Source organism: Thaumasiovibrio clandestinus (assembly GCF_047250365.1).
GTDB lineage: Bacteria > Pseudomonadota > Gammaproteobacteria > Enterobacterales > Vibrionaceae > Thaumasiovibrio.
In genome coordinates this window covers 57,672-288,357 of record NZ_JBLBVL010000003.1, presented here as the reverse complement: position 1 = coordinate 288,357, position 230,686 = coordinate 57,672, and the positions used below count along the sequence as shown (strand labels likewise).

Sequence of the window (230,686 nt, the reverse complement as noted above, 5' to 3'; positions counted from 1 at the left end):
CCAGTCAGGTATAGAGATACGTCACCAACTCATTCTCGACGGCTGGCAGCTAAAACCACGCGATATTACCGATGGGCCTGCCGAGGTCTATCACCATCCTGACTACCTTGGAGAGATTGGACTGATCCTCCCTTATGACAAAGGGTTCTGCCAACAATGTAATCGACTGCGCATTTCAGCCAACGGCAAACTTCATCTGTGTTTATTTGGAGATGACGGGGTCGATCTACGACACTTACTCCAAACACCACAACAACAAACTGAACTACAAGAACTCATTCAGTATAACTTGCACCATAAAGCCGAACATCATTTTTTGCATCAAGGCAGTAGTGGCCACACTCCTCACCTTGCTTCAATCGGCGGATAAAAAGGAAAATAATCATGGGACACGCACCGAAAGAATTTTCACCCGCAAACATTGCTGTCTTAACTGTATCAGACACGCGCAATGAAGAAACTGATACCTCTGGCGCTTATCTCGTTGATGCATTAAAAGATTCAGGGCATCACCTCGCAGAGAAAAAAATCGTCATCGACGACAAATATTTAATCCGCGCGGCAGTATCTACTTGGATTGCTAGTGATGATGTCGACGCCGTGATCATTACCGGTGGCACCGGATTTACCGCGCGTGACACAACACCGGAAGCAATTTCTGTCTTATTTGATAAAGAAATCGAAGGGTTTGGTGAGCTATTTCGTCACATCTCCTATGAAGAGATCGGCACTTCAACCATCCAATCACGCGCGCTAGGCGGGTATGCCAATCAGACCGTTATCTTCGCCCTTCCGGGCTCAACTGGCGCATGCCGCACAGGTTGGGAAGGAATTATCCAATCTCAACTGAATGCAACACATAAGCCGTGTAATTTCATGCCACACTTGAGAAACCGCCTATGTCAGCGCTAACGCATATAAATTCAGCTGGCGAGGCCAACATGGTTGATGTTTCCGCTAAGGCGGAAACCGTCCGCACTGCTCGAGCCGAAGCCTATGTTGACATGTCGGCCGACACGCTCAACACAGTCCTGAATGGTGAACACCATAAAGGCGATGTTTTTGCGACTGCGCGTATTGCTGGTATACAAGCCGCCAAGCAAACCGCCTCTCTCATCCCGTTATGTCACCCCTTGATGCTGACCAAGGTATCGGTAGATTTAACCCCATTACCTGACACACACCAAGTTCACATTCAAACCTTGTGTAAGTTAACAGGAAAAACAGGCGTTGAAATGGAAGCCCTAACCGCAGCGTCTGTTGCTGCGTTAACCATCTATGACATGTGTAAAGCAATACAAAAAGATATTTGTATTAGCAAACTACAGTTAGTAGAAAAAACAGGGGGTAAGTCAGGCGATTTTTACAATGGGAGCCAAGATGATCACGGTTAAATTTTTTGCAGCGACGAAAGAACAACTGGCTACATCACAACTAACATTGGATATTAGCAAAACTAGTGTCGCTGATCTTAAAGCCACATTGGAAGCACGTGGCATGCCATGGCAAAAAGCGCTACAACATACGCTAGTTGCGGTTAACCAAAGTATGGCAACACCAGAAACCATGATACATGCTGGCGATGAAGTTGCCTTCTTTCCCCCTGTGACGGGAGGCTAATGTGGTTATTATTCAGCACGAGGACTTCGATGTTGCCACGCTTTATCACCAACTCGCCAGTTCTCCCAGCGTAGGCGGTGTAGTGAGCTTTGTGGGCAAAGTCAGAGACTTCAATCAAGGCCGAGATGTTACAGGATTACTGTTAGAACACTACCCCGGCATGACAGAAAAGGCACTGAATGAAATTATTTGTGAAGCAAAACAACGCTGGCCTATAGAGCAAGCGATTGTTGTTCATCGCGTTGGGCAGCTAGCACTTAACGATCAAATTGTTTTTGTTGGCGTTTCTAGTCCGCACCGTAAAGCAGCATTTGCCGCCAGCGAGTTCATTATTGATTACCTGAAAACACGTGCCCCTTTCTGGAAAAAAGAGACAACCCAGCAAGGCGAAGACGTCTGGGTAGAAGCTGAAGAGAAAGACAAACACGCAGAAGCCAAATGGAAGAACGCAAACTAAAAGTTTCTTGATCAACCGCAACCGTGGCTCAGTGAACTCTATGGTTAGCAACTACGTATTATTTCTCTTGGCACTGACGTTAATTGCATTGGGATTTTCTCATAAAGCCCAATGCCTCTCACTAAACTGACGACATTAGGCCTTATCATGCTGATTAACCCTCCTCATCTCGCGCTTTTTTACCGTGAACTAGACTGCTGATAAGATCAACCGGGATGGGAAAAACAATGGTCGATGAACGCTCGTTGGCTATTTCTGTCAACGTTTGCATATAGCGTAACTGAATTGCATTGGGGGCTTTATTTAGTACCATCGCCGCTTCACTTAATTTGGCCGAGGCTTCTAACTCACCAATAGCATGAATCACCTTGGCACGACGATTTCGCTCTGCTTCCGCCTGACGCGCCAATGCTCTTACCATGCTTTCATCTAAATCGACATGTTTCACTTCGACATTGGCCACTTTAATGCCCCAGTCATCCGTTTGTTGATCCAATATGCCTTGCAGATCTTTATTGAGCTTCTCCCTTTCCGATAGCAGTTCATCCAACTCGTGCTGGCCCAGAACAGAGCGCAACGTGGTTTGAGACAGCTGACTTGTTGCTTCTAAATAGCTTTCTACATTGTTGATCGCCATTTGCGGATCTAATACACGAAAATAGACCACCGCATTCACTTTTACCGACACATTGTCACGGGTGATCAAATCCTGCGACGGCACATCAAGCACAATAGTACGTAAATCAACTCGGACCATTTGTTGAATAAATGGGATAAGAATCACCAGACCCGGTCCCTTAACCCGATAAAATCGCCCGAGGAAAAATACCACGCCCCGCTCATACTCACGCAGGACCTTAAACATGTTAAACAGTAAAATAATAATTAGCGCTAATACCACCGCCAGTGAATAGAGAATCATGTCTCCCCCTAATCTATCAATGCAAGTTAATCTATGCGTGTTCGATCAAGAATATTGACCACCAATGTTAGGCCTTTTAGCTCTGTAACTATTACCTGTTGCCCTTTTTTTAAAGGTAGTGAAGAAACCGCAGACCAACGCTCTCCACCTAGCAATACCTCTCCCCGTCCATCGGCCAACTCGTCTACGACCACGGTGGTTTTTCCTATCATAACTTCCGCGCCAGTTGTTACGCCTTGACGCCGAACTTTCAACAACAGCGTTAACATGAGAATAATTACCAACACTGAGAACAGGCTAATACCGGCAATTAAAGGTAGGGCGACTTGAAAGCCAGGTATATCACTGTCAAACAGAAAGATAGATCCAAAGACAAACGCGACTATCCCGCCCAGCCCAAAGAGACCAAAACTCGGACTGAATGCTTCCGCTATCATCAGCACAATACCGAGTAGTAGCAGGGCTAATCCAGCATAATTTAGCGGTAGCATTTGCAATGCATACATGGCTAGCAAGAGGCAGATGCCACCTAAAATACCAGGTAAGCCGATGCCAGGATTATAGAACTCTAAAATGATGCCATAGATACCGATCATCATTAATAAATAGGCAATGTTGGGATTGGTCAGCACTGCCAGCAACTCAGCTCGCCAATCTGGCTGACGTTCCACCCAACGTATCTCAGAAAAGCTCAATGTCACTTTATGGTTATCCAGTGTTACAACCCTTCCTTGGCTTTTTTCAACCACCTCATCGAGGCTATTAGCAACAAAGTCGATCACATTTAAATCCGCTGCATCGTGTGAATCAATACTGGCCGCCTCACTCACCGCTGTTTGAGCCCATTCTGCATTGCGTCCGTGCAAACGCGCTAGCCCTGTTATGTAGGCACGCGCATCATTGATTACTTTTTTCTCCATGGCAGTTTTTGCTGGTACGGCTTTAGGGTCATCTGTTGCTGTATCGTTATTGTCATCTTCCGTCGTTTGATCGTCATCCGATGCTGGTGACTTTGGTGTTCCACCAATTAACGAAACCGGTGTCGCTGCGCCAAGGTTGGTGGCCTCTGCCATTGCCGCAATATGGCTGGCCAATAAGATGTAAGTGCCAGCACTCGCCGCCCTCGCTCCAGCAGGTCCAACCCAAGTTGCAATAGGGACAGATGCGTTAGTAATGGCTTGAATCATATCTCGCATAGCGGCATCTAGCCCCCCGGGTGTATCCATCTGCAAAATGACCAAGCTCGCCCCTTCTCGCTGAGCAGACTCGATTTCCGTCACAACAAAGTGGGCTGAAGCTGGCCCTATCGCGCCATCAATCGGAATTATCCAGACATCATCCGCTCGAACTGGCATGACAATCAGCAAAAATAAAATCAGTACGATTAGGTTTTTCATGGTGGCTCCCTATTTACGCCACATTACTATCAAGCATAGTGTCATTAGTGCTGAAGCCACAAGCCATAAAGAGAGTTAGCGCAATCAAGGCGTAACGAAATGAATACAAAGTAAGGCGTACAGCCCAACAAACAATAACCATGATTAAAGCTGGACATGCCCTCAATATCTCGTATCATCCGTAGCAATTAAGATATTCTGTACCTCGTTAGTGCAGCCCAAAAATACTGAGTGATATGATTAGAGAAAATACATTTAGCCCGGCACACCGCTGGTCTAAACCCTTCGTTTCTGAAGTGGCTGAAATCGTCAACTTGCTGAAAGACAAAGGCTATGAAGCGAAGCTACTGGCTAGCCTGACAGGAATGCAAGAGAAGAAGCTGGTTGATTGGACTGCACGCTATAAAAGAGACCCTGATACCATATCGACAATCCCGTACCCAGTTTGGTGTTTTCTTGCCGCGCTTATTGGTCGACCAAACATCCAACATATTGAGTCATTGCAGCCAATTGATGCCAGAAAAGTCATGCGAGCATTTAAGCCCACAGCGTTTAAGCCATACTGCGACTTTGTCATGCCTGAGCCTAAAGAGTTTAAGCGTATTATATCTGACAACGCCTTTACTGGCCTGACAGTAGAAAATGTTGCGAAGGGCTTTCTTTGGAAACCAGAGCAGTTCGAACGCAGCCTTAATAACGCTAAATTACCTTACCTGAACTGGTGTTTAATTCTAATGGTGTGTGGTTTCAATATACAAAAAATGGTTTTGAACCAGCATGATGGTGAAATAGGCCTAAAGGTAGAATAACCCCAATACCTGTGTAGCCCTCGGTTACACAGGTATCACCCTGCAAGCTCACTCTCGCCGTTTATTGCCTTAATACCTGGTTTAAATGCTCCTTTCATTTATTCGTTAAACAAAAGTGGATACCGCCACTAATTTCATGCTACATTTTGTACTAGTTGAAAATGACAGCCGTGATGCAATATATACGTTATGCCTCTTCCCAACTGAAATACTCTATTTAATCTGCATTATTGCACAATGCCTCGCATTATAGATTAGAAATAACTGTAATTTCAGTAGAAATGCTCAGGTGAGTTTTTATTGTATTTAATTATTATCACCTTCATTTTTTAACTATATTGGCTTTATATCCTTAAATGGAAATAAGTTTATTATAGGAAATATATTTTCAGGATGAATTATGATACCAACAGTAAAACCCAACAACCCTAACTTTTCTTCAGGTCCGTGTTCTAAACGCCCGGGTTATGCATTAAGTGCAATTGATACCAGTACTCTCGGACGATCTCACCGTGCGGCCGTTGGCAAGGGTGCATTACAAAGAGCCATAGAAGAAACAAAAGCATTACTTGGTATTCCAGCGGATTATCGCGTCGGTATTGTGCCCGCATCCGATACGGGTGCAATGGAGATGGCGCTATGGAATCTATTAGGTCCACGCCCTGTTGATGTCTGCGCTTGGGAATCTTTTGGTAATGAGTGGCTAACCGATATTGTTCAGCAACTAAAACTGGAGCAAGTGAATACCTTTAGCGCTGACTATGGACAGTTACCTGCTCTCGATAAAACCCATGCTGATCATGATATCGTTTTCACTTGGAATGGCACCACATCGGGGGTTAAAGTCCCTGACGCCAACTGGATACGCGACGATCGCCAAGGGCTTACCATTTGTGATGCTACCTCTGCCGTATTTGCGATGCCAATGGATTGGGACAAACTCGATGTAACAACCTTCAGCTGGCAAAAAGTACTCGGCGGCGAGGGTGGCCACGGTATGATTATTCTTAGTCCGCGTGCAGTAGAACGACTAGAAAGCTATACCCCCGCTTGGCCGCTGCCCAAAATATTCCGCCTAACCAAAAAAGGCAAACTTATCGAAGGGATCTTCCAAGGTGCAACAATTAACACGCCTTCTATGTTATGCGTTGCCGATTATCAAGATGCGTTAGACTGGGTAAAAAGTATCGGCGGCGTGAGTGCAGCCATCGCTAAATCTGAAGCTAACCTTAGCGTGTTAAGCGCTTTTGTCGAGCGCACACCTTGGATTGATTTTCTCGCGGAAACCCCCTGCACCCGCTCTAATACCAGTGTCTGTTTTTGTTTAAAACTCGATGCAGACCAAACCAAAGCCTTCATCAAGTTACTCGCGGGGCAACACGTTGCCTATGACATCGGAGCCTATCGTGATGCACCTGCTGGATTGCGAATTTGGTGTGGCAGCACCGTTGAACAATCAGACATTGAAGCACTGCTTCCGTGGCTGGAATGGGCATATCAGGAAGTAGCCCTTTAGCAACAAGCGATAACGCAAGGCGATTCTCCTTGCGTTTTTTTACTTACGTGTAACAGGGACGTCCAATGTACAATATTCAAACCTACAACCACATCTCTCCACTTGGTATCAATAAACTAAAAGCGAATAAATTTGATATTGGAGAAACCATTTCCGCCCCTCATGCAGTCTTATTACGCAGTCATAAATTAGCAGAACAGGCATGTCCATCCTCATTGCTTGCTGTCGCTCGCGCCGGAGCCGGCACAAACAATGTGCCTGTTGAGTACTGCACACAACAAGGCATTGTGGTCTTTAATACACCCGGCGCTAATGCGAATGCTGTAAAAGAGTTAGTGATAACTGCCCTCTTATTAGGTTGCCGTGGTATCGCGGAAGGCATGCAGTACATCAACACACTAGATAGCAATCTAGATAACGCGATATTTAACCAACACGTCGAAGCGAAGAAAAAGCATTTTAAGGGTTGCGAGTTAACAGGCAAAACCCTTGGTGTGATTGGACTAGGCGCCATTGGGGCTAGCGTAGCCTCTTGTGGTATCGACTTGGGTATGAACGTATTGGGGTTTGACCCATCAATCTCTATTGATGCCGCTTGGCGTCTGCCAAGTACCGTAAAACGTATGGATACGCTGGAAGGGTTATTAAGCCAATCAGACTTCATTTCGCTTCATATTCCGGCAACACCAGCAACAATCGGGTTACTCAATACCCAAACACTAAGTTGTATTAAACCTGGCACTGTGCTGGTCAATTTTGCTCGAGGCGAAATAGTGGAAAGCCAAGCACTACTAGGAGCGATCGAACAAGGGAAACTGGCGAAATACATCAGTGATTTCCCTTTACCAGAGCTGCTTAACCACCCTAACATATTACTCATGCCTCATTTGGGTGCGAGTACACAAGAAGCCGAAGACAACTGTGCGGTTATGGCCGCTGAGCAGCTCAGTGAATTTTTGCTCAATGGCAATATTAAAAACTCAGTTAACTTCCCACATACCGAACTGTCTCTCAGTACCGGACATAGAATTACCTTCTGTAACCAGAATATCCCCGGCGTATTAGGGGATGTGCTGTCTATTCTCGCGGAAAGGAAGATAAATGTCGCAGATATGATCAACAAAAGTAGAGACAATATTGCCTACAATATCTTGGATATTGAAGAAGCGGCATCAACAGAAGTGATTGATTGTATTGAATCTTTAGACGCTGTCATTAAGGTTCGTTACTTGCGTACCGCTTCACAATAGGCACTATCATCCGGTTTAATCGGCAATTGGAAGCGCCCAATTGCCGATCTTAGTGGGGAACGTTTCCGTGAAATTGTTACTCAAAAGGTCAACGATTAAGTTGGCAAGAAGCATGGCACTGACGACATAGCTCCTGTAAATAAATATGCCTCGCATGGCTAGATCTATCTGAAGCCATTTCTCTATTCCACTGCTTAAGGGCATTCGGAAGCGGTAATTTATCAATAACATCTGTTGCTAATGCAGAACCGATGCTTGCTTGTCGCAGCTCTAGTGAGTTAACCAATAGTTTGGCTTCGACCGATTCTGGATAACGCAATAAATACTGCCGACAAAGCGCTAATGCCGCTATAGGCTGGCTTTCAAATAGCTGATGAGCACGATGTAATTGACGACAACCAAGATGGTAGTCCTCACTATTAAGGTCTTGAGTCTTATCTATTGCTATCGCAGCACCACTATCACGCGCATCTAATATTTGACGAATGTTACAAACTAACCAACGCTCACCCGTCGCAATGCTAACAGCTAGGGCTTTTCGCAAGAGCCTGTCATCGAGTACATGCATACGCGAAAAATATGGGCTTAAGCCGATCATTAGCCTGACATGCGCCTCATGATATTGCTGATAAGGTAGCACCCCATGTGCAATCGATATCAAGTTTGTCGACTTTAACAACACTCCATCCGATTTAGATAGCAGGAAACACGCGCGATCCTCAATGATGCGGAGGTGATTTAACACATGCCGCCTCGATACCTTGGCAGGCAGAGTAACGAACAGTGCCATTAGTGCATCCATATAGCTGCAATAGATCGGATACCAATCGCTAGAGGTGGTAGGCAAATGCTTGGCTAATGCCTTTCCAGAACAAAGCACACGCTCGATATCGTGCGCATCAGACGCTAACTGGCTTAATTTAACCAACCGATCACAACTGGCTGGAAATAGCGCAATGGCTTTTTCGCTATAAAGCATCGCCTGCGTTAAATTCTGCTGCTGTTCATAGAAGCTTACCAAGGTGTCGTAAGCGAAAATATAGCGTGGTTTGCAACTAATAAGGTTCACCAAAATACGTATCGCTACGTCTGGTTCCTTTATATGCCAATAATATCGGGCTTTAGACAACTCGCGGCGCTGATGTAAGTGGTGAGATTCATGCATCATGAACCAGTCGCTTAGCTGGCTCCATAGCTGATGGCGCTCTAGCATATCGAGCAGTTCACATTCATAGCGATAATTCGATGGATAGCGTAGGCACAGTTGCGTTAATTCCACCACCGCAGCTCGTATATCACCTATCTCCTCATGCACTCGGATTGGTGACAAAGCAGCTATCGCTTGCCTTATTTCCGTCATTTTTACCACTAAACCACGAATATTCACCGGTTTTGTCACAAACGCATCAAAATGCGATGACAAGGCGTTTACTGCGATATCGGAGCTGCTATCCGTTGACATCAGCACAACACCACTCGTGCTATCAATAAGGCGTTTGCTACGCAGTTCAGCTACCACAACACTACCTTTCATCCCACTATCAAGGTGAAAGTCTATTAAGAGAAAATCGAAATGTTGCCCACGACAAAAACGCACCGCATCATTTAATGTTGATGCAATAGAAACGGCACCAAAACCGACTCGATTCAACTCGCTTTTTAATAACGTAGAAGAAACTCGGTTATCATCAATAATCAAAACAACCATCTTTGACCAGTTAATGGAGGACTTTTTGTCAACACTCCTTTTCATCATCATTACTCACCGCTATGCAACACCTTAAATATAGTGAGTGGTTCCTGAGTTAGCAAATTATCAAACAAGTCATATCTTTATCTAATCTTAGTTACTGGCTCTATGCATCAATCGACCAAAAGTTATCAACACCATTCTCATTTTTGAGCTACATTAACCTATATGCAACTGACGTAGTATCACGTAATGAATATGAACAAAATTAGGAAAGGAAAATGATAGACATTGACGAACTCAGCGAACTCACTGGTGGTGACGATGACATCCTGCAGCAAGTCATCATGATGTATCTCGAAGAACATGGAAATGATCAAAACTTGATTGCTCAATACGTAGCAGAAGGAAACCACCAAGCACTTCATCACACCATACATACGTTAAAAGGGGCACTGCGCACGATGTGCGAAAAAGATGTCGTGAAAAGTCTAGATGATATAGAAAGTATGGCGAGAGATGGACGCCTGCCAAATGCAGACCTCCTCACCCCTGTTAATGCAGAGCTGGCTAATATTCATCAACAACTTAACAGTCTAAGCACTTCAAACTAACGGCATAGAAGCTAGCATAATTATATCGTAGATTAGGGTTGGCATTCGCGCTCATGATAGTTACAAAGGGTCCGGTAGTCGCCTGACTTGCCAGAAGGTCGACTGCCAATATGGATTCGATAATGTTGATTGCATGACACCTCGGCTGGTTGATGCATGAATAAATATATCCGAATCAAGCAATACGCCAACATGGCGAACGTTTCGTCCTGTTTTGAAAAAGACCAAGTCTCCTGCTTGTCGCTTTGCGTAACTGACTTTTTCTCCGAGTTTAACTTGTTGCTTCGTCGTGCGAGGCAATTCTATCGGGAATGCCAATTCACGGTGGAATTGCTGCATAAATGCAGAACAATCAATCCCTCTTTGACTCGTTCCTCCAAGTTGATAAGGAACACCTTGCCACTGTTCATAAACAGCTAAATAATCCTCGCGGTTAAAACGATTATCTAAATCAGGAGTATGGCTACAACCCACCAAGCCAAGGAGTACGACCATAAAAACAAACTTCAACAAACCCACCCCACCCTTACTTCCTGGAATCCAGCCCAAATCTCGCCAACCCTCAAGGATGACGACCATTACATGATGAGATTAGCAGAATATACTCGGCTGCCCAGCAAATGCCACTTAATGTATTAACACGCTCCCAAAACAAAAAACCGGCGTAATGCCGGCTTAATATTTTGATAAAACAGATAAAAGAGGCTGAATTAAAGGAGTACGATGCCCTTTTCCTCGCATGCCGCTATCATTTCATCTTGCCAAATTGATGCTTGAACCTCACCAATATGTGCTTTATGTAAAAAGAACATACATATACGTGACTGACCTATCCCGCCGCCAATACTGTAAGGTAAATCTTGGCTTAAAACACCACGGTGGAACGGTAAATTGGCACGATCTTCACAACCAGCAATGCTTAATTGCTGGGTTAACGCCGCTTCATCAACCCTTACGCCCATCGAAGACAATTCAAAAGCGCACTCTAATACTGGATTCCAAAACAAGATATCACCATTTAGTGACCAATCATCATAATCAGGAGCGCGACCATCATGAATATCACCATTGGAAAGCTTGCCACCAATCTGCATTAGAAATACCGCTTTGTGCTCTTTACAAATCGCATTTTCGCGCTCTTTCGGTGTTGCATCGGGGTACCGCTGCAATAGCTCTTCCGTTGTAATATACGTGATCTCTTCAGGTAACCACTTATCGAGTACTGGATACTCTTGATTGATATATTTTTCTGTCTTTAGAAACGCGTTATAAATTTTGCCCACCGTCTGTTTCAGGTATTCAGGCGTACGCATACTTTTTGCAATCGATTTTTCCCAATCCCACTGATCCACATAAATCGAGTGTAGATTATCTAACTCTTCATCACGGCGAATAGCGTTCATATCAGTGTACAAACCCTCATCCTGTTCAAAGCCGTAACGCGCTAACGCCATACGCTTCCATTTCGCAAGAGAGTGGACCACTTCAACACAAGCATTATCATCGTCAGCCAAGTCAAATGAGACAGGACGCTCAGTTCCATTCAGGTTGTCATTTAACCCCGTTTCTGGTTTAACAAACAGTGGCGCTGACACACGCGTTAAATACAACTCATAAGCAAGCGCAGACTCAAAATAGTCCTTCAACTTTTTAATCGCAACTTCAGTATCACGTAAAGAGAGCGGAGATGAATAATTGGTGGGAAAAGTTATTTTCATTAGATTGTATCCTTACATTCTCACGGCAACATTCCCGTTACCATGGCTTATCATTTTGAGTTCAAATACATTAAACAAGCAAAACAGTATACATGCATACCAATTACATACAATAACGTATGCGCCTATTTCCACGCATTTCGACGCGATGCAGAGAGTATCGGTTGCCAAGTGAAAACAGGTTAAACCTAAAGCTAAACGATGCAATCTACCCAAATCGCAGTACTTCGTCATTTCATCGTGCCGTAGAAATCATGTGCATTCATTTGGCATGCCTGATAAAGTAAGAAACAACTACGAAACAAAGAGATAACATAGCAGTGAAAAACCCACCAGCCATCGAGTTTACCCATGTCGATAAATGGTTCGACACTTTTCAAGCATTAAAGCACATTAACTTGTCGGTGGCAGAAGGTGAGAAGATTGTTATCTGTGGCCCATCCGGCTCAGGCAAGTCGACGTTAATTCGCTGTATTAATGGCTTAGAACGCTATCAAACTGGCACAATATCTCTTCACGGTCAGCCCATTAACCGAGTCGCCAAAGGGAAAGTAGGAATGGTTTTCCAACACTTTAACCTGTTCTCTCACCTAACCGTTCTACAAAACCTCATTTTGGCCCCAATGCGGGTATTGAAGTTGTCTGAAAAAGAAGCGAAACAGCGGGCATTTCAGTTATTAGAGCGCGTAAAAATTGTCGACCAAGCCAATAAATATCCTATTCACTTATCTGGAGGCCAACAACAAAGGGTTGCTATTGCACGCTCACTTTGCATGCAGCCAGATATCATGTTGTTTGATGAGCCTACATCGGCTCTAGACCCAGAAATGATAAACGAAGTGCTCGACGTTATGCATGAACTCGCCATAGAAGGCATGACGATGTTGTGTGTGACCCATGAAATGGGGTTTGCCAAAAAAGTGGCCGACAGGGTGGTCTTTATGGATCAAGGAGAAATTATTGAAATTGCCCCACCCGAGACACTCTTCGCCGCCCCTCAACATCAGCGTACCCAACAGTTTTTAGAACAAATTCTGACACACGCATGATAAAACGTCTTTTTCTTCCCCTCATCTCCGCACTGTTTCAGATTAGTATTATTCTGATCGGGATAGGCTGGGTTCTAGACAGCGGCGCAGAGGCCATGAATTATACATGGCAGTGGTCGCGGATTCCGCCTTTCATTGCTGTCTTTGAAGATGGTCGGTGGTGGGCAACAGAGCTATCCCTTGGCCTTTGGGTCACAATAAAGCTATCCATCGCAAGCTTTGTAGGCACCCTGGCAATAGGGCTGACTACCGCCCTTTTGCGCACATCACATTCGATAATCGGTAAAGGGCTGGCATGGTGCTATATAGAGCTCATCCGAAATACCCCTTTACTCGTTCAAGTGTATATTCTCTATTTTATTCTCGGGCCGACCTTAGGCTTTGAAAGATTTACCACCGCGATTCTTGCACTTTCTCTTTTCCAAGGCGCTTACACTGCAGAAGTGATCCGAGCAGGGTTAAACAGTATTGATAACGGCCAAAGAGAGGCGGCACTTTCTCTTGGACTATCAAATATAGATACTTATCGTTACATCCTTCTGCCACAAATGATTCAACGCGTATTGCCACCGCTAACCAATGAAGCGGTCTCTTTGATCAAGAACTCTTCGATTGTCAGCGTAATGGCGATATTCGATTTAACGACCGAAGCGCGAAATTTAGTGTCTGAGACCGCCATGCCCTTCGAGATTTGGTTTGTAGTCGCGGTTCTATATCTAATATTAACCTTGTCGCTTTCAATGGTGGCTGCCAGGCTTGAGCATCGATTCGGCATAAACTGACACCCCAATCATAGGAGAACAATAATGAGAAATTGTATATTAATCATAACGCTATTGCTGGTTTGGGCCTTGCCATCTTTTGCATCTGAAAACCCAACACCGAATTTAGATCTTATTAATGAACGCGGTACACTGCGTGTAGGGATGTCAACGTTCGTGCCTTGGGCGATGCGAGATAAACAAGGAGAGCTGATTGGTTTTGAGATTGATGTTGCAAAACGCCTCGCGAAAGACTCTGGCTGGGAGGTCGAATTTGTGCCTACTGCATGGGATGGCATTATTCCTGCCTTATTGGCAAACAAGTTTGATGTTATTATCGGCGGCTTATCTATCACAGAAGAAAGAGAGAAGAGCGTACTTTTTACACAGCCCTATTCTCATTCAGGTGTTCAACTGGCCGGACATAAAGAACTGGCGGCTGGTTTTACAACCCATGATGACTTCAACTCTCGTCGAGTTCGTATTGCCGCTCGACGCGGTGCTTATACCGTTCAAGTTGCTAAAGAGGCCTTTCCAAAAGCAAAAATTCTCCAATTCGATGACGATGCACAAGCTTTCCAAGAAGTACTAAATGGCAATGCTCATGCGACGATTGCATCCAGCCCGAAACCGGAGCATGAAGCGATAAAAAACAGTACCGTTCTTTTCATTCCGTTCGCAGAGCGATTAGCCAAAGGTAATGAAGCATTTGCTGTCAGGCTCAATGATCAAGACAAGAAAGCATTTTTTGACCAATGGATCGCTGCGCGTAAAGCCGATGGCTGGTTAGAGGCAAGGTACGAGTACTGGTTTAGTACCTTAGATTGGCAAAAACAGATAGCACAAGGACAATAGGTTGGATAGTCGTTCCCTTTCTGTTCATAGGGGTCTGTCGCCAGCAAATCAACGTTGGCGACCTAATTCCCTTGATATTGTAATTATTCTTGGTACTGCTTTATTCATTGGTTGGCTTTACCATCGTTCTAGTATAGGCATTAACTATCAATGGCACTGGAAGGAAGCGATCCAGCTAATTTTTACCCCCCGTGCAGATGGCAATATGCCCTACTTCGTACAGGGTTTATTATCTACCATACGTCTTAGTGCATGGGGATTAGTACTCGGCACCCTGATTGGCTTCTTAATTGGCACTGCTAGATTTAGTCGCCTAAAAGGCACAAACATGCTAGCAACATGCTATGTCATGCTGGTGAGAAACACCCCACCACTTGTCTTTATCTTTCTCTTCTACTTCTTTATTTCAAATCAATTAATACCACTCTTAGGGCTGAATGAGTGGTTAAGACAGCACACCAATAGTTCATCTCTTATTTTAACGGCCCTGTTTGGTGATGCTCGCTTGTGGGAAAATTTACTGACTGGCGCTCTATGCATCTCGATGCTATCTGCTGCTTATATTGCTGAAGTGGTTCGTGCGGGGCTAGGTACTATCCCTAAGGGGCAATGGGAGGCAGCCAAAACCTTAGGGCTGAGTCGTTGGGTAACGTTTAAAGAGATCATCTTTCCTCAGCTACTGCAAAATATTGCCCCAGCCCTCGCAGGGCAATCAATCTCGATCATTAAAGACTCATCAATTATCTCTCTAATCTCGATACAGGAGTTAACATTTGTAGGTTCAGAAATTGCCAACTCATCTGGACTCATTTTTGAAATATGGCTAATCGTTGGGCTATGCTACTTTGTCCTATGCTTTAGTTTATCTTTGCTCTTTCAGCGCCTAGAAAAGAAAATCTGAGAGCATGTTAGTTTACATCCCTTTAAAGAGCACTTGTGAACTACGACTAACCAACAACCTAATATCGCCAATATAGACATACATTTTGCCGCTAAAATCTTTTTTAACCCTATCTATCTTGCTCGCATTAACAACGGTAGAGCGATGAATCTGTAGAAAATCATCTTTCGGCAACTGCTCTAATAACTCCTTTAACGGCGTGCGTATAAGGTAACATTCTATTAGACCTGAGTCATTCTTCTGATAGACAGAAACATATTTGTCTTCTGCCTTTAAGTACAGTACATCCTTAACAGCAACTAAATGAATCTCATCTCGGTACTGTGCTTTAATCCACTTTAGCGTTGATTGCTGTTGCGATAACGTCAATTGTTTAAACTGAGATAATAACTTCTCGTAGTCATAATGAGAGTTATGATTTATATGCTGTTTTATTTTTTCACAAGCAACCATCAAACGCGACTTTGATAACGGCTTTAGCAAGTAGTCAATTGCATTTGCTTCAAATGCCTCCACGGCATATTCATCATACGCGGTCGTAAAAACAATAATCGTATTGCTATTTTTTTCGTATAGTTTCTGAGCTAATGACATTCCATCCAATTCTGGCATACGAATATCAAGGAAAACGATATTAGGTTGCAAACGCTCAATTAGCTGAAAAGCTTGCTGCCCATCTTCTGCCATCCCAACGATGGATAACTCAGGCCACACTTCTGCTAACGCAGAGCAAAGGTAGCGACGTAATAACGGTTCATCATCAGCAACAATTGCAGTTACTTCCATTTTCACTCCTTTAGCTGACGAGCAACTTAGGTACTTTTACTGGCAATACAACTTGAGCGGTAACACCGCCATTATTGTTCTCTTTGACTGCTAGTCTTTTTCCTTCACCAAACAAGCGAAATAGACGGTGGCGAATATTATCTAGACCAACGCCATGTCCGGTGTTCAGCATAGCGTTATCGCTATTCAGTCCAACACCCGTATCTGCTACGTCAACATACAGCTCACCGTCAGAAACCATTAGAGATATGTCGATATGCCCTCCTTTTGCCTTTGGCTCAATACCATGGAAAATTGCATTCTCGACAAGTGGTTGAATTAACATAGGTGGAATTTGTATCGTTTTTAGCTTGGGGTCAAGGTTAACTTTATATGAGAGCCTGCCTCCAAGCCTAACCTTTTGAATGTCTAAGTATGAAGAGATCATCTCGATCTCCTCATCCAGCGTCACAAACAGGTCGCGACTTCTTCTTAATGTCACACGTAATAGTGCCGTTAATTTTTCCAGCAGCACCCTAGCTTTGTCTCTATCTGTTTCAAGTAGCGCACTAATATTTGCAAGTGTATTAAATAGAAAGTGAGGTTCTATTTGGCTCTGTAGCTGCTGCAATTGACTCAACAAAAGTAGCCGCTCATTCTCAGACTGCATTCTTTTAGCTTTCTCCAGCGCCCTTTCGAATATTAACTGCTTTTCACATGAATAGAAGTAATAATAGCAAATAGCAGTAAACACGACACCGAGTAATACAACTGGCCGAATAAGATCAGACACGTCAGCTAATGTCGCCCACTGTAGCCACCAATACGCATTTAGTGTGCCAAATAGTAATGATATAAATACTGAAGATATATTTACAATGATATACTTAGCATCAGGCCTTAATGTGATAAAAATTTTAGCTGAAACAACGGCGCTATAGCCGTAGCCAAAACTGATCGCTAGATGAATAGCAATATTTTCTGGCCAAACAAGCATTGTAACCATCGCCGTAGCCAGACAGAATAAAGCCGTTATAATTAAGCTTCTCTTCCATTGATAGTTCAGCACTTCCTTATACAAAATCAAACCCTTAAAATAAAATGTAGCTGAAGCCAACCCTTTATAATAGTCGTTATACTTGTAGTTAACTTCAGCCACTAAACCAGAAAAATAAACAACGTACTAGTATAAACTTCCCATAGCTTAGTATACTTTACAATATTAATATCACGCTCTTATACTGGTCAACATATTTTTCTGGTAGAGGAGATTTCAAAAACGGATAAACCATTGCATATATATAACTATATATTAGCCTAGCATAACTGACTTATCTGTGACTCTCCTCATTTAAAAGCATTTCTCTCCTTTAATTTCGCCCTTCTCTAAATAATAACAGTGTGTACAATAATTCAACAATCGAGGATCGCTCGTTGCTGAAATCAATGTAATTCGATATTCATCCAATAAATCTGCAATCAATTCAATTAAACGATAAGCTTCTTCATCGCCTAAACCTGTCGTTATCTCATCACAAAATAATATGGCAGGTCGATGTACCACAGCCCGTGCTATCGCAACGCTAAACTTTAACTCGGCTGACAAATTCAACGCTTTTTCATTACCAATATTTGATAAGTTAAGCCTTTCTAGCATCTCATTCGCAAAAAGCCTTTGCTGCCGTTTGCTGTATCCCGTCACTGACAAGGAGTAACCAATATTATCCAACACACTCAGCAACGGAAAAAGTTGGTTACACTCAGATACAAACCCCATACGGTATCGACGTAAATGCATCGCTTCATTTGGATCTTTGGACATTAGCTGCCCATCAAAGTAAAGTTCGCCATGATAAGTGTGATCCATTAGCGCTAAAATATTTAGAAGCGTTGTTTTCCCTGAACCACTAATTCCCGATAGAGCCACTTTGTCCCCTCGAGCAATATCACCGGATACCCGTGATAACACTCTTGCACTATCGGCATCTCTGGCGAAAGACTTAGTGATATTTCTAAATTTTATCACTACATCTCCTCTTTACTCGCCCCATCTCCTTATCGTTTAACCTAACACAAGGTTACATTTTATGCTCAAGGCACGCATAAGAATGCGATAAATGGCACATATGATGAATAGAGCGCATTATGGCGGCTTGAACGGATAAAAAAGCCGGCATCACTGCCGGCTATAAATTGAATGCGTCTATTTAACTTACATTAGACCTGCTTCTTTATAATACTTTGCTGCACCATCATGCAATGGTGCAGATAGGCCATCTTTAATCATCTCTTTAGCTTGCAAGTGATTAAACGCTGGATGTAGACGTTTAAAATCATCTAGATTAGCAAATACAGCTTTAACTATTTGATAGATTGTCGCTTCATCAACATTGGTTGAACTAACAAACGTTGCTCCTACACCAAACGTCGTTACGTCCTCATCGTTTCCTTTATACATACCACCAGGAATCGTCGCAAGACGATAAAAACTATTGTCTGCAATTAAGCTCTCTACTGCTTCACCACTGACCTCAACAATCACACTATCACACGATGTTGTCGCTTCTTTAATTGCACCACTTGGATGGCCAACGGTGTAGATCATGGCATCTATTTTATTATCACACAGTGCTTTAGATTGCTCCGACGCTTTCAACTCAGAGGCAAGTTTAAAGTCATCCATTGTCCAACCCAGTTTCGACATCAGTACTTCCATTGTCCCGCGTTGACCCGAACCAGGATTGCCAATGTTTACACGCTTGCCTTTTAAATCTGCAAACGTTTTTATACCGCTATCTGCACGAGCGACCACGGTAAAGGGTTCTGGATGAATCGAAAATACCGCACGTAACTCTTTAAACGGACCAACTTCTTCAAATTTACTCGTGCCATTGTAAGCATGGTATTGCCAGTCAGATTGAGCAATGCCTAAATCAAGTTCATTTGCTCGAATCGTATTTATATTATAAACAGACCCACCTGTACTCTCTACAGAACAGCGTATTCCATGCTCCTTACGAGACTTATTAACCAACCGACAAATTGCACCACCTGTTGGGTAGTACACACCGGTGACTCCACCAGTTCCAATAGTGACAAAATCTTGTGCAGAGGCGTTCGCGCCTACCAATGCGCCCGCAAATCCCAGTGCTATACATGCTGTTTTTACTAACTTCATTGAAATCCCTTATTTGCTGGTGATAGAACAAGACGGCATTCACCGTAATTGATAACGATAACTAGCGTGACTTTGCATCGAACTCTATTGCATTTATTCACAATAATCAGTCAAAACCCCATTAAAAAGCAGTTCGCTATCAAGCTCAGCCACCTAAACATTAACACGTTTAACATTTAGATCACAAAGGCAAGTTTTTCCATATTTCCTTTTGTTTCCGAGATCTAGCGCTGATTTTTCAACGCCGCTCGTATCTCGTCAGCATCAAGGCAGCGATAGCCCTGTCTGAGCACTACTCGCGTCACTGCCTCTACTTGCTCAGCATTACTTGTCGCGAGAATTCCGTTTGGCAAGCAAATGTTGTTTTCAAAACCGACACGAAGATCTGCGCCATAACCCAGTGCATACTCGAGGCACTCTAATTCTCGCAAACCAAACGCACAGACTGCCCATCGAACACCTGTTTCTGCGATGCCGCGTTTTAAAAAAGCATTTAACTCTTGCGGTCTCGCTTGTTGTTGCGGTGAAATTTTCCCCAACACCACCAGTAGGTGGTGCTGTGATGGCAACACTTGCTTAGCGACCAGTGTTTGATATGTTTCAAGCTCATCTGGGTGGTATAGAATATATTGGATCAACGCACCCCGCCTCTGCGCTTCAGTTAAGCATTTGCGCACACCCTCTAATTGTGACGTTTCTAAAACCTCTGGCGGGAATAACTCATTTAGCGCCACTGAGATTGCCTTGGCTGGTACAGTGGCAATATAAGTCGCAATGTCTTGATAGGAGTAACGTCCAACCGACTCTGTGGTCATTTGCACCACCATACTGTCGGCCAACTTAGCTTCTAACTTAGCTAACCATTGTTGGTTTAAAGAGTGATCCAATGTGTGGGCGCCCGTCTCATCACGAACATGAACATGCAATATACTCGCACCGGCATCTCGACACGCCAACGCCGTACTTAGCATTTCATCCAGTGTGATGGGTATATTAGGGCAATCTGTTTTATCGCGTCTTGCTCCATTTGGGGCCACAATAATCGCTGTCATTTAAGCGCTCCTCGCGTCAGTTCCCTAGGCTCACTCACTATCTTGGGCGAGGATACAAAAACATCGTCTAAAGCCAGTGCCAGTTTATCCACTAGCTCACCGCACTGCGTAGTGGTAATAATAAAGGGCGGAGCGAGGAGAATATGGTGCCCTTGCCGTCCATCAATAGTGCCAGACATGGGGTAACACATTAGTCCATGGCTAAGCGCTGCGTTTTTAATCTGCTGAACAAGATCAGAACGTTCTGCGAACGGTGCTTTACTCTCTTTATCTGCCACCAGCTCAATACCGATAAACAGACCTCGTCCACGAATTTGCCCAACATGGGGATGGCGACCAATTTTTTGAGCCAATAAGTATTGTAATAGCTCCCCTTGCCGCTTAACTTGTGAAAGAAGGCTATCTCTGTCGATCACATTACAGACTGCTACCCCGGCAGCACACGCCGCAGAATGAGCCATAAATGTATGTCCATGTTGGAAAAAGCCACTTCCCTGCGCTATCGCTTGAAATAATTTCTTTTGTACCACCACCGCGCCTAACGATTGGTAGCCACCACTTAGCCCTTTCGCCAATGTCACTATATCCGGCACCACCTCTTCCTGTTCAAAGGCATAGAAAGAGCCAGTGCGCCCCACACCACACATCACCTCATCCATAATCAAAAGAATGTCATGTTGGTCACAAATCTGTCTGACCCGCTGAAAGTATCCTTTCGCGGCAGGAACAACACCGGCTGTCGCGCCAACAATCGGCTCGGCAATAAACGCCATAACATTATCTGCACCTAGTTGTAAAATTGCTTTCTCTAACTCATCGGCGCTGCGTCGGGCATAGCGTTCACAACTTTCATCAGCATCTTGATAACGATAGGCATAACAAGGTGGAATTAATACAGCGGAGCGGAGAAGAGGATCAAAGGGCGCTCGACGCCATATGTTGCCACCGCTGCCTAAGGCACCCAATGTGTTGCCATGGTAACTCTGCTGCCGAGCAATGATATAGCTCTTCGCACTTTTACCTTGTTCTACAAAATACTGTCGTGCCAGCTTCAATGCTGATTCGTTTGCTTCTGAACCGCCAGAAACAAAATAGGTGTGGCTAAACGCAACACCCGCTTTATCGACTAAAAGCTGCGCCAGCTCTTCTGCTGGTTTTGATGTAAAAAATGCACTATGTGCATACGCCATCTTGTTTAACTGTGCGCACACCGCAGTAATGACATCAGGGTGCTGATGACCTAGATTCGACACTGCCGCACCACCGCACCCATCTAGGTAAGCCTTTCCATTCTCATCGTATAAATATATCCCCCTGCCACTAACCGCCTCGGGTAAGATTGTGTGACAATGGCGATGAAAAACAGCACTCATACTGTTCACTCCTGACTCATTAACGTTACATTCAAGATAAGCGCCTAAAATATAACCACAAACGAATCTTTCTCGCATACTATGAAAGAAAGGAATACCTACAGGCATACCACCATGACTCAGCAAACGTCATTGCCATCAATTCGATCATTGCAGTCTTTTATCGTGGTCGCTCGCTGCCAGAGTTTTACCCGAGCCAGCAAACAACTCTGCTTAACACAAAGTGCTATCAGTAAGCAGATTCAAAGCCTAGAGGTTCAGTTAGGGCAAGCACTCTTCTATCGCCATCACGCTCAGTTAACCTTAACCGATGCCGGTAAAAAATATTTAGAGAAAGCCACACAAGCGATATCATTACTACAACATGCTACCGCAGAGATGAAACAGACACCGACCAAACGTATTCCTGTTACGTTAAATGTCCCACCGTCTTTTGGTAGTTTATGGTTAGTCAATGCCATCACCAGCGTTGATCTGCCCGACATTCAGCTGAATATCGAAACCGCAAATGATCCGCTGATTGACAGCAGTGCAACAGTGACGAGTGCAGACATCACGATTCGCTGTCTGCCGTTAGGAAAGCACTATCAAAATGCGACGCTATTGATAAAAGAAGAGTTATGCTTTGTCGCGAGTCGACGCTTTTTCGCCCACCAGCCAATCCATAGTTTGGAGCTAGCTCGTCATTACCCTTGGCTTAAACAACTCACTCGCCCATCATTATGGGAGCTGTTTTTACAACACCATTGTATTGACGCACCAGATAACTATGCTCCCCTAGGGGTAGAACATTTTTTCTTAGCACTCTCTGTGATTGAGCAGCAGGCCTTATTCGCACTCCTGCCTGAATTCATGATCCGTGAACAGTTGAAACGCGATACCTTAATCAACCCATGTCAGGCCAAAATAGACAGTGGGTATGGTTATTATCTATTTTGCGATGGTTATAAACGCACTCTTCCTTCTATTCATTTATTGACTCAGTGGTTAATCAATGCGCTGACATAAAAATGCCACACACTACGCACTTTAATGTGTAATGTATGACATTGAAAATACTTAAATAGAGTGGAAAACTACTGTTGCTGGAAAATCTCTTCCGTTTCTAAGTCGGTCATGGCACGAATTTGTCGCCAAACAAAATAGAATATACCTAACATCATAATAATGCACGGTATCGCGATCATCGGGTAGCTCACTAACGTCAAACGGCCTAACTCTTCGTTAAACGCCTCCGTCCCTGCTGGGCTGGTTACGATCCAGGTAGCCAATACATAGTTCATCACCGATGAGAACAAAAAAGTACTCGCAAACAAGTAATTCGATGTTAGCAAACAACGATCGAATGCGTCTTCTTTGCCTGTCTCCTCTAGTCGCGAACGAATCAATGATAAATTCAAAATTGAGTCATTGAATATCATCTTCTTCACCACAGGGTATTTAGTATAGGTTGAAGCCAAAACAGCCACACCAATTAAGCCAGGGATCAACGCTTCCTTCAGTGCTAACCACTTTGTATCTAATTGCAGCAAACCGATACCACCTGTCAGCAATACACTCACAAAGCCAAGCAGTGCGATAAAGTTAAATTTGCGGTACCGGATCAGTTCATAACCACCATAAATGAGCGGAAAAGAAAGTGCCACAATCAGCGCTCCCACCGTTCCTAACTGAGCCTCTCCACTTAACTTCATTAAGATAAAAGAGGGAAGAAATACATTGAACACTATCTCAAATAGAGGGCTCGATTTTTTTTGCTTCTCTTGCTGACTACTCATATAAACTTCTGATATGTGGTTAATAACATCCGAGCAACTAAATTAAAACCTACTGCTCGCACCAAACACTTGTGCATTGTTCCGTTACTGGCTTGCGATGTAAAGCTCTTAATGCATAAAAGTAGGCCGATATATGCCCTTTTTGCAAGGTTATCATGCATTCTTGCTTTGCTGCTCATCGAGCCAATGGAGATAGAGTCGAGTATCAAATTCACGCTGGTGGTAATCCGGCAACATGTGACAACACAGCGCATAAAACGCTTTGTCGTGCTCATTCTCTTTAATGTGTGCCAACTCATGCACGACAATCATCTCTAATAGACCCAATGGAGCATGACGAAATAGGCTTGCAATTCTAATCTCTTTTTTCGCTTGCATACGTTGCCCATGAATACGCGATACACGTGTATGCGTACCCAACGCTTGATCAACCCTACGTATCTTTTTATCAAAACAGGCTTTACTCAGTGGCGGGCTTTTCTTTATATAGCGATTTTTGTAGCTCATGACCAATTCAAACAGCGCTTTATCATTTGTAACCTGATGCTGTTCAGGATAGCGCTTTGCAAAATAGCTATTCAATCGCCCATCTTGAAGCAATTGCCTTGCCTGTTGCACCACCGTTTCAGGATAACCGTTCAAATATTTCATCTATACTTCATTCGCGTTATACATAACTTTTGGAGTGCCAGTCTATGTGTTTACATCAAACATTGCCAATCTTGATACCGAAATAACGTCATTAATCTGTTTCCAATTTTGTCATCACTATTTTTCATTTTTGATGATTGCAACCAAACCTAACAAGCCGCATTATCGTGCGACAGATCACACTTCCATCAATATTAGCAAGCGATAATATGAATCCTATCAATCAGTTTGACTCACTACTTCCGCCTCAAATGGCTGAACGCGCAGCAGAAATTGGGGTTAGCAAAGCAACCAAAGATCCATTAAAAGCCTTTTTACTCGCAATCTCAGCCGGACTACATATTGGTATCGCCTTTGTATTTTATACAACAGTAACAACGGGCGCTGGAGAATTACCGTGGGGAATGGTTCGATTTGTCGGTGGACTGGCGTTTAGCTTAGGCCTGATATTGGTCATCATTACTGGCGGCGAATTGTTTACCAGCTCAGTACTGACACTGGTCGCAAGAGCCAGTGGAAAAATTAGCTGGAAAAACCTTATTTCACACTGGGTTATTGTCTATTTAGGTAATCTAGTTGGTGCGCTGATGTTGGTTGGTGTCATGCTCATTAGCAAACAATACCTGTCTGATGGTGGTGAAGTAGGTATTAACACTATGCGTATCGCGCAGCACAAGCTTCACCACGACTTTTGGCAAGCCGTCGCTCTGGGTATTATGTGCAATGTACTGGTGTGTGTTGCTGTTTGGATGACATTTAGCGGGAGAACCTTAACAGACAAAATACTCGTTACCATTTTACCCGTTGCTATGTTTGTTTCTGCTGGATTTGAACACTGCATCGCGAACATGTTTCAAGTACCTATGGCCATTGCGATCAAGAACTTCGCACCTGATACCTTCTGGAGTGCGACCAACACAACAGCAGCACAATTTGCCGATCTTAATTTTTTCGATTTCGTCATCAACAACCTTATTCCCGTCACAATAGGAAACATTATTGGCGGCGGTATTTTTGTCGGCTTAGGTTACTGGATTATCTACCTGCGTGAACCATCTTGAGAGTAAAAATGCATTGCCATTGTTGCATATCAAACTAGACTAATAATATCGCCTAGTAAGTTCAACACTTATGACAATATTTTATATTGCCAATGGATAATAATGATATGCATAGGCAGACTTTTAAACCGCTGCAAACACAGTTAATCCGCAGAGCAGCGATATGGTTCTTTCTTTGCGGGTTCATTGTCACTATATGTGCATTATTTATTCAAGCTAAAATAATATCCAACGAAGTACATCGGGTAACCATCAGTCGATTAGAGGCCGTCGCACCGGCGGTTTCATTAGCGCTTTATCAAAATGACATAGAGCAGGCCAATGCTATTTTGGATAGTCTTTGTGAAGAACCGCTTTTTCATAGCATACTGCTATCCAACAAGTTAGGGCAGCCTTGGATAACCAAACATAACCATTTACAGCCGCCCCCCAATCCCTTTTTAAACTGGCTACTTCCTTCAGGACAAAGTGAGGTAACCTTAAATCATCAGGAGGACGCATCACAGTCTACTGCATCCTCCATACATATCGGTGAGATACACACCACAACGAATCTGCACTACCTACAAGCCATGATTATCAAATCAGGGGCTATTACTCTCTCGGTAGTGCTGTCTTTAATTATCACCTTTCTGTTATTGAGCTACTTCATTGTCGATTCACTCTTCGGCCTGCCAATGAAGAGTATTATCAAGCAATTACATACAGTTTCACCATCACAACTTGCCCCTATCGAGCTAAATAGCACCAGTAGAAACGATGAAATAAGCCTATTAGTTGATGCTCACAATGGTGCCGTAAATCGAGTAAATCATTATCTTCAAGTTCTGTCCGATAAGAACCACCAGCTAAAAATCCAATCTGAAACAGATTCACTAACTGGCTTGAATAATCGGAGAGCATTACTAAAACATTTGACAATACGTACCGATAGGTCAACACCGTTTGCGGTGGTTTTCTTTGACATTGACGAATTTAGTGAACTTAACAATCGTTACGGGCTTCAATTTGGTGATGCGGTTTTATGCGATGTCAAAGAGTTACTAATAAAAACACTCCCGAAGCAATCTTTCTTATGCCGTCTGGATGCGGATAATTTTGTTGCGGTATTTGATTGGAACACCGACCGCCACCAACTTATTGACTTGTTAGAACATGTAATGCTTACTGCACCCGCAACCTATTCGCTTGCTATTGGGGCAACGTTAAGTCCAGCAGATGGTACTAACGCCCCAACTCTTATGCATACCGCCGATATCGCGCTAAGGCACGCAAAAGAAGCCGGTGGTGCAAATATAAAAGTCTTTTCGCCAAAGTATGAACAGCAAGTACAACATCACATCGCATTGATGAGAAGCTTACAACACATACTCAGTGACGATAACTTTGAACTGCACTATCAGGCAAAGGTCGATATGCAAACAGGGGTTATTATTGGGTGTGAAGCACTTTTCCGCTTAAATGACAATGAAATGGCCGCCCCTACCGAGGTATTGACAGAAGCCGAACAAACCGAGCTCTATTTGCCGTTAGGAAATGCCGTTTTACAGCGTGTTTTCGAGACTTGGGGTCCCATTCAGCATAAGCTCCCTGACCACTTTCGCATTAGCATCAATGTTTCACCCAAGCAGATCACCAGCATCGCATTTATCCCGCTCTTAAACAGTCTCAGCGAGAAGTATCAGCTCCCGTTAAATTATATTGATATTGAGATCATTGAGACATCTCACATGCACGTAAAGGGAAATACCATTGACGCTATCTCACGATTAAGAAAAGCAGGGATCACCATTAGCCTAGATGATTTTGGCACCGGATTTTCGTCATTGGAAAGTTTGCTGATTAATGGCTTTGACCAGATAAAAATAGACCGACAATTTATTATCGACCTCCCCACTAATCCACTATCTAAAGCGATCATCAATGCCATCCACTATCTTTCAAATGAGTTTGGTGTCACTGTCATTGCCGAAGGTGTCGAAACTACACAGCAACAAGATTGCCTGATTGATAGTGGGATTCACTTGGGCCAAGGTTATCTGTTTAACAAGCCAGTGAAATTTGATGACTTTATCGCCCTTCTCCACCATCAACAACAAACAACGCCTGTTCGACAATAAATCTAGGTTGAATTTAACTGGCGTATCCAAGACAATGTCGACCTTTTCCACAGCCTGTGAATCATTATGACTGCTGCTATCTATCTAGTTAAAGGGCGAGAGAAATCACTCCGCCGCCACCATCCTTGGATTTTTTCTCGAGGAATTCAAAAAGTTGAAGGAAAGCCAACGTTGGGGGAGACCGTTGAGATTTATGCGGCAGACGGCCAATGGTTAGCGCGAGGCGCATACTCACCGCACTCACAAATCCGTGCTCGAGTTTGGACCTTCGACAAAAAACAAGCTATCGACACAGATTTTTTCATTCAGAAAATCGAACAAGCCAACGTTCTTCGAGAAACACTCGCAGCTCGTGATGGCCTGACTGGATACCGCCTTATCGCAGCTGAATCTGATGGCTTACCGGGCGTAACCATTGACAAGTATGACAATTACCTTGTTTGCCAATTGTTGAGTGCTGGCGCCGATGTGCAAAGATCTGCTCTTGTCGACGCCCTTAAACACGTTTTCCCTGATTGCCATATCTATGAACGCTCTGATGTTAGCGTACGTAAAAAAGAAGGACTAAAAGAACGCACTGGCGTGCTGCATGGTGAAGAACCACCAGCTTCTGTGGTTATTACAGAGAATGGCATAAAAATCAGTGTAGATATTAAAGGCGGTCATAAAACCGGCTTTTATCTCGATCAGCGCGACAGCCGAGAAGCAGCCGTGAAGTACGTGAATGGCAAGCGGGTTTTGAATTGCTTTTGCTATACTGGTGGTTTTGGGCTCTATGCGCTTAAGGGTAACGCGGCAGAAGTGATCAATGTTGACGTATCACAACCAGCTTTGGATATCGCACGCCGCAATGCAGAAATGAATGGCTTTGATACCAGCAAAGCTGAGTTTCTAAATGCTGATGTGTTTAAACTGCTACGTGAGTATCGTGAGCGCGGTGAGAAATTCGATGTTGTCATTATGGATCCGCCCAAGTTTGCCGAGTCCAAAGCGCAATTAAACGGCGCATGTCGAGGCTACAAAGACATTAACATGCTTGCAATGCAGATCCTTAATCCAGGCGGCACGCTGTTAACCTATTCTTGCTCAGGCCTGATGGAAGGCAACCTGTTTCAAAAAATCATTGCTGACGCCGCTTTGGACGCCCATCGCCAAGTGCAGTTTATTGAACGTTTCGAGCAAGCAGCAGACCATCCAATTGATAGTGCTTATCCAGAAGGTTTCTACCTAAAAGGGTTTGCGTGTCACGTTCGTTAATGCGCATGTTGTAATTTATATTCTACGCCCCGCCAGTAATATGGCGGGCTAACGCTACCACCATACCATTAGATTAAAGTCATTATTCAGGGTATATTTCCGAACATGCTCTGTAGAAACTAAATAAAGGACGATTATGTTTAAGCGCTCTCTTCGCCATTTGGCCGTATCCCTTGCACTGTTCACTCCGCTTGTCTCAATGGCTGATGTTTCAATCAAATTATCCGACCAGGCAGAATGGGTTGTCGTTAATGGCGTTAACACCTCAGGTAACATGCCACTCACACTCAATAATGGCGAGCATCAACTGGCCTTTCGCATTCGCACCGACTACCGTTCAAATGGAGAAACAAGCCTCTACACCTCACCGGTACAGATTGTTACCTTTCAAGCTGTAGACGATGAGTTAGCATTAGAATTACCTCCTATCCGTAATAAAAGCGATGAAATCCAGTTTAGCCGTAAGCCACAATTTTCATTCACGACGAAGAGCGGTGAACCGATTAACTACACGACTGACGTATTACGTAAATCTGGGCTTCAGTTAGGACGAGATTTCGAAAAAGAAATCGCTGAGTATAACTTGCGTGGCGAAGGTGCTGCATTACAGGGTGCTGTGGCGATCGCCAACCTACCCGAAGGTATTGACGACAATAAGCAAAGTGCACAAGACCAAATTAATGAAGCGGCATCGTCTCCCGAAATAGCAGAACAAATGTTAGAGTTTTGGTATGCACAAGCTGATGATGAAACCAAAGCGAGATTTAAACAAAAACTACTGACTGAGTAAAAAGCAACATTCAATGCAGCGTAGCCTGATGCTAGATTCTCATCTCGACTTATTGGCTACCGGGTTACGCTAATCATTGACATATAACTTATACCTCGACATCCACCCAAACCAGCCGATGATCAGAATAAGCTGTTGGCGTCTGCCTTCCTCGCCTATCTTCGAACCACGATCTAAAGCGCTGCTTTTTATCCGGCCAGAATACGCCACTGTCTAATACTGTCATCTCTGAGCTAGGCAAGACATAATCTAAGCGAAGCCCTTTTAAATGGGTCCAAAACGCCGCCTTCCCGATGCGGTGCTCTCCTCGACGTTGCAGGTTCATACCGTGATAAAACCCACCTCGGCTTCGTGGAGCGCGGTGACCAACAGCACATTGACGATGAACCCTTGGGTGATATAAAAGCTCACGAATAATGCGACTATCGCCGTCACCATCAAAAGCATCGTTATTGAAATCACCCAATAAAACAAATGGCCCATTGCGCCCTAAGCTTATCGTATTCCCCGCGTCATCACGCAGATAATCAGCACCATCAATAAGATCAATGGCCAATCTAATTTCATCATGATTGCGATGATAGTTTCTTCGTTCACTACCATCAAAAACGGGGGGCGTCGGGTGGCATAATAGAAACTCAAGAGGCGCACCGTTAATATCAACCACCAATTTAACGTGGTTCTTGGACGACAGGCGCAACTGCGACTCTATTGCGGTGTGATAATAGTCCTGCGGCATCGCATTGTTTGGCATTGAACGCCACTTTAACAACTGCATTGACTGTATTTCACTGTTTATAATCGGGAATTTTGACAAAAACACAAAATTATACTGACCAGGAAAACAACCAAAGCCCAGCCCATCTTCCGGTAAAATCGGTGATGTTAGCTCCCGTAATCCGGTCGCCAGAGTTAGCCCTGTATTGCTGGAAGGCAAATAAACATGCGGATAGCTAATGCCTTCGAGATCAAAGTGCCCTTTATGGCAGTAGCGCTGTAAGAAATGCGTTAACGCTTCATAGTCATCACGATCAGCCTGCTGATCAAACTCGCACAACATCACGATATCTGGACGAACATACTGTAAGGTAGCGGCGATTTTTTGAATCCGAGGATCTAGCTCTCTAGCGCGCAAACAGCGCAATAGCTCCCCTTTATGGGAGTAAGATAATGACGCGTTGAATTGTGCAATCCGTATCAATATAAGTGTCTTTCTATGAATCCAGTAATAGTGAAATGGCCTGCGACATCTGAGCTGCATCGTCAGCCGCTCTATGCCTGACGGGCCCTAACGAATAGTATAATGCATAGTAATCGTCGGCATTATTGGTCCCTACCCGCTTTAGCCATTGCGAAATCTCCGTCAAGCAATATGACGGGCGCATATGGGCTGCCCGATACAAGCGTCCGAGCCAATAAAGATCCCACTGGCTATCGCATAATACAACATCATAGCCGCCTAAACTATGGTTAAGAAATTGGCAAACATCAGCAACGCTTTCTCCTTGTTGCTCAAGCATTCTCCTTGATAAATGGTGAATATTTTCTGCATTTCTGTCCCAATGACTCCAGTCATCTACCGATAAAGGATTAATTAACATACTGTACATCGAGCCTGAAGGAAGGCAGAAGCCGACCTCTATCGGGTATGAGTCTTGGCTTAATCCTGACGCCTCAAAATCAACGGTTGTCCATGTACACCGTCCTTGATGATTCGAGCCTTGAACACCACCAACTCGCTGTATTTTATCCATCACCTACCCTACCGTCCTTATCGGGAATTTACCTATTTCCCTAAATCCAACTGAAAAACCGCTCGCCATAAAGATAGCAAGAGTTTTACCTCTTTTCTGAACTATTCCACCCTGAGCCACTGGTAAGTCTTGTTTATGAAACACTCTAACTCTAGAGCTAGACTGCATAATCTGGCAGACTCGATAAGCCGCTCACTGTCCCCTTCTCATGACTTAGTTATCCGCCACCGCTCATCCGTTTGGTAAGTGAATAAATAACGAACACTTGGAGCATCGAAATCGCCGATTAACAAGATAACGCTTTCTATTTGATGTTGACTTTGCTATGAAAGAAAAAAAATATGGAGATAATGATGAAAAGCACAACCCGTATGATGGAAGCCAACAAGCATATTGCTCTCGTCGCGCATGATCACATGAAAAGCTCACTGCTTAATTGGGTAAAGAAGCACCAAGAAATACTCAGTCAGCACACCTTGTATGCAACAGGCACAACAGGGCACATGATTGAAAAAGAGACTGGCTTAGCGCTTAACAAAATGATCAGTGGTCCAATGGGGGGCGATCAGCAGCTTGGCGCGTTAATCTCTGAAGGAAAGATCGATATGATGATTTTCTTCTGGGACCCCTTGAATGCAGTGCCACACGATCCTGATGTGAAAGCACTATTGAGAATTGCGAGTGTTTGGAACACCCCCGTCGCCGCCAACCGAGCAACGGCTGACTTCCTTATCCATTCACCGTTACTTAAGCAACAAGTTGAAATCGATATTCCTGACTATGAAGCATATATCGCTGAGCGCGTTGGCTAATATCAGTAAAACAGGGTAGCCTTCCAATGGCTGTTTTCTGCCAGCTTAGGCTACCTTTGAGTTATTTCTTTTTGCGCTTTAGTTTATTGACCACTGGATACTTATCAGTCGCCAACTCATCAACAAATACACTTTGAGATTCAGGGTTAGCGCAAACCCAAACCTGATGTTTTGCTCGGGTTAACGCGACATAAAATAAGCGTCGTTCTTCAGCATACGCGATGTCACTATGTTCAACCTGCAACGCTCGCATTAAGCCACTATCACGCGACTTCATTGGGAAAACGCCCCGTTCCACGTTTAAGATAAACACGTAGTCAGCCTGCTGCCCTTTACTCGCGTGACAAGTTGAATAGCGTAACGATAAGTTAGGCCACTTTGTCTGCCACTCATCCAATGCGACTGGCATTTGCTTATGTGTACGCCCTAATAACAAAACCGAGACCTCTTTCTCGGCTTGCCGCTGTGCCAACGCACTTAACTCTTGCTCTAGCAAGCCTTGGTTTAACAAACACACCGCTTTTTTGCGTTGTTGGCGATGTGCATTCAACGGCTTTGTCAGTTGATCTCTATTTTGTTGTACAAATTGATTTGCAACATCACCTAACATATTGGAGAAACGGTAGGTGGTATCCAATACACCAATATGTCCGTGAGGGTAACGTGTTTCAAACCCTGTCGTTAGAGATACATCAGCACCAGCAAAGCGATAAATGGCCTGCCAATCATCACCGACAGCGTATAAGCTTGGCGCATTCTCAGTGTGCGTTAACGCTTCAAGTAATGCGAGTCGGTGTGGGGATATATCTTGATACTCATCAACCATAATCGTTCGCCAAGGAACCGTCGCTTTTCCTTTACTGACCAACGTGGTCGCATGATGAATCATGGTATTAAAATCAACTTGGCTGTGCTCTTTTAGGTAAGCGTAGTACTTAGATAACAGTGGCCACAGCAGGTTTAACTCACTGATCGCTTGTTTTTGATGTTCACCACCAACACTTGATTCTATTATTTTATTCTTCCACTGTGCTTTATTTAACGTCGCTTGTTGTAATAATCCCAACCGAGACCATAACCAATCAACAGTGCGCGCTTCTATACCATCAAGCCAATGGCCGTTTCTCTGCAACCCTGGTATTGGCCATAATTCTAAGTGCTTGTTCCATTTATCAACAATAGTGGGATCGCTATAATGCTGAGCCATAAAAGTGTCAAAAAATACCTTTCTTGCCTCTTGATCCGTCGAAAAAGGCGCTACCTCGGGTTTCGTCTGCGTTGCTGATTCAATTAGACGCATGGCAATACTGTGAAAAGTTGACACCTTAATTTGATTCAATGCTCCGACAGCCAAGCGTTCTGCCATCTCTTTGGCTGCTTGGTTGCCAAATGCCAACATGAGAATTTCATTCGCATCCATCGTCTTACTGGTAAGCAAATAGTTAGCTCGTGCAACTAACACACTGGTTTTTCCGCTGCCAGCTCCAGCTAAAATTAAGTTATGATCTTGATTTACCACCACCGCATTTCGCTGACTGTGGTTTAAGGGCAGCGCTTCAATAGCGTCTAGCCATGTCTCCCAGCGTGCCAACTCTTGAACGCACCACCGCTCATTGCGTTGCAATAACTCCTCTTGTAACCAGTTATCTATAAACGCCATGCTGCGTGGACGAAACGAACGCAGTAACTCTTGCGGTAACTCACTCAAGGCGACACAGGAAACAACAGTATCACGCATCGCTTGATACTCGGTCTCGCGCATAAAGAAAGGGTAAGCCTGATATTGCTGTATCGTTTTTTCTATCTCAGGCAGGGCGTGATCAAAGGCCGCTACACGGTCTTTCGTCCATGCGACATAATATGAGGTCAGTAACGCGGCAAATGGACGGGCTTTTTGCCGTGGTAAGCCATGTACCCACCAAGTACGCTCCCCACAGGCCGAGGTTAGCTCTAATGTCGACCAACACAACCCATGATGAACGTTTACGCACCCATTCCACTGTTCGAATTCAATCACCAAATCATCGGTTAAGCTTTGCAGCCATAGCGTACTCTCACCACGAATGGCAATAAAGCAATAATCACCTTGCACCAACCACTGAGCAACACGATTAGCACATATGGAAGCCAGTATCTCTTCCTCTTGCGTGATTTCATCTGAAGTATCAATTGTCATCTTGACTCGTTATCTATCATTTCTATTCCATCTTACATTTATGCCCAATATTCAACACAACAATGCAAAACGTATACTTATACCAAGCTTATCAGCTGGCTTTGCCGCATACAAAAGCAAATATGGCTGTAGCGAGGATACTGACATTGGCAAGATAAAAAGCGAGATATTTATTCGGAAAACAGACAAACTTTGTTATCGTGAGCCTTTAATAATTGCCGATTTTCTACGTTATGATACAGAGATACCCATCCCCTTTTTATAAGCTGATAAATAGTAATGAACAAGTACATCAGTGCATTAAGGTACTCATCGCTATTCTTGGCATTATAGGCAGTTGTGGTTATTTCCAACATACAACGCTGATTACACCATTTATTCTCGGCATCATAGCAGCCGCCTTGGCTGAATCTGACGCTAATCTCAAAGATAATAAGAAAATACTTACCGTTACTTTAGCCTGTTTTTCCATCGCTGCATTTTCAACCGAAATACTCTTTCCCTACCCGTGGCTATTTGTTGTCGGGCTAGGAGGGTCTGCGTTTATTTTTATCATGCTCGGTGCAATGGGGCGCTGTTATCAATCTATTGCTTTTGCATCGCTACTCCTTGCGGTCTATACCATGTTAGATGCCAAGAGTAGCACCAACATTTGGCAACAACCTATTATTATGCTGCTTGGCGCCAGCTGGTACGGTGCCATTTCTATATGCTGGCGCTTTTTGTTTCCATTGCATCCCCTACGCTTTTCACTCGCACAAGTCTTCTCCCAGATGGGAACATTTTTCCAATCCAAAAGTCAGTTGTTCTATCCGCTGTCGCAGTACGATGTCCGCCCACTTAGACTCAAAAATGCACAATGTAATGGCCTTGTTGTTAGTGCGCTTAATCAAGCAAAAACAGCGTTGATACATTACAAGCGAACCAATCAACGCCAGTGTAATCCTAACGAGTTTTGTCACTATTTTACCGCACAAGATATTCACGAGCGTTTAAGTGCTTCTCACTATCTCTATCATAAGCTGGCCCATACTTTTCAACACAGTGATATTCTGTTTCGTTTTGAACGCTTGTTACAACAACAAGCTCTAGCTTGTCATGCACTGGCCAAAGCCGTTAACCAGCAAGGGCACTATCACCACAGTAAAGAGAACTTGCGCACCTTAAACGAAGTCAAAGCATCGTTACTGCATCTTCGCGCGGCTAACGAACCTCACTGGCAAGCACCGTTAAATCAACTCGAATTTCTTTATGATAATTTATTTGCTATCGATAAACAGCTGTCTCAAATTGCCTTGAATAAGCCACCAAAAAGTTTTGAAGATTATGATATCGCCGATGACGAGCCTCGCGGACTAAAGCCACGCTGGCGACGAGTGAAACAAGAATTACATCTTAACTCTCCACTCTTTAGACACGCCATTCGTTTATCTACTGCACTAATGATGGGCTATGCTTCTATCCATTTTCTTGAGCTTGACCGAGGGTACTGGATTTTACTTACCATCCTCTTTGTCTGCCAGCAAAGCTACAGCGCTACTCGGCGTAGGATGAAACAACGAATCGCTGGCACGTTGAGCGGATTAATTGCTGGCGGCTTTTTACTTGTTTTACTGCCAACCATAGAGGGGCAACTCACTATGATCACCCTTTCTGGAGTTTTGTTCTTTTACTATAAACAACACAACTATGCACTCGCGACGTTTTTTATTACCTTGCTGGTGCTGGCCTGTTTTCAGCAAGCAGGAGAAGGCTTCGCCATTATGCTCCCTCGTCTTATTGATACCCTCATCGGGTGCACCATTGCTATTTTTGCTATTAACGTGATCTTGCCTGATTGGCACAACAAACGAATTCTACCCATTATGGCAAACACTATTGCGGGTCATCGCCAATATCTTGCACAAACAGTGGTTCAATATCGATGGGGTAAATCTGACACCTTAACCTACCGGGTCGCACGACGAAATGCTCACAATAATGATGTGGCACTAAATGCGGTTATCACAAATATGTTGAGTGAACCAGAACGCCACCAACTCAGTAGTGCAGATTGCTATCGCTTCATGTGCTTAAGTAATGCGATGTTAAGTTATATCTCCACTATCGGAGCCCATCGAATACAAGTCAGTAACGCAGATGTCCATAAAGCGGTGACGCTCGCCCATCGTCATATCCATCGTGAGCTCAAGAAACTGCAGTCTCTACTAGAGGGGGGCGTACATATGCCGACGGTGATAGATGACGTCGACGCTAAACACACTGAAACGCTATCTGGCGACAACTTAGTTCATTTAGTACAGCAACAACTTGAATTAATCGATGCCATATTACCGGAAATGTTTACACTCGCTAGACAATTACAACAACAGCTTGCTACAAAATAACACCAGTGAGTGAAGCTCATCATGCAGTGACATTCAAGCTAGATAAAATAACGTAAAAGCTCTGGTTACCCTTGAAATGCAATAGAATATGCCCTATTTAAAGACAATACAGTTTGGGTTTTCCAATTTTAATAACAAGGACAATATATGGTCATTCATGTCGGCATTATCGATCAAGATCCCGTTAGACTCATCACGCCATTGCTCGACGAAACCATCCCAGTAAAGCAAGTTGTCTTTGTTGGTGTTCACTCACAGCACAAACAATTTTTGCGCCTCGCCGCGATCATTGAGCCGCGTGGTATACGCGCTGAGTTTTTTGAAATTCCTGATGAAATAAACGTTGCTAACATCCGCCAGCGTATCGAAACATTAGTACAGCGCTTTGCGTCAGAGGCTAGTGAAGTGTGGTTTAATGCCAGTTGTGGCTTACGGCATCGTTTGCTTACCGCATATGAAGTTTTCCGAACCTACCACTGCCCTATTTACGTTATTGAACCTTTTAGCGATGAGATGTGCTGGTTATATCCCGACGGCAAACCGCAACGTCAAATTGAAGATCGTATCCAGATTTCTGATTACTTAACTATTTTTGGTGCGCGCGCCGAACTTACTGAAGTTGCCATTCCCGCTTCACTGAACGCAAAATTGATGCAAATTGGCAAAAAGTGGGCCAGTAACGCCTTAGAGTTGGGGCCGGGTCTTGCGACACTAAATTACTTAGCGACAACCTGTCGTAAAGAGCAAAAGCTCGATGTCGAACTCAGTGATAAACAACAAGGATATCGTGAGCTTGCTTTTCTGATCGAGGATTTGGTTAATACCGGACTCGCTGCTTACCAAAATGGGATTCTAACTTTCACGCAAGAAGAAGCGCGTCGTTTTGCTAACGGCGAATGGTTAGAGAATTATGTGCACAATACCTTAGCGGTAATTAAAGAAACCGTTCCTACTATTCAAGATCACTCGCTTAACGTACAGGTGTATCGGAAAATTGGTGAGCGTGAAGTTCGCAATGAGCTTGATGTAGCAACGATTGTCAATAATAAGCTGCACATCATTGAATGTAAAACAAAAGGCATGCGTGATGACGGGGACGATACCCTGTATAAGTTAGAATCATTGCGCGACTTACTTGGTGGTTTACAAGCACGTGCGATGTTAGTCAGCTTTAGGCCACTACGTCATCATGATTTAATTCGTGCCGAAGATCTAGGACTCACCATTATCGGTCCTGATGAGCTTAACAACCTACAAGAGCACTTAACCACTTGGGTAAAACAAGCTGGTGGGGAGCAATCTATTCTCTAATTAAAGAACAAGCGCCGATAAACGGCGCTTGTTTTATATATCACATCAAAATTATTCAGCGGCCAACAGTAAGCGAGCCGACTCCACCACCACTCTAATGGAGCGGGTTTCAGCCTCTTTAAGCGTGGCGTGATCTGGGATCTCCTTTTGTGTGCGGTTAATAATAACACCTGCGACACAACCAGCCCGTAATCCAGAGCTTGCGCACATGGTTAAGAGTGTTGCTGATTCCATCTCAAAGTTTAACACTCCCATCTGTTGCCACTCTTGCATAGACCCTTGGAAGCGACGAACAACCCGTCCAGAAAACGTATCGTAACGCTCTTGCCCTGGATAAAAGGTATCGCTTGATGCAGTAACACCTGTGTGCGTCGCAGCGCCAGTCGACTCACACGCTCGCTTCATCGCAGTGGCCACATCGAAATCGGCTACCGCTGGGAATTCCATTGGAGCAAAATGTAAGCTCGCTCCATCTAAGCGCACTGATCCTGTGGTAACAATCATGTCGCCGACATTAATATGCGGCTGAATTGCCCCAGTTGTCCCCACCCGCAAAAAGGTTCGAATGCCTAATTGTGCTAACTCTTCAACAGCAATAGAAGTAGAGGGGCCGCCGATGCCAGTAGAGCAGACAATTACTGATTTACCCTCTAATTGAGCGCGGTAAACCGTATACTCGCGAGAGCTCGCCAGAAATTCAGGGTTGTCCATTAACGCAGCAATTTTTTCCACTCGGGCTGGATCACCGGGAATTATTGCCAGTTCAGCACCCTGTAAATCAGTTGTTGTTACTCCTAGGTGGAAAACCGTGGCTTCAGACATATCCGTCTCCTTGACTTAAAATATTACGCTGGCTTAAAGCGGCAGCGCTTCATCGATAAAGATATCTTATCCAATCATACTCGGCCATAACGTGATCAGCTTCACATCATCAATGTAACAGCGCATCATTGTTACATTCTGTGACTGTAATCGATTTCTCTATTTCAGAGAGTAAGTGTAGACAAGGTTTTCGTTTACATGACAAATCCCAGCGATAAAAAAGGCACTGCAATCACATTTGCAGTGCCTTATCTAGATAAAGTAATGATTAGCGTAAACGGCGTAGCACAACGTTTTGGTCAAGCTCACTACTGAACGCTTGGAAATCCAATCCCATATCGAAAATGTATTCTGAGACTAAGGTTCTTGCCGTCGTTAAGAGCGTTTCCGCTTTCCAGGGTTTCTCGAAATAGCTTTCAATACGTGCATCATTTATCGCTTGGATTGTATCCTGATGTGTCGCTTGCCCTGTCAAAAGTACTTTTTTGGTGAATGTGAAGCGACTATCTTGGGAAATCTCAGTCAATAACTCGACACCTGTTTTCCCAGGCATAACGTGATCAGAAATAACGAGAGCAATATGTTCTCCTTCCGCATCTAACTCATCAATCAGCTCTAACGCTTCAGCTGCTGATTCGCAGTCTTCAATATTAAACGCACTCGACAACGGCGCTAAATCGTTTAATACCGCACTCAGCACTTCTCGCTGATCATCCACACAAATGATATTGATCTTTTCCATAACTGTTTCCTTACCGGATTGGCAATTTAATTCTGAATGTGGTTTTTTCTTCAGTACTTTTAGTCGCAATGGTACCACCATAACTATTTATGATGCGCTGTACTATCGCCAGTCCTAGCCCCAGTCCAAAAGAAAGACCACCTTTTTTGGTCGTATAATTAGGTTGAAATATCTTGCGTCGTGTCGCTTCATCCATCATTGGCCCGTTATTGCTAATCGTAATCGCCAATCGATTATTACTATGGCGAGTAATAATCTCTAAATGAGGCTCTTCGGTATCCACCATCGCATCGCAAGCATTCTTAATGATATTCACCCACACCTGAACTAATTCAGTGCTACTCGCCGTAATAGATGGCAATACGGCCGGTCGAAGGACCACGTTAACGCGACGTAAATTGCTCTGCAATAACGCAAGAGACTTATTCACCGTTTCGTTAATATCAACCCCTGGCAATCGTTGTTGATCAGTACCACCAAGTTGTTTTACTGAGCGTACAATACTTGCCGCATGCTTAGAGGCTAATCGCATATCATGCAGATCTCGCCCCATTTGCCAATAATGGAGGCACTCAGGTAACGCCTGTAACCAATCGTCTGGCACGTCTCCATCTGGCAATGCTCTTGCTAACTGCTTAGCGGTTTCACGATCAAGACGGAAATTGTCCACCAGCTCTTTAGAACGGGTGCGCACTTGAGATGAGCTAGCTGATTGGCCCGAAATAATACCAGCATCGAAGAAAGGCACCCCTTCAGGGTGACTCTCTTCAAGCAATTGAGCCAAATCGTTAACGATCGTATCCGTTTTACTGCTAAGAACACCAACAGCGTTGTTTAACTCATGCGCAATCCCTGCCGCTAACTGGCCAAGTGTTGACATCTGCTCCGCAGCATACAGGCTTTCCATGGCCTCTTTTTTTGCAAATGCTTGTAAGCCAGCCTGTACCTGACGTCGAGATAACTCGTGCACAATCACAGGCATAAACTGTTCAGAAAGAGAACCATAATTATCGACATCTTCCGCTGGAGTGACGCTGTCAATCCACGCAATTTCTGACTCTTTATCAGCAATCACTGTCGTTGACGCTTTTCCAGTTTTGGCAAAAAAACTGTGCACCCCAAAAAACATCCCGCTTGAAACAGAGAAAACTTCAGCCGTTTGCCCCGTTTCTTCATCTTTCAGGTGCCCTGTCAAGTGGCCTTTTTTCACCCAAAACAGTTTATCGTTCTCACCACCTTGCTCCAAGACGACGGCACCAGAAGCAATACGCTCGGTGTGTTTAGGTCTTGAAAAATAGACCTTGATGATACGATCTAACTCTTGATGATGTTCCATAGCGTTTAACTAATAAATCCAACGATATTTAAAATCCATACCAACACAAATGCCATCGCCAGGCCACCAACACCAATAATGATACCGACCTTAGCCATCTGATTAGTGTTAACATTTCCTGAAGCATGGGCTAAAGCATTTGGTGGCGTACTTATTGGTAATGACATACCGAGCGATGCTGCAAATGCTACCACTAGAACAAGGGTCACTTGGCCACCTAATGGTGCCAATGACTGCATCGACATGCCTAATGCTGCCATAATTGGCATTAATAAGTTAGCCGTTGCAGTATGTGACATAAAGTTTGCCATCAGCAAGCACAACAGCGCAGCACCAACTAACACAATGTACGGCGAGAAATTATCAAATGGAATGCTATTCACCATGAGACTTGCCAGTCCCGTTTTATCAAGTGCCAAACCTAATGCAAAACCACCGGAAACCAACCAAAGTACATCCCACGAGATTTTCTTCAGATCTTCTTTATTGATAATGCCAGTCATAGAGAACACCGCCACTGGAATCAAAGCGACCGTGTACGAATTCATGCCATGGCTTGTCCCCATCAACCACAGTAGTATTGTTACAGCAAAGGTAACATAGACCGTAATGGCCTTAGGTGTTTTAAGGAACTTGCCCTTAATTTCTAACTTAATGCTCTCTTGTTTCGCTGGGTACAATTTAACTAACAGTAACCATGATAATGCCATCAAAATCACAACATAAGGAACAGCGAACATCATCCACTCACCAAATGATATCGTGTTATCGCCAGTAAGATAGCTCAGTGCGATAGCATTGGGCGGTGTACCAATTGGTGTCCCCATACCGCCAATATTCGCCGCAACAGGGATGCTTAAAGCAAAAGCGGCGCGCCCAGGATCATCTTTACCAAACAAAACAATAACAGGAGCAAGGATCGACAGCATCATGGCCGTTGTCGCAGTGTTTGACATAAACATTGAGAACACCGCAGTGATCAGCATCAAGCCTAACATGACATATTTCGGCTGATGACCAAACGGGCGCAAGAGAACACGGGCTAAGTTGACATCTAGACGGTACTTTGTCGCCGCCATGGCAAGAAAGAAGCCTCCAAGAAATAGCATAATCATTGGACTCGCCATGGTGGCCATGATGTCTTTCGAGTTCAATAACTCACCGATATGAGGCTCGCCTGCTCCGGCTTGAAAAAATATCAAACCATTATTGGACACCATCAGAATCAGCAGCATAATGACCACCACCGACGTGGCATAAATTGGAATAGGTTCACAAACCCAACTCAACGCCGCAAACAAAAAGATGGCAATAACACGCTGCTGAATAACCGTCAGCCCATCAATAGGGATAGCTGACGCGGGCAGAAATACAATAAGAAGAGGGATAAGAACAGGTATGATATAGCGAATGTACTGACGCATGTGTAGGGTAATCCTTGATAGAGTCCATTCCAAAGTGGGTGTAATAAAAATGAGACTGAGTAAAATCTAGGCGCATTATCACACACTTACGCTGCCGTATTCGGAAATAGATCAAGAAAAGTTGAGTTATTTAATCAAAAGTTGAATTTAGCAGATGAATAGATAAGCACCCTACTGTAGGGTTAGTTGGCGTCATTTTTTGGTGGGTAGCACTGCGACAATGGCAGCAGTGCTATTTATGTCGGATATGAAACTAAACGGGGTGCTTAAAGCAGGCACCAAGATGCGCGCTAATTGCTTTTAATACATCTCTTCGTGTAATCAATCCAACCAATTTTTCTCCCTCTACGACGGGATACAATTTCGGCTTTCCTGATACCATGCGCCCTGCCAAATCAATAATTGACTCATTGACACTGGCAGCCAGAACATCTGTGCGCATACAATCACGAACCGAATGGGTATCCTGACAGTGATACCCCACATTTAACAAGGTGTGCATCATATCTTGTTCCGATATAAAACCGATCACTTTCCCCAACGCATCAACAACAGGGCCACCAGTCTGTTTAGATGCTAACAGCGTATCTAAAGCAACTGACAATGAGGCATCTGGTGAAAACGTCACCGGATGAGTATGCATATAGTCTCTAACTTTCAATGACTCCATAAAGCCTCCCAAAAACAGCGTTAAGTCAGAATCTATTTTCTGTCTAATTAAATTGATTGTGGCTTAATTTTCCAAGATTACTAAATTGATTAGACAAATTTCAGTAATAGTTAAAACAAATCAGCTTAAGCAAGAAGATTTTGCCCCTCACACCTGAGACCGCATTCCTACTATCATTAGATGTGACGTAACTTTATGATGTAACGATGTGAAAATAGCCCTTCCCCTCCTATACTTATCCTGAATTGGATATGATGGCCCCATCAGTATAACGACCACCTAACGAGGGACTCCGTGTTAGCAAGCATGGTACTAAACGAGATTTTGACAATATTAGCCATTCTCATTGCACTGATCATACTGGCCTCTCCTGTACTCGCAATTCTGGCGTTCCTTGAAGTACATAAACTTAAAAACCAATACCAAGACTTACTCAACCGAATAGAACAACAACCACAGCCGCTTCAAGCATCGCCTATCGCGCCGGTATCGATGACCACCACGACGACGACATCACAGTCACAGTCACAGTCACAGTCACAGTCACAGTCACAGAGCAAAACATATTCCAATAACAAGATAAGCTCAACTGTCTCTGCTCTCTATCAACGCATGATGCAGCACCTGCAGCAATACTGGTTAGTTTGGTCTGGTGGCGTAGCGCTCTTAGTGGGTCTCGGATTTATTATTCAGTTCATCACTAGCCAATTGTCATTCACACCGGTCACAAAACTGGCTGCTGCGTTTCTTCTTTCCACATCTGTTCTCGGTTTTGGCGAATGGTTGCATCGCCAACGCCAACGTGGAAAATGGCCTCACATTGACCGCTATGGTCGAGGGTATATACCTTCTGCCTTTGCCGCGACAGGTATCACTGGGGTCTACACCACCATCGTTTTAGCCGTCGTCGTCTTCCAACTCCTTCCCACACTATTCGCGTTAACACTGCTAGCCGCTGTTGCGCTCATGAGCTTAACGTTAAGTTTGCGTTTTGGTAGCTTGATGGCATTTCTTGGCTTAATCGGTGGGTACATGGCACCACTATGGGTAGTCACTGAGAGTGGCAACCATTTCATGCTAATGGCCTACATTTGTGCCATCTCATTGGCAGGTCGCTATGTAGAGCAAAAAGTCCACAACCGTTGGCTCTCTAGCTTAATGACACTTTGCCATCTATTTTGGTGTGCCTCTGTGGGACTAAACGTTCCAATACCGGATCTCACTCTCTGGATACTACTCTTTATGCCAGCCAGTGCTTACCTGCTAATTCTTGTGGCAGAAACAGGATGGACTTGTTCACAAATAAAAAAACAAACTAACTCGTGGCAACATCCTGTTATTACGACAATATTGTTACTCGTGGTCAATATGTCGATCTCACAAGGCCTGTCAGCCAGCTTTGTTGACACAACCGCAACCCTGCTTGCGCCTATCTGTCTGATTATTCTTCCCGCGATAAAGCATCGATTTTCACGTAATCAACTTCAATCAGTTACGCTAGTCGCTGTCGTAATATCAACCCTAATGCTTGAACAACAATTTATTCATTCCACTCAGACCCCTTGGCCGCAAGCAGGGCTATTTATTTTATTGTTATCTATTTGCCAGTGGCGCTTCATCTTGCAGTACTTAATCAGTCGTAACAAAACCAACTATTGGCTTTGCGTTTCGACCGTGCCGATACTGCTAATTAGCTCACTGTTATATATTGATCTCCAGACTCCGCAATATATCGCAACATGGAGCTATACCATCGCTGCTTGTGCGTTTGGGGTTATGCTAGTTGCCTACTATGTACCGAAAATTACGTCAGATCTCACCAATGCCACACATCTAATTGGATTAACCCTGTACTGGATTTGGGCCCAACAAGAATGGTTTAGCCTGTTTTTAGTCATGCACGTTCTATTCTTAACGCTACAACCATACTATGCACGATTGCCCGTTAGACCAGTGATGTACAAAGGGATCATTACCTTACTGCTTGTGCGGCTATCACTTATCCCGCTCTTTCCTGAATGGCAAGCTAACAGCATCACGTCATCAATGTGGGGAGTACTTCACTTTACACCTGCATTGCTCATACTTATTTACACGGCTCGCTGGCATCGTCGCCACCACTCTTTGGTCGCTACATGGTTTGAAAGCGCGCTCCTGCATGTTGTTGCGCTATTTGTTCTATCGCAAAGCCATTATTGGATAACCGGCAGTTACATCATCTTTGAGTCAGTTAGCCTGATATCAGTGAGCTTATGGCTCATAGAAGCGCTCGTTTTAAGCGCTGTTTATCAATTCCGTCGCCGCCAGCTTGGTACTATGCAGCATGTCTACTATTGGTACTCCGTTGGACTCCTTAATGCTGCCTTATTGTGTATCATTTTGCTTAACACGCATTTTATGCCTCTATGGGCGGAGAGCATTTCTGCCTCCGCGCTTCCTATTCTCAATCCATTGGCGCTCGGTTGGCTTCTCCCATCATGCCTATTGGCAGGGATCGCCAAAAGTCAGTTGCACCCTGAACGCATCCCATCACGTTGGCTCTATTCAATGTCACTTGTCCTGGGGGCACTGTGGGTAATATTGTCAATCAGGCAGTATTGGCAACAAGAGACGCTGTCTCTGTTTGCTATAACAGGTATGGCTGAGTGGCTGAGCTATTCTGTCGCATTAATCACCCTCGGCGGTTTAACAACAGCCTTTGGCGTCAAAGCCAATCAACGCCAGTGGCAATCGGGCGGCCTCGCCACCTTGTTTGTTGCCGTGCTCAAAGTATTCCTCTCTGACGCAAGTTATCTTGATGGGCTCTGGCGTGCGATAAGTTTCATTGGTTTAGGGCTCGCATTGCTCAGTCTTGGCTGGCTGTTCCAAACACTTCGCTATCGTAGTTAGTTCACCCAGCGTTGATCGCTTGTCGAACTGAAGCCTAAGCCACTTTCAAAAAGTTAGGTATCATACAGCCATCAATCAAAACACTAATTAATTAGACTTCAAAGCTTAAAAAAGTAAGCAATGCAAACCACTGCAAACTATAGTTATCGGAAACAACCCTTTAACTATTGCAACCATAGGTGAGCGCGGTGAAGACATTTAAAGCCATCCTATTTACACTCTGTTTTATCTCTCTAATTGCACACAGTAGTCCCTCGCTTGATGGTTATTGGGAGTATCAGCAATTTTTAGATGCTCATCCTGAACAGCAAACCCTAACAAACCAGCTCAGCGAACTCGTTAGGTTACCACCCAATAAGATGTTAAAAACACTTGACCGCCCATTACGCATTTCGGTTGTTTACCCAGGAGAGCAAATATCGGATTATTGGCGTCGCAATATTACTGCTTTCGAAAAAAGGCTACAGGAATTAGCAATCCCGTATGAAATTGATAGTGTCTTCTCTCGGCCAAATATCGATATGCGTCAACAAAGCCAGCACCTTATGCAAGCGATGAAAAAGCAACCAGACTTTCTGGTTTTTACCCTTGATACCGCGCGTCACAGCAAGTTTATTGACCACGTACTACAAAACCCAGAAACTAAACTTATTTTGCAAAATATCACCACTCCCGTAAAAGCATGGCAAGGGAATCAACCTTTTCTTTACGTTGGCTTCGATCACCAAACTGGCAGCATAGCATTAGCTGATTACTATCAATCACAGTATCCAAACAAGGCGACATATAGCATGCTTTACTTTTCGCAAGGGTATATCAGCTCTGCTCGTGGGGATACTTTTATTGAAGCCATGACCCCTGCAACAAAGTACGTATTAAGTTCATCTTTTTACACAAAAGCTAATAGGGAAACAGGCTACACAGCAACAAAACAAATCCTAAGCGATAACCAAGATATAGATTTTATCTATGCTTGCGCCACTGATATCGCACTGGGGGCAATCGATGCACTTAGAGAGAGTGGCCGTGCCGATGTAGCCATTAATGGCTGGGGAGGAGGCAGTGCTGAATTGGAGGCGATTCAAAGTGGGAAAATGGATGTGACAGTAATGCGAATGAATGATGACACTGGAATCGCGATGGCCGAAGCTATCAAACTTTCCCTAGAAGAAAAAGCATCGCCAATTGTTTATTCAGGTGATTTTGAAATTGTAACCAAAGATCACACCACTGCACATATCAACATATTGAAACAAAGAGCATTTAGGTATTCAAGCTCAAAATAATGCAACTAATGAAGAATAAGAAAAAACCTCAGTCACTTTCAAGCCTAATTATTCGACTTTTCTTTGTCGGATATAGCTTGCTGACACTTGCTATTATTACGCAAAGCTACCACTTTAGTGTTAATAGCATAAATAGTGAAATTGAGCGAAGTCTCAACCAAACCTCACACTTACTGCAAAACATCATTAATTACAGGCTTGCAGCATTAAAAAGCAGCCAAGAGGCCAATGCATATAGTCAAGATCTTCTGAATTATCTTCAATCGAAGAATATGCTCGCACTTGATGACTTGTTCTTTGCTCTTGAAGAGAATAACTCTGCAAATTCGCCCGACTTTCGCTTTATCAGTAAAGATAGTGAGTTGATTTGGCACGATGGTGCAAGTTATTTCCATGGTATTGATGAGCATACCATCGCTAACATTATTAATCAGGTAAACCTCGACTCGAAATGGCACTACATCCGGTCAGATGGGTTACTCGACCCTGTAGATCTTCTTGTTCGTCGAACGGCAATCATTGACCGTAGCACCGGTAAAATTGTGGCAGAATTAAACATTGCAGTTGTACTTAATAACAACTTATCCTTACTTAATGACTTTCGTTCAGCTTCTAGTGTGGAGTCTATTTTTTTAGTTCATGGCACTGATGTTGTCGCGACTAATTTAAAAAAAGAATCAGATGAATATAAGCATGCGTTTAAAGTATTAAGTGCTACCGATACATCGTTCCTTAGTTCTCGTTATCTTGTTAACATTTCTCCATTTAACATTGATGGCGAAACGTCTCCAATCCAATTTTTAACTCTAGATAAAAGTGATAACATAAGCCTGTTAAAAGAACAGTTCTCTTTTAGCGCAATTGCCTCTTTGTTTGTTGTTGTCACATTATTAATATTTAGTCGGCATCATATTAAAAATCGTATTTTAGACTCGTTAAATACGTTAATGAACTACACGCGTTCTGCTACGCAAAGACAACACTTCAAACCATTTGGTGGCACACCTATCACTGAGTTCAATCAAATTGGCTCGACGCTACAATCGACATTATCCACTCTCGTTGAAAAAGAGCGCTCCCTCGATGACCTGTTCAAAATTGCACTATCTCCCACTATCGTGTGGGATTGCAATTATCAAATACAACGTATTAACCCAGCGGCAAAGGAGCAATTCGAATACGATAAAAATGCCAAGCAACCCACGGATACTTTCAACGCTTTCGAGTTACAAATACGGACTCACTTAGATGCTGCTCGGGATGGAGAAACGATTAGAGGTGTGCATACAAACGTAAACAATACCATTTATCACTGGAATCTAGCACCTTTAATCATTGATAATAAAGTTATTTCTATCATTGGACAAGCGCAAGATATTACAACTCTTATCGAAGCAAAGCGGCAAAGCCGTCGCGCGCAACTCGCAGCAGAAGCGGCAACAAAAGCCAAATCAGATTTTTTAGCCCAAATGAGCCATGAACTACGTACACCGTTAAATGGCATACTTGGCATCGCGCAAATACTAAAAAACTCTCTTGAGAATCAGCAACACCGTGATCATGTCGATGTTTTGTATCAAAGCGGCGAGCACCTGTTGACCGTACTGAATGATATTATCGACTACTCCCAAATTGAACAAGGTGACTTTAAACTAAAATTTGCTAACTTTTCATTCAAGGAAGTCATTGGGCCTATTACTGAAATCTACCGACCATTATGTGAAAAAAAGCACTTAACACTGCTAGTTCATAATGAGTTGGACGAACATGTTATCTACAACTCAGACAAATCACGTATCGTCCAAGTTCTCTTTAACTTAATGAGCAACGCGGTAAAATTTACTCAACGCGGGAAAATCACAATTAGAATCTGGCGCGAAGGAGAAAACACCCACTTTAGTGTTGAAGATACTGGCATTGGCATTAATAATAATTATTTAGATGAATTATTTAATCCTTTTTCTCAAGCTGACCCTTCAGCTACCCGTAAGTATGGAGGCAGTGGATTAGGGTTAACAATTGTAAATAAATTAATTACATTATTAGAAGGAGAGCTAACCATAAGCAGTAAACAAAATATTGGTACTCAATTTTGTTTTTGGATTCCGATGCGAGAGATATCAACGACGACTCACGCCAAACAGCCTACGCTTTCCTCCCCAACCCCTGAATTCAATCTCCGAGTTTTATTGGTTGAAGATGATAAGACAAATGCATTAATAGCGAAGATGTTCTGCAAAAGAGTTGGCATTAGCGTCGACTGGGTAGAGAATGGCAAACTTGCGGTAGAACACTTAAAACACCATCAGTTCGACCTTATACTCATGGATAACCATATGCCTGTAATGGGAGGAATTGAAGCAGCTCGCATTATTAGAGAGGAACTTAAAATCCAAACCCCTATTTATGCTTGCACTGCTGATGCCCTCGATGAGACACGTACAGATTTTATGTCAGCTGGCGCTAACTACATAATTATAAAACCGATTAAAAATGATAATTTCATTAAAGCACTTGAACATTTTAAGATGGAACAGGTCAGCTCTTAGTCCCAACATTCTTCGTTGCTAACAGAGAATGCCACACTTCCAATCATTATTTTCAAATAACACTTAAAACAATGTGAAGTTACACCCTATTTGCCAATGTTTATTCAAGACACAAAATAACCAATCAAATGCATGCCTTATAAGCATAAGCCTGTCGTTAACTACAGGACATGGTTTCAAAACATACACAATAATCCGCGTTCAGTATTGAATCTCACCGAATTAGCACCACTCAACAGCCTAAACGATACAAAATAGATATCCATTTTCAACTACTTGCTAAATAAGTAATTGAAAGCTAGTTATTTTGAGATTGCTATCATGTATATGCGTTATTTTTGTACGAAAATTATCTGTTCACACTATGATAAAAGCAGGTGTTATTCATATTAATAGTATTGATAATAAGGAGTAGTTGTGAATAACTTTAAGAACCAAAATATCATTTGTCCCCATTGCGGCCACATGATAAAAATGACACTGGATGTTAGCGCTGGCAGTCAGGACTTTTATGATGACTGCCCTGCTTGCTGCAATGCTATTCACCTGCAATTGAATATTGACGAAGCATCTCAAAGTATTCAGCTCTTTGTTGATGCCGATGACGAACAAATATTCTAAACTTAACCCAACTAACACAGTAGGTGATATATGTTCACCTACTTCTTCAATCAACGGTTCTACTAGCCCAGACTGAAATCAACACTCTCTCAACAACAGTCACTGAATTTCCCTGCCTATATAAACAATTACCCCCTCTAGCTATACTAACTAGAGCGACAGTAAACACTTTATGATATTCTCACGCCGTCGCTATCTAGCGTTCACGATCACACCATCGCTTTGAGGATAAAATCATGTTTACCGGTATTATTCAGTCAGTTGCACTGATATCTTCAATCACTGACCACAACGGTTTAAGAACATTCGAAATAGAATTTGAACCTGGGTTTTGTCATCAATTAGACATAGGTGCCAGTGTTGCCGTTGATGGCGTCTGTTTAACCGTGACAAAAATCATCACCCCAACGCGTGTTAAGTTTGATGTGATGCTGAAGAGTTTACAAATCACGACCCTGAGTGAATTCGAGCCGAACCAATCAATCAATGTCGAACGAGCAGCAAAAGATGGTGCTGAGATTGGCGGCCATCCGCTATCTGGTCACGTCGATTTCAAAACTCCTGTACTTGATGTGCAACAGATAGATGACAATTATCGAGTCCGTCTTTCTATCACCGCACAATGGGCAAAATATATTTTTCCTAAAGGCTATATCGCGCTTAATGGTGCCAGCTTAACCGTCTCAGACGTGAACAAAAAAGAGGGCTGGTTTGATGTATGGCTGATCCCTGAAACCCGCCGGATGACAACATTCGAACAAAAGCAACGCGGTTCAAATATTAATGTTGAAATTGAACGAGGTACGCAAGTGGTCGTCGATACCGTACGCGATGCCATTGACGAGAAAATGGACGCATTGATGCCTCTATTTGAAAAGTTCCTGGCGCAGCACAATACAGATATCGATACCATTGGCCAAGCGGCGCAACAAGCTTTGAGCGACAAGAACAAGTAAAAATCCAGCGCACCTATCTTTGGCTCGCTATTTTTCTATTCGGAGACACACTTGAAAGATTATCTCACCGAGTCTAAGCATTTACTTAGGCTTGCCTTACCCGTCCTTTTGGCACAAGTGGCACAAACCTCCATGGGCTTTGTTGATACCATCATGGCCGGGGGCGTGAGTGCGACAGATATGGCAGCGGTGGCCGTTGCCTCTAGCATTTGGCTGCCTACGATGCTGTTTGGGCTAGGGGTGCTACAGGCCATTGTGCCTATTGTCGCACAGCTATTTGGGGCCGGTAAAAAAGAGAAAATCCGCTACCAAGTACAACAAGGCGTGTTTTTAGCCCTGTTTCTCTCTGTGCCACTCATGCTCGTTCTGTACAATGCCGCCTACATTGTCGATTTGATGGACATTGAGGCAGATCTAAGCAATAAAACCATCGCATACTTACAGATTGTCTTGTGGGCAATGCCTGCGATCTTATTATTTACCGCACTGCGTGGCTACTGTGAAGGGTTATCTTTTACCAGCCCTGCTATGTTTATCGGCTTCATTGGGCTACTCGCCAATATCCCACTGAATTGGATCTTTGTTTATGGCCATTTTGGCGCTCCAGCCCTAGGCGCTGCTGGCTGTGCCGTTGCTACTTTGTTGGTTTATTGGTTAATGGCTGTATGCTTATTAGCCTACATTAAGCTTAAACCGAAACTCAATGCCCTACAGCCTTTCTCCCATTGGCAACAGCCGCACTTTCGTGCACAGAAAAAACTATTTAATCTCGGGCTGCCCGTCGCTTTAGCAATGTTTTTTGAAGTCACCATGTTTGCTTGTGTGGCTATTTTCCTCGCACCACTTGGCTCGGTGACCGTTGCGGCGCATCAGATAGCGGTCAATTTCTCATCGATGATCTTCATGATCCCATTGAGCCTTGGCATTGCAGCGAGTATTCGAGTTGGTCATCGCGTAGGGCAAATGCACTTACACGGCGCAAAAATAACCAGTTACAGTGCCATTGCTATAGGGTTTATCACTGCCACCGTAACCGCGATATTATCCGTTATATTCAGACATAATATTGCCTTAATTTATAACGACAACCCAGAAGTGCTGTTACTTGCTGGCCAGTTAATGCTAATGGCGGCGATATACCAAATCAGCGATGCGGTACAAGTTATTGCGGCAGGCGCACTACGTGGCTATAAAGATATGCAAGCGATTTTCGTGAGGACATTTATTGCCTATTGGCTTATCGGGCTACCCTTAGGCTACGTGCTAGGTCGCACCGATCTTATTGTAACGAGTATGGGCCCTTACGGTTTTTGGGCTGGAACCATCGTCGGCTTAACCGTTGCTGCGCTTCTATTGGGTCAGCGCCTGCATTGGCTGCAAAAACAAGATACATCTTATTTTGATCAAGTCATGGAACGTTAAACGCCTTATTTATCGCGCGACCAGCGCCTGCTGGCCGCGTCGTTCTCTCACTGATACATTTCAATGATTTCATTACAGCCACGTTGCATGTAGCCTTCTTCCTCATCGAGTGCTGCTAACACCCAATCTGCGACCTCCGTTGAAACTAACATGCTTTCATGGGTCTGGCGCATTGTTTTATGGCGCCACATCCCTTTCATTTTGGTCTCTTCTAGTAAGACAATGCCGTCTGATGGACGCTCAGTGCTTTGCAAAATAATAGGCAGCACGCCTAAGGAAAAATTCCCCGCTAAACTGTACAAGCGCGCGCGGTGAGTCCATTCGACTTTCTGTGGCAGCAAGTATTTCGCGCTATCACGTAACACGACATCTTTAAGCCCAATTCTATGAATATATTTGGCGATTTTAGCCCCTTGGTGTGGGGTGCCCAAGGTTATCACCGCTTGAACCGAGTTATCCTGTCGCGACTCTAAATATTGCCGCGACATCACGCCGCCCATAGAGTGACCAACCAAAATTATCGGTTCGCGCTGAGCAAACTGATCAATTTCTTCAAACATCTTTTCTGTGTCAGGCTTAATCGTATTATAAGTAAGGTTTAACACCTCATACCCAGCTTGAGTAATGCGTCGACACAGCGGGATCATCACCACCCCGTGCATATATAAGCCGTGTAACACCACCACTTTGATCTTCTTTTCACTACCGATATCTGCCATACGACCGACCCCAACTATCGGATTAATTCAGAAACCACAAACATGGCCAGTGCTAAAGCAACAATCGAGCCCAGTACAGTAAAAATCTTTTTCTGTACTGAGATGTCCAGTCGCTGTAACGCGTTAAAGCCGATAAGAAGAAACAGCAGAACAACTATCGCTTTTATCACGTAAACTCCTTAATTACCTGCATGACCTTAAACAACACAATGGCATATTTTTCTTTATTATGCCTTGCGCCAAACGACAGAACCATAGATAAACCCTTTAAGTTACCGTCTATATTGACTATTATTCGTTGCTGTATCTATCTAATGGCAACCATTCATGTCTGAACCTACTACTCCTACAACAAGCCTGCCGCGCATTGCCATCTTGGTCGATGTACAAAACATTTACTACACCACACGCGAACAGTTTGGTGCCAACTTTGATTACAACAAGTTTTGGGCAGAAGCCACAAAAGACAACGAAATCTATCAAGCCAATGCTTATGCCATCAATAAAGGCGATGAGAAGCAACGTCAATTTCAGAACATTCTTCGCGCTATTGGCTTTAACGTTCGGCTAAAGCCATTTATTCAACGCAGTGACGGCTCAGCCAAAGGGGATTGGGATGTAGGCCTAACCATTGATGCTCTCGAAGCGGCACCTCATATAGATAAACTCATCCTTCTCTCTGGTGATGGTGACTTTTCACTGCTTGTTGAGCATTTACAGCAACGATATCACATTGAAGTCGAAGTCTATGGCGTACCAAATTTAACGGCTGGCAGCCTTGTAAATGCTTGTGACCACTTTAGAGAGATTGATGACACGCTCTTGTTGCATCGATAAACATCAATAAAAAAGCGGTGATTATCACCGCTTTTGACTATATGAGTCGCAGTAACACTTGTACCGGGTGAAGCAAGCGCTGCCCCTGTAAGCGCTTAACCTGACTACGACACGAATAACCCGTTATCATCGCACGATGATCAGGTATTTCGTCGAGTGTCGGTTTCCAGCTCAGATCAAACACTGCCTTCGACACCGCGTATTTTTCCGTTTCGTGCCCAAAGGTGCCCGCCATGCCACAACAACCAACAGGCACGCTGTTTAATGCCGCACCAAAATGCTGGAAAATAGCTCCCCACTCTTTTTCAGCGTTGGGTAACTTGGTTTTCTCTGTACAGTGCGCAAACAGATACCATGGCGCATCTTCTCTATCTGGGTATGGCTGACGCTCTGCGATAAGTGGCATCAACCACTCATGGGCAAGCAGCACCTCAAATTCTCCACGCTTGTCGGCCAACACCTCATCATATTCATCCCGATAACAAAGCACCAACGCAGGATCGACACCAACCATGGGTATTTTGAGTTCTGCGAGCTGATTTAGAAAAGCAGAGGTGGTTCTCGCAGTCTGCGTAAACTGACGCAAGAACCCTTTTATGTGTTGCGCTTTACCATTCGGGTTAAATGGCACTAATATCGGCTTTTTACCCAGTTTTTCAATTAAATGGACGAAGTCACTTACCACTTCTGCATCGTAGTAACTCGTGAACGGATCTTGAACCACCAAAACGTATCGCGCCCGCTCCTCAATGGATAACGCCTGCAGCCACAAGAGATCAAAACGCAACGCATGATGTGATGCCAATGACGCCGAAAGCGTTGGAACAGACAATGCGGGCGTATCTCGATAGCCGATGCTCTTACGCAACACAAACTCAGAAACGCGATTCGTCGATAGGGTATTGATCACCTTCGGCATTTTAGCCATCCAAGGTAACAATACTTCAATATAAGCGACCAAGTAGTCCTTTAATGGTCGTTGGTAACGTGAGTAATAAAGATTCATAAAACGAGCACGGAAGCTCGGCACATCAACCTTAATTGGACACTGGCTGGCGCAAGCTTTACAGGCCAAACAGCCTTGCATCGCCTCCATCACCTCATGCGAAAAATCATATTGCTTATCGATATAAGTCTGTTTAAAACGATCAATCAGCGCTTTCAACGATGGACCACGCTGCATTGTCTGTTGCTCTAAAGCAAGGATATCCACACCTTGCTCAGACAATAAGCGTAACCATTCGCGCACTAAACCAGCTCGCCCTTTGGGCGACTGACGACGATCAGCGGTTACCTTCATAGAGGGACACATGGGCGAGCTGGTGTCATAGTTAAAACACAAACCATTACCATTACACCCCATTGCTGCGGAATAACTATCTCGAACTTTAATCGGGATTTGCCGATCGTAATAACCGCGTTTAATCGCATCCACTTTGACTAGCTCATCCCCTGACCCCAATGGCGTACAAATCTTGCCAGGGTTCATTTGGTTATGAGGGTCAAACGCCGCTTTAATCCTTCGCAACTCGGTAAAAAGTACATCACCAAAAAATGCTGGTCCATATTCGGAACGATAGCCTTTGCCATGCTCACCCCACATTAAACCGCCATACTTGGCAACAAGTGCAACAACATCATCTGACAGTGACTTCATTAATGCTTCTTGCTCGGGGTCGCACATATCGAGCGCTGGGCGTACATGCAACACGCCTGCATCCACATGACCGAACATGCCATAATGTAACTGGTGACTATCCAGTAGTTGGCGAAATTCACTTATAAAATCGGCCAAGTTTTGCGGCGGTACACAGGTATCTTCTGCAAACGGGATCGGCTTGGCATGGCCTTTCGTCGCTCCCAGTAAACCCACTGCCTTTTTGCGCATGGCATAAATTTTATTGATGTCAGCCAAGTCGCTGCATACTTGATACCCTAATATTCCCGAGACTTTCTCCGCGATAAGCGTATCAAGTTGACGACACAAAGCTGCCACCTGCTGATCATTGTCTTCTCTGTTTTGACCCGCATATTCAACCACATTGATGCCGAGCACCTCTGCATCTGGCACATCGGTAATCAAGTCACGCACGGTATGCCAAACAATATCCTGCTTAGCCAAATTCAGCACTTTAGAGTCAATGGTTTCCACTGACAGCGCTTGTGCTTGCACCATCATCGGCGCATTACGCAATGCGGCATCGAAACTATCGTACTTAATATTAACAACGGTTCTCGCCGTCGGAATTGGCGTAATATTGAGCTTAGCTTCAGTAATCATGGCCAGCGATCCTTCCGAACCGCAAAGCACACGGGTAATATCAAACGTATCGTCGGCAACATTTAGCGCATTTTTTAAATCATAACCGGTTAAAAAGCGGTTGAGATCGGGAAACTTGTTTTCGATTTCACTGCGCTGTTGGCGACACACCTCTTCTGTCACAGAGCATGCAATCGATGCGAGTCCATTGGTTAGGCCTTGCTCTGTATCTAACACAGAGCCATCTGCAAGTACCGCTTTCAGTGCCAAGACATGATCGGAGGTTTTGCCATATTTTAGCGACCCCTGCCCCGATGCATCAGTATTTATCATACCGCCAATGGTGGCTCGATTGCTGGTAGAGAGATCTGGCGAGAAAAAATAGCCATGCGGGCGTAACACATCGTTAAGTTGGTCTTTTATTACCCCAGCCTCAACCTTTACCCACCCTTGCTCGATATTCACCTCTAAAATTTGGGTCATATAACGCGATAGGTCCACCACAACACCGGGTGTTAACGATTGCCCATTGGTGCCAGTACCACCGCCTCGGGCAGAGAAGCTAACCGCTGGGCACTGTTTAGCCACTTCACCAATCAATACCACATCGTTCGTCGAACGGGGAAATATCACCGCTTGCGGCAGCTGTTGATAAACACTATTGTCCGTGGCAACACTCAAACGACTGGCATACGCCACCTCTACATCACCTTGGAACGAAGTCGCGTTAAGAAGGTCTATATATTGCAGCACAGCATTATCGATACTGGCCTGAAAGGGAAGAAGGGGTAACATCATGATCCTTATTTATTACAGGTGCCATCCAATGGCAAAGTGCTTAGTCTGTCTATGCTCACAAATTTACCTTAATCAGCGCAGATACACAAAAGAGTTGCGCAACTCAATAGCCAAAGAGAACAATTAAATAGGAATGATTCACTGGCTAAATATTAGTTGAGTATTAACTCTATTCCCAATTAGGCAATACAACAGTACAGAAACACACCACGCACAATGCGCAAACCATGCGCTAACAACAAAGCGCAATAACACAGCATTCCTACAACGCATAACTCACAAGAAAGCAAACAAGCCAAACACAAGCTGAACAATGCACTGTATTTCATTCAGTTTCTCAGCAATTCAAGACTGGTCTGAGTTCTCTTCTCTACCCCACTCCTTACACTTCTCGTCATAAAACATCTCCTGAAAGATGGAGAGAAATAATTACCATTACCTCATTCAATAGATTAAGAAGTACTATGAACAAGAAGCGTCTATTAAGCCGTGCCATCATTACTGCATTGGCTGTAAGCTCTACCTCTGCAATGGCGGCAGGTTTCCAACTCAATTCTCAATCTGCAACCGGTCTAGGCCGTGCATTCGCGGGTGATGCTGTCATTGCTGATAACGCGTCAGTAATGGCACGTAACCCTGCTGCAATGGCACTATTTAGCGAAAGCAGTCTCTCTTTAGGCTTCAATTATATTGATACCGATGTACGGGTTAACAATGGTCACTATCAAACCACTGAAAGTTGCGGATTTTTGTGTTTCGAAACAGTAGATCACAATTTTTCTGCCGATGGTTTAGGTGGTGGCTCATTAGTTCCAAATGTCCACTATATTCACGTTATTAACGATAAGTTGGCTGTTGGCATCAATGCATACTCCAACTTTGGCACCTCAGTAGATTTTGGTGATCAACTTGATGATCGCATTGCTGGGTACGGCGGTAAAACAGCGATCACTAGTGCCAATATCGGCACTGCTATTTCCTACCGTGTAAACAATCAATGGAGTTTTGGTGCTGGTTTAGACCTTATTATTGGTCAAGGAGAAATTAATCGCGATCTTGGCAATCTTCTGGGTAGAGTAGATGTTGATGCTGATGGCATCGCGCTTGGCTTTAATCTTGGTGCCACCTATGAGATGAACGACAATCACCGCTTCGGTTTATCATATCGCTACAGCCCAACCGTTACTGCCACTGGTGACGTATCTTCACCGTACGGAAGCGCCGATGATATCGACCTCCCTCTCCCCGATATGGTTGAATTTTCTGGATACCACCGCTTAACTAATGCTTTTGCCGCTCACTATAGCGTACAATGGGTCGGTTGGAGTGCATTTGACACCCTTAACATTGCCGGACTAGAAAGTGAGTACAAATGGCGAGATGCTGGGCATATCTCAGTTGGTGGTACCTACTACATGAACGACACGTGGACACTTCGTGCTGGCTACATGTATGACATGTCAGCTCAAGATGAAGTAAAATCTATTTCAATTCCTGATTCTAATCGTCATTGGGCTTCTGCTGGCTTTACCTATCGCATTAATAGCAAGTCGGATATCGACTTTGGCCTAACCTATCTAATCGGTCAAGATGTAGATGTGGTTGAAAACTTGCCACTTCACCCAGAGGTCACCGCTACCACTCGTGCTGATGCTGTCCTTGTTGGCCTGCAGTACAGCCGTAAGTTCTAATCACACCAACATACGTGATAAACAAAAACAGCCCGCATTGCGGGCTGTTTTGTTGTTATCAATACTTCAATGACTCTCGAGTTGCGATTAGTCGTCGCGTCGACCGAGCTTAACTTGGCCTTCAGAGTTAAACCATAACACCTGCTTCTTACGGCGACCAATTAACATTGGGCCATCATCAAAGAACAAGAAATTCTTCCACGTATGCTTGAATACACCCCAAGTGGTTTCAATCACATTGTACTTCTCATAACAGAAGTAGACTGGCGTGTTATCTTCCCAATCGATAAACGCTGCAATCGCTTCAGGTAGCGCGGGTTCATCACTCTCCCACTCGTCTTGCCAAGCGATTTCATCACTCCAACTGCTCTCTTTTGCCGCCCAATCACCTGACTCAAAATGATCCGCATCTGGGCTCATCGCGCTAATAAACTCACGCCATAATTGCGAAGAACGCGCCTGCGTCAATGGTCGAATGAAGGCAAGGTGTTCCTCTGAAACTGGCATTGATGCATGGGTAAAAATCCACTTTCTTGCGTATTCATTTAACGAAAGGTAATTCATAACAGACTCTATCTAATTCACTTCTCTCTATTGTAACCAACCCGGCCACAAATCATAGCGCCAGCAGCAGCAAGGCGATGCTTTTTATTCATTTACATCCCCATACAGATGAACAACCACCGCCAATTCGCCTTTCACGCCAAAAACAAAATAGGCGTTGGTGCCATTCCAAGCTGACCAATCTTTCCATTCAGCTGACTTTTGCATAAACAGTCTATTTATCCGCCATAAAACCGCTAACTTGCTGAACTGCGGTTATCCCACAAATTAAATTTATCATTGTTCATTCTTGGTCATGTTTTAAAACTGAACCTATACTCAAACCTGTTACAAAGATGTTAATTGTAAATAGTGTTTTTAGATTAGCAGCTTAATATACAAAAACTGTAGGCCCCTATATCGGGACTATCGCGACGGAGAAGGAAACATCTGATGGCAAAAACAGTAAAAACTGTATTTAATGCGCTCGCTGTGACTACAGCCCTTTTTTCAGCAAACACCCTAGCAGCAGAAGACACTCTCGAACAGGTCATGAAACAGGGATATGTGCAGTGTGGTGTCAGTACCGGGTTACCCGGCTTTTCTAACCCGAATGCAAAAGGTGAGTGGGAAGGCTTAGATGTTGAGTTTTGTCAGGCAGTTGCAGCAGCGACCTTAGGAGACAAAACCAAAGTCAAATATATTCCCTTAACCGCGAAAGAGCGCTTTACGGCCCTTCAGTCCGGGGAGATCGACCTATTATCTCGAAACACCACGTGGACGCTGCAGCGAGATACTGCGCTGGGCTTGAATTTCGCCGGAGTAAATTACTACGATGGCCAAGGGTTCATGGTAAAAAAAGAGATCGAGGTCGCCAGTGCATTTGATTTAGATGGTGCTGCCGTCTGCGTGCAATCAGGAACCACAACCGAACTCAACTTAGCCGACTTTTTCCGCACCAACGGCATGACATATGAGCCTGTTGTCTTTGATACTGCTGCGCAAACCTCGAAAGGCTTCGATGCAGGTCGCTGCGACGTATTAACCACCGACCAATCAGGCCTATACGCGCTGCGTCTAACGCTAGAAGACCCAGATTCCGCCATGGTACTGCCAGAAGTAATTTCAAAAGAGCCGCTTGGTCCCGTTGTCCGTCAGGGCGACGACCAATGGTTCAATATTGTTAAATGGACACTAACGGCCATGATTGCGGCTGAAGAGTTTGGGGTTACATCTGCCAACGCCGATGATATGAAAAAATCGGACAATCCAGATATCACCCGCTTACTTGGCGTTGATGGACCAAAAGGGAAAGGATTGGGGATTAGGGATGATTGGGGCTATCAAGTTATAAAACAGGTCGGAAACTACGGTGAAAGCTTTGAGCGCACTGTCGGTATGGGATCTCCGCTAGAAATTAAACGTGGCCTCAATGCGTTGTGGAATGATGGTGGCATCTTGTTCGCACCACCAATCCGTTAATCCGTGGCTAAACTGGGCAACGTCGCGTTGCCCCTTTTTATTGGTTTCATTTAAAGGATGCGGTATGGCTGAAAAGTCTTCTTCACACCAATTAACACCAACCAGTACTGAGCAGCCAAAAAGTAAACAGCAACACCTGTTTTATAACCCAACGGCACGTGCCATTGTATTCCAGCTCGTTGTTATCGCTGCCCTACTGTTTTTCTTTTACTCAATTATTAACAACGCACTGACCAATCTCGAGGCCCGCGGCATAGCAACAGGCTTTGACTTCTTAAAGCAAGAGGCTGGGTTTGGCATCTCCCTGTCGTTAATTGATTATAACGAAACCCATACCTATGGGCGTACCTTTTTCGTTGGTCTGCTCAATACCGCATTAGTTTCTGTTATTGGTATTTTTCTTGCCACCATCATCGGCTTTTTAATTGGCATTGCCCGCTTATCCTCTAACTGGCTGCTCAGCCGATTTGCAGCCGTTTACATCGAGACTTTTCGAAATATTCCTTTGTTATTACAGATTTTTTTCTGGTATTTCGCAGTATTACAAGCCCTCCCATCACCAAAGCAAAGCTTAAGCCTCGGTGAGGCCGTTTTCCTCAACGTTCGCGGACTGTATGTGGCCAAACCGGTTTTTGAAACAGGGTCATGGCTCATTGGGGTGGGCATCATTGTTGCCCTAATCATGAGCCTCATCTACCGTGTTTGGGCGAAAAACAAACAAAAGCTCACTGGTGTTCAATCACCCATTCTGCGCGTTACCCTTATCTCGTTCTTGGTATTGCCTCTAGTTGGTTATTTGTTCGCGGGGATGCCCATATCAATCGAATACCCTGAGCTCAAAGGCTTTAACTTTCGTGGCGGTATCTCTCTAATCCCTGAATTAGCAGCACTGGTACTGGCACTCTCTATCTATACTGCGTCATTTATCGCTGAGATTGTTCGCTCGGGCATCAATGCCGTTAGCCACGGTCAGACTGAGGCAGCCATGGCCCTCGGTCTGCCGCGCGGCAAAACGCTACGCCTGGTGGTGATACCTCAAGCTCTGAGAATCATTATTCCACCACTAACCAGTCAATTTCTTAACCTTACCAAAAACTCCTCGCTCGCCATGGCGATTGGCTACCCCGACTTAGTTTCGGTCTTTTCAGGTACGACCCTAAATCAGACAGGGCAAGCAATTGAAATTATCGCAATGACAATGGCGGTTTACCTCTCTCTTAGCTTGCTGACCTCGCTCTTAATGAATATCTATAACCGCAAAGTCGCCTTGGTGGAGAGATAAGATGAAAAAACATCAATTTCAGCCTGATTTACCCCCACCAATCAATACCACCGGACTGATGGGATGGATGAAAATTCACCTCTTTAATGGCCCAATTAACACGCTTATTACCCTTGTTTTAGCCTATCTCGCTTTTCAAGGCATCTGGGCGACCATTGATTGGGCCTTTATCAAAGCCGATTGGGTGGGTAATAGTAAAGAGGCCTGCTTACGAGAAGGCGCGTGTTGGGTCTTTATCCATGTCCGTTTTGAACAATTTATGTTTGGTTTTTATCCGAGCGAAGAACTTTGGCGACCCAAACTGTTTTACGCTACCTTAGCCGTCATTATTGGCTTACTCGCCTACGAAAGAACGCCTCGTCGCGGCTGGATATGGCTCTTTTTCGTTAACATTTACCCTTTCTTCGCCGTATGGTTGCTGCACGGCGGGCTCTTCGGCTTACCGGTAGTCGATACGCATCTATGGGGGGGCCTGCTTGTCACCTTGGTGATTGCCATCGTCGGCATCATTGTTTCACTGCCAATTGGGGTTGTGCTGGCATTAGGCCGACGTTCAGAGATGCCGATCATTCGCAGCATTTGTACGGTATACATTGAGTTTTGGCGCGGTGTTCCGCTTATCACTGTGCTATTCATGGCATCTGTCATGTTACCGCTTTTCCTCAATGCTGAAGCGGAAACAGATAAATTGATTCGCGCTTTAATTGGCGTCGTGTTGTTTAGTGCCGCCTATATGGCTGAGGTTGTTAGGGGTGGCTTACAAGCCATTCCTAACGGTCAATATGAGGCAGCTGACGCACTCGGCTTGACCTATTGGAGGAAGATGTACCTCATCGTTCTACCGCAAGCACTCAAAATAACCATTCCATCCATCGTGAATACTTTTATCGGTCTCTTTAAAGACACTAGTCTTGTGCTCATTATCGGTATGTTCGATGTTCTTGGTATCGGTCAGGCCGCCAACACCGACCCAGAATGGCTTGGTTTTGCGACAGAAAGCTATATTTTCGTCGCGCTGGTCTTTTGGGTTTTCTGTTTCACCATGTCGCGCTACAGCATTTATCTAGAAAATAAACTCCACACTGGCCACAAACGTTAATCATCGGAGACAAGGAACGCATTATGCCTAACCATCAACAAGCAGAGACAAGCCCGACTCAACCGGTGATAGAGTTAGTCGATATGAACAAGTGGTACGGACAATTTCATGTCCTTAAAAATATCAACCTGTCGGTTAACAAAGGGGAGAAAATCGTTATCTGCGGCCCGTCGGGCTCAGGAAAGTCGACCATGATTCGCTGCATTAACCGCCTTGAAGAACATCAGAAAGGACGCATTATCGTTTCTGGTAACGAGTTAACAAATGACCTGAAGAACATTGAGTTAGTTAGAAAAGAAGTCGGTATGTGCTTTCAACACTTCAATCTGTTCCCACATTTAACCGTATTGCAGAACTGCACTCTCGCGCCGATATGGGTTAAGAAAATGCCGCAAAAAGAGGCTGAAGAGGTCGCGATGAAGTATCTCGAACGGGTTAAAATCCCTGAACAAGCCGATAAATACCCAGGGCAATTGTCTGGTGGACAGCAACAGCGTGTTGCTATCGCACGTTCACTATGTATGAATCCGCAAGTGATGCTATTTGATGAACCAACCTCAGCGCTCGACCCTGAAATGGTAAGGGAAGTTTTAGATGTTATGGTAGAGCTAGCGCAAGAAGGCATGACCATGCTGTGTGTTACCCATGAAATGGGGTTTGCTCGAGAGGTGGCGGATCGAGTCATCTTTATGGATGCGGGGGAAATCATTGAAGAAAATAACCCTATCGACTTCTTTGATAACCCTCAATCCGATCGTACACAACTGTTCTTAAGCCAAATATTACATTAATCTACGCATCAACATCATGGTTAACAAATCGATACAGATTAGGTTTAGCACATACCAATGTGACAGTACACACACTGCGACTTTGACGTATAATTAGACCTACCTACGCTGACATCTGGCTTAACAAATTGGATAAAAGTCGAGATAACAGTTGAACTATGGAACAAATTGCCCCATATATACTCCTATATATGAGCAATGACTCGAATACCGTGAGGGAAAATACATGAACGATCGCATTGTTACTCGTGGCTCAACGCATGAAAGCGTATTGGCGACTAACAAAGTACTACGCAACACTTACTTTTTACTTTCAATGACGTTGATCTGGTCTGCGCTAGTGGCTACATTTGCACTAGTAACGAACATGCCGCACCCAGGTCTTATTCTGACCCTTGTCGGTTTCTATGGTTTGATGTTCCTTACCGAAAAGAACCGTAACAATAGCATGGGCATTGTGTTTACCTTCGCCTTCACTGGCTTTGTCGGTTACACCTTAGGCCCAATTTTAAACATGTACATTGGTGCCGGTCTTGGTTATGCCATCATGCCTGCATTGGGTGGTACAGCGTTAACTTTCTTAGCATGTTCTGCTTACGCTCTAACAACCAAGCGTGACTTGTCGTTCTTAAACGGTATGCTAATGGCTGGCTTTATGGTCATCCTTGTTGGTTTTATTGCAAACCTGTTCCTACAAATGCCAATGCTATATCTAGCAATGTCGGGCATGTTTGTTCTATTCTCAACCGGTGCTATTTTGCTGACAACACAATCAATTATTCGTGGTGGTGAAACTAACTACATCTCTGCGACCATCACACTGTACGTGTCAATTTACAACCTGTTCCTAAGCCTACTACAAATCTTAGGCTTCCTAGGAAACAACGACTAACCCCTATCACCGGGTGACACCGTTCAAGAGCCGCCAGCAGTGCGGCTCTTTTTATATCTACCGTTCATAACACCACGTGCGCCTTTTCAATTTCCCAACGACTGCGTATTATTGATAATGTTCATCCATACAATCGCGATAGAGAAATTATGTTGGAATTTAATGGCTCCCAGATAGACACCGATCAGCAGGGCTACCTGCTAAATATTCATGACTGGGATGAAGCAATGGTGCCCTTACTCGCTGAACAAGAAGGCATTACATTGACAGAAGCACATTGGGAAGTGATACGTTTTGTGCGCGCGTTCTACTTTGAATTTGATACTTCGCCAGCCATCCGCATGTTGGTAAAGGCCATGGCAAAAAAGTATGGCGAAGACAAGGGAAACTCAAAGTATCTGTTTAAACTGTTCCCTAAAGGACCAGCAAAGCAAGCCACTAAGCTCGCTGGCCTGCCTAAACCTGCCAAGTGCCTATAAGTATTCTAGTGCATACTAAACCCAGCGAGATGTTGCCTTTGCAGCATCTCGCTGGTAACAGAATCAACACGCGATGTCTGAGGACCAGCTTGTAACCATTTCCCCAGTGCCCGTACGTCTTGTTCATCACCGCATGCTAAAACCTCAACATCTCCACTAGGCAGGTTTCGGGCATAGCCAGTTATATTATGTTTGTTTGCTTGATGTGCCGTATGATAGCGAAACCCCACGCCTTGAACACGGCCTTTAACTAAAAACTTCATACAACATTGTGACATTGTCTTTTCCTTCCATAATGAGAACCATCCCCGCTGGACCCACCTTTATAGATCTAGCATATAATTGCTTTCCTATTGCTCACAATTCGTTAAACTGAAATAATTATCGGCTAATATCGAGCCAACCCTTTCTTTCACCAAGAAATAATCTATGAAAATACGCTTAGACACCCATAGCCACACCATCGCAAGCACCCATGCTTACAGTACTGTGCATGACTACATTGCTGTCGCCAAACAACAACAAATGCAACTAGTTAGCATTACTGACCATACACCACCGATGCCTGACGCTCCCCATTGGTGGCACTTTGTCAACATGCGTGTTATCCCTCATGTCATCGATAACATTGCCATACTGCGAGGCGCAGAAACTAACATCAATCACCCCAGCATCGGCTTACAACTGAACGAGCGAGTAAAAGACACATTAGATATTATTATTGCTAGCTTTCATGAGCCAGTCTTTCCACCACAAGATGTCGACGGCAACACCGCAGCGATGGTTGCGGCCATTGAGTCTGGTGAATGCCAAATTATTGGTCACCCTGGCAACCCTAACTACCCAATTGATCAAGAAGCTGTAGTTTTAGCCGCTAAGCAGCATAACGTTGCTCTGGAGATCAACAACAGCTCGTTTCGTGGCTCTCGCCAAGGCAGTCGCCCCAACTGTGAACAGTTGCTCGCTCTGTGTAAAAAGCACGATGCGCTAATTAGTGTTGGCAGCGATGCACATATCGCGTTTGATCTTGGCCACTTTGACCACAGCGTTAATGCGATCCTTGCCGCTGGCATTGCACCTGAAAACATTGTCAATGCAACACCACCACAGCTGATCGATTTTCTCTCGTCACATAGACGCCCTTTAAGTCAGGATCTTTTTGATTGGGTTGAGCAATTTCGTTAACAGACGTTAAAGGCGACCAATTATCGTCAGTCATCGAGGTGTTGCTGGCACACCCTATTCACTCGCTAACATGACACATATTTCTCTTTGCAGTGATCGTTATTAAAAGTTCAAACGTAGTAAAAAGCACACCCAGTTTTTGCATGTTGTAACTGGGCTTATCTGGCAACTGCCGGTATGGGAGAAGCGAGCCCAAACTTAGATGCCAATAAAGTGACTCCCTAGACTATATTTGTAGGGTAAGACGGTGCCTCCTACACTTTGGGACAGATGATGAATAGACAAACTGCAACAGCAGAGAACGTCAATTGGAAAGCGGTAATGAAAGAGATACAGCGAGGGGATAAAGCTGCTTATCTTAGCTTCTTTCAGTACTACTCTCCGAGGCTGCGCTACTACGTGAATAAACACGTTCATGATGAGCAAATAGCGCAAGAAGTCGTTCAAGAGACGATGACCAGAGTGTGGCAAAAAGCAGCGCAATTTGACCCGGATAAAAGCAGCCCTTCGACTTGGGTTTACACTATCGCGAGGAATCTCTGCTTTGACCTACTACGCAAACATGGCGGCAAAGAGTGTCGCTTAGATGCCGAGAGTATTTATCAATATGACCACGCAGACAAGAGCGATAGCGTTGAGCTTTACGCCCCCGAGCATGCCATGATGCAATCGCGGGTAAAAGCGTGGCTAAATCTACTACCCAGCAGTCAAAAAGAGATTGTTAGTGCTGTATACCTGCAAGACCTAACCCAGATGCAGGTCGCTGAGCAACTAAACCTACCACTGGGGACAGTTAAATCTCGGCTACGCCTAGCAATTGAAAAGTTAAGAGCATCGATGAAGGTGGAACTATGACCAATTATCATCCAAATGATCACACCCTAGAGGCATGGGCGAGCGGTCAGTTATCTCCTGCTGATGCTTTTGCAGTCGCACTGCACATTGATATGTGCCCTCACTGTCTAAGTCGTGCTAAGGCCACGGAAGAAATCATCGCTGAGCAATATTTCAGCCCATCGTCAATGGCATGGTCACAGACACCCGTTAAAACCGCCAGCGAATTTACCACGCCGATGCTTAGTAGCAACGACGATGAGTTATTGGCCGAGATATTGGATCTTCCCCAGCTATCATCGACCCCAAAAACCGACCAACCCGATATACCATCATACGCAACGGTGTCCGTCAGTGGCACGGAGTTTTGTCTGCCAAAACGACTTAATGCCGTATTGCCGCAATTAAAACACTGGAAAGATTACGGACAACGGGTATTTACCGCCTCACTCTTTTTAGAAGACAGCGTACAAATGAGTTTGCTTTATATCAAAAAAGGGGTGCAAGTTCCGGAGCACACCCATAAAGGCACTGAAACCACCTTGGTTCTACACGGCTGCTTCGAAGATGAAAATGGACTCTACCAACACGGTGACTATCTATCTGCGGACAACAGTACTACCCACACACCTAGAACGGTTGACTCTGACTGCTTGTGCTTAACGGTGTTATCACAGCCAATGCTCTTTACCCAAGGGGTCGCAAAGGTGTTTAACCGCTTCGGAAAAGGCATGTACCCGTAACAAAGGCGGGCATTGTGGTTGCCGAGCTTATATCCAGCGCCTGACTTGACGACAATAGTCGTCAAATTCGGCGCCAAATTTAGCACGTAGGTGAGCTTCTTCAATCGCAATTTGATGGCGCTTAATGTAAAAGCAAAACAAAATGACGCTCAGTAAGCCAAGTGGATTCGCATACCAAATCGTCAATGCAAACAACAAGCCCACCATCCCAAGATACATGGGATTACGCGTGAGTCGATAGATACCAGAGGTAACTAACGCACGACTTTTATGTGGATAGCGTGGATCGACTGTCGTTTTATAACGGCGGAACGTTATCACTCCCAGCAACATAATGGTGACCGACACGATAGCCAATAGCAACGCGGTCACCACCGCCCATTTTGCATGCAGACGCGAGACAGTTAACGGGAAAAAGTAATGCGTTAACACAATTAAGCCCAGACAAATAACAAGCATTAGCAAAGGTGGGACGGTTAAACCAAATCGCTGCTCTGCCTTCATCCTACTCTACCCCATCGCCCATTTAACGGTTCTATCGGATCTATCACCAAACCCAAGTTAGCTGTTTCGCACCGTGTTAGCACACGATACGGCGAGATTAGATAACTTCAGATAACATAGGCAACAAAGAAGAAAGCAACAATCCAGCCATGGCAACATTAAAGCCGCGTAATCGACGCGGGGTGGATAAAAAGCGCTGCAGCTTAGTCCCTGCAAGGGTCCAAAAACAGACACATGGCAGAGTAACAATAGCAAAAACCAAGGCAATCATCGATATGCTACTTAATGTGGAATTAACAGAATAGAGGCTAATGGCTGTTAATGCCATTGTCCAAGCTTTGGGGTTTACCCATTGAAAGTTTGCAGCCGCCAATAGCGTCATAGGACGATAAGCAATCTTCTCCTCTACTCCCGTTTGTGCGCTGGCAATTTTATAAGCCAAATACACTAGATAGATCATACAACCCACCTGCATCATCTGCTGCAACATAGGGTAACTGGCAAACAGCTTCATGATACCCACACCAATGATCAACAACATCGCCGCAAAACCAATCACAATCCCTGAAATATGGGGTAGCGTGCGTTTAAACCCGACATTGGCTCCCGATGTCAGTAACATAATATTATTTGGGCCAGGCGATCCTGCTGCGACAATAGCAAACATGGTTAAGCCTAAAAGGTGCGACAATTCCATTTCTCCTCCTTTCTGTATGCAAGGTTGCATAATAATAGAAAGTCAGAAACATTATTATGTATAAAGCCGATTGCGCGGATAAAAAATTGCTACAAAGTCGCATCATCACCTTCCTTTATAGAGAAATGTACTTTATCGACAATGCACTATCAACTCAGCCAAGCGTACCGTAAGCCGAATTTTCAAACAACGGCTTGCGTTATACTCTCTGGCGCTAACAGGCGACGAAAACTGGCCTTCAAAAATTCCACTTCAACTGAAGATTTAAAGTGGTATTGGCGGACTGACCAAACACACTGCTTGCTCGCCCATCAAAATGTTGAACAACGGCAGAGGCTATCCAATTGTCAGCAAGCGAGTAAGCGGCCGTCACTCCGGCAAACCAAGAGCCATCATCATAATAAACCAGAGAGGTGTTTAACCGACTCAGCTCATTGAAGTCAAACCCAGCATCTATGTATGTTGTCCATGTAGCAAAGCTCAATGTACGCGCACTGGATATCAAGGTAGCACCGTTATCTTCCGCTGGTTGAGGATTGCTAATGTAGAGCAATGCCGCTCTAATTAACCAATTGCGGCGACTTGCAATACTGTAGTCAGACTCAATGGTAGCAATAATGCTCGAGTTGGCTTCTCGCTCTGTATTGAGAGAAGCTATTGGCTCAAAATAACTCACCTCTGAACGCACACCAGCACCTAGAATATCGCCCGCCATCGCCGCACCGACCATACTATCTCGTGATGCTTTCCCCACCATGGTTTGCCAATCCCAGCCATGGTGATTGCCCAAATAGCGCACTGCGGCACTGGTCTCATCACTGTCACGCGTAGGACTAACCACCAAATCTAAACTGCTAGCGAAATCGACCTGACGGCTGATCTGCACCGCATCACTGCCTGCACGTTCTTCATAATCAAAATCATAAATGGAGTAAGCATTAAAGATATCATTCGGGTTCCACAGTGTCGCCATGGACCAATTGACGCGAAAACGGCCCAATCGATACTGCATCTCACCACGCTCCCAATGAACGTAAGCGCGGTCAAACTGGCTATTCAACACTGCGTTGTCGCTCGCAATCCAATTGCGAGATAACTTTGCATAACCTCGATCTCGTTCAACCTGTTCAGCATAGCCAGGTAATGCCAACGCATCACCAACAAATAAACGATTTCGCATCCCGATATTGACGCGCAATTGTGCAGAGAATCGATATTCGAGATTTAATCGCTGATGAACCAGCTGATCTAGCGCGTGTTCACCATGCTCAGGCGATTGAGCGCTCGCAAGGTACTTTACATACCCATCGAGTGCCCATGGCGATGATGGTGATAAACCAGGTACTTGACTCAGCGCAATCTGGGGATAGAGCACGGCCAAACTGAGCATAAGCAGTCTTAAGCGCACGCGAATCGATCCTCGCTCAGTGCGCCATCTTCAAAAACAATGACACGTTTCGCTCGTTTAATCACACGAGGGTCATGGGTTGAGAAGATAAACGTTGTTCCCTCTTTTTGGTTGAGTTTTTCCATAATATCGAGCAGTTCACTGGTACTTTGTGCATCCAAATTTGCTGTCGGTTCATCTGCCATCACAAATCGCGGTTGCGACGCAAGTGCCCGCGCAACAGCGACCCTCTGTTGTTGGCCACCTGAAAGCTTGGTTGGGCGTTTATGCAATTGTTGTTCTAATCCAACTTGCTTTAATAGCTCCATCGCCCGGTGGCGGCACTCCTGTTCAGGCTTGCCTTGCAATTGCATGACAAACTCAACATTCTCTAATGCCGTTAACACTGGAAGTAAACTGTAATCTTGGAAAATAAAGCCAATATTATCTCGTCGGTAACCTATCAGTTTTTTGTCCGACAAAGCGGTAATGTCAGTACCATCAATAAACACCTTACCCGATGTGGGTTTATCAATGCCGCCAATCATATTTAATAACGTTGTTTTTCCTGACCCCGACGGCCCCATAATAGCAACAAACTCACCCTGCTCTATCTGCAACGTTAAAGGCTTAACGGCCTCGACAGGAAAGTCACTCTCTGGGTTATAGGTTTTTGTTAAGTTAGAAAGTTGAATTGTCATTATTAGTGTTTCTCTGCCATCGCATCCACCGGATGTTGTTTTAATATATGCCGTGCTGGGTAAAGTGCTGCGCAAAAAGCGGCGACAACGACAGCACCGATTACCATGCCATAATCACTATTATTTACATAAGGAAATATAATGGTATTCACCCCCATATTTCCTAGTCCATCCGCCATCGCTTCTAACGAGTAACCATGCTTCGACAGATATTCCATCAATAAATACGTTATGCTGAGTCCAGACAGCACGCCAACCAAACTTAACATCAGTGTTTCCAGCATAATCAACACAAATAGGCGCTGTTTCTGCATGCCAATGGCCATCAGCACACCAAATTCTCGGGTACGTTCAAACACTGCCATCAGCATAATATTGATAATCCCGAACCCCATCGCGACCACAAAAATGCCAATCATCACGCCGACACTAACACTCATCTGCTCCAATATGGCCGCTAAAACAGGTTGAATTTCTCGCCAACCTCTCACCTTTACAGGCAAAGCGAGCATGGCTTGGTCAAGCTGGCGTATCACCTCCGTGACACTGTCAGGGCGCGCCAATATTATGGCCATTTCATGCCAGCCGTGTTTGCCAGCCAACGCTGTCAGTTCATGGTGTCTAACATAGATCTGGCTATCATCAAACGCTGAGGACGGTGTTTCAAATAAACCAACAACACGAAACGCAGCACCCGATACGGCCCCATCAACGTCGCTAAACGTCAGAACAACTTTTGAGCCTAAACGTAACCGCAATCGTTGCGCTAACCGCTCCGAGAGCACAACCGGATGGCGCCCATCTTGACCAAGCCATTGCCCCTGCGTTATCGCACTTTCGATAGGAACAACCGCCGCTTCTGCGCTACGATCTACGCCATTAATGCGCACCCCACGAGAGCTACGCGCTGACGCCACCATGCCATTAACAACAAAGCGGCCGCTCCATGCTTCAATATTACGGTTATCATCGAGCTGCTGCGCTATGATAATGTCAGCGGGGATAATCCATTGTAAGTCTGGATCTTTAATATATTCAGCGTGATGGAGTTGCAAATGAGATGTTTGATAAGCAATCGCATTTTGTACCATACTGTTGATCGCGCCATTCATAAAACCGATCATCAGCATAACGCCAACCAAACCAAACACCATCGCGCCAACCATAATGGATGTACGCAGTTTATTACGCCATAAGTTTCGCCAAGCCAATTTAATCAGCATGCGCACCGCCTTTTATGGCCGCAACAACATTCAGTCGCCAAACACGCCATAATGGGTAACCTAGGCATAAACAGACAATCAGTAGTACCATGGCAACCTGCTCAATCAATAAACGGGGCGTCAATAACACGGGCAAAACAGGCTCCCAACCTAGCTCTAGCATCATTTCTGCATACTCTCCGCTTAGGCTTATCGGGTGAAAGACAAACCAGAAAATGATCGGTAGTGCGACCGCTAGCCCACATACAATGCCAAACATCGACATAAAGAATGACTCAATCATCACTAGAGCCAACAATTTTCGCCGCTCCAACCCGGTTGCAATCATGACCGCAAATTCTCGCTGACGTTCTAAAACCATCATTATCAAGGTAGCAAAAACGCCAAAACCGACGATGCCATACAGAATGTACATCAGAAAAATACCGCTCACGCGATCGAGATCGATTTGCTGCGCCATTTCAGGTGACATTTCCCGCCAACTACGCACCACCGCCTGATCGGCATACTGCTGTTGCAACCACTCTTGGATAATGGGAAGTGTATAAATATCGTGGGTGTGGAGTACCCAAGAGGTGACCTGTTGCCCCAAGCCAAATAATTCCTGTGCTTGCCGTAATGGCAAGTAAACAAGCTGGCGATCAATCTCTTTGATTGGGAATTTAACTATCCCAAGAACAGGATAAACCCCAGCGGCAGTTTGCCCTTGATATCCTTGCCCATATAAAATCAGTTCATCGCCTACGTTGAGGTTAAAGTGTTGCGCGACTCCCTCACCAATGAGTACCCCTTGTGCGGTTGCTGAAAAATATTGTCCTGCAGAGATTCGTTGGTTAATTTCTGAGTAGGCCGCTTCTTCATCCGGTGCGATCCCTAGTATCATGACACCTTTTGAACGCTCGCCGTAAGCGGCCAAGGCGTAAGATTCAATCCTTGGTATAATATGAGATATATCGCTGATTTGATTAAGCGCTGAGACAAACTCGTGGTGCCCGGAAATAACATCGTCAATGCTACTGGAGTCTTGATAATCGGGATGCTGTAACTGCAAGTATCCGGTATAAAAACGCGCTGAATTATCGATGTTTTGCGTATAAACGCCCTCTTGCATGGCGCGCATAAAGAGGGACAATGCCAGCGTTAACGCAACAGAGCCTGCCGTAAGTATTGTTCTGCGCTTTTGTCGCCACAGATTACGCCAAGCCAGTTTTATGATCATTTTTACTTCCTAATCTCTTAACGCTCGCATTTGCTGTTGCGAGAAAAAACGTTCTTCAATATCAAAATCAAATTGGGCCATATGCGTTATAAACTCGGTTTTATTGCCGGGTTCATCTGCGGGTGACATCTCCAAACGCGTGGCAACTTTTCGCCCGCCTAGCTCTTTGATGTCAAAAGTACGTAATGTATTCACTAGTTCATCAAACTCATCGTAGAATTCCACTTTGCGCTGTAGGTATGTCTCTGTCGATATCCACAACCTTACTTTGGACCAAACCACAGGCGCGTCTGGTTTCGCGAATGCATCTATCACATACGCCATTTCATCATCAAACGCTTCTGTTTTTAACAGTTCATGCCGATAGTCGACCACAATAGAGGATTGGTTAATTAAATCATCGTTAGTAAAATCGGATCCCATCCAAGATTGGCTAAGCATCGACGGAGCAATTTTTATGACACGTTCAATGCTTGGTATCCAGTTCCACATTTCGCGATAACGTTTTAATGACACCGTTCCCTTATCTTTAGCGGGTGCCGTAATTAAAACCAATGACAAATCTTGCCCTTTCGTCCAGCTTTTCATTGACATTGACCGTGTCCAGCTTGGGCGAATAATATTCATGGTCGCTTCGGTATAACTCGACTCACCGCGCATTTGTGCGTCGGCCAATTTAATGATCTCGAGGGCACTTTGCGCTTGCGCTTGTGCGCCCCACATAACACCAATAAGGACGAGCAGGTGCAATGTACGCTGTTTCATTTTAATCAAAATATCTACCTATCAATTCATTACCAACCAAAAAGTAAGGCCCTCGCTAGCCGTAACATTCTTAACCCTATTCATCAAATTGATCAGATTTTGCTTTTAAACTACGCAGGCTAAAAAAGAACACAGCCAGTAAAAGTACGGAAACCAGTGCCAATGCCACCCATTTCAGCAGAAGAATGAATGCAGCCTTCGTTAAGTAACCATACGACAAACTCACTCCAACTCTAAAGGGAAATCTGGATGATTTTACTTGCCGTGCTATCTCTTTACTCATCAACTTACTCATCAACCCAGACGGGGACGATAGCTGTTCCTTTTCGTATAGAGGCTGTCTTTTCCTCCCTAAATAGAAACGATAAGTGGCAAAGTCCAATTTTGGCATAATCCAGTGACCCAGCACGTATTTAGGATTCACATAAGCGAACCTAAGTACATTGCCACTCTCTTTAATCACGACAAATGACGTTTCTGGGAAGTAATCGGTATTTAGGCTGGTTCCAATATGCACATCTCGACGAGATGCAACGTTCCAAAGTGGAGGCTCTGATGGCCGATAAATCTGGCCATACACTGAACAAATATACGTTTCTATATCGCTCACCATAGCAATTCCAGTTGCTCGAATTAATGTACTACGGTATGCATAGCCCTTATATTCATCGATCTTACTAGCAGCACAGTTCACATCAACAGGTAACGCGTATATTTCATCGACCACTTGATCGATTTTTTTATCTAGAGATCGCACTGCAGCGAGTGCTGCTGCCTCCATTTTTTTTCCACTCGAAGCCATAATATAGTGAAGGGATAAGCTGTATAGCCCTACGATAAGGAGGGACATACTACTAATCAGTAAAAAACGGCGACTAATCTTCATTTTTATCCTTATGCTGTTTTCTTACCAAAACGGCAATAAGCACCGACATCAGAATGACAAAAAAGAAAGAAACAATGACTAAACGCTGCATAAATTGAATAACATCCCACCATACCTTTGCCACTGGCATTGCGGCCACAAGTTGATAAGGGTACTGCGCCGATTCTTGGGTTACTTCTATTTGATGTTTTTGTCCGAGCATAATAGTTGGTACAGTATTGGCTTCACCAAGCCGTGTAAGTAATACGCTTGACTCCCCTTTTAGAGCCCATGAAACATTCACATCTGTTTTTAACGGCTCAATCCACCAGCCCAAAACAATTTCAGGATTTATTATTGCAATCAGATAATTACCACCAACATTAATCCCAAACATTAATGACCTGTCATGGTAGCGGTTAGGATACTGGCTTAGTGCGAGCACCAACTCTCCTTGAAAAACTGACGTAAAAAACGTTTCATTTAGTCGATTTTTAAAAGATCCAAAGTTAGTGCAAAAAAAACCATCTAGATCGTCAGGATCACCAATCGCCAAGGCTCGAATACTCTCGTGACGAAACACCTCCTGGTCGAGCAATATAACCTCTTGTTTCGAACACCCTTCAACGACATCTAACTGATATAAATGCTGCTCAATAGAAGACAACTGCCCATCAATACGAGCAATGGCATCCATTAATTGTTTTTCTACACGGTTATATCCATTCATTACCTGATACAATGAACCTAATATTGCCGTATATAAGAAAATGGCTGCTAGATTATAAAATATACTACGCTTTTTCATTCTGTCATAATCAACAAATTTCCTCATGTCTTAGGCTATGCTACTGCGAATGGCGTTGGTATTCTACCTTGATGCAATGACAATGAGAGATAAGCGCCGCTACATTTCTTAGATACCGCATTAAATTCATTAAACATAAACCAACGCGCTTCTTTAACACTCGACACCATTAAACCAATAAGCAACGATGTGCACACATGACACAGTCGCAGACAGCATACGTTAAGTCACGGTTTTTATTCACAAATGAATGTCAATAATTGCAACAAGGAATGCGATTTAACTCAAAAAGGTGAGAAAAAGACATGAGATGGCCATGTGAATTTGGGAGAAGTATCACTCATTGCTTTTATTGGCGTTTTCATCAATAGCTTAACTGCCGTATACTGCCAACATTAGAATTGATCATGGATAGAACAAAAAAGTATTATGATTAGAGCCTACGCTAAGTTTTCTCACACTTATCCCAAAATACACCAACTTTTACTATTGCTATGCTTATTCATTTTTATATTTAGTGCCTATCTGTTATTGGCACACAACAACTTATCATTTGGGTTTGGGCTGATTAGCATGGTGTTACCACTGACGCTATTCGCAAAAGCATCAGACTATAAAAAGAAATATATCAATTAGATACAACCAGACTCATCGGCTTGTCTTTTTATCGAGGAGGTTATGCAGCCTAGTAGATAAAAAGTCAGCACCTAATGGTTACTGACTCAGTCTAAGTCTTTCCAATGTTAAGGTCGACGTTATGTCAAATTACGCCATTTCTGACTGGTTAAACTTCATCTCATTGACCTCAATCACTTTCAATTGCGCTTCTTCCAGTGCCTCCTCGGCTTTATCCGCTCTCCCATTTGCCATTGATAGAGCATTATTGGATGCTTTGAGTGTCGCCTCAGCCGCTGCTAGCTTCGACTTCAACGCTTCAATCTCAGCTTGTTTAGTCTCGAGTTTTGATTCTTGTGCCTGCAACTGAATCTGCTTCAGTTTTTGATATTCCGTCTGCAAAGACGTCAGCTGACGCTGATGTTGCTCAGATAAATATTTATATTGCTGATTTTGCGCATCACTACTTGATTCGAGTTCGCCTTCTAATTGCTCTATTCGTTTTTGCTGCTCCGACACAGAATTGGACATAACGACGCAATTAACCTCTGCTTTTTTACGTTGCTCCTCTTCATTGGCTAACTGGTTGGTCAACTCAGTGACTTCTTGCTCCAATGCGCTATTTTTTACTTTAGCCATTTCAACTGCGCGCTGCAATTCAGCGTTTGCATTGGCATATTGGGACACTCTTTGTTGGTGAAGCTCTCGTACTTTTTCTGCTTCCTGAACCTTCTCAGCAAGGTGATGTTGTAACTGACTACCAAATAATGCGGCGAGCTGCGAACTCGTTTGATTCAATACCTCATCAATCAATTTCGCACACACTTCCTGCTGACTATCGGCTGTCTCATTGTCTTGTTTCTGCTGTAGTTGTTCAAGCAGCTGTCGTGCTTGGTCAACCTCGCCACCCACGACATGAACCAAGTCTTCGGCGGAAATAGCTCCTAACGGCTTGCCTTGCTCTAGCCACTGTTGCAACTGTCGCTCAAACGCTTCTGACATATCGTTTTTTTTTGTTCGTGTTTTACCCTTGAGTGGTAATGAAATCTTCATTCTCGATCCCTAGCCATAAATACTAAAAGCTACACTGCCCACCTACACCCAACAAATGACGCCATCAATTTTGCGACCAATAAAACAGCCCCTTCTGCCAAGCATCACCCGTTGCAAAATTAATTTCCACTTGAACAGCAAAATATCTCCACGTAAAAGTGGTTTCTATCGATAACCCAGCAAGCGATATTGATGCCTACACTGCTATCTCATATACAAGTCACTGCCATTATTGCCAAGCTAGCTATTCCTGCCTAGGTTAAATGATAACGTTATTAGTTTAGGAGTTATGATGGAATTGCTCACATCTCAGCGCTGCTTCAATGGCGAGCAACGTCGCTATCAACATCACTCTGTCATGTTGAATTGTATGATGACCGTTTCCGTTTTTCTTCCTGAAAAAGCCAGTGATGAACAACGTGTACCTGTTGTGTATTGGCTATCTGGCCTCACCTGCACCGACGAAAACTTTTCTCAAAAAGCCGGAGCACAGCGTATTGCAAACGAGCTGGGAATAGCATTGGCAATACCAGACACCAGTCCTCGAGGCGACGGAATCGATGATGTAAATGATTACGACCTTGGCCAAGGCGCTAGCTTTTATGTTAATGCGACCCACCCGCCTTGGGATAAACACTACCAAATGTATGATTACATCGTTGAAGAACTGCCTATGCTCATAGAACAATTTTTGCCCGTTAATCAGCGACGCAGTATCTGTGGTCATTCAATGGGGGGACATGGTGCACTTACGATTGGATTAAGGAACCCACATCGTTATCAATCTGTGTCTGCTTTCAGTCCAATATGCAACCCAAGTAGCAGCCCTTGGGGAAAGAAAGCATTCACTCACTACTTAGGCAACGATGAAAAGCAGTGGCACCAGTACGACGCTTCACTGCTGATAGACTCTCAGCAAGCCCTATTACCTATTTTGATCGACCAAGGTGATCAGGATGAATACCTAACGACACAGCTATTGCCGAATAAGCTCTTGATTCAAGCCAAACAGCGCTCGGCGCTAACATTTCGTATGCAACATGGTTACGACCATAGCTACTTCTTTATCGCAACATTCATTGAAGAGCATCTGCGTTATCATGCAAGGTTCTTGAACACCTAATCAAAGGTTAATCCCTTGGGATAAATTGGGTTATTTCTCCACTCTGTACAAGGTAACAATCCATACCCGCCGCCTTGGCAGCCTGAGCCCCTAGCCAAGTATCCTCAAAAACGACACAAGCACTCGGTACTAACCCCATCTCTGTCGCTGCTTTAATAAACGTTTCTGGGTGAGGTTTATGCTCTTTAACATCATTCGCGGTAACAATCGCATTAAAGTAATGCATCAGATTATGGCTTTCTAACAATTCTTCAGCATGCTTACGTTGGCTGCCTGTTCCTATCGCTATAGGCTTTTGTTCAGCGTAATGCAGTAGCACTTCATAAGTGGCAGGGATCAACTCGCCTTTGTTTTCAATTGCCTCATAAAATGCGACCTTGCTTTGTATCAGCAAATCAAGAGGAACAGTAACAGACAAGTCCACTTGAATTTTACGTGCTGTTTTATGGGTTGGCGTCCCACCAAGTTGATAAAACCATTCAGGCTCAAACGGAAAGCCATACTTTTCCGCCGTTTTTTCCCATGCCAATAAGTGTGTTGGCATAGAGTCTATTAAGGTGCCGTCCATATCAAAAATGACGCCCTCATACTTATCGAGCTCAATCATTTACGCTCCCTTAAGTTAACCATCAATTATAAATGCTAAGTTCCATTGCATATTTAACTTACCGTACACGAACAAAAAAGCACAGTGATTACTGTGCTTTCCTTATCATGAATACCAGCAAATTAACTACACGACGAACTTTTCGACTTCTTTGGACAAACGCTCGGTCAATGCTGAAATATCTTTCGATGCTTGCAGAGACTGGGTTGATCCTGACGCTGTTTGTTCTGATATTTCATTTATAGACGCAATATTATTGTTCACTTCAGAAGTCACGACCGCTTGCTGCTCCGCCGCTGTTGCAATCTGTAGATTCATCTCTGCAATACGCGCCACTGCTGCTGTGATCTCCTCTAGAGCACTGCCGGCTAGCTGTACTTTTGCAACGCTTTGTTCAGCGAAGTCATTTCCCGTTTCCATTCGGTCAATGGCTTGGGTACATCCCTCTTGCAAACGCTGAATCATCACTTGAATCTCTTGCGTAGAGTCATTGGTGCGTTGTGCCAACGTCCTGACTTCATCAGCAACAACCGCAAAGCCACGCCCATGGCTCCCTGCTCGCGCGGCTTCTATCGCCGCGTTAAGTGCTAACAGATTCGTTTGCTCTGAGATACCACGAATAACATCCAAAATGCCGCCAATATCTTTAGAGTGTTGACCCAATTTATTGATCACCGCTTGCGCACTTCGCATCTCTTCCGCCAAATGCTCAGAACGTTCAACCGCCTCACTGACAATCTGGCCACCCGAGGTCGCGTATTCATCTGACTGCTTCGATGCTTCTGCTGCCAATGCAGCATTTGACGCAACATCATTTACCGTTGCGGTCATCTCTTCAACTGCTGAAGCGATCATATGAATACGTTCTTGCTGGGTAATTACATTTTCACTGGTTTGTTGGCTAACAACACTGCTTTGCTCTGAAGCAACACTTAATTGATGCGCACTATGATTAATCAAGCTCACCGTTTCTTCAAAACGATTTGCAATATTATTCACTGAGTGAGCAATAGTGGTGAACTCATCATTACCACCAATTTCAACACGACTTTTTAAATTGCCATTCGCAATATCTTCAGACGCACGATCTAAACGTTCGATAGCAAAAACAAAACGACGAATCGTAATATAAGCGATAACGACTAGGCCCACAGAGCACAACACCATCACCACCGATAGCATGATGAAGAACTCTCGCGCTAGAGTTCTCGACTCAATATAGCTTTGTTGACCTTCGGCAATGCTAATCTCAATAAAGTTGTTAAGCAGCGTCTGTAGTTGATCAACTTGCGGGTTCAATACCTCTAGTAACTGTTGATTGGCTAAAAAGTAATCCTCTTGCTGTAGGCTAGACAATGTAGGAGTAACGCCAGATTGAAGCACTTGACGCAACACGGTTTCAAAGGCTTGTTTCGCCACCAGCTCTTCTTGCGTCAACTGCACGCTAGACAAAACACCAACAATACGCTCAACTTCAATGACGCTACTATTAACTTGCTGAACATGGTGCGAAAGCGGGTGATCGTGAGCATCCGAGAACGGGCTATCTTCATCATGTTGTAAAGCCAGCAGTAGATGCGATCTAACATGCTCAAGGTTATACGAAATTTTGCTTGCCCCAACAATCTGCGTCATCTCATCTTCTAATAGATGTTCAATAATGTCGCTAGATTGGCGAAGACCACTGATCCCCTCAAAACCCAAAAATCCAATACTACAAACACCGATCAACACGGTGACAATCATACGGTTGGTAATCTTGCTAAACCAACGTGCAACTCTTACAGGGATAGAACTTGAACTACTCATATACTCACTATCTAACATCCATTATTGATAACTCTATAGCGCTCTGACAATTCGCAGAGCATTTAAGGCTACAGAGCGACGTTTAGTCTTAAGGACTAAACAATGGATGTCATTTTATAGTAAAAAAGTATAAAAACGAGAGGTTTATCTATTTTGGGCAATGAAGCTACCTTATTTGTAATTTTCTGTAATACCAGTCACTATCAACGGAATAGCTGACAGTTTTATCTGTTTGAAAACTACCAATGTAGCCATCTAGCTCGACTTGCGTATTCAAATATATATCATCAAAATTCACTTCTTCAGCACACCCTAAATCGGCACCTAAAACCACACCATTTTCTAACCAAGCGCAGTCGTATTGTTGTGTATTCGAGTTATAGTTCTTCTGTTTAGCCAATTCGCTATTACCCTGCACGAAGGTCGCTTCGGACCATACTTCGTCGCTATTCTCATCACTGACGACCACCATACCGCTTCGAACCACACCACCACTAAAGCGCGCTTTATACCAACGACGAGTGGTCAGCTCTTTTCCTTTCACGCGCCCTTCATCTTGAACCCAGGCTTCATTCGAACTTTGTAACAAAGTGTTTGTTTTAAATAAGGCTTGCCCAGATGAATCACGGCTAAACTCGATGTCCGTTAAATCAGCATAACCGCGATAAGGACTGCCATGGCGATAGTACTCATAACGCTCCACACTTGATGTTAAGCGGTAATTGGCCGGCCCACAGGTATAGTGTTTAAGAAAGCCTCTAGATGAGTCATACCCGTTTTCTATACGGGTACTACTAAAATAACGCTGATACACATCAACACGGTAACCCGAGTATTTGTCGGTTGTGCGACGACAATCATTTCCTGATGAAATCTCTATCTGACACCCCGTCAGGGCCACTACCATTAAGAAAGAAATAAAAAAACGCATAATGCTCTCACTACAATCTATTCCCACTAAGTTTACTTCATTTCACCACACTATGTGTCAACACAAGGTGGTTTTGTCGCGCCTTCTCTACCCGCCCTTTTGACTACGTAAAACCACTCACCCTACACCGCAATAAAACCCCAAATGAAGCCGTAAAGTAATAGAATAAATACAACAGCTTACTAGAAAGTGAACTACATTTAGTCGTATAGTTAATGTTAAGCACACATCTTAAATTAATACAGGGATAGCAAATGAAGTACATCGTGCTGGCCATCTTCAGCCTAATGGCACCTTTTATCTCTTATGCAGCAGATAGCGCCGCGCCCATTATTGAAAAACCTGACCATACCGTGATCAGTCATGCGCTATCCATGCACACGGAGCCCAAATATCACGCTGACTTTGACCACTTTAATTACGTTAATCCAGAGGCACCAAAGGGAGGCACTATTAAACTTGCCACCATTGGTACCTTTGACAATTTTAATCGCTATGCCTCTCGGGGTGTCGCCGCCAGCCGCAGTGGTGAGCTTTATGATGCCTTATTTTTGGCATCTGAGGATGAGCTCGGAGTCTACTACCCCCTCATTGCGACCCAAGCCGAGTACAGTGACAGTTGGGATTGGATTGCGGTCGACATCAACCCCTCTGCGCGTTTTCATGATGATATACCTATCACCGCGGATGACTTTGTGTTTAGCTTTGATAAGTTTATGACCGAAGGCGTACCACAGTTTCGAAAGTACTATGAAGATATACGCGTTACAGCCGAACATGCGCATCGACTCATCATCACATTACAAGAGCCCGATAAAGAGAAATTATTCGGCCTACTCACCCTTCCCGTCCTGCCTTCCCATTACTGGGCAGGTAAAGACTTTAGCGAACCCGCCATTACTCCCCCGATTGGCAGTGGAGCATACTACATTGCTGATTATAAGCTCGGGCAACAGGTCACCTATCAGCTCGTTGATAACTACTGGGCAAAAGATCTTCCCGTTAACAAGGGCCGATATAACTTTCAGCAAATCATTTATGACTACTATCGCGATAGCAATGTCGCATTAGAAGCGTTCAAAGCAGGTGAATATGATTTTCGCTCCGAGTCCTCGGCGAAGAACTGGGCCACACTTTATCAAGGACCGCCATTTGAACGTGGCGATATCATCACTGAAACCATCCCACACTCCATTCCGCAAGCCATGTCTGCCTTGGTGTTCAATACCGAACGCACGCTTTTCCAAGATGCCAAAGTCCGCGAGGCACTCGCTTACGCCTTTGATTTTGAATGGATGAATAAAGCCCTCTTTTATGGCCAATACAGCAGAAATAGAAGTTATTTTCAAAGTAGCCCCTATGAGGCTAAAGGGCTGCCAAATGACGCAGAGTTAGATTACCTTGCACCATTTATTGACCAGCTTCCCCCACGCTTATTTACAGAGACGTATAATCCGCCGATATCTGATGGTGATGGGCTGATCAGGAATAACTTGCTCAAAGCGAAATATCTCTTAGAAGACGCTGGATGGGTGATTCAAAATCAGCAACTGGTACATCAGGATACTGGGCAGTATTTTCAATTTGAACTGATGATTTCGACGCCAGATCAAGAGCGTACCGCGCTCCCATTTCAAGCCAATTTACGCCGTCTCGGGATCGATATGCGCATTCGCATGGTTGACTCTGCCCAATTTGTAAACCGTATGCGCAGTCGTGACTACGACATGATCGATCGTGGCTTCAACGCCAACCGTTACCCCGATGGCAGTTTAACCATCGTTTGGCACTCCAATTACATCGATTCAACCTACAACGCAGCAGGCGTACAAGACCCAATTATCGACAGTCTCACCATGACCATTGCCGAGTCGCAAGGTGATGGTGAAGCACTGGCCGCGCTAGGTCCTGCACTCGATCGCGTATTGCAATGGAATTTTTTTGTTATTCCCAAGTGGCACCTGAATGCGTTTTGGGTTGCCTATTGGGACAAGTTTGCTCGGCCATCGCTTCGCGCTGATTATGCGCTCGGGCTCGATACCTGGTGGTCAACGCAAGTTCAATAAGGAGAGCGCATGACAGCTTATATTATTCGCCGTTTGCTGTTGGTCATTCCGACGCTTTGGGCAATCATTACTCTTAACTTTTTTATTATACAAATTGCCCCCGGTGGGCCAGTGGATCAAGCCATTGCACAAATGGAAGGCACGGCTGACGGCTTTAGCGAACGCTTTACCGGATCATCTGGTGATAACCCCAGCCAACAACTGAAATCGCAAGATGATCAGAGCCTTTATCGTGGCTCTCGTGGGCTTGATCCTGAAGTGATCGCTGAAATAGAGAAGCGTTTTGGTTTTGATAAGCCAATGCACGAACGTTACTTTAAGATGCTTTGGGACTATGCACGCTTTGATTTTGGTGACAGCTTATTTAGAGGCAGCAGCGTTATTGACTTAATCAAAGACAGGTTGCCGGTTTCTATCTCGCTCGGTTTATGGACGACGCTAATTATCTATCTGGTCTCCATCCCCTTGGGCATCAGAAAGGCGCTAATGCATAACAGTAAGTTTGATATTTGGACCAGTGCCGCGGTTATCGTAGGCAATGCTATTCCCAGCTTTTTATTTGCCATACTGCTGGTGATTTTGTTTGCTGGTGGATCCTACTTTGACTGGTTCCCTCTACGTGGCCTTGTTTCTGATGATTGGGACACGTTATCGACATTTGGCAAGGTTGTTGACTACCTCTGGCACATGATCCTGCCAGTCACTGCCATGGTTATCGGTGGATTTGCCTCTTTAACACTACTGACAAAAAACAGCTTTTTGGATGAAATCCATAAGCAGTATGTACGAACGGCGCGCGCCAAAGGGCAATCAGAAAAAAGCGTTCTTTACGGTCACGTTTTCCGTAACGCGATGTTGATCATTATCGCGGGTTTTCCGGCGGCCTTTATCGGCATATTTTTTACCGGTTCAATGTTGATTGAAGTTATTTTCTCATTAGAAGGCTTGGGGCTACTCGGTTTTGAAGCAACCATACAAAGGGACTATCCCGTTATCTTTGCAAGCCTCTATATCTTCACCTTACTCGGCCTCGTTCTAAGCATTATCAGCGATTTAACATATACGCTGGTCGACCCTCGTATTGACTTTGAGCACAGATAGGAGCAATTATGACGCCGTTACAACAAGAAAGACTCGCGCGTTTTAAAGCCAACCGCCGTGGTCTGTGGTCGTTCTGGATCTTTAGCGTGCTGTTTGTTCTAAGCCTATTTGCAGAAATATTGGCTAACGACAAACCCATCCTCGTCCGTTATGACAACAGCTTCTATTTCCCTATTTGGGTCTCTTACCCAGAAACGGCTTTTGGGGGGGAATTTGAAACCGAAGCCGTTTACCGCGACCCCTATGTACAAGATCTGATTGATAGTGATGGCTGGCAAATCTGGCCGCCGATTCGCTACTCCTACCAAACCATCAATTATGCGTTACCTGGGCCTGCGCCATTTCGTCCAACCCAAGAAAACTGGCTTGGTACTGATGATAAGGGCCGGGATGTTTTTGCGCGCTTAATTTATGGCTTTAGGGTTTCGGTTCTATTCGGGCTAACCTTGAGCATCTGCTCTAGCATCATTGGTGTGGCCATTGGTGCCGTTCAAGGTTATTACGGGGGGAAAATAGATCTGTTCGGGCAACGATTCATTGAAGTGTGGAGCGGTATGCCACAGCTGTTTATGTTGATCATTCTTGCCAGTGTCGTACAACCCAACTTTTGGTGGCTATTATTGATCACCCTGCTCTTTAGTTGGATGGCCTTAGTCGGGTTGGTCCGGGCTGAGTTTCTTCGTGGCCGTAACTTCGCTTACGTGACGGCAGCCAGAGCATTGGGGGTAAATGATCGCACCATTATGTCGCGCCATATTCTACCTAACGCACTGGTGGCAACGTTAACTTTCATGCCGTTCATTTTGAGTGGCTCTATCACCACACTGACCTCGCTGGACTTCCTTGGCTTTGGTCTCCCTGTTGGGTCCCCTTCTCTTGGTGAATTACTTGCCCAAGGGAAAAACAACCTGCAAGCGCCTTGGCTTGGTCTCTCTGCCTTTTTGGTTCTCTCTATCATGCTAAGTTTGTTGGTCTTTATTGGTGAAGGTGTTCGTGATGCACTTGACCCGCGCCGTGGATATTAAGGAGTCGAAATGTCACACCTTCTCACAATAGAAGAACTCAGTGCCGGATTTAAGAAGGGCGATGAATATAGTGCTGTTATTAACAATGTCTCGCTACATATTGATGCAGGAGAAACGTTGGCACTAGTCGGAGAAAGTGGTAGTGGCAAATCCGTCACTGCCATGTCAATTTTGCGCCTTTTGCCCTCACCACAAGCCCAATACCCTGCAGGGCAGATATTGTTCGATGGTGAAGATACCCTAACAATGTCTGATCGCGACTTGCGCCATCTACGTGGCAATAAAATTGGCGTGATATTCCAAGAGCCAATGATGAGCCTGAACCCCCTGCATACCATAGAGAAACAACTGGCTGAAGTATTAGAAATCCACCAAGGCATGCCTAAGAAAGAGGCCTATCAAAAAGTATTTGACTGGTTGAAAAGGGTCGATATCCGCAATCCAGAAGGAAAAATGAAAGCCTACCCGCATGAGCTTTCCGGCGGAGAGCAGCAAAGGGTGATGATCGCAATGGCGTTGATCAATGAACCCGAGCTACTGATTGCTGACGAACCAACCACTGCTCTTGACGTAACAGTACAAGATCAGATCATTAAATTGATTAAACACCTGCAAAAAGAGATGGGCATGGCCATTTTGTTCATCACACATGACTTTAACGTAGTAAAACGCGTTGCGGATCGCATCGCTGTGATGGAAAACGGCAGTATTGTCGAGACAGCACCCGCTGATACTCTATTTACCGCCCCGAAACACCCTTATACACGTCGCTTGTTAGATGCAGAACCTGACGGGGAAGCCGTGGGGCTTCCTGAGCCACATGACATATTGGTCGTCGATGACCTAAAAGTGTGGTTTCCAATCCAAAAAGGGATATTTAAGCGTACCGTTGATCATTTCAAAGCCGTTGATGGTATCAACTTTACCCTAAGACGCGGAGAGACGTTGGGCATTGTTGGAGAAAGTGGTAGTGGCAAGTCTACGGCTGCCAACGCTATTTTACGTCTCGTCAACAGCAAAGGCACCATCACATTTGATGGCGACCGCATCGACCATTTAGACCGTCAAGCAATGTTGCCCTATCGAAGTAAAATCCAAGTGGTATTTCAAGACCCATTTGGTAGCCTAAGCCCACGCATGTCTGTATCACAAATCATTGGCGAAGGCTTAACCGTCCATCAAGCGCACACAGACGCCGACATTGAAACACTGATTATCAAAGTAATGGAAGAAGTCGGACTGGACCCGACGCTACGCCACCGTTACCCAAATGAATTTTCAGGCGGACAGCGTCAGCGCATCGCTATCGCCAGAGCGATAATCCTGCAACCCGAACTATTGATTTTGGATGAGCCAACGTCCTCCTTAGACCGCTCTGTGCAATATCAAGTGCTGTCATTGTTAAAGCAGCTACAGGAAAAATACCAACTGAGTTATATCTTTATCAGCCATGATCTTAAGGTGGTTCGTTCACTCTGCCATCGCGTTATCGTTATGCGCGAGGGTCACGTCGTCGAGCAAGGTGAAGTAGCGCAAGTCTTTTCGCACGCTGAGACAACGTATACTCAAACGTTATTACGTACCGCTTACGCCTAACAACTAAGCCTTATCTGCGCTAACTTCAACATGGCGAAAACAGTCAGTGGTATGGTCATTTACCATACCGTTGGCCTGCATAAAGGAATAGACTGTCGTCGGACCAAGAAATTTAAATCCGCGCTTCTTTAAGTCTTTGGCCATTCTTTCCGCCAACGGGGTCGTGGTTGGAACCTTATCTAGCGACGGATAGCAGTTATTAATCGGCTTCCCATCAACAAATGCCCACATATATTGAGCAAAACTACCAAACTCTGTTTGTATCGCTATAAATCTCCGTGCATTATTAATTGCAGCTTCTATTTTTGCGCGGTGACGTACAATCCCTGCATCCTGTAATAGCCGCAGCACATCGTCCTCTGTCATTGCTGCCACTTTATCCACCTCGAAAAAATGGAAGGCCTGACGATAATTTTCGCGCTTTTTAAGTATGGTGTACCAACTTAGACCTGCTTGTGCTGACTCTAGCGTTAAAAGTTCAAATAGACGTTGGTCATCATATTCAGGCACTCCCCACTCTTCATCATGGTAAATAACATAATCAGGCTTATTGCAATCAAGCCACCCACAACGATTTAACTGTCTCATTTACACTCCTAACACTTGTCACTTTTTGAAATGAAACTCTGATATTAGACATACCTTCTACATTTCTACACACAAGATAATTGATATGTTTAGCAATGTCTCCTCAACCCGGTACATTACTATGCTAGACCTTTTCTCTGCCTTATGGGATATGAACTACGAGTATTTGCTCAGCGCCAACCAAATTGGCCTGCTTATTCTGTGTTTATTCGGAATTCTCTTACTTGAAAATAGCTTTGTGTTTCTACCTCTTCCGGGAGACAGTTTAGTCATACTCGGAGGTGGGCTTTTTGGACTTGGTGTGATTGGGCCTGAAGTGACGCTCGTCTATTTACCGATAGCCGCTGGACTGGGTGGCCTATTTGCTTATGAGCAGGGTCGCTGGCTTAAGGGCACTCGCTTTATGAAAAAGATAGAGAAAGCCTTACCTGATGACACATTGCCAAAAGCCAAAATGTTATTCGAAAAGCACGGAACATTCGCTATGTTCTTGGCCCGCTTCATTCCCTTCGTTCGCGCCCTCACTCCAATGTTAATGGGTGCGTCCAACGTGAATCGGCAGCGATTTGCCATAGTCAGTTTTCTGAGTGCGTTTTTGTGGGCTGTTTGTTTAGGAATGATTGGCGCGTTTTTTGTCACTACTAACTTATTCGCCAACAATGCTGAATTAGTTACAAAACTGGCTATCACAGTGCCACTACTGCTCTTTATTGGCGCAATTTCAGCGACAGGTTACCGCATTATCAAACAATCTTAATACGCTAAAAAACCGACCACTACCTCATGGTCGGTTGTTAGTTGTTACTGCATATTTAAACGCCGGTGGCATTACCCCACAAATAGACATGTAACTGTGGTAACACTCGCACATTGAACCATTTTTTTGCGATGACTTTATCAACCAGTTGGCGCATTTGCTCAGCCAATTTATCTTGTTCTGGTTCACCCTCTACGTCTAGATTACATGCCTGCAAGTAGAGTGGAAGTTGTGGGTAGTGTTCTCGCATTTGCCCCGCCCACTCAAAGTCTTGATCATCAGCAATCACAATTTTCATGCTGATCTCTGGCCCCTGCTGTGCAGACAATATCACACCATCAAAACGGAGAGCGTCAAAACGCATTTTAGACGAAGGCGGCTTTGGGCTTAACGTTAGATAATCTAACGCCGAAAACCAAGGCGCTGACACACTTCCCTGGGTTTCCATTGCAAACTGATAGCCGCGTTCTTTACCCAGGGCAATTAAGGTTGATAGATCTTGAGTTGCCGGATTACCACCTGATAGGGTAACCAACATTGGTGTATGCTCAGTTAATGCCTCGATACGTGAAAATATTGCCTCTGCACTCATCGGGTGCCACAAATGACGGTTTTTACGCTCAACAGCATGCAAGGTATCACACCAACTACAACGAAAATCACACCCTCCAGTGCGAACAAACACCGTTGGCATGCCAATCAAAGCCCCTTCCCCCTGAATAGTGGGACCAAATATTTCGGATATTTCAATCATGGACGGTATTCTGCCCAAGTTTTTGGCGTTTCAGACACGGCCACCGCACTAATTTCTGGCCAACGCGAGTGACACCACTCGTAAAAGTGCTGGGCTAGACGTTCTGCGGTCGTATTATCTTCGCCAAGAACATCGTTTAAATGGCGGTGATCAATAGCATCGTCAATATAGCATTTGAACTCACTTAACTCGCGGTAATCTCGAACAAAACCGGTTTCGTTTAGCGTATCAGATGCCAGCTCTACGATGACTTCATAGTTATGACCATGTAATCGTGTACACGGGTGCGACTGAGGCAAGCCGTGCAATTGATGCGAAGCTGAAAAAGAAAAGGATTTTTTGATACGGAACATAATGCATTGCTTCCTAATGTAAATAAACAATGCAGCACAATACTCACAGCAACAATCGAATTGATATTAAATCAACCATTGGGTGTTTTTTACCTGGTGCTACGACAGGGCTATAAAAGCGGTGCACAATCTAGCACAATAAATTTGTGCACACCATATACTGCCCCGTGTTCAAAACAAAAAAAGCGAACAATCGCCCGCTTTTCTATCAATGAATCATCCACGTCCACCTACAAGTTCATCAAGTCCTCTAGTAAGTTTTCCGCATCTGAATAAACATAGTCTCTAATACGATCATGCCGATTAATTGAGATATTAGCCTGATGGAACTCCATGCTATGATCTGGGATCAAAATCTCCGAAACATAGCCAATAGCAGTCTCTACATCAGCAAAACTTTTTTTCCCATTGTGGCAGTCAATTTCACACTTAAACATATTCACCTAACCATTAGTACTATTTTTCTTATGTTGTGTAGATATTTATAGCCAGCTCGTCTCCCTTTAGCAACCCCTAGCATTAATAATTACCGCGAATTATTATGACTAACACATCCAATTACAGGAGAATATGCTACGGATTATTACTGCGCCATCACTCATTTGCAATGCCAATGTGATAACCCCATAATTTTACGCAAAAAAAACATCTATGAGAAATCGCTCATTCGACGACTCACTGACCAATACAATAATTTAACCAACAATCCAAAAAAACAAAGACGAAACAACTCAATTACACGCTTGCTACAATGATCACAAAAAAAACTTCTTCATTAACCTTCATTACAAAACCCATAATCTAACTTGCTGTTCCTTCTCAATTTAGTTATTGTGAAACGTGCTGCATACTAAGGGGTAATAAATATGGCTAGAGTAATATTCAACCAAAAAGGTGGCGTGGGAAAATCGAGCATTAGTTGCAACTTAGCGGCTATTTCTGCTCAGTTAGGAAAAAAAACGTTATTAATCGACTTAGATGTACAAGGAAATGCTAGCCATTATTTGGGTTATGACCATGATAGCAATCAAAAGCTGACGATCGCTGATCTACTCAATCAAACCGCTGGCTGGTTCTCAATGGCAACACCCATCATGCACTACCCTCAAGCAACTCAAATAGAGAACCTTTTTCTCATTCCAGCTAGCCCTAAACTCGAAGAAATCGAAAATGAACTCGAGCGACGCTATAAAATATATAAATTGCGCGATGTGATCAGAGAGTTAGAACAAGAGTTCGAGCAAATCTTTATTGATACTCCACCTAATTTTAACTTTTATACCAAGTCTGCGCTTATTGCTAGCAGTAAACTACTTATCCCCTTTGACTGTGATAGTTTTTCCCAGCAAGCGCTCATTACGCTACTCAACAATGTGACCGAGCTGCGAGAAGATCATAACCCCAATCTGATCTTAGAAGGGATTATCGTCAACATGTTTAACGCTCAAGCGAAGCATCCGTCAATAATAGTGGATGAATTGCAGCACCTCAATATTCCGGTACTACAACCCTATATCCCGACTTCAATAAAAATGAAAGAATCCCATTATCAACGTAAGCCCCTGACTCAAAGTGCGCCGAAGCATAAACTAACGCAGGCACTTCATGACATCGCCCAACAATTAGTTTAAAAGTCATACGATGAGTCCGTGAGAGATACACTTAAGTCTGTATCTCTCACACTTCCCACTAGTCTCCACTCTGTCACAAAACCAATAAACCTTAAATTATCAGATACTTATACTGAAAAGGCTTATTACCACCGATTACCGTCACACAGTCTTCAATTTTGTGAAACATTAGTGTCACATTACTTACCTAATCTTAGCCTTGTTCACTTAGATAAGTTCTTGGCAATAACGCCAGACGTTAAAGGATATAATGATGAAAACTAAGGTTATCAGCGCACTAGCACTAGCAGCTTCAATGGCAATTACCCCAGCTATCGCGAACGAAACCATCTCAGTTGTTGGCTCTAGCTCAGTGTCTCCTCTGATGGAAGTCTTCGGTGAAACCTACGCCCAAGCGAACCCAAGCGTATTTGTAGAAGTTCAAGGACCTGGTTCTTCTGCTGGTGTTCGTGCTGCAAATGACGGCTCTGCTGATTTAGGAATGAGCTCTCGTAACTTAAAAGACTCTGAAAAATCAGCTGACCTACAAGAAATCGTTGTGGCACGTGATGGCATCGCTGTCGTTATTCATAACTCTAATTCAGTGAAAGCTTTAGATAAAGCTGACATCACTAAGATCTTCAAAGGCGAAATCACAAACTGGAAAGAAGTCGGTGGCGAAGATAAGCCAATCGTTGCAATCACTCGTGATACCGCATCAGGCACACGTGGTGCTTTTGAAGACATCATGGGCCTAACGAAAAAAATCAAAGATCAAACTGTAAGTGCAATTTCTCCTCGTGCACAAGTTGCTTCTGGCAACGGTCAGCTAAAAACCATGGTAGCAAACAACCCATTCGCTATCGGCTATATCTCGCTAGGTACTGTTGATGACACGCTAACAGCCGTAGAAGTTGACGGTGTTTACCCATCAGTTGAAAGCATCAACGCTGGTGACTACAAAGTACAGCGTCCATTCTTGGTGCTATACAAAAATTCTCTAGTCAATGACTCAGCAAAAAGTTTCATTGACTGGACACTAACGCCTGAAGCTCAAGTTTTAGTTTCAAACAAAGGTTACATCGCTGTTAACTAAATCGCTGTCTATTTTTGACCCGCTCAAGTTTGGGCGGGTTATTTGCCTTTAGGCTTTTGGAGTTACTATGACCATCGCAAGCGATAAGCTGGAACAGTTACGATGCACGACATCTCTAAAGTCGAATGAGAAAATCGACCTCAGAGAGCTCTTCTTCAAGTACCTTTTCCTATCTAGTGCTGCACTAGGTATTATCTCTCTTATTCTTATTGGATACTTTATTTTCCGTGAGGGCTATGCTGCATTTTCTGCCGCAGGCTTTACCGGAATTGTTTTTGGACAAGATTGGCTACCACCTGCACTATTCGGTATTGCCCCAATGATTGTCGCCTCGCTAGTATCAACTGCTGGTGCCGTTATTCTTGGCGTTCCAGTTGGTGTACTAACCGCCATCTTCATTGCTGAAGTTGCCCCAAAAAGACTCGCGAACCTTATCCGCCCCGCTGTTGAGCTACTTGCTGGTATTCCTTCGGTTGTATACGGATTCTTCGGGTTGGTGATTATTGTCCCACTAATCCAGAATATCTTTAATGTCCCAGCAGGTAACACCATTCTTGCCGGAATTATTGTTCTCGCCGTGATGATATTACCTACTGTCATTACCGTCTCCGAGACATCAATTCGCGCCGTTCCTAGTACGTACAAAGAAGGTTCTTTGGCATTAGGTGCATCTCACATGTTTACTATCTTCAAGTTATTAGTGCCCGCAGCTCGCTCTGGCATCATGACTGGCGTTATTTTGGGAATTGCACGTGCGCTGGGAGAGACAATGGCCATCATTATGGTAATGGGTAACTCGCCAGCGATGCCGCAAGGCTTACTTGACTCAGGACGAACGCTGACAGCCAATATTGCGATTGAAATGTCTTACGCAACAGGCCTTCACGCCAGCGCCTTATATGCCACTGGCATTGTGCTATTGGTGTTTATTATGACGCTTAATGGTGCGCTTTTATATCTAAACCGCGAACGTGCGAGATAATGACTATGCTATCAAACTCATTTAGAGATAAATTATCACTGGCCATCATTTGGGGCGCTGCCTCTATTACTGTTGGCTTTCTGTTGTGGGTGGTTTGGTACATTCTGTCCAATGGCTTAGCATATGTTAATTGGCAGTTTATCACTACAAACTACACCTCTATTGGTCAAGAATCTGGCATTTGGCCGATGATTGTTTCAACTATTTATATGGTTGTGGCGTCAATTGGTGTTGCCGCACCTATTGGCATTATGACGGCGATATACTTGACTGAGTATGCCAAAGTTGGCAGTAAAGCCGTTAAGATCATCCGTTTTTGCACCGAGTCGTTGGCGGGTATTCCGTCGATTATCTACGGCCTATTCGGTATGACCTTCTTTGTCGTCGTAATGGGCTTTGGCTACTCCATTCTATCTGGTGCTTTGACGCTGAGTATTTTGATTTTGCCAGTTATTATTCGTACTACCGAAGAAGCGCTTATGGCTGTGCCACAAACGTTTCGTGAAGGCTCCTACGCATTAGGGGCTTCAAAAATCTATACCATCTGGAAGTTAATTTTACCAAGTGCAATGCCAGGTATTGTTACTTCTGTCATCCTTAGTATTGGTCGTGTTATCGGAGAATCCGCACCGGTGTTTATGACCGCAGGTATGGTTGCACGTATTCCCGGCAGTCTATTTGACTCTGGGCGTACGCTAACCGTTCATTTGTACAAGTTAACAACAGAGCTTTACACCGTGCATGAGTGGCATCAAGCCTATGCGACGGCAACAGTGCTTATTGTTGTTGTACTGATGATAAACCTTATTACCAAACTGATTGCGAACCGATTCAATACTGCGACCTACTAAGAGACTTTAACCATGAACAAATTTGATATTGAAAACCTAGACCTATACTACGGCGAAAACCAAGCGCTAAAACATATTTCATTGCCGATTCCATCACAAAAAGTGACCGCCCTAATTGGTCCGTCTGGCTGTGGTAAGTCAACGCTATTGCGATGCCTTAACCGTATGAATGACCTCATCGAAGGGGTGAAAATCTCTGGCAAGCTAACCATGGACAACGAAGATATCTATGGAAATATCGACGTTTCACGCCTACGCATTAAAGTCGGTATGGTATTCCAAAAGCCTAACCCGTTTCCAATGAGTATTTATGACAATATTGCTTATGGCCTGCGTGCCCAAGGTGTAAAAGACAAAAAACACTTAGATGAAGTTGTCGAGAAATCACTGCGCGGTGCGGCACTCTGGGATGAAGTAAAAGACCGCTTGAAATCACATGCATTTGGGCTTTCAGGTGGGCAGCAGCAACGACTATGTATTGCCAGAACCATTGCGATGCAACCAGACGTTATTCTAATGGATGAGCCAACATCGGCCCTCGACCCAATTGCGACCAAGAAAATCGAAGATCTCATGGAAACGCTGAAAAAGGATTTTACGATTGTTATTGTGACCCACTCAATGCAGCAAGCTCGTCGCATCTCAGATCGCACTGCGTTTTTCCTTATGGGTGAGTTAGTCGAACATGACGAAACAGCAAATATCTTTAGTAACCCTCAAGATGAACGTACTCTTGGCTACGTCAATGGTGACTTTGGTTAATTTATTCGTAACGCTTTGCAGTATTGAGCAACATCGCTCTCGCCAGATTATTCCAATAAAAAGATAAGCGATGGTATTTTTGCCCCCTTTCCTAGATTGGGGGCTTTTTTTACATTAGCGGCCTTGCATAATATCGCCGAAGGCTGGCGTACATTAGGGGAACTTACATCCAACATACGAGTCTTAACACTACACCCCAACTAACAAACCAAACTCATGATACCAACCAAGCCAATTATTCTATCTTGCCTTATTGCACTCGGTGGCTGTACAACAACCACGATGACTCCCAGCGTGTCTGAGGCTGATCTCTTGCATCATAACTGGAAGCTCGTTGAGATTGATGGTGAAGTCGTTAACGCCTCTCACCAGCTCAATCACCCCCACTTAGAAATTGGCGAAGCAATGAACAGCAATGGCTTCAGCGGTTGCAACAACTTCATGGGTAAAGCAGAGCTCGTCGATGACAAGTTCAGGATTGAGCAACTACTCTCAACAAAAAAAGCTTGTGCAGAAAGCATGATGCAAACAGAAAGCAAGATGTTGAAAACGTTAGGCTCGTGGAGTGAGATTATAATTAATGATCAATTATTACAACTTAAGGGAGAGCATTCTGTTACGTTTGAGCTCAGTGACTGGAAGCTTTAAAAATCGACACGACACTAAACTTTTTTAAGTAATTACAATGTGAAATTGTTATGACATGACCCTAGTCGCAAAGTTATCAATAGGTCATGAAATTGTCGGCCTTTTGCCTTAGTATCTGTGCACAAAGTGCGAACTAACTAACAGTGATGATCATGCGAAGTGCGACTCAACTCCCTGGGCAGCGAGACAACCTGTTTTACGACCCGTTTAAAAAGTGGCCGACTATTTTTCATTTTTCAGTTTTCACCTGTGCGACAGTTAGCTTTATATTCTATAACCTCGATCTTTCCCGCTTTCTTACACTTAGTACGATAGAGTTTATTTTCACTACTTGGTTAACGCTACAAATGGTATTACTACTGTGGGGCAGTATACTTAAACTCCGCGCACGAAACATATGGTATAGAAATTATCATATAGGCAAAAGCCTACTTACCCTTCTCTGTTTTATTGCACTAAACCTCTTATCATTTAATGTTTATCATTAGCCTAATAAAGACAACGGCCTCCTAGCTTTAGCTAGTCAAATGAGTATAAAATACCCATTGCAAGCACGCATCATCTCAGCAAAGCATGTAAAGAGATCTTCTTTGCTTTTTTAACGCTAAGGATACGGTATGCGCTCAAAAAAACTCACTCTCCTAATTACACTGATATTGCTCTTTCTTCTTTGGTTAACATTTGATCTAGGTAGCTTATTCACTCTAGAAAATGCCAAGCTACAACAAAACAATTTACATCACTTTATTACTGATAAACCCATTATTTCCGGGCTTAGTTTCTTTGTTGTCTATATTATCATTACAGCCTTATCGTTACCTGGTGCAGTAATCCTAACACTGTTAGGTGGTGCACTGTTTGGGTTTGGTTGGGGGTTAGTTATCGTCTCCTTCGCGAGTACCATAGGTGCCACCATCGCTTTTCTATTTAGTCGTTTTCTTCTGCGCGACTGGGTGCAAAACCGTTTTGGCGATCGCCTTGATACAATCAATGCCGGAATAGAAAAAGAAGGCACTTTCTATCTATTTACGCTACGGCTCATCCCCATCTTTCCCTTTTTCATTGTTAACCTGGTGATGGGATTAACCCCTTTTAAGGTCCGTGACTTTTACTGGGTTAGTCAAATCGGTATGCTGGCTGGAACGGCGGTCTATGTTAATGCTGGTATCCAACTGGCAGAAATCGATTCCTTGTCTGGCATATTGTCTCTTCCCCTCCTCGCCTCCTTTGCTCTACTCGGCATATTCCCATTAATCGCCAAACGGGTTATCTCTATGCTTAAAACCAAAAAGGTTTATGCCGAATGGACGAAACCGGCGCAATATGACACCAATATCGTTGTCATTGGGGCAGGTTCAGGCGGTCTCGTTTCTGCCTATATTGCTGCAGCAGTCAAAGCTAAGGTTACACTGATTGAAAAGCATCGCATGGGTGGGGATTGTTTGAATACCGGCTGTGTCCCGTCAAAAGCCCTTATTCGCTCCGCACACGCTTTTAGGGCGTGCCAAGAGGCCAAACAGTTTGGCATAAATAACGCAAACATTAGTGTTGATTTTGCAGCAATCATGTCTCGTATACAGCAAGTAATAACAAAAATTGAGCCTCACGACTCAGTCGACCGCTATCGCGGTCTTGGCGTTGACTGCATTCAAGGGGAGGCAACGATACTCTCACCTTGGGAAGTCGAGGTAAACAACCAACGCATAATCAGCAAGAACATTATTATTGCAACAGGAGCCAAACCCTTAGTACCACCTATTCCAGGACTGGATACCATCGACTACCTAACCTCAGACACAGTATGGGGGTTACGCCAACAACCTCAGCGTTTGTTAGTGTTAGGTGGCGGCCCTATTGGGTGCGAACTAGCGCAGAGTTTTAGCCTCTTAGGCTCAGACGTAACATTGGTTGAAATGGCAGAACAGATTCTGATCCGAGAAGATCCAGAAGCCGCTGCATTAGTCGCGAAGCAAATGCAAAAGGATAGCGTTCAATTACTTACCAACCATAAAGCCAGTCGGTTTGGTCATGATGATAAAGGGCAATTTGTTGAGTTAAATCACAATGGCAACACCCGTATCATCTACTTTGATAACGTTCTGCTCGCATTGGGCCGTTCAGCCAATGTGGATGGCATTGGGTTAGAAAAGCTTGGGATTGAACTCACAGACAGAAAGACCATTATGGTAAATGACTACCTACAAACGAAGTACCCCAACATTTATGCGGTCGGAGACGTGTGTGGTCCTTATCAATTTACGCATGCCGCCGCTCATCAAGCCTGGTATGCCGCAGTAAACGGATTATTCGGTGCGCTAAAAAAATTCAAAGTGGACTATCGTGTGATGCCTGCTGCCACCTATACCACACCTGAACTCGCCAGTGTGGGGATCAGCATACAACAAGCAAAGGAGCGGGGCATTGAGGTTGATGTCATCTGTTTTGATCTTGATGATCTCGACCGAGCTATTACCGATGGTGAAGATGTTGGCTTTATAAAAGTGATAACACCAAAAGGAAAAGACAAAATCCTCGGGGTCACCATTGTTGGGCATCGCGCTGGAGAGTTGCTTGCTGAGTTTACTCTCGCGATGACACATGGGCTTGGGCTCAATAAAATATTAAGTACTATCCATCCCTACCCGACCATGAGTGAGGCGGTAAAATATACGGCTGGCGCATGGAAAAAAGCCAATGCACCGCAAGGCGTATTAAGGTATTTAAAACGCTACCATGCATGGCGACGAAGTTAGGTTATCCGTCAATTCCTTATACCAATAAGGCAACAGCATATAGTGCATATTATGCCACAAATGGTGAACGCTTTACCTAAACGGCGTTCACCATTCTTTCTGCAATTTTCCGTCCTTATCCCTTTAGTTCAATCATTTAGCAAACAAATAATCTCAAAGTGTTAGTTTCGCCGCCCCTATTCACGACCAACAAAAACGCTACACATTGAAGAAACTGTACAATATCGAACCAGTTAACTGCGATTTTTATACATTTATCTTGCATAACTAACCATAATTGGTAGTATCAACTCAACGGTTAACAATGCAGATTATCAGCATGAGTATTCAAGTAAGTGACATTAATAAATCCTATGGCGAACACCAAGTTCTACATAACATTAGCTTTAAATGCGAAGCTGGCAGTACTTTAGTCCTACTTGGACCAAGTGGAGCAGGTAAAAGCTCGTTACTGAGAATTTTGAATCTACTTGAATATGCTGATAGCGGTAAATTAGCCATCAATAACGATCAATTTGATTTCGCCATCGGCATTAAGGAACAACAAGGCCAACAGCTCAGAACTAAAGTTGGTATGGTGTTTCAACAATATCACTTATGGCCTCACAAAACAGTGCTTCAAAATCTCATTGAAGCGCCAGTAAAAGTACTCAAATTACCACTTGAAGAAGCAAAAAAAGAGGCCTCAGCTTTGCTGGATAAACTGCAGCTGAATGACAAAGCAGATGCTTGGCCACTGCAGCTTTCAGGTGGTCAACAGCAAAGGGTTGCCATCGCTCGTGCATTAATGATGAGACCTGAAATATTACTGTTTGATGAACCAACAGCAGCACTTGACCCGGAAATCACTAATCAAATTGTTAATATTATTCGTGATTTGAGCAACACTGGCATCACCCAAGCTGTAGTGACACATGAGGTTGATTTTGCTAAAAAAATCGCTTCTCATGTTCTCTATTTGGAAAATGGAAAAATTGTGGAGTTTGGCGATCATCGTGCTTTTACTGATCCGAAAACCCAGCAATTTGCAGATTACCTGTCTCACTAAGAACGCAAGGAATATAAGATGAATAAAACTGTATTGGCATTGGTACTGGGGCTGGCAGCAACCACAGCAACAGCAAAAGAAGAAATCAAATTTGTAATGGAAGCGACATATGCACCATTCGAATATATGGATGAGAACAATCAAATCCAAGGTTTTGATGTCGATCTTGCCAACGCGCTATGTAGCGAGCTAGAAGTCACTTGCTCATTCCACAATCAAGCGTTTGACAGCCTAATTCCAGCCCTACGTTTTAAACGTTATGATGCTGCGATTTCAGCAATGGACATTACCGAGGCACGTCTAGAACAAGTTGCCTTTACCGATGCTTACTATGACAACGCGGCGGCTTTTGTCTCTATCAGCACTGACAGCGTAGAAGGTAAGCGTATCGGGGTACAAAACGGCTCGACTCACCAAAGCTATCTACAAGAACAAATGAAAGATGTCGTTGCCGTCCCTTACGGTAGCTATCAAGATGCATTCATTGATATGCAAAATGGCCGTATCGATGCGATCTTTGGTGACACTGCCGTTGTTGCTGAGTGGTTCCCAAAAAATGACAAACTGAGCTACGTTGGCGAGCCTGTGACAGACACTGCATACTTTGGCAACGGCTTTGGTATCGCGGTCAATAAAGACAACCAAGCGCTAGTTAAACAGCTAAACCAAGCACTGGAAGCAGTAAAAGCAAATGGTACCTACGAGGAGATCTTCGTTAAGTACTTTGGCAACTAATATGGAGTTATCAGGCTATCCTTTAACATTAGTCTCTGCGGGCTGGGTGACCATCCAGCTCGCCATGGTGTCACTGTTGGTTGGCCTCTGCCTTGCACTTCTTTTTGCCGCTGGTGAACTCAGCAAATGGAAGCTAATTGCTTGGCCGACCACCTTAATCGTCACCATGCTACGTGGCTTACCTGAACTTTTAGTGGTTTTATTTATATTTTTTGGTACCACGCACGCAATATTTTTGCTAACGGGGCAATTTGTAGAAATCGACCCTTTCTGGTCTGGTGTTATTGCCTTAGCACTGATTTTTGCAGCTTACGCTTCGCAATCAATTCGTGGTGCACTAAAAGCTGTGCCGAGTGGGCAGTCTGAGGCAGCTTACGCGCTCGGCTTTAGTAAGACATCTGCGTTCTTTCGTTATGTACTCCCTCAAGCGGTGCGCCACGCACTGCCTGGTCTTACTAACCAATGGCTGGTGCTACTGAAAGATACCGCGCTCGTTTCACTCATTGGTGTTACGGATCTGATGAAGCAAGCGCAATTAATTTCTAGTGCGACTCATGAAAGCTTTACATGGTATGCCACTGTTGCCGGCATTTATCTTGTCATTACATTAATCAGCCAGAAACTGATAAAACGTATATCGGTAAAATTTGAACCGCCCGGACAACAAAAGGCAAACGCATGAAAGAAGAGCACTTAGGACAATTATTTAGCGGACTTCTCACCAGCCTAGAGCTTACTGTCTTTTCACTCATTTTTGGCTGTATCTTAGCACTGCTGTTTACATTAGCTTTAATTTTAAAGACACCAGTGATGTCGTGGGGCGTAAAAGGCATAATCACCCTATTTACAGGCACACCACTCTTAGTGCAGATATTTTTGGTTTACTATGGTCCGGGGCAATTTGAACTGATCCGAGAAAGTTTCTTATGGACGTGGTTAATGCAACCATGGTTTTGTGCCATGCTTGCGCTAGCTCTAAATACAGCGGCCTATTCAACCTTGCTGTTTAAAGGCGCCTTCGATGCGATTCCCAACCACCAGTGGCAAGCCTGCCAAGCGTTAGGGATGGGTACACGACACTCACTGCAAATCCTATTACCCTATGCGATTCGTCGTGCAATTCCCGCCTACTCTAATGAAGTCATTTTAGTTTTTAAAGGCACTTCGTTAGCCAGTACAATTACCATCATGGATCTGATGGGGTATGCACAACGCATTAATGCCCAGACCTACGACACCATAACCGTGTTTGGTATTGCAGGTCTCTTCTACCTTGCCGTAAACGGGCTATTAACACTCCTCTTTCGCCAGCTTGAACGCAAGGCTCTGGCTTTTGAAGCACAAGCATAATCAATACACTGGCTCTTCGGAGCCAGTTTTATTAACAATCCCACGCGACACACTAGGTTAATGAATCATGCCGTTTCACTACGCCAAAATCACCGAGAATGGCATAGGCCGACGGAACCATGAACAAGACCAATAACGTTGATGTAAAAATACCAAACACAATAGAAATCACCATTGGTTTGATCACTTGAGCCTGCAGACTGGTTTCCATTAATAGGGGTAACAACCCAGCAGCAGTAGTCAACGATGTCAGAAATACCGCACGAAAGCGTTCACGACTTGCCTGTACCACCGATTCATAAATATCATCTCCCTTATCCAAGTGGTGCCTTATATATTGAACCAACAAAATAGAGTCATTCACCACCACCCCCGCAAGAGAAACAAACCCCATAACACTTGGCATGCTCAATGGGTAACCGAGCAACCAATGCCCCCACAAAACGCCTATCAAGGCTAAAGGAATCGCTAATAAAACAATGAAGGGTTCAAGATAACTGCGGAACTGAAAGCTAAGAATAACAAAAACGCCGAAGATACCCAGAGCAAACCCTGTTGCCATCGATTGGCCAGTTTCTGCCGTATCTTTTGCTGCTCCTTCAAAGTTAAAACGCAACCCCGGATAATTCTGCAACAGTTGCGGCTGAAGCACTTGACGAAACTCGCGTAACACTTCTGCGGAACTGACTATCGATTGACGCACGTCTGCAGATACCGTTAAGGTTCTCAGTCCATCAATACGTTGAATACGTACATAGTTTCGCTGATAATCTAAGGTAGCGATAGACGCCAAAGGCACTTGCTCACCGGAATTTAATACGATAGGAAAACGCATTAACGCTTGCAGATCACCAATACGATCTTTGGCTAACATCACTTGAATTTTGATATTTTCAGGACCAATCTGTATTTCGTCCGCCGTTTGGCCATAATAGCCTGTACGTAATTGTGACGCGATCATCTGCCCATTAACCCCAAAGCTCTCCGCTCCAGGTCTGAGTGCGATACGAATTTCAGGTTTACCCATCCGCATATCATCCAACACACCACTTACCCCATTAAAAGAGCTTATAAATTGCTGTGTCTCAATGGATGCTGACTTTAACATGTCTAAATCATCATGCTGCATGCGGATCTCAAGATCTTTTCCTCCCGGTCCCATTGCTGGCTGCTTAATGGATAAATTTATCGGCATGGATAAATCACTTGTCGCGTCTTCCCATGCATCAACAAAATCATCAATACGGGTATGCCTTACCTCAGCACTGAGCAAATCTAGGCGAACTGTCGCGATATGCGGGCCTCGCTCATCTGCATCGGCATTATAGTTATACTGTTCAGTGATGTGTAAAACGAGTTCTCGACCTTGCTCTGCGCTATCAGATAAGCGTTGTCCAACGATTTTAGCGCTCTGTACCAACTCTGAAACCACGCTCTCTGTTTGTGACAAGCTAGAACCGGGTGGCAAAATAACTCGAGCTTCAATAACATCACCGTCCAGCTCAGGAAAACCAACAAACTTGACCGCCCCCCCCGCTAACAGCGCAAAAGAAGCAAAGAGTAATCCGATCACCGTGCCAACAAAGCCATAGCGCCAACGAACAACCGTGGTCACCATGGTGACAAATTGATAGTTGCGAAAGACCTCAAACCGACGCAAAAAGCGCGCTTTAAGGCTTCGCCGACGTTTGGTCGACGTCGCTTTCTTTTGCTTCGCATGGGAAAGGGAGTGGTGTAAATGATTAGGCAAAATTAAGAAGGCTTCCACCAAACTCAGTGTCAGCACTAAAATAAGCACTTGCGGCACGACACGCAGTACCGCGCCCATTTCACCCTGTATAAAGATCAAACTGCCAAAAATACAGATTGTCGTCAGATACGAAGATAACACCCCTGGCATGACTTTCTTCACGCCATTGAGCACTGCGTCAGGGACCGGCTGCCCCTTATCAATATGCGATGCGATGGATTCAGAAATAACGATAGCATCATCCATCATAATACCGATAGCCATCAGCAAAGCCACCAGCGACATAATGTTGATCGACAAGCCAAACGCTGCCATTAAATACATACTGCCAAGAAAGGCCACTGGCAGACCTGCCGCAACCCAAAATGAATAGCGAAAACTAAAAAACACCCACATAACAGCAAAAACTAAAATGACCCCTTGCCCACCATTTCTCACCATCATCGTGAGGCGGTCCCACAAAATAGAAGAAAGATCATTGGTCAACACCAGCTCAACACCTTGCGGCGCTAATGCACTCTCTGCAGCAACAAACTCTGCCACGCGCTCTTTAACACGCAGCGCATCATCCGCTTTATTTTTACTTACCCGTAAAATGGCGGAAGGAGTAGAATTAAATAGGGTTTTCTGTTCATCCAGTTCAAACCTATCGGTGATTTGTGCAATGTCTGCCAACCGGATAACACTGCCATCGCTACCTGCACCTACAATTAGCGTGCCCAACGTTTCAGGGGTAACTTGGCGGGCATCGAAACGCAACAAATAATTGCGCTCTTCCAGCTCCAAATTGCCACTAGGTAAATTGATATTTTGTTGGCTAACTATATTGGCGATGTCACCAGTATTCATGTCCAACTGGCGAAGCGCGGTAGGATCAATTTCAACGCGCAATTGATGGTCAGAAAAGCCACTAATATCAACCAACGAAACGCCGTAGTCTAGTTTTAAGGTACGTTTCAATGATTCTGCATAGGCTTTTAACTCAGGCATTGGCATGTCAGCTTTAATCGCGACATCAATGACAGGTTCATTCCAATCCAGTTCACGCACAATAGGCAACTCAACTTGGCTTGGAAAGTCGTTAATCGCACCAATTTGGGTCTGCACATCAACGAGCATTCGGGAGACAACATCAGCACTCGTTAACTTAATAATCATTGACGCAGAGCCTTCTACGGCTTCACAACGGGACTCCACAATATTTGCAAGCCCATCGATGGCGTCTTCCATGCGCATACAGAGACTCTGCTCAACTTCTTGCGGTGAAGCGCCAGGATAGATCACTGATGCGAGAATATAAGGCGGCGCGAACTCCGGAAATGTTTCACGCTTTAGTGTCGGTAATGCCGTCAGACCAATAATAATCAAACCAAGCATTAATAGATTAGCTGCCGTTGGGTGGCGAGAGAAAAAACGTATCATTGTTCCGCCTTCACCTTAGCATCTGAGATACGATCCAACGATGTTTGGGGCGCATCGATACGCAGCAACATGCCTTCAACGGCTGGCAGCAAATCATTTAGCACTAACCGATCACCCTCCTTCACGCCAATCTCCGCGTCCGGCAAACTCTCAATAGCGACCAAACCATGTTGACGAAACTTAACTCTCACTGTTTCAATGACCAACTTACCATCGCGATACAAGTAAATCCGATCGCCGTGAATCGCGCTTTCCGGCACAACAAGGTGAGGCTGGGCACGTCCTTTAAATCTCGCTTCAACAAACATACCATTCACTAAAGCTGGAGCCTGTGATGAATGAACCTGACGTAAATCCTGCTCAACGTCTAAAATAATGCCCACTGTCGCTTGATTAGGATTAACGCTTTCACTAATACGCGACACATCCGCTAGCCACTCTTGATGGAGCTGCCCGCTAGTGAAGACAACGGTCGCGGTTAGGTTATCACTGCTCGAAAAGGGTTCACTGTGGTTACCAAGCGACGCGGACAATATCGCCATATCATGCATTGCGACTTGTGCAACAATTTCAACGGCGTCGATACCGTGTGCAATCATCATCACCTGTTGCAAGTTCACCACTTGATCTTGTTCGATATTGACCTCTGCGATGCGTGCGTCATAGGGCAACACTATTTCGGTCTTGGCCAATGATCGCTTTGCCTCATCAACACGTGATTGGTTAACCGATGCCTGCGCCTGCAACACCTTACGCTCACTCGGCAAAACAAATAACTGACTTTCTAGATCTTGCACCGTTCGCTGGCTAGACAATACCGTTTGTTGTTCTCGCTCAACCTCTGAAGGAGAGAGCAAACCTCGCTCTAATAAGTTCTGTTTCCTTTCCAGCTCATGCTGACTAATAACGAAACGCTGCTTTTCCAGTGCTAGCTGCTGCTTAACATTTTTCTCTTCTTGCTTCAGCTTAGTCAGTTGCGCTTGCGCTGAGCGTAAATCTGCCTCAGCTTGTGCCAGCTTCAATTGATAATCTAGAGGGTCAATCCGAACAAGTACGGTACCTGCATCGACTAATCGCCCTTTTTCTAACAGTGGTGATTTGTACACCACCCTTCCTGATACTTCAGAAATCCCTTGCCAAACAACCTTAGGGGTAACACGACCAAAACCCACCACCTCCGGCGCTAGCTCCACAGGTTGCAATAACATGGTTTCTACGAGACGACCACGGTTTTCCGCTGGTTTTAACTCTGGAGATGAACGCAGCTTTACCGCCAAAAACAATATCACTATCCCGACAACCAATGTTGGAATCACTAACAGCTTGTCGCTTCTCTTCATCATCGCCCTCAACATGGCCATTGTGTTAATTACCAATTTTTAATCTTATTTTACAGGATGATACACCTGTTTACGCCCAGTATCATCCACGATTTAAAATAAAAGTGACGGGGACAATCTACAGAAACAAAGTGACAAATAAAGAAATCAAAATAACCTGAGAAAATAGCGAGGCCGCCATCGCGAAGAGAACTTAGGGTTCCAAAATCCGACGACTGCCTAGCCATATAACAGGCTTGCACCGTTGATGGAGTGCGCAACAGGTTAACTGAAACAAGTCAGTAATAATCAGCTAAACTAGCGCTTGAAGTTGAGTTAGCATCGACCTTTCTTTGCTTGCCCTGGGGGACAGAAATCGCCATAAGAGCCATCGCTATTTTTAGTACTCACCTTTACTTTTACATCGTCCACTTCACCCTCTACGCGCGTCAACTGACAACCATTTAAGCTGAAAAGCGCACAGATTAGTAGAATAAGCATTCTATTCATCATTCAAGATCATCTCTATATTACTGTTTCTTTAATAGTAGTAGAGAGTTTACCCAGTGAGGAAAAAGCCGTCGCATCATATAGAAATGGGGGCAAGAAGGTCGGCATTAAGCACACGATAACTGATGTAATAAACAAAAAAGCCGCTGATAGCGGCTTTTTACTGTAAGGTATCCAATGATTCCCTTTTCGGTATCACTAGCAGAAGACAACACCTTTAAAGTTCACGACGCAAAGTTGTTCATTCTTTTGAGTCAAACCAATCCAAGGTTCATCAACGATGCCACCAGAAATTCGTCCACTGCCCGACTCCGGTGTAGGCACGAACAGTTCACCAACAGACGTTTTACGCAATTGGTATTCACCTGAAGTAACAAAGTAGCGATTTGCCACCAATTCCGACTTATCTACTTGCAATGTATCCATTGAATTAGCAGAAACCGAGAGCGTAAATGCCGCTAGCATCAAGGTAAGTATATTTCTCTTCATAACTCATTCCTCCCAGAAATACTAAACACATCCCTTTCATATTTAGATTACCCCAAAATCACCACATTGCAACACAACATGGCACTTATTGTTGATGTTTTTACAACCTGAATACAATTTAATGCTAGTTCATTTATCACAGCAATTAATGCACCCAAACCAAAACTTACCGTGAATGACTCCACGTGAGCAAACATCAAACGATGTAGATAATTATATACACATCGTCACAACCACCACACTAAAGGCGTGATACATTCACCAATATTATTACTCCGCACCTGCCTTAATTGAGATTATTGCGAAGATCTTCTCTCCTCTGCTTGATTCAAAAGCTGACGATTAGAAATTCATCTTTATCTACATTGATAGGTAATGATAGCGTTAGGTGCATTGCAGTAGCAACAGATCGCACGACATAACATAAATAACATAGTGAAACGGTTCTAATATAGAGTAATTGAAGTTCAAGCAGCTCTATATCATGTTGTGGAGGTGGGTACATAGAAAAAAAGGTTGACAGCAATATATTCATGAAAATGACAAAGCAGTCAAATTTATGGTCACCGCAATAGCTGTAAATGAGGTTTTCCCTTCCTTTAGAGCAATACAGTATTATTTCTAGCTTTTTCTTATATCAGATAAATTACAATTTACTATTATTTAATCTCCCCAGTGTTAAAACATGATAAAATTATAAAGAAATATTACAACACTTTATTTAAAAGCATAACAGCAACTTTGCTATTCATCCGTTAAAGGGCCTACTTATCGCCATACATACTATACCAAGCATCAAGCAGCTCTTTACCATAAATCACTTCAGTCTGCAGGTGCATAACAAGAAGCACAGCGGCCATTACAAAACAAATGATGTTAAACCATAACAAGCATTTTTTTCTTACATCATCATAAAAAAACAGATTAATGAAAACCAATAAAAATGGGTAGCTGAGCAGCAGTAAAAGGAATGCCCCCAGATAACTCGATATCGCCATTTGTGTCATACTAAAGCACCGTAGAATTAATTATGATGAAAGGCTAATACAACCACACCCTTAAGTATATTCAAGCAACGTCTTTCATTCACTTTTTCGAGCCTGCTAACACGCTATGTAATTCACCTCTCGCAATATTTGCCGAGCATGCGCTTCCAGCACTCGTTGCAATTAGCCGAGTTTATTCTTATCTGTAGACAATAACGATTTAAATTTCAGCAGTAACTCCTTTCTCACCATCGATAGCCTTAATGGGCGCTCTCCCAACCAAGGCAACGGACGTAACATTTCCATCGTACGCAGACCTAAACGTGCGGTGAGCAAACCAACACCGAGCCCTTGCCCTGCCCGAACCGATATTTTGCCAGTAAGGTCCATCGACAACATATCCATACTCGCATCAATGGCAATCTCTGACGCGCCAACTAATGCCATATTTCGTATGAGCATTTTGAGCATGGCTAGACGTGAAACATAACTCAACTCGACGCCATATATACGGCTCAAGCCATTTACCATCGCCAAAGCTCGCCATGCAACCAACAGCATATCCGCCGTTGCTAACGGGCTCACCGCTACCATCATGCCGGCCTCTCGAGCATGTTTCGCGACTAAAGCTTTAGCGTGTTCATCCTGTACGCTAAGTACCATGCTATCGAACATCTCCAGCACTTCACGGTCATTGTGAGTGCCCGATAAGGCATGCAGCCAGCGATCATATCCCTCGCTGTGTTTACCACTCTGCGTCATTAACTGCTGACAAAACCCTTTCGCTTCGCCTATACCGTCGTTGGCCAGTAAACGCTCCCCGACTTCTCGCTCATGCTGGCGACGCTTCAAGTGGCGCAAATACCAAGCTTCTTTCACTATCGCACTAACACCCAATACAGCAACACCGCCAATCAGTCCACTCCAACCCAGCGAGAGCCAATCTCCTTGGCTAATTGACGTGCTAATGTTGGTCACGGTTTGCCCTGCGACTAAACCGATAAAACTGACCGCTGCGATACGCCATCCCCAACGCTTGTTCTTTTTTTGCACTGTCAGCACATTTGTTAGCTGCTCTTCTGCTGCAGTTGTCGTTAACTCAAAAGGGGCTGTGTCATCAAACAACGTCTGAGCCGTTAGCGGCATGTCATTCGATTGCTTTGTCGCTTCTTTTGGTTGAGGAAACTCAATACGGCCTTTAATACTCATTAAAATTTGTCTCCCAACAAGAATTGCAGTGCTTTATCCATTCGAATATGGGGCAGCGGCTCATCAGCTGCGCAAGGCTGGGGCCTAAACGGGATAAAATCAAACCCCTGCTCTGCCCAAAATGTTTCACTTGGCAAACGCTGGGGCACCTCTCCAGGAAACATGGTTCTAGTCACGTTGTCTTCTAACCCTGTACCCTGTAACGCTGGCATCTGCTTGCCTTGATAATTAACAAATCCGGGCTCCGTGGCACTAATGGATGCAAGGCTAACACAGTCCATGGTTATGCCTTCAAAGCTCGCATTCTGGTAGGCTTCATGAATGATCTGTTGCATCAGGCTAACTAAGTGAGGATGCTGCTCGGGTGTGACATGATCTGCCTTGGTGGCAGCAAACAAAACCTTATCGATACGCGGCGAGAACAGGCGCTTGAGCAAAGTATTACGCCCATACCGGAAACTGCCCATCAAGCGCTCGATAGCTTGTCGCATATCGTTAAACGACTCAGGGCCAGCATTTAATGGTTGCAAGCAGTCTACCAATACAATTTGCCGATCAAATTTTGAAAAGTGCTGACGGTAGAAAGGCTTAATAACATGCTGTTTATAGTATTCAAACCGCTTTACTAACAGGCCTAACATGCTATCTTCACGCGCCTCAGCCACTTGCTGGACAGAGACTCGACTAGGATCAATAGGGAAAAAGTGCAAAACAGGTGCTCCTGCAAGCTCCCCGGGTAAAACAAAGCGCCCAGGCTGAACCCAATGCAATCCTGCCGTTTTCTTACAAGCAAGCAGATAGTCAGTGTAGTGCTGACTGATTTCTGCCAACTGCGCTTCATCTGCCTGGGCGGCAATATCTAACTCTGCCATTGCCTTTAGCCAAGTTTCTGCCAATCGCTGACGTTCGCCGCGCATACTTTGATAGAAAGACTGCGACCAAGAGTAAAAGTCGTGCTCAAGCATCGGCAAATCAAGTAGCCACTCGCCTGGATAGTCAATAATGTCGAGATACAGGGTCGCATCTGACTGCAAATACTTCAACGCACCCTGTTGTGGTCGATATTTCAATGCTAAGCGGATCTGGCTGACATCATTGGTTGGCTTAGGCCATGCCGGTGGGGTGCTCAGTAGATGTTGCATTCCTTCATCGTAACCAAAACGCGCCATACACAAGTCAGGTTGAGGTACACGTTTCGCGCCAAGTAAAACTCCTTCCCGTACCGGTCCTAACAGCGGTAAGCGAGGATTGGTACTGACATGGAGAAGTTGATTAACCAATGAGGTAATAAAAGCAGTCTTACCTGCGGTCGACAACCCTGTAACCGCCAAACGGACATGGCGGTCTAATCCTCGGCTTACCCACTTATTAACTTCCTGACCTATTTTCATGCCTTAAAGCTGCTCCTTATAGTTTGCTAAATTCTCTGTCGACATGAAAACGAGAAGAGGTCACATACGCCTCCATGGCTTGGATTTGCCGGTCTTGTTCTCCTAATTCACGCTCGAGTGTCTGCAATAATGCCGTTGCAGACTGACCCGATTGCCATGCCTTCTGCTTGACTTGATGGTGACTGGTACTGCGATACGCCATACGATCCTCTTCTGGCATCTTATCTAGGATTAAGCACCCAGCAAGATAGAGTAAAACAATCATAAAGCCGCCACCCAGCAGGAAAGCCGATACGGTTAAAATACGCACCAACCACAGCTCCATCCCCGTATATGCAGCGATACCAGCACAGACACCACCCACTCGCCCTTGCGACATATCACGATATAATCGCTTACCATTCATTAGCGCTGCCTCCATCCTGGGGATTCTACATCGAGTATCTTTTCAAGACTCTGAATTCTCGAGTGCATTTTATCTGCCTGTTCCGATAATGCCTGTAGTCGTGCGTAATCTTCAGTACTTAACCCCTGCTCAGTATTGCGTTTACTTCGATAGTGAAGAATTAACCATAGTGGGGCAACTAATACCAAAAATACAATTAACGGCCCTGCCAAAAATCCCATCGACATAATTACTCCTTATTCTTCTTTTTCATCGCTTGTTTCATTCTTTGCAGCTCTTTTTCTATTTCATCTTGAGCCTGCAAATCGGCAAATTCATCGTGCAAAGAACGTCCCTTACCTACCGAGTAGCTGTCTGCATCAGCTTCTATTTCATCAATGCGGCGCTCAAATTGCTCGAATTTGGCCATCGCCTCATCGACTTTATTGGTATCTAACTGGCGACGAACATCTCGACGATTATCTGCCGCTTTATGTCGCATTAAGAGCGCTTGCTGCCTCGCTCGTGTTTCTGTCAACTTATTCTCTAACTCTTGCACCTCGTTACTGAGCTTGTTTATTGTATCTTCGACAAGGTGCATCTCTTCTTTTAGCGCCAATGCCAGATCACTCACTTTCTGTTTCTCTATTAAAGCAGCACGGGCTAGCTCTTCTCGCCCTCTTTCCAATGCAAGGCTGGCTTTATCAGCCCAATCTAGCACCTGTGCATCGACAGCTCTAATTTTCCGTTCTAACTCTTTTCTATCAGCCAGTGCTTTCGCTGAAGATGTCCGCACTTCTACCAGCGTATCTTCCATCTCCTGAATGATCATTCTGACCATTTTTTGAGGGTTTTCCGCCTTATCTAAAAGGGAGTTCACGTTGGCATTTACAATATCAGCAAATCTAGAAAATATACCCATAATACGCTCCTTAGCGACGATGATGAACACATAGCTCAGTAATAATAAATTGGGAAGTGACCAGCCAATGTCGATACACTGCAACATCATCAACCCAAGCATCACCAAATACTATACAAGGAGTGTGCCACTTTTTTTAAACGTAATTTCAACAAATTACTATCGTCACTGTACGTTTCACTGCTATGCTTTGATAAAAATAGCCACTTCTTCGTCATTATGACCAATACAAAACTAGATAGTTTAATCGGAGAGTCAGACCGCTTTCTTGCTGTTATCGATCATGTCTCTCGCTTGGCTAAAATCAATAAGCCGGTTTTAATCCTTGGCGAACGAGGAACAGGAAAAGAGCTGATTGCCCAGCGCCTGCATTACTTATCGCCACGTTGGGATAAACCACTTATTTCTCTTAACTGTGCCACCCTCAATGAAAACCTCATTGACTCAGAGTTATTTGGTCATGAAGCTGGCGCTTTTACAGATGCCAAACGCCGCCATGCGGGTCGCTTTGAACGTGCAGAAAGCGGTACCTTGTTCCTCGATGAACTGGCTACATGCCCATTCAGCGTCCAAGAAAAACTGCTTAAAATCATTGAATATGGTCAATATGAACGGGTGGGGGGGCAAAGTACACTTCATGCTGATGTCCGCTTAATTTGTGCGACTAACGCTGACCTGCCAGCGTTAGCCAAACAAGGCGCCTTTCGTGCCGACCTGTTGGATCGGTTAGCGTTTGACGTTATCCACCTACCACCACTTCGTGAAAGAACGAACGATATTATGCTATTAGCGGAGTATTTTGCCCTGAAAATGTGCCGTGAATTAGATTACCCTCTCTTCGCTGGTTTCAGCCCCAAAGTAAGCCAAGCATTAATGGCTCACCCTTGGCCTGGCAACATCAGAGAGCTCAAAAATGTGGTCGAGCGTGCCGTTTTTCATCACTGTGACCCTGAGTCCCCTATTAATGACATCCTGTTTGACCCCTTTACTCCGCCTTGGCAGGTGAAACAACAAGAGACGAAATTAATAGCAGCAGAACACGAAGAAGCCGTTTTCCTCCCGGCTTTACCTGTAAATTTACGGGAATTTCAAACTGAACAAGAATCGACCATTGTTCAAGCAGCACTGAAGCACCATCACTATAATCAAAAGAAAACGGCTGCCACACTAGGGTTAAGCTATCACCAGCTACGAGGTTTACTCCGTAAACACCAGCTCTTGTCTGAAGGTGAAAACGAATGCTAAAAATAGTGCCTCTAACCAGCAAGGTTGTCTTTTGCACACTGCTCATTACGCTTCTTGGCTGCCAACCAGATACGAGCCGCACTCGGTTATCCCAGCGCGGCATCGTCTACTGTGGACAAAGCGCCTTGACAACCCTTAACCCGCAACTTTCACATGATAATCAAGCAATAAACCAACTAGGTTCGCAGATATTCGAACGCCTACTCGATATTGATCCCAACAGCCATCACCCTCTACCTGCCTTAGCTAAATCGTGGGAGGTAAGCAATGATAGACTGGCATACACCTTTTACCTTCGTCAGGGCGTCTCTTTCCAGTCAGCCGCTGGCTTTGCCCCTTCGCGGTTCTTAAATGCAGATGACGTGGTATTTAGTTTCAAGCGTATTATTGACCCGACGCACCCTTTTCATTATGTGTCAGGGGGTCGCTATCCTTGGTTTGAAAGCCTTGGCTTTGCCAACCTTGTGGCTGACATCGTTGCTGAATCACCCTACTCCGTCACCTTTTTCCTCAAACGTACCGACAATGCATTCCTATCTATTTTGGCGACAGCTCCTGCGGTAATCCATTCACAAGAGTATGCGGACTACCTTGTCGCGAGTAATCAAGCGAGCAAGATCGATCATCACCCTTTAGGCAGTGGGCCCTTTAACTTTATTGAATATAAAGAAAACAGCCATATTCGTTTGCAGCGCCACTGGGGTTATTGGCAAGGCGCTGCAAAAATGGAACAAGTCGTTTTTGATCTTTCAACACGGGGAGTTGGTCGTTTAGCGAAATTGCTTACCGGAGAGTGCGACATCATTGACTCGCCGCATACTAGTCAAATCGCAGTAATTATTAATGACCCAGATTATGAATTACGCCGGCAGACAGGCCTAAATGTCAGTTATCTGGCTATTAATCAGCGCAGCGAGAAAGTGGCCGATCCCTTAATTAGAAAAGCTATCCTGACTGCCATCGATAGACAAAAAGTCATTAACTCCGTCTTGCATGGCGCTGGAAGTATCGCTGATTCGATCTTGCCGCCAGCATCTTGGGCGTTTGACTCGCAACGTCCACGCGTTGGATACAACCCTAAGATAGCCAAAGCGTATTTGGACAATAGCCGGTATCAATTTGAAGAAGCGCTACAGCTCGCTTTTTTCAGTCGTAATGATGATATGGGAGGCAGTCCTCACAAGACCGCAGAACTGATTCAGTCTGATTTAGCTGCAATTGGCTTAAAAGTTGAGCTAACTATGCTAAATCCACAGGACAGTTTTGTGTTAGATAACAGTTTTAGTTATGATTTACTCTTAACTAGCTGGCGAGCAGCCAATGGTGACCCTGATAGTTTTTTGCGTCCAATCTTATCCTGCGATGCAATCAATGTAGGTACGAATAATTCGCAATGGTGCAATCTCCAATTTGACAACTTATTAGAACTTGCACTAAAAACCAATCAAGAAAAGCAACGGATGAATTACTACAGACTGGCACAAGATGTGATTGAGCAGCATACGCCTGTCATTCCATTACTACACAGCCACAACTATCAGGCGCATCATCGCTCAATTGGTGGCGTACAACTGAGCCCTTTTGGCACCCGTTCGTTTGTCACCGTATACCGTAGTGAGTAACTTATGTTTATCTATGCCCTCCGCAAACTAAACCTGTTTGTGGTGACATTCATCCTTTTGACTTTTGTCAGCTACAACATCGGCCGCCTAGCGGTTGACGGTCCTTGGCATGACCTTCCGCTACTGCATGGTTGGGGTCAATATCTACTGCAACTTAGCAACTTCGACTTTGGCATTAACCACCAAGGAGAGCCCGTTGTTCTGGATTTGATACAGTACTTACCTGCAACGTTAGAGCTGTGCGTATTCGCTTTCCTGTTTGCATTGGCGATTGGCGTCCCACTCGGCACCCTAGCAGGGGTTCGACAAGGCAAGTGGCTTGATACGCTCATTAGTTCTGTTACCTTGCTCGGCTTTTCTATCCCTATATTCTGGTTAGCCATTTTATTAATTATGTTATTTGCTCTCAATTGGGGATGGCTACCTATTAGCGGACGTCACAGCCTGCTCTTTGATATTCCCCATATCTCTGGTGTCGGCTTAGTCGATGCGTTTTTAATTGAGCGTACTTATCGAGTGGACGCCATTCACGATACTCTGCAACACTTAATATTACCAACATTGGCACTGGCATTATCTCCCCTGACAGAAATAACCCGCCTAACACGCGCCTCGGTAGCTGAAGTGATGACGCATAACTATGTTAAAATAGCGCCAACAAAAGGGTTATCTATGCTGACTATTCTTAAGCGCCACGTGGTGAAAAATGCCCTGCCTCCTATCGTGCCTAAGTTCGGCTTGCAGCTATCAACCATGATCGCGATGACTTTTATTATCGAGTCAATATTTAACTGGCCAGGGATCAGTTTATGGTTGCTGAATGCAGTTAACCATCTCGACTATATTGCTATTCAAGCTGGTGTTATCTGCATTGCAACACTGGTACTCTCTGCCAATATCTTATCTGATCTTATTGGCTCGATGCTTAACCCTCTCGTAAGGAAAGAGTGGCATGCTGTCAAATAACATATATGCCGAAGACCGCATTCCTAACCAGTGGGTTCGCGCTTGGCAAAATTACCGTAAAAACACCCGCGCTATGTTTGGCCTATGGAGCCTGCTTTTGTTACTTCTGGTAACTATCGCTGCACCATGGCTTTCTCCTTATAGTGCCACGCAACAACTTCCTGACTTGCTTTTGGCACCATCGTGGCACCCTGACGGGAAAATCGACCTCTTTTTTGGCACCGATGATCTCGGCCGTGACATGTACAGCCGTCTTGTTCTAGGTACTCGATATACCTTTGGTAGCGCCATTCTCGTTACCGTGATTGCTGCCACAATCGGTATCACTATCGGTGTTTTGGCAGGAATGACAAAGGGGTTGTTGTCCAGCACCCTTAACCATATTTTAGACACCATTATGTCAATCCCATCACTACTTTTGGCTCTGATTACCATTACTTTTCTTGGTGAGGGATTGGCTCAGGTGATGTTTGCTGTCTGCCTTGCTCTAATTCCGCGTTTTATCCGAGCCATCTACACAGCGGTTCATTTGGAGATGGAAAAAGACTATATCATTGCCGCTCGACTCGATGGAGCAAGCAATTTCTATCTACTTTACCACTCGATTTTACCCAATGTTATTGCGACGATGGTGAGCGAAATTTCACGCGCGATCTCTGTTTCCATTTTGGACATCGCTGCGCTTGGCTTTCTTGGCCTTGGTGCGCTTTCTCCACTACCTGAGTGGGGCACCATGTTAGGAGAAGCGTTAGATTTAACCTATATCGCCCCATGGACGGTTACTCTCCCTGGTATTGCGATTACAGTTTGTGTCATTACCATCAATCTTGTTGGTGACGGTCTGCGTCAGGCTATTATTGCAGGAGTTGATTGATGCCATTACTTGATATCCGCCATTTGACCATTGAGATAGATACCCCGCAAGGGTTAGTCAAAGCTGTTGATCGAGTTAGCCTTACTATTGGTGAAGGTGAAATTCGAGGCTTAGTAGGTGAATCAGGCTCAGGAAAAAGCCTCGTCGCAAAGGCGATTGCTGGTGTCACTAAAGATAACTGGCGAGTGACCGCCGACCGCTTACGTCTTGGCAATATTGACCTGTTGCAACTCACGCCGAGAGAACGGAAAAAAGTCATTGGTAAAGAACTGGCGATGATTTTTCAAGAGCCGTCTTCTTACCTTGATCCCTCTGAGCGCATTGTGACACAACTCGAAGAGGCGATTCCAGCAGGCAGTCACCCAGGAAAATGGTGGCAGCGCTTTCAGTGGCGTAAAAAGCAAGCAATCGCACTGATGCATAAAGTCGGCATTAAAGATCATAAACGTGTATTAAACAGTTACCCCTATGAGTTAACTGACGGTGAGTGTCAAAAGGTAATGATTGCCATGGCGATTGCGAACCGCCCTCGTCTATTGATCGCCGATGAGCCAACGAATGACCTTGACCCCATCACCCAAGCACATATCTTCCGCTTATTAAGTCGATTAAATCAATTAGCAAACACGACCATCTTATTGATTAGTCATGATTTAACCACTGTGACTCAATGGGCTGACCGCATCACGGTGATGTATTGTGGACAATCTGTCGAATCGGGAAGCCGACATCAGATCATTGATACACCAAGGCACCCATATACGCTTGCACTTCTACAGGCAATGCCAGATTTTAATTTGGATCACCTTCCGCACAAAAGTCGCATGCACACCTTACCCGGTGTTATTCCACCATTGCAACACCTGCCCATTGGGTGTCGTCTAGGGCCACGTTGCCCAAATGCACAGCGGAAATGTGTTGAAGTCCCAAAAAGTCGTAAGATTAAAAACCATAAATTCAGTTGCCACTTTCCACTGAATATGCCGGAGAAACAGACACCATGACCGCGCTGCTCGAAGTTGAAGAACTGCATAAAGTTTACCAGTTCCGTGAAGGCCTTTTAAAGCGCAGAAATGTCGAAGCGGTGCACCCCGTTTCTTTCACATTAAATGCCGGAGAAACACTGGCTATCGCGGGAGAGAATGGCTCAGGAAAATCAACGTTAGCCAAGATGTTAGCCGGTGTTGAAAAGCCGACCTCTGGGCATCTTTTTGTTAACGGCGAAGAGCTGCATTACGGCGACTATATGACTCGCTGCAAATTAATACGGATGATTTTCCAAGATGCGAATACTTCTCTAAACCCAAGAGTACAGGTTGGCCATATACTCGATGGACCATTAAAAAGAAATACGGATATGACGCCGATAGCGAGAGAAAAGCGTATTAAACAGATCCTTCGCCGAGTTGGGCTACTTCCTGAGCATGCCTATTTTTATCCGCAAATGCTCGCCACCGGACAAAAGCAACGCGTATCATTAGCACGAGCACTCATTCTACAACCTTCAATTATTGTCGCTGACGAAGCTTTAAGTGGTTTAGATATGTCCATGCGAGCGCAAATGCTCAACCTACTGTTAGAACTGCAAGAAGAGATGGGGCTAGCCTATATTTACGTTTCTCAGCACATGGGAATCATCAAACATGTTACTGATAAGATTCTAGTTATGAAGCAAGGGAGAGTTGTCGAGCAAGGTGATACACACGCTGTTTTTGCTAATCCACAACACCCATTAACACAGAAGTTGCTTGATAGTCATTTCAATGCTCACTCACCCGACCGTCATAGCCGCAGCCATTAAATAACAGAACATTGCCATGTTGCCCCAACATGGCATTTCCCCTCAAAACCAAACGCTACGTGCCTGCAATCCTCACTCCTATTTGCTGCGTCTTCACAGGACAAACCTAAATAACGTCATATCCCAAACGCCGTTAGCTGAACAACATTTGGTATTGACAAAATACTGAACCAAGATCGACTATTTATTAGCAACAACGAATCACACTTTCTAACCCACGTGAATTCTCTCTCGACGTCAGCACTTACATCCAAAAACAGCAGTCATTCATTCGTTATCAAGAATACAGTCACCCTATTTCACTAACCCGAGGATGATGATATATGCAAGCGTCACACATTGGTCTCTCCTTGTTGACGACCCTAATACTGAGCAACGGAGTCTCTGCTGCAACCCCATGGGAGCCCGGTATTACTAAAGTCAGCAATGGCGAGATTGTCAGTTACAATAATCAGTGCTTCGTGGCACAAAATAACCCAGGCACGTGGGAAACACCCAGTACAAGTTCAACCTGGTTTTGGACCTCAACTATCTGCGATAGCACTACCCCACCGATTGATCCCGAGCCTCCCGTTGACCCTGAGCCACCGATAGACCCTGAGCCACCAGTGGATCCAGAACCACCTGTTGACCCAGTTCCACCCACATCAGATGCGATTCAATGGCAACCAGGTGTCACCATCGTTTCTAATGGCGACATTGTTAGCCATAATGAGCGCTGTTTTGAGGCTAAAAATAGTCCCGGTTCGTGGGAAACCCCAACTCAAAGTAATTGGTTCTGGACGGAAGTATCTTGTACAAATAACCCCGAGCCACCTGTCGACCCAGAACCGCCAGTTGACCCAGAACCACCTGTCGACCCTGAGCCACCGGTTGATCCACTACCGCCAACGACACCAGGGGACATTACTGTTATCCCTGATGGTAATGGCGGTTACTTAATGTCACGCAGTGAGCTCGCCGCTATCGAGGCATCATTAACCGACACAGATCTCTTTACGTTGGTTCGCTCAGACATTGAAACTCGCGAAAATGTCATCGTTGATGCAGTAGCGCCTAACCTGTCGACTAACCCGGAAAACGTCCAACGCGCGGAACAAATTGTCGATGAAACAACGTGGAACTTCCTGTTCCCACTTCGTAACGAGGCGTACACCTATACCCGCTTCTTACAAGCTATCGCGAAGTTCCCCGCCTTCTGTCGCACCTATACCGATGGACGTAACTCAGATGAGATTTGTAAACGTTCGCTCGCCACCATGTTTGCTCACTTCATTCAAGAGACCGGTGCCAATTCGCCTAATTGGGAAGCAACCAAAGGCGTTCCTGTATGGCGTCAGGGACTGTGGTATTTGCGCGAAATGCATAACACGGAAACAACCCAAAACGGCGCATACAGCGCTTGTGGAAGCTGGCAAGGCGAAACGTGGCCATGTGCGCCAGGCAAGAGTTATTTCGGACGAGGGGCAAAACAGCTAAGCTGGAACTACAACTACGGAGCCTTCTCTGAAGCGATGTTTGGCGACAAGTCAGTACTGTTAGAAAACCCAGCGCTTGTCGCTGATACCTGGCTTAACCTCGCCTCCGCCGTCTTCTTCTATGTGTATCCGCAACCGCCTAAACCGAGCATGCTGCATGTTATCGACGGCACGTGGCAACCGAATGCTGCCGATAAGGCCGCAGGGATCGAGCTTGGATTTGGAGCCACAATTCAGATTATCAACGGTGCTTTTGAATGTAATAAAGGGACAGAGAGCTACCAAGCCGTTAACCGAATTGATTACTATCAACGAATTTCGGCGTTGCTTGGCCTAGATATTACTGGCGAAAAACTCTCTTGTGCCGACATGAAGCCGTTTAACACGGATGGGGCTGGTGCGTTAGAGATCACCTGGGACAAAGATTGGGGCTGGAACGCCAATACACCGGGTAATCATACCTTTGCCTGTAAACTCGTTCCTTATCAATATGCCTTTAGTGCGTTACGCAGCGGCGACTACGAGAACTGTGTGAAGAAGTTCTTTAACGTCAGAACGTTTGACGATAACGGCCAAATCATTCCAGACGGCCAATAACCGGTCTGTGACTTAATGGGGAAGCATCGCTTCCCCCTTATTATGCATCAGCAATTAACACGCCAATACGATAGCCAATGACCTATCCCTCTTAACCATGCCCAGCACCAACCAAGCAGACATATCTCAAACAGATCAGCTTACTTTTCCTATGATAAATAACATTATCTAAGCCGCTGATCTATTTTCCGCACTACAGCGTAAAATACGTAGATAAGTGAAGTGGAATCCATTATGCACAGACAGATTATACTCCTTGTATTAATAGCGAACCTTTTTGCATGCTCGGCTTCAATTGAAGACTATCAAGAGGCCCGGCCTGCCTTTGCCCTGTTCGATTTCTTCGAGGGTGATGTAACAGCTTGGGGAATGCTGCAAGACTACAGTAATAAACAAACTCGGCGATTCGAAGCACAAATAACAGGCACCGTAACCGGAGATACCATAACGCTCGATGAAAAATTTCTTTTCGATGATGGCGAAACTCAAACACGGGTATGGCACATTGTTCGCCACCAGAACGGTACCTTCACTGGCACGGCATCTGATGTCGTCGGCGTAGCAACTGGACGTGTTGTCGGCAATGCTTTTCACTGGCAATACAAACTAAACGTACCAGTAGGAGAAAAGGAGTACGTGATTAGTCTAGATGACTGGCTCTATAGACAAGATGAAAATCATATGTTTAACCTTACTACCCTACGCAAATTTGGTATCACTGTAGGAAAGTTGACTCTGTTCTTTGAAAAACAACCACAAAAAAGGGAGCCTATGCTCCCTTAATATTCTTACCGAATAGCATCATTTCGCTCGTAGGCGAATCGCCGATTAACTGGCAAGACTTTGATTAATGGCTTGCAACACCGCCGCAGGATCGTCAGCCTGTGTAATTGGGCGTCCTATCACTAAATAGTCCGAGCCAGCAGCCACTGCATCAACCGGGGTCATAACTCGGCGTTGATCGCCAGCTGCACTACCCGCTGGGCGAATTCCCGGCGTAATAAGCTTAAACTGCTCGCCTAACGTCGACTTAAGTAAGTGTGATTCTTGTGCAGAGCAAACTACACCATCTAAGCCACTGTTCTGAGTCAATGTTGCCAAGCGAATAACATGATCTTGAGGCGCCGCTGTAATTCCAATTCCAGCCAAATCTGCTTGCTCCATACTGGTTAATACAGTAACCGCAATTAATAGCGGTCTATCTTTCCCATATGGTTCTAAAATCTCACGTGACGCAGTCATCATACGCTCACCACCGCTAGCATGCACGTTGACCATCCACACGCCAAGCTCCGCTGCGGCACGTACCGCACGAGAACATGTATTTGGAATATCATGAAATTTCAGATCTAAAAAAACTTCATGTCCACGCTGGTGTAACTGACGCACAAATTCAGGGCCAAGCAGAGTAAACATCTCCTTACCCACTTTTAAACGACAACTACCAGGCTCGATACGATCGACAAAGGAGAGGGCTTGATCCTGATTAGGGTAGTCCAAAGCAACGATCACTTTAGGGTCGTTTTGGAACGAATTTGGCATAGGTACTCCTGATTGTCGATATAAGAAGGTGATTACTAAAAGCAATCGATTACTTGCGGGGGGCGATTATATGAGATATTCAAACAAGAGGCTAGCACTACTCACCGTCTAAGCCGCGAATCGGTTTGACCCGAGCCCAACTCTTACACGACGGGCACTGCCAATATAACGATTGTCCAGAAAAGCCGCATTTCTGACAACGGTAGCGCGGTTTCATTTTCAGTTGCTCACCGACCAATCTGCGTAAACTACTCAAACTGGTTCTCGCCCTTCCTTCCTCCGCCTCATCAAGATGGTAATCCATTAAGCGATAAAACCCTTTCATTGTTGGGTTCTTCGTTAATTGGCGAGTAATGAAAGCTTGGGCCGATTCGGCTCCTTGCTCTTTAGCGATAAACTCAGCAAGTTTTAGTTCAGTGGTCACGCCCGCCTTGGCATCAACCGCAATTTTCAAGAACCTCATCATACCCAACTCATCACCCAAGCCAATATAAGCTTGGGCCAGCAATGGAATAGCTTCACTGACAAAATCAATGTCCTGCTCAACAATACTTTCTAAAGCTATGACCGCTTTTTTATAGCGCTGTTGCTCAAGGTAAATCCGCGCCATCATGAGGTTGGCACGAACACACACTTTATCCGCCTGTATCGCTTTCTTTAAATATTGAAGTGCATGAGCCGTTTCCTCAGCGGCCAGTTCTTGCATGGCCAGCTCACAATAAAACTGACCAATATCGCGCTTCAGTTTCACCTTACCTACCTTCACCAACTCTTGTGCTGCATCGATAGCTTTTGGCCATTCACGCGTACGTTGATAAATAGATAACAACTGCTTCAAGGCATACTCTCGGTGATCACGCTCTTCTAGCAATTGTGCAAATATTTTTTCTGCTCGATCATAAAAACCCGCCACCAAATAGTCTTGGCCAAGCTGCTGAAGGGCTAAGTTATGTTGATCAATGGTGAGGTTTTGACGAGCAATAAGGTTCTGGTGAATGCGGATAGCACGATCAACCTCTCCGCGACTACGAAAGAGATTACCTAGAGCAAGGTGAGTATCGATAGTTTCACTATCAACCTGCAATAGCTCGATAAAAACATCGACGGCTTTATCTGATTTATCGGCCAGCAGTAGGTTCAAACCCTCAACATATTGTCTGGATATTTGATGCGACTTCTCTTGCCGTCGATTATAAGCATTTCTGTTGCCCATGTACCAACCGTAGCCAGCAGCAATAGGGAGTAACAGAAACAACAACTCCAACATCGAAGATTTAGTCCTTCACTACTACCGCAGTAGTATCTGCTGCCGGCGCTGCACGTAGCTTATCTAATTCTTGCTGCTGTTTATCCAGCTTTTTCACTACACGCTTATGCGCAAAGCGAACTTTGATATACAAGGCGCCACAAATAGCCCAGCCGACAATAAACCCAAGGGCAAAAATAATACCCAACAAAATTGATAGCGTAAATTCACCCTGAGCGAGTAGGTAATTAAAGGTCACCACTTGTTGATTTTGTGCACCTAGTGCTAACGTTATCAAAAAGCAGGCAATCAACAGTAGAATACTCAAAACTCTCATCGGGAATCCTTTTAAATAATGTTTCTCAGAGCCATGATTATGCAGCAAATTGGGTCATCAGACCATCCATGAAGTCGAAAAATTCAGTGTATAGATCAGAAAAAATTGATTCAGGTTAATGGGATGACATATTGAAAGCGATAATCAGCACTTAACAGACCATTAGCTTTAGCTATAAAAAAACGGCATACCTAGGTATGCCGTTTTATCTGCCACATGTAAATCAGTAATTTACACGTTCTCGAAGTTCTTTTCCTGGTTTAAAGTGAGGAACGTATTTACCGTCCAACTCAACTTTATCTCCAGTCTTCGGATTACGTCCAACGCGTGGCGCGCGGTAATGTAATGAGAAACTGCCAAAACCGCGGATCTCGATACGATCACCTTCCGCTAAGGTTGATGACATCGTTTCAAGAATTTCCTTGATTGCATCTTCTACCTGTTTGGCAGAAAGATGTGTTTGTTGACTGCACAGTCTTTCTATAAGCTCTGATTTTGTCATAAACACTCCGTTTTTGTCTATTTCTCAATAGTATAACCGCAAATGGGAGAATTGCTTCCCCCAATGGCAAAATTATTCGCCTTTCGCTGCTTTGAACGCGTCAGCCATTGCATTACCGAACGCGCCTTCATCTTGCTTGTTCAGTGATGCCATTGCTTCTTGCTCTTCAGCTTCGTCTTTCGCTTTGATAGACAAGTTGATTACGCGGTTCTTACGGTCAACACCAGTGAACTTAGCTTCAACTTTGTCACCTACAGAAAGGATCAAAGATGCATCTTCTACGCGGTCACGAGAAACTTCAGATACGCGGATGTAACCTTCAACGCCTTCTGCTAGCTCAACTACTGCGCCTTTCGCGTCAGATTCAGTAACAGTACCAGTTACTAGAGCGCCTTTCTTGTTCAGTGAAACGAAACCGTTGAATGGGTCTTCTTCGATTTGTTTAACACCAAGAGAAATACGCTCACGCTCAGCGTCAACTGCAAGAACAACTGCAGAGATTTCGTCGCCTTTCTTGTATTCACGTACTGCTTCTTCACCAGTAACATTCCAAGAAATGTCAGACAGGTGAACTAGACCGTCGATGCCGCCGTCAAGACCGATGAAGATACCGAAGTCAGTGATAGACTTGATCTTACCAGTAACTTTGTCGCCTTTCGCTTGCATTTCAGCGAATGACTGCCAAGGGTTAGCTTTACACTGCTTAAGACCTAGGCTGATACGACGACGCTCTTCGTCAATCTCAAGAACCATAACCTCAACTTCGTCGCCTACATTAACAACTTTAGAAGGGTGGATGTTCTTGTTAGTCCAATCCATTTCAGAAACGTGTACTAGACCTTCAACGCCTTCTTCGATTTCTACGAAGCAGCCGTAGTCAGTTAGGTTAGTAACGCGACCAGTCAGCTTAGTGCTTTCTGGGTAACGCTTAGCGATTGCTACCCATGGATCTTCACCAAGTTGCTTAAGACCTAGAGATACGCGAGTACGCTCACGGTCAAACTTCAGAACTTTAACGTTGATTTCGTCACCAACATTAACGATTTCTGATGGGTGCTTAACACGTTTCCAAGCCATGTCAGTGATGTGTAGAAGACCGTCAACACCACCTAGGTCTACGAACGCACCGTAGTCAGTTAGGTTCTTAACGATACCTTTAACTTCCATGCCTTCTTGTAGAGAAGCAAGTAGCTCATCACGCTCAACACTGTTTTCAGATTCGATAACAGCACGACGAGAAACAACAACGTTGTTGCGCTTCTGGTCAAGTTTGATAACTTTGAACTCTAGCTCTTTACCTTCAAGGTGAGCTGTGTCACGTACTGGACGTACGTCAACAAGAGAACCAGGTAGGAACGCACGGATGCCGTTAAGTTCTACGGTGAAACCGCCCTTAACCTTACCGTTGATAACGCCCATAACTGTCTCAGCGTCTTCGTAAGCTTTCTCAAGTTGGATCCAAGCTTCATGACGTTTCGCTTTCTCACGAGAAAGTTGAGTCTCACCGAAACCATCTTCAATCGCATCTAGAGCTACGTCTACTTGAGCACCAACTTCAACTTCAAGTTCGCCAGCAGCGTTCTTGAATTGCTCTGCTGGGATAGCAGACTCAGACTTAAGGCCAGCATCAACAAGAACGAAACCGTTCTCGATAGCTACTACAGTACCTTTAACAATTGCACCAGGGCGTGTTTCGATTTCGTTCAGAGACTCTGCAAAGAGTTGAGCAAAAGATTCAGTCATTTAATTAATCTTCAATTTGATTAACAACCACGGGTATCCTACCGCATGGGGTTGATATAAAAGTCAGTAATCATCCTTAATCCTGACACCGTCAGTGGCGTAACTTATTACACTGTAATTGGCTACGACACCGATAATTGGGTTTCTATATAAGCGAGTGCCTTTTCAGTCACTTGTTCGATGTTTAATTCTGTCGAATCAAGGACTAAAGCATCATCTGCCGGACGTAACGGCGCAACAGCACGATTACGGTCTCGGTAATCACGCTCTTGAATTTCGCTTAAAAGGGCGTCGAGGTTAACATCTAAACCTTTATTTTGCAACTGGTTCATACGGCGTTTAGCTCGTTCTTCCGCACTTGCATCAAGAAAGATTTTTACCTCAGCGCGTGGGAATACGACCGTTCCCATATCACGTCCATCCGCAATCAATCCAGGTTCTCCGGCAAACGCGCGTTGACGACGTAATAGAGCTTCTCTTACACGGGGTAATGCCGCAATTTTTGAAGCTGTGTTACCCACGTCTTCTGTACGTAACGTACCTGACACATCCTCACCTTCAAGAATAACCTTTACTAGGTCACCCTCAGCGATAAACTGCACGTCTAAATTCGCGGCTAAAGGAACAAGTGCGTCCTCGGAGGTGATATCTACATCGTGGTGTAACGCGGCTAGGGCTAAAACGCGATAAATGGCACCAGAGTCCAGTAATCTCATGCCCAGCTGGTCAGCTAAAAGCATACACAGGGTGCCCTTTCCAGCACCGCTTGGTCCGTCGACAGTAATCACTGGCGCAGAACTCGACATAATCCATCTCCACTTTTTATTTGTTGGCTTACGTTTACCAACATTGGCGATGGCGAATTATACGTGATGTTTGGGGTTTTCGCCATTGAGATAACGCCATCACATAAGGTTATTCTTAATATTCAGATGGCGTTATTTTAGTCGAAATGCTGCAATGGTGTCGTTATGACTGACTTAATGCATCTAAACGAGAGAAAAAGTCGGGGAATGTTTTTGAGGTACATTTGGGGTCATTGATAGTGACAGGGGTATCACTTAATGCCACCAACGAAAAACACATCGCCATTCGATGATCATCGTAAGTGTCTATCGCTGCATGCGTTAACTGCTTTGGTGGCGTAATAATAATGTAATCGTCACCCTCTTCCACCTCCGCCCCCACTTTGCGAAGTTCCGTGGCCATTGCTGCTAATCGATCGGTCTCTTTCACACGCCAGTTGTACACATTACGAATGGCCGTGGTTCCCTCAGCAAAAAGTGCTGTAGTCGCTATCGTCATTGCTGCATCTGGAATATGGTTAAAATCCATATCAATGGCTTTTAACTCTCCACGCCGCGCTATCACATAGTCATCGCCCCATTCAATCTCTGCGCCCATTGCTGATAATGCATCAGCAAATTGCACATCGCCTTGAATGCTCTTACGGCCGATACCTGTCACTTTGATTTCGCCACCTTTAATTGCTGCCGCAGCGAGAAAGTAAGAGGCTGATGAGGCATCCCCTTCAACCAAAAACTCGCCTGGAGAGATGTATCGCTCACCAGCTGGTACAATAAATGTTTGATAATCTTGATTTTCAACATCAATACCAAATTGCGCCATAATGTGTAACGTTATATCGATATACGGCTTAGAGACGAGCTCACCTTTAATACGAATAACGGTGGTTTGGTCTGCTAATGGTGCCACCATCAAAAATGCAGTAAGGAATTGACTAGAGATGGAACCGTCTATCTCTACCTCCCCTCCCTTTAACCCTGTCCCCTTTATTAATAGAGGTGGGTAGTTAGGATTTTCAAGATAAGTAACATTCGCGCCAACGGTACGCAATGCATCGACAAGATGCCCAATCGGGCGCTCTTTCATGCGAGGTTCGCCAGTTAGAATGTACTCGCCCTGACCTACTGACAGTGCAGCGGCTAGAGGACGCATTGCAGTCCCTGCATTGCCTAAAAACAGCTCTAATACCTGCTCTGGCCCTGAAAAAGCACCACCCAACCCTTCCACTTCACACACTGTTTTGTCTTCTGATAGTGTGTAATTAACACCTAGAGAGTTCAGCGCGGTCAGCATGTGCCGAATATCATCACTGTCTAATAAATTAGTAAGGCGAGTTTTTCCCTTCGCCAACGCTGCTAATAGCAAGGCACGGTTTGATACGCTTTTAGAACCGGGTAAATTCACTTCACCATTAACGCGAGAGATAGGTTGAAGAGTAAGGCTTTCCATTAGTGTTTTTACAATCCTGTATATAAATGTTCAATGACTGTACCTAAAAGTTACCGATGACGCTAGCCTCAATTCAGGGCAACAGACAGAAAAGGGGCATTATCATGCCCCTTACAATCTAAGCAACTATTTATATGGAATTAGTCGTCGCAATCGTACACATCTACGCCATCAAAATCGCACTCGACATCGACCCATTGGCCATTAAATTTTTGCAGTGAATAGTCGCGAGCAAAATAACCCCATAAGGTGTTATCAGCAACAGGACCTTCTAACTCAATATCATCATCACGATCTTCTTTTTCAATCTCAAGTGCCCTAAAGTTACCGTTGTAGAAGCGACCTTCAATTTCAACCCACTGACCATTCAAGTTACTAAGCGTCAATCCATCGTCGAACTCTGTATTACCATCTACGACAATCACGATACCATTGATGCTAAGCTGCTCATTTTGATAAACCGCCAAGCCCTCGACCTCGAACTCTTTACCACGCTCATAATCACCGCCATCTTCGAAATCGATCTCTTCAGCAATTAAACGTCCTTGATTAAACACGGTTTCGACCTCGACCCAACGCCCTGATTGTAAGTCGCTACGACGCCCATCATCGAACTCAGTGCGATCATTAACTTCTATACGCAAGCGACTATTAAGCTCAAATAACGTGACATCATTATTCACCCACGTCACTAAACCTTCTATTTCTACGTCATCAAAATCCGCATCATCTTCCACCTCAACATCATACGCCTTGAAATTGTTGTTATCGTACAGTTCGCCATACACCTCAACCCAAGCGCCATTAACCAACTCATCACGATCGTCCACATCAGCGGCACTGTAATCCACTCTCATCGTACCAAGATAAAACTCATTATCACTCAATCGTGACACCTGACCTTCAATCTCAACTTGCGCGACTGGCTCAATGCGGGAAACAGCGACAACTTCATCCTCACCATTCACTGTTGGGTAGGTTGTCACCATCACCCAGTCTCCCACTCGGATATCAGGAAGAGCATCAAATATTAGCTCAACCCCGTTGACCGTGAACTGGTGACCTGACACTGCACTCACTTCGCCCACCAAGCTTGGGTCAAGTTTCATTTCAGAGATGTTGTTATCTGTAACAGAGAACTGGGCTCGCATTCCGTCTGTAAGGGTGCTGAACTCTAGCGGTTGATTGCGGTACAATACTTGCGCTTGTGTTGCACTGAGTTGATATCCGTTTACTGTTAACGTTTTATTTTGTTGAGAAAGGTTCTGGATTTGCCCATCCAGTAAGCCTGTTTTGGTGTCTCTGTTGTCGTTATCACCCGAACCACCGCACCCAACCAGCATTGCGCTAACGCTCGCTAACAGAATAATTTTTTTCATTTGTCACCCATCAATTCGTTTAGAAGACCTCATACAGCGACTATTCTAATTTTAAGGGCGTGAAGTAATCGTGAAATATATGTCAGGCTATCGTCAATGAAAGTACTCATCGTAGAAGATAATCAACAAGTTACAGAGACACTCGCTGATTTTTTGGAAGTGGAGGGAATTGATGTTGATTGTGCTTACAATGGATACAGTGCTATCGCACTGGTTCAACAGCACCATTACGATGTCATCATAATGGATATCATGATGCCAAAGCTAGATGGCATCCTTGCTACCCAACGGCTTCGAAAAGAGATGCGCTGTCAAATACCGATTCTTTTTTTGTCAGCCAAAGACGGCTTACAAGATAAGCAGGCGGCATTCGACGCAGGGGGAGATGACTACCTGATAAAACCTTTTGCGATGGCAGAATTGTTAATGCGCTTACACGCTCTCAATAAGCGAGGTCCACAAAGAGACTTAGCACAACTCACCTTTGGCGATTTGCAGCTCGATACCCTTACTCACCGTGTCACCCGGGCAAACAGCCCGTTAAAGCTCAGTCATATACAGTTTAAAATATTGCAACTGCTGATGCAAAAAGCGCCCGGCATTGTAACTCGGTCAGAAATCATTCACGACGTTTGGAATGACCAGCCTCCAAGCAGCGATGCGCTACGCAGCCATATCTATGGCTTAAGAAATGCTATCGATAAAGACTACCCCATTACTTATCTGGAAACACTACATGGCAAAGGCTACCGACTTAAATAACAAGCCTTACCCCAGTATTTATCGCAAAATACGCTGGGCCTTTGGCGTTCCTACCCTGCTAATGTTTGCTATCTTTTGGGGCATGGTGTATATGGCTGAAAATAAACTAGAGATCATCAGCTTAGAACATTGGCTCGATACAGAATATGCCCGCTACTCGCGAGACTATCAAAAATTGGGTGAGCAAGCCCCATTACCCAACCGTTACGAGTTTTATACTTTCCGCTCTGACAAGAAAGTGCCACAGTGGTTAAGCGAATATGAAAATGAAGGCTTTTACGGGCATAAATTTAAAGACGAAACACGGCATTTTTTAGTTCGTCCTCACCCTGCAGATCCCACCGTTCGGTTATACATACTCTTTCAAGATCATGCTGATGATTATCTTAACGAATATGAAGCACAACTCCACTTAATGGCATTTATTCTTGGTACATTAGTAACGCTCGGGGTGTTAGGATATAGCTATTACTTTATTCGCTCTGTCTCTGCACCGCTAGCAGCTATTGAACGAAAGATCCCACTGCTCTCTCCCGAGTCTCCTCAATTTAAAATCGATAGCCACTTTCGTGAAACTCGCCATATCGAACAAGCACTACTATCTAACAAAACAGAAATTGAACACTTTTTTCAACGCGAGCAAGAGTTCAGTCGGTTTGCGTCCCACGAGCTTCGTACGCCAATTACCGTAATAAGGGGCTCGGCAGAACTATTAGCAAAACTCAACATCGAGCAACCCCTCGCTCAAAAAGCCATACAACGCATTCAAACCGCCAGTACCGAGATGTCACTGCTTACCGACGCCTTTTTATTACTGGGTAAAGCTGAAATCCCCTCCCACTTTATTGAACACGTACAACTTAGGCATCAATTAGAGCAACAACTTATCAGCCTAAATCCACTTTTTGAGCATTGTGCCTATAATTATCACCTCCAAATCGAACCGGAGCCCAGTTACGTTTTAGCCCCGACGAGCTTCGTCGCTATTTTAATGAACAACTTATTCAAAAACGCTGCTAACTTCGCAACCGGTGATATCGATATTCATTTACAAAACCAAACCCTCACGATTCGCAACCAGTATAATCCTCAAGATCACAGTGGCTATGGGTGTGGTTTGGTCATTGTTGAGAGAATTTGCGAAAGAATGGATTGGATTGTGACCATCATAAAAGAGGCAGAGATGTTTACCATCGAGGTGAAATTTAAATGACGGGGGTCAGTACCCCCGTCTCATTGTTACTTTTGATGTTGATCGGCAAACTGCTTCATGTAATCCACTAATGCTGCCACGCCTTCTTTTGGCATCGCATTATAAATAGACGCACGCATTCCACCCACAGCACGGTGGCCTTTTAGCGCCCGTAGGCCTATCTCATCCGCGCCTTGTAAAAATACACTGTCTAACTCAGGTTTAGCCAGTTGGAACGGCACATTCATTAATGAGCGATTATCAGGATGAACATCGTTGCTATAGAATGGCGACTGATCGATATAGTCGTATAACAGCGCTGCCTTCTCTTCATTGTGCTTTTGCATGCCTACCACACCACCTTGCTGCTTAAGCCACTCAAACACTTTACCCGCTAAATACCATGCAAACGTTGGTGGTGTGTTATACATCGATTCCTTCTCAAACAGCACCTTATAATTAAGAATACTTGGGAGGGTATCGCTCGCGAAATCAAGTAAGTCATCGCGAACAATCACGATGGTCAATCCAGCTGGGCCAATGTTCTTCTGTGCACCTGCATAAATCACCCCATAGCGGCTAACATCGATTGGGCGTGACAAAATTGTTGATGACATATCAGCAACAATCGGTTTATCCGTTTGAGGTAGATCTCTAATCTCAATGCCATCAATGGTTTCATTTGGACAAAAATGCACATAAGCGGCATCTGGTGAGATTGTCCACTCAGATGCAGGCAAAATCGCTTTCTTACCATCTCGCTGACAAGTAATATCCAGTACATTTGGCTGACAGTACTTTTTCGCTTCAACCACTGCGCTTTGTGCCCAGTAGCCGCCATCCATATAATCAGCACTGGTCTGTTCACCTAACAAATTCATTGGCACTGCAGCAAATTGAGCGCGTGCGCCACCTTGGCAGAAAAGCACTTTATAGTTATCTGGAATCGATAATAAGTCGCGTAAATCTCGCTCAGCTTTCTCTGCTACCGCAATGAATGGCAGACCGCGATGGCTTATTTCCATCACCGATGTGCCAAACCCACCCCAATTCAAAAACTCTTTTTGGGCTTCAGCCATAACCTGTTGAGGTAACATTGCCGGTCCGGCACTGAAGTTAAATACTTTTTCCATAACGAATTAATTGCTCCTGCTCGTTGCGTGATCCTAGCCAGTTGACTGATTTAACACTGAGTAACGAGAAAAATAAAGCAACATTTACCATAAAACAAAAAATCCAGCCGTAGCTGGATTTTTTATCAAATTCATTCCGCTGAATTTAAATGCCGGCACGCTTAAACAAACCAGCCATCAATGCAGAGCTTGCTTTCACTTGCTTAGCTTTGTTTTTAAACTCACGAACCAGTGCTGCATCATTCACTTCTGTGGCAATGTAAACCATTGAGTGATACATATCTCGCGCAGTTTTGATTCGCTTTTTGTCATTCATTGGCGCGAGGATTTTCACCACTTCCGTGCCCTTCATCCCTTTCTCTTCAGCATAAGCTTGTACTGAACCGAGCAGTCGGTCTAAATCAAGAGCAGCTTCAGAGTTTTCAGCGCCCATCTTCTTAATTTCTTTCATATTACGCTTACGCATCTGATTGATGATAAACGCAGGTTTATTTAGCTTCTTATAGCCCAAGAAACCAAGCACAACCAATGCAGCCACACCACCAACGACATAACCCCAGATAGAGCCAGATGACTCAACAACGGGTTGAACAATATCTACCGTAGTAGCAATAGACTCTGGTACATCAGACATATTTGAAACCTTTTAATTCTTTGGAACCAATCACCATCACATTATGCACACTACGCGCTAAGAACCATGTGATTTGTCAATTTTTATGTAAATAGAGAGACAAAGCTCAAGGTTATGACATATTTCCTATCACTCGTGTTCAATAAATAAGCCATAACACTATCACCTTGCCTGCATATAAAAAAACCCACCGAAGCGATGGGTTTTTTAGTCCGTAGCATTTAATCGCTAGTCTTGCGTCGACTCAGTATCGGTCGAACTGCTATCTACGTTGTCATCTGATACTGATTCTTCACCAGCTTCATCTTCCAACAATAGCTCTTCTTCAGGCTCATCGATACGTTGAAGTCCAACGACATGCTCGCCTTCTGACGTACGGATTAAGGTGACACCTTGTGTATTACGACCAACGCGGCTCACCTCAGCGACGCGAGTACGAACCAGCGTACCTGCATCAGTGATCATCATGAACTCATCGCCTTCGTCAGCTTGAACTGCACCGACAACACTGCCGTTACGCTCAGACACCTTGATTGAGACAACACCTTGTGTCGCTCGGCTCTTCGCTGGGTACTCGGAAAGTTCAGTGCGTTTACCGTAACCATTTTCGGTAACCGTTAAAACGTCACCATCAGACTTCGGAATGATTAGCGAAACGACGCTATCGCCTTCGGCTAACTTAATACCACGAACACCAGCAGCTGTACGGCCCATGGCACGAACACCACCTTTCGCATTGCCTTCCTCATCAATCACAGGGCTTTCGTAGAAACGAACAACCTTACCGTATGATGAGAACAGCATGATATCGCGAGTACCGTCAGTGACGTCTACACCAATTAACGAATCGCCTTCACGTAAGTTAACGGCAATAATACCGGCACTACGTGGACGACTGAAGTCAGTTAGTGGCGTTTTCTTAACAGTACCGTCTGCGGTTGCCATGAAGACGAACTTATCTTCTGCATACTCTGTTATTGGCAAGATAGCAGTAATACGTTCGCCTTCTTCTAGCGGAAGAATATTAACAATTGGCTTACCACGCGCAGTACGCGTTGCATGCGGTAATTGATAAACTTTCAGCCAGTACATGCGGCCACGGCTTGAGAAACAAAGTATGGTATCGTGAGTATTCGCCACCAACAGTTTCTCAATGTAGTCTTCATCTTTCATGCGCGTTGCAGCTTTACCTTTACCACCACGACGCTGCGCTTCGTATTCAGACAATAGCTGATACTTCACATAGCCTTCATGGGACAGTGTCACGACAACGTCTTCTTGGTTGATAAGATCTTCCAAGTCGATATCATGGCTTGCTGCGGTAATTTCAGTACGACGCTCGTCGTTAAACTGGACTCGAACCGCTTCTAGCTCTTCACGAATCACTTCCATCAAACGTTCAGTGCTACCAAGAATCTTCAATAGCTCTTCGATTTGCTCAAGAAGCGCCTTATATTCATCAAGGATCTTCTCGTGCTCTAGACCAGTCAACTTATGTAGACGTAGGTCAAGAATCGCTTGTGCTTGTTGCTCAGTTAGGAAGTACTGACCTTCTCGAATGCCAAACTCTTCTTCTAACCATTCAGGTCGAGCTGCATCAACACCAGCGCGCTCAAGCATGGCAGCCACATCACCCAGTGACCAACCGCGAGTCTGTAGACCCACACGCGCTTCAGCGGGTGTTGGCGCCGCTTTGATCAACTCGATGATGTCATCAATGTTAACCAATGCAATCGCTAAACCTTCAAGGATATGTGCACGTTCACGCGCTTTACGAAGTTCGAAAATCGTACGACGTGTTACCACTTCCTGACGGTGGTTCACGAAACACTTCAACATCTCTTTAAGATTGAAAAGCTTCGGTTGACCATTGTCGAGAGCGACCATGTTGATACCAAAAGTCGTTTGAAGCTGAGTTTGCGAATAAAGGTTATTAAGAACCACTTCACCAACAGCATCTCGACGGCACTCAATAACAATACGCATGCCATCTTTATCAGACTCATCGCGTAGTGCTGAAATGCCTTCGACTTTCTTATCTTTAACTAACTCTGCGATCTTTTCGATAAGTCGAGCTTTGTTTACCTGGTAAGGAATCTCGCTGACAATAATGGTCTCTTTGCCATTTTTCTCAGTTTCAATTTCTGCTTTCGAACGCATGTAAATTTTACCGCGACCCGTCTTGTAGGCATCAACGATACCCTTACGGCCATTGATAATCGCTGCCGTAGGAAAGTCAGGGCCAGGTATGTGCTCGATTAGCTCGTCGATGGTGATATCGTTATTATCGATATACGCTAAACAGCCATCGATCACTTCACCTAAGTTGTGAGGTGGGATATTCGTTGCCATACCAACCGCGATGCCAGACGAACCATTAACCAGTAAGTTCGGGACACGAGTAGGTAATACCGCTGGGATTTGTTCAGTACCATCGTAGTTATCAACGTAATCGACAGTATCTTTATCTAAGTCAGCAAGAAGTTCGCTAGCAATTTTTGCCATACGAACTTCGGTATAACGCATGGCTGCCGCGGAATCTCCGTCAACAGAACCAAAGTTACCCTGACCATCAACCAGCATATAGCGCAGCGCAAACGGCTGAGCCATACGAACGATAGTATCGTAAACCGCGCTATCGCCATGTGGATGGTATTTACCAATCACATCACCGACAACACGGGCAGATTTTTTATATGGTTTATTCCAGTCATTTCCCAGTACATTCATCGCGAATAATACGCGACGGTGTACGGGCTTCAGGCCATCACGCACATCCGGAAGTGCTCGACCAACGATGACAGACATCGCGTAGTCAAGGTACGAGTTTTTAAGCTCATCTTCGATATTTACGGGCGTGATCTCTTTTGCAAGATCGCTCATGGAGCCAAATTCCCTCAAATAATTTTGTCGTATTTATATACGTGCAAGTCGAGGGAATATACCATGAATCAGCAGGTAAACGCACCCCTTTCCTGCATTTCTACGCTTTTCTGTAACATTGTTCGAAAAAGTGTCATCCCGCTTTGAACGCACCTCTATCATCCGAACAAAACTTAACCGACCATCAGCATAATTTGTTCCAACACTGCCTTTCTTAGGATTCAACAAAAAGATCTAACAGCGGCAATATTCTAAAAATAACGATATGTATCATGCTGTTGCATTCACAAGGTAAATGCATTGCACTTAAGGTTGCGTTGGATCAATAAAACTAAGATTGCATTTTTGTATAGTTAGGTCATAAAGTGAACACACGTTAAATTGTCAGAACATTTTGAGGTTAATTATGCTAAATAAAGTGATGAATTCATTAGGTCTAACCCTGATTGCCAGTAAGTATGCTGCTGTACTCCTTCTTGCCGGGCTTACAATCACATCCGCATAACTTTTTATTATTCAAAATGCTATCAGCCCCCTTCTTACAAAAAGCAGTGTTAGCTGCTTTTTCCTTCTCTCTTCCTCCTCTTACTGAATGTTAAGATTTCGGTTATACTGCGTTAAAATCATGGACGGAAGCAGTACAAATGGCAGCAACAAATGTCGACCTCAACGAAATAGCCAAATTTGAGCAATTGGCTGCGCAGTGGTGGGATCTAGAGGGCAAATCTAAACCCCTCCATCAGATCAATCCACTAAGACTTAATTATGTCGATCAGCGCAGTGGTGGATTATTTGCTAAAACCGTCCTAGACGTCGGTTGTGGCGGCGGAATTCTCTCGGAAAGCATGGCTCAACTTGGTGCGAAAGTGACTGGTATTGATATGGGGAAAGCCCCCCTCAATGTCGCTAAGCTCCATGCACTTGAATCTCAAGTTCAAGTCAACTACCTTCAATCAACGGCAGAAGAACATGCCGACAACTATCCTGAGCAGTATGATATTGTGACCTGTATGGAGTTGTTGGAGCATGTGCCCGATCCAGCCTCGGTGATCCATGCCTGCTGTCAACTGGTTAAACCCGGCGGTCACGTCTTCTTCTCCACCTTAAATCGCAACATAAAATCCTACCTTTTTGCCATTATTGGTGCTGAACACCTAATGCAAGTTGTTCCAAAAGGTACGCATGACCACGGCAAGTTTATTCGACCTTCTGAGCTCCTCGCCTATATTGATACCACTTCGCTAACAGAACAGCATATCACTGGGTTGCAATATAATCCCTTGTTTGACAGTTATAAGCTCGGGCGGTGTGTCGATATCAACTACATTGTACATACCACTAAAGCAATCTAATCGCCGTAAACAATAACGTTTGATAATAAGGACATTATTATGGCATCAGCACTGTTATTCGATTTAGACGGTACCTTGCTTGATACCGCCGAAGATATGGCGAAAGCCGCAAATAAAGTACTGGCACAGCATGGCTTTGAGGCGCTCAGCCAAGAGCAAATCTATGCCAATACTAGCTTTGGCGCTCGCGGGCTATTGAGTGCAGGCTTTGGAAAGCACTATGCCGAACATGATGCCCAGCAGCTAAGGAAACAGTTTTTATTACACTATGCGGAAAATATTAACTCGCACACTCGCTACTACCCAGAAATAGAAAACGTACTAAACACTCTCTGCGCAACGGCAACACCTTGGGGCATCATGACCAACAAACCGGGCTTTCTCACTGAATTACTTTTGCCCTTTTTTCCTTTGTTGGAGCAAGCCAATATCATAGTGTGTGGCGATACCCTACCCCTCGCCAAACCCCATCCAGAACCCCTACTATATTGCGCTGAGCGAATCGACAAGCCACCACACGAGATCACTTACGTTGGCGATGTTGAAGGTGACATGACCGCGGCAAGCGCCGCAGGAATGTCTGGCGCCATTGCTAGCTGGGGCTACATTGGTGCCGATGTTAAGCCCACTAGCTGGCCTCACCATCATCTACTGCAAACACCAGCCGACATCCTGTCACTCTTACCGCACACTGGAGAGTATGCCGTGAATAGTTAAAATATTTGCAGTAGAACACAGCAATATAGTCAATGTCACAATATAGAGCGCAAACAAATCGCTCTATTTCACGGTAAAAAATGGCTAAACCGTTACTCAGTTAGCAATTGATTAAACAAGGCATTATTGTAGCGATGCTTCCACGTAAGTGAACACTTACTGGCTACTGAAATAGTTATCGGCGTGATGAACTACGGGGTTTAAATAGCAGTTGCAAAAACGAGACATTCACTCTATCTTGTACCTCGTAACCCATAGCAACCCAATATGTTGTGTTATTAGCGTGAAAAACATACAACAAATCGCTACTAAACCAACCTGCTATGCGCATCTTTAAGTCAGCATTAAAACAATTTGGGATCTCAACAAACCATGAACCAATCACTTACGGTTGCCAAGCGCGACGGACGTATCGAACAAATCGATCTAGATAAAATTCATCGCGTCATCACATGGGCAGCGAACGGACTCAACAACGTCTCTGTCTCTCAAGTCGAATTGAAGTCACACATTCAATTTTATGAAGGGATCAAAACCTCCGATATTCATGAGACCATCATAAAAGCCGCTGCAGACCTAATATCAGAGCAGACCCCAGACTACCAGTATCTCGCTGCGCGCTTGGCCATGTTCCACTTACGTAAAAAGGCTTATGGACAATTTGAACCACCGACGCTGTTGGATCACGTCACTAACATGGTGGAAAAAGGCAAATACGATAAACACCTACTCGAAGATTACTCCCCAGCAGAACTGGCACAGATGGATGAGTTCATCGAACACAGCCGAGATATGGACTTTTCCTATGCTGCGGTAAAACAACTCGAAGGCAAGTATTTGGTCCAAAACCGCGTCACTGGTGAGATCTACGAAAGTGCACAGTTTCTCTACATGATGGTAGCGGCATGCTTATTCTCCAAATACCCTATAGCAACGCGAATGGACTATATTCGCCGTTTCTACAATGCCGTCTCTACGTTTAAAATCTCACTACCAACTCCAATTATGGCGGGTGTACGTACACCAACACGTCAGTTCAGCTCTTGCGTGCTCATTGAATGCGATGACAGCTTAGATTCTATCAATGCTACCGCTAGTTCAATTGTACGTTATGTCTCTCAACGAGCGGGGATTGGGATTAATGCCGGGAGAATTCGTTCGCTAGGCAGCGAAATTCGTGGCGGCGAAGCGTTTCACACTGGCTGTATCCCGTTTTATAAGTACTTTCAGACAGCCGTTAAATGCTGCTCTCAAGGCGGGGTTAGAGGTGGAGCAGCGACGTTGTTCTACCCAATATGGCATGGTGAAGTTGAATCTCTTTTAGTGCTCAAAAATAACCGCGGTGTGGAAGAGAACCGAGTTCGTCACATGGACTATGGTGTTCAAATTAACAAGCTCATGTATACCCGCCTTATCAAAGGAGAGACCATCAGCCTCTTTTCTCCCTCGGATGTTCCGGGACTCTACGACGCCTTTTTTGAGGACCAAGCGGAGTTTGAGCGTTTATACCTCAAGTACGAGCAAGATACATCGATTAGAAAGAAAACCATTAAGGCTATCGACCTCTTTGCCACCATGATGCAAGAACGCGCATCAACCGGTCGGATCTACATTCAAAACGTCGATCACTGTAATACCCATAGCCCATTCGATGAGAAAGTCGCCCCCGTTCGCCAATCCAATCTCTGCATGGAAATTGCGCTGCCGACTCGCCCTCTCAACAATGTTGAGGATGACCAAGGTGAAATTGCGCTATGCACCCTCTCTGCGTTTAACCTCGGCAAGCTGGAGACGTTGGATGAGCTGGACGAACTGGCTAACTTAACGGTCCGCGCACTGGATGCATTGCTCGATTATCAAGATTATCCACTACCTGCCGCGAAAATTTCGACCATGAATCGGCGTACGCTAGGAGTTGGGGTTATCAATTATGCATACTACCTTGCCAAAAATGGCGCTCGCTATTCCGATGGCAGTGGCAATGCGCTCACCCACCGCACCTTTGAAGCAATTCAGTACTACTTATTAAAAGCGTCTTTGCAATTGGCCAAAGAGCAAGGCGCCTGCCCTGCATTTGCACAAACCAAGTACGCGCAAGGTATTTTGCCTATCGATACGTATAAGAAAGACTTAGATAATATCTGTGCGGAACCATTGCACTACGATTGGGAAGCGCTACGTCAAGAGATAAAACAACATGGGCTACGCAACTCGACTCTATCCGCATTAATGCCATCAGAAACGTCGTCGCAGATCTCCAATGCCACCAACGGTATTGAACCACCACGTGGGTATATCTCAGTAAAAGCATCAAAAGATGGAATTTTGAAACAAGTCGTGCCGGAATACGAAAAATACAAAGACAACTACGAGCTGCTTTGGTCAATTGGCTCAAATGACGGATATATGCAACTTGTCGGTTTAATGCAAAAATTCGTTGATCAATCTATATCGGCCAACACCAATTACGACCCGAGCTTGCATGCTAATGGTAAGGTTCCGATGAAACTACTGCTAAAAGATCTACTGACAGCGTATAAACTGGGAATTAAAACACTGTATTACCACAATACCCGTGATGGGGCCTCAGACGCACAATCCGATGATGATTGCGCTGGCGGTGGCTGCAAAATTTAAACCTGCATGTAAATGGAATACAAGGCCCGACACCAGCGCGGGCCAAACAGAATTTGAGGACTATAATGGCTTACAGTACTTTTTCCCAACAAAAGAATAACCCGTTAACGGAACCGATGTTTTTCGGTCAACCCGTTAATGTGGCTCGTTATGACCAACAAAAATACGAAATTTTTGAAAAGCTAATTGAAAAGCAACTCAGTTTTTTCTGGCGACCAGAAGAAGTGGATGTCTCCAGTGATCGTATCGACTACGAAACGCTCCCTGAGCACGAAAAGCACATCTTCATTTCAAATCTAAAATACCAAACACTGCTGGACTCGATTCAAGGGCGTAGCCCCAATGTCGCCCTGTTACCACTTGTTTCCATTCCTGAGCTCGAAACCTGGATTGAAACTTGGGCATTTTCAGAAACCATTCACTCACGCTCGTATACTCACATTATTCGCAATATCGTCAAAGACCCAAGTGCCGTGTTCGACGATATTGTAGAAAACGAACATATCGTTCAGCGCACCACTGATATCGCTTGTTTTTACGATCAACTGATCCAAGCGACCAATGATTACCACCGTTTTGGTGAAGGCGAACACAGGATTAACGGCCATACCCTTAACATCAGTTTAAAAGCACTGAAGAAGAAGCTTTATCTTTGTTTAATGTCTGTGAATGCACTGGAAGCGATTCGCTTCTATGTCAGCTTCGCCTGTTCGTTTGCCTTTGCCGAACGCGAGCTAATGGAAGGCAATGCCAAAATCATTAAGTTAATTGCCCGCGATGAAGCTCTGCACCTGACTGGCACCCAACATATGCTCAATCTCTTGCGCAGTGGCAACGATGATCCAGACATGGCCATTATTGCCAAGGAGTGCGAACAAGAGTGCTTTACCCTCTTTAAAAACGCAGCAGAGCAAGAGAAAGAGTGGGCTGAATATCTGTTTAAAGATGGGTCTATGATTGGCTTGAATAAAGACATTTTATGCCAATATGTCGAATACATTACCAACTTACGCATGCAAGCCGTTGGTCTTAAGCCTGCATACGACAATGCCGATCAAAACCCTATTCCTTGGATCAATGCATGGCTATCGTCCGACAATGTGCAAGTTGCCCCCCAAGAAGCCGAAATCAGTTCCTATCTGGTCGGACAAATTGACAATGACGTTAATGCTGATGACCTCGGTGACTTTGAGCTGTGATCAAAGTGGATATAAATCAGGGTGAAGAGGTGGTATATCTCGATAACCCTGACAATCTACTTAATGCGTTAGCAAAACAAGGCATCGCAGCCGAAGCGCAGTGCCGTGATGGATTTTGTGGCTCTTGTAAGTGTGAATTAGTCGAAGGAGATGTAGAGTACCTACAAGCTGCCTTAGCATTCATTCAGGCCAATGAAATACTGCCTTGCATCTGCAAGCCTTTAACTAGCCTGAAATTAAGCCAGGTGACTTACCACATTCAAGAACAGATAAAGGCCAAATAGGCCTTATCTTTTAACATTTCACCGCTAAGCCGCTAACTATCGAGGTAAACTTCTTTTTCGATCTCCAGCCATTCGTACTCACCGACCAATGGCTGAGCATAAAGAAGACGGCGTAATATATCCATCGACAATGCTGTAATGACAGTACGCATCTCGGTGATCTTACGTTGACGAACACTTCTCACTAAGAAGCCAGCATCGCCCTCTGCGCACGACAAACCAATGGCGACGCTACCGTCTATATAGGTACCATTGGCTATCCCCACATCTGCCCCCGTTTTCTCGCGGCTCGATCTTGCCATCGCAATCGCAGCAACAACAGGCTCTGCGTCAGTAGTAATCTGCTCTAGGCCTGCTTTAAGTATCCAGCCTTGACGTAAATAGGGCACAGTTGCGCGATCAAGATGGACAGTGGCACTCAACTGTCCCGCTGTAAACTGCTCTGCTAACGACAATGTAAGGCCGCTATGTTCAAAAGCATCACAAACCTCTTCCGGTAAAGCACGATTTATCCCAACGATATTGCACGCTAAGGCATCCTCTATCGCCCTACATAGGGGCAAATACCCATCATGAGCAGGATTTCCAGTAATCTTCACTTCAATATAGGGAAGATAAGACCGGTAACCAATCGCTAATCCTGTTGGGACCACAATTGATGACAACCGAGCCCCAATACCAGACTCTGATGAGCCAAAAGTATAGATACGATGACAATGTTGCGCTTGATGATCATTGGCCAACAGGCGCGGTAAGATTTGTTCATCAATCATGCGATAAAATTCAGAGGGAACGCCGGGCGTAAAATAGAGATCTGCCCCATTTAATCGCTGGTGAAAGCCACACGCCGTGCCAATCGGGTTGTCAATAACAGCAGCTCCATCTGGCAGCATTGCCTGTTTAACGTTGGTATCGGGCATTGGCCGCCCCAACTGCTTGTAATAGTCTTTCAGCTTTTTCAGCCAAGTCTCAGATAAAACTAATGCAACCCCACCCGCCTCTGCAGCCGCCTGTGCCGACAGGTCATCGCTGGTTGGCCCCAAGCCACCATTGACCACTACGACATCACAACTATGACTTAATGATATCAATTCCTCTCGAATCACCTCTAAATCATCCGCAACCGTCACTCGACGACTAACCGCTAACCCTTGTTCGAAACAGCGCTGAGAAAACCACGCAGCGTTAGTATCCACGATATCGCCGTTGAGCACTTCATCTCCAGTACTTAACATCGCTACTTTCATGTGGTTCTCCTTTTCGTTGTTAGAAAATTAACTATATCGTATTTTCCTGTCTATTTCTTACACAAACACAATGCGTTACTTTCATTGAACTGACACTCTATGTGCCGGATTTTGTTAGATTCAGGCTACGACACTGTTTTTTATCGGATGCGACTAGGCTTTTATATCGCTATCAGCGATAATGCATGCCGTTTTTTAACACCTTTTGCTGTTTATTATTTTTGGAGTCAGGCTTGAAAGCTGCACTTACACCGGTTATTACTGCTTTGTTTTTTTCTAATCAAGCACTTGCATTTAACCCTGATGCCTGTAGTGGCATATACTCATCATACTGTAATACCGACTTCGCAGCGTCTAGCCCCACATCTCAGCTAGCAAACGCACAAAACTATGAAGTCACAACGCTACCAACGAACCAGCCTCGTCTCCCACTTCACCTTGAAGCAAGTCCTGATCAAGACTGGGACTATCTCGTGGGGCAAACTTATACTATTTTAGGTCTCAGTGTCGCCACTGTCGGCGTTATGACCTTTTTACCAGAAAGCTTTACAAACTGGACAGAAGAAGATCGCGACATGAGCCGTCTTGCCAGCAAATGGTGGGATAATGTCAGCGCTGGGCCAGTTTGGGATAAAGACGATCATGTATTGAACTACGTGATGCACCCATATTTTGGTGGTGTGTACTACACGGCTGCGCGACATGCCGGTTATGATGAGTGGAAATCCTTCCTCTACTCCTTCACCATGTCAACATTCTTCTGGGAATACGGCATTGAAGCTTTTGCAGAAGTTCCTTCTATTCAAGACATTATCGTAACGCCTGTCTTTGGTGCTGCGGTCGGTGAACTGATGTACAAGCAAGAGCAAGCCATTTTAGCTAATGGTGGTGAAGTGTGGGGCTCAAAATCGTTTGGTAACTTTAATCTGTTTTTGCTGAACCCCGTCGGTCATATTCATTACTGGGTAACCGATTGGTGGGGCGATGATGTTGATGTCAATATGAACTATAGCCCATGGTTTGGCGATCGTGATGCAACGAAGTTTGCCTTAGACTCTGGCGCACGTTATGACGCAGCGTTCGTCGGTATGCAAGTCAAGCTCAAGTGGTAAAATAGACAATTACGACCCAACGAAAAACACCCGCCTCTTGGCGGGTGTTTATTTTGAAGCTGATATCGCTAAGCTAACCCTTGATACAAGGCTGTCACGCCAGATATTGAACACAACACCAGTATCGTACCTCGCATCCATTCTGGTCGAATTAAGTGTTGCACCTTTACCGATAACCAAATAGCCAAGAAGCACGGAGGCAGCATAAATAGAGCGTGCTTAACATGCCACCAGCCAAAATGCCCGGTGGTATACAGTGCAATCATCGATAAAACGCAACTAAACAAAAAGTAGGCGGATAAGTTTGCGCGCATATTATTGGCCTTGGCATTTTGCATAACAATGGCCATTGGGGGTCCACCAATGGCTGTTGCTGTTCCCATCACACCCGATAAAAAGCCAGCAATAAATAGGTTTTTTGACGTCGGTTCAATATGAATTTTGGCAAAGCTAACCACAACGGCCAACAATACACCGCCGCCAAGCAATAAGGACAATTGGGCACTTGTCATCCAGACCATCAACCAACCAGCAACGAAAGTGCCAGGCACACGCCCAACAAATGCAGAGCCTAGACCTTTATAAGAGATACTTTTTCGATGCTGCCACGTATTAAACAGTGACAACAAAAAGCTGATAAATATCAACGTTCCCGGAACAAACCGTGGTTCAAACATAAAAACAACTGGCGCTGCCACAATCGCCATACCAAAACCAATAGAACTTTGTACAAAACAGCCTGCGGCCATCGCCAATGCACTAAAAATCAGCACACTAATATCCATAACTCTCCTAATAAATTAATGTTCAGCCTGACGCTGCGCCTGAATAAAGAAGTTTCTCGGTGTTATTGCTCGTTCACACAGCCTCTGTACGCTAACCTCGTAACCCTGCTCTTGCAGGTAAATAACCCGGTCTAATATCAGCCATAACTCAAGTGGGCGGCGGAAGAGTTGCCGAACCAGTTCCATTCTTTCAACACCCTTAAAGCGCTGTTGTCCTTGTTGTAACCAGCCAGCGTAATCAACATCGTTTGGTAAAGACAACGATTTTTGTTCAGCAGCCCAACGACAAAATGCTTCAAAACCCTGATTTAACATCGCTTTTTTTACGTTAGGAACAGGAATGTATCGATTTAATTGGGTCAACGAGCGCTGTAATAAGTCAAAACCAAGACGAAAGCTCATTTCAATTTCTCTTAGCCGCTCAACCCGATTAGGCGCAGTGACGGTCTCTTGCAACGGCAAGCGTAAATCATGGCGAGACAATGAAATCTCAGACGCTTGAGCCAGTAAAGATAGTGCCTGATAGCGCTCTGACTTAATCAAATGATAACAACAGGGAGAAATGGTAACAAAGCGCGTCTTCTGTTGAGCGACTAACTGCAATAAACGAGTATGTAAATCACCGCAAGCATGCAGTGCAACGGCATGTTGTTCAGAATGAATATGCCTCGCCGCTGCTGCAGAAAACGCATCTTCACATTGCATACTAACCGGGAGACCAAGCTTATTCGCATACGCTTCACCTTGCTGACATAACGACACTTGCCACTCAAGGCTCACGACAGGACGCCGGTGAATGTCTGCCATTACCCGGCCTAAATGCGCTTTCCCCGCACACCACTCCAAAAACGGTACGTCGCTGATAGGTAACGCGCGACTAAATGCTTCAATTTGCGTCCACTTTCGCCCTGGAATACCGCTATCCAACCCACGCTGTATCACCTGTGATTGTAATACTTCAACCAGTGGCCAGTTTGTGTCAATACCCGCTCGATATAACGCTTCTGCTTGGGGGATAAATGGGCTCAACGCTTGCGACAAACGAGGTAAGTCCCCTTTTAACGCGATGACATCCTCATCATTCAAGGTATTAAGCCAATCCAGTAAGGGCTGCGCGTTTTCCCAATAATAACCTGATTTTTCAAATGGCATGAACTGCCAATACCGTCGACTACATGTCAGTAAGTGATCGAGGTGTTGAAATTGGTGATGATATGACTGCATGACTCCCCCAAAAGAGAAGCCATTGTAGAGACTTACCCTGATTTGTCCAGCGTGTTAACTATATCACACTTTCTGGAGCCACCGCTGAACACTGCATTTGGCTGATTGTCTTTGGTGCTGCAATATAATAGCCCTGAAACCAATCAATACCGGCTTTTTTTGCCTGCTGGTAATTCTGTGCTGATTCAATACCCTCTTGCACCAGCACAGCCCCTTTTGAGTGCAGTTCATCAACAAAGCACTGATAGTTTGGATTGAATAGCTCTTTTCGATCTAGCTTAATAATATCGGGGTCAATGAGCTGTACTCGTCGACGCGTTAACGCATCATCTTGTACGTCATCCAAGGCTAAAACAATATTCTCAGTACTCCTTCGCCATCGACTCATCAACGCAAGAAGAGACTCCGAAAGCGCGGCATGTTCTAGGATTTCGATAACCAAGCGAATATTACTAATGCCAAGTTCTTTTAATCGGGAGCGTAATAATGCTTGATGTTGATGTATATTTTCGTGGTCAACGAGACTATCAAATTCATAGTTCATGAAAAGAAACTCTCCTCTAACGGGCTGTAAAGAAAAGTTTCTCAAGTGTAACGCGCGTATCAATTTGTCAAAAAAAACCAATTCGGCACTATTTCGTGCCATCTCCAGCACATTTTCAGCAGGAACGGGCTGTGAGGAAAGAGAAGGACGAATTAATGCTTCATGCCCCATCACACACCCAAAAGCATCAACAATCGGCTGAAATGCCGAAACGATTTCATAGCCATAATAGTCGACAACATAATAACTCTCTTTCCAGCGTAAGTGCCGTTCGAACTGGCGCCTTAAAGATTCACTGGTTACTTGATCACTCATGCACCCTCTAATGGACAGGCAGTATCATATCTTCGAACATTTCCTCTATCGCCGTGTTATTTTTTAAAGCGACAGCTTGGTCAACAATATTTCGCGTTAGATGCGGAGCAAATCGCTCCATAAAGTCATACATATATGTTCGCAAGAAGGTACCTTTTTTAAAGCCAATCATCGTTGTGCTCGCCCCTATAATATGGCTCGCATCAATCGCAACGAGGTCACTGTCTTGCTCAGTGTCAATAGCCATGCTAGCCAATACACCAACGCCAATGCCCAACCTTACATAGGTTTTAATCACATCCGCATCCGTCGCAGTAAAAACTATTTTCGGTGTATGACCCGCCTGATTAAAGGCGATATCTAATTCAGAACGACCTGTAAATCCAAAGACATAAGTGACCAATGAATATTGTGCCAAATCGTCTATTGTTACCATTCGTTTGTGTGCCAAAGGATGATCTCGCGTAACGACAATTGAGCGATTCCAATGATAACAAGGAAGCATAATCATATCTTCATACAAATGCAGCGCTTCCGTGGCAATCGCAAAATCAGCGCCCCCTTTAGCGACACTATCGGCAATTTGAGATGGAGTCCCCTGATGCATGTGAAGAGATACTTTCGGGTAGCGTTGAGTAAAGCCCTTAATAACCGAAGGCAACGCATAGCGTGCCTGAGTATGTGTCGTTGATATGTTTAGCTTACCTATTTCAGGATGGGTATATTCGCCAGCGACCGACTTTATACTCTCAACGCGTGAAAGAATATCACGTGAAATCCGTACGATGTCCTCTCCAGCAGGTGTTACCGTTGTCAGGTGCTTACCACTACGCTCAAATATTTGTACACCTAGCTCATCTTCCAGCAAACGAACTTGCTTACTGATCCCTGGTTGCGATGTATAGAGACTTTCTGCCGTTGATGACACATTCAAATTGTGATTCACCACTTCAACGATATATCTCAGTTGCTGTAGTTTCATTATGCGTACAAATCCTTTACTTATATGTTTACTATCCTGTTGTGATTTTAGTTATAACTAATAATGCTCTGCGAAGCCAGCGTCATAGATTTTTAATGAAAATCTTGCGTTTTATGCAACATTTACCCTCATTAATTCGAATTAATGGCACACTGGCATACAGCCAGTGAATGGATGTTTAGCTTCATCGTTGCTCTGATTATGATCACTAAATGGATGACATCCCTTGCAAAAACGTTATCGGTGCTACCCTGAACAAAGCAGATAGTGTATCTTATCAACTAATTAATCCTCACCGTTAACTAACAATATCTTTATGAACATTCCTCTAATCATCAGTCTAGTCGTTGTATTGCTATGCCTTATCATCGGTTACAACATTATGGTGCAATACCGTGAAAAGATAGAAAGTGCAAAGCGTCAAGAGTTAGCTAAACATATCGCAATAATCGATGCGACAGAGGATCTTATTGGGAATGCACATAACTTTCCTTATAGTAAAGAGCTGTTAATTTGCTTGAACCAGCGCATTTATGATGCGCTTATTCATATGCAGGAGATTAACCCTTCCGACAAGCAGCTAGGACAACGCGCTGCTAATGTGGAAATACAGATCAAGCAACTCGCCGATCACTATACCGATGGCGACACTGCCAGTTTTCGGGTCCCAACTAGCGACAAACAGGCCATCGCCATGCTACAGCTAGTCAAACGATTACGTAATGTAATTAAAGCAGAGCACAGTAAAGGTCGGCTATCAACGCAGGTCTATGTCGCTGAAAACGCGCGGCTTGAAAGTAAGCAGCTCAAAATCAATATAGAGAATGTAATAAAGCGCGCCAGCGAAGCAAAGCAAAAAGACCAACTCGGCACAGCAAAGCAGCTACTTAAGAAAGGCCTGGATGTGTTATCAATGAAAAGTGATGATTACTCCGCCACCACCAAAACCAAATTACAAAAGATGCTAACGGAGATTGAAGAGGGGCAGCACAAAAATCAACATCGTGCCCGCCAAGAAATTATTGACCGCGAACAAAATGATCTCGATGCGCTATTTCAACCAAAGAAGAAATGGTAGTCAGTCACCTCCCCCTTTCAGGTCAGTCACCTCTCTGACCGGCTCACAGCAATTATTTAAGCTTGTGGCATGCCTGAATGAAAGCGGAATTCACTGTCGGCGCTGAGGATTAGCGTCGACTCGACTTGAGCAAAATAATCAACACGTTCACTAATATCGGCACTCGATACCAATGTCGCCAACGATAGATAATCTTGGTAATGCCTTGCTTCTGAGCGCAGCAAAGACAGATAAAACCGCTGTAGTGTGTCGTCTAGATACGGTGCCAGTTGGGCGAACCGTTCGCAAGAGCGCGCTTCGATATATGCCCCAACAATAAGCTTGTCTATCATCGCTTCAGGTTCATATGTCCTCACATGTTTAAACAGCCCTTTCGCATAACGGCTCGCCGAGACCGTCTTACACCGTACACCGTACTGCGCCATTATCTCTAGCACTTGATAAAAATGGTGGAGCTCTTCTTTGATCAATAACACCATTTTATCGACCATCTCCTGACCTCCCCTAGCCCCTAGTTTGGCGACCAGTGTTTTCGACAGGTTCGGTGTTGCTTTTAGTCCTTCAACCGATCCAACCCCACGATAAATAAAGTCTTCATAGGGTTTTAACCACGACATCAAAATTTGCTGACTCTGTTTATCCACCACATAAGTTCTCAGCAGTAGCGTTGCGCTTTGGGCGGCCTTTAGCTCACAGAGGATATGATCTTGCAAGATGATATCAAGGTTTCGGGCTTTATGGCTTGCTCTATCCATGCCTTCGGTGTGGCGGCCTGTAAAAATCCGTTACTTAGTGGTAATACCGACACTTCTTTCATTGCACCTCCATATGTACTCACCACATTCAAATTTAATACGTAGCTTAGAGAACACTAATCCATGCGTTAGTATAGTAAAACGCGAAATAGCACAAACAAAAAAAGGCAGCGTTATGCTGCCTTTCTTATCGAGAAATACGACTATTTTTCTGCTTTTTCGGCCTTTTTAGGCTTCTTACGCTTATCCGTTATTTCCCATTTCCCGTCAATGAACAAACCTGTCCAACCTGAAGGTTTTCCATCAACTTCCGAACGGATGTAGTTCTCTTTGCTCTTACGGCTAAAGCGAACCACCGCCTTTCTTCCATCTGGATCTTCTGTTGGCGCATCAGCCAAATATTGGAACTTCGGCGAAATTCTATCCTTAAATCGCTTTAACTCTTCCACCAATGGGGCACGAGTTTCACGAGATTTAGGGAACGTACTCGCCGCCAAAAATAGCCCTGACGCCCCATCTCGCAATACAAAGTAAGCATCAGGATCTTGCGTACATGGCAGTTCCGGCAGATGAACCGGATCTTCTTTTGGTGGTGCTACTTCACCATTTTTCAAGATCTTACGTGTGTTTTTACACGATTCATTGGTACAGTCCATATACTTACCAAAGCGGCCCGTTTTTAGCTCCATGTCTTCGCCACATTTGTCGCACTCAACCACTGGCCCATCATAGCCTTTTAGTTGGAACTCGCCTTTCTCAACCACAAAGCCGTCACAGTTCGGGTTATTACCGCAAACATGTAACTTACGTGTCTGGTCGATCAAGTAGGCATCCATGGCGGTTTCACAAACCGGACAACGTTTCTTCGCTCGCAACGCGGCAGTTTCAACGTCTTCTTCCAGCACGTTGACAATACCGTCTTCATCACCAAGGTTGATCGTGGTTTTACAACGCTCCTTCGGTGGCAAGGCATAACCAGAACACCCTAGAAATACCCCTGTCGATGCGGTACGAATACCCATTGGGCGTCCACATGTTGGGCACTCAATATCGGTTAAAACGATATGGTTTGGCTGCATGCCGCCGTGATCTTCGTCCATTTCAGCGGTTTCGAGATCTGAGGAAAAGTCGCTAAAGAATGTATTCAGCACCTGCTTCCATTGCGCCTGACCGTCAGCAATTTTATCTAAATTACCTTCCATTCGAGCAGTAAAGTCGTAGTCCATCAAATCTGCAAAACTTTGGTCTAAGCGATCAGAGACAATCTCACCCATTTTTTCAGCATAAAAGCGTCGCTGCTCAACACGCACATAGCCACGGTCTTGAATTGTAGAAATGATTGACGCATAGGTTGATGGACGACCAATGCCACGCTTCTCTAACTCTTTTACCAATGCCGCTTCAGTAAAACGCGCTGGTGGCTTGGTAAAATGCTGTTTCGGATCCAGTGTTTGAAGTGTTAGCACATCACCGACAGCCAAGTCAGGTAAAATAACATCTTCATTCTTGCCCATTGGACGCTGTACTGCTGTCCAACCGGCAAACTTGAGCACACGTCCCTTCGCTTTTAGGGTGAAGGTTCCGGCAGCGACGGTCAGCGTACTAGAGTCGTACTTGGCTGGAGTCATCTGACAAGCAACAAACTGACGCCAAATTAGGTCATACAGCTTCACTGCATCAGCATCCATACCAACGAGATCTTCTGGCTTAACCATCACATCAGAAGGACGAATCGCTTCGTGCGCTTCTTGTGCGTTCTCTTTGCTACCGTATACATGTGGCTTTGACGGTAAGTAAGCATCGCCGTGGTTGCTTTGAATATAATCACGTACAGCTTCGACCGCTTCTTTGCTCAAGTTGGTCGAGTCGGTACGCATATAAGTAATATAACCCGCTTCATACAAACGCTGTGCGAGACCCATGGTGCGCTTCACACCGTAGCCTAAGCGCGTACTGGCCGCTTGTTGTAGTGTCGAGGTGATAAAAGGCGTTGGTTGCTTTGACGACGTAGGGCGAGATTCACGCTCAACCACGTTATAGTCTGCCTTCTCCAACAACCCATTCGCAGCCATCGCTTCTGTTTCATTAACAGGTCGAAACGCCTTACCGTCTTGCTTTGTCACCGCTAAACGCAGCGCTTCAGCAGAAGCCGTCGTAGTATCAGCATGAATATCCCAAAATTCTTCGGGAACAAACGCTTTAATTTCGCGCTCGCGCTCAACCAACAGCTTCACCGCAACCGACTGTACACGGCCCGCAGATAAGCCACGTGCGACTTTCTTCCACAACAGTGGCGACACCATGAAACCCACAACGCGATCAAGAAAACGTCGCGCTTGTTGCGCGTTAACGCCATTGATATTCAGATCACCCGGCGTTTCAAAGGCCTGTTGAATAGCATTTTTAGTAATTTCATTAAACACAACACGTTTATAGCGCGATTCATCCCCACCGATGATCTCACGAAGGTGCCACGCAATGGCTTCTCCTTCGCGGTCCAAATCGGTTGCGAGATAAACAGTGTCTGCGTTTTCTGCTAGTTTTTGCAGCTCCGCAACAACTTTTTCTTTACCAGGCAAGACTTCATACTGTGCTTCCCAGTCGTTATACGGGTCCACACCCATTTTGTTGATGAGTGATTTTTTATCTTTCTCTTTCTTAATTCGCGCTTTTTCTTCCGCACTTAAGCCTTTTGTCGAGATAGGCGCGGCTTTCTTTCCATTGCTACGCGCCCCCGTTGGTAAATCACGGACGTGACCTACACTTGATTTAACGATGAAGTCTTTACCAAGGTACTTATTGATTGTTTTAGCCTTGGCAGGGGACTCCACGATGACCAGAGATTTACCCATTTTACTCTAAACGTCCTCATGCGATAAACGCGCTATAAACTTTTGCTTCTAACAACAGCGATTCAAACCTTTTTATATATTGGGCGAGAATTTCTTGAGGTCAACCTATTTTATCATCCTTGCATCGTGATTGGTCGCCTTAACCTCAGTTGTTAATGTAAGGTTACAATACCCGATTTCGCAATCTCTCGACTACAAAACAGTACGAAGCGTCATCTTTAGCAATAAAATCCAGCGCTGCCTATGTCGATGAAGAAGTTTTTGTGACTGATCACAAATTTTGTAATAATTGATGAAATATTTGATTAACTCCACCGCATTTTTACAATAACCCCAATCACAGAAGGTATGCACGATTATGAGCGATAAACAGGCTATTAGTCGCAACGAATTATTGATGATTGCCAACCAAATCATTCAAGATCACGACAGTTATATTGAAGGCATGCGCGCTGATGCTGTTGAAGAGAAGGCCGATGTTTTGGTATTTAAAGGAAATTACTTCTTGGATGACAATGGGTTGCCTACACCAAACACCACAATGGTTTTTAACCTGTTCAAACTACTGGCCCATCAACTATCACCAAAATTCACACTCGATGATGCTAAATAGCTAGCAACTCGAAGTTAAAGGGTCTAGAAGAGCCTTGGGCGCCTTCTAGACCTAAGAGTGGCTTAACCTTCCATCGTGTAGCTATCGTCATCAGAAGGCGATTTAGGCGGCTTTGATGCCGGAGAGGTTCCACCTAATGGATCTGAACCAAAGCGGTTTGGTCCAACCGTACCTTTTAAGCAGCCTAATTCAACAAAAACAAACACTGGACCGATAACCGGCACAAAGGTCAGTAAAACCCATAAACCTGATTTATTTCTGTCATGTAAGCGCTTAATATTTAGTGCAATTGATGCCCACCATACAAATAGCATTACCACGAATGATAACCCATCACCGATAAGCGACCCACCGGGTTGCTGCAGGTAAAAAAAGGTTGGCATAAAGACCAGCATCACTGGAATACTATAAATCCAATAAGCTTTGCGTGGCATACGGCCTTGTGTTGACAGTAATGCCCATTTCTGACTATTGATCATGCCTGTCCCTCTAAACAATTGGTTTTTGCCCACGGCCAATCCACTTCAACAATAAATTGTCGGCAGCTTCGCCTGTGGCACCCGCTAATTTTTCTGCCAGCTTTTTACGTTGTACATACTTCACCGCTAAAACATCACGCTCTTTACACGCCTGCATGACCAAATCATCACTGGTTGCAATTTTATCGATCAAGCCAAGACCAAGCGCTTGCTGACCAAACCAATGTTCTCCAGTTGCAACCTGTGCTAAATCCAGTTTAGGACGATGATCAGCGATAAAGTCCTTGAATAAACCGTGTGTTTCTTCTAACTCTGTTTGGAACTTTTCACGCGCTTTATCGGTATTTTCGCCGAACATCGTCAATGTTCGCTTAAATTCACCCGCTGTCATCTGCTCAAAATCAATATTATTTTTCTTTAATAACTTATTGAAATTAGGGATCTGCGCAATCACGCCAATAGAGCCAATAATCGCAAACGGCGCAGCAACAATCGTATCTGCGACGCATGCCATCATATATCCCCCACTGGCAGCCACTTTATCGACCGCAATCGTTAAGCGAATACCTGCACTCTTTAAGCGATCCAGTTGAGAAGAGGCCAAACCATAACCATGCACCATGTTTCTAAGCGCAATAAAACTTCGTCTCCAGCGACAGCGACCGCTAATATTGCTGTCACCTCTTCACGAAGCGCGGCGACTTCTTTAGCGTCAATACTGCCAGTAAATGACAGAACAAAGGTACGCGGCTTACGAGAAGGTCGGATATCGCCACTCTTGCTCGCTTGCTTGGCTTCTGCTTCCTGTGCTTTTTGTTTTTTCTTATCGCGTTTTTTCTCTTCTTTGTCTCGCGCCTTTAGCATCGCTTTATCAAAAAGATGGTGCTCTAACTGTTCAATGGTTTCACGGTGCTTTTTATTTAAATCCGTGACTTCAATTTCCCCCGCTTCATGCTGGGCACCCTTGACACTTTTTGCCACAATAAGCAATGTCACAATGGCAACCACCACTGTGGCTACTTTGGCCAAAAACAGGCCATAATCAAACAGAAATTCCAAGTCTGAATCCTTTTTCGTTATAGTGTGATAGGTACATTGTAACCAAGTTGCCAGCTGCTTAGAATAATTCTCTGTAAAGTATATGAAAACACTTTGTCATTGCAGTCATTGACCCACTATACAACAACAAAAAAGGAAGGATGTGTGAATTACACTATTGCTCAGGATGAATTAAACGATAACGTTATCCTTGTCACCGGCGCAGGTGATGGTATTGGTCGACAGGCGGCATTAAGCTTTGCACAACATGGCGCCAATGTCATTTTACTGGGTCGCACAGTGGCAAAACTGGAGGCCGTTTATGATGAAATCGAACAAACAACAGGCCGCCAAGCCGCCATTATTCCACTGGATTTACACGGTGCCACAAAACAACACTACCTTGATATGGCGGAAACGATTCAAGAGCAGTTTGGCCGTTTAGATGGTGTATTACATAGTGCAGGGTTATTAGGCACACTAGCACCATTCCACCAGCTCGATGAAGGCATGTACGATGAGATAATGCAAGTTAATGTAAAGGCAGAGTTTTTAATGACGCAGGCCTTACTTCCTCTATTAAAAGCAGCACCGGCAGGTCGTCTTGTGTTTACCAGTTCAACCGTTGGTCATATCGGACGGGCTTACTGGGGAAGTTACAGTATTTCTAAATTTGCGACGGAAGGGATGATGCAAGTCATTGCTGATGAATACAGCAATACCTCTGTGCGGGTAAATGCCATTAATCCCGGTGCAACACGCACAAAGATGCGTGCTGCTGCTTACCCAGCTGAAGATCCAATGACGTTAAAAACAGCAGCTGAACTCATGCCGCTATATCTTCACCTAATGTCATCCCGCTGCGATATCAACGGCGAGTGCATCGATGCTCAACCTAAGTAACGACTCGATTGATACATCGAGAAAATAGACCGCAATAAAAAAAGCAGCCTAAGCTGCTTTTTTATATGCGATGTATTTTTATCTAATTACTTACGCGTACGTACCTTACTACTCGGACGTGGTGTTTTAGTACGGCTATTCGTCGTGGTTGGTTTTCCACTTGGCTTACCACCTCGACGCTGACGACGTCCACCACGCTCTTCTTCAGCACGCTCTTCGTGACGACGTACGGCGCGACGAATCTTTTGTACGCGCGGCTTACGTTTTTTCTTCTCAACGGTCAGCATTGTATTTTTTTCCGCTGGAAGCTCAACAGCAGTTCGCAGCTTGTTCACTTCTGGAAGGTCTAACTCCATCCAACCGCCTCGCGGTAGATCTTTGGTTAAGAAAATATCACCATAACGAACACGCTTTAATCGGCTAACCGTCACACCTTGTGAATCCCACAAGCGGCGAACTTCACGATTTCGGCCTTCGTTAATAACAACATAAAATGTATGGTGATTACCTTCACCACCGGCATAAACCACATCTTCAAAACGGGCCATACCATCTTCTAGCTTCACACCTTTCACCAAGTTGCGAACCATCTGCTCGTTAACTTCACCAAAGACACGAACTAAATATTCACGTTCTACGGTACGGCTTGGGTGCATTAAACGGTTTGCCAACTCGCCATCTGTTGTGAACAGTAGCAAACCAGAGGTATTAGCATCCAAACGCCCAACTGAAACCCAACGCCCACCTTGCAGTCGAGGTAGACGATCAAATACAGTGCGGCGCCCTTCAGGGTCGTTTCGAGTACACAACTCACCTTCTGGTTTGTTATAAACAAGGACACGACAAACGTCTTCGGCTGGTGAAGGAAGATCAATTACATGACCATCAATACGTAGTTTTACGTCGCTTGATTCCAAACGATCGCCTAGCTTTACTATCTTGCCGTCAACACTGATGCGGCCTTGTTGAATCATCGCTTCAATTTCACGACGAGACCCATGACCCGCACGAGCCAGCACTTTTTGAATTTTTTCGTTCATCTGATAAACCTTTTGTCGCCTTCACAGGCGTCGAAACCCCCACCAACCTTTGAGCCTGTCTCAAAGGGGGCTGAGATTTTACGCCAAACACCGTGGTAACACCAGCATTAGTCACCGCGATTAGAGGATCTCTGGCTATTCAAACGGCGCCGTTTCTCCCGCGCCAACCCGAGCAATCACAGGTTGATCATCGGTCAAGTCAATCACGGTGGTTGGCGCTTCACCTAAATACCCACCATGCATAATTAAATCAACCGCATGTTCTAACTGATCACGAATCTCATCAGGGTCAGATTCTGCTGTCTCTTTCCCCGGTAAAATCAACGTTGTCGACATCAAAGGTTCACCCAACGCCTCGAGCAAATCCAGTGCAATTTGATTATTTGGTACACGAATACCAATGGTTTTCCGCTTAGGGTTCATTAAACGTCGTGGCACCTCTTTGGTCGCTTTAAAAATAAACGTATACGCTCCGGGCGTATTATTTTTTAGCAAACGAAAAGCCGTATTATCCACCCGAGCATAAAAAGATAGCTCAGATAAATCACGGCACAGCAAGGTGAAGTTGTGACTATCACCTAAACGTCGAATACGACAGATACGCTCCATCGCGCCTTTATTTTCAAGCAAGCAACCCAAAGCATAACCAGAATCAGTGGGATAAATAACGACGCCACCATTACGAATAATCGCAACGGCTTGGTTGATTAATCGCGTCTGTGGGTTTTCTGGGTGAACATAAAAAAACTGACTCATTGTTTCTCCTTAATCCTGCGCACTCTCGGTACGTGGAGATTCTAGTGCCCAACCTTCCCAAATCGGTGTCACACCGGCAGGGGCAAACAGGTTTCGCCCTAATTCTGTAAACGGGGCTGGGTAGTGAAAATCAGACCCTTGCGATGCCAATAATTCATACTCAATGGACCAATCAGCCAAATTACGGCGATCTTGTGGCGACTGCTGAGGTAGCGTGACCTCTAACGCGTCTCCCCCGACTTGTTTAAAGTAAATGATTAATCGTCTAATCCATTTTGCGGTCAACCCATAACGCCCTGGATGAGCAAGTACAGCTTGCCCTCCTGCTGCATGTATTGCGCTGACCGCTTCCTCTATCGGCCCCCAATTAGGTGGCACATAGCCTGGATTATTCCTAGTAAGGTATTGTTTAAAAACTTGTTGTACCGATTTAGCATAGCCGTTGGCAACCAACCATTGTGCAAAGTGAGATCGCGTTAGCGTATTCCCTTCACCCGCTAATGCCCTTGCTCCTTCTAACGCGCCTGGAACGCGCTGCTTCTCAAGTCGATGACCCATTAATTCGGCGCGCTCATCACGCCGATGGCGTTGCGCTGCGACCAAGGTCGTGATCGCAGCATGCTCAGGGTCGATATTCAATCCAACAATATGAATATCCTTATTTTCCCATACGGTTGATATCTCAATACCGTTAATCACCGTCAGCGGTAGTTTCGCCGATTTAACGGCATGATGCGCTTCTGCCAACCCTGCCACACTATCATGGTCAGTAATGGCTAACACCGCAACCCGTTTCTCTACCGCCCGGTGAACAAGCTCAGCAGGTGATAAACGCCCATCTGATGCTGTTGTATGGCTATGCAAATCAAAAATCATAATTTATCGCTTGACATCAACCTACCGAACTAGTTTACTAGTACACAGTTAAAGGCCAATGCCCATTGTTTAAAAGGTACTAATCATGTTACAACAAATTCTCATTATCCAAACAACTTCTTGGTGGTGGCGCTTAGATCATCGGGTATAGGGACTGCTGTAACGACAGAGCCTCATGCCCGCTTTTTAGCGGGCTTTTTATTTTTATCAGAGATTTACGCAACAAGAGACAGGAAATAATATGATTATCGTACTAAAACCAGAAGCAACCGAAATTGAAGCGAAACAGATCCTGTCCCGTATTGAACAAGCCGGTTTAAAGCCCCTGTACATGCCCGGCATTGAGCGCATTGTTTTAGGCGCCCTAGGTGATGAACGCATCCTGCAAAAATTGCATCTTGATGCATTCCCTTGTGTTGAACAGCTCAAACCAATCTTAAGCAAATATAAAATGGTGAGCCGAGAAGTTCAGGCGCACGATACCGTCGTTCGTTTTGGCAATGCGGCCATTGGCGGCAATAGTTTTGCTGTGATTGCTGGCCCATGTTCTGTCGAATCTCAAGAGCAATTACTTTCTGTTGCAAAAATGGTCAAGCAGCATGGCGCTATCGCATTACGAGGAGGGGCTTTTAAACCTCGCACCAGCCCTTATGACTTTCAGGGTCTCGGCGTTGAGGGGCTAGCACTATTGCAACAAGCGAATCAGCAGCTAAACATACCAACAGTGTCAGAGGTCATGGAAGTGAGCCAAGTTAACACCATGCATGACTACGTAGACTGTTTACAAATTGGCGCGCGAAATATGCAAAACTACGCGCTATTAAAAGCCGTCGGCGAAAGCGGTAAACCGGTGTTGCTAAAACGCGGTCTGTCCGCCACCATTGAGGAGTTGTTGCTCGCAGCGGAGTACATTTACGATGCAGGCAACCCAAATATTATCTTATGCGAACGCGGGATACGCACCTATGAAACTGCCACCCGAAATACACTCGACCTTAATGCTGTCGCCTACCTAAAACAGAAGAGTCACCTGCCTGTTATCGTTGACCCTAGTCATGGCACTGGTGTTAGGGAACTGGTGATCCCACTGTCTCGCGCTGCCGCCGCTGTCGGGGCAGACGGCATTATTGTCGAAGCACATCTCAACCCTTGTGAAGCATTGTCCGATGGCCACCAAGCGCTGACTGAGCCCATGTTCGAGCAATTAATGCAAGAGCTACGTCCCTTTGTTGAAGCAGCAGGTAAAACGTTATGAAAACATCTTTAGCATTGGGAGAATTAGAGCTACTTAATCTCGATGTACCCTATGTCGCGGAGCCTACACAACTGTACCATTCCGTTTGTGGTCAAAGCCCGTATCACCTGCTTTTAGAATCGGCTGAGATTGACTCTAAACAAGATCTGAAAAGCCTGATGCTAATTGATGCTGCTGTTCGTATCCGCTGCATGGGCAACGAAGTGACTTTTACCGCGCTCTCAGAAAATGGCAGTAATGTGCTGACGCATTTGCACAGTTGTATCCCTAGTGAGATCAGTGCAACGCTAAAACACAACGAGCTAATATTAACCTGTCCACAACCGAACAGTGATGTCGATGAAGATAGCCGCTTACAACAGCGCTCTCCCTTCGATGCATTGCGCCTTGTCCAGCGCAGCTTCAACTTGGAAGCGCATCCTGAAAATGCCCTATTTTTAGGCGGCCTATTTGCTTATGATCTTGTTGCAGGGTTTGAACCTCTCCCCGATGTTGAGTCAACAAACCGTTGCCCTGATTACCTATTTTATCTTGCCGAAACGCTATTGATCATCGACCACCAACGTCGTAAAGGAAAGCTCCAGGCAACACTGTTTGGTGGAGAGCACTACACGGCGAGCTATTACGAACTAAGCCGTCGCCTACAGCAAGTTAAAGAGTCTTGTTTGCAGCCGTTGAGTATTCCGGCAGCACCCACAATCGAAACCCAGGAACCCAACGTCAACATTGATGATGCGACTTTCTGCAATACTGTTAGTGCGTTAAAAAACTATGTCATCAATGGGGATATCTTTCAGGTTGTCCCCTCACGTCGCTTTACGCTGCCTTGTCCAGCACCACTGGCTGCCTATCAAGCACTAAAAGAGGGCAACCCAAGTCCTTACATGTTCTACATGCATGACAAAGACTTTACCCTGTTCGGTGCGTCGCCGGAAAGTGCCCTGAAATACAGCCAAGCATCAAACCAAATTGAAATTTACCCCATCGCTGGCACTCGACCACGTGGCAAGAACCAAGATGGTAGCATCAATTTCGATTTAGATGGGCGAATCGAGCTGGAGCTGCGCAACGATGTAAAGGAAAATGCCGAACATATGATGTTGGTTGACCTTGCTCGTAACGACGTGGCCCGTATCAGTCAACCGGGTACGCGCTATGTTGCTGACCTGCTAAAAGTTGATCGCTATAGCCACGTTATGCACCTCGTCTCTCGTGTCGTCGGTCAATTGCGTGATGAACTCGATGCACTGCACGCCTATCAAGCCTGTATGAATATGGGCACGTTGACTGGAGCCCCGAAAATTCGCGCCATGCAACTGATTCGCGATGTCGAACAAGCTCGGCGTGGTAGCTACGGCGGTGCGGTGGGCTATTTGAATGGCCAAGGCGACATGGATACCTGCATCGTTATCCGCTCTGCGTATGTCGAAGACAACATGGCCACCGTCCAAGCTGGCGCGGGGGTTGTGTTTGACTCAGACCCTCAAGCGGAAGCAGACGAAACACGGGCGAAAGCGCAAGCGGTCTTAAAAGCAATCCAATCTGCTCATCAGGAGACAAAATAATGAATATTGTGTTACTCGACAATTTTGACTCCTTTACTTATAACTTAGTTGACCAATTTCGCACCTTAGGGTATCCGGTCACTATTTATCGCAATAGTCTCAGCGCAGCGAAAATTGAACAAGCCTTAAACGAACTCACGAATCCGGTTTTGGTTCTCTCTCCAGGCCCTGGTGCGCCAGCAGACGCAGGCTGTATGCCGGAGCTTATTCAACGCGTTAAAGGCAAGATTCCGATGATCGGGATCTGTCTCGGCCATCAGGCCTTAGTTGAGGCATACGGCGGCACCATTGTGAACGCTGGTGAAATCATGCATGGTAAGTCCTCTTTAATGACACACAATAAGCATGAGGTCTTCGGCTCTTTACCTAATCCACTGCCCATTGCTCGCTACCATTCACTAGTGGCTAAAAATATTCCTGACTGCTTGCAAGTCACCGCTTCCAGCGAAGGACTAACGATGGCGATTACCCACGAGCAAGATCGCGTTTGCGGTTTTCAATTCCACCCAGAATCAATCTTAACCACGCAAGGCGCACAACTGCTCGTTAATACCCTTAACTGGGTCAACAGCCCTGCACCTTCCGACATTAAAATCAGCGATTAATAACAGGTAACATCATGGATCTATATCAACTAACGGACAAACTCTATCAACAAAAAACGCTGACAGAATCGGAAAGCCGAGCATTATTTGACGCTGTCATCAAAGGTGACGTCGACCCACTGCTATTGGCCTCGGTACTCACCGCTCTCAAAGTCAAAGGCGAAGCGCCCAGTGAGATCGCCGGTGCAGCGAAAGCTTTGCTAGATAATGCCGCCCCTTTCCCATCACCAGATTATGATTTTGCCGACATCGTAGGTACGGGAGGAGATGGACACCATACCATCAACATCTCGACCACTGCCGCGTTTGTAGCAGCAGCGTGTGGATTGAAAGTCGCCAAGCACGGCAATCGAGGTGTATCGAGCAAATCTGGCTCGTCAGACCTACTCGATAAGCTAGGCATCAACTTAGCCATGCCAGCCGATACCGCCCGTGAAGCCTTAGATGAATTTGGCGTTTGCTTCCTGTTTGCACCGCAATACCATGGTGGCGTTCGTCATGCGATGCCAGTTCGTCAAGCACTAAAAACGCGCACCATCTTCAATGTATTAGGTCCATTGATTAACCCTGCCCGTCCAAATATTGAATTGATGGGAGTGTATGACGCAGCCCTGGTTCGCCCGATTGCTGAAACAATGGCAGCCATGGGAATGAAGCGAGCGGCAATTGTGCACGGCAGCGGTTTAGATGAAGTGGCTATTCATGGCGAGACAACAGTCGCCGAGATTATTGATGGTCAGATCCATGAATATACCCTTACTCCCGCCGATTTTGGGGTAGAGACCTACCCACTTAACGCGATTAAAGGTGGTGAGCCCGAAGAGAACCGCCGTATCATCGAGCAAATCCTGACAGGAAAAGGGACGATGGCACAACAATCGGCGGTCGCTGTAAATGTTGCGATGCTAATGCGCTTGTTTGGTCATGAAGACCTTAAAGCCAATACACAAAAAGCGCTGGCTATTATGGCATCGGGTGAGGCATATTCATTGGTCAATAAACTGGCTGCGAAAGGATAAGTATGGAAACGGTATTAGCAAAAATTGTCGCAGACAAACGCAAATGGATTGCTGCCCGCAAAACGCAACAACCACTAGATAGCTTTTTTGAAACCCTGACACCCAGTGATCGCGACTTTCTTAAGGCGCTAAGCTCACCAAACAGTGCCTTCATCTTAGAGTGCAAAAAAGCCTCTCCGTCGAAAGGGCTGATCCGCGAAGATTTCGATTTAGATTATATTGCCAGTGTTTACCGCCACCATGCCAATGCAATTTCGGTACTCACGGACGAAAAGTACTTTCAGGGCAATTTTGATTTTTTACCGCAAGTTCGCCGCCAAGTTACTCAGCCAATACTGTGCAAAGACTTCATGGTTGACCCTTATCAAGTTTACCTTGCGCGCCACTACCAAGCCGATGCCATCTTGTTGATGCTGTCAGTATTGGATGACGAGGACTATCAACAGTTAGCCAAGGTTGCCAAGTCTCTCTCTATGGGGATTTTAACTGAGGTCAGTACTGAAGAGGAGTTAGAGCGAGCGATTCAACTTGGCGCGGAAGTTGTTGGTATTAACAATCGTAACCTACGTGACCTCAGCATCGATTTAGCAAGAACAAAGGCACTTGCACCTCGTTTGCCCGAAGGCACGATTATTATCTCCGAATCAGGAATATATACGCACCAGCAAATTAAAGAGCTACGTCAATATGCCAACGGTTTTCTGATTGGCAGCTCTCTCATGGCTGACGATAATCTCGAGCTCGCTGTACGTCGCGTATTACTTGGTGAAAACAAAGTCTGTGGTCTAACACGAGCACAGGATAGTTTGGCTGCTTATCAAGCTGGCGCGGTCTTTGGTGGGCTGATTTTTGCGCCTGCCTCACCACGCTGTATCACCACAGCGCAAGCCAAATCGGTTATGGCCGCCGCCCCTTTGCGTTATGTTGGCGTTTTCCAAAACCAACCACTTAACAACGTTGCAGAGACAGCCAAACAATTAAAACTTACTGCGGTTCAACTGCATGGTGATGAAGATGAGGCGTATATTCAATTATTACGTCAGCAGCTTGCTAGCAATTGCGAAATATGGAAAGCCTATGGTGTTGACCAACAAGAGCCGCAACGTCTAAATCACGTCGATAGACACCTACTAGATAGCCGTATCGGTACGCAAACTGGAGGCACAGGGCAAAGTTTCGACTGGCACCTCATTGAAGACTTTCAACATGTCATGCTTGCCGGTGGCATAGGACCAGAAAACGCTAAGCAAGCAGCGCAACTTGGTGCAATCGGTTTAGATATTAATTCCGCCGTAGAAAGCGCCCCTGGTATAAAAGACAACGATAAACTTGCGGCCACGTTTGCTGCCATCAAACAATTTTAAGGAATAGAACATGACCAAACTAAACGCGTTTTTTGGCGACTTTGGTGGACAATATGTACCACAGATCCTTGTTCCTGCCTTAGAGCAGTTGGAACAGGCTTTCATTGATGCTCAAGAAGACCCTGACTTTCAAGCTGAATTTACGTCATTACTCAAAGAGTATGCTGGACGACCTACTGCATTAACGCTGTGTCGCAATCTCACCAAAGGGACGAAGACCAAGCTGTACTTAAAGCGTGAAGACCTATTACATGGCGGTGCACACAAAACCAACCAAGTCCTCGGCCAAGCACTGCTAGCTAAACGAATGGGCAAAAAAGAAATCATCGCTGAAACCGGTGCTGGGCAGCATGGGGTGGCAACCGCTTTAGCCTGCGCGTTGCTAGATCTTAAATGCCGCGTCTATATGGGCGCCAAAGACGTTGAGCGCCAAAGTCCAAATGTCTTCCGTATGAAGCTAATGGGCGCAGAAGTCATTCCTGTTCACGCAGGTAGCGCCACACTGAAAGATGCATGTAATGAAGCAATGCGTGATTGGTCAGCCAACTACGACACGGCTCACTACCTGCTAGGTACCGCAGCAGGCCCTCATCCATTCCCCACCATTGTACGTGAATTTCAACGCATGATTGGTGAAGAAACCAAAGTACAGATACTGGAGCGAGAAGGCCGACTACCCGACGCTGTTATCGCTTGTGTCGGCGGTGGTTCCAACGCCATCGGTATGTTTGCAGACTTTATCGACGAAAAAAGTGTGCAACTTATTGGTGTTGAGCCCGCAGGTAAAGGACTTGATACTGATATGCATGGTGCACCGCTCAAACACGGAAAACTTGGGATCTTCTTTGGCATGAAAGCACCACTGATGCAAGATGAGCACGGCCAAGTGGAAGAGTCTTACTCCATATCAGCAGGATTGGATTTCCCTTCGGTCGGACCGCAACACGCACACCTCAATGCGATTGGCCGCGCTGAGTACGGTGCCATCACCGATGATGAGGCACTGGATGCTTTTCAAGATCTTGCGCGTTACGAAGGCATTATTCCAGCCTTAGAGTCTGCACACGCATTAGCATATGCACTAAAGATAATTCATGCCGAACCAGAAAAAGAACAACTGCTGGTGGTTAACCTTTCAGGACGCGGTGACAAAGATATTTTCACCGTCCACGACATATTAGAACAAAAAGGAGCGCAATAATGGATCGCTATCAAAGCCTGTTTTCAGAACTAACGACCAAAAATCAAGGTGCGTTTGTTCCTTTCGTTACCATCGGTGATCCTAACCCTGAACTCTCACTGCAAATTATCGACACCTTGATTGATGCTGGCGCGGATGCGCTAGAGCTAGGTTTTCCATTTTCGGACCCTCTTGCCGATGGCCCAACCATTCAAGGGGCAAACATACGTGCAATCAATGCAGGCACCACGCCACCGATCTGCTTTGAACTCATTGAGCAAATTCGTCGCAAACACCCACATATTCCAATAGGGTTACTGATCTACGCCAACTTAGTATTTGCCAATGGACTTGATAACTTCTACAGCGCGTGTGCCGAGGCGGGGGTGGACTCTGTATTGGTAGCGGATGTCCCCGTTGAACATTCTGCCGATTTTCGTAATAGCGCACAAAAATATGGTGTGCATCCTATCTTTATCGCTCCGCCCAATGCCAATAAGGCGACATTGAAACGGGTCGCTGAAGCAAGCGGCGGCTATACCTACTTACTGTCGCGCGCTGGGGTAACTGGCGCAGAAACAGCGGCCGGCATGCCGATCGATCATTTGCTCACCAGCCTAAACCAATACAATGCACCGCCAGCCATTCTTGGTTTTGGTATTGCGGAGCCCGAGCAGGTACGCACCGCGATTGCCTCTGGCGCAGCGGGTGTCATATCAGGTTCGGCGGTTGTTAAAATAATCGAAAGTAACGTCGATAAACCAGAAGCATTACTAACCTCATTGCACGCTTTCGTAACAAAAATGAAAGCCGCGACGCAACATTAAACCACACAGCCAGACAAATGAGGCATATTTGTCTGGCTTAATTACCCGTTAGCAACATTCATTCAGGCTATGTTTAGATTGAAAAGAATTCCTTAACGCTATTCTTTCGTGATCAACCTCAATAAATAACACCTCAAGCGTGACTCAGTAACAACTTTCTCATTTTCTTGTTTGCATCATCACACCAACGCTGCCACAATCCTCTCGAAATTTAATCTTGCCAGATCGAATAGCAGCAGATTAATTCACTAGCTTGTAACACATGGATATAAGAGGTAGTAACTGTGTTAAAAAAAGAAGGTTTAATGAATAACATTGGCGTTCAAGTCGTGATCGCTATGGTTATTGGTACCATTGTCGGTGCAATGATGGGTCCATCCGCTGAGATGTTTGCCCCACTTGGACACATCTTTATCAATCTGATCAAAATGTTGGTTGTGCCGCTGGTCGCTGTCGCTATCATTTCTGGTGCTGCTGGCTTAGGTAATAGTCAATCAGCCGGGAAAATTGGCCTAACGACACTGGGATTTTTCGCGCTAACGTCTGCTGCAGCCGTTGCCCTAGCGATTGCAATGGGAAACATTTTCAAACCTGGAGTGGGCGTTGACCTAACCAGTGTTGAAGGTATGTTCGGTTCGGTTACCGCCGAGCAGGGCGCCCTACCAACGTTCTGGGAAACCATTGTTGGTATGATCCCTGGCAACGTATTTGAAGCACTTAACAGCGCAAATATCCTACAAATTCTTGTTTACTGCCTATTCTTTGGATTGGCCCTGTCTAAAGTTGCTCCTGCTCGTCGTGACCCTGTCCTAAATGGTATCAATGGCATCGTTGATGCAATGGTATGGATGATCAATCAAGTCATGAAGATCGCTCCTCTCGGTGTCTTCGGTCTGATGGCAGAAGCCGTTGGTACATTTGGTTTTAGCGCCCTAAGCATCATCTTTAACCTAGTTTGGGTATACATCTTAGCAATCGCTATCTTCGGTTTCCTATTCTACCCTGCTATCGTGAAGGCACTAGGCAATGTTTCACCGCGCAAATTCCTATCTGCGATGAAGAAACCACAAGCTGTTGCGCTATCGACTGCCTCTTCAATGTCGACGTTACCTGTAACAATGAAAACGTGTGAAGAAGACCTTGGTATCAGCAAAACAACCTCATCATTTGTTCTACCGCTCGGTGCAACAATCAATATGAGTGGTAATGCGATTTACTACGGTCTGGTTGCCGTATTCTTCGCACAGATGTTCCAGATTGATTTGAGCATGAGTGCCTACGTGGCGATTGTTCTAACATCGACTCTTGGTGCTGTTGGTCAAGCGGGTGTACCGGGTCCTTCTTTCTTAGTGGTTGCTGTACTGCTATCCGCAGGTATTCCAATTGAAGGTCTGCCACTACTGTTTGCTCTAGACCGTATTTTTGACATGATCCGTACTGCACTAAACATCACCGGTGATGCTGCATGTGCCGTCATCGTTGAAAACATCGTCGCCAAAGATGAGGTTGCTGCGCAAGACGCACAACAAGCATAATCATAATAGCAGCAGCGTCTAACGCTGCTGCGTTTTGCCCGAATTAACACCACACCATTCCCTCAAAGCTTGATTTATCCTCTCTAAGCGCCTCTAATATAATTAGAAATCCGACCATCGTCCGCAGGGAGCGCCAATGAAACAGCTAATAGACTTTATTCCGCTAATCGTTTTTTTTGTTCTTTTTCAGTGGTTTGATATCTATATTGCGACAGGAGCATTAATTGTCACCACGGGACTACAAATGATAATCCTATGGTTCCTCAATCATCGCCTCGAAAAGTCCCAACTTTTAACCTTGGTATTAGTGATTGTCTTTGGTGGCATGACCATCTTATTTAAGGATGACAGTTTTATTAAGTGGAAAGTCACCATCCTTTATCTCATTTTCTCTGGCGGACTTGTTGTTTCACACTGGTTGAAAAAACCGCTCATTAAAGCCATGCTTCATAAAGAGATCTCCCTTGCAGAAAAGGCATGGTTACGATTAAATCTCGCGTGGGCTGGGTTCTTTCTTTTTTGCGCCCTGCTTAATCTATATGTCTCATATACTTTTTCGCTGGCCACATGGGTAAATTTTAAAGTGTTTGGGTTATTAGGGCTTACACTATTATTTACTCTCGGAAGCGGTGTCTTTTTGTATCGGCACATGCCTAAAGACGATGAATCCCAAGATAGCGATATACCTAAAGGTTAAAATACGATGAATTCACAGGTTCCACACGGTCAACTTCTACTACGAACATTGGCTATGCCCGCTGACACCAATGCTAATGGTGACATTTTTGGTGGTTGGATTATGTCTCAACTCGATCTTGCGGGAGGGATTCTTGCAAAAGAAATTTCTGGGGGGCGTATAGCCACCGTGTCAGTTGATGGTATTCACTTCAAGGCCCCTGTAAAAGTCGGCGATGTGGTCTGCTGTTATGGAGAGTGTGCACGCATTGGCAATTCATCCATGAGTATCAAGCTGGAAGTATGGGTTAAACCTGTTAAAGAAGAAGGTATTGGCGAACGCTACCAAGTATGCGAAGCTACCTTTAATTATGTAGCAATTAGCAATGAAGGCCGTCCACGAGCCATAAAGCGCTAAACAACAAACTTACACTGAAGATAAGGATGAAATCATGTGGTACGTTATTTTTTCACAGGATGTCGACAATAGCTTAGAAAAACGCCTTAGCGTGCGAGACAAACATTTAGCCCGCTTGGAAGCATTAAAAACGGAAGGACGTCTTCTTGTGGCTGGGCCTAACCCAGCCATCGACAGTGAAGAACCAGGCCAAGCAGGATTTACTGGCTCAACGGTTATCGCTGAGTTTGAATCACTGCAAGCAGCACAAGCTTGGGCTGACAGTGACCCTTATATTGACGCAGGCGTTTATGCCAAAGTCATTGTTAAACCATTTAAAAAAGTTCTACCTTAACATGAAAAAATTTCTACTCTCTCTTACTGTCTCTAGTCTTCTTATTGGCTGCGCCAGCAACCCGAACGAAGAAGTTATAGCCCTTGCTGACCTACGAGCTAACCACCTAAATAGCATCATGCCAATCGATGTGGGTGAGTATAAATTTATGCGTGCCCATGCAAAATCAACTACCGTGTTGGTCGATATACTCTATGGTGGAGGCAGTCCAATAACACCAAGCCAATTTTTAAGTAACAGCGTGAAGGATTACTGTCAAAACCCTGACATCAAAGCGGTACTGGATAAAGGCGTACACTACGCATTTACTATCCGTGACGTACGAGCTCGCCCTATCGCCGAACAAGTGATTAACGCAAGTAGTTGTGGGCTTTAAAGCCGCTATTCGCGATTACCGCGCATAAAAAAACCCATGGTCAAACAAACCATGGGTTTTTGCCTTTAAGACTTAAGTAATACGCGTTTACTTACGGCGCCATGTAGTACCTTGGGCACCGTCTTCTAACACAATTCCCATTTCTGTTAGTTTATCACGCGCGGCATCGGCAGCGGCCCAGTCTTTACTCGCTCTTGCATCTAAGCGCTGCTGGATTAACGCTTCAATTTCTGCCACATCATCACCTGCAGCTGCATCGCCTTGCAAAAAGGCAGCAGGGTCTTGCTCAAGAAGCCCCAGCACGCCACCCAATTCACGCAGACGCGCTGCTAACGCGGACGCAGCGGCAACATCATCGGCCTTAAGGCGATTCACTTCACGCGCCATATCAAACAGTACTGAATAAGCTTCTGGTGTATTAAAGTCGTCATCCATAGCCTCTTTAAATCGCGCCACAAACGCTTCCCCACCTTGCGCTTCAGCCATGTCTAAACCACGTAGTGCGGTATATAGACGTTCTAAGGCTGAGCGAGCTTGGTTCAAGTTGTCTTCACTGTAATTAAGTTGACTACGGTAGTGACCAGACATCAAGAAGTAGCGCACCGTTTCTGCGTCATAATGCTTAAGAACATCACGAATGGTAAAGAAATTACCCAGTGATTTTGACATCTTTTCGCGATCAATCATCACCATGCCACTGTGCATCCAAGTATTCACATACTGAGAGCCGGTTGCACAGCAAGATTGGGCAATCTCATTTTCATGGTGCGGGAATTGAAGATCAGACCCACCACCATGGATATCAAAATGATCACCAAGAATGGCTGAGTTCATCGCTGAACACTCAATATGCCAACCAGGTCGTCCCGCACCCCACGGTGATTCCCACGTGGGTTCTCCAGGCTTCGACATCTTCCACAACACAAAGTCTAATGGGCTGCGCTTAGCTGTTTCAATATCTACGCGTGCACCGGCTTGAAGTTGCTCTAAGTCTTGTTTAGACAACCGACCATAATCTTCAAACTTGCTGACCTCGAACATCACATCACCGTTATCGGCAACATAGGCAAAGCCACGTTCAATCAAGCGTTCACACAGCGCGATAATTTCAGCAATGTAATCTGTTGCTCGAGGTTCAATATCGGGGCGCTTCAAATTCAACGCATCAAAATCGGCATGCATTTCACCAATCAAGCGGTTAGTTAATGCGTCACAGCTCTCGCCATTCTCGTTGGCACGCTTAATGATTTTATCGTCGATATCGGTAATATTACGCACAAACGTAAGATCATAGCCACTGTAACGCAGGTAGCGTGCAACCACATCAAAAGAGACAAAAGTACGACCGTGACCAATATGACAAAGATCATAAATCGTCACCCCACACACATACATTCCAACCTTATTGGCTTGGATTGGCTTAAATTCCTCTTTTTGACGGGTCAGTGTGTTATAGATTTTCAACATGTTCTTACACGGCTCTATGTTTAATGGGACGACAATGAAGCCCACATTACACCTGTTCTGCTATGGAATCGCAAGAAAAACCACCGTTAGACTCACGGAATTTTTAGTAGCTGATGGTGTTTTGCTCATCTAGGCAAATTTCGGTGAATGAAATTGCCTGTCTAATTGGATTCTGGCAGAACACAGGTTACTATTTACCTGATACAGATAACTGTAAATGACATCTTTAAAGGAAAACTCTATGGTCACGTTGCACACCACATTTGGCGATATCAAAATTCAACTTAACAGTGAAAAAGCACCAGAAACATGTGCAAACTTCCTGCAATACTGCCGTGATGGGTTCTACAATGGCACGCTATTCCACCGTGTTATTGATGGTTTTATGATCCAAGGCGGCGGCATGGCGTCTGGCATGACAGAAAAAGAGACCCGCGCGCCGATCAAAAATGAAGCGAACAACGGTTTAACCAACAAAGTAGGTACCCTAGCAATGGCGCGTACCATGGAACCGCATTCTGCTAGCTCACAGTTCTTTATTAACGTAAATGACAACGACTTCCTAAACTTTAAAGCAGAAAATGCACAAGGTTGGGGTTACTGTGTTTTTGCTGAGGTTGTTGAAGGCATGGACGTGGTAAACAAGATCAAAAGCGTTGCGACTGGCAACTGGGGTTATGTACACCAAGACGTTCCAGTCGAAGAAGTACTGATCAATAACGTCACCATCGAAGATTAAGAGACATTGCAGGTAGGGCCTTCCCTGCCTGCTTCTTACTATGACCACCTATTTTATCTCAGACCTTCATCTTAGCGAAAACCGCCAAGATATTACCGACTGCTTTTTAAACTTTCTCCACGAACTCGAAAACGAACGCCCTGATGCGCTCTACATTCTTGGAGATCTGTTTGAAATGTGGATTGGTGATGATGAATCTAACCCATTTTTGAAGACCATTCGGTCCGCCCTTCGGCGCCTAACTAGCGTCGGAATCCCATGCTTTTTCATCCATGGCAACCGTGATTTTTTAATCGGGCATCAGTTCAGCCGCGAAACTGGCGTACAATTGCTAGATGAACATACTGTTATCGACCTTTACGGACAACCAACGCTGTTGCTGCATGGTGATACCTTGTGTACCGACGATAAAGAGTATCAAAAGTTTCGTAAGCGTGTGCATATGCGCTGGCTACAAACCCTATTCTTGGCCTTACCGTTGAAATGGCGAGTTAATATCGGCCAGAAAATTCGCTCACAAAGCGCCCAATCAAACCAGCAAAAGTCAGGAAAGGTACTGAACGTGGCGCTCGCTGACACTGAACAGCAGTTTACACGCCACAATGTCACTCGAATCATCCACGGTCATACTCACCAACCGAACACCCATCAGCATTCGGCCGGAGAGCGCATTGTACTTGGAGACTGGTACGATCAAGGATCGATATTGCGTTGCAACCGAGACGGGCAGTGTGAACTGCTGACTCGTCACTTTTCATAACAACGCCTTTATCTGCATCAGTGAATAAGCTCTCACACTGTACAGCGCAACATCTCTCGATCTTGCGCTGTCGATACCTACACACTTCATGTCAAAATTAAACGCTTACTGTTTCTGCAGTGATACGATCGCCCTGCCAAGAGCGGAACATGGTTAATGAGGTATACAGCACCACAAAAGCCACTAGCCAAGCCAGCGTATTCATATCCATCGACTTAACAATAAACACTGCTAACAATACGGCGATTGGACCACTAATAACCACGGCCAAAGAAGCGCGGGTATTTAATGCACCACGGCGAATAAAGCTGCCCGCCGAGAAAAAGCACAAAAATGCACACGAGCACATCATAATAGGGAACGCTGCCAAGGGGTGCATACCAAGCAAATAGATCATTGTCATGCAGGGTGCATACAAGCCAATACCTACCGTCATTAATGCACCAAAGATAAAATTACCAGCAATACCCACCGCTAACTTCCAACCTGTTAGTCCTAGCGCGTCGCCACCCAGAGGAAACAGCTCCAAACGCCCTGCGAACATCAAGCCCGCGACAATGAGTAATGCGCCGGCCATAATAAGGCGGATCATCTGGCGGTCCATGTTCGCCACGAAGCGTGCCCCCACTGTAGCCCCCAAACAGGCTGAAGCAATCAAACTTAGCAACGTGATGGTATCTACATTGACAGCAGTCAAGAAAAGTAGTGATTGAGCCACTGTCGCCATCGTCGCTTGCGCATTCAAAGTTCCAGGCAATAACTTGTCATCGATAAGGTTAAACTGCTTGTAACCTGCAGTCTTAATCGCGAAGCTCCCTACGCCCAGAGCATCACAAAAATTGGCGAAACCGCCGATTGCTGCTATTTTCCATACACTTGTGTCTGCCTCATCCGCGCGTTGCTTTCGCCACGCAGACAGCAACATCACGACAAACACAGCCCCACCAACAAGCAACCCTGCCTGCAAAATATGCAACATCGACATTAGATACATCAGCCCAATAGTGAAAAGGCGAGTATTGTGATCAAGTTATCATTCTTAATCAATGCTTCATGCAAAAAATTTCCCTTTCCTCTTATTTTTTAATTTTATGTCGTTTATAAATTAGTTTTCTCCGCAAAAGGTCGTTTGCTATCTATATGATTTCTAGAAGCACAGGTATAGCCTGTGATATATCACAGAAATGAGAGTATCTTTCGTAGCAAGACATCCTATATTGGATAGAGAACAACAGATCATTGGCCATGAGCTGTTATTTAGAGATGGGTTAAACAATGCTTTCCCTGATGTCAGTGATGAGTACGCAACGTCGCGTATTCTTGCTGATCGTATGTGCACGTTACAACGTTCTACACAAGACGATCAACAACATGTCGCGTTCATCAATTTTCCACAGCAAAACCTATTGGCGCTAACGCCAACCCTGTTTCCTAAAGATGATTTTGTTATTGAAATACTGGAGAAATGCACCCCAAACGATGCACTCTTCGATGCCATACAAACGCTTTTTCACAAAGGCTATACGCTGGCATTAGATGACTTTAGTGGACATGAAGACTGGCAGCGTTTCTTACCTTATATTCATATCATTAAGTTCGACTTGCTCTTAACACCTCTCGCAGAAGCGAAAGTATTTATGGAGAAGAACAGGCTCTTGCCCATTAAATACCTCGCAGAAAAAGTTGAAACCTTAGAGCAATTTGAACAAGCACATGCCGCCGGGTTCGATTACTTTCAAGGCTATTTTTTTGCGAAGCCAAAAATTAGCACACACCCGGCTTTATCACCCTCTGCGATGATCGCCATGCAGCTGTTTCAAGCTATGATGAAGCCAAGTGTCGACTTTGATGAAGTAGAGCAAATTATTAGTTGTGACGTTTCGATCAGCTACAAATTACTGCGTTTTGTCAATATTATGACAACGTACCAAAGTAAACCGATCACGTCATTTAAGCAGGCGTTGGTCTTTCTCGGCGAAGACAATTTAAAACGATTTATCTTTTTAATTGCAACTGCTTACGTTGCCAGTGATGAAAATAGCCCATTGTTTTCTCTGTCTATTCAACGGGCCCGTTTTTGTGAACTGATTGCGCCACAGCTTAAACAAAATTGCTCCGAAGCCTTTATTACCGGACTTTTTTCACTGCTTGAATGTATGCTTAGTCATCCCATTGAACAATTGGTCAGTCAACTCCCATTGCGCGATCAAGTTAAACATGCATTGACCGACAACCGCGGGCCACTTGGCGGAATTATTTCGCTCACTAAAGCCTACGATCATGCCAACTGGAAAATTATTAAACTGATCTGTAACCACTATAGATTAGAAGAACAGAAGATTGCAGAAGCCTATGTGAATTCTCTACAATGGGCCAAGAATTTTACTGCAACGAGTAACGCACTATGACACTGTGTCCTTGCGGTAGTGGGCTTGACTATTCAGCCTGTTGCCAACCTATTATCCAAAATCCGCGCAAAGCGGAATGTCCCGAGCAGCTAATGCGCTCACGTTATACTGCGCATGTCGTTAATAATGCTAATTATGTCGTCTCAACCTATCATCCAAGTTGCCACGCAGAGCAGTTCGCCGACGCTATTGCCGACTCTGTAGCGAGCCAGTGGGTCGCGCTACAAATTATTGAGGCGCCAACTGCAGAGAGTAACGAAGGATTTGTCCACTTTGTCGCGACTTACATTGAAAACAACCAGCTGCATTTCCTTGAAGAGCATTCACGTTTCTTAAAAGAAGCGGACCAATGGTTCTATGTTGATGGTCAATATCCAGCCCAACCGCGCCAGTCAATGGCTATTGGGCGTAACGACCCCTGCCCTTGCCTCAGTGGTAAGAAGTACAAAAAGTGCTGTGCTAAATAAGCTCTGGCTAACACTCGCCAATGCGCCCAAAGGGGCGCAAGTCCCTGACCGACACACAAATACGCTATCCTTCTACTAGCAGCCAAACGCATCGAATAGGTGACTATGCCATCGGTCCAAAACGGCAAAAATTTCTTCACAACCGTTTAATTACCAAAGAAATCACCAATTAACAAACAAAGAGAAACCAACAAATTTACACCATTTCAAAAAATAGGGTTGCAATCTTAATTTAGCTTCGATAGTGTGAAGCAAGTTATAGAGATTCAGCAAATATGTAAGTTATTGAGAGTATTTATGTGCATTATGTCGGTCATTCATCACCATCATCACCATCCTGACTAGTCTTTCGGGAGGATGCACGCTATCCGCAGGAAGACTTAAAACCCTCTTCCACGGTCTAAGCAAAACGAATCTACAGACCCTCGGAAGAGATACTTCCGAGGGTTTTTTTATTTCAGAGCAGAATTAACAGTAAAGGAATATGTAACGATGCCAAATCAGAGACTACGCATTGCAATTCAAAAGAAGGGACGTCTAGCTAAAGAGTGCCAAGAGCTACTAAAGCGTTGTGGCGTTAAAATTAATATGGTCGGCGAACGCCTTATCGTTCACGCAGAGAACATGCCTATCGACCTATTGCTCGTACGTGATGATGATATTCCTGGTTTAATCATGGACGGTGTAGTGGATTTAGGGGTGATCGGTGAAAATGAACTGGAAGAAGTGGCCCTAGAACGTTTAGCGCAAGGGGAAAGCGCCGAATTCATTAAATTACGTCGCCTCGACTTTGGTGGATGCCGTCTCTCCATTGCGATTGATAAAGATGAAGAGTACACAGGTCCGGCAGATCTTCGTGGTAAACGCATTGCGACAACCTATCCTCAACTTGTAAAGCGCTATATGGAAGCACAAGGCGTAGAGTTTAGTTCTTGCATGTTAACAGGATCAGTTGAAGTAGCGCCGCGCGCGGGCTTAGCGGATGCTATCTGCGACTTAGTCTCAACCGGCGCAACGTTGGAGGCGAATGGCTTAAAAGAAGCAGAAGTTATCTTGCGATCCAAAGCTGTTCTTATTCAACGTGTGGGTGAGTTTAACGCAGATAAACAAGCCCTTATAAATAAGCTCCTTACCCGTATGCAAGGGGTAATTCAAGCCAAAGAGTCAAAGTATATTATGCTACATGCGCCAACCGAGCGCTTAGAGCAAATCAAATTGTTACTGCCGGGCGCAGAAGACCCAACCGTGATGCCATTGTCGGAAGACAGCACAAAAGTCGCCGTACACTTAGTCAGTGCCGAAAACCTTTTCTGGGAAACCATGGAACAGCTCAAAGAACTGGGTGCCAGCTCAATCTTAGTCTTACCAATTGAAAAGATGATGGAGTAAGCCATGAAAACAGTTGTATGGCAGTCACTCAGTTTGCAACAGCAAGCGGGTCTATTACAGCGTCCAGCCATCACTGCTGGCGATGATATTACTGCTGCAGTCGACAGTGTTATTGCTGAAATCAAAACCAATGGTGATGCTGCAGTACAAAGATTCACCGAAAAGTTTGATGGCGTGCGCCCTAATTCTATTCGCGTCTCAGACCAAGAGGTAGCGGATGCCTGCGCACGACTCAGTGACGACATGAAGCTAGCGCTTCAAGCAGCCTACAAAAATATCTACACCTTTCATGAAGCACAAATCCCACAGCCGGTTGTCGTTGAAACACAGCCAGGGGTGGTTTGCGAGCAGGTTTCTCGCCCCATTGGAGCCGTTGGGCTTTACATTCCCGGCGGAAGTGCACCACTTCCCTCCACGGTGCTCATGCTGGGTGTACCCGCACAGATTGCCGGATGTCAGCGCGTCGTACTGAGTTCTCCCCCACCAATCGCAGATGAAATTTTATATGTCGCTGCGTTATGTGAAATCGATGAAATCTACAACATAGGTGGCGCACAGGCTGTCGCTGCGATGGCTTATGGCACAGAGAGCATTAAGAAAGTCGACAAAATTTTTGGCCCTGGCAACGCCTTTGTGACAGAGGCAAAGCGCCAAGTCAGCAACGATTTTCTCGGTGCAGCTATTGATATGCCCGCAGGGCCTTCAGAAGTGCTCGTTATTGCAGACGGTCAAGCTGATCCTGACTTTATCGCCGCAGATCTACTAAGCCAAGCCGAGCATGGGCCAGATTCTCAAGTGGTATTGGTCACGCCAGAGCCAAGTTTAGCTGATCGCGTTGCCGATGCTATTCAACGTCAATTGGCGACACTGAGTCGGGCTGATATTGCCCGTCAGGCATTAGGGTCAAGCCTGCTCATTGTCGCAGATTCTCTAGAGCAATGTATTGCGATTTCAAATCGATATGGCCCTGAACACTTAATCGTACAGACTGAACACCCACGAGAATTGCTGCCGCTGCTCGATAATGCAGGTTCAATCTTCCTCGGTGCTTGGTCACCAGAGTCGGTTGGTGATTACGCCTCAGGCACTAATCATGTACTGCCAACTTACGGCTATACCCGTACCTACTCCAGTTTAGGACTCGCTGACTTTTCGAAACGGATGACAATTCAGGAGCTCAGTCGTGATGGCCTATTGTCAATTGCACCAATCGTTGAGACTATAGCGGACGCTGAAGGGCTGGATGCCCACAAACGTGCCGTCACGCTGCGCGTGGAAAAACTAAAGGATTGCCAATGAGTGTTACAGATCTAGCCCGTAAAACCGTTCGAGAAATGACGCCCTATATGTCGGCTCGCCGTTTAGGCGGTAGTGGCGATATATGGCTCAACGCTAACGAGTCACCATTCGTTAACGAGTACAGCATTGAATGCGATCGCCTCAATCGCTATAGCGAGTGCCAACCTGTACCATTAATCTCTGCCTATGCCAATTATGCAGGTATTGATAGTCAGTATGTGCTGACCTCTCGTGGCGCTGATGAGGGTATTGAATTATTAATTCGCACATTCTGTGAACCTAATAAGGATAAAATTCTTTATTGCCCACCCACCTACGGAATGTACAGTATCAGTGCACAAACATTTGATGTGGGGACGGTGGCTGTTCCACTCTCGGCCCAATGGCAACTAGATCTCGACGCCATTGAACGTAATTTAGATGATGTAAAACTGGTCTTTGTCTGCAGCCCCAACAACCCAACCGGAAACCTGCTCGATCGCAGTGACATCGAAACATTACTCAATCTGACGGCTGACAAAGCCCTCGTGGTTGTCGATGAAGCCTATATCGATTTCTGTATCGACGCATCGGTTATCGATCTACTTAATACGCACCCTAATCTCGTCATTTTGCGTACGATGTCGAAAGCATTCGCCTTAGCAGGGCTGCGCTGCGGCTTTACCTTGGCTAACCCTGAAGTTATCTCACTGCTATTGAAAATCATCGCTCCGTACCCTGTGCCTGTACCTGTAGCAGATATTGCCGTTCAAGCCTTATCCCCTGCTGGTTTAGCACGAACCAAATATCAAGTCCTCGATCTCAGTGCGAACCGAGCCTATTTGCAGGCGGGATTAAGCATGTTGCGCGACGTTACGGTTTTTGATGGTTATGGCAACTACCTGTTGGTCAAGCTTCCTGATGCCGAGGCGCTGTTCACCACGTTGTGGGATAACGGCATTATTCTACGCCGTACCGCCATTAACGACTGCATCCGAATTAGCATTGGCAACCGTGATGAATGTGAGAAAACACTCGCTTTTATCCGTCAAGAACTCGAGCAACAAGACACACCACACAAGGATAGTTACTGTGAGTAAAGATAAAATTCTCTTTATTGACCGCGATGGCACGCTAATTGTTGAACCACCAATAGATTTTCAAGTTGATCGACTCGATAAGCTGAAACTAGAGCCTTACGTCATCCCTGCACTACTTAGCTTGCAAGATGCTGGTTACAAGCTTGTTATGGTAACCAACCAAGATGGATTAGGTACCGACAGCTACCCACAAGCAGATTTCGATGCCCCTCACAACATGATGATGGACATCTTTGCCTCGCAAGGGGTACGCTTTGATGATGTACTCATTTGTCCTCATTTTGACCATGATAATTGTACCTGCCGCAAGCCCAAGCTAGGGCTTGTAAAAGCGTATTTACAGCAAGGACAAGTAGATTTTGAAACTTCTGCGGTGATTGGTGATCGGATAACGGATCTACAACTTGCAGAAAATATGGCGATAAAAGGTATTCAGTATCACCCCAACGATATGAGCTGGCCGCAAATCGTTGCTGATCTCACCACAACACCGCGCATAGCTGAAGTTACACGAACCACCAAAGAAACCGACATCTGCATTGCTGTAAATTTAGATCAATCGGGCGGTAATTCGATCGAGACCGGGCTGGGCTTTTTCGACCATATGCTCGATCAAATCGCAACGCATGGTGGATTCCAATTACGCTGCTCTGTCGCAGGCGACCTTCATATTGATGATCACCATAGCGTCGAAGACACAGCGCTGGCTTTGGGTGAAGCGTTAAAACGCGCATTAGGCAATAAGCGTGGTATTGGTCGATTTGGATTTAGCTTGCCGATGGATGAGTGTTTAGCGCAATGTGCTTTAGATTTATCTGGGCGCCCTTACCTCAAGTTCGATGCACAGTTCAGCCGCGAACAGGTTGGTGATCTGTCAACAGAAATGGTCGAGCACTTTTTCCGTTCACTGACCGATACACTGGCTTGTACGTTACACCTTTCATCAACCGGCGAAAACGATCACCATATCGTTGAAAGTCTATTTAAAGCCTTTGGTCGCACTCTTCGCCAAGCAATCCGTGTTGAAGGGAACGAGCTACCTAGTAGCAAGGGGGTCTTATAATGACAAACGTTGTCATCATTGATACAGGATGCGCCAATGTCTCTTCGGTCCGTTTTGCTGTTGAGCGACTCGGCTATCAAGTCGACGTCAGCAAAGACCCCAAAGTAGTCCTTAAGGCCGATAAACTCTTTTTACCCGGCGTCGGCACGGCCAGTGAGGCAATGAAGAACCTCGAAGAGCGCGGTCTTATCGAACTAGTGAAACAGGTCACTCAACCGTTACTAGGGATCTGCCTTGGTATGCAGTTACTTTGCCGAGAGTCGCAAGAAGATGGCGTTCAAGGCAATAACACCGTTGACTGCCTTGGGTTATGTGATGCTCCCATAAATAAAATGGTGGCTGACGGGTTACCACTTCCACATATGGGTTGGAATACCATCACCCCCAAAGCCGATCACCCACTATTTAAAGGCATCCCTGCTGGCAGTTACTTCTATTTTGTCCACAGTTATGCCATGCCCCCAGATGCTGAGCATACCATTGCGGCGTGCCAATACGGTCAGCCATTTACTGCGGCACTGCAAAGCGGTAACTACTTTGGGGTGCAATTTCACCCCGAGCGCTCAAGTAAAGCTGGCGCTCAACTGATCAAAAACTTTTTAGAGATGTGATAAGGAACGTCGATGATTATCCCCGCATTAGATTTAATTGACGGCCAAGTGGTTCGTCTCTATCAAGGTGACTACGGACAAGTCACTGAATACCCCGTTAACCCGGCAGAACAATTTGCCCGTTATCATCAGGCTGGCGCAAATTGGTTGCACTTAGTTGACCTAACAGGGGCAAAAGATACCACAGCGCGTCAACTCGATTTGATCGCAAGCCTATTGGCTAGCACCCCTGCCAACATCCAGATCGGCGGCGGTGTCCGTACCGAAGACGATGTAAAAAACCTATTAAATGCAGGTGCAGAGCGCGTCGTTATTGGCTCAACCGCAGTAAAACACCCTGATTTAGTGAAAGGCTGGATACAACAATATGGTGCAGAGCACATCGTATTGGCACTCGATGTCAATATTGATGAGCAAGGCAACCGTAATGTCGCCATCGCTGGCTGGCAAAAAGACTCTGGTGTTTCAATTGAATCACTACTCGATGATTACCTTACCGTTGGATTACGGCATGTACTGTGCACCGATATTTCGCGCGACGGCACCTTGAGCGGCTCAAATGTCGACTTATACCGCGATCTTTGCGCTCAATACCCACAAGTATTGTTTCAGTCATCCGGTGGTATTGGTTCACTCAACGACATTGCCGCATTAAAAGGCAGTGGGGTCGCTGGTGTTATCGTTGGTCGTGCCCTGCTCGATGAGAAGTTTACCGCAGAGCAAGCGTTCGCTTGCTGGGCTGACTGAGTAGGAGATTCCCGATGTTAGCAAAACGTATCATTCCCTGTCTTGATGTTCGTGATGGTCAAGTGGTTAAAGGGGTTCAATTCCGTAACCATGAAATTATTGGCGATATCGTTCCACTTGCCGCTCGCTACGCCGCAGAAGGGGCAGATGAGCTGGTTTTTTATGATATTACCGCCTCAAGTGACGGCCGAGTCGTCGACAAAAGCTGGGTAGCTCGAGTCGCTGAGGTCATTGACATTCCTTTCTGTGTTGCGGGCGGCATAAAATCCGCAGACGATGCCGCGCGCATTTTGCAATTTGGTGCAGATAAAGTATCAATAAACTCGCCAGCCCTTGCCGACCCAACCTTAATTACCCGCTTAGCCGACAAATTTGGCGTGCAATGTATTGTGGTCGGTATTGATTCATACTTTGATGCGATAACTGGCAAATATCAGGTGTACCAATTTACTGGTGACGAAAAGCGTACCCAAGCGACTCAGTGGGAGACATGTGACTGGGTTGAAGAAGTGCAACGTCGAGGCGCGGGAGAAATTGTCCTCAATATGATGAATCAAGACGGGGTCAGAAATGGCTACGACTTAGACCAACTAAATATGGTTCGCCAAGTTTGTCGAGTTCCACTTATCGCCTCTGGTGGCGCTGGTGAGATGTCGCACTTTGCTGATGCCTTTAACCACGCTTCTGTTGATGGCGCGCTCGCCGCTTCGGTCTTCCACAAACAGATCATCAATATCGGCAAATTAAAACAGTACCTAAAAGAACAAGATGTTGAGGTCCGTATATGAGTTTACTCAATCGCATTAACTGGGACAAAGTTGACGGCTTAATTCCTGCCATTATTCAAGATAATCGCAGTGGGCAAGTATTAATGCTTGGCTATATGGATAAAGCCGCGCTAAGCACCACCATTGAAACGCAACAAGTGACGTTTTTCTCGCGTACAAAACAGCGTTTGTGGACAAAGGGCGAAACCTCCGGCAACGTGCTAACCCTGAAGCATATCAGCTTAGATTGCGACCAAGACACCCTCTTAGTGCAAGTTGACCCTATCGGACCCACTTGCCACTTAGGTACGACAACGTGCTTTGATGCGGACGAAACATCCCCTCCATCGTTGGTTTTCTTGCACCAATTAGAGCAACTTTTAGCCGCAAGAAAAAGCGCTGCGCCAGATAGCTCTTATACTGCAAGCCTATATGCTCGAGGTACAAAACGCATTTCGCAAAAAGTCGGTGAGGAAGGGGTTGAGGTGGCATTGGCTGCAACATCAGGCGACAAAGCAGAACTCGTTAATGAATCAGCAGATCTGATCTACCACTTACTTGTTTTACTGCAAGACCAAGGGTTGTCCCTCGCTGAAATAACACAGCGCTTGCAAGAGCGACATACGCAATAGCCAGCAAATAACACAAAAAAGCGGGATAACTCCCGCTTTTCGTTAAATGACTGTCTTTACATTAGAGACGAATTTTACTTATTTATTTAATGCTTGTTTATAATGTAAGCGGCAGACTGACACGTAACGTTCGTTGCCACCAATCTCTACCTGATCACCATCCGCAATGGCATTACCCTGCTCATCGGTTCGAATAACCATATTGGCTTTACGTCCGCAGTGACAAATTGTTTTCAACTCAACCAGCTTGTCTGCCCACGCCAATAAATGCCGACTTCCTTCAAATAGCTCACCACGAAAATCAGTACGCAAGCCGTAACACAATACAGGGATTCTTAACTTATCGACGACTTCGGTTAACTGATAGACCTGCTCTTTGGTTAAAAACTGGCACTCATCAACGAGGATACAATCAAGCGATTGCTGTTCATGAAGATGCGTTAAGCGCTCAAACAAATCATCACCCGGTGCATAAAGCTCCGCATCGGCAGCAAGGCCAATACGCGAACTCACTTTACCCACCCCTTCACGATCATCAATCGCTGCCGTCAGGATCATTGGCGTCATTCCGCGTTCTTGATAATTGAAAGACGACTGCAATAGAGTGGTGGATTTTCCCGCATTCATTGCCGAATAATAAAAATACATCTGAGCCATTCGATACTCCTTAGTTCTCTGTGCGAATGCTACCGGAAAATACATAGAAATAAAAACAACAAAGCCCGCAATTCGCGGGCTTTGTTGGATTTTTTGACACTACACTTGTTGTGGCTTAGTGGTCGGTTTGCGAGACAACCAAATCAGACCTGCACTAACAATAATGAACATCATGAATGCCACAATAAATGCCGTCAAGAGCGATGATGTGATACCCAAAATAAGGAAACCAACACTCGCAATCAGTGCCGCTGCAAGCGCATAAGGCAATTGCGTTTGTACATGGTCAATATGGTTACAACGCGCCCCGGTTGAAGACAAAATTGTCGTGTCAGAGATAGGCGAACAGTGGTCACCAAATACCGCACCGGCTAATACCGCACTTAACATAGGAAGCATTAGGCTTATTTCTGTCGCTGCTGCCATATCACCTGCAATCGGTAACATAATGCCAAAGGTACCCCAAGAGGTTCCTGTTGAGAATGCCATCACACCAGCCAGCAAGAATAGAATCACAGGAAGCAAGCTTGGGCTAATATTACCCTCGACCATCGTCGATAAGTACTGTCCCGTTGCCATATCACCGATTACGCCACCAATGCTCCATGCAAAGAATAGGATTAAAATCGCACCAAACATTGATTTTGCACCGACCCATAACGTACGACCAATATCCGCAACAGGTAACTTCTGGCGTACAACTGGATATAGTGCAGCAAACAGACCAACTAGGCCGCCATAAAACAGTGAAATATTAACATCGGTCTCTTCTAACGCACCCAATAAGGAGAAGCTTAGGCCATCAGCTGCCAATGCTTGTGCACCGGTATATAGGAAGAAGAAAATCGTCGCACCAATAAGAGTAAGAATCGGGAGCAATAGGTCACTAACACGTCCACCTTTACTCTCACTAATACCTAGATCTTCATTTAGATCGCTGCTAGCCGCATCGTTCTCTTTAAAGCCTTTACCCCGTACTGCTTCTTGCTCATGGCGACGCATCGGGCCAATATCCACTTGGAACCAAGCAACAACAAACACCAATAATAGAGCAAACACAGCATAGAAGTTCATTGGAATAAGCGTCATGAAAGCCTTCATCGCACTATATTCAGTAATACCATGGCTAACTAAAATGCCACCAATTACCGTAATAATGTACGCGCCCCAGCTTGATGCTGGCATCAACACACACATAGGAGCTGCGGTTGAATCCAATAAATAAGCCAATTTTGCACGCGATACGTAGTAACGGTCTGTCACTGGACGCGCAATTGATCCAACAGCCAAGCTGTTAAAATAGTCATCAATGAAAATGAGGACACCGAGTGAAGCGGTTAACAATTTAGCATCTCGCTTGGTGCGTATACGCTTCTGAGCCCAAAGAGCAAACGCCGCGGTTCCGCCAGATAACGTTAGCAGCGCCGTTGCCATACCCAATAGCACCAAGAAAGCAACAATTTGTAAATTACCTGAATCGAAAACAACACTACTAAAGGTAGTAAAAACGTATGCGCCGGTGCCAGAAAGTGAAAAGCCGTGCAAAAGAAGCGCACCGAGCAGAATACCAACACCAAGTGAAACAAGTACTCGGCGAGTTAAAATAGCTAAGCCTAACGCTACCAGCGGGGGTAACAAGGACAATGATGAATGTGAATAATCGATAAATTCCATGATCTCTACTGCAACCATATGCTTGGAGATCTACTGCACACAAGAAGTGACAAAGAGAGAGAGGATAAGATGAGATCCCCTTTACCCAACAGTAGCGCTCCATAGTTAATATTAAAATAGACTATGGCAGTGAAATACCTCTTTGATATTCCCCCAGCCAGTGGTCTGACAACTCCACTGACTTCGGCACCGACTCCTTCCACATACTCTCACTGGTGTCACCCTAAAGTATCTTACTGATAGGCGGTGCGCCTCTACCCTTAGTTAAGGATGTGTTCATTTTACGTAACCAAACGGACATTGCAACCACCAAATCACTATTTTTTCGACACAATATGATTAAAAATCCTACAAATATCAGCTTTTGCGATAGATGGTGGCGATACATTCACCAAAACCAGCATTTACACGCAGAGCCCATTACGAGTTATGTTGCACACACCCTTATTCCATATTTAAATTTACTGTCACACGCTAACACCGATTTCTTATATCTAACCAATGCTCAAAATAGCGCGTATATTACATTCATGTCCTGGCCGTGAAAGAATGCCCTTGGTTCATCTCACCATATTTTTTAACTAACCCAAGTGCGCAATTTGATATGTTTACCGCAGCTAAAATGGATGAAAAGGAATATTACTCGTCTTAAGGGCAGGATATGAGACGTATTTTGATTCCTTCCCTATATTAATTACGTAAATTTACGTAGCATCACTTTGCAAACACTTCTTTTCGTATTATTATTAATCAGACAATAATTCGACATCCTGATGCCAATAAAAATAGGAATTAACCATGTCAGAAGCATTCAAAGTACTTTTGAACTTACGCAGCCTTCGAGCTCTATCTCGTGAATTATCACTGGAGCAACTTCAAGAGGCGCTAGAAAAATTAACTGCCGTTGTCAACGAACGTGAAGAATCTGAAGCTGAAGTTCGTGCTCAAGAAAAAGAGCGCGAAGAAAAGCTAGCACAATATCGTGAAATGCTGATCAAAGATGGAATTGATCCAGAAGAGCTTGTTGCAATGCTAGGCAAAGCGCCGAAACAAAAGCGCGCCGCTCGTCCAGCAAAATATAAGTACGTCGACGAAAATGGTGACGAGAAAACATGGACCGGCCAAGGTCGAACTCCTTCTGTCATCAAAATCGCAATGGATGAAGGTAAATCTCTAGACGATTTCCTAATCTAAGCATTATGAATTGCAGAGCCAAAAGGCCCCTCTCGGGGCCTTTTTCATTTATCCTTATCTTCTATTTTATTCTTTCAGCCAAGCCCAAAACAGAAAAAACAAAATGATGAGAACGATTCCAGTGCAATAAAGCTTGGTAGTTCTCGTAGACAAGATAAAAGTCACCCTCTTGCGGCTCTATCAGCCATGCCTTTATATCGGCATCAGGCAATGGGGTTCCGCTACCATCTATTACCCCTAACGATTTCCACTCTGGTAACGCTTTGTTTTGGTCATACTGGCTGCTAACAAGCTCCAAATCAAATTGAGGTGGTAATGTCACCTTTCTTCCCCAGCGATAACCCGTTTGCCACCCTACTTGAGATAAGTAATTCGCGGCAGAAGCAAAAACATCTGGCGCATTATTCCAAATATCCGCTTTTCCATCACCATTACCATCAGCCGCATAGGCCAAATAAGAGCTTGGCATAAACTGACTTTGACCCATTGCGCCAGCCCATGACCCTTTCATATTGTCTCGCTCTATCACCCCCATGTCTAAAATAGTCAGCGCATCAAACAACTGAGCTTGAAAGAATGCTTCGCGCCGCCCTTCATATGCCATCGTCGATAGACTAGAAATAACATCATAGTTGCCTGAGAATTTTCCAAAGTTACTCTCTACACCCCATAACGCAACAATTATTTCCGCAGGAACGCCGTAGTACTGACTAATACGCAGCAGGTCACTATGATGCTGGCGATATAGCTTTCGTGCTTGATCTACTTTCCACTTTGGCAATGCTCTGTGCAAATATTCATCTAGCGTCACACGACGCTCCGGCTGATTTTTATCCGCACTAATCGCTGACTCATAGAGCTTTACATTTAAAAATGCACGTTCAATTGTTGCTTCCGAAAATCCTTTCTCTTGTGCCTGAGTTTTTAGTTGTTCGACATATTGTTCAAACGGAACGCGAGCAAAAGCGCCAAATGCTGCACTTGTTAAGCATATTCCTATCAGTACTTTTTTAAACATTCCAAATCACCGTTATCCTATTCGTATTTCTTCTTATTCTGCTTATGCTCATCTAACATATTGACTGCTGGCGGTGGTAACTGTAAGTAATACCCTTGATTTAGTAAGTGTTTTTTAATCTCTGCTGTTGATAACCTAGCCAACGTCATTCTCTTGTCTAAATCTAACACCATCACTAACTTAGGATGCCCAAACATTGTCAGCAAAGTTTCAGGAACGGGAGAAAAGTCATCTTTTTTCTCAATAAACAGATAAGTTTCAGCTTTTTTGTCACTTTTATATACAGCACAGTACATGGGTCACCCTTGGAGTATTTGTTGATGATAGTCGTCATAATAATAAGCTGCTAGTCATCCACCATTAAGATTGCACGTTAATGGCGACATTTGTGACAGAACCTGAGCGATGCGCATTATTGATACAAATTTTTTGAGGATATTCGTCAATTAGCACTCGGATAGCTTGCCGTCATCACCCAACATATATAACATGTGACTTAGTTTCATTAAAGCTTGCTGCTATAAAGGATAAGGTTATAAAGGGTATGAATAAAATAGCCGAATTAAAGGGAAGTAGTTTCACCTTGTCTGTACTTCGTCTGTTTAGCAGTGATCAAGAAGCCATTGGCGACTATTTGTCAGAGAAGGTCAAACAAGCACCGGCTTTTTTTGCCTCTGCGCCTGTTGTGATTGATATCTCTCAGTGTGAAAATGACCTCTGCCTAGTGAGTCTAAAACGCGCGATTATTAAAGCTGGCATGATCCCGGTTGGCGTCTGCGGCTGCCCGCCATCTAAGAAAGGTGAAGCCAAGCAGGCTGAACTCGCTTTAATGACACCGGCTCAAAAATCAACGCCGAATAATACGCCACTACAACCAGCAAAAGTTATCACCCACCCTGTACGTTCAGGCCAGCAGATTTATGCAAAAAATGCTGACCTCGTTATTCTGAATCATGTTAGTGCAGGCGCTGAAGTTATTGCTGATGGCAGTATCCATATTTATGGCAAATTGCGTGGTCGCGCAATTGCTGGAGCAAGTGGGCAGCAAGAAGCAAAAATATTTTGCCGTAGCCTACAAGCAGAACTTATTTCTATTTCAGGTAGTTATTGGTTAAGTGACAAAATAGATAACGAGCTTTACTCTCAAGAGGTGATGATCATGCTTCAAGGGACAAACCTCAATATCACACCTCTAGCCAAATAACTTTTCATAAGGATTAACAACGATGACACGAATTATCGTGATAACCTCGGGTAAAGGCGGGGTAGGAAAAACAACGTCAAGCGCAGCCATTGCATCTGGACTTGCGCTCAACGGGAAGAAAACAGCCGTCATTGATTTCGATATAGGCTTACGTAATCTCGACCTTATCATGGGCTGTGAACGACGCGTCGTATATGACTTTGTTAACGTAATTAACGGTGAGTCCACGCTAAATCAAGCACTAATCAAAGATAAGCGCGTAGACAACCTCTATGTTCTTCCTGCGTCGCAGACTCGTGACAAAGATGCCCTTACCAAAGACGGCGTAAAGCGTGTTTTGGATGAATTAAAGGCGATGGAATTTGATTTCATTATTTGTGACTCACCTGCAGGCATTGAAGCTGGTGCAATGATGGCGCTGTACTTTGCTGATGAAGCCATTGTGACCACTAACCCAGAAGTCTCTTCGGTTAGAGACTCAGACCGCATTCTTGGCATTCTTGACTCTAAGTCTCTGCGTGCAGAACAAGCGCTAGAGCCTGTAAAGCAACATCTTTTATTAACACGTTATAATCCTGAGCGTGTAACACTGGGTGATATGCTGAGCGTGGACGATGTTGAGGAGATTTTACATATTCCTCTTCTTGGTGTTATTCCCGAGTGCCAATCAGTATTAAACGCATCCAACCGAGGTGAGCCCGTCATTCATGACCAAGCATCAATCGCTGGTTTAGCCTATGATGATGCTATCGCCCGTCTATTAGGTGAAACACGTGAGTTTCGCTTTCTAGAGCAAGAGAAAAAGAGCTTTTTGAAGCGACTGTTTGGAGGATAAACAAATGCCATTACTGGAGTTTTTCCGCCCTAAAAAAGAAAAAAGCGCCAATATCGCTAAAGAGCGGTTGCAGATTATCGTCGCTGAGCGACGTTCTGCCAACAATGCATCTCCAAGCTATCTGCCTGACCTAAAGAAAGATATCTTAGAAGTGATTCAGCGCTATGTTAATGTTCAGCCAGAGCAAGTCTCGGTACACTTAGATCAGAAAGAGAGTGATCTTTCCGTGCTTGAACTCAACGTGACGTTACCGGAAGACAAATAAAAAAACACCTGCTGATGCAGGTGTTTTTTATGTATGCTGTTTCCGCACAATATTGGCGCGTTAGCCGTTATGCTAAATCCTCATCATTGAGGATCGCATCTATACGGCTTTCAAACAGAGGGCGTCGCCAGGTTGATAACATATCCGGGCGTTTATCTGCTGCCTTGTCATGCTTCCGATACCAACTTATCACTTGGTTAATCTGTTTCTTAGACGCTAAGAACTCTTGTGCCAAGCCAGTTTCAGTTTCGACATCTGATACAACCGCCTTTATTTGCTTAACTTGCTGCTTATAGCCATGAAAATCGACCACGCGAGAAATTGGTGCTGGTAGTTCAGATTCGCGCAATTTTTCTGCTTCCATCACCATCTGAACTAAACGATTACCATGGCGTTGAATTTCCATTCTTTCAAAGCCTTGATTCGCCATAAAACCTTTCGACTTAATGGTATAACGCGCCAACTTCCACAAATTTGCCTCTTTAACAATAAAGTTAAGTGCCAAATCTCGCTTACGTGCTTCTTCCAGCCGCCATGCAGCCGCAGACTTTAATACTGCTAGTTGTCGAGGGGTTAGCTGCCAGGCATTTTTTATGTCCCGATAGGCGGTCTCTGGATTGGGGGTTTTACCGCGCTTCGCAGCAACGCTAACACACTCTTGCCACATCGCATCCTGCCAACCCGCATCTTCTATTTTTCCTAAGAGGGTTTCATACAGTGGCAATAAATAGAATACATCAGCGGCAGCGTAATCTAGCTGCTTATCCGTTAAAGGTCGCGCTAACCAATTGGTTCTCGCTTCACCCTTCTCAAGCTCAATCTTCAAGTACTCTTTCACCATGCTGCCAAATCCCATGGAAACACCGTGCCCAAGAAAAGCTGCCATCACTTGCGTATCTAACAGCGGCGCTGGCATAAAACCGGCAACGTGTTGGAAAACCTCTAAGTCCTCACCACAAGCATGAAGAACCTTAGTCACAGAGGGATCTTTGAGTAAATGCCATAACGTACTAAGGTCGTCACATTTAATCGGGTCAATGAGTACGAGATTGTCACCATCATAAAGCTGAATCAGTCCAAGTTGTGGATAAAGCGTTCGTGTTCTGACAAATTCGGTATCGAGCATGACCGCTTTCTTTTCGCTGGCTTGCTGGCACACAATTGCTAAACGGGATGGATTACTGACTATCTCAAATTTCACAAATACCCCTCAGGCATATACAGATAATAAAATGCCGACATAACGTCGGCATTAATGGTTACTGTCAATTGTAACCTAAATCACTCATTTTCGCGTACATTTTACTGCTGTTCGCTAACCTGTGTTTCGCGAAGCTCTCGGCGTAAAATTTTGCCTACGTTAGTTTTAGGTAGATCCTCATGGAATTCCACGATTTTTGGTACCTTATAACCCGTTAGATGTTCGCGGCAATGTATCAGCAACTCCTCGCGAGTTAAGCTTGCATCTTTCTTAACAACACAAATCTTAACCACTTCACCTGATACTTCATGCGGCTGTCCAATCGCAGCTACTTCTAGCACTTTGTCATTTAGTGCAACAACATCTTCGATCTCATTCGGGTACACATTAAACCCAGACACTAAAATCATGTCTTTTTTACGATCGACAATATGCAAGAAGCCCTCTTCATCAAAGCGAACAATGTCACCAGTCGCCACCCAACCGTCATCAGTGAGGATCTCTTTAGTGGCTTCAGGTCGCTGCCAGTAGCCTTTCATGACCTGAGGGCCACGAACCTGCAATTCACCCTCCTTGTCCCCATCGACCACGTTACCTTCGTCGTCAACGATACGCACCTCAGTAGAAGGCACGGGGACACCAATAGAGCCATTATAGTCAGCCACATCATGTGGGTAAGCCGCAACTAACGGAGAACACTCAGTCAGGCCATAGCCTTCCAATAAGTAGCGTCCAGTTGCACTCTTCCATTTTTCAGCGACAGAACGCTGAACAGCCATGCCACCACCCACTGTTAAGTTCAGACGAGAGAAGTCCAGCTCATAAAAATCTTCGTTATTCAGCAGCGCGTTAAATAAAGTGTTCACACCAGTAATCGCCGTGAACGGGAATGCCTTTAGCTCTTTCACAAACGTTGGAATATCGCGAGGGTTGGTAATTAATAGGTTCTGTCCGCCCATTTCCAGCATTAACAGACCATTCACCGTTAAAGCGAACACATGGTATAGCGGTAGTGCCGTAACAATTGCTTCACGCCCTTCGGTCAATACAGGTAAATACATCGCTTTAGCCTGCATCACATTGGCCACCATGTTTCGGTGAGAAAGCACTGCGCCTTTTGCAACACCCGTGGTTCCGCCTGTGTACTGCAAAAACGCTGTATCTTCTGGGTTTATAAACGGCTTAACGTACTGTAAACGGCGCCCTTTACGCAGAGCTGTACGCATCGATACCGCGTCTGGAAGGTGGTATTTAGGTACCATTTTCTTAATGTACTTAACGACAAAGTTAACTACTGTCGACTTAGGATGTGACAGTTGATCGCCCAAACGGGTTAGAACAACGTGTTTCACTTCTGTATTCTTTACAATCTTCTCTAGCGTGTGAGCAAAGTTGGATACGATCACAATCGCCTTCGCACCTGAGTCATTCAACTGGTGCTCGAGCTCACGAGGGGTATATAACGGGTTAACGTTAACCGCAATTAAACCAGCGCGCAGAATGCCAAATAGTGCTATTGGATATTGCAGTAAGTTAGGCATCATAATGGCGACACGGTCACCTTGCTTCAACTTAAGCTCATTTTGCAGATAAGCAGCAAAAGCACGGCTTCGCTCTTCCAGTTTACGGAACGTCATCACCTGCCCCATATTGACATAGGCAGTTTGATCAGCATATTTATGTACTGACTTCTCAAACATATCAACCAATGTTGGGTACATATCTGGGTTGATTTCCGCAGGTACATCTGTTGGGTAGCGGTTTAGCCAAACCTTATCCACTAGCGCTCTCCTATGTAATAAAAGCTATATTTTATTTTCAAACACGTGTTTTAATCTTAGTAGAAGTGGATCTAATCATCTTTAACTGATCGTTTTTCTAGCACGTGTTCACTTTTTGAATTTGACCCTTTATCAGTTCAGCGACTGATTTGGGATTTTCTAAATGGCAATGATGTCCGCCTTTAACTGAGTGAAGTGTTAAATTGCGATACCATGCCTGAATATTGGGATCTTTTAACGATGAAAAGCCATCTGTTCCAAGAATCATAGTCACAGAACACTCGACTGCGGTAACAATCGCCTTGGATTGCTCCTGAGTTAAGCGAAACAGCGAGTCCGTTTGAAGCTTAGGATCATGTCGCCATCGAACCCCGCTTCTTGTCACCTCAGTACCGCGCTCAATCATTGGTCGCAATAGCGTCTCCTTGATTGGGGTAACCCGCTGACGTAACTGTATCGCTTGTTCATGACTGCGCATCATTCTTCTGTTTTTATTGCGCTGCTTATCTCGGCTTAATATGCCATATCTAAGACGCTGAACAGTCGCTTCAGCCGTTTCATATAGAGGAACCAACGCCTCTATTAGGCAGATCGATTGCACTTTAGCGGGAAATGCTGCTGCATAGCAAGCAGAGATCAAGCCACCAAGAGAATGTCCGACCAGATGAAGTGAATGAAGTTGAATTTCATCGAGAAATGATGCCAAATCGTCAACATAGTCATAAAAATAGTAGTAACTCTCGCTACCTTTGTGCGACGAGTAACCATGGCCGTTCAAATCTACAACCCAAAGATTACAACTCTGTTTGAGTAAAGGCACTATATTAAAAAAGCTAGCAGCATTGTCTTGCCAGCCATGCACGAAGACTATGTTCGGTTTTTCAGGATCCACCTTATCAGAACAAAGATAGGCCATCTGAAGCCCGGTACGAAGTAAAACGTTTCGTTCTATCATTTTGATGGAGTAAGATAAGTCTCTATATGGCCAAAGCGCGGATGAAAGCCATGACATAAAGACGACCTCGGTGAGCAACCGATTGTAGAGCCAAAATCATCCACTCGAACACGCTGATTAATGTCCCACAATTGATGTTCAAGAGCATGTAGAACGGGAAACGTCATCTCAAATTCCCCCACTTGACCACTCTCAGATGTTTGCACTTCACCCTGCACGGTTATCGGTTTGCCTTGCGTATATTCAAGAGACTCAATGTAGCCATCAATGTAGGCAACAAAACGTGCCTGAGGCTTTGCAGATATCAACGGTCGACCTGATGCCGTCATTGGTAATGCCACAATTTCAACCCGAGTACGTTCCGCCAAATTCTCAACTCGAGCAACCAATCCTGCCAAGCGTGCGATTTGCCCTTGTTCTTTCGCATTACGGACATCCTCTAGTGTCGTCAGCAAAGCAACGTCGTCAGCAATCTCAAACTGTGAAGGGACGGACGTGCACCCAACAACCCAAAAAAGAACCAGCATCATAATAACGCGAACTTTAATCTTCTTTATCACCTGCACACCTATCTTGGTTAGTTATATTGCGACAACATTATGCTCAAACATAAATATCGACTCTAAACATCTCGGACAGTTCTTCGCGGCGACGTTGATGATAAATGTCATGATAAGACGCCATTGCTTGGCGGTGTTTACGATCAGGTTGGTCATACTGTAATCGCGCATGCTCAGTGACCGCTTTTTCAATATGCGAAGCAGATCGAACACTATCAGAGACAGCATTTGCTATTGGGGTTTTCGTTGAGGGCGTCTTGCTCGCAACGCGTTTGGTATCGGACGATTTTCGTCGAGTAGAAGAGACCTTTCCCGAAGGGATAACCTGACTGTGTAGCCCGTGAACGGATACCATAACAAGACCTTAAAAATAATAAACGGCCGCTCTATCACCTTAATGACAAGCGGCTAGCGGTATACTATTCCCGACCTGGTAGTTTCTTCCAAGTCACTTTATCACGCAAATAAACCGGCTCTGCTTCTTCTGCAGAGACTTGTTGTTGCATATCGACCAGCATCACCATATCTTGAGCATCAGGGAACAAAATGCCACTCGGTGTTATATTCATGCCTAGCTGCTCAGCCAATGTCGGATACGCATCCCAGCCCGTGCCCGCAGACAACCAAACTCCGTCTTGTTGATTAATCTGAAGCTCCTCAGGGGCGATAACTTGCTCTTCTCCACAACAGTGCCAAATACCACCATTGCGTTGATATTGAGCCCAGTAGAGCTCCCCCATGCGGGCATCAATCGCTGTTAGCACTTGCTCAGCACCATGTTGTCGATAACATGCTTGCGCCATTGCTTCTAGTGTTGATACACCTACCATCGGCAGATCAGCGCCAAAGGCTAGCCCTTGCGCTATCCCAATCCCAATACGCACCCCCGTGAAGCTACCCGGTCCACGACCGAAAGCCAACGCATCGAGCTGCGACAGTGTCATGCCGCCTTCAGCAAGTACCTCATCAACCATAGGTAGAATTTTGGTGGTGTGCTCACGTGGCGCAATGGCGCTGCGGTGAATAACATCATTGCCTACACGTAAGGCAACAGAACAGTTTTCAGTGGCTGTATCAACGGCCAAGATTTTAATTGTCATTCAAACCTCTGAATGCTCGGAATATAAACTAACTGTCGTTAGTCAAAAACTGTTGAACATCCTCTAACGAACGTGTTCGAGGAATATTCGGTAAACTACGAATAAATATCGCACCATATTGTCGAGTCACCAAACGATTATCACAAATAATCAATGCACCTTTATCTTGATTATCACGAATCAAACGCCCGACACCTTGTTTTAAAGTGATCACGGCATCAGGGATCTGAACCTGAGTAAACGGTTCTCCTCCCTGTAATCGACAATCTTCAATTCGCGCTTTTAATAAAGGGTCGTCCGGTGCTGTAAACGGCAACTTATCAATGATAACACAGCTTAGTGCTTGCCCTCTAACATCTACCCCTTCCCAAAAAGCCCCCGTCGCTACCAACACCGCATTCCCAGCGTCAAGATAGTCTGACAACAATTGCTGCTTCGGCATTTCGCCCTGTGCCAACACTGGCAAAGTTAGTTCTTCACGCAGCCCCGCCGCTAGCGCCTTGACCATTTGATGAGATGTACAAAGAAAGAAGCAACGACCATTATTGGCACGAATAATTGGTGTTAGCATGGCAACTAATTTATCTGCCAGCCCGAAACTATTCGGTTCGGGCAAAAAACGTGGCACACAGAGCAACGCTTGCTCTTGATAATTAAACGGGCTAGGCAGCGAGAACTGCTCGGCGGGCGTTAACCCTAAACGGTTCGAGAAATGACCAAAGTCATCATTCACCGCCAACGTTGCGGATGTAAAGATCCAAGCCCCGCCCTGCTCTTCAATTTGCTGGTGAAACTTTTCTGCTACTGACAAAGGCGTAATGTGCAAACCAAAATGACGCGGTGTCGTATCGTACCAATACGAGTAACCCGTTATTGACGTATCACACACCCGTTCAAGGCGCGATTTAAGTAATGTGGCGCGTTCAAACGCACTGTCGAGCAACTGACTGCGTCCTAATGCCAATTTAATCACGTCATAAGTGAGGTTTATGGCATCCTTTAAGCGCTCCAACTCACGTACGACGGAGGGAGACTGCAACGCATCACGCCAGTTGCCACGAAAACCTGTATCACCAAGAATCAGGCGCATTTCCATCGCTGCTTGACTTAACCGATCCGCCGTTTTTTCTAACTGCCGCATATCGCGCACTTCTGTGCGATATGCAATGGTAATATCTTTACTGAGTTCTTGTAGCTGGCGACTGGTCAGGCTCTGACCAAAATACTGGCTGGCAATGTCTGGAATTTGATGCGCCTCATCAAAAATAAACACATCCGCTTCAGGGATTAGCTCGCCAAAGCCTGTTTCTTTAATCGCAAGATCTGCCATAAAGAGGTGATGATTAACCACCACCAGATCAGCGTCCATTGCACGTCGACGCGCCTTTACTACATAGCACTCATCAAAAAAAGGGCACTCTTTACCTAAGCAGTTATCGTTGGTAGAGGTAATCATTGGGATGATTGCGCTGTCTTCTTTTAGCGCATTACACTCAGCAAGATCACCCGATTTTGTCGCACTGGCCCATTGCCGAATAGCGATCAATTCAGCGAAGTCGTTTCCTTCTCCTGCATGTCCTTCATCAATCTGGCGACTCAATCGCTCTGGACACAAGTAATTACTGCGCCCTTTCAGCAGGGCCGTCACGCCAGTAAATTCGAGCGCTTTTGCCATCAAAGGCAAGTCTCGATGATACAGTTGTTCCTGCAGTGCTTTAGAGCCCGTGCTAATAATAACCTTTTTGCCGCAGGTTAATGCAGGCACCAAGTAGGCATACGTTTTTCCCGTTCCAGTTCCCGCTTCAACCACTAGTTGAGTCTGGTTCTCTACCGCTGCTGCGACCGCTTTTGCCATCACACGTTGGGGCTCTCGTGGCGTAAAACCGTCAATCGCTTCTGCCAGTACGCCCTGAGGGGCAAAGTAACGATCAGTCATTAGTGGATGTCTATACAGTAAAAAATGCCATTATGCCTTGCCGCCTTACGTCTGTGAACTGCTGATTTTATTTGTATCACATGCTACCAAACCAAAACATATTTTGACCCAGTGCACAATACAGGGTAAAAAGTGATAAATAAGCAGTAAATTAAGGGATAGGGAAATCATGGAACGGAAAACCTTAGTCACGGATTCCAGTGACGCAAAAGGACTCATCGCTAAAATCACCAACATCTGTTACAAACATCAGCTGAATATCGTTCACAATAATGAGTTTGTGGATAACACCAACCAACGCTTTTTCATGCGTACCGAGCTCGAAGGTTACTTTAACGACAGCACATTCCTCGCTGATCTTGATGGTGCGCTACCCAGTGATAGCCACCACAAACTTGTCAGCTCAGGGCGCAAGCGGATTGTGATTCTTGTAACAAAAGAAGCGCACTGTTTGGGTGATATTTTAATGAAAGCCTACGAAGGCCGACTTGATGTCGAAATTGCTGCCGTAATTGGTAACTACGATGTGCTGGAACACTTAACTGAGAAGTTTGATATTCCTTACCACACCGTCAGTCATGAAGGACTTTCGCGTGAGGAGCATGAACAAAAAATCATCACGTTGATTAATCAATATTGTCCTGATTATGTAGTGCTGGCTAAATATATGCGGGTGCTAACCGAGAGCTTTGTCGCTGAATACAATGAGAAAATCATTAATATTCACCACAGTTTCCTGCCAGCCTTTATCGGCGCCAAGCCTTATCAGCAAGCATACGATCGTGGCGTTAAGATCATTGGTGCCACCGCGCACTTTGTCACTAACGATTTGGATGAAGGGCCAATCATTCATCAGCAGGTGATCCCAGTCGATCATAACTTCACTGCCGAGGACCTCGCTCACGCAGGACGAGACGTAGAAAAGTCAGTATTAAGTAAAGCACTCAGTTTGGTACTTGATGACCGTGTTTTCGTTAACGGTAATCGTACCGTTATACTCTAAGCCGTAACACAAGAGCCTGTTGAGCTCAAGCGTACATCCGAACCAAAGAAGCGCACCCAATGGTGCGCTTCTTATTAAATTCTCCGTTGATAGTGACGAACTATTCTGGCAATAAACTCGGCTGCGCCTCTTTTGTCTCGCTGGCGACGAAACGATCGTACAATTTGGTCAATGCATTGGATGTATATAATCTTTCACAATAACGACCATTCAAACCTCGGCGTGAGTATTCTGCCGCCACCGCGACCCGCGTCTGTGTGGTAGACCGACCATAAATCTGTATTTCGCAAAGCTCGCTATCCGACATTTGCTGTGGGTAGGCATTAACGGTGCTTCCACTGAGCCCAACTTTATTCATCTGTTGAGAACTACAAGCCGTTAAAACTAAACAGCATAATGCCACAATATACGTTTTCATCCTTTCTCCAAATTACTGCTTAGCGCATTCGCTTGCCACTATATCTAATATGCTGTGTGAATGAAACTTAATGCACACACCGTTGCGTTTAAACGCCACCGTCGGGTTGGCCAAACGCTCACCTTCCCCTTTGGGTGAACTCGATGATAGCGTAATCCCTTTTTCCGCCAACTGAGCAGAATGAAAACAAGCTTGTGGGTATTGCGCCGTAAGAGCGGCGATCAACGCGGCTTCGCTGTGCGCTTCGCCTGGAACAATCAGCTCAATGTGCTCCCAGCCCTCTCGAGGGTAGTATTTATCTCCCGGATAAGGCAGCTCTATACAAGGAATAGACCAATGCCCAATACACAACGGCTGATCCAATTGTATAATCCAAATCGATCGCCCATTGATCTTGGCAGAGGAGACTTTTGTTCCCCGCTTTAGCCACTGGGGAAACAGGGCATCAGCTTGCGCGTCACTGTTGACACGCAGCGCCACGTGATCAGCCACCAGCGCTTCAGTCTCTATACCAATATCCGCGCTCAACTCGCGTAGCTGCTGATAAAACACGTCCAACTCTGCGATCAGGCTCTCTGGCGTCATATTCCTATCCTGTCATTATTCGTAATGAGCACCATTTTCACAAATACTCAGAACAGACACCACCAATAATCTAGGCTGATAACCATTTTATCGTATCGTTAGATATCCGCTTTGCCAGTAACCAGCGAGGACGTAATAAAAAGCCAATACCTTCGGTTAGCATGGCGCGACCATAGGCATGTTCTGCACGTTTTGCATCAGCCTTGGCAGAAAACCAACGCTGGTAGCCAATCAACATCGCCACTGGCTGGCGCCAGACGGAACGAACGTGGCGATCTAAGATCGTCTTCATCGCGTTGGCACGTCGCCCGTGATTGGTTGATATAGCCCCTGTTCGCCCAAAAGTGTATTGACCCAACGGACGGTTCACCACGCCCACATCTCCACACTGCGCCAATTTTAACCATAAGTCCCAATCTGAAGCTGAGCGTAACGATGCATCAAAACCGCCGACGGCCAATAAGGCATCGCGTCGCGCTATCACAGTACTGGTCCCTACCATATTTTCACAATATACGTGGGCAACAAAATTATCAAAACACTGGCCAGTTTCTGATGCCTGTGGCTGCAATGCAGATACGAAGCGCGGCCAGAATCGGAATCCATTACGCTGCGTAGCTTGATCATCAACAATAAAGTGGTAGTCGGTGAAGCTTAAAACCATCTGTGGATTTGCATCGTGCAACGCAAGCTGAAAACGCAATTTATCCGGATGCCAATAGTCATCGGCATCCAAAAAGGCAATCAACTCACCCTTGGCTTGGCTTATCGCCGCGTTTCTCGCCTTAGAAACCCCTAAACGAGCAGTGCTTAATAGCGTGATATCAGTTTGCTGTTGCAACCACTCACCAGATCCATCGGTGGACCCATCATCGACCACAATGATCTCCAATGGCATTTTCTGGGCACGTACTGTCTCTATCGCAGCAATTAACGTTTTGAAGCAGTTATACGTCGGAATAACGACAGTCACACGGCATTGATTCATTTTCTTATCTCCAATAGGAACGTTATCACCACCGATGCCAGTAACGTGCCAACTCTATGGTTCGAAAATAGACCCCGCCGACACGTAATTTTCATTATCTTCAATTATTGGTGCTTTCCTTGCATTACCTCTCAACACACCTCTATCACCATTAACAATATCTAGCAGGGTACACTATGAAAAAAATTGGCTACGTGATCCCTTCATTCCCGGTTCTATCCGAAACGTTCGTCGGAGTAGAAATGCGCGCCATGATGCGCAAAGGGCACCAAGTTCAGCCGTTTGCGTTTACTAAAACCGAGCACTGTCAGCCTGCTGATACCATGCTTGCTGAATGTTGTCAGTACATTCCTAAACAGCTCACGCCGCGTGCGGTACTCGCGTTACCTGCCCTTATACGCTGTCACTCGTTTCTTTGCCAACAAACTGGCTTTTCTTACCTCTCTTTACTTAAACAGGGGCTTATTTTAGCGGAAATGGCAAAACGAGAACGATGTGAGCATTTGCATGCGCATTTTGCATGGCACAGTGCCGCCACGGCCATTGTTGCCGCACGTATTCTCAATATCAGCGTTTCGTTCGTCGGCCATGGCGCAGATATTTACGCCTCACCCCAAGATTTGGCCACCAAGTTACAACACGTCGATTTCAGCTGTGCAGTAACCAATAATATGCGCCATCATCTACAAAAAATGACACAACGCCCTGTTCACTATGTGGCTTGCGGCATTGAAACAGCTGACTACCCAACGCTGAATGCAGCATGGAAACCCGATGCGACGTTTCTATTTATCGGTCGTTTAGTTGAGAAGAAAGACCTCAATACACTCTTAACCGCATTCCAACAGCTTCCAACCAACAGCCGATTAGACATTGTCGGTGATGGCCCACTTCGACAGCAAGTTGAACGTTGGATCAACCAGTGCGAGATGCAAAAACGGGTCCGGTTACTGGGTGCGCAGCCATCCACTTGGTTACGGCGTCACGCCGAGCACTATCGCGCCTTAGTCGTCCCCTTTTGCATTGCTAAGGACGGCGACCGTGATACTGGCCCCCTCGTCGTTAAAGAAGCGATGGCGTTAGGGCTTCCAGTAATAACCTCTAACCTTCCCGGCTGTAATGAAATCGTCGACGAACAAGCAGGCGTGCGCGTACCTATGCGTAATCCTGAGGCGCTCTCAAGTGCTATGCTCGATGTTCTCAATCACGCGGTTCAACACCTTAACGAGCAACGCCAATATGCGTATCAGCATGTCATGACGCACTACAATGCCGATATCCATGCAGGCCGCCTATCTAGTGTGGTGGAGCGACTATGAACCAGCTGAGCGTACTAACCTTTCCTCGAATTTCGCCTATTGCCGCTTATGCGATAGGTTTAGTGATGGCGAAGTTGCTTGCACTGGCTTTGCAGCCGTTGATCACCCGCTGGCTAACGCCAACCGAATTCGGTCACTACGCCATTCTTATAACGGCAGCCAATCTGCTTTCACTGCTTATGTTGATGGGGATGGTGGATGTCCTTTACCGCTTCAATCGTGAGCATCAACACCGCTTTGACGATCTCTTTGCCAGTGCATGGACGATCTCAATTATCATCAGTGCTGGCATCGCCATACCCGTGCTACTTTATCCTCAGATGATTATCACCCTGTTGCCCGGGGAGCTTAGTACCTTCTCAGTGCGCTGCTTAATTGCCAGTCTCGCACTTTCTAGCACGTGTGCGCTAAAGCTCGCTCAATTACGTATTGAAGATCGCGCGATGCGCTTTATGCTCATCCAGCTTACGTTTGCTTTCATACAAGCGGCAGGCATCGTAATCCTTACCCCGCATTATGGCGTTGATGGCCTCATGTTGGCAGGGTTGATTGCGCAGCTCATACAATGTGTTCTCTTATGGGGGAAAGGTCATCGCTTAGTTTGGCCTGTTGATATAAATCATCTGCGCTACGGAACAAATATTGCCTTATCTGGGGTACTCGGTTTTGTCGCCTTTGGCGCTGAACGCTGGGTCATTGGTTTTAGCATTAGCGCCGAAGAGTTGGCCGTGTACTCCATTGCGATGCAATGGGCGCTCGCTGGTATTATGCTTCTAGAGCCATTTGGGATGTGGTGGTTTCCTCGGCGTTACAACCAACTGACCACCAAACAACAGCAACAACAGACCGCTGACACCAGCTTATTCGGTTGTCACCTTGCCGCTATTGTTTGTGCCTTACTTATCACATTTGGCTGTCCATTTTTGCGTATCTGGCTACCCGACGCCTATCATCAAGCCAGTGAGTTACTTCCATTTGTCGCTTGGATTCTCTTGATGAAGTACGCCAGCACTCAGCTCAATATCGGCTGCTATTATCAAAATAGTGCCCACCAAGTTCTACTTATCTCAGCAGCCAGTGCAGTGGTTGCCCTTGTGGCCCTATTCACGCTAATTCCGTGGGCCGGGTTAACGGGTGCCTTATTGGCAGGGGCACTTGTCCAACTTTTTCGTTTTACCGCCTTTTTTATCTGCAGCCAACGCAAGCTCTATCTTCCTTATTCATGGGAACAAAGCCGCTACTTCATTATCCTTTTGCTCGCCATCTCTGGGAGTAGTTATGCCGAACAAGTCATGCATGTGCCACTACGTTATTGCCTACCCACCATGGTAATTCTATTGCTGGCAATGTGCTTAATGGCTTATCGTCAATGGTGTCTTCTGTATGTACCAAGGGAGAGTGAATGAGCGACAAACAACGCCACATTTATATCGCCCTACTTGCTGTTCTCTTTGTTGGGCTGCTACAGCTACAGCTGGGCACACTGGCTTTCAGTTTAGCGGTGTTGTTCCTGCTTCCCGTTGTGATTCGTCATGCCTTTGTCGTCTGCTTATGGTTTATTCTCTTCTCATATTATCGCCTGCATGAAGCCATTCCGGTCCTCATGCCATTCAAGCTGCCCCAACTGCTTGCTCTTGCCAGCTTAGCTGGACTGGGCTGGCAGCTATGGATGTCCCGAAGCCGCCTCGTATGGCTACCCATCCATAGCTTGTTAACACTCTTTTCCCTTTGGGTGCTGTTATCCTGCTTTATGGCCACAAATCGAGGTATCGCCTTTGCCAGCTTCAATGGGACCTACATCAAAATATTTATTATGGTGCTGGCGATAGGTTGGCTGCCAAGTCACTTAAACCAATTAAAAAAATTCTCATTTTGGTTATTAATTTGCGGCGCACTTATTGCCTCCATCGCACTTTACAATCAAGCGCAGGGTATCGGACTCGTTGAAGGCACGCGCGTGACCATTGGACGCTCTATCGGTTCAATGTTAGGCGACCCCAACGATCTTGCATTGGTGCTGCAGTTCCCTGTCTCTTTCGCGCTGGCTTACAGTTTTTATGGCCCCAAATTACATCGTACCTTTGCCGCATGCTGCTTTATCCTCCTCGTCATGGGGGTACTCGCCACCCAAAGCCGCGGTGGACTGCTGGGAATTAGTGCTACCGTGTTTGTCCTTACCCTCATTCGAAGCCGCTCATTATTTTTACCGGGTATGATTGGCTTAACCAGCCTTGCCGCACTGGTTATTGCCGCAGGCATTGGCGATCGCAGTTCGGGGGGAGCAGCAGAAACTGGGGTCGATGCATCCGCGATGGGGCGCCTTTATGCTTGGGTTGCTGCCTTTCGTATGGCAGTCAGCAACCCTTTCACCGGGGTTGGACTGAAAAACTTCTATTCCAATTACTATTTTTACTCACCACATTGGGATGGAAAAAACCACGCCGTTCACAGCACATGGTTTCAAATCCTCGCTGAGATCGGGTTTGCTGGATTGGCACTATTTCTGCTTCTGTTAGCCAGTGTATTTAAACTGAGCTACCAGCTATTGGGGCAATTAAAAGGCAGTGACATGCAGCCTTTTGCGGAAGGCCTCTGGCTTGGCATCATTGCCTTTTGTGTCAGTGGTACTTTTCTAACTCAAGGGTTCACTTGGCCACTCTATATCTTAATTGGGCTGCTCATCGCCTTACACCGATTAACTCGAGGAGAAGAACATGTTGGCAGAAACGATGAAGAAACACCTCAGTCATCAACAGCTATCTAGTGTGCGCCACTGGTATCATCGTTTAAGAAGCATATCGTGCCCATCGATTCCCTACCTGCATGCATGCTTATATCATCTCCACAAACAGATTAGCGCTCTATTTCATGCTGCGCTGCAGCGCGGCTACTACACTCCTTTGTTTCTAAGCCAAATCAAGGCGAAACCTAAACAACTTTATCTCTACAGCGGTATGCCACTCCTCTGTGGCAAGTTACAGATTCAACTCGGTGAAGGGTGCCGAATCTCTGGTATCACCACCTTCAGTGGGCGCAGCAGTAGCACCAATCCGCAACTGATTATCGGCAACAACGTGGGGATCAGTTGGCAAACCACCATTGCTGTTGGCAACAAGGTGATTCTTGATGATAACGTGCGCCTTGCTGGGAAAGTCTTTATTGCTGGCTACCCTGGTCACCCCATAGACCCTGCACGCCGCGCAAATGGCGATCCCGATGATGAAAACCAAGTGGGCGACGTTCACCTTGAACGCAACGTTTGGGTTGGTACGGGGGCCACATTAATGGGGGGAGTGTCTATTGGCGAAAACAGCATTGTTGCTGCTGGCAGTGTCGTTACTCGCTCTATGCCAGCTAACGTACTCATTGGCGGAAACCCTGCCATCGTGATCAAACAACTGGAGTACTAACATGGATCAGCTCATTGTCTTTGGTGAGGATTGGGGCCGTCACCCGTCAAGTACCCAACACCTCATTCAGCAATTGCACCATCAATTTGAGGTTCATTGGATCAATTCAATTGGCTTACGATCGCCATCATTTTCGCAGCGAGACTGGCATCGACTGCGGGAAAAGGTGAAACAAGCATGGCATCGACAACCACGTGACGGCACTGTTTGCCATAACTCAGCGCCATTTAACACCATATCGCCATTGGTTTGGCCATTAGCTGTCCATCCCTTGCTAAAACAATTGAATAGTCGGTTATTACAACGCCACCTTCCGGCTAAGTCGGGCAAAAGAATCATCTGGGCATCACTACCAAGTGCAGTCGACTACTTAGATGACTTAAACCCTGATCTTGTTGTGTACTACTGCGGTGATGAGTTCTCTGCGCTGGCGGGTGTTGACCACCAGCGTGTCGCCGAAAAAGAGCAACAACTTATTACTCGCAGCGATCTTATTTTCTGTGCTAGCCAAGCGTTGCTAAGCAAGTTTCCTGAATCAAAGCGGCACCTGCTCAGCCACGGTGTGGATTTAGACCTATTCTCAACGCCACAAACAAATCCTTACAGCGCCAGTGACTCTCGATTTAAAGTGGGATTCTATGGCAGCGTTAACGACTGGTTAGATCAAAAGCTACTCTGTCACCTCGCCCGTTCACGGCCTAATATTGATTTTTACTTAATCGGCCGCCATGACAGTGATGTTTCCCTTTTAGCTGCAGAGCCGAATATCATTTTGCAACCTGCGGTGGCCCACCACGCTTTACCCCAATATGTGCAACATTGGGATGCAGCCATGCTCCCCTTTGTCGACAACCAACAAATTAAAGCCTGCAACCCGCTGAAGCTAAGAGAGTATTTGGCCTCTGGCTGCCCTGTCATCAGTAGTGATTTTCCTGCCGCGCATGCATACCCTAGCCATATTTCCATTGCCAAGACGACATCAGACTGGCTTGAGGCCCTTGATGCATTCTGCCATCTAAACAACCAATTTCGATTGCAATATAAGACAACCGCACAAAACTTAATGATCAATGAGAGCTGGGAACAGAAAGCGCTGCACACTTTATCTTTAATAAACAATAGATTAAAAACAAAGCATGCATACTTGTCAGGATTATGCGTCAATTAGGCATCAAACTTGCGAGTTCCCTATTACACTTAAAGCTAAGCGAAGGAACTGCCTATGAAAAATCTGATCATTGCCACCATTTTCATTGTGCTAACGGGTTGTAGCGTCACGCAATCAGTGCCGACAAATCGTTTAACCCTGTATTACAGTGCTGAACAAACCACTCTCACCGTCAAACAGGAAGCGGAGCTGGATAAACTATTTTCTGCTAACAAACAGGTGACCGCAAATATTGCGCCGGCGAAGCATGACATCGCATTTCAGGCGTTAATCATTAGTCAAACCCGTGTTCGTACCATTGAACAGATAGCGGCACGAAACAAGGTGAAATTATCAGCGAACTTTCGCCCCAAACAACCCACTGATACGATTCAGTTTGTAGGGCAGTAAGATGCGTCATCGTTTCTTCGCGCAGCTGTATCCATTGCTTCAAGCAGCATGGCAGTACCGTTATCTGATTGTTTTGCCAGTTGCCCTTCTCCCTTTTATTGCCACGTTTATTAATGGAACGCAGCCAAAAAATTACTATTCACATACCACCATTCTGGTTCAAGAAACAGCATTGATGAACCCCTTTTTAGAGGATCTCTCTATCTCCTATAACCTTGAAGAGAGAATGGAAGCATTAAGAGTGATGATCCATAGCCGTTATATTCTTTCTGAAGTGGTAGAGTCACTACAATTAAACCCAAGTCCAACAGAGTCCTCTCGACAAGCGATGCGCGTTAAGTTATCACAAAACTTAAAGCTCTCACTCGCGGGGTCAGATTTAATCAAAATCAGTCTCAACTGGGACAAACCTGAACAAATGACCGATATCCTAAGGCTAGTCACCGCGCAATTTCTTGAACGTTTACAAGCCCCAGGAAAAACATCAGTAACCAACTCTGAGCAATTTCTTCGCCAGCAGCTACTGGAAACAGAAAAAGAACTCGCGTTAGCAGAGCAGACCCTGTCTGATTTCAAACAACGCAACATCGACTATTTACCCCAATTGCAAAGCAATCAAAACATGAATGTCTCGGATCTGCGCGCGCAACGTCGAGAAACTGAGCTGGATTTAATGCAAGCAAAAACATCCCGCGAAGCCCTCAAAATCCGCCTAATAAAATCAAACCCTATTATGGCGCTGCTTGAAGAAGAGCGAATAAAGGCGGAAGCACAGCTGACGATTCTTCGTGCTCGCTACACTGATAATCACTCAAAAGTTAAAGCGGTATTACGCCGCGTCAACACCCTGCGCGAAGAATCAAATAAGCTCATTAAACAACAGCAAAATTTGTCCGAGTCGGAACTAAACCAACTTTGGACTATCGCGGCCAGCGCCAACAGCGAGCAAGACTCAAACAATCACACGTTATTGATTAGCCAGTTAGAACAGTTCCAACAAGCTGAAACTCGCATTGAGTCACTAGAACAACGTCAAACTGCATTGCAAAATCAAATTGAGCTGTTGACCCGCCAGCGTGAACGTACCGCCGTGCTAGAAAAAGAGCTAAAAGCACTGGAAAGAAATTTTGAGGTTAAAGAGAAGATCTATAACCGCCTACTCGAGCGATATGAGATGGCCCAAGTGACGGGACAACTCGGTCGCTTTGAAGAGAGCGATAAATTAAAAGTCATTGATATCCCTTATACCCCCGTCCAACCCACAAACTGGCCATGGTGGTTTAGTTTTATTCTTGGCGGAATAGGCGGTGCTGGGCTTGGGTTATCTCTCGCCACATTTATGCGCTTAATTGACACGCGTATCTATTCCACCACACAAGTGGAACAGTTAACCCATATCCCCACGATTGCACGCATTCCGCGACTGACCGATGGAGGGCTTTAATCATGCAACAACCTTACACCCCAACACGACACACAACCCGTACTTCACCCTGCTTAGTACAAGTTGTGCAGCACCTGCGCCCCGGGGGCATCGAAATGTTGAGCTTAAACATATTAAAGCATGCGTCGGTTCCTGTGCACATCATCTCTCTGGAAGGCGACAAAGCAGATGCCATCAAACAATGGCCAATTTTGGCAGCCTATAGTGATCAACTGCATTTTCTAAATAAACCGGCCAAATTTCGTTGGAAAACCGTTTACCGATTACGCCACTTACTCGACAAATTGGACGCCACAGCCATTCACTCTCACCACCTTGGCCCACTGTTATATAGCAAACTCGCACGCCTCAATCGGCCGATAAAACATGTTCATACAGAGCATGACGCCTGGCACCTTGACCAACTCAAACAGCGCTGGCTAACACGCTTACTCTTGCTGATGCCCACCGAATTAGTCGCAGATGCTGAACAAGTAGGCCAAGATATTCAACGTAAGCTTGGCAGTGCCAAGCCACATACGATCCTAAATGGTATCGATACGCACTATTTCTGCCCTGGCGATGCGTTTCGAGCCAAGCGCGATATTGATCTTAACGAAGAGACCATACTCATCGGTTGTGCTGGTCGTCTTGTGGCTGAAAAATCACTCGATACGTTGATCGATGCCCTGCCGCTTTTGCCAGCACAATATAAAGTCATGGTCGCTGGTGATGGACCAAAGAGAACACAATGGCAGCAGATGGCGGTTGATGCGGGCGTAAGTGAACGCATCCTATGGCTCGGGCGTGTTGATGACATGCGACAGTTTTATCGCGACATTGACCTGTTTTGTATGCCCTCTGTAAAAGAGGGCTTACCCCTTGCACTGCTAGAGGCGCAAGCTTGCGGATGCAGTGTTATTGCCTCCAAGGTTGGCGCGATACCTGAGTTGATCAATCCAGAGACAGGCATATTAGTGCAACCCAAAAACAGTGAGCAGTTAGCCAATAGCATACTGCATTACTTTTCTCGTTCAGCGCAGAAAAACAATGCCGCCAACAATCATCGCTTCGTCGCTGACAAAGCCAATATCAAAACCATGGTGAGCCAATACGAGCAGCTCGCCTTCTCTCATTAAGGAGAAAACGATGACATTTCTCTGGTTTATACTGTTTCTTTCTCTCATTTTGATCGTCTACCACCACATCATCTACTTGCCGATCATGATTGCGCTATCCCACCGCCAAAAAATGGCTAAGCATAGCAACGCAGAAAACGAAATAGGGAGTGATGCGATAGATGACGATGACCTGACCGACACATGGCCGACAATTGCCCTTGTGATGAGCGCCTATAATGAAGCTGATTACTTGGATGATAAACTGGCCAACATTCTGATGCTGGACTACCCTTGCGAGCACCTTCACGTTTATATCGCGTGCGATGGCTCTAGCGATGGTTCTGCTGATATTTTGCACCGCTGGTCGGCACGCTTTCAAGAGCACGGTGTCGCCTATACCATTATCAATGACGATAAGAATGTAGGAAAGCTACAACGAATAAACCAGTTAGCCTCTACGGCGAAACAAATCGCGCCATTTATTGCCTTTACGGATGTTTCTGCCCTCATCTCAATTGATGCACTCAAACTCGCGGTCACCAATTTTGCTAAACCCAACGTGGGCGCTATTACAAGCCAATACTTACTGGCTAACCCCGAAGAGGGAGAAGAGAAATATTGGCAATTACAGAATAAAATCAGACTCTCAGAGTCATCTCTTGGCAATGTCATGGGCGGTAGCGGTGCATTTTATATTATGCGTTCGGCACTTTTTGCACCGCTTCCCTGCGATACCATTAATGATGATTTCATGTTGCCTATGTCAGTTATTGAGCAAGGCTATCAGGTCATTCTCAATCAAGATATTCATAGTGTAGAAATTGCTCCCACATCACACGAGCAAGAGCTAAAACGTCGCGAGCGCATCGGGGCTGGCAACTTGCAGCAACTATTACGCTGCCGTTTTCTTCTTCGTCCACAGCGCTTAACCAGTGCTTGGCTCTTTGCATCAGGTAAAGGACTGCGTACCTTAATGCCTTTTATCCTCATTCTTTGTGCCCTTTCAACCGCCATGCTAGCGTTAACTGGCCATCTATTTGCTATCAGCGTAGCGCTATTACAAATAATCGGCTATAGCGTCGCACTCCTGCCAATATGCCGAGATTCTTATCCAAGTTTGAACAAGATTAACTACCTTGTTATGGGGTACTACTCGGCTTTAATCGGCATGTGGAAATACATGCGGGGACATTTTTCTCAAGGGTGGAGGCAGACCTTTCAACTTCATCATTATCAAAACGGCATCACACGAACCTTAAAACGTGGCACCGATATTTTGCTGAGTATACTTGGGTTCATCATCACCCTACCACTTTGGCCGCTGATCGCGTTAGCCATCAAGCTGGAAACGCCTGGGCCCATCTTCTTCAAACAACTTCGGGTCGGTCAGGTTCACGCTGATCGTGTCGAGCTGTTCTATATGATCAAATTTCGCTCTATGGGGCAATATGCAGAGCAAAAAACAGGGGCGGTTTGGGCCAGTAAAAACGATCCAAGGATCACCCGAGTTGGCGCCTTCTTACGTAAAACTCGATTGGATGAGTTACCGCAATTTATCAATGTGATAATTGGGGATATGTCATTGATTGGACCTAGACCTGAGCGACCCGAGTTTTGCCAGCGTTTGCAAAATGCATTGCCTTTCTATACGGAACGCACTGCTGGATTGAAACCCGGTATAACTGGGTTAGCTCAAGTCAATAACGGTTACGATGAATCTCTCGAAGATGTAAAAAATAAACTGCTTTGGGATCATGCCTATTCTGCGGCGTTAAGCTCACCTATTCAGTGGGTTACTACGGATCTTCGCATTATTGCTAAAACGGTATATATCATGGTTGCGGGTCGAGGACAGTGATAGTGGCACGCATCTTGTTTGTATATAGATGTAGATTAGAACAGTACTCAAACGTCGAGTACTGCTAAGACGGAGATAGTAAGATGAACGCTTCCACTGCCATCGCACTAGCACTGCAAGATGAATTTGATGCTCATGCTGCAAAAGAGCTTGAAGCAACCTTAACGGCACTTAGCCAAACTGACATGCAAGACATTGTTATCGATTTATCCAACGTCAGCTTTGTTGACTCTTGTGGCATTGGTGCCATTGTTTTCCTATACAAAAGGCTGAAAAGCAGAGGAAAAACGCTACGCTTACTAAATGTGAATGGGCAACCTCGACAACTGTTTCACATGTTACGTATCGACAAAGCAATCCCTCTCATTAGCAGTGCGGAGATTTAGTATGCATAAACCGGCCATCATTTTGCCTATCGTGTTCCTTAGCAGTTGCGCGTCTTGGGATAACAGCCAATACCCTCATCTCAACCATGATGATGTCGCCATGGTTCATCAGGTAGAGCACTTGGGGATCGAAATCGCGCTGCTGGCCAACCGAGGAGCTCGTGAGTGTCTACCTGGTCAACTAAAAAGACTTGAGCGCCTATACTTAAAGGCAAAACAAGAAGCTGAATCCGGTTTTGATAAAGATGTTAAGCACTCATTGATTGATGCCAATGAACAGGTTCACCTGATTGAGCACCAGCTAAGCTGGCTGGAAACACACACACAATGCGTTGCCCAAGCGACGGTTGCCCAAGAGCGTCAACAATTGTTGCTCTACCTATCCATCGACAATCAGTTTGCTTTAGATCGCAGTCGCCTTTTACCTGATTATCAACAAGCACTTGTTAACGCTGCGACGATTATAAAAAAGCACCCTGACTGGTTTATTACTTTAACCGGCTATACGGATGCCAAAGCAAGTGACGACTATAACCAAGACTTGGGGTTAGCTCGCGCAACCAATGTTAAAGCGTTTCTAATCAACCAAGGCGTTGAACCAAAGCAGCTCGCTGCAACCAGTGGTGGCAAGCGACACGCCAACCCAACGGCAAACAGAACAGAAGCATTGGCAGAACGTACCGTTATCGCTCAGTTGTCGATGCAAAAAGAGAGCGATGTACCAGAGCCAGCCATACATGCTATTCGGCATTGGCATTTAAACCACTAGCGGCTACCTCCGCAGTCCTAAGGAGAGGGCATGATAATTAGATGGCTATGCATATTGTTACTTTTTTCTAGCAGTCTGCTGGCGCAGCCGCTTTCTCCTGGTGATGTACTCACGATCCAGCTACCAGGGGAACCCGCTTTTCAGCAGCCTTTCGTTATTAATGACAACGGTGACCTTCTCTTGCCGGAAGTCGGCCCAGTGAACATTACAGGGCTTGAAATCGATGCAGCCCAGCAGGTCATCAAGAACGAGCTCTCCAACGTTTATCGTGATCTTAGCGAGCTAAATGTCAGCCTATTAAGCAGTGAAATTAGGGTTAAAGTGCTGGGGTACGTCAATTCCCCTGGCGTGGTATCTCTTGCCCCTGATGCCAATATTCAAATGGCGATTACAGCGTCCGGAGGGCTAAAGCCAGGCGCTCAACTCGATCAGATCACCTTACTTCGAGATGGTATCCGGCTTCCAGTGGAGTATAAGCGCTACCTTGATAGCGGCGATCTCCAGTTTCTTCCTGATCTTGATGCTGGTGATACCCTGTTTATTCCGGCTTCTCCTCAGCTTGGAAACGTTGAGATTAATTTTGATGCGGCCTCGCTTGTAGAAGCTGGCGACGCGAGTCAAAAAGAGGGGTTAACCCTATTCGGAGAATTTCGTAATCCCGGCACTTTCAGTTTTAAGCCAGAGATGACTGTTGTCGATGCCATCATGCGCGCAGGTGGTGTCACACGCTACGCAGATGTCACCAAATTAAGGGTGATCACAGATGATGTTCCTACCCTGTTCGATCTTAAAGCCTACCTAGATTCGGGGGAAAGCACGCAACTACCTAGCATCAAACGTGGCAGCATTATCTTTGCGCCAATCGAAGTCGAAGAGATCAGTACCACCCAGCGCACCGTCTACATCATGGGTGAAGTCAAAGCACCCGGTGCATATGAGAACAGTGCGCAAGAAGCGGGGTTCGTTGATGTCCTCGCCAATGCTGGCGGCCCCACTCGTTTTGCTGATACAACTCAGATTCGCGTGTTAAAAGATGATGGCACCAGTTTCAAAGTCAATTTAGTCCAGTTCAGCCTTAACCCTGGCAATTACCCGCTGCCAACACTAACGGCTGGTGACGTTATTTTTGTGCCTGAAAAGGTCGATATGAATGAAAAATCATGGCTAAAAGTGACGGGTGATCGAGCGATAAAAGTGATCGGCGCGGTATATAACCCGGGTCGCTTTGAGTGGGACAACAGCATGGGCTTTCTTGACGTACTCGCGCATGCTGGCGGCCCCAAACAAGACGCAAATCTCGCTAACATTCGCATTTTGCATCAAGGGAAAGGCGACAATAACTTAACGCGCTTCAATCTAGAAAGCTTCATAAACGAAGGTGGAGACTTCACCCTGCTCCCAATGCTCTTTGCGGGGGATACCATTATAGTTGATGAATTACCCAAAGATCCCACCGACAACAAAGCCAGTTGGACGCGACAAGCTGCCGAAGATTCTATCTATGTCTTTGGTCAAGTTGGCGCTCCAGGCAGGTATGCCTTTAATCGCGAACTGGGCATTTTAGATATACTCTCTGCAGCCGATGGTCCCAATGGCGATGCCAATTTGCGAGAGCTACGCATTAGCCACCGAAACGGCCCAACAACCAATGTGAGCCAATTCGATCTGGCTCTCTATTTTGAAACTGGGGATGAATCCCTGTTACCCACTGTCGTTCCAGGCGACGTTATTTATATCCCTAAACTCGATGCTGATTGGTTAGATAAACCCGCAGATAAAGTCGTTCGCTTAATGGGCGAAGTTCGCTCACCTGGCCGCTATACCTTTAATCAAGACATGTCATTACTCGATCTGCTGGCTGAAGCAGGAGGGCCTACCGATATCGCCTTTATTGAACGTATTATGATCGTCAACTCGTCATGCTGTGGTGATGAATCGCAATCGTTCAATCTTCGAGATTATATCAATGACCCCGATGATAACCCCTTACCTATGCTCAGAGCCGGTGATACGGTCTACGTACCAAATAAAGAAGACTCTGCTCCATCACAATTTAGGCAAGGGCTAAGAGATGTCTTATCTGTGGTTACGTTGATTGTCTTGGGAGCAGCCTTATGAAGCCATGGCTAACGCAAGAGTTTGATGTACTGGTACAACAGCTTTACCACAGCCAAGCCCATGTCATTACACTGGCTGGGGCCAGTGCTGGTTGCGGTACATCGACGCTATGTCGTTGGTTAGCTGAACGCTTTAGCGATGAGCATGCTCGAGTACTGCTTGTCGACCTTGATATTCGCCGCGACAGAGATACGCAAATGGGCAGTAATTGGCAACTCGACAACGAGAATATAACCCGTCACCTCATTTCTTTATCCCCCACGCTATCTTTGCTCCCTGCGCCTTCTTCGCCCCACACACAACTGGCACTCAAACAACCACAAAAGCTGCAATCCGCCATTACTCATTGGCGCGATCAGTTTGATTATATCTTCTGTGATGTCGGTAACGTAAATAGCACCAATTGGCGCAGCCTCCCTGCAGCCAGTGTCGCAGCCGTCAGCGACGGGACGGTGCTTTGCGTCGCTGCAGGTAAAACACATGAAGCGGAGCTACTGCATAGCGTTAAACGACTAACACAAGGCAATGCGTCGCTACTCGGCACTTTAATTAATGATCGTGACTACCCGACATTAGCCAGCGACATCTCTCGCTCTTTAAACCAACATACTCGCTGGCTACCCGCACAAGTTCGCCGCTGGCTTATTAGCAAAATTAATCAAAGCGCCTTACTGCAAGGAGAGTATCAACGGTGAAAAGAATACTCACTTATCGTACATTTACCTTAAGCTTCAATATATTAAAAAATGTGCGAGAAGCTATTCATCAACATGGCAGACTATTTGACCTCCATCATGCAACCATAGAAGCCCTCGCCCTCATCACCACTGAGTACCTCACTAATTTACTGCGTCACAGCCAGCGCTCAACGACCATTTCCCTCTATTTATACGCGCAGGGAAAACAACTGACGTTTGAGATTCTAGATGATGGTGAAGGGTGGCCAGATATGCAACGGCGACTTGATGAAGCGACGTTGCCTGATGATATAACGACCAAAGGCATGGGGCTTGGGTTGATCGCCACCCTATCTCCCGGCTATCAATATCATTTTTCTCCTGGTGCAAACACCTTCACCATCCCAATACTGTCGACTAAAAATGCTCCCCGAGTTTTACTTATCGATGATAGCCCTAGCCAATTAATATTACTGCGTAGCTACCTAGAATCATCTTATGATGTCAGCGCTTTTAGCACAGCCCAAGAGGCGTTAGCGTGGTTAGAGCAAAATAGCTGTGATTTAGCGTTAGTTGATTTACATATGCCACATATGAACGGCTTTGAGTTTCGTCAACAAGTCAGTCAAATCGGTAAGCACGCGCTGCTTCCGCTTATTTTCATAACGGGAGATGACCTTCCTGAAACGCGTCAGCATGCCGCATCTCAGGCAATAGATGACTATTTACTCAAGCCTATTGGCAAAGCTTCGTTGTGTGAAACCCTAACGCGAGTCCTGTTAAGGCATAAACAGTTGGAGCAACTCTATGAACATAAGTTGCTTGCTGGTCTTGCTCCACATTTAGGTCAGCAACAGCAGCAAGAACAGGCTGGCAATTGGACATTACATTACGATTGCCATCCTAAGCCGTGCGGGGACTTCTGTTTACAACATACGTTACCATCAGGAATCAAGTTATTCATACTGGGCGATCAAATGGGGCATGGACCACTAGCGCGCGCAAATGGTGCCGCATGGCTCGGTTTTATGCATGGCTACATGTTAAATAGTGATGGGAGCATCCAATCACTCTACCGAACAATAAATCGAGAGCTCTACGTTACCAGCCAACAGCACCCACACCTTATGTGCTTTACGCTGCTTTCACTGCACCCTGATGGCACGATTCAATTAATCAATGCCGGGATGCCACCACTACTGCATGTCAAAAATAACCGCGTGGCATTACTCGACGCTTCTAGTGGCTTGGCAGGCATGCAGGCTGACGCCACGGCTGAATTGGTCGAGCTCTCTCTGGCTCAAGGAGACACACTGCACTGCTTTAGCGATGGGGTATGTGAATCGAGTCATCAGTTAATGGATTCGTCTTGGTCAGAAGCAATCCCTTTTTCAGAAACAATGTCCTGGTCAAAAACAATCGCGCTTCGCCACCAACACCTTTTCTCCCTTGCATCGCCTCATTGCGACGATGATAAAAGCCTCTTATCCATTGGAAGAGCCATTACTAAAGACTAATTTTGCAAATAGATCTGACGATAGCAAGGCCATAACGCCTCTGTGCTGTAAGAAGAAAATATACGCTGCCGATTTTCCACTTGTACCTCATGCCATTGTCTCTGGCTCCATCCCGACATATCGCTAATACGTTGCGACATCTCTTGCCACTGCTGTTCACTCACAACCGAAAATGCAGGAAGAAGCTGCGGCAATTGCCCAACATTCGTTGCTAAAACCACCACCCTTGCGGCCATCGCTTCCAATGCCACCATCGGCAAGCCCTCTTGCCGAGAGGGCAATATCAATACATCAATGTGTTGCCAATGTGCCAACATCGATGAAACCTGGCCATGATTGTGAATATGGGGAGCGTCATGCAAAGCATGTCTTTGTGGCCCGTCCCCATAAACATGCCACTCATGCTGCTGAAACTGCGTAGATAAATGCACAAAACGATCCAGCCCTTTTTCATGACTTAAGCGCCCTACAAATGCAAATCTGAGCCGTTTATCCGTTTTCTGAACAGGTTCGATACCGCGATAAGGGGCCATATCAACAAAATTGTTTATGCGCTGACATGGCCCCAATACCGCATCGCAAATAGGCTGACTAACACCAAGGTTTAGTGACAACGGCCCACTCAGTCGATTTAAAGCTTCATACAACCAAACCTTCCCTCTTCCACGATCGCCTGCATGGTACGTAGTGATGCATTTAAACACCGAGTTGACCACCAGCGATCTCACCAATAGACTGGCTTTGTAACCATGCGCGTGCACACAATCCCCTTTACCTAAGGTACGTGTTATCTGATAAAGCCGACGAATGCTTGAATCGCAAAAGCCATAGGGTAACTGGTGCTCTTTTAGCGCCTCATAGAGTGGGTGGTTCGGGTAATACCGCCAAAAGAGCACTTGTTTGAGTTTCCCATATTGATGCAGCATCTTTGCTAATTGCAAAACATGCGACTCAATACCACCGAAACCCGAAGAATCTAAGAAAACAGTCACCTGCATTATTGCATCCTCATGTTTAATGCATTACCCGCCCTTGTTAAGGTTACGCTACCTACGCTGGGTTCTCGCACCTTGCATGTTCAAGGTGTATATCCAAAACTAACTCAAGATTTATTCAAGATTTACGCCAATCACACAAACCCGAGAAAATTAACTAAAGGGCAGGTAACGGTTTATGACGGAACAACTCTCGAAACACGGTTTATTATTAAAGCTGTCAAGCTAGATACAGAACAAAATTGACTTTGACCAATCGTATTCTATTGCCAATACTCAATGGGTTAGCGATGACAAGGATTGCATAATGAAAGGTATGATCTTTACTGAGTTTTTAGAGCTAGTTGAAGAAAAGTTTGGACTTGAAGTTTATGAAGAAATGCTTGATAACGCCGGAGACAGCGGTATTTATACTGCTGTTGGCAGCTACGATCATACCGCTCTGGTTAAACTGATTATTGAATTGAGTAAATTAACGGGGATCGCTATTGAAGATTTACAAGAGGCGTTTGGAACCGTTGCCTTTAAAGCCCTGCTGAACAGCTTACCGCAACAAGAAAACCTCGGTGATAATACGTTTGAGTTTTTACAAACAGTTGAGTCTTTTATCCATAAAGAAGTCATTAAGCTCTACCCCGATGCCACCCCCCCACGCTTTGAATTTAACGATATCACCCCAACGTCGATGATTATGCATTATTACTCATCACGTTGTATGGGCCATGTCTGCCTAGGGCTCATCAAAGGGTGTGCACAACACTTCAACGAAAAGATTGCCGTAGAAATGCACGCCGTCAATGGACAACAAGATCACGTCCAGTTCTCGCTCGCTTTGGTGTCATCAAATGGATGAAAAACTGCATGCACTGCTCATCAAACGCCTCAATAGAGAGAAAGCGGCACGAAAAGCGGCTGAACAGCTGTTAGAAGAAAAAAGTCGCGAGTTATTCGATGCGCAAAAGTTATTGCAGCAACATGCTGAACAATTAAAGTTACGCATTGATCAAAGCTCAGCCGTCATCGCACTGCAATCACATTTAGAAAGCGTTGTACTACGGACTAGCCAAGCGCTCTTACACAGCGACTTAACACCGACCATTTTTACCAATTTCGTTAATGGTTTCATTTACAAAGAGACAATTCCACGTTGCCAACTTGAACTGTTTCACTTTGATGAGCGTGTTATAAACGGACAATTTTCAGCGGGTGGTCGCATGCCGCCAGCGCAAGAGATACTCGAAGGTACACGCCTTGGTCAACGCTGGTACCATGATAAACACTATTACGCCTACATCCTGTATAGCGACAAACATAAGATTGGTACTTTTTGCTGTGAAATAAATGCCAAAGGGCTGGTTCTTAGCACGATTAAAAAACAGGTTCAGATCCTCACTGACATGATCACCGCGGCAATCCATCGGCAACTAACCTTGGATAACGCTATCCGAGACCGCGAACGCGCAGAGGCTTCAGAACGATCGACCCACGACTTCTTAGCCATGATCAATCATGAGCTGCGCTCACCGTTGAATGGGTTGTTGGGTGGTGCAGAGTTACTCGATAGCACACCTTTAAATAGTAAGCAAAAACGCCTACTCGAAACCATTAATTACTCCGGTGAACTATTGCGGTCTGTCATCAATGATTTACTCGATTACAGCAAAATAAATGCGAATATGTTGCAATTGGTCAATGCACCTTTTAGCGTGAATAAACTACGCGACAAATTGCAAGGTATCTTCTATTTTCGCGCCTCAGAAAATAGACTGGATTTGTCAATTCACTGCACAGAAAACATCCCCGAAACCATCATTGGTGACGAGGATAGAATAAAACAGATTTTTGTTAATCTTATCGGTAATGCCATAAAATTTACCACTTCAGGCTCGGTGAAAGTCAGCATCGACTGGCAAGATTCTTACCTCATTTTTACAGTAACAGATACTGGCAAAGGGATCGCTGATGAAGACATGCACCGACTATTTAAGCCGTTTAGTCAGGTCGACAACTCCAGCAACCGCGAGCATGAAGGGACCGGGTTAGGGTTAGCGATTTGCGAGAAGTTAGCCAAACAAATGCAAGGTGGTATCGATGCAAAAAGCACCTTAGGCGTCGGCTCGGAATTTACGGTAAAATTGAAATTAGCCGTAGGCGTGATTAAACACAACGAAAAACAGCCCGTTGATTATAACCCCACCCACTTTGACCATTTGCGCGTACTTGTCGTCGAAGACATGAAAACCAATCAAATGATATTTAATCTAATGATGAGCAAGTTGGGTATTACGCCAGAAATCGCCAATAACGGTCAAGAAGCACTATCGGCCTGCGCTGAACAGTACTTTGATGTTATCTTTATGGATAACCGTATGCCTATTATGGATGGGATCACGGCCACCAAAATTCTACGTTCGCAAGGGTTCCAGTTTCCCATCATCGCCCTTACTGCCAGTACGACCCGAACAGAAAGAGAAGCCTGCTTCGAGGCAGGCGTGAATGATATTCTAAGTAAACCATATCAGTTCGATGAACTGAAAAAAACCTTAGTGCGTTGGGTTATTGCTAGCTAAGACAACAATGCCCAATTACTCTACATCGCTTCCAGCCATCGCTTTATAAACAAGTGCACCCAGTGCAGCCCCTGCAATGGGCGCGACCCAGAATAACCATAACTGCGAGAGCGCCCAATCACCAACAAATAAGGCGACACCCGTACTTCTCGCCGGATTAACGGAGGTATTGGTCACTGGAATAGAAATAAGGTGTATTAGTGTTAAACATAAACCAATTGCGATCGGTGCGAAGCCTTGTGGTGCGCGTCTGTCCGTCGCCCCTAAAATAACAATCAAAAACATCATCGTCATCACCACTTCAGTCACCAAGGCAGCAAGAAGTGAATAGCCACCAGGGGAGTGTGCTCCATACCCGTTCGATGCAAACCCAGAGCTAGCAACATCGAAGCCAGCCTGCCCTGTCGCGATCACATAGAGCACGCCACCAGCCACCACGCCGCCGATAACTTGAGCGACAATATACGGCAGCAATTGGCTTGCTGGAAAACGTCCACCGACCCACAAGCCGATAGAAACGGCAGGATTTAAATGGCAGCCCGAAACATGACCAATCGCATACGCCATGGTTAACACGGTTAATCCGAAAGCAAGCGATACGCCTAACAAACCAATACCGACATCGGCAACCCCAGCCGCAAGCACGGCACTGCCACAACCACCAAGCACTAACCAAAAAGTACCGAAGCATTCAGCTATATACTTATTCATGAGCCTATCCTTTATTTCCCGTGATTGGCAAAGTATGGTTCAGTTCTCGTTATTCGCTATTGCTATTTGTTGCACATCTCACTTCTGAGTTTCAAATACCCTCTTTAACAAGAGCATCAGCTTGACGTGACAAGTCTCGCCCTATGGCTTAACTCCCCTCATCACCCAACAACACTAAGGTGCAACTTGTTCTTCGCCATGACAACTCATCAAAACTCCGATTACAGCTCACTACGACGTCATTTCAACAAAGTGGCATCATATCAAACAGCGAATCGTGGCTTGAATAAAGAAAAGTTCCACTTCAAGCCAATTTCCCATAGAAAAGTGAGCTGCATCTCAGTTATCATAGCGGCTATTTTTGAATTTTCGCGATGCGTTGGCACGCCATCGCACGTTTTGTCTGCAAACTCCCTTGCAGTGAGGAAACCGCATTGAATATCCAAGCACTTATTAATGATAAAGTCGCGCAGGCACTTGTCGCTGCTGGCGCTCCAGAAGGCAGCCCTGCAGCGGTTCGCCAATCAGCAAAACCACAATTTGGTGACTATCAAGCCAATGGCGTGATGGGTGTTGCAAAAAAACTCGGTACTAATCCTCGTGAATTCGCGCAAAAAGTGCTTGAGCACTTGGATCTAGACGACATTGCTGAAAAAACCGAAATCGCCGGCCCTGGTTTCATTAATATCTTCTTGTCAAAAGAATGGTTAGCTTCACAAGCTGAAAGCGCCCTAAGCGATGCTCGCCTTGGCGTGGCCAATGAAGCGCCTCAAACCATTGTTGTTGACTACTCAGCGCCGAACGTTGCTAAAGAGATGCACGTTGGCCACTTACGCTCAACCATTATTGGTGATGCGGTGGTACGCACACTGGAGTTCTTGGGTCACAAAGTCGTTCGAGCAAACCACATCGGTGACTGGGGTACCCAATTTGGTATGCTAATTGCCAACCTAGAGCGCGTACAAAAAGAGTCTGGTGAAGTTTCAATGGAGCTTTCCGATCTAGAAGCGTTCTATCGTGAGTCGAAAAAACTGTACGACGAAGATGAAGCGTTTGCAGAGCGCGCCCGTAACTATGTTGTTAAGCTGCAAAGCGGCGACAGCTACTGTGCTGAGATGTGGAAGAAGTTGGTCGATGTCACCATGCTTCAGAATCAACGCAACTATGATCGCTTAAACGTGTCGCTGAGCACCAATGATGTAATGGGTGAGTCGATGTACAACGACATGCTACCTACCATTGTTGCTGACTTAAAAGCCAAAGGGCTAGCGGTTGAAGATGACGGCGCACAAGTGGTCTTTCTTGACGAGTACAAGAATAAAGATGGCGAAGCGATGGGCGTTATCATTCAAAAACGCGATGGTGGCTTTCTATACACGACAACCGATATTGCCTGCGCAAAATATCGCTATGAGAAACTAGGCGCTGATCGCGTGCTGTACTTTATCGACTCTCGCCAACATCAGCATCTAATGCAAGCATGGACCATTGTGCGTAAAGCCGGTTATATTGCTGAAGAGACATCGCTAGAGCACCATGCATTTGGTATGATGCTAGGTAAAGACGGGCGTCCATTCAAAACCCGTGCAGGTGGCACGGTTCGCCTTGTTGACCTACTAGACGAAGCGGAACAACGCGCAGCCAAGCTAATCGAAGAGAAAAACCCCGATCTAGATAAAGAAGAGAAAGCCAATATTGCATCAACGGTTGCAATGGCAGCGGTGAAGTATTCCGATCTCTCCAAGCACCGTACAACGGACTATATCTTTGACTGGGACAACATGTTGGCCTTTGAAGGGAATACCGCACCATATATGCAGTATGCATATACGCGTGTCGCTTCAATCTTTAAACGCTCGGGCCTTGCGGAAACAGAACTGACGGCACCAATCGTTATCGGTGATGAAAAAGAGCAAATTCTACTGTCTAAACTCCTGCAGTTTGAAGAAGCAGTACTGACCGTTGCGCGCGAAGGTCAGCCACACATTATGTGTACTTACCTATTCGAACTGGCTGGTCACTTCTCTAGCTTCTATGAAGCATGTCCAATTCTTAATGCAGAAGATGACATTAAACAGAGCCGCCTAAAACTCGCTCGACTAACCGCTAAAACAATCAAGCAAGGTTTAGACCTGCTTGGCATTGAAACGCTAGAACGTATGTAATTTAGCGTACAAAGAAAGTACAAAGCCTTCGCAGAAGCGAAGGCTTTGTCGTTTTACACTGCCGATAACGGTCTTTGCAACAGTCTTATCCCCTATTGCCCAAATCGCTCTCCACTCACCGCAAGCCAATCCATCTCCGCCAACGTCGATAGCCGCCCACACGCCGCATTACGGTGGGGAAATCGCCCAAAATCACGGACAATATGATAATGACGCAACGCATACTGATAGAATCCCTCAAACAGCTGCTTGTGATCGGGGCTAACTTGCTTGCGCAATTGATCAAAACGGAAAATACTCTCTTCCTGATCATCTAGACTCTCTGAATGCTGCAGAGGCAAATAGAAAAATACACGCTCTATCGGCATTAGGGCTTGATCAAAGTTGACTGAGAGCCCCTTTCTACAAATAGCCAACGCAAAGGGATCATGCCGAAAAGCTGCCGAAAGACCTCGATATATATTGCGCGAAAACTGATCCAATAAAATGATCAAAGCCAATGTACCGCGTGGCGTCTCGCACCAATCACTTAACTGCCCAAGGCTTGCTCTACTCACCCACTCTCGGAATTTTTCCGTGATAACAGTATCACTCTCTTCATCACCACCAAACCAAAGCTTATTACGGTTAATGCGGGTTACTTCACCATCCATTTCACCAAACCAAAAATCTAGGATTGGCTCATATTCTGATTGCATCATATCTCTCACTTAGGCAGCATATTGTACTACTAAGATAAGGTAAGCATAATCAAGTTCGCCAATCACAACGGCAATTTGATCACTGCCCTGTGACTTACACACAACTATAAAGGAATTGTTTCATGGATTTCATCCTACATCCCCGACTTGAGGCAGATACGAGCTTAATCGGCAATCTACCTCTGTGTCAGGTACGCCTGATAAAAGAGGCGATTGGCCCTTGGATCATCCTAGTACCCAAACGTCCTAACATCACCGAGCTACACCACCTTAGTGAAAAAGACCAACAACAGTTAATTAAGGAGTCTGGGCATATTGCTGAAGTCCTCGAACATGATTTTCACGCCAATAAAATCAACCTTGGTGCACTAGGCAATTTAGTCCCACAATTGCACTGGCATGTCATCGCCCGCTATAAAAACGATGTTGCTTGGCCAGGTCCGATTTGGGGCAATACCTCTGGAATAAAGCGCGACCCTAACAATCAAACCGCCCTCATTGATGAATTAACCACCATGCTTGATCACATTGATGGATTTTCGCCACGTAACTCTTAGCCCATAAAAACAGGGCGGTTACGCCCTGACCAATACCTCGTTACAAGCAAACCGAACACGATAACATACCCACAATGCGCATAACATTTTCTCGTTTACATATTTATTAAAAATAAGAACTCGAAAATAATACATGGTTGACGATTTTTTTGTGAACCCAATCACGCACTGGCTAACGGTATTTTCACACTGCTTATATAACAACCACAAAATACCACTAAATAAGACTTTATATTCAATATCTTACAACATAAAAAGACCCTAATCACACTTACAGTAGAGAAACCATACGCATATGGAATTACCGATATGAAATATCGTTAGAACCGAAACCAACAACACAAACAACACAATAACTTACATTTAGACATGAAGTGAAAAATATCTGCTATGTCATTGTCTTCAAATCACGGTAATCTAATTCCCGCGTTAACAGCGTTAGTGAGCCTTACGGCCACAACATACAGTTAACAATGTTTCAGTGATGTCTTCTAACGCGCAGTGCTAAGACGTTTTTTCAGCTCTAATGCAATCATTCTGTGGTTCTTATGTTGCAATGCCTCAACGGTAAGTATCAAAAATGATTGCAACTTAACAGAATCTGAAGAAAGTTTGAAAATTGTCGCTTTAGATTGGTCGGGTGCTATTGGGGTGTGTATGATAAATACCGCCAAAATCAGAACCGATTGAACATCAATCGAAAACTCGTTATTCAGGCAGTTATCAAGGAATTGGGATGCCACAGAGTCTATTACGTTATACCAACATACTTAGTATCGTTGGTGATTTAATCCGGGTTGAAGTGCCCAATCTCACTTCTAGCAATGCGAAAGCCAAATATGGTGACCTCGCAATGATTGAGCAAAATGGTGAAAACTACTCTCTTGCTCAAATCATTAAAATTGACAACGAAGAAGTATCACTTCAAGTGTTCGCAGGGTGTAAAGGTCTTTCGACCAATGCAGCTGTTTGTTTCCTTGACCAGCCTATGCAGGTGACCTACTCACCGAATGTTCTCGGCCGTATTTTTAACGGTGCGGGTCATCCGATTGACCAAGGTCCTGAACTAGAAGCTGATCCGAAAGTGGAAATCGACGGTCCTTCTGTTAACCCTGTTCGCCGTACATTAGCTTCACGTATGGTACGTACTAACGTCCCTATGATCGATGTGTTCAACACATTGGTTGAATCACAGAAGATCCCTATCTTCTCTGTTGCTGGTGAACCGTACAATAAATTTCTTGCTCGTATCGCAATCCAAGCAGAAGCGGATGTGGTGGTTTTTGCCGGAATGGGTCTTATCTATGATGATTACCATTTCTTCAAAACACAGTTCGAAGAAGCCGGTGTATCTTCACGTACGGTAATGTTTGTAAACCAAGCATCTGATCCGACGGTAGAACGTCTTCTTGCCCCTGACATGGCGCTATCTGTTGCCGAGCACTTTGCAGTAGATGAAGGAAAGAAAGTACTTGTACTTCTTACCGATATGACCTCCTACGCTGATGCGATGAAGGAAATTGGTGTTGCAATGGATAAAATCCCTGCAAACCGTGGTTATATGGGTGACCTATATTCGCAACTTGCCAAACGTTACGAAAAAGCATGTGACTACAAAGGCGCAGGTTCTGTTACCTTGCTAGCCGTTACTACCATGCCTGGTAATGACGTTACGCACCCAGTACCGGATAACACCGGATACATCACTGAAGGCCAGTTCTACTTACACGATGGCGTATTGGATCCATTCGGTTCTCTATCTCGTCTAAAGCAGATGGTAATTGGTAAAGAAACACGTGAAGATCACAGTGCCATTATGAGCGTTATGATCCGTTTCTATTCTGATGCTGTTGAAGCACAACAGAAACAAGCGATGGCGTTTGAACTGTCTGATTACGACAAGAAAACCCTAAAATTCGGTAAATACTTCCGTGACAACTTCATGACCCTTGATGTGGACATGACGTTGGAAGATGCCTTGGACTTCAGTTGGAAAGTACTAGCAGAGTGTTTTGATCCAGAAGAAACGCTGATCAAAGATAGCTTGTTAGAAAAATACTGGCCAAATCCTGAGCAACTGGGTCTACCAGCTGCTGCGACGGAGGAGTAATCCATGGCTAAGGTAGCATTAAACAAAAGCTCGCTAAATAAACAAAAGCGCAGTTTAAAAACTTATAACCGCTACCTGCCTGCGTTAGAACTGAAACGCCAACAATTAATGATTGAGCGTAAAAAGGCCGAATTGGCTTTAGGAGATGCAAGACAACGTGTCGCAGATTTGCGCAAAATTGTCGAAGAAGCAATTCCGATGCTCGCGTGTGAAGAGATTAACGTCAACAACCTTGTTAAGGTTAGTAACGTTGAGCTCGTAACACAAAACATTGTTGGGTGCCGAGTTCCTTTGGTTGAAGATATTACAATCGAAGTTACTCCGTACAGTTATCTCGCTCGCCCACATTGGGTAGACAGTGTTGTGCGCCAACTCAAAGAGATGGTTCGTCTTCGTGTCGAATTATCTGTCTATGAAAAGCGCTATGAATTGATCAGTGACGCGACTCGCGTAACTAGTCAGCGTGTAAACCTATTCTCTAAAGTTCTGATCCCAGAAACAAAAGAGAGCATCAAACGGATTGGTATCTATCTGTCTGATCAGGATCGTGCTGCAGTTATGAATGCGAAACTATCAAAACAAAAAGTGCTGGCACAACAAGCGAAAACGCAGGGAGGCCAAGCATGAGTATTAAACGTCTTAAACGTTTGACCCTCGGTGGACAAGCGTCTCGTCGTGAAGAAATTCTCATGGCTCTGCAAGCACTGGGTTGCATGCATTTGATTCCACTTAGTGAAGATAATGCCAAAGCAAACCGTGCCTTAGCGATGCAACAACCAACAGAAGCCAGTGAGGCTTTAGCATGGTTAAGCCGTGTTGAACGCCGTCGTCGTCCAGTTACGGACAAAGAACTGGTGGATATTGAAGAGTTGGTCGCGCAAATTCTTGAAAATAAGCGAAGCATTCGCCAACAGCAAGATAAGCGAGACTTACTCAAAGAGCGCCTACAGTTACTGCGCCCTTGGGGAGAGTTCGAACTTCCAGAGCTTAGTAGCCTTAACGGTATGCGTTTTTGGTTCTACTTGGTGCCGCTCAAGAAAATGGCAGCACTAAATGATGTAGAACAACCTTGGCAAGAAATTCATCGCGATCAGAAGAACGCCTATATTGTCGTTGTTTCTGAGTCAGAGCCGAATGAAGATCTTATGCCTGTAGACCGTTCTCATGTAGGTAGTCATAGCATTTCTACAGTCGAAGAATACCTCGACATTGCAGAACAGCATTTAGAAGACCTACTCGCTGAACGAGAAGCTTTGACTCGCTGGATTTATCCACTAAGCCAGTCACTCGCAGCAAGCCAAGATCACGCCGAACTTCTGCTCGCCTCTTCAGGTGTTCAGGACGAAGGTTCGTTCTTCCTCATTCAAGGCTGGATGCCAGCCGATGCAGAAGAAACCGTGATCGAAGTTGCTGAAGCCTACGGTTCTGCCGTGGTGTTTGAAGAACCAAACGCTGAAGACGAGCCACCAACATTGTTGGAAAACTCTGATTTAACGGGTGGTGGATCAGAAGCAATGGGCTTCTTCCAAACACCAAACTACCGTGCTTGGGATCCAGGTAACTTAGTGTTTTATTCCTTCTCATTGTTCTTTGCAATGATTATGAATGATGCAATGTACTGTGCCTTATTCGGGCTCATTATCTTGTTCTTTAAAGACAAGTTATTGGCTTCAAATGAAGGTAAACGCCTAATGAACTTGGGCCTGTTTATGTCAGGACTGGGTATCGTTTGGGGTGTACTTGCAGGTAGTTACTTTGGGGTATCACCAAGTGAAGGTAGCTTCTTAGGCTTCTTTAACATCATTGATATGAACAACTATGATGCCATGATGAAACTTTCGGTATTCATAGGGGTTGTGCACTTAATCATTGCTAACGTAATGACCGCCTACATCAACCGTCCGAACCTGCGTGCACTTGCACCGCTTGGTTGGGCCTCACTCATGTTTGGTGGCATGTTGTTATGGTTCGGTATGACAGGAACTATCTGGGCTTGGCTTGGAAACTTCTTGGGCATATTGCTAATGATTGGTGGTGCTGGCCTTGTTTGCGTATTCAGTAGTGATCGTCCGGTGAATAACCGTAAAGATATGCTATTGCGTGCGTTAGATGGTGCTAAAGCGATCTACAACATCACCAGTGCATTCGGTGACATCCTAAGCTACATGCGTCTATTCGCGCTAGGTTTGTCAGGTGCATCACTGGCGATGACATTTAACTCACTGGCTGGTCAAGTCGTGGAAGCACAACCTGTATCAGGTGTGTTATTCGCAGGCCTGATTCTGCTACTAGGCCATGTACTGAACTTTGCTCTTTGTATTATGAGTGGCGTGGTTCACGGTATGCGTCTGAATGTAATTGAATTTGTTAACTGGGGTTTGTCCGACGAAGGATACCCATTCAAAGCTTTTCGTAAGAAAGAGGATTAAAAAATGGAACAATTTGTTATCGCACTAGGTTGGTTAGGTGCATTCGCTCCGGTTGCACTAGGTGCTATTGGTTCAGCTATCGGCTGTTCTGTTGCAGGCCAAGCGGCGTGTGGCGCGATGCTAGACGTTGAGTCAGGCTATGGTAAATACATCGGTCTATCAGCGATGCCTTCTTCTCAGGTTATCTACGGTATCGTTATCATGTTCTCACTATCA

The 230,686-nt window shown here is 45.1% G+C and carries 219 protein-coding genes, 2 pseudogenes, 1 riboswitch and 1 other annotated feature (2 of these 223 only partly in view); of the genes and pseudogenes, 125 read left to right on the top strand and 96 right to left on the bottom strand.

Annotated elements, in window-relative coordinates; all coding sequences use genetic code 11:
* The 5 genes in view from moaA to moaE are tightly spaced (at most 14 nt apart) and all read left to right on the top strand, a layout consistent with a single transcriptional unit that may run on beyond the window.
* Positions 1 to 370, top strand: partial view of a GTP 3',8-cyclase MoaA gene (moaA, locus tag ACKLNH_RS06920; protein ID WP_413111520.1) — the 3' portion only. Its footprint begins 617 nt before the window's first position; the window shows 370 of its 987 coding nt (coding positions 618–987); its start codon lies off the left edge, out of view; the stop codon is at positions 368 to 370.
* Between the two features lie 14 nt (positions 371 to 384).
* Entirely contained in the window at positions 385 to 912 is a 528-nt protein-coding gene (moaB, locus tag ACKLNH_RS06915) for a molybdenum cofactor biosynthesis protein B (protein WP_413111519.1), read from the top strand.
* Positions 900 to 1,394, top strand: a complete 495-nt coding sequence (gene moaC / locus ACKLNH_RS06910) for a cyclic pyranopterin monophosphate synthase MoaC (protein WP_413111518.1) — start codon at positions 900 to 902, stop codon at positions 1,392 to 1,394. The genes moaB and moaC overlap by 13 nt, the downstream gene beginning before the upstream one ends.
* The gene (moaD, locus tag ACKLNH_RS06905) at positions 1,381 to 1,620 is read left to right on the top strand and encodes a molybdopterin converting factor subunit 1 (RefSeq protein WP_413111517.1); all 240 of its coding nucleotides are present in this window, start codon (positions 1,381 to 1,383) and stop codon (positions 1,618 to 1,620) included. Before moaC ends, moaD begins: the two co-directional genes overlap by 14 nt.
* A 1-nt stretch (position 1,621) precedes the next feature.
* A complete protein-coding gene (gene moaE, locus ACKLNH_RS06900; RefSeq protein ID WP_413111516.1) occupies positions 1,622 to 2,077 on the top strand; it encodes a molybdopterin synthase catalytic subunit MoaE in 456 nt (151 codons plus the stop codon).
* A gap of 154 nt (positions 2,078 to 2,231) precedes the next feature.
* Here moaE and ACKLNH_RS06895 read toward each other — a convergent pair whose 3' ends face one another.
* Together ACKLNH_RS06895 and ACKLNH_RS06890 are read right to left on the bottom strand one after the other, a co-directional pair.
* Positions 2,232 to 2,999, bottom strand: a complete 768-nt coding sequence (locus ACKLNH_RS06895) for a slipin family protein (protein WP_413111515.1) — start codon at positions 2,997 to 2,999, stop codon at positions 2,232 to 2,234.
* A gap of 26 nt (positions 3,000 to 3,025) precedes the next feature.
* Positions 3,026 to 4,396: an NfeD family protein gene (locus ACKLNH_RS06890; RefSeq protein WP_413111514.1), complete on the bottom strand. Its 1,371-nt coding sequence runs from the start codon at positions 4,394 to 4,396 to the stop codon at positions 3,026 to 3,028.
* A gap of 236 nt (positions 4,397 to 4,632) precedes the next feature.
* On the opposite strand from ACKLNH_RS06890, the gene ACKLNH_RS06885 reads away from it, so the two are divergent.
* From ACKLNH_RS06885 to ACKLNH_RS06875, 3 genes are all read left to right on the top strand, one after another.
* The gene (locus ACKLNH_RS06885) at positions 4,633 to 5,205 is read left to right on the top strand and encodes a hypothetical protein (protein ID WP_413111513.1); all 573 of its coding nucleotides are present in this window, start codon (positions 4,633 to 4,635) and stop codon (positions 5,203 to 5,205) included.
* Positions 5,206 to 5,605: 400 nt separating this feature from the next.
* Positions 5,606 to 6,721 carry a phosphoserine transaminase gene (locus tag ACKLNH_RS06880; RefSeq protein WP_413111512.1) on the top strand — a complete coding sequence of 372 codons (1,116 nt, stop codon included), beginning with the start codon at positions 5,606 to 5,608 and terminating at the stop codon, positions 6,719 to 6,721.
* A gap of 65 nt (positions 6,722 to 6,786) precedes the next feature.
* Positions 6,787 to 7,971 carry a phosphoglycerate dehydrogenase gene (locus tag ACKLNH_RS06875; protein ID WP_413111511.1) on the top strand — a complete coding sequence of 395 codons (1,185 nt, stop codon included), beginning with the start codon at positions 6,787 to 6,789 and terminating at the stop codon, positions 7,969 to 7,971.
* Positions 7,972 to 8,059: 88 nt separating this feature from the next.
* On the opposite strand, the gene ACKLNH_RS06870 is transcribed toward ACKLNH_RS06875, so the two are convergent.
* A complete protein-coding gene (locus ACKLNH_RS06870; RefSeq protein WP_413111510.1) occupies positions 8,060 to 9,730 on the bottom strand; it encodes a response regulator in 1,671 nt (556 codons plus the stop codon).
* Positions 9,731 to 9,942: 212 nt separating this feature from the next.
* On the opposite strand from ACKLNH_RS06870, the gene ACKLNH_RS06865 reads away from it, so the two are divergent.
* Positions 9,943 to 10,275, top strand: a complete 333-nt coding sequence (locus tag ACKLNH_RS06865) for an Hpt domain-containing protein (RefSeq protein WP_413111509.1) — start codon at positions 9,943 to 9,945, stop codon at positions 10,273 to 10,275.
* 60 nt (positions 10,276 to 10,335) lie between these two features.
* Here ACKLNH_RS06865 and ACKLNH_RS06860 read toward each other — a convergent pair whose 3' ends face one another.
* Positions 10,336 to 10,770, bottom strand: a complete 435-nt coding sequence (locus ACKLNH_RS06860) for a C40 family peptidase (protein WP_413111667.1) — start codon at positions 10,768 to 10,770, stop codon at positions 10,336 to 10,338.
* A 215-nt stretch (positions 10,771 to 10,985) separates the two neighbouring features.
* Positions 10,986 to 11,993: an aspartate--ammonia ligase gene (asnA, locus tag ACKLNH_RS06855; protein WP_413111508.1), complete on the bottom strand. Its 1,008-nt coding sequence runs from the start codon at positions 11,991 to 11,993 to the stop codon at positions 10,986 to 10,988.
* A gap of 320 nt (positions 11,994 to 12,313) precedes the next feature.
* Here asnA and ACKLNH_RS06850 point away from each other — a divergent pair, with 320 nt between their 5' ends.
* The 4 genes from ACKLNH_RS06850 to ACKLNH_RS06835 are packed head-to-tail and all read left to right on the top strand — an operon-like array spanning position 12,314 to position 15,559.
* Positions 12,314 to 13,042, top strand: a complete 729-nt coding sequence (locus ACKLNH_RS06850) for an amino acid ABC transporter ATP-binding protein (protein ID WP_413111507.1) — start codon at positions 12,314 to 12,316, stop codon at positions 13,040 to 13,042.
* The gene (locus tag ACKLNH_RS06845) at positions 13,039 to 13,824 is read left to right on the top strand and encodes an amino acid ABC transporter permease (protein ID WP_413111506.1); all 786 of its coding nucleotides are present in this window, start codon (positions 13,039 to 13,041) and stop codon (positions 13,822 to 13,824) included. The genes ACKLNH_RS06850 and ACKLNH_RS06845 overlap by 4 nt, the downstream gene beginning before the upstream one ends.
* 24 nt (positions 13,825 to 13,848) lie before the next feature.
* Positions 13,849 to 14,658 carry a transporter substrate-binding domain-containing protein gene (locus ACKLNH_RS06840; RefSeq protein ID WP_413111505.1) on the top strand — a complete coding sequence of 270 codons (810 nt, stop codon included), beginning with the start codon at positions 13,849 to 13,851 and terminating at the stop codon, positions 14,656 to 14,658.
* 34 nt (positions 14,659 to 14,692) lie between these two features.
* Positions 14,693 to 15,559 carry an amino acid ABC transporter permease gene (locus ACKLNH_RS06835; protein ID WP_413111666.1) on the top strand — a complete coding sequence of 289 codons (867 nt, stop codon included), beginning with the start codon at positions 14,693 to 14,695 and terminating at the stop codon, positions 15,557 to 15,559.
* Between the two features lie 12 nt (positions 15,560 to 15,571).
* Here ACKLNH_RS06835 and ACKLNH_RS06830 read toward each other — a convergent pair whose 3' ends face one another.
* The 6 genes from ACKLNH_RS06830 to ACKLNH_RS06805 form a co-directional block, all read right to left on the bottom strand.
* Positions 15,572 to 16,351 carry a LytR/AlgR family response regulator transcription factor gene (locus ACKLNH_RS06830; protein ID WP_413111504.1) on the bottom strand — a complete coding sequence of 260 codons (780 nt, stop codon included), beginning with the start codon at positions 16,349 to 16,351 and terminating at the stop codon, positions 15,572 to 15,574.
* Between the two features lie 4 nt (positions 16,352 to 16,355).
* Positions 16,356 to 17,483 (bottom strand): sensor histidine kinase, encoded by a 1,128-nt coding sequence (locus tag ACKLNH_RS06825; protein WP_413111503.1) that lies wholly within the window; start codon positions 17,481 to 17,483, stop codon positions 16,356 to 16,358.
* A gap of 192 nt (positions 17,484 to 17,675) precedes the next feature.
* A complete protein-coding gene (locus ACKLNH_RS06820) occupies positions 17,676 to 18,350 on the bottom strand; it encodes an ABC transporter ATP-binding protein (RefSeq protein ID WP_413111502.1) in 675 nt (224 codons plus the stop codon).
* 186 nt (positions 18,351 to 18,536) lie between these two features.
* Complete coding sequence (locus ACKLNH_RS06815) at positions 18,537 to 19,502, bottom strand: TAXI family TRAP transporter solute-binding subunit (protein WP_413111501.1); 966 nt, start codon at positions 19,500 to 19,502, stop codon at positions 18,537 to 18,539.
* 224 nt (positions 19,503 to 19,726) lie between these two features.
* A complete protein-coding gene (locus ACKLNH_RS06810) occupies positions 19,727 to 20,554 on the bottom strand; it encodes a beta-keto acid cleavage family enzyme (protein WP_413111500.1) in 828 nt (275 codons plus the stop codon).
* Positions 20,551 to 21,927, bottom strand: a complete 1,377-nt coding sequence (locus tag ACKLNH_RS06805; protein WP_413111499.1) for an aspartate aminotransferase family protein — start codon at positions 21,925 to 21,927, stop codon at positions 20,551 to 20,553. The genes ACKLNH_RS06810 and ACKLNH_RS06805 overlap by 4 nt, the downstream gene beginning before the upstream one ends.
* A 114-nt stretch (positions 21,928 to 22,041) precedes the next feature.
* Between ACKLNH_RS06805 and ACKLNH_RS06800 the strand changes: the two genes are divergently transcribed.
* Positions 22,042 to 22,935 (top strand): LysR family transcriptional regulator, encoded by an 894-nt coding sequence (locus tag ACKLNH_RS06800; protein ID WP_413111498.1) that lies wholly within the window; start codon positions 22,042 to 22,044, stop codon positions 22,933 to 22,935.
* Positions 22,936 to 23,003: 68 nt separating this feature from the next.
* Here ACKLNH_RS06800 and ACKLNH_RS06795 read toward each other — a convergent pair whose 3' ends face one another.
* Entirely contained in the window at positions 23,004 to 23,705 is a 702-nt protein-coding gene (locus ACKLNH_RS06795) for a VC0807 family protein (RefSeq protein WP_413111497.1), read from the bottom strand.
* A 153-nt stretch (positions 23,706 to 23,858) separates the two neighbouring features.
* The gene (locus tag ACKLNH_RS06790) at positions 23,859 to 24,356 is read right to left on the bottom strand and encodes a M48 metallopeptidase family protein (RefSeq protein WP_413111496.1); all 498 of its coding nucleotides are present in this window, start codon (positions 24,354 to 24,356) and stop codon (positions 23,859 to 23,861) included.
* Between the two features lie 209 nt (positions 24,357 to 24,565).
* Between ACKLNH_RS06790 and focA the strand changes: the two genes are divergently transcribed.
* From focA to ACKLNH_RS06770, 4 genes are all read left to right on the top strand, one after another.
* Positions 24,566 to 25,417 carry a formate transporter FocA gene (focA, locus tag ACKLNH_RS06785; RefSeq protein WP_413111495.1) on the top strand — a complete coding sequence of 284 codons (852 nt, stop codon included), beginning with the start codon at positions 24,566 to 24,568 and terminating at the stop codon, positions 25,415 to 25,417.
* Between the two features lie 107 nt (positions 25,418 to 25,524).
* On the top strand, positions 25,525 to 27,537 hold the full coding sequence (locus tag ACKLNH_RS06780; protein WP_413111494.1) for an EAL domain-containing protein: 2,013 nt from the start codon (positions 25,525 to 25,527) through the stop codon (positions 27,535 to 27,537).
* A gap of 66 nt (positions 27,538 to 27,603) precedes the next feature.
* On the top strand, positions 27,604 to 28,794 hold the full coding sequence (locus ACKLNH_RS06775) for a class I SAM-dependent methyltransferase (RefSeq protein ID WP_413111493.1): 1,191 nt from the start codon (positions 27,604 to 27,606) through the stop codon (positions 28,792 to 28,794).
* A 136-nt stretch (positions 28,795 to 28,930) separates the two neighbouring features.
* On the top strand, positions 28,931 to 29,584 hold the full coding sequence (locus ACKLNH_RS06770) for a YccT family protein (RefSeq protein ID WP_413111492.1): 654 nt from the start codon (positions 28,931 to 28,933) through the stop codon (positions 29,582 to 29,584).
* Between the two features lie 88 nt (positions 29,585 to 29,672).
* On the opposite strand, the gene ACKLNH_RS06765 is transcribed toward ACKLNH_RS06770, so the two are convergent.
* Together ACKLNH_RS06765 and ACKLNH_RS06760 are read right to left on the bottom strand one after the other, a co-directional pair.
* A complete protein-coding gene (locus ACKLNH_RS06765; RefSeq protein ID WP_413111491.1) occupies positions 29,673 to 30,785 on the bottom strand; it encodes an endonuclease/exonuclease/phosphatase family protein in 1,113 nt (370 codons plus the stop codon).
* A gap of 13 nt (positions 30,786 to 30,798) precedes the next feature.
* Positions 30,799 to 31,338: a hypothetical protein gene (locus ACKLNH_RS06760; protein ID WP_413111490.1), complete on the bottom strand. Its 540-nt coding sequence runs from the start codon at positions 31,336 to 31,338 to the stop codon at positions 30,799 to 30,801.
* Positions 31,339 to 31,691: 353 nt separating this feature from the next.
* Here ACKLNH_RS06760 and ACKLNH_RS06755 point away from each other — a divergent pair, with 353 nt between their 5' ends.
* Complete coding sequence (locus tag ACKLNH_RS06755; protein ID WP_413111665.1) at positions 31,692 to 32,150, top strand: methylglyoxal synthase; 459 nt, start codon at positions 31,692 to 31,694, stop codon at positions 32,148 to 32,150.
* 61 nt (positions 32,151 to 32,211) lie between these two features.
* On the opposite strand, the gene helD is transcribed toward ACKLNH_RS06755, so the two are convergent.
* Entirely contained in the window at positions 32,212 to 34,326 is a 2,115-nt protein-coding gene (gene helD, locus ACKLNH_RS06750) for a DNA helicase IV (RefSeq protein WP_413111489.1), read from the bottom strand.
* Positions 34,327 to 34,559: 233 nt separating this feature from the next.
* Between helD and yccS the strand changes: the two genes are divergently transcribed.
* Both yccS and ACKLNH_RS06740 read left to right on the top strand, forming a co-directional pair.
* On the top strand, positions 34,560 to 36,713 hold the full coding sequence (gene yccS / locus ACKLNH_RS06745) for a YccS family putative transporter (RefSeq protein WP_413111488.1): 2,154 nt from the start codon (positions 34,560 to 34,562) through the stop codon (positions 36,711 to 36,713).
* Positions 36,714 to 36,860: 147 nt separating this feature from the next.
* Positions 36,861 to 38,024 carry a Card1-like endonuclease domain-containing protein gene (locus tag ACKLNH_RS06740; protein ID WP_413111487.1) on the top strand — a complete coding sequence of 388 codons (1,164 nt, stop codon included), beginning with the start codon at positions 36,861 to 36,863 and terminating at the stop codon, positions 38,022 to 38,024.
* A gap of 51 nt (positions 38,025 to 38,075) precedes the next feature.
* Here the strand turns inward: ACKLNH_RS06740 and udp are convergent, their stop codons facing one another.
* From udp to ACKLNH_RS06715, 5 genes are all read right to left on the bottom strand, one after another.
* Positions 38,076 to 38,846: a uridine phosphorylase gene (gene udp / locus ACKLNH_RS06735; RefSeq protein ID WP_413111486.1), complete on the bottom strand. Its 771-nt coding sequence runs from the start codon at positions 38,844 to 38,846 to the stop codon at positions 38,076 to 38,078.
* A 268-nt stretch (positions 38,847 to 39,114) separates the two neighbouring features.
* Positions 39,115 to 39,588 carry a response regulator gene (locus ACKLNH_RS06730; protein WP_413111485.1) on the bottom strand — a complete coding sequence of 158 codons (474 nt, stop codon included), beginning with the start codon at positions 39,586 to 39,588 and terminating at the stop codon, positions 39,115 to 39,117.
* A gap of 10 nt (positions 39,589 to 39,598) precedes the next feature.
* Positions 39,599 to 40,924 (bottom strand): ATP-binding protein, encoded by a 1,326-nt coding sequence (locus ACKLNH_RS06725; RefSeq protein WP_413111484.1) that lies wholly within the window; start codon positions 40,922 to 40,924, stop codon positions 39,599 to 39,601.
* Between the two features lie 5 nt (positions 40,925 to 40,929).
* Positions 40,930 to 42,348, bottom strand: coding sequence for an SLC13 family permease (locus tag ACKLNH_RS06720; RefSeq protein ID WP_413111483.1), 1,419 nt, complete (start codon positions 42,346 to 42,348; stop codon positions 40,930 to 40,932).
* A 253-nt stretch (positions 42,349 to 42,601) separates the two neighbouring features.
* Positions 42,602 to 43,018, bottom strand: coding sequence for a CBS domain-containing protein (locus tag ACKLNH_RS06715; protein WP_413111482.1), 417 nt, complete (start codon positions 43,016 to 43,018; stop codon positions 42,602 to 42,604).
* Between the two features lie 294 nt (positions 43,019 to 43,312).
* Here ACKLNH_RS06715 and ACKLNH_RS06710 point away from each other — a divergent pair, with 294 nt between their 5' ends.
* From ACKLNH_RS06710 to ACKLNH_RS06685, 6 genes are all read left to right on the top strand, one after another.
* On the top strand, positions 43,313 to 45,907 hold the full coding sequence (locus tag ACKLNH_RS06710; protein WP_413111481.1) for a DUF2339 domain-containing protein: 2,595 nt from the start codon (positions 43,313 to 43,315) through the stop codon (positions 45,905 to 45,907).
* A gap of 188 nt (positions 45,908 to 46,095) precedes the next feature.
* Positions 46,096 to 47,193, top strand: a complete 1,098-nt coding sequence (locus tag ACKLNH_RS06705; RefSeq protein ID WP_413111480.1) for a substrate-binding domain-containing protein — start codon at positions 46,096 to 46,098, stop codon at positions 47,191 to 47,193.
* A gap of 8 nt (positions 47,194 to 47,201) precedes the next feature.
* Positions 47,202 to 49,742, top strand: a complete 2,541-nt coding sequence (locus ACKLNH_RS06700) for a LuxQ periplasmic sensor domain-containing protein (RefSeq protein WP_413111479.1) — start codon at positions 47,202 to 47,204, stop codon at positions 49,740 to 49,742.
* Between the two features lie 417 nt (positions 49,743 to 50,159).
* A complete protein-coding gene (locus ACKLNH_RS06695) occupies positions 50,160 to 50,363 on the top strand; it encodes a CPXCG motif-containing cysteine-rich protein (RefSeq protein WP_413111478.1) in 204 nt (67 codons plus the stop codon).
* A 236-nt stretch (positions 50,364 to 50,599) separates the two neighbouring features.
* Entirely contained in the window at positions 50,600 to 51,319 is a 720-nt protein-coding gene (locus tag ACKLNH_RS06690; protein ID WP_413111477.1) for a riboflavin synthase subunit alpha, read from the top strand.
* A gap of 51 nt (positions 51,320 to 51,370) precedes the next feature.
* Entirely contained in the window at positions 51,371 to 52,741 is a 1,371-nt protein-coding gene (locus ACKLNH_RS06685) for an MATE family efflux transporter (protein ID WP_413111476.1), read from the top strand.
* Between the two features lie 47 nt (positions 52,742 to 52,788).
* Here the strand turns inward: ACKLNH_RS06685 and ACKLNH_RS06680 are convergent, their stop codons facing one another.
* Positions 52,789 to 53,460 carry an alpha/beta fold hydrolase gene (locus tag ACKLNH_RS06680; RefSeq protein ID WP_413111475.1) on the bottom strand — a complete coding sequence of 224 codons (672 nt, stop codon included), beginning with the start codon at positions 53,458 to 53,460 and terminating at the stop codon, positions 52,789 to 52,791.
* Positions 53,461 to 53,474: 14 nt separating this feature from the next.
* Positions 53,475 to 53,630 (bottom strand): hypothetical protein, encoded by a 156-nt coding sequence (locus tag ACKLNH_RS06675; RefSeq protein ID WP_413111474.1) that lies wholly within the window; start codon positions 53,628 to 53,630, stop codon positions 53,475 to 53,477.
* 157 nt (positions 53,631 to 53,787) lie between these two features.
* On the opposite strand from ACKLNH_RS06675, the gene ACKLNH_RS06670 reads away from it, so the two are divergent.
* Positions 53,788 to 54,297, top strand: a complete 510-nt coding sequence (locus ACKLNH_RS06670) for an NYN domain-containing protein (protein ID WP_413111473.1) — start codon at positions 53,788 to 53,790, stop codon at positions 54,295 to 54,297.
* A gap of 37 nt (positions 54,298 to 54,334) precedes the next feature.
* On the opposite strand, the gene ydiJ is transcribed toward ACKLNH_RS06670, so the two are convergent.
* Positions 54,335 to 57,352, bottom strand: coding sequence for a D-2-hydroxyglutarate dehydrogenase YdiJ (gene ydiJ / locus ACKLNH_RS06665; RefSeq protein WP_413111664.1), 3,018 nt, complete (start codon positions 57,350 to 57,352; stop codon positions 54,335 to 54,337).
* A 467-nt stretch (positions 57,353 to 57,819) separates the two neighbouring features.
* On the opposite strand from ydiJ, the gene ACKLNH_RS06660 reads away from it, so the two are divergent.
* On the top strand, positions 57,820 to 59,046 hold the full coding sequence (locus ACKLNH_RS06660; protein WP_413111472.1) for an OmpP1/FadL family transporter: 1,227 nt from the start codon (positions 57,820 to 57,822) through the stop codon (positions 59,044 to 59,046).
* An 87-nt stretch (positions 59,047 to 59,133) separates the two neighbouring features.
* Here the strand turns inward: ACKLNH_RS06660 and ACKLNH_RS06655 are convergent, their stop codons facing one another.
* Complete coding sequence (locus tag ACKLNH_RS06655; RefSeq protein ID WP_413111471.1) at positions 59,134 to 59,610, bottom strand: DUF2947 domain-containing protein; 477 nt, start codon at positions 59,608 to 59,610, stop codon at positions 59,134 to 59,136.
* Between the two features lie 84 nt (positions 59,611 to 59,694).
* A complete protein-coding gene (locus ACKLNH_RS06650; protein ID WP_413111470.1) occupies positions 59,695 to 59,817 on the bottom strand; it encodes a hypothetical protein in 123 nt (40 codons plus the stop codon).
* Positions 59,818 to 60,042: 225 nt separating this feature from the next.
* Between ACKLNH_RS06650 and ACKLNH_RS06645 the strand changes: the two genes are divergently transcribed.
* The 6 genes from ACKLNH_RS06645 (at position 60,043) to ACKLNH_RS06620 (ending at position 65,614) form a co-directional block, all read left to right on the top strand.
* Positions 60,043 to 61,071, top strand: coding sequence for an amino acid ABC transporter substrate-binding protein (locus tag ACKLNH_RS06645; protein WP_413111469.1), 1,029 nt, complete (start codon positions 60,043 to 60,045; stop codon positions 61,069 to 61,071).
* Between the two features lie 64 nt (positions 61,072 to 61,135).
* Complete coding sequence (locus ACKLNH_RS06640; protein WP_413111468.1) at positions 61,136 to 62,353, top strand: amino acid ABC transporter permease; 1,218 nt, start codon at positions 61,136 to 61,138, stop codon at positions 62,351 to 62,353.
* 1 nt (position 62,354) lies between these two features.
* Positions 62,355 to 63,452: an amino acid ABC transporter permease gene (locus ACKLNH_RS06635; RefSeq protein WP_413111467.1), complete on the top strand. Its 1,098-nt coding sequence runs from the start codon at positions 62,355 to 62,357 to the stop codon at positions 63,450 to 63,452.
* Positions 63,453 to 63,475: 23 nt separating this feature from the next.
* Positions 63,476 to 64,243: an amino acid ABC transporter ATP-binding protein gene (locus tag ACKLNH_RS06630; protein WP_413111466.1), complete on the top strand. Its 768-nt coding sequence runs from the start codon at positions 63,476 to 63,478 to the stop codon at positions 64,241 to 64,243.
* A gap of 226 nt (positions 64,244 to 64,469) precedes the next feature.
* Positions 64,470 to 65,135 (top strand): Bax inhibitor-1 family protein, encoded by a 666-nt coding sequence (locus tag ACKLNH_RS06625; protein ID WP_413111465.1) that lies wholly within the window; start codon positions 64,470 to 64,472, stop codon positions 65,133 to 65,135.
* Positions 65,136 to 65,284: 149 nt separating this feature from the next.
* Positions 65,285 to 65,614 (top strand): TusE/DsrC/DsvC family sulfur relay protein, encoded by a 330-nt coding sequence (locus ACKLNH_RS06620; protein WP_413111464.1) that lies wholly within the window; start codon positions 65,285 to 65,287, stop codon positions 65,612 to 65,614.
* Between the two features lie 5 nt (positions 65,615 to 65,619).
* Here the strand turns inward: ACKLNH_RS06620 and yccX are convergent, their stop codons facing one another.
* The gene (gene yccX, locus ACKLNH_RS06615) at positions 65,620 to 65,892 is read right to left on the bottom strand and encodes an acylphosphatase (protein ID WP_413111463.1); all 273 of its coding nucleotides are present in this window, start codon (positions 65,890 to 65,892) and stop codon (positions 65,620 to 65,622) included.
* Positions 65,893 to 66,043: 151 nt separating this feature from the next.
* On the opposite strand from yccX, the gene ACKLNH_RS06610 reads away from it, so the two are divergent.
* The 3 genes from ACKLNH_RS06610 (at position 66,044) to ACKLNH_RS06600 (ending at position 68,376) form a co-directional block, all read left to right on the top strand.
* Complete coding sequence (locus tag ACKLNH_RS06610; RefSeq protein WP_413111462.1) at positions 66,044 to 66,799, top strand: phosphatase; 756 nt, start codon at positions 66,044 to 66,046, stop codon at positions 66,797 to 66,799.
* Between the two features lie 270 nt (positions 66,800 to 67,069).
* Positions 67,070 to 67,654: a sigma-70 family RNA polymerase sigma factor gene (locus ACKLNH_RS06605; protein ID WP_413111461.1), complete on the top strand. Its 585-nt coding sequence runs from the start codon at positions 67,070 to 67,072 to the stop codon at positions 67,652 to 67,654.
* Entirely contained in the window at positions 67,651 to 68,376 is a 726-nt protein-coding gene (locus ACKLNH_RS06600) for a ChrR family anti-sigma-E factor (RefSeq protein WP_413111460.1), read from the top strand. Before ACKLNH_RS06605 ends, ACKLNH_RS06600 begins: the two co-directional genes overlap by 4 nt.
* A 27-nt stretch (positions 68,377 to 68,403) precedes the next feature.
* On the opposite strand, the gene ACKLNH_RS06595 is transcribed toward ACKLNH_RS06600, so the two are convergent.
* The 10 genes from ACKLNH_RS06595 to ACKLNH_RS06550 form a co-directional block, all read right to left on the bottom strand.
* Positions 68,404 to 68,880: a methyltransferase family protein gene (locus tag ACKLNH_RS06595; RefSeq protein ID WP_413111459.1), complete on the bottom strand. Its 477-nt coding sequence runs from the start codon at positions 68,878 to 68,880 to the stop codon at positions 68,404 to 68,406.
* Positions 68,881 to 68,977: 97 nt separating this feature from the next.
* Positions 68,978 to 69,577 (bottom strand): LysE family translocator, encoded by a 600-nt coding sequence (locus tag ACKLNH_RS06590; protein WP_413111458.1) that lies wholly within the window; start codon positions 69,575 to 69,577, stop codon positions 68,978 to 68,980.
* A gap of 238 nt (positions 69,578 to 69,815) precedes the next feature.
* Entirely contained in the window at positions 69,816 to 70,985 is a 1,170-nt protein-coding gene (locus tag ACKLNH_RS06585; RefSeq protein ID WP_413111457.1) for a hypothetical protein, read from the bottom strand.
* Entirely contained in the window at positions 70,976 to 71,665 is a 690-nt protein-coding gene (locus ACKLNH_RS06580; RefSeq protein ID WP_413111456.1) for an ABC transporter ATP-binding protein, read from the bottom strand. The genes ACKLNH_RS06585 and ACKLNH_RS06580 overlap by 10 nt, the downstream gene beginning before the upstream one ends.
* A gap of 2 nt (positions 71,666 to 71,667) precedes the next feature.
* On the bottom strand, positions 71,668 to 72,888 hold the full coding sequence (locus tag ACKLNH_RS06575) for an ABC transporter permease (RefSeq protein WP_413111455.1): 1,221 nt from the start codon (positions 72,886 to 72,888) through the stop codon (positions 71,668 to 71,670).
* On the bottom strand, positions 72,878 to 74,107 hold the full coding sequence (locus ACKLNH_RS06570; protein WP_413111454.1) for an ABC transporter permease: 1,230 nt from the start codon (positions 74,105 to 74,107) through the stop codon (positions 72,878 to 72,880). The genes ACKLNH_RS06575 and ACKLNH_RS06570 overlap by 11 nt, the downstream gene beginning before the upstream one ends.
* Before the next feature lie 9 nt (positions 74,108 to 74,116).
* Positions 74,117 to 74,830 carry an outer membrane lipoprotein-sorting protein gene (locus ACKLNH_RS06565; protein WP_413111663.1) on the bottom strand — a complete coding sequence of 238 codons (714 nt, stop codon included), beginning with the start codon at positions 74,828 to 74,830 and terminating at the stop codon, positions 74,117 to 74,119.
* A 118-nt stretch (positions 74,831 to 74,948) separates the two neighbouring features.
* The gene (locus ACKLNH_RS06560; protein WP_413111453.1) at positions 74,949 to 75,758 is read right to left on the bottom strand and encodes a hypothetical protein; all 810 of its coding nucleotides are present in this window, start codon (positions 75,756 to 75,758) and stop codon (positions 74,949 to 74,951) included.
* Positions 75,748 to 76,545 (bottom strand): hypothetical protein, encoded by a 798-nt coding sequence (locus ACKLNH_RS06555; protein ID WP_413111452.1) that lies wholly within the window; start codon positions 76,543 to 76,545, stop codon positions 75,748 to 75,750. The genes ACKLNH_RS06560 and ACKLNH_RS06555 overlap by 11 nt, the downstream gene beginning before the upstream one ends.
* A gap of 765 nt (positions 76,546 to 77,310) precedes the next feature.
* Positions 77,311 to 78,213, bottom strand: a complete 903-nt coding sequence (locus tag ACKLNH_RS06550; protein WP_413111451.1) for a hypothetical protein — start codon at positions 78,211 to 78,213, stop codon at positions 77,311 to 77,313.
* A 289-nt stretch (positions 78,214 to 78,502) separates the two neighbouring features.
* Between ACKLNH_RS06550 and fghA the strand changes: the two genes are divergently transcribed.
* Complete coding sequence (fghA, locus tag ACKLNH_RS06545) at positions 78,503 to 79,336, top strand: S-formylglutathione hydrolase (protein WP_413111450.1); 834 nt, start codon at positions 78,503 to 78,505, stop codon at positions 79,334 to 79,336.
* Between the two features lie 7 nt (positions 79,337 to 79,343).
* Here the strand turns inward: fghA and ACKLNH_RS06540 are convergent, their stop codons facing one another.
* From ACKLNH_RS06540 to ACKLNH_RS06530, 3 genes are all read right to left on the bottom strand, one after another.
* Entirely contained in the window at positions 79,344 to 79,943 is a 600-nt protein-coding gene (locus ACKLNH_RS06540; RefSeq protein WP_413111449.1) for a beta-phosphoglucomutase family hydrolase, read from the bottom strand.
* 126 nt (positions 79,944 to 80,069) lie between these two features.
* Positions 80,070 to 81,752: a methyl-accepting chemotaxis protein gene (locus tag ACKLNH_RS06535; protein WP_413111448.1), complete on the bottom strand. Its 1,683-nt coding sequence runs from the start codon at positions 81,750 to 81,752 to the stop codon at positions 80,070 to 80,072.
* 166 nt (positions 81,753 to 81,918) lie between these two features.
* Complete coding sequence (locus tag ACKLNH_RS06530; protein ID WP_413111447.1) at positions 81,919 to 82,683, bottom strand: hypothetical protein; 765 nt, start codon at positions 82,681 to 82,683, stop codon at positions 81,919 to 81,921.
* A 254-nt stretch (positions 82,684 to 82,937) separates the two neighbouring features.
* Between ACKLNH_RS06530 and ACKLNH_RS06525 the strand changes: the two genes are divergently transcribed.
* The 4 genes from ACKLNH_RS06525 to ACKLNH_RS06510 are packed head-to-tail and all read left to right on the top strand — an operon-like array spanning position 82,938 to position 88,471.
* Positions 82,938 to 84,749, top strand: coding sequence for an extracellular solute-binding protein (locus ACKLNH_RS06525; RefSeq protein ID WP_413111446.1), 1,812 nt, complete (start codon positions 82,938 to 82,940; stop codon positions 84,747 to 84,749).
* Between the two features lie 9 nt (positions 84,750 to 84,758).
* Positions 84,759 to 85,850, top strand: a complete 1,092-nt coding sequence (locus ACKLNH_RS06520; protein ID WP_413111445.1) for a microcin C ABC transporter permease YejB — start codon at positions 84,759 to 84,761, stop codon at positions 85,848 to 85,850.
* 8 nt (positions 85,851 to 85,858) lie between these two features.
* Positions 85,859 to 86,875 carry an ABC transporter permease gene (locus tag ACKLNH_RS06515; RefSeq protein WP_413111444.1) on the top strand — a complete coding sequence of 339 codons (1,017 nt, stop codon included), beginning with the start codon at positions 85,859 to 85,861 and terminating at the stop codon, positions 86,873 to 86,875.
* 9 nt (positions 86,876 to 86,884) lie between these two features.
* Positions 86,885 to 88,471: an ABC transporter ATP-binding protein gene (locus ACKLNH_RS06510; protein WP_413111443.1), complete on the top strand. Its 1,587-nt coding sequence runs from the start codon at positions 86,885 to 86,887 to the stop codon at positions 88,469 to 88,471.
* A 3-nt stretch (positions 88,472 to 88,474) separates the two neighbouring features.
* Here ACKLNH_RS06510 and ACKLNH_RS06505 read toward each other — a convergent pair whose 3' ends face one another.
* Positions 88,475 to 89,059, bottom strand: coding sequence for a DNA-3-methyladenine glycosylase I (locus ACKLNH_RS06505; protein WP_413111442.1), 585 nt, complete (start codon positions 89,057 to 89,059; stop codon positions 88,475 to 88,477).
* 85 nt (positions 89,060 to 89,144) lie between these two features.
* Between ACKLNH_RS06505 and ACKLNH_RS06500 the strand changes: the two genes are divergently transcribed.
* Positions 89,145 to 89,816, top strand: coding sequence for a DedA family protein (locus tag ACKLNH_RS06500; protein ID WP_413111441.1), 672 nt, complete (start codon positions 89,145 to 89,147; stop codon positions 89,814 to 89,816).
* Between the two features lie 55 nt (positions 89,817 to 89,871).
* Here the strand turns inward: ACKLNH_RS06500 and queE are convergent, their stop codons facing one another.
* From queE to ACKLNH_RS06485, 3 genes are all read right to left on the bottom strand, one after another.
* Positions 89,872 to 90,570, bottom strand: a complete 699-nt coding sequence (queE, locus tag ACKLNH_RS06495; RefSeq protein ID WP_413111440.1) for a 7-carboxy-7-deazaguanine synthase QueE — start codon at positions 90,568 to 90,570, stop codon at positions 89,872 to 89,874.
* A complete protein-coding gene (queD, locus tag ACKLNH_RS06490; protein WP_413111439.1) occupies positions 90,567 to 90,923 on the bottom strand; it encodes a 6-carboxytetrahydropterin synthase QueD in 357 nt (118 codons plus the stop codon). Before queD ends, queE begins: the two co-directional genes overlap by 4 nt.
* 230 nt (positions 90,924 to 91,153) lie before the next feature.
* Positions 91,154 to 91,360, bottom strand: a complete 207-nt coding sequence (locus ACKLNH_RS06485; protein WP_413111438.1) for a hypothetical protein — start codon at positions 91,358 to 91,360, stop codon at positions 91,154 to 91,156.
* Positions 91,361 to 91,789: 429 nt separating this feature from the next.
* Here ACKLNH_RS06485 and ACKLNH_RS06480 point away from each other — a divergent pair, with 429 nt between their 5' ends.
* The 11 genes from ACKLNH_RS06480 to artM all read left to right on the top strand — a co-directional run bounded on the left by ACKLNH_RS06480 (position 91,790) and on the right by artM (position 102,758).
* The gene (locus ACKLNH_RS06480; protein ID WP_413111437.1) at positions 91,790 to 92,554 is read left to right on the top strand and encodes a ParA family protein; all 765 of its coding nucleotides are present in this window, start codon (positions 91,790 to 91,792) and stop codon (positions 92,552 to 92,554) included.
* Between the two features lie 253 nt (positions 92,555 to 92,807).
* Positions 92,808 to 93,629, top strand: coding sequence for a phosphate ABC transporter substrate-binding protein (locus ACKLNH_RS06475; RefSeq protein ID WP_413111662.1), 822 nt, complete (start codon positions 92,808 to 92,810; stop codon positions 93,627 to 93,629).
* Between the two features lie 67 nt (positions 93,630 to 93,696).
* Positions 93,697 to 94,611 carry a phosphate ABC transporter permease subunit PstC gene (pstC, locus tag ACKLNH_RS06470; RefSeq protein ID WP_413111436.1) on the top strand — a complete coding sequence of 305 codons (915 nt, stop codon included), beginning with the start codon at positions 93,697 to 93,699 and terminating at the stop codon, positions 94,609 to 94,611.
* Entirely contained in the window at positions 94,611 to 95,462 is an 852-nt protein-coding gene (gene pstA, locus ACKLNH_RS06465; RefSeq protein WP_413111435.1) for a phosphate ABC transporter permease PstA, read from the top strand. Before pstC ends, pstA begins: the two co-directional genes overlap by 1 nt.
* Positions 95,463 to 95,474: 12 nt before the next feature.
* Entirely contained in the window at positions 95,475 to 96,224 is a 750-nt protein-coding gene (pstB, locus tag ACKLNH_RS06460) for a phosphate ABC transporter ATP-binding protein PstB (protein WP_413111434.1), read from the top strand.
* A 216-nt stretch (positions 96,225 to 96,440) separates the two neighbouring features.
* On the top strand, positions 96,441 to 96,872 hold the full coding sequence (locus ACKLNH_RS06455) for an META domain-containing protein (protein WP_413111433.1): 432 nt from the start codon (positions 96,441 to 96,443) through the stop codon (positions 96,870 to 96,872).
* A gap of 617 nt (positions 96,873 to 97,489) precedes the next feature.
* Positions 97,490 to 99,625, top strand: a complete 2,136-nt coding sequence (lpdA, locus tag ACKLNH_RS06450; RefSeq protein ID WP_413111432.1) for a dihydrolipoyl dehydrogenase — start codon at positions 97,490 to 97,492, stop codon at positions 99,623 to 99,625.
* A gap of 319 nt (positions 99,626 to 99,944) precedes the next feature.
* Positions 99,945 to 100,673, top strand: a complete 729-nt coding sequence (artP, locus tag ACKLNH_RS06445; protein WP_413111431.1) for an arginine ABC transporter ATP-binding protein ArtP — start codon at positions 99,945 to 99,947, stop codon at positions 100,671 to 100,673.
* A gap of 18 nt (positions 100,674 to 100,691) precedes the next feature.
* Positions 100,692 to 101,408: a transporter substrate-binding domain-containing protein gene (locus ACKLNH_RS06440; RefSeq protein ID WP_413111430.1), complete on the top strand. Its 717-nt coding sequence runs from the start codon at positions 100,692 to 100,694 to the stop codon at positions 101,406 to 101,408.
* Position 101,409: 1 nt separating this feature from the next.
* Entirely contained in the window at positions 101,410 to 102,090 is a 681-nt protein-coding gene (gene artQ / locus ACKLNH_RS06435; protein ID WP_413111429.1) for an arginine ABC transporter permease ArtQ, read from the top strand.
* A complete protein-coding gene (gene artM, locus ACKLNH_RS06430; RefSeq protein WP_413111428.1) occupies positions 102,087 to 102,758 on the top strand; it encodes an arginine ABC transporter permease ArtM in 672 nt (223 codons plus the stop codon). The genes artQ and artM overlap by 4 nt, the downstream gene beginning before the upstream one ends.
* A gap of 52 nt (positions 102,759 to 102,810) precedes the next feature.
* Here the strand turns inward: artM and ACKLNH_RS06425 are convergent, their stop codons facing one another.
* From ACKLNH_RS06425 to pspA, 10 genes are all read right to left on the bottom strand, one after another.
* Positions 102,811 to 105,930, bottom strand: a complete 3,120-nt coding sequence (locus ACKLNH_RS06425; protein ID WP_413111427.1) for an efflux RND transporter permease subunit — start codon at positions 105,928 to 105,930, stop codon at positions 102,811 to 102,813.
* On the bottom strand, positions 105,927 to 107,270 hold the full coding sequence (locus ACKLNH_RS06420; RefSeq protein ID WP_413111661.1) for an efflux RND transporter periplasmic adaptor subunit: 1,344 nt from the start codon (positions 107,268 to 107,270) through the stop codon (positions 105,927 to 105,929). Before ACKLNH_RS06420 ends, ACKLNH_RS06425 begins: the two co-directional genes overlap by 4 nt.
* 315 nt (positions 107,271 to 107,585) lie before the next feature.
* Complete coding sequence (locus ACKLNH_RS06415; RefSeq protein ID WP_413111672.1) at positions 107,586 to 107,750, bottom strand: hypothetical protein; 165 nt, start codon at positions 107,748 to 107,750, stop codon at positions 107,586 to 107,588.
* A 207-nt stretch (positions 107,751 to 107,957) separates the two neighbouring features.
* The gene (locus ACKLNH_RS06410) at positions 107,958 to 108,248 is read right to left on the bottom strand and encodes a hypothetical protein (RefSeq protein ID WP_413111426.1); all 291 of its coding nucleotides are present in this window, start codon (positions 108,246 to 108,248) and stop codon (positions 107,958 to 107,960) included.
* A 764-nt stretch (positions 108,249 to 109,012) separates the two neighbouring features.
* A complete protein-coding gene (locus ACKLNH_RS06405; protein ID WP_413111425.1) occupies positions 109,013 to 109,255 on the bottom strand; it encodes a hypothetical protein in 243 nt (80 codons plus the stop codon).
* Positions 109,256 to 109,417: 162 nt separating this feature from the next.
* A complete protein-coding gene (locus tag ACKLNH_RS06400; protein ID WP_413111424.1) occupies positions 109,418 to 110,443 on the bottom strand; it encodes a YcjF family protein in 1,026 nt (341 codons plus the stop codon).
* Positions 110,443 to 111,834 carry a YcjX family GTP-binding protein gene (locus tag ACKLNH_RS06395; RefSeq protein ID WP_413111423.1) on the bottom strand — a complete coding sequence of 464 codons (1,392 nt, stop codon included), beginning with the start codon at positions 111,832 to 111,834 and terminating at the stop codon, positions 110,443 to 110,445. The genes ACKLNH_RS06400 and ACKLNH_RS06395 overlap by 1 nt, the downstream gene beginning before the upstream one ends.
* Before the next feature lie 16 nt (positions 111,835 to 111,850).
* Complete coding sequence (pspC, locus tag ACKLNH_RS06390) at positions 111,851 to 112,240, bottom strand: envelope stress response membrane protein PspC (protein ID WP_413111422.1); 390 nt, start codon at positions 112,238 to 112,240, stop codon at positions 111,851 to 111,853.
* Positions 112,240 to 112,467, bottom strand: coding sequence for an envelope stress response membrane protein PspB (pspB, locus tag ACKLNH_RS06385; protein WP_413111421.1), 228 nt, complete (start codon positions 112,465 to 112,467; stop codon positions 112,240 to 112,242). The genes pspC and pspB overlap by 1 nt, the downstream gene beginning before the upstream one ends.
* A gap of 2 nt (positions 112,468 to 112,469) precedes the next feature.
* Positions 112,470 to 113,141: a phage shock protein PspA gene (pspA, locus tag ACKLNH_RS06380; protein WP_413111420.1), complete on the bottom strand. Its 672-nt coding sequence runs from the start codon at positions 113,139 to 113,141 to the stop codon at positions 112,470 to 112,472.
* A 219-nt stretch (positions 113,142 to 113,360) separates the two neighbouring features.
* Between pspA and pspF the strand changes: the two genes are divergently transcribed.
* The 8 genes from pspF (at position 113,361) to ACKLNH_RS06340 (ending at position 122,507) form a co-directional block, all read left to right on the top strand.
* Complete coding sequence (gene pspF / locus ACKLNH_RS06375; protein ID WP_413111419.1) at positions 113,361 to 114,386, top strand: phage shock protein operon transcriptional activator; 1,026 nt, start codon at positions 113,361 to 113,363, stop codon at positions 114,384 to 114,386.
* A complete protein-coding gene (locus ACKLNH_RS06370) occupies positions 114,380 to 116,008 on the top strand; it encodes an ABC transporter substrate-binding protein (RefSeq protein ID WP_413111418.1) in 1,629 nt (542 codons plus the stop codon). Before pspF ends, ACKLNH_RS06370 begins: the two co-directional genes overlap by 7 nt.
* A 3-nt stretch (positions 116,009 to 116,011) precedes the next feature.
* On the top strand, positions 116,012 to 116,974 hold the full coding sequence (locus ACKLNH_RS06365) for an ABC transporter permease (RefSeq protein ID WP_413111417.1): 963 nt from the start codon (positions 116,012 to 116,014) through the stop codon (positions 116,972 to 116,974).
* Positions 116,961 to 117,848: a putrescine export ABC transporter permease SapC gene (gene sapC / locus ACKLNH_RS06360; RefSeq protein WP_413111416.1), complete on the top strand. Its 888-nt coding sequence runs from the start codon at positions 116,961 to 116,963 to the stop codon at positions 117,846 to 117,848. Before ACKLNH_RS06365 ends, sapC begins: the two co-directional genes overlap by 14 nt.
* A complete protein-coding gene (locus ACKLNH_RS06355) occupies positions 117,848 to 118,852 on the top strand; it encodes a peptide ABC transporter ATP-binding protein (protein WP_413111415.1) in 1,005 nt (334 codons plus the stop codon). Before sapC ends, ACKLNH_RS06355 begins: the two co-directional genes overlap by 1 nt.
* The gene (locus tag ACKLNH_RS06350) at positions 118,849 to 119,649 is read left to right on the top strand and encodes a peptide ABC transporter ATP-binding protein (RefSeq protein ID WP_413111414.1); all 801 of its coding nucleotides are present in this window, start codon (positions 118,849 to 118,851) and stop codon (positions 119,647 to 119,649) included. Before ACKLNH_RS06355 ends, ACKLNH_RS06350 begins: the two co-directional genes overlap by 4 nt.
* Before the next feature lie 323 nt (positions 119,650 to 119,972).
* Positions 119,973 to 121,724 (top strand): chitinase, encoded by a 1,752-nt coding sequence (locus ACKLNH_RS06345; RefSeq protein ID WP_413111413.1) that lies wholly within the window; start codon positions 119,973 to 119,975, stop codon positions 121,722 to 121,724.
* A gap of 234 nt (positions 121,725 to 121,958) precedes the next feature.
* Positions 121,959 to 122,507: a DUF3833 domain-containing protein gene (locus ACKLNH_RS06340; RefSeq protein ID WP_413111412.1), complete on the top strand. Its 549-nt coding sequence runs from the start codon at positions 121,959 to 121,961 to the stop codon at positions 122,505 to 122,507.
* Positions 122,508 to 122,552: 45 nt separating this feature from the next.
* On the opposite strand, the gene pyrF is transcribed toward ACKLNH_RS06340, so the two are convergent.
* The 8 genes from pyrF to ACKLNH_RS06300 all read right to left on the bottom strand — a co-directional run bounded on the left by pyrF (position 122,553) and on the right by ACKLNH_RS06300 (position 130,729).
* Positions 122,553 to 123,266 carry an orotidine-5'-phosphate decarboxylase gene (gene pyrF, locus ACKLNH_RS06335; RefSeq protein WP_413111411.1) on the bottom strand — a complete coding sequence of 238 codons (714 nt, stop codon included), beginning with the start codon at positions 123,264 to 123,266 and terminating at the stop codon, positions 122,553 to 122,555.
* Between the two features lie 97 nt (positions 123,267 to 123,363).
* Complete coding sequence (gene lapB / locus ACKLNH_RS06330; protein WP_413111410.1) at positions 123,364 to 124,533, bottom strand: lipopolysaccharide assembly protein LapB; 1,170 nt, start codon at positions 124,531 to 124,533, stop codon at positions 123,364 to 123,366.
* 7 nt (positions 124,534 to 124,540) lie between these two features.
* Entirely contained in the window at positions 124,541 to 124,849 is a 309-nt protein-coding gene (locus ACKLNH_RS06325) for a LapA family protein (protein ID WP_413111409.1), read from the bottom strand.
* Positions 124,850 to 125,072: 223 nt separating this feature from the next.
* Positions 125,073 to 125,351, bottom strand: coding sequence for an integration host factor subunit beta (ihfB, locus tag ACKLNH_RS06320; protein ID WP_413111408.1), 279 nt, complete (start codon positions 125,349 to 125,351; stop codon positions 125,073 to 125,075).
* Between the two features lie 72 nt (positions 125,352 to 125,423).
* A complete protein-coding gene (gene rpsA / locus ACKLNH_RS06315) occupies positions 125,424 to 127,094 on the bottom strand; it encodes a 30S ribosomal protein S1 (RefSeq protein ID WP_413111407.1) in 1,671 nt (556 codons plus the stop codon).
* A gap of 122 nt (positions 127,095 to 127,216) precedes the next feature.
* On the bottom strand, positions 127,217 to 127,900 hold the full coding sequence (gene cmk / locus ACKLNH_RS06310) for a (d)CMP kinase (RefSeq protein WP_413111406.1): 684 nt from the start codon (positions 127,898 to 127,900) through the stop codon (positions 127,217 to 127,219).
* Between the two features lie 163 nt (positions 127,901 to 128,063).
* The gene (aroA, locus tag ACKLNH_RS06305; RefSeq protein ID WP_413111405.1) at positions 128,064 to 129,350 is read right to left on the bottom strand and encodes a 3-phosphoshikimate 1-carboxyvinyltransferase; all 1,287 of its coding nucleotides are present in this window, start codon (positions 129,348 to 129,350) and stop codon (positions 128,064 to 128,066) included.
* A gap of 140 nt (positions 129,351 to 129,490) precedes the next feature.
* Complete coding sequence (locus tag ACKLNH_RS06300; protein WP_413111404.1) at positions 129,491 to 130,729, bottom strand: DUF5666 domain-containing protein; 1,239 nt, start codon at positions 130,727 to 130,729, stop codon at positions 129,491 to 129,493.
* Between the two features lie 96 nt (positions 130,730 to 130,825).
* On the opposite strand from ACKLNH_RS06300, the gene ACKLNH_RS06295 reads away from it, so the two are divergent.
* Entirely contained in the window at positions 130,826 to 131,491 is a 666-nt protein-coding gene (locus ACKLNH_RS06295; RefSeq protein ID WP_413111403.1) for a response regulator transcription factor, read from the top strand.
* Positions 131,466 to 132,704 (top strand): sensor histidine kinase, encoded by a 1,239-nt coding sequence (locus ACKLNH_RS06290; protein WP_413111402.1) that lies wholly within the window; start codon positions 131,466 to 131,468, stop codon positions 132,702 to 132,704. Before ACKLNH_RS06295 ends, ACKLNH_RS06290 begins: the two co-directional genes overlap by 26 nt.
* 26 nt (positions 132,705 to 132,730) lie before the next feature.
* Here ACKLNH_RS06290 and serC read toward each other — a convergent pair whose 3' ends face one another.
* The 3 genes from serC to gyrA all read right to left on the bottom strand — a co-directional run bounded on the left by serC (position 132,731) and on the right by gyrA (position 137,333).
* Positions 132,731 to 133,816, bottom strand: coding sequence for a 3-phosphoserine/phosphohydroxythreonine transaminase (gene serC / locus ACKLNH_RS06285; RefSeq protein ID WP_413111401.1), 1,086 nt, complete (start codon positions 133,814 to 133,816; stop codon positions 132,731 to 132,733).
* Positions 133,817 to 133,961: 145 nt separating this feature from the next.
* Entirely contained in the window at positions 133,962 to 134,450 is a 489-nt protein-coding gene (locus ACKLNH_RS06280) for a hypothetical protein (RefSeq protein ID WP_413111400.1), read from the bottom strand.
* Positions 134,451 to 134,678: 228 nt separating this feature from the next.
* The gene (gene gyrA, locus ACKLNH_RS06275; RefSeq protein ID WP_413111399.1) at positions 134,679 to 137,333 is read right to left on the bottom strand and encodes a DNA topoisomerase (ATP-hydrolyzing) subunit A; all 2,655 of its coding nucleotides are present in this window, start codon (positions 137,331 to 137,333) and stop codon (positions 134,679 to 134,681) included.
* Positions 137,334 to 137,977: 644 nt separating this feature from the next.
* On the opposite strand from gyrA, the gene ubiG reads away from it, so the two are divergent.
* The 5 genes from ubiG (at position 137,978) to yfaE (ending at position 143,522) form a co-directional block, all read left to right on the top strand.
* Positions 137,978 to 138,685 carry a bifunctional 2-polyprenyl-6-hydroxyphenol methylase/3-demethylubiquinol 3-O-methyltransferase UbiG gene (ubiG, locus tag ACKLNH_RS06270; protein ID WP_413111398.1) on the top strand — a complete coding sequence of 236 codons (708 nt, stop codon included), beginning with the start codon at positions 137,978 to 137,980 and terminating at the stop codon, positions 138,683 to 138,685.
* 39 nt (positions 138,686 to 138,724) lie between these two features.
* Complete coding sequence (locus ACKLNH_RS06265) at positions 138,725 to 139,402, top strand: HAD family hydrolase (RefSeq protein ID WP_413111397.1); 678 nt, start codon at positions 138,725 to 138,727, stop codon at positions 139,400 to 139,402.
* A 372-nt stretch (positions 139,403 to 139,774) separates the two neighbouring features.
* Positions 139,775 to 142,039 (top strand): class 1a ribonucleoside-diphosphate reductase subunit alpha, encoded by a 2,265-nt coding sequence (gene nrdA / locus ACKLNH_RS06260; protein WP_413111396.1) that lies wholly within the window; start codon positions 139,775 to 139,777, stop codon positions 142,037 to 142,039.
* Positions 142,040 to 142,104: 65 nt separating this feature from the next.
* Positions 142,105 to 143,238 carry a class Ia ribonucleoside-diphosphate reductase subunit beta gene (nrdB, locus tag ACKLNH_RS06255; RefSeq protein WP_413111395.1) on the top strand — a complete coding sequence of 378 codons (1,134 nt, stop codon included), beginning with the start codon at positions 142,105 to 142,107 and terminating at the stop codon, positions 143,236 to 143,238.
* 5 nt (positions 143,239 to 143,243) lie between these two features.
* On the top strand, positions 143,244 to 143,522 hold the full coding sequence (yfaE, locus tag ACKLNH_RS06250; protein ID WP_413111394.1) for a class I ribonucleotide reductase maintenance protein YfaE: 279 nt from the start codon (positions 143,244 to 143,246) through the stop codon (positions 143,520 to 143,522).
* 32 nt (positions 143,523 to 143,554) lie between these two features.
* Here yfaE and ACKLNH_RS06245 read toward each other — a convergent pair whose 3' ends face one another.
* Positions 143,555 to 144,769, bottom strand: a complete 1,215-nt coding sequence (locus ACKLNH_RS06245) for a molybdopterin-binding protein (RefSeq protein WP_413111393.1) — start codon at positions 144,767 to 144,769, stop codon at positions 143,555 to 143,557.
* A gap of 185 nt (positions 144,770 to 144,954) precedes the next feature.
* On the opposite strand from ACKLNH_RS06245, the gene ACKLNH_RS06240 reads away from it, so the two are divergent.
* Positions 144,955 to 145,881 (top strand): DUF3943 domain-containing protein, encoded by a 927-nt coding sequence (locus ACKLNH_RS06240; RefSeq protein ID WP_413111392.1) that lies wholly within the window; start codon positions 144,955 to 144,957, stop codon positions 145,879 to 145,881.
* Positions 145,882 to 145,949: 68 nt separating this feature from the next.
* On the opposite strand, the gene ACKLNH_RS06235 is transcribed toward ACKLNH_RS06240, so the two are convergent.
* From ACKLNH_RS06235 to cysB, 4 genes are read right to left on the bottom strand one after another with little or no spacing between them, the layout of a single operon-like run.
* Positions 145,950 to 146,666, bottom strand: a complete 717-nt coding sequence (locus ACKLNH_RS06235) for a sulfite exporter TauE/SafE family protein (protein WP_413111391.1) — start codon at positions 146,664 to 146,666, stop codon at positions 145,950 to 145,952.
* A gap of 15 nt (positions 146,667 to 146,681) precedes the next feature.
* Positions 146,682 to 147,890 carry a methyltransferase gene (locus tag ACKLNH_RS06230; RefSeq protein WP_413111390.1) on the bottom strand — a complete coding sequence of 403 codons (1,209 nt, stop codon included), beginning with the start codon at positions 147,888 to 147,890 and terminating at the stop codon, positions 146,682 to 146,684.
* Positions 147,891 to 147,948: 58 nt separating this feature from the next.
* Entirely contained in the window at positions 147,949 to 148,749 is an 801-nt protein-coding gene (locus ACKLNH_RS06225) for an EAL domain-containing protein (RefSeq protein ID WP_413111389.1), read from the bottom strand.
* Positions 148,750 to 148,756: 7 nt separating this feature from the next.
* Positions 148,757 to 149,731 carry an HTH-type transcriptional regulator CysB gene (gene cysB / locus ACKLNH_RS06220; RefSeq protein WP_413111388.1) on the bottom strand — a complete coding sequence of 325 codons (975 nt, stop codon included), beginning with the start codon at positions 149,729 to 149,731 and terminating at the stop codon, positions 148,757 to 148,759.
* Positions 149,732 to 150,047: 316 nt separating this feature from the next.
* Here cysB and ACKLNH_RS06215 point away from each other — a divergent pair, with 316 nt between their 5' ends.
* Positions 150,048 to 150,809 carry a DNA repair protein gene (locus ACKLNH_RS06215; protein ID WP_413111387.1) on the top strand — a complete coding sequence of 254 codons (762 nt, stop codon included), beginning with the start codon at positions 150,048 to 150,050 and terminating at the stop codon, positions 150,807 to 150,809.
* Between the two features lie 56 nt (positions 150,810 to 150,865).
* On the opposite strand, the pseudogene miaE reads toward ACKLNH_RS06215, so the two are convergent.
* A pseudogene (gene miaE / locus ACKLNH_RS06210) lies at positions 150,866 to 151,626 on the bottom strand (tRNA isopentenyl-2-thiomethyl-A-37 hydroxylase MiaE).
* A 141-nt stretch (positions 151,627 to 151,767) separates the two neighbouring features.
* On the bottom strand, positions 151,768 to 154,416 hold the full coding sequence (topA, locus tag ACKLNH_RS06205) for a type I DNA topoisomerase (RefSeq protein WP_413111386.1): 2,649 nt from the start codon (positions 154,414 to 154,416) through the stop codon (positions 151,768 to 151,770).
* A gap of 358 nt (positions 154,417 to 154,774) precedes the next feature.
* On the opposite strand from topA, the gene ACKLNH_RS06200 reads away from it, so the two are divergent.
* The gene (locus tag ACKLNH_RS06200) at positions 154,775 to 155,029 is read left to right on the top strand and encodes a YciN family protein (RefSeq protein ID WP_413111385.1); all 255 of its coding nucleotides are present in this window, start codon (positions 154,775 to 154,777) and stop codon (positions 155,027 to 155,029) included.
* Positions 155,030 to 155,091: 62 nt separating this feature from the next.
* Here ACKLNH_RS06200 and ACKLNH_RS06195 read toward each other — a convergent pair whose 3' ends face one another.
* Positions 155,092 to 155,508, bottom strand: coding sequence for a DUF805 domain-containing protein (locus ACKLNH_RS06195; RefSeq protein ID WP_413111384.1), 417 nt, complete (start codon positions 155,506 to 155,508; stop codon positions 155,092 to 155,094).
* A 10-nt stretch (positions 155,509 to 155,518) separates the two neighbouring features.
* A pseudogene (gene sohB / locus ACKLNH_RS06190) lies at positions 155,519 to 156,567 on the bottom strand (protease SohB).
* A gap of 144 nt (positions 156,568 to 156,711) precedes the next feature.
* On the opposite strand from sohB, the gene ACKLNH_RS06185 reads away from it, so the two are divergent.
* Complete coding sequence (locus tag ACKLNH_RS06185) at positions 156,712 to 157,449, top strand: YciK family oxidoreductase (RefSeq protein ID WP_413111383.1); 738 nt, start codon at positions 156,712 to 156,714, stop codon at positions 157,447 to 157,449.
* A gap of 86 nt (positions 157,450 to 157,535) precedes the next feature.
* Here ACKLNH_RS06185 and rluB read toward each other — a convergent pair whose 3' ends face one another.
* From rluB to rnm, 3 genes are all read right to left on the bottom strand, one after another.
* Positions 157,536 to 158,489 carry a 23S rRNA pseudouridine(2605) synthase RluB gene (gene rluB / locus ACKLNH_RS06180; protein ID WP_413111382.1) on the bottom strand — a complete coding sequence of 318 codons (954 nt, stop codon included), beginning with the start codon at positions 158,487 to 158,489 and terminating at the stop codon, positions 157,536 to 157,538.
* Positions 158,490 to 158,624: 135 nt separating this feature from the next.
* Positions 158,625 to 159,245 carry an L-threonylcarbamoyladenylate synthase gene (locus ACKLNH_RS06175; protein WP_413111381.1) on the bottom strand — a complete coding sequence of 207 codons (621 nt, stop codon included), beginning with the start codon at positions 159,243 to 159,245 and terminating at the stop codon, positions 158,625 to 158,627.
* Positions 159,246 to 159,254: 9 nt separating this feature from the next.
* A complete protein-coding gene (rnm, locus tag ACKLNH_RS06170; RefSeq protein ID WP_413111380.1) occupies positions 159,255 to 160,121 on the bottom strand; it encodes an RNase RNM in 867 nt (288 codons plus the stop codon).
* Between the two features lie 241 nt (positions 160,122 to 160,362).
* On the opposite strand from rnm, the gene aroF reads away from it, so the two are divergent.
* The 12 genes from aroF (at position 160,363) to gspS2 (ending at position 171,274) form a co-directional block, all read left to right on the top strand.
* Complete coding sequence (gene aroF / locus ACKLNH_RS06165; protein WP_413111379.1) at positions 160,363 to 161,376, top strand: 3-deoxy-7-phosphoheptulonate synthase; 1,014 nt, start codon at positions 160,363 to 160,365, stop codon at positions 161,374 to 161,376.
* Entirely contained in the window at positions 161,373 to 162,941 is a 1,569-nt protein-coding gene (locus ACKLNH_RS06160; RefSeq protein ID WP_413111378.1) for an anthranilate synthase component 1, read from the top strand. The genes aroF and ACKLNH_RS06160 overlap by 4 nt, the downstream gene beginning before the upstream one ends.
* Positions 162,941 to 163,546, top strand: coding sequence for an aminodeoxychorismate/anthranilate synthase component II (locus ACKLNH_RS06155; protein WP_413111377.1), 606 nt, complete (start codon positions 162,941 to 162,943; stop codon positions 163,544 to 163,546). The genes ACKLNH_RS06160 and ACKLNH_RS06155 overlap by 1 nt, the downstream gene beginning before the upstream one ends.
* Positions 163,547 to 163,560: 14 nt before the next feature.
* Positions 163,561 to 164,565: an anthranilate phosphoribosyltransferase gene (trpD, locus tag ACKLNH_RS06150; RefSeq protein WP_413111376.1), complete on the top strand. Its 1,005-nt coding sequence runs from the start codon at positions 163,561 to 163,563 to the stop codon at positions 164,563 to 164,565.
* A 2-nt stretch (positions 164,566 to 164,567) separates the two neighbouring features.
* Positions 164,568 to 165,929, top strand: a complete 1,362-nt coding sequence (trpCF, locus tag ACKLNH_RS06145; RefSeq protein ID WP_413111375.1) for a bifunctional indole-3-glycerol-phosphate synthase TrpC/phosphoribosylanthranilate isomerase TrpF — start codon at positions 164,568 to 164,570, stop codon at positions 165,927 to 165,929.
* Positions 165,930 to 165,939: 10 nt separating this feature from the next.
* A complete protein-coding gene (gene trpB, locus ACKLNH_RS06140; protein WP_413111374.1) occupies positions 165,940 to 167,130 on the top strand; it encodes a tryptophan synthase subunit beta in 1,191 nt (396 codons plus the stop codon).
* Positions 167,130 to 167,936 (top strand): tryptophan synthase subunit alpha, encoded by an 807-nt coding sequence (gene trpA / locus ACKLNH_RS06135; protein WP_413111373.1) that lies wholly within the window; start codon positions 167,130 to 167,132, stop codon positions 167,934 to 167,936. The genes trpB and trpA overlap by 1 nt, the downstream gene beginning before the upstream one ends.
* A 305-nt stretch (positions 167,937 to 168,241) precedes the next feature.
* Positions 168,242 to 169,471, top strand: a complete 1,230-nt coding sequence (locus ACKLNH_RS06130; RefSeq protein ID WP_413111372.1) for a dicarboxylate/amino acid:cation symporter — start codon at positions 168,242 to 168,244, stop codon at positions 169,469 to 169,471.
* A 136-nt stretch (positions 169,472 to 169,607) separates the two neighbouring features.
* Positions 169,608 to 170,168 carry a septation protein A gene (locus ACKLNH_RS06125; RefSeq protein WP_413111371.1) on the top strand — a complete coding sequence of 187 codons (561 nt, stop codon included), beginning with the start codon at positions 169,608 to 169,610 and terminating at the stop codon, positions 170,166 to 170,168.
* Positions 170,169 to 170,174: 6 nt separating this feature from the next.
* On the top strand, positions 170,175 to 170,564 hold the full coding sequence (gene yciA / locus ACKLNH_RS06120; RefSeq protein ID WP_413111370.1) for an acyl-CoA thioester hydrolase YciA: 390 nt from the start codon (positions 170,175 to 170,177) through the stop codon (positions 170,562 to 170,564).
* 34 nt (positions 170,565 to 170,598) lie between these two features.
* Positions 170,599 to 170,898 (top strand): YciI family protein, encoded by a 300-nt coding sequence (locus ACKLNH_RS06115; protein WP_413111369.1) that lies wholly within the window; start codon positions 170,599 to 170,601, stop codon positions 170,896 to 170,898.
* Between the two features lies 1 nt (position 170,899).
* Positions 170,900 to 171,274, top strand: a complete 375-nt coding sequence (gspS2, locus tag ACKLNH_RS06110; RefSeq protein WP_413111368.1) for a type II secretion system pilot lipoprotein GspS-beta — start codon at positions 170,900 to 170,902, stop codon at positions 171,272 to 171,274.
* 87 nt (positions 171,275 to 171,361) lie between these two features.
* On the opposite strand, the gene cysS is transcribed toward gspS2, so the two are convergent.
* Positions 171,362 to 172,741: a cysteine--tRNA ligase gene (cysS, locus tag ACKLNH_RS06105; protein WP_413111367.1), complete on the bottom strand. Its 1,380-nt coding sequence runs from the start codon at positions 172,739 to 172,741 to the stop codon at positions 171,362 to 171,364.
* Between the two features lie 241 nt (positions 172,742 to 172,982).
* Here cysS and ACKLNH_RS06100 point away from each other — a divergent pair, with 241 nt between their 5' ends.
* Both ACKLNH_RS06100 and lpxH read left to right on the top strand, forming a co-directional pair.
* Complete coding sequence (locus ACKLNH_RS06100) at positions 172,983 to 173,480, top strand: peptidylprolyl isomerase (protein WP_413111366.1); 498 nt, start codon at positions 172,983 to 172,985, stop codon at positions 173,478 to 173,480.
* Positions 173,481 to 173,520: 40 nt separating this feature from the next.
* On the top strand, positions 173,521 to 174,240 hold the full coding sequence (gene lpxH, locus ACKLNH_RS06095; protein WP_413111365.1) for a UDP-2,3-diacylglucosamine diphosphatase: 720 nt from the start codon (positions 173,521 to 173,523) through the stop codon (positions 174,238 to 174,240).
* A 97-nt stretch (positions 174,241 to 174,337) separates the two neighbouring features.
* Here the strand turns inward: lpxH and ACKLNH_RS06090 are convergent, their stop codons facing one another.
* Positions 174,338 to 175,225, bottom strand: coding sequence for a TSUP family transporter (locus ACKLNH_RS06090; RefSeq protein WP_413111364.1), 888 nt, complete (start codon positions 175,223 to 175,225; stop codon positions 174,338 to 174,340).
* Between the two features lie 232 nt (positions 175,226 to 175,457).
* Between ACKLNH_RS06090 and ACKLNH_RS06085 the strand changes: the two genes are divergently transcribed.
* The 10 genes from ACKLNH_RS06085 to hisIE all read left to right on the top strand — a co-directional run bounded on the left by ACKLNH_RS06085 (position 175,458) and on the right by hisIE (position 184,702).
* Positions 175,458 to 176,648, top strand: coding sequence for an EAL and HDOD domain-containing protein (locus ACKLNH_RS06085; protein ID WP_413111363.1), 1,191 nt, complete (start codon positions 175,458 to 175,460; stop codon positions 176,646 to 176,648).
* Positions 176,645 to 177,115 carry a YchJ family metal-binding protein gene (locus ACKLNH_RS06080; protein ID WP_413111362.1) on the top strand — a complete coding sequence of 157 codons (471 nt, stop codon included), beginning with the start codon at positions 176,645 to 176,647 and terminating at the stop codon, positions 177,113 to 177,115. The genes ACKLNH_RS06085 and ACKLNH_RS06080 overlap by 4 nt, the downstream gene beginning before the upstream one ends.
* A 320-nt stretch (positions 177,116 to 177,435) precedes the next feature.
* Positions 177,436 to 177,571, top strand: a sequence feature (His leader region).
* Positions 177,572 to 177,607: 36 nt separating this feature from the next.
* Positions 177,608 to 178,504: an ATP phosphoribosyltransferase gene (hisG, locus tag ACKLNH_RS06075; RefSeq protein WP_413111361.1), complete on the top strand. Its 897-nt coding sequence runs from the start codon at positions 177,608 to 177,610 to the stop codon at positions 178,502 to 178,504.
* A 3-nt stretch (positions 178,505 to 178,507) separates the two neighbouring features.
* The gene (hisD, locus tag ACKLNH_RS06070) at positions 178,508 to 179,803 is read left to right on the top strand and encodes a histidinol dehydrogenase (protein WP_413111360.1); all 1,296 of its coding nucleotides are present in this window, start codon (positions 178,508 to 178,510) and stop codon (positions 179,801 to 179,803) included.
* Positions 179,800 to 180,882, top strand: a complete 1,083-nt coding sequence (hisC, locus tag ACKLNH_RS06065) for a histidinol-phosphate transaminase (RefSeq protein WP_413111359.1) — start codon at positions 179,800 to 179,802, stop codon at positions 180,880 to 180,882. Before hisD ends, hisC begins: the two co-directional genes overlap by 4 nt.
* Positions 180,875 to 181,945 (top strand): bifunctional histidinol-phosphatase/imidazoleglycerol-phosphate dehydratase HisB, encoded by a 1,071-nt coding sequence (gene hisB / locus ACKLNH_RS06060; protein WP_413111358.1) that lies wholly within the window; start codon positions 180,875 to 180,877, stop codon positions 181,943 to 181,945. The genes hisC and hisB overlap by 8 nt, the downstream gene beginning before the upstream one ends.
* Positions 181,945 to 182,556, top strand: a complete 612-nt coding sequence (hisH, locus tag ACKLNH_RS06055) for an imidazole glycerol phosphate synthase subunit HisH (protein WP_413111357.1) — start codon at positions 181,945 to 181,947, stop codon at positions 182,554 to 182,556. The genes hisB and hisH overlap by 1 nt, the downstream gene beginning before the upstream one ends.
* Before the next feature lie 12 nt (positions 182,557 to 182,568).
* Positions 182,569 to 183,303: a 1-(5-phosphoribosyl)-5-[(5-phosphoribosylamino)methylideneamino]imidazole-4-carboxamide isomerase gene (gene hisA / locus ACKLNH_RS06050; RefSeq protein ID WP_413111356.1), complete on the top strand. Its 735-nt coding sequence runs from the start codon at positions 182,569 to 182,571 to the stop codon at positions 183,301 to 183,303.
* A 14-nt stretch (positions 183,304 to 183,317) separates the two neighbouring features.
* A complete protein-coding gene (gene hisF / locus ACKLNH_RS06045) occupies positions 183,318 to 184,091 on the top strand; it encodes an imidazole glycerol phosphate synthase subunit HisF (protein WP_413111355.1) in 774 nt (257 codons plus the stop codon).
* Entirely contained in the window at positions 184,088 to 184,702 is a 615-nt protein-coding gene (hisIE, locus tag ACKLNH_RS06040) for a bifunctional phosphoribosyl-AMP cyclohydrolase/phosphoribosyl-ATP diphosphatase HisIE (RefSeq protein ID WP_413111354.1), read from the top strand. Before hisF ends, hisIE begins: the two co-directional genes overlap by 4 nt.
* A gap of 78 nt (positions 184,703 to 184,780) precedes the next feature.
* On the opposite strand, the gene ACKLNH_RS06035 is transcribed toward hisIE, so the two are convergent.
* Positions 184,781 to 185,359: a thymidine kinase gene (locus tag ACKLNH_RS06035; protein ID WP_413111353.1), complete on the bottom strand. Its 579-nt coding sequence runs from the start codon at positions 185,357 to 185,359 to the stop codon at positions 184,781 to 184,783.
* 99 nt (positions 185,360 to 185,458) lie between these two features.
* Positions 185,459 to 187,033, bottom strand: coding sequence for a Na+/H+ antiporter NhaC family protein (locus ACKLNH_RS06030; protein ID WP_413111352.1), 1,575 nt, complete (start codon positions 187,031 to 187,033; stop codon positions 185,459 to 185,461).
* 84 nt (positions 187,034 to 187,117) lie between these two features.
* Positions 187,118 to 187,298, bottom strand: a riboswitch (Lysine riboswitch).
* 533 nt (positions 187,299 to 187,831) lie between these two features.
* Between ACKLNH_RS06030 and ACKLNH_RS06025 the strand changes: the two genes are divergently transcribed.
* On the top strand, positions 187,832 to 188,227 hold the full coding sequence (locus tag ACKLNH_RS06025) for an H-NS family histone-like protein (RefSeq protein ID WP_413111351.1): 396 nt from the start codon (positions 187,832 to 187,834) through the stop codon (positions 188,225 to 188,227).
* Between the two features lie 61 nt (positions 188,228 to 188,288).
* Here ACKLNH_RS06025 and ACKLNH_RS06020 read toward each other — a convergent pair whose 3' ends face one another.
* Both ACKLNH_RS06020 and ACKLNH_RS06015 read right to left on the bottom strand, forming a co-directional pair.
* Positions 188,289 to 189,245, bottom strand: a complete 957-nt coding sequence (locus tag ACKLNH_RS06020) for a lytic murein transglycosylase (RefSeq protein WP_413111350.1) — start codon at positions 189,243 to 189,245, stop codon at positions 188,289 to 188,291.
* Between the two features lie 17 nt (positions 189,246 to 189,262).
* Positions 189,263 to 189,541 (bottom strand): YcgL domain-containing protein, encoded by a 279-nt coding sequence (locus tag ACKLNH_RS06015; protein WP_413111349.1) that lies wholly within the window; start codon positions 189,539 to 189,541, stop codon positions 189,263 to 189,265.
* 248 nt (positions 189,542 to 189,789) lie between these two features.
* Between ACKLNH_RS06015 and minC the strand changes: the two genes are divergently transcribed.
* Genes minC through minE form a run of 3 tightly spaced genes read left to right on the top strand, consistent with a single transcriptional unit; the run spans position 189,790 to position 191,549 of the window.
* Positions 189,790 to 190,449, top strand: coding sequence for a septum site-determining protein MinC (gene minC / locus ACKLNH_RS06010; RefSeq protein WP_413111348.1), 660 nt, complete (start codon positions 189,790 to 189,792; stop codon positions 190,447 to 190,449).
* A gap of 22 nt (positions 190,450 to 190,471) precedes the next feature.
* A complete protein-coding gene (gene minD, locus ACKLNH_RS06005) occupies positions 190,472 to 191,284 on the top strand; it encodes a septum site-determining protein MinD (protein ID WP_413111347.1) in 813 nt (270 codons plus the stop codon).
* Positions 191,285 to 191,288: 4 nt separating this feature from the next.
* Entirely contained in the window at positions 191,289 to 191,549 is a 261-nt protein-coding gene (gene minE, locus ACKLNH_RS06000) for a cell division topological specificity factor MinE (protein WP_413111346.1), read from the top strand.
* 67 nt (positions 191,550 to 191,616) lie between these two features.
* Here minE and rnd read toward each other — a convergent pair whose 3' ends face one another.
* From rnd to yoaA, 7 genes are all read right to left on the bottom strand, one after another.
* Positions 191,617 to 192,750 (bottom strand): ribonuclease D, encoded by a 1,134-nt coding sequence (rnd, locus tag ACKLNH_RS05995; RefSeq protein WP_413111345.1) that lies wholly within the window; start codon positions 192,748 to 192,750, stop codon positions 191,617 to 191,619.
* 101 nt (positions 192,751 to 192,851) lie between these two features.
* Positions 192,852 to 194,531, bottom strand: a complete 1,680-nt coding sequence (fadD, locus tag ACKLNH_RS05990) for a long-chain-fatty-acid--CoA ligase FadD (RefSeq protein ID WP_413111344.1) — start codon at positions 194,529 to 194,531, stop codon at positions 192,852 to 192,854.
* A gap of 97 nt (positions 194,532 to 194,628) precedes the next feature.
* On the bottom strand, positions 194,629 to 195,486 hold the full coding sequence (locus tag ACKLNH_RS05985; RefSeq protein ID WP_413111343.1) for an alpha/beta fold hydrolase: 858 nt from the start codon (positions 195,484 to 195,486) through the stop codon (positions 194,629 to 194,631).
* Positions 195,483 to 196,046 (bottom strand): Slp family lipoprotein, encoded by a 564-nt coding sequence (locus ACKLNH_RS05980; RefSeq protein ID WP_413111342.1) that lies wholly within the window; start codon positions 196,044 to 196,046, stop codon positions 195,483 to 195,485. Before ACKLNH_RS05980 ends, ACKLNH_RS05985 begins: the two co-directional genes overlap by 4 nt.
* A gap of 43 nt (positions 196,047 to 196,089) precedes the next feature.
* Positions 196,090 to 196,401: a chromosome segregation ATPase gene (locus ACKLNH_RS05975; RefSeq protein WP_413111341.1), complete on the bottom strand. Its 312-nt coding sequence runs from the start codon at positions 196,399 to 196,401 to the stop codon at positions 196,090 to 196,092.
* 64 nt (positions 196,402 to 196,465) lie between these two features.
* Entirely contained in the window at positions 196,466 to 197,146 is a 681-nt protein-coding gene (tsaB, locus tag ACKLNH_RS05970; RefSeq protein ID WP_413111340.1) for a tRNA (adenosine(37)-N6)-threonylcarbamoyltransferase complex dimerization subunit type 1 TsaB, read from the bottom strand.
* 28 nt (positions 197,147 to 197,174) lie between these two features.
* A complete protein-coding gene (gene yoaA, locus ACKLNH_RS05965) occupies positions 197,175 to 199,082 on the bottom strand; it encodes a DNA repair helicase YoaA (RefSeq protein ID WP_413111339.1) in 1,908 nt (635 codons plus the stop codon).
* 169 nt (positions 199,083 to 199,251) lie between these two features.
* On the opposite strand from yoaA, the gene purU reads away from it, so the two are divergent.
* Entirely contained in the window at positions 199,252 to 200,085 is an 834-nt protein-coding gene (purU, locus tag ACKLNH_RS05960) for a formyltetrahydrofolate deformylase (RefSeq protein ID WP_413111338.1), read from the top strand.
* A 100-nt stretch (positions 200,086 to 200,185) separates the two neighbouring features.
* Here purU and ACKLNH_RS05955 read toward each other — a convergent pair whose 3' ends face one another.
* The 3 genes from ACKLNH_RS05955 to ACKLNH_RS05945 all read right to left on the bottom strand — a co-directional run bounded on the left by ACKLNH_RS05955 (position 200,186) and on the right by ACKLNH_RS05945 (position 202,076).
* Complete coding sequence (locus ACKLNH_RS05955) at positions 200,186 to 200,503, bottom strand: hypothetical protein (RefSeq protein ID WP_413111337.1); 318 nt, start codon at positions 200,501 to 200,503, stop codon at positions 200,186 to 200,188.
* A 12-nt stretch (positions 200,504 to 200,515) separates the two neighbouring features.
* A complete protein-coding gene (locus tag ACKLNH_RS05950; RefSeq protein ID WP_413111336.1) occupies positions 200,516 to 201,088 on the bottom strand; it encodes a VOC family protein in 573 nt (190 codons plus the stop codon).
* Between the two features lie 70 nt (positions 201,089 to 201,158).
* Positions 201,159 to 202,076: a glycosyltransferase family 2 protein gene (locus tag ACKLNH_RS05945; RefSeq protein WP_413111335.1), complete on the bottom strand. Its 918-nt coding sequence runs from the start codon at positions 202,074 to 202,076 to the stop codon at positions 201,159 to 201,161.
* 176 nt (positions 202,077 to 202,252) lie between these two features.
* Between ACKLNH_RS05945 and ACKLNH_RS05940 the strand changes: the two genes are divergently transcribed.
* From ACKLNH_RS05940 to ACKLNH_RS05875, 14 genes are all read left to right on the top strand, one after another.
* On the top strand, positions 202,253 to 203,395 hold the full coding sequence (locus tag ACKLNH_RS05940; RefSeq protein WP_413111334.1) for a glycosyltransferase family 4 protein: 1,143 nt from the start codon (positions 202,253 to 202,255) through the stop codon (positions 203,393 to 203,395).
* Positions 203,392 to 204,801, top strand: a complete 1,410-nt coding sequence (locus tag ACKLNH_RS05935; RefSeq protein WP_413111333.1) for a lipopolysaccharide biosynthesis protein — start codon at positions 203,392 to 203,394, stop codon at positions 204,799 to 204,801. Before ACKLNH_RS05940 ends, ACKLNH_RS05935 begins: the two co-directional genes overlap by 4 nt.
* Positions 204,798 to 206,159, top strand: a complete 1,362-nt coding sequence (locus tag ACKLNH_RS05930; protein WP_413111332.1) for an O-antigen ligase family protein — start codon at positions 204,798 to 204,800, stop codon at positions 206,157 to 206,159. The genes ACKLNH_RS05935 and ACKLNH_RS05930 overlap by 4 nt, the downstream gene beginning before the upstream one ends.
* The gene (locus ACKLNH_RS05925; RefSeq protein WP_413111331.1) at positions 206,110 to 206,805 is read left to right on the top strand and encodes an acyltransferase; all 696 of its coding nucleotides are present in this window, start codon (positions 206,110 to 206,112) and stop codon (positions 206,803 to 206,805) included. Before ACKLNH_RS05930 ends, ACKLNH_RS05925 begins: the two co-directional genes overlap by 50 nt.
* A 1-nt stretch (position 206,806) precedes the next feature.
* Positions 206,807 to 207,973: a glycosyltransferase gene (locus ACKLNH_RS05920; RefSeq protein ID WP_413111330.1), complete on the top strand. Its 1,167-nt coding sequence runs from the start codon at positions 206,807 to 206,809 to the stop codon at positions 207,971 to 207,973.
* Between the two features lie 54 nt (positions 207,974 to 208,027).
* Entirely contained in the window at positions 208,028 to 208,363 is a 336-nt protein-coding gene (locus ACKLNH_RS05915) for a hypothetical protein (RefSeq protein WP_413111329.1), read from the top strand.
* A gap of 1 nt (position 208,364) precedes the next feature.
* Positions 208,365 to 209,807: a sugar transporter gene (locus ACKLNH_RS05910; protein WP_413111328.1), complete on the top strand. Its 1,443-nt coding sequence runs from the start codon at positions 208,365 to 208,367 to the stop codon at positions 209,805 to 209,807.
* 2 nt (positions 209,808 to 209,809) lie between these two features.
* Complete coding sequence (locus tag ACKLNH_RS05905) at positions 209,810 to 210,925, top strand: glycosyltransferase (protein WP_413111327.1); 1,116 nt, start codon at positions 209,810 to 209,812, stop codon at positions 210,923 to 210,925.
* A gap of 10 nt (positions 210,926 to 210,935) precedes the next feature.
* On the top strand, positions 210,936 to 212,765 hold the full coding sequence (locus tag ACKLNH_RS05900) for a sugar transferase (protein WP_413111326.1): 1,830 nt from the start codon (positions 210,936 to 210,938) through the stop codon (positions 212,763 to 212,765).
* Between the two features lie 83 nt (positions 212,766 to 212,848).
* A complete protein-coding gene (locus tag ACKLNH_RS05895; protein ID WP_413111325.1) occupies positions 212,849 to 213,151 on the top strand; it encodes an STAS domain-containing protein in 303 nt (100 codons plus the stop codon).
* 1 nt (position 213,152) lies between these two features.
* Positions 213,153 to 213,920: an OmpA family protein gene (locus tag ACKLNH_RS05890; RefSeq protein WP_413111324.1), complete on the top strand. Its 768-nt coding sequence runs from the start codon at positions 213,153 to 213,155 to the stop codon at positions 213,918 to 213,920.
* 30 nt (positions 213,921 to 213,950) lie between these two features.
* The gene (locus tag ACKLNH_RS05885) at positions 213,951 to 216,038 is read left to right on the top strand and encodes an SLBB domain-containing protein (protein ID WP_413111323.1); all 2,088 of its coding nucleotides are present in this window, start codon (positions 213,951 to 213,953) and stop codon (positions 216,036 to 216,038) included.
* Complete coding sequence (locus tag ACKLNH_RS05880; RefSeq protein WP_413111322.1) at positions 216,035 to 216,733, top strand: cellulose synthase operon protein YhjQ/BcsQ; 699 nt, start codon at positions 216,035 to 216,037, stop codon at positions 216,731 to 216,733. The genes ACKLNH_RS05885 and ACKLNH_RS05880 overlap by 4 nt, the downstream gene beginning before the upstream one ends.
* A complete protein-coding gene (locus ACKLNH_RS05875) occupies positions 216,730 to 218,232 on the top strand; it encodes a response regulator (protein WP_413111321.1) in 1,503 nt (500 codons plus the stop codon). Before ACKLNH_RS05880 ends, ACKLNH_RS05875 begins: the two co-directional genes overlap by 4 nt.
* Here ACKLNH_RS05875 and ACKLNH_RS05870 read toward each other — a convergent pair.
* Positions 218,229 to 219,230, bottom strand: a complete 1,002-nt coding sequence (locus ACKLNH_RS05870; RefSeq protein ID WP_413111320.1) for a glycosyltransferase family 4 protein — start codon at positions 219,228 to 219,230, stop codon at positions 218,229 to 218,231. The genes ACKLNH_RS05875 and ACKLNH_RS05870 overlap by 4 nt on opposite strands.
* 304 nt (positions 219,231 to 219,534) lie before the next feature.
* Between ACKLNH_RS05870 and ACKLNH_RS05865 the strand changes: the two genes are divergently transcribed.
* Complete coding sequence (locus ACKLNH_RS05865) at positions 219,535 to 220,080, top strand: heme NO-binding domain-containing protein (RefSeq protein WP_413111319.1); 546 nt, start codon at positions 219,535 to 219,537, stop codon at positions 220,078 to 220,080.
* Entirely contained in the window at positions 220,073 to 221,797 is a 1,725-nt protein-coding gene (locus ACKLNH_RS05860) for an ATP-binding protein (RefSeq protein ID WP_413111318.1), read from the top strand. The genes ACKLNH_RS05865 and ACKLNH_RS05860 overlap by 8 nt, the downstream gene beginning before the upstream one ends.
* A gap of 15 nt (positions 221,798 to 221,812) precedes the next feature.
* Here the strand turns inward: ACKLNH_RS05860 and aqpZ are convergent, their stop codons facing one another.
* Entirely contained in the window at positions 221,813 to 222,508 is a 696-nt protein-coding gene (gene aqpZ / locus ACKLNH_RS05855) for an aquaporin Z (RefSeq protein ID WP_413111317.1), read from the bottom strand.
* Between the two features lie 434 nt (positions 222,509 to 222,942).
* Between aqpZ and argS the strand changes: the two genes are divergently transcribed.
* Positions 222,943 to 224,673: an arginine--tRNA ligase gene (gene argS, locus ACKLNH_RS05850; protein WP_413111316.1), complete on the top strand. Its 1,731-nt coding sequence runs from the start codon at positions 222,943 to 222,945 to the stop codon at positions 224,671 to 224,673.
* 92 nt (positions 224,674 to 224,765) lie between these two features.
* Here argS and ACKLNH_RS05845 read toward each other — a convergent pair whose 3' ends face one another.
* The gene (locus tag ACKLNH_RS05845; protein WP_413111660.1) at positions 224,766 to 225,371 is read right to left on the bottom strand and encodes a DUF924 family protein; all 606 of its coding nucleotides are present in this window, start codon (positions 225,369 to 225,371) and stop codon (positions 224,766 to 224,768) included.
* 125 nt (positions 225,372 to 225,496) lie between these two features.
* Here ACKLNH_RS05845 and ACKLNH_RS05840 point away from each other — a divergent pair, with 125 nt between their 5' ends.
* The 5 genes from ACKLNH_RS05840 to ACKLNH_RS05820 form a co-directional block, all read left to right on the top strand.
* A complete protein-coding gene (locus ACKLNH_RS05840; protein WP_413111315.1) occupies positions 225,497 to 225,931 on the top strand; it encodes an HIT domain-containing protein in 435 nt (144 codons plus the stop codon).
* Positions 225,932 to 226,667: 736 nt separating this feature from the next.
* Positions 226,668 to 228,041, top strand: a complete 1,374-nt coding sequence (locus ACKLNH_RS05835; RefSeq protein WP_413111314.1) for a V-type ATP synthase subunit B — start codon at positions 226,668 to 226,670, stop codon at positions 228,039 to 228,041.
* A 3-nt stretch (positions 228,042 to 228,044) separates the two neighbouring features.
* The gene (locus ACKLNH_RS05830; protein WP_413111313.1) at positions 228,045 to 228,668 is read left to right on the top strand and encodes a V-type ATP synthase subunit D; all 624 of its coding nucleotides are present in this window, start codon (positions 228,045 to 228,047) and stop codon (positions 228,666 to 228,668) included.
* Complete coding sequence (locus ACKLNH_RS05825; protein WP_413111312.1) at positions 228,665 to 230,470, top strand: V-type ATP synthase subunit I; 1,806 nt, start codon at positions 228,665 to 228,667, stop codon at positions 230,468 to 230,470. The genes ACKLNH_RS05830 and ACKLNH_RS05825 overlap by 4 nt, the downstream gene beginning before the upstream one ends.
* 3 nt (positions 230,471 to 230,473) lie before the next feature.
* On the top strand, positions 230,474 to 230,686 hold the 5' portion of the coding sequence (locus ACKLNH_RS05820; protein ID WP_413111311.1) for an ATP synthase subunit C. The gene runs 237 nt beyond the window's last position; only the first 213 of its 450 coding nucleotides appear in the window; it begins with the start codon at positions 230,474 to 230,476; its stop codon lies off the right edge, out of view.

Excerpts from the sequence above, each read along its gene's own strand:
- nrdA (WP_413111396.1), top strand. The coding sequence starts at position 139,775 with ATGAACCAATCACTTACGGTTGCCAAGCGCGACGGACGTATCGAACAA.
- ACKLNH_RS06365 (WP_413111417.1), top strand. The coding sequence starts at position 116,012 with ATGTTTATCTATGCCCTCCGCAAACTAAACCTGTTTGTGGTGACATTC.
- ACKLNH_RS06550 (WP_413111451.1), bottom strand. The coding sequence starts at position 78,213 with ATGAAGATTTCATTACCACTCAAGGGTAAAACACGAACAAAAAAAAAC.
- ACKLNH_RS06030 (WP_413111352.1), bottom strand. The coding sequence starts at position 187,033 with ATGGAATTTATCGATTATTCACATTCATCATTGTCCTTGTTACCCCCG.
- artP (WP_413111431.1), top strand. The coding sequence starts at position 99,945 with ATGAGTATTCAAGTAAGTGACATTAATAAATCCTATGGCGAACACCAA.
- ACKLNH_RS06810 (WP_413111500.1), bottom strand. The coding sequence starts at position 20,554 with ATGACAGCGATTATTGTGGCCCCAAATGGAGCAAGACGCGATAAAACA.
- ACKLNH_RS06155 (WP_413111377.1), top strand. The coding sequence starts at position 162,941 with ATGAATATTGTGTTACTCGACAATTTTGACTCCTTTACTTATAACTTA.
- ACKLNH_RS06200 (WP_413111385.1), top strand. The coding sequence starts at position 154,775 with ATGAGCGATAAACAGGCTATTAGTCGCAACGAATTATTGATGATTGCC.
- nrdB (WP_413111395.1), top strand. The coding sequence starts at position 142,105 with ATGGCTTACAGTACTTTTTCCCAACAAAAGAATAACCCGTTAACGGAA.
- ACKLNH_RS06475 (WP_413111662.1), top strand. The coding sequence starts at position 92,808 with ATGAAAACTAAGGTTATCAGCGCACTAGCACTAGCAGCTTCAATGGCA.
- ACKLNH_RS05840 (WP_413111315.1), top strand. The coding sequence starts at position 225,497 with ATGGATTTCATCCTACATCCCCGACTTGAGGCAGATACGAGCTTAATC.
- ACKLNH_RS06565 (WP_413111663.1), bottom strand. The coding sequence starts at position 74,830 with ATGTGGGGCGCACAAGCGCAAGCGCAAAGTGCCCTCGAGATCATTAAA.
- hisIE (WP_413111354.1), top strand. The coding sequence starts at position 184,088 with ATGAGTTTACTCAATCGCATTAACTGGGACAAAGTTGACGGCTTAATT.
- ACKLNH_RS06640 (WP_413111468.1), top strand. The coding sequence starts at position 61,136 with ATGGCTGAAAAGTCTTCTTCACACCAATTAACACCAACCAGTACTGAG.
- ACKLNH_RS06845 (WP_413111506.1), top strand. The coding sequence starts at position 13,039 with ATGATAAAACGTCTTTTTCTTCCCCTCATCTCCGCACTGTTTCAGATT.
- ACKLNH_RS06455 (WP_413111433.1), top strand. The coding sequence starts at position 96,441 with ATGATACCAACCAAGCCAATTATTCTATCTTGCCTTATTGCACTCGGT.
- ACKLNH_RS06580 (WP_413111456.1), bottom strand. The coding sequence starts at position 71,665 with ATGACAATTCAACTTTCTAACTTAACAAAAACCTATAACCCAGAGAGT.
- ACKLNH_RS06510 (WP_413111443.1), top strand. The coding sequence starts at position 86,885 with ATGTCACACCTTCTCACAATAGAAGAACTCAGTGCCGGATTTAAGAAG.
- ACKLNH_RS06025 (WP_413111351.1), top strand. The coding sequence starts at position 187,832 with ATGTCAGAAGCATTCAAAGTACTTTTGAACTTACGCAGCCTTCGAGCT.
- ACKLNH_RS06755 (WP_413111665.1), top strand. The coding sequence starts at position 31,692 with ATGAAAAGCACAACCCGTATGATGGAAGCCAACAAGCATATTGCTCTC.
- ACKLNH_RS06500 (WP_413111441.1), top strand. The coding sequence starts at position 89,145 with ATGTTTAGCAATGTCTCCTCAACCCGGTACATTACTATGCTAGACCTT.
- ACKLNH_RS06195 (WP_413111384.1), bottom strand. The coding sequence starts at position 155,508 with ATGATCAATAGTCAGAAATGGGCATTACTGTCAACACAAGGCCGTATG.
- ACKLNH_RS06815 (WP_413111501.1), bottom strand. The coding sequence starts at position 19,502 with ATGAAGTTAGTAAAAACAGCATGTATAGCACTGGGATTTGCGGGCGCA.
- ACKLNH_RS05955 (WP_413111337.1), bottom strand. The coding sequence starts at position 200,503 with ATGAAAACGTATATTGTGGCATTATGCTGTTTAGTTTTAACGGCTTGT.
- ACKLNH_RS05940 (WP_413111334.1), top strand. The coding sequence starts at position 202,253 with ATGAAAAAAATTGGCTACGTGATCCCTTCATTCCCGGTTCTATCCGAA.
- rnm (WP_413111380.1), bottom strand. The coding sequence starts at position 160,121 with ATGATTTTTGATTTGCATAGCCATACAACAGCATCAGATGGGCGTTTA.
- udp (WP_413111486.1), bottom strand. The coding sequence starts at position 38,846 with ATGTCTGAAGCCACGGTTTTCCACCTAGGAGTAACAACAACTGATTTA.
- trpD (WP_413111376.1), top strand. The coding sequence starts at position 163,561 with ATGGATCTATATCAACTAACGGACAAACTCTATCAACAAAAAACGCTG.
- ACKLNH_RS06345 (WP_413111413.1), top strand. The coding sequence starts at position 119,973 with ATGCAAGCGTCACACATTGGTCTCTCCTTGTTGACGACCCTAATACTG.
- trpCF (WP_413111375.1), top strand. The coding sequence starts at position 164,568 with ATGGAAACGGTATTAGCAAAAATTGTCGCAGACAAACGCAAATGGATT.
- fghA (WP_413111450.1), top strand. The coding sequence starts at position 78,503 with ATGATGGAATTGCTCACATCTCAGCGCTGCTTCAATGGCGAGCAACGT.
- ACKLNH_RS06805 (WP_413111499.1), bottom strand. The coding sequence starts at position 21,927 with ATGAGTGCTGTTTTTCATCGCCATTGTCACACAATCTTACCCGAGGCG.
- aqpZ (WP_413111317.1), bottom strand. The coding sequence starts at position 222,508 with ATGAATAAGTATATAGCTGAATGCTTCGGTACTTTTTGGTTAGTGCTT.
- cmk (WP_413111406.1), bottom strand. The coding sequence starts at position 127,900 with ATGTCGAGTTCTGCGCCAGTGATTACTGTCGACGGACCAAGCGGTGCT.
- ACKLNH_RS06635 (WP_413111467.1), top strand. The coding sequence starts at position 62,355 with ATGAAAAAACATCAATTTCAGCCTGATTTACCCCCACCAATCAATACC.
- ACKLNH_RS06230 (WP_413111390.1), bottom strand. The coding sequence starts at position 147,890 with ATGCAGTCATATCATCACCAATTTCAACACCTCGATCACTTACTGACA.
- ACKLNH_RS06370 (WP_413111418.1), top strand. The coding sequence starts at position 114,380 with ATGCTAAAAATAGTGCCTCTAACCAGCAAGGTTGTCTTTTGCACACTG.
- ACKLNH_RS06610 (WP_413111462.1), top strand. The coding sequence starts at position 66,044 with ATGAAAATACGCTTAGACACCCATAGCCACACCATCGCAAGCACCCAT.
- ACKLNH_RS06770 (WP_413111492.1), top strand. The coding sequence starts at position 28,931 with ATGTTTAAGCGCTCTCTTCGCCATTTGGCCGTATCCCTTGCACTGTTC.
- lapB (WP_413111410.1), bottom strand. The coding sequence starts at position 124,533 with ATGTTGGAGTTGTTGTTTCTGTTACTCCCTATTGCTGCTGGCTACGGT.
- ACKLNH_RS06645 (WP_413111469.1), top strand. The coding sequence starts at position 60,043 with ATGGCAAAAACAGTAAAAACTGTATTTAATGCGCTCGCTGTGACTACA.
- ACKLNH_RS06160 (WP_413111378.1), top strand. The coding sequence starts at position 161,373 with ATGAAAACATCTTTAGCATTGGGAGAATTAGAGCTACTTAATCTCGAT.
- ACKLNH_RS06425 (WP_413111427.1), bottom strand. The coding sequence starts at position 105,930 with ATGATACGTTTTTTCTCTCGCCACCCAACGGCAGCTAATCTATTAATG.
- ACKLNH_RS06530 (WP_413111447.1), bottom strand. The coding sequence starts at position 82,683 with ATGCGTTTTTTTATTTCTTTCTTAATGGTAGTGGCCCTGACGGGGTGT.
- ACKLNH_RS05905 (WP_413111327.1), top strand. The coding sequence starts at position 209,810 with ATGCAACAACCTTACACCCCAACACGACACACAACCCGTACTTCACCC.
- rluB (WP_413111382.1), bottom strand. The coding sequence starts at position 158,489 with ATGAACGAAAAAATTCAAAAAGTGCTGGCTCGTGCGGGTCATGGGTCT.
- ACKLNH_RS05950 (WP_413111336.1), bottom strand. The coding sequence starts at position 201,088 with ATGACGCCAGAGAGCCTGATCGCAGAGTTGGACGTGTTTTATCAGCAG.
- ACKLNH_RS06875 (WP_413111511.1), top strand. The coding sequence starts at position 6,787 with ATGTACAATATTCAAACCTACAACCACATCTCTCCACTTGGTATCAAT.
- ACKLNH_RS06865 (WP_413111509.1), top strand. The coding sequence starts at position 9,943 with ATGATAGACATTGACGAACTCAGCGAACTCACTGGTGGTGACGATGAC.
- hisD (WP_413111360.1), top strand. The coding sequence starts at position 178,508 with ATGAAAACAGTTGTATGGCAGTCACTCAGTTTGCAACAGCAAGCGGGT.
- ubiG (WP_413111398.1), top strand. The coding sequence starts at position 137,978 with ATGGCAGCAACAAATGTCGACCTCAACGAAATAGCCAAATTTGAGCAA.
- ACKLNH_RS06840 (WP_413111505.1), top strand. The coding sequence starts at position 13,849 with ATGAGAAATTGTATATTAATCATAACGCTATTGCTGGTTTGGGCCTTG.
- ACKLNH_RS06740 (WP_413111487.1), top strand. The coding sequence starts at position 36,861 with ATGGTCATTCATGTCGGCATTATCGATCAAGATCCCGTTAGACTCATC.
- ACKLNH_RS06295 (WP_413111403.1), top strand. The coding sequence starts at position 130,826 with ATGAAAGTACTCATCGTAGAAGATAATCAACAAGTTACAGAGACACTC.
- ACKLNH_RS05895 (WP_413111325.1), top strand. The coding sequence starts at position 212,849 with ATGAACGCTTCCACTGCCATCGCACTAGCACTGCAAGATGAATTTGAT.
- ACKLNH_RS06775 (WP_413111493.1), top strand. The coding sequence starts at position 27,604 with ATGACTGCTGCTATCTATCTAGTTAAAGGGCGAGAGAAATCACTCCGC.
- ACKLNH_RS06895 (WP_413111515.1), bottom strand. The coding sequence starts at position 2,999 with ATGATTCTCTATTCACTGGCGGTGGTATTAGCGCTAATTATTATTTTA.
- moaC (WP_413111518.1), top strand. The coding sequence starts at position 900 with ATGTCAGCGCTAACGCATATAAATTCAGCTGGCGAGGCCAACATGGTT.
- queE (WP_413111440.1), bottom strand. The coding sequence starts at position 90,570 with ATGATTGAAATATCCGAAATATTTGGTCCCACTATTCAGGGGGAAGGG.
- hisC (WP_413111359.1), top strand. The coding sequence starts at position 179,800 with ATGAGTGTTACAGATCTAGCCCGTAAAACCGTTCGAGAAATGACGCCC.
- ACKLNH_RS06325 (WP_413111409.1), bottom strand. The coding sequence starts at position 124,849 with ATGAGAGTTTTGAGTATTCTACTGTTGATTGCCTGCTTTTTGATAACG.
- ACKLNH_RS06235 (WP_413111391.1), bottom strand. The coding sequence starts at position 146,666 with ATGGATATTAGTGTGCTGATTTTTAGTGCATTGGCGATGGCCGCAGGC.
- ACKLNH_RS06730 (WP_413111485.1), bottom strand. The coding sequence starts at position 39,588 with ATGGAAAAGATCAATATCATTTGTGTGGATGATCAGCGAGAAGTGCTG.
- trpA (WP_413111373.1), top strand. The coding sequence starts at position 167,130 with ATGGATCGCTATCAAAGCCTGTTTTCAGAACTAACGACCAAAAATCAA.
- ACKLNH_RS06225 (WP_413111389.1), bottom strand. The coding sequence starts at position 148,749 with ATGAGTGATCAAGTAACCAGTGAATCTTTAAGGCGCCAGTTCGAACGG.
- ACKLNH_RS05865 (WP_413111319.1), top strand. The coding sequence starts at position 219,535 with ATGAAAGGTATGATCTTTACTGAGTTTTTAGAGCTAGTTGAAGAAAAG.
- ACKLNH_RS06555 (WP_413111452.1), bottom strand. The coding sequence starts at position 76,545 with ATGAAAAAGCGTAGTATATTTTATAATCTAGCAGCCATTTTCTTATAT.
- moaB (WP_413111519.1), top strand. The coding sequence starts at position 385 with ATGGGACACGCACCGAAAGAATTTTCACCCGCAAACATTGCTGTCTTA.
- hisH (WP_413111357.1), top strand. The coding sequence starts at position 181,945 with ATGACAAACGTTGTCATCATTGATACAGGATGCGCCAATGTCTCTTCG.
- focA (WP_413111495.1), top strand. The coding sequence starts at position 24,566 with ATGAATCCTATCAATCAGTTTGACTCACTACTTCCGCCTCAAATGGCT.
- ACKLNH_RS06625 (WP_413111465.1), top strand. The coding sequence starts at position 64,470 with ATGAACGATCGCATTGTTACTCGTGGCTCAACGCATGAAAGCGTATTG.
- ACKLNH_RS06595 (WP_413111459.1), bottom strand. The coding sequence starts at position 68,880 with ATGAAGGCAGAGCAGCGATTTGGTTTAACCGTCCCACCTTTGCTAATG.
- ACKLNH_RS06715 (WP_413111482.1), bottom strand. The coding sequence starts at position 43,018 with ATGGAGTCATTGAAAGTTAGAGACTATATGCATACTCATCCGGTGACG.
- ACKLNH_RS06115 (WP_413111369.1), top strand. The coding sequence starts at position 170,599 with ATGTGGTACGTTATTTTTTCACAGGATGTCGACAATAGCTTAGAAAAA.
- yccX (WP_413111463.1), bottom strand. The coding sequence starts at position 65,892 with ATGTCACAATGTTGTATGAAGTTTTTAGTTAAAGGCCGTGTTCAAGGC.
- ACKLNH_RS06700 (WP_413111479.1), top strand. The coding sequence starts at position 47,202 with ATGAAGAATAAGAAAAAACCTCAGTCACTTTCAAGCCTAATTATTCGA.
- ACKLNH_RS06130 (WP_413111372.1), top strand. The coding sequence starts at position 168,242 with ATGAATAACATTGGCGTTCAAGTCGTGATCGCTATGGTTATTGGTACC.
- ACKLNH_RS06100 (WP_413111366.1), top strand. The coding sequence starts at position 172,983 with ATGGTCACGTTGCACACCACATTTGGCGATATCAAAATTCAACTTAAC.
- ACKLNH_RS06680 (WP_413111475.1), bottom strand. The coding sequence starts at position 53,460 with ATGGCAGATATCGGTAGTGAAAAGAAGATCAAAGTGGTGGTGTTACAC.
- ACKLNH_RS06215 (WP_413111387.1), top strand. The coding sequence starts at position 150,048 with ATGAACATTCCTCTAATCATCAGTCTAGTCGTTGTATTGCTATGCCTT.
- ACKLNH_RS06280 (WP_413111400.1), bottom strand. The coding sequence starts at position 134,450 with ATGTCTGATGTACCAGAGTCTATTGCTACTACGGTAGATATTGTTCAA.
- ACKLNH_RS05825 (WP_413111312.1), top strand. The coding sequence starts at position 228,665 with ATGAGTATTAAACGTCTTAAACGTTTGACCCTCGGTGGACAAGCGTCT.
- ACKLNH_RS06655 (WP_413111471.1), bottom strand. The coding sequence starts at position 59,610 with ATGAATTACCTTTCGTTAAATGAATACGCAAGAAAGTGGATTTTTACC.
- ACKLNH_RS06350 (WP_413111414.1), top strand. The coding sequence starts at position 118,849 with ATGACCGCGCTGCTCGAAGTTGAAGAACTGCATAAAGTTTACCAGTTC.
- ACKLNH_RS06505 (WP_413111442.1), bottom strand. The coding sequence starts at position 89,059 with ATGAGACAGTTAAATCGTTGTGGGTGGCTTGATTGCAATAAGCCTGAT.
- ACKLNH_RS06440 (WP_413111430.1), top strand. The coding sequence starts at position 100,692 with ATGAATAAAACTGTATTGGCATTGGTACTGGGGCTGGCAGCAACCACA.
- cysB (WP_413111388.1), bottom strand. The coding sequence starts at position 149,731 with ATGAAACTACAGCAACTGAGATATATCGTTGAAGTGGTGAATCACAAT.
- pspA (WP_413111420.1), bottom strand. The coding sequence starts at position 113,141 with ATGGGTATATTTTCTAGATTTGCTGATATTGTAAATGCCAACGTGAAC.
- ACKLNH_RS06245 (WP_413111393.1), bottom strand. The coding sequence starts at position 144,769 with ATGAAAGTAGCGATGTTAAGTACTGGAGATGAAGTGCTCAACGGCGAT.
- yoaA (WP_413111339.1), bottom strand. The coding sequence starts at position 199,082 with ATGACTGATCGTTACTTTGCCCCTCAGGGCGTACTGGCAGAAGCGATT.
- ACKLNH_RS06290 (WP_413111402.1), top strand. The coding sequence starts at position 131,466 with ATGGCAAAGGCTACCGACTTAAATAACAAGCCTTACCCCAGTATTTAT.
- ACKLNH_RS06415 (WP_413111672.1), bottom strand. The coding sequence starts at position 107,750 with ATGCTTATTCTACTAATCTGTGCGCTTTTCAGCTTAAATGGTTGTCAG.
- trpB (WP_413111374.1), top strand. The coding sequence starts at position 165,940 with ATGACCAAACTAAACGCGTTTTTTGGCGACTTTGGTGGACAATATGTA.
- ACKLNH_RS05915 (WP_413111329.1), top strand. The coding sequence starts at position 208,028 with ATGAAAAATCTGATCATTGCCACCATTTTCATTGTGCTAACGGGTTGT.
- ACKLNH_RS05945 (WP_413111335.1), bottom strand. The coding sequence starts at position 202,076 with ATGAATCAATGCCGTGTGACTGTCGTTATTCCGACGTATAACTGCTTC.
- ACKLNH_RS05900 (WP_413111326.1), top strand. The coding sequence starts at position 210,936 with ATGACATTTCTCTGGTTTATACTGTTTCTTTCTCTCATTTTGATCGTC.
- ACKLNH_RS06090 (WP_413111364.1), bottom strand. The coding sequence starts at position 175,225 with ATGTCGATGTTGCATATTTTGCAGGCAGGGTTGCTTGTTGGTGGGGCT.
- ACKLNH_RS06800 (WP_413111498.1), top strand. The coding sequence starts at position 22,042 with ATGACTCAGCAAACGTCATTGCCATCAATTCGATCATTGCAGTCTTTT.
- ACKLNH_RS06520 (WP_413111445.1), top strand. The coding sequence starts at position 84,759 with ATGACAGCTTATATTATTCGCCGTTTGCTGTTGGTCATTCCGACGCTT.
- serC (WP_413111401.1), bottom strand. The coding sequence starts at position 133,816 with ATGGAAAAAGTATTTAACTTCAGTGCCGGACCGGCAATGTTACCTCAA.
- ACKLNH_RS06590 (WP_413111458.1), bottom strand. The coding sequence starts at position 69,577 with ATGGAATTGTCGCACCTTTTAGGCTTAACCATGTTTGCTATTGTCGCA.
- ACKLNH_RS06080 (WP_413111362.1), top strand. The coding sequence starts at position 176,645 with ATGACACTGTGTCCTTGCGGTAGTGGGCTTGACTATTCAGCCTGTTGC.
- ACKLNH_RS06400 (WP_413111424.1), bottom strand. The coding sequence starts at position 110,443 with ATGAGTATTAAAGGCCGTATTGAGTTTCCTCAACCAAAAGAAGCGACA.
- moaD (WP_413111517.1), top strand. The coding sequence starts at position 1,381 with ATGATCACGGTTAAATTTTTTGCAGCGACGAAAGAACAACTGGCTACA.
- ACKLNH_RS06690 (WP_413111477.1), top strand. The coding sequence starts at position 50,600 with ATGTTTACCGGTATTATTCAGTCAGTTGCACTGATATCTTCAATCACT.
- hisF (WP_413111355.1), top strand. The coding sequence starts at position 183,318 with ATGTTAGCAAAACGTATCATTCCCTGTCTTGATGTTCGTGATGGTCAA.
- pspF (WP_413111419.1), top strand. The coding sequence starts at position 113,361 with ATGACCAATACAAAACTAGATAGTTTAATCGGAGAGTCAGACCGCTTT.
- ACKLNH_RS06670 (WP_413111473.1), top strand. The coding sequence starts at position 53,788 with ATGTCTGAACCTACTACTCCTACAACAAGCCTGCCGCGCATTGCCATC.
- yccS (WP_413111488.1), top strand. The coding sequence starts at position 34,560 with ATGATACAGAGATACCCATCCCCTTTTTATAAGCTGATAAATAGTAAT.
- ACKLNH_RS06620 (WP_413111464.1), top strand. The coding sequence starts at position 65,285 with ATGTTGGAATTTAATGGCTCCCAGATAGACACCGATCAGCAGGGCTAC.
- ACKLNH_RS06125 (WP_413111371.1), top strand. The coding sequence starts at position 169,608 with ATGAAACAGCTAATAGACTTTATTCCGCTAATCGTTTTTTTTGTTCTT.
- ACKLNH_RS05885 (WP_413111323.1), top strand. The coding sequence starts at position 213,951 with ATGATAATTAGATGGCTATGCATATTGTTACTTTTTTCTAGCAGTCTG.
- rpsA (WP_413111407.1), bottom strand. The coding sequence starts at position 127,094 with ATGACTGAATCTTTTGCTCAACTCTTTGCAGAGTCTCTGAACGAAATC.
- ACKLNH_RS06600 (WP_413111460.1), top strand. The coding sequence starts at position 67,651 with ATGACCAATTATCATCCAAATGATCACACCCTAGAGGCATGGGCGAGC.
- ACKLNH_RS06860 (WP_413111667.1), bottom strand. The coding sequence starts at position 10,770 with ATGGTCGTACTCCTTGGCTTGGTGGGTTGTAGCCATACTCCTGATTTA.
- ACKLNH_RS05880 (WP_413111322.1), top strand. The coding sequence starts at position 216,035 with ATGAAGCCATGGCTAACGCAAGAGTTTGATGTACTGGTACAACAGCTT.
- ACKLNH_RS06570 (WP_413111454.1), bottom strand. The coding sequence starts at position 74,107 with ATGATCATAAAACTGGCTTGGCGTAATCTGTGGCGACAAAAGCGCAGA.
- pspB (WP_413111421.1), bottom strand. The coding sequence starts at position 112,467 with ATGTCGATGGGATTTTTGGCAGGGCCGTTAATTGTATTTTTGGTATTA.
- ACKLNH_RS06870 (WP_413111510.1), bottom strand. The coding sequence starts at position 9,730 with ATGATGATGAAAAGGAGTGTTGACAAAAAGTCCTCCATTAACTGGTCA.
- ACKLNH_RS06890 (WP_413111514.1), bottom strand. The coding sequence starts at position 4,396 with ATGAAAAACCTAATCGTACTGATTTTATTTTTGCTGATTGTCATGCCA.
- ACKLNH_RS05930 (WP_413111332.1), top strand. The coding sequence starts at position 204,798 with ATGAGCGACAAACAACGCCACATTTATATCGCCCTACTTGCTGTTCTC.
- ACKLNH_RS06885 (WP_413111513.1), top strand. The coding sequence starts at position 4,633 with ATGATTAGAGAAAATACATTTAGCCCGGCACACCGCTGGTCTAAACCC.
- pspC (WP_413111422.1), bottom strand. The coding sequence starts at position 112,240 with ATGAATGGTAAGCGATTATATCGTGATATGTCGCAAGGGCGAGTGGGT.
- minC (WP_413111348.1), top strand. The coding sequence starts at position 189,790 with ATGAATAAAATAGCCGAATTAAAGGGAAGTAGTTTCACCTTGTCTGTA.
- ACKLNH_RS05925 (WP_413111331.1), top strand. The coding sequence starts at position 206,110 with ATGTTGGCAGAAACGATGAAGAAACACCTCAGTCATCAACAGCTATCT.
- pstC (WP_413111436.1), top strand. The coding sequence starts at position 93,697 with ATGACCATCGCAAGCGATAAGCTGGAACAGTTACGATGCACGACATCT.
- pyrF (WP_413111411.1), bottom strand. The coding sequence starts at position 123,266 with ATGCCAAATTCGTTCCAAAACGACCCTAAAGTGATCGTTGCTTTGGAC.
- asnA (WP_413111508.1), bottom strand. The coding sequence starts at position 11,993 with ATGAAAATAACTTTTCCCACCAATTATTCATCTCCGCTCTCTTTACGT.
- ACKLNH_RS06760 (WP_413111490.1), bottom strand. The coding sequence starts at position 31,338 with ATGGATAAAATACAGCGAGTTGGTGGTGTTCAAGGCTCGAATCATCAA.
- ACKLNH_RS06720 (WP_413111483.1), bottom strand. The coding sequence starts at position 42,348 with ATGCGTCAGTACATTCGCTATATCATACCTGTTCTTATCCCTCTTCTT.
- minE (WP_413111346.1), top strand. The coding sequence starts at position 191,289 with ATGCCATTACTGGAGTTTTTCCGCCCTAAAAAAGAAAAAAGCGCCAAT.
- ACKLNH_RS06525 (WP_413111446.1), top strand. The coding sequence starts at position 82,938 with ATGAAGTACATCGTGCTGGCCATCTTCAGCCTAATGGCACCTTTTATC.
- ihfB (WP_413111408.1), bottom strand. The coding sequence starts at position 125,351 with ATGACAAAATCAGAGCTTATAGAAAGACTGTGCAGTCAACAAACACAT.
- ACKLNH_RS06410 (WP_413111426.1), bottom strand. The coding sequence starts at position 108,248 with ATGAAGAGAAATATACTTACCTTGATGCTAGCGGCATTTACGCTCTCG.
- helD (WP_413111489.1), bottom strand. The coding sequence starts at position 34,326 with ATGACAATTGATACTTCAGATGAAATCACGCAAGAGGAAGAGATACTG.
- tsaB (WP_413111340.1), bottom strand. The coding sequence starts at position 197,146 with ATGACAATTAAAATCTTGGCCGTTGATACAGCCACTGAAAACTGTTCT.
- ACKLNH_RS06560 (WP_413111453.1), bottom strand. The coding sequence starts at position 75,758 with ATGAAGATTAGTCGCCGTTTTTTACTGATTAGTAGTATGTCCCTCCTT.
- ACKLNH_RS05860 (WP_413111318.1), top strand. The coding sequence starts at position 220,073 with ATGGATGAAAAACTGCATGCACTGCTCATCAAACGCCTCAATAGAGAG.
- ACKLNH_RS05845 (WP_413111660.1), bottom strand. The coding sequence starts at position 225,371 with ATGCAATCAGAATATGAGCCAATCCTAGATTTTTGGTTTGGTGAAATG.
- yciA (WP_413111370.1), top strand. The coding sequence starts at position 170,175 with ATGAATTCACAGGTTCCACACGGTCAACTTCTACTACGAACATTGGCT.
- artM (WP_413111428.1), top strand. The coding sequence starts at position 102,087 with ATGAAAGAAGAGCACTTAGGACAATTATTTAGCGGACTTCTCACCAGC.
- hisG (WP_413111361.1), top strand. The coding sequence starts at position 177,608 with ATGCCAAATCAGAGACTACGCATTGCAATTCAAAAGAAGGGACGTCTA.
- ACKLNH_RS06175 (WP_413111381.1), bottom strand. The coding sequence starts at position 159,245 with ATGAGTCAGTTTTTTTATGTTCACCCAGAAAACCCACAGACGCGATTA.
- gyrA (WP_413111399.1), bottom strand. The coding sequence starts at position 137,333 with ATGAGCGATCTTGCAAAAGAGATCACGCCCGTAAATATCGAAGATGAG.
- ACKLNH_RS06420 (WP_413111661.1), bottom strand. The coding sequence starts at position 107,270 with ATGAAGAGAAGCGACAAGCTGTTAGTGATTCCAACATTGGTTGTCGGG.
- ACKLNH_RS05935 (WP_413111333.1), top strand. The coding sequence starts at position 203,392 with ATGAACCAGCTGAGCGTACTAACCTTTCCTCGAATTTCGCCTATTGCC.
- purU (WP_413111338.1), top strand. The coding sequence starts at position 199,252 with ATGGAACGGAAAACCTTAGTCACGGATTCCAGTGACGCAAAAGGACTC.
- ACKLNH_RS06015 (WP_413111349.1), bottom strand. The coding sequence starts at position 189,541 with ATGTACTGTGCTGTATATAAAAGTGACAAAAAAGCTGAAACTTATCTG.
- ACKLNH_RS05830 (WP_413111313.1), top strand. The coding sequence starts at position 228,045 with ATGGCTAAGGTAGCATTAAACAAAAGCTCGCTAAATAAACAAAAGCGC.
- topA (WP_413111386.1), bottom strand. The coding sequence starts at position 154,416 with ATGGGTAAATCTCTGGTCATCGTGGAGTCCCCTGCCAAGGCTAAAACA.
- ACKLNH_RS06240 (WP_413111392.1), top strand. The coding sequence starts at position 144,955 with ATGCCGTTTTTTAACACCTTTTGCTGTTTATTATTTTTGGAGTCAGGC.
- ACKLNH_RS06880 (WP_413111512.1), top strand. The coding sequence starts at position 5,606 with ATGATACCAACAGTAAAACCCAACAACCCTAACTTTTCTTCAGGTCCG.
- ACKLNH_RS06020 (WP_413111350.1), bottom strand. The coding sequence starts at position 189,245 with ATGTTTAAAAAAGTACTGATAGGAATATGCTTAACAAGTGCAGCATTT.
- ACKLNH_RS06790 (WP_413111496.1), bottom strand. The coding sequence starts at position 24,356 with ATGAAATATTTGAACGGTTATCCTGAAACGGTGGTGCAACAGGCAAGG.
- aroF (WP_413111379.1), top strand. The coding sequence starts at position 160,363 with ATGATTATCGTACTAAAACCAGAAGCAACCGAAATTGAAGCGAAACAG.
- ACKLNH_RS06395 (WP_413111423.1), bottom strand. The coding sequence starts at position 111,834 with ATGAAAATAGGTCAGGAAGTTAATAAGTGGGTAAGCCGAGGATTAGAC.
- ACKLNH_RS06405 (WP_413111425.1), bottom strand. The coding sequence starts at position 109,255 with ATGACACAAATGGCGATATCGAGTTATCTGGGGGCATTCCTTTTACTG.
- gspS2 (WP_413111368.1), top strand. The coding sequence starts at position 170,900 with ATGAAAAAATTTCTACTCTCTCTTACTGTCTCTAGTCTTCTTATTGGC.
- ACKLNH_RS06575 (WP_413111455.1), bottom strand. The coding sequence starts at position 72,888 with ATGCTGATTAAATTGGCTTGGCGAAACTTATGGCGTAATAAACTGCGT.
- lpxH (WP_413111365.1), top strand. The coding sequence starts at position 173,521 with ATGACCACCTATTTTATCTCAGACCTTCATCTTAGCGAAAACCGCCAA.
- pstA (WP_413111435.1), top strand. The coding sequence starts at position 94,611 with ATGACTATGCTATCAAACTCATTTAGAGATAAATTATCACTGGCCATC.
- ACKLNH_RS05920 (WP_413111330.1), top strand. The coding sequence starts at position 206,807 with ATGGATCAGCTCATTGTCTTTGGTGAGGATTGGGGCCGTCACCCGTCA.
- ACKLNH_RS06780 (WP_413111494.1), top strand. The coding sequence starts at position 25,525 with ATGCATAGGCAGACTTTTAAACCGCTGCAAACACAGTTAATCCGCAGA.
- ACKLNH_RS05835 (WP_413111314.1), top strand. The coding sequence starts at position 226,668 with ATGCCACAGAGTCTATTACGTTATACCAACATACTTAGTATCGTTGGT.
- ACKLNH_RS06480 (WP_413111437.1), top strand. The coding sequence starts at position 91,790 with ATGGCTAGAGTAATATTCAACCAAAAAGGTGGCGTGGGAAAATCGAGC.
- ACKLNH_RS06515 (WP_413111444.1), top strand. The coding sequence starts at position 85,859 with ATGACGCCGTTACAACAAGAAAGACTCGCGCGTTTTAAAGCCAACCGC.
- ACKLNH_RS06630 (WP_413111466.1), top strand. The coding sequence starts at position 63,476 with ATGCCTAACCATCAACAAGCAGAGACAAGCCCGACTCAACCGGTGATA.
- ACKLNH_RS06540 (WP_413111449.1), bottom strand. The coding sequence starts at position 79,943 with ATGATTGAGCTCGATAAGTATGAGGGCGTCATTTTTGATATGGACGGC.
- ACKLNH_RS05890 (WP_413111324.1), top strand. The coding sequence starts at position 213,153 with ATGCATAAACCGGCCATCATTTTGCCTATCGTGTTCCTTAGCAGTTGC.
- hisA (WP_413111356.1), top strand. The coding sequence starts at position 182,569 with ATGATTATCCCCGCATTAGATTTAATTGACGGCCAAGTGGTTCGTCTC.
- queD (WP_413111439.1), bottom strand. The coding sequence starts at position 90,923 with ATGTTCCGTATCAAAAAATCCTTTTCTTTTTCAGCTTCGCATCAATTG.
- ACKLNH_RS05870 (WP_413111320.1), bottom strand. The coding sequence starts at position 219,230 with ATGCAGGTGACTGTTTTCTTAGATTCTTCGGGTTTCGGTGGTATTGAG.
- ACKLNH_RS06725 (WP_413111484.1), bottom strand. The coding sequence starts at position 40,924 with ATGGAACATCATCAAGAGTTAGATCGTATCATCAAGGTCTATTTTTCA.
- ACKLNH_RS06535 (WP_413111448.1), bottom strand. The coding sequence starts at position 81,752 with ATGAGTAGTTCAAGTTCTATCCCTGTAAGAGTTGCACGTTGGTTTAGC.
- ACKLNH_RS06485 (WP_413111438.1), bottom strand. The coding sequence starts at position 91,360 with ATGTTTAAGTGTGAAATTGACTGCCACAATGGGAAAAAAAGTTTTGCT.
- minD (WP_413111347.1), top strand. The coding sequence starts at position 190,472 with ATGACACGAATTATCGTGATAACCTCGGGTAAAGGCGGGGTAGGAAAA.
- ACKLNH_RS06035 (WP_413111353.1), bottom strand. The coding sequence starts at position 185,359 with ATGGCTCAGATGTATTTTTATTATTCGGCAATGAATGCGGGAAAATCC.
- ACKLNH_RS06355 (WP_413111415.1), top strand. The coding sequence starts at position 117,848 with ATGCCATTACTTGATATCCGCCATTTGACCATTGAGATAGATACCCCG.
- ACKLNH_RS06650 (WP_413111470.1), bottom strand. The coding sequence starts at position 59,817 with ATGCAAAAGTCAGCTGAATGGAAAGATTGGTCAGCTTGGAATGGCACC.
- aroA (WP_413111405.1), bottom strand. The coding sequence starts at position 129,350 with ATGGAAAGCCTTACTCTTCAACCTATCTCTCGCGTTAATGGTGAAGTG.
- ACKLNH_RS06660 (WP_413111472.1), top strand. The coding sequence starts at position 57,820 with ATGAACAAGAAGCGTCTATTAAGCCGTGCCATCATTACTGCATTGGCT.
- ACKLNH_RS06795 (WP_413111497.1), bottom strand. The coding sequence starts at position 23,705 with ATGAGTAGTCAGCAAGAGAAGCAAAAAAAATCGAGCCCTCTATTTGAG.
- pstB (WP_413111434.1), top strand. The coding sequence starts at position 95,475 with ATGAACAAATTTGATATTGAAAACCTAGACCTATACTACGGCGAAAAC.
- cysS (WP_413111367.1), bottom strand. The coding sequence starts at position 172,741 with ATGTTGAAAATCTATAACACACTGACCCGTCAAAAAGAGGAATTTAAG.
- ACKLNH_RS05985 (WP_413111343.1), bottom strand. The coding sequence starts at position 195,486 with ATGATAGAACGAAACGTTTTACTTCGTACCGGGCTTCAGATGGCCTAT.
- ACKLNH_RS06605 (WP_413111461.1), top strand. The coding sequence starts at position 67,070 with ATGATGAATAGACAAACTGCAACAGCAGAGAACGTCAATTGGAAAGCG.
- ACKLNH_RS06300 (WP_413111404.1), bottom strand. The coding sequence starts at position 130,729 with ATGAAAAAAATTATTCTGTTAGCGAGCGTTAGCGCAATGCTGGTTGGG.
- artQ (WP_413111429.1), top strand. The coding sequence starts at position 101,410 with ATGGAGTTATCAGGCTATCCTTTAACATTAGTCTCTGCGGGCTGGGTG.
- lpdA (WP_413111432.1), top strand. The coding sequence starts at position 97,490 with ATGCGCTCAAAAAAACTCACTCTCCTAATTACACTGATATTGCTCTTT.
- ACKLNH_RS06340 (WP_413111412.1), top strand. The coding sequence starts at position 121,959 with ATGCACAGACAGATTATACTCCTTGTATTAATAGCGAACCTTTTTGCA.
- ACKLNH_RS05975 (WP_413111341.1), bottom strand. The coding sequence starts at position 196,401 with ATGGTATCCGTTCACGGGCTACACAGTCAGGTTATCCCTTCGGGAAAG.
- ACKLNH_RS05910 (WP_413111328.1), top strand. The coding sequence starts at position 208,365 with ATGCGTCATCGTTTCTTCGCGCAGCTGTATCCATTGCTTCAAGCAGCA.
- ydiJ (WP_413111664.1), bottom strand. The coding sequence starts at position 57,352 with ATGTTACCCCTTCTTCCCTTTCAGGCCAGTATCGATAATGCTGTGCTG.
- sapC (WP_413111416.1), top strand. The coding sequence starts at position 116,961 with ATGCTGTCAAATAACATATATGCCGAAGACCGCATTCCTAACCAGTGG.
- ACKLNH_RS06265 (WP_413111397.1), top strand. The coding sequence starts at position 138,725 with ATGGCATCAGCACTGTTATTCGATTTAGACGGTACCTTGCTTGATACC.